This window comes from Vibrio sonorensis (genome assembly GCF_001854765.1).
Classification (GTDB): domain Bacteria; phylum Pseudomonadota; class Gammaproteobacteria; order Enterobacterales; family Vibrionaceae; genus Vibrio; species Vibrio sonorensis.
In genome coordinates, this window is record NZ_LJJE01000112.1 from 1 (window position 1) to 230,686 (window position 230,686).

The 230,686-nt window shown below is 43.3% G+C and carries 186 protein-coding genes, 2 tRNA genes, 30 pseudogenes and 2 riboswitches (1 of these 220 cut by a window edge); of the genes and pseudogenes, 124 read left to right on the top strand and 94 right to left on the bottom strand.

What is annotated here, in order from left to right:
• Positions 1-296: 296 nt before the first annotated feature.
• Positions 297-401: pseudogene (locus BLO31_RS25265) on the bottom strand (integrase core domain-containing protein); the annotation flags it as partial.
• Between the two features lie 425 nt (positions 402-826).
• A pseudogene (locus BLO31_RS25270) lies at positions 827-973 on the bottom strand (transposase); the annotation flags it as partial.
• 475 nt (positions 974-1,448) lie between these two features.
• On the opposite strand from BLO31_RS25270, the pseudogene BLO31_RS23630 reads away from it, so the two are divergent.
• From BLO31_RS23630 to BLO31_RS19945, 4 genes and pseudogenes are all read left to right on the top strand, one after another.
• Positions 1,449-1,613 (top strand): annotated as a pseudogene (locus tag BLO31_RS23630) (IS5/IS1182 family transposase); the annotation flags it as partial.
• Positions 1,614-1,972: 359 nt separating this feature from the next.
• Complete coding sequence (locus tag BLO31_RS19935) at positions 1,973-2,578, top strand: pyridoxamine 5'-phosphate oxidase family protein (protein WP_070970972.1); 606 nt, start codon at positions 1,973-1,975, stop codon at positions 2,576-2,578.
• 204 nt (positions 2,579-2,782) lie between these two features.
• A complete protein-coding gene (locus BLO31_RS19940) occupies positions 2,783-3,028 on the top strand; it encodes a DUF2164 family protein (RefSeq protein WP_070970975.1) in 246 nt (81 codons plus the stop codon).
• Positions 3,021-3,401 (top strand): DUF4440 domain-containing protein, encoded by a 381-nt coding sequence (locus BLO31_RS19945; RefSeq protein WP_070970979.1) that lies wholly within the window; start codon positions 3,021-3,023, stop codon positions 3,399-3,401. Before BLO31_RS19940 ends, BLO31_RS19945 begins: the two co-directional genes overlap by 8 nt.
• A 422-nt stretch (positions 3,402-3,823) precedes the next feature.
• Here BLO31_RS19945 and hutH read toward each other — a convergent pair.
• The 6 genes and pseudogenes from hutH to BLO31_RS19975 all read right to left on the bottom strand — a co-directional run bounded on the left by hutH (position 3,824) and on the right by BLO31_RS19975 (position 11,332).
• Positions 3,824-5,361: pseudogene (hutH, locus tag BLO31_RS19950) on the bottom strand (histidine ammonia-lyase).
• Between the two features lie 6 nt (positions 5,362-5,367).
• Entirely contained in the window at positions 5,368-7,065 is a 1,698-nt protein-coding gene (gene hutU, locus BLO31_RS19955; protein ID WP_070970982.1) for a urocanate hydratase, read from the bottom strand.
• A 33-nt stretch (positions 7,066-7,098) separates the two neighbouring features.
• A pseudogene (hutG, locus tag BLO31_RS19960) lies at positions 7,099-8,105 on the bottom strand (formimidoylglutamase).
• The gene (gene hutI, locus BLO31_RS19965; protein ID WP_070970985.1) at positions 8,098-9,315 is read right to left on the bottom strand and encodes an imidazolonepropionase; all 1,218 of its coding nucleotides are present in this window, start codon (positions 9,313-9,315) and stop codon (positions 8,098-8,100) included. Before hutI ends, hutG begins: the two are co-directional and overlap by 8 nt.
• A 204-nt stretch (positions 9,316-9,519) precedes the next feature.
• The gene (gene hutC / locus BLO31_RS19970) at positions 9,520-10,230 is read right to left on the bottom strand and encodes a histidine utilization transcriptional repressor HutC (protein ID WP_070970987.1); all 711 of its coding nucleotides are present in this window, start codon (positions 10,228-10,230) and stop codon (positions 9,520-9,522) included.
• A gap of 220 nt (positions 10,231-10,450) precedes the next feature.
• Positions 10,451-11,332, bottom strand: a complete 882-nt coding sequence (locus tag BLO31_RS19975; RefSeq protein WP_070970989.1) for a hypothetical protein — start codon at positions 11,330-11,332, stop codon at positions 10,451-10,453.
• A gap of 1,865 nt (positions 11,333-13,197) precedes the next feature.
• Here BLO31_RS19975 and BLO31_RS19990 point away from each other — a divergent pair.
• A pseudogene (locus BLO31_RS19990) lies at positions 13,198-13,940 on the top strand (sporulation protein).
• A 7-nt stretch (positions 13,941-13,947) separates the two neighbouring features.
• On the opposite strand, the gene BLO31_RS19995 reads toward BLO31_RS19990, so the two are convergent.
• On the bottom strand, positions 13,948-14,925 hold the full coding sequence (locus BLO31_RS19995; protein WP_070971002.1) for a DUF3187 family protein: 978 nt from the start codon (positions 14,923-14,925) through the stop codon (positions 13,948-13,950).
• A gap of 111 nt (positions 14,926-15,036) precedes the next feature.
• The gene (locus BLO31_RS20000; protein WP_070971004.1) at positions 15,037-15,810 is read right to left on the bottom strand and encodes a nucleotidyltransferase family protein; all 774 of its coding nucleotides are present in this window, start codon (positions 15,808-15,810) and stop codon (positions 15,037-15,039) included.
• Positions 15,811-16,133: 323 nt separating this feature from the next.
• On the opposite strand from BLO31_RS20000, the gene BLO31_RS20005 reads away from it, so the two are divergent.
• Together BLO31_RS20005 and BLO31_RS20010 are read left to right on the top strand one after the other, a co-directional pair.
• On the top strand, positions 16,134-16,790 hold the full coding sequence (locus BLO31_RS20005; RefSeq protein WP_070971007.1) for a thiopurine S-methyltransferase: 657 nt from the start codon (positions 16,134-16,136) through the stop codon (positions 16,788-16,790).
• Positions 16,791-17,139: 349 nt separating this feature from the next.
• Positions 17,140-18,594, top strand: a complete 1,455-nt coding sequence (locus tag BLO31_RS20010; protein ID WP_070971010.1) for a sensor domain-containing diguanylate cyclase — start codon at positions 17,140-17,142, stop codon at positions 18,592-18,594.
• Here the strand turns inward: BLO31_RS20010 and BLO31_RS20015 are convergent.
• A complete protein-coding gene (locus BLO31_RS20015; RefSeq protein ID WP_070971013.1) occupies positions 18,575-19,648 on the bottom strand; it encodes a PQQ-dependent sugar dehydrogenase in 1,074 nt (357 codons plus the stop codon). The genes BLO31_RS20010 and BLO31_RS20015 overlap by 20 nt on opposite strands.
• 214 nt (positions 19,649-19,862) lie before the next feature.
• On the opposite strand from BLO31_RS20015, the pseudogene BLO31_RS20020 reads away from it, so the two are divergent.
• The 5 genes and pseudogenes from BLO31_RS20020 to BLO31_RS20040 all read left to right on the top strand — a co-directional run bounded on the left by BLO31_RS20020 (position 19,863) and on the right by BLO31_RS20040 (position 26,516).
• Positions 19,863-20,638: pseudogene (locus BLO31_RS20020) on the top strand (TetR/AcrR family transcriptional regulator).
• Between the two features lie 170 nt (positions 20,639-20,808).
• The gene (locus BLO31_RS20025) at positions 20,809-23,193 is read left to right on the top strand and encodes an efflux RND transporter permease subunit (protein WP_070971016.1); all 2,385 of its coding nucleotides are present in this window, start codon (positions 20,809-20,811) and stop codon (positions 23,191-23,193) included.
• Positions 23,194-23,206: 13 nt separating this feature from the next.
• Positions 23,207-24,009, top strand: a pseudogene (locus BLO31_RS20030) (outer membrane lipoprotein-sorting protein).
• A gap of 6 nt (positions 24,010-24,015) precedes the next feature.
• Entirely contained in the window at positions 24,016-25,224 is a 1,209-nt protein-coding gene (locus tag BLO31_RS20035; RefSeq protein ID WP_070971019.1) for a hypothetical protein, read from the top strand.
• A 159-nt stretch (positions 25,225-25,383) separates the two neighbouring features.
• Positions 25,384-26,516: pseudogene (locus BLO31_RS20040) on the top strand (bacteriohemerythrin).
• A 124-nt stretch (positions 26,517-26,640) separates the two neighbouring features.
• Here the strand turns inward: BLO31_RS20040 and BLO31_RS20045 are convergent.
• Both BLO31_RS20045 and BLO31_RS20050 read right to left on the bottom strand, forming a co-directional pair.
• Positions 26,641-27,399, bottom strand: coding sequence for a LysR family transcriptional regulator (locus BLO31_RS20045; protein ID WP_084659954.1), 759 nt, complete (start codon positions 27,397-27,399; stop codon positions 26,641-26,643).
• Positions 27,396-27,878, bottom strand: a complete 483-nt coding sequence (locus BLO31_RS20050; RefSeq protein ID WP_070971022.1) for a GNAT family N-acetyltransferase — start codon at positions 27,876-27,878, stop codon at positions 27,396-27,398. The genes BLO31_RS20045 and BLO31_RS20050 overlap by 4 nt, the downstream gene beginning before the upstream one ends.
• Before the next feature lie 298 nt (positions 27,879-28,176).
• Between BLO31_RS20050 and pheS the strand changes: the two are divergent.
• The 9 genes and pseudogenes from pheS to BLO31_RS20095 all read left to right on the top strand — a co-directional run bounded on the left by pheS (position 28,177) and on the right by BLO31_RS20095 (position 42,283).
• Positions 28,177-29,159, top strand: a pseudogene (pheS, locus tag BLO31_RS20055) (phenylalanine--tRNA ligase subunit alpha).
• A gap of 18 nt (positions 29,160-29,177) precedes the next feature.
• Positions 29,178-31,565, top strand: a complete 2,388-nt coding sequence (gene pheT, locus BLO31_RS20060; protein ID WP_070971025.1) for a phenylalanine--tRNA ligase subunit beta — start codon at positions 29,178-29,180, stop codon at positions 31,563-31,565.
• A gap of 527 nt (positions 31,566-32,092) precedes the next feature.
• Entirely contained in the window at positions 32,093-33,718 is a 1,626-nt protein-coding gene (locus tag BLO31_RS20065) for a SulP family inorganic anion transporter (RefSeq protein ID WP_070971028.1), read from the top strand.
• Positions 33,719-33,722: 4 nt separating this feature from the next.
• Positions 33,723-34,737 (top strand): annotated as a pseudogene (gene galE / locus BLO31_RS20070) (UDP-glucose 4-epimerase GalE).
• A gap of 16 nt (positions 34,738-34,753) precedes the next feature.
• Positions 34,754-35,794 carry a galactose-1-phosphate uridylyltransferase gene (galT, locus tag BLO31_RS20075; RefSeq protein WP_070971031.1) on the top strand — a complete coding sequence of 347 codons (1,041 nt, stop codon included), beginning with the start codon at positions 34,754-34,756 and terminating at the stop codon, positions 35,792-35,794.
• Between the two features lie 76 nt (positions 35,795-35,870).
• A complete protein-coding gene (gene kduD, locus BLO31_RS20080) occupies positions 35,871-36,632 on the top strand; it encodes a 2-dehydro-3-deoxy-D-gluconate 5-dehydrogenase KduD (RefSeq protein ID WP_070971034.1) in 762 nt (253 codons plus the stop codon).
• A 171-nt stretch (positions 36,633-36,803) separates the two neighbouring features.
• Positions 36,804-37,973: a glycoside hydrolase family 88 protein gene (locus tag BLO31_RS20085; RefSeq protein ID WP_070971037.1), complete on the top strand. Its 1,170-nt coding sequence runs from the start codon at positions 36,804-36,806 to the stop codon at positions 37,971-37,973.
• Between the two features lie 67 nt (positions 37,974-38,040).
• The gene (gene gnpA, locus BLO31_RS20090) at positions 38,041-40,227 is read left to right on the top strand and encodes a 1,3-beta-galactosyl-N-acetylhexosamine phosphorylase (RefSeq protein WP_070971040.1); all 2,187 of its coding nucleotides are present in this window, start codon (positions 38,041-38,043) and stop codon (positions 40,225-40,227) included.
• Positions 40,228-40,282: 55 nt separating this feature from the next.
• Positions 40,283-42,283, top strand: coding sequence for a polysaccharide lyase family 8 super-sandwich domain-containing protein (locus BLO31_RS20095; protein WP_084659956.1), 2,001 nt, complete (start codon positions 40,283-40,285; stop codon positions 42,281-42,283).
• Positions 42,284-42,388: 105 nt separating this feature from the next.
• Here the strand turns inward: BLO31_RS20095 and BLO31_RS20100 are convergent, their stop codons facing one another.
• Together BLO31_RS20100 and BLO31_RS20105 are read right to left on the bottom strand one after the other, a co-directional pair.
• The gene (locus BLO31_RS20100) at positions 42,389-43,174 is read right to left on the bottom strand and encodes a DUF4198 domain-containing protein (protein WP_070971055.1); all 786 of its coding nucleotides are present in this window, start codon (positions 43,172-43,174) and stop codon (positions 42,389-42,391) included.
• Positions 43,175-43,199: 25 nt separating this feature from the next.
• Positions 43,200-43,511: a hypothetical protein gene (locus BLO31_RS20105; RefSeq protein WP_070971058.1), complete on the bottom strand. Its 312-nt coding sequence runs from the start codon at positions 43,509-43,511 to the stop codon at positions 43,200-43,202.
• Positions 43,512-43,749: 238 nt separating this feature from the next.
• Between BLO31_RS20105 and BLO31_RS20110 the strand changes: the two genes are divergently transcribed.
• The 3 genes from BLO31_RS20110 to BLO31_RS23310 are packed head-to-tail and all read left to right on the top strand — an operon-like array spanning position 43,750 to position 46,650.
• Positions 43,750-43,983, top strand: coding sequence for a FeoA family protein (locus BLO31_RS20110; protein ID WP_070971061.1), 234 nt, complete (start codon positions 43,750-43,752; stop codon positions 43,981-43,983).
• Positions 43,983-46,481 (top strand): ferrous iron transport protein B, encoded by a 2,499-nt coding sequence (gene feoB, locus BLO31_RS20115; RefSeq protein ID WP_070971065.1) that lies wholly within the window; start codon positions 43,983-43,985, stop codon positions 46,479-46,481. The genes BLO31_RS20110 and feoB overlap by 1 nt, the downstream gene beginning before the upstream one ends.
• 10 nt (positions 46,482-46,491) lie before the next feature.
• Positions 46,492-46,650: a FeoB-associated Cys-rich membrane protein gene (locus BLO31_RS23310; RefSeq protein WP_084659958.1), complete on the top strand. Its 159-nt coding sequence runs from the start codon at positions 46,492-46,494 to the stop codon at positions 46,648-46,650.
• A gap of 171 nt (positions 46,651-46,821) precedes the next feature.
• Here BLO31_RS23310 and BLO31_RS20120 read toward each other — a convergent pair whose 3' ends face one another.
• A complete protein-coding gene (locus tag BLO31_RS20120; RefSeq protein WP_070971068.1) occupies positions 46,822-48,288 on the bottom strand; it encodes a sulfatase family protein in 1,467 nt (488 codons plus the stop codon).
• 12 nt (positions 48,289-48,300) lie between these two features.
• Positions 48,301-49,752, bottom strand: a complete 1,452-nt coding sequence (locus BLO31_RS20125; RefSeq protein ID WP_070971074.1) for a sulfatase family protein — start codon at positions 49,750-49,752, stop codon at positions 48,301-48,303.
• 144 nt (positions 49,753-49,896) lie between these two features.
• On the opposite strand from BLO31_RS20125, the gene BLO31_RS20130 reads away from it, so the two are divergent.
• On the top strand, positions 49,897-51,093 hold the full coding sequence (locus BLO31_RS20130) for an anaerobic sulfatase maturase (protein ID WP_070971081.1): 1,197 nt from the start codon (positions 49,897-49,899) through the stop codon (positions 51,091-51,093).
• Between the two features lie 41 nt (positions 51,094-51,134).
• Here BLO31_RS20130 and BLO31_RS20135 read toward each other — a convergent pair whose 3' ends face one another.
• Complete coding sequence (locus tag BLO31_RS20135; protein WP_070971084.1) at positions 51,135-52,586, bottom strand: sulfatase family protein; 1,452 nt, start codon at positions 52,584-52,586, stop codon at positions 51,135-51,137.
• Between the two features lie 200 nt (positions 52,587-52,786).
• Between BLO31_RS20135 and BLO31_RS20140 the strand changes: the two genes are divergently transcribed.
• The 9 genes and pseudogenes from BLO31_RS20140 (at position 52,787) to BLO31_RS20175 (ending at position 65,005) form a co-directional block, all read left to right on the top strand.
• Positions 52,787-54,574: a DUF2264 domain-containing protein gene (locus BLO31_RS20140; protein WP_070971620.1), complete on the top strand. Its 1,788-nt coding sequence runs from the start codon at positions 52,787-52,789 to the stop codon at positions 54,572-54,574.
• Positions 54,575-54,703: 129 nt separating this feature from the next.
• A complete protein-coding gene (locus BLO31_RS20145) occupies positions 54,704-56,482 on the top strand; it encodes an ABC transporter substrate-binding protein (RefSeq protein WP_245688541.1) in 1,779 nt (592 codons plus the stop codon).
• A 118-nt stretch (positions 56,483-56,600) separates the two neighbouring features.
• Entirely contained in the window at positions 56,601-57,461 is an 861-nt protein-coding gene (locus BLO31_RS20150) for an ABC transporter permease (protein WP_245688527.1), read from the top strand.
• Positions 57,455-57,595 carry a hypothetical protein gene (locus tag BLO31_RS24645; protein WP_245688528.1) on the top strand — a complete coding sequence of 47 codons (141 nt, stop codon included), beginning with the start codon at positions 57,455-57,457 and terminating at the stop codon, positions 57,593-57,595. Before BLO31_RS20150 ends, BLO31_RS24645 begins: the two co-directional genes overlap by 7 nt.
• A gap of 15 nt (positions 57,596-57,610) precedes the next feature.
• The gene (locus BLO31_RS20155) at positions 57,611-58,786 is read left to right on the top strand and encodes an ABC transporter permease (protein ID WP_070971090.1); all 1,176 of its coding nucleotides are present in this window, start codon (positions 57,611-57,613) and stop codon (positions 58,784-58,786) included.
• A gap of 10 nt (positions 58,787-58,796) precedes the next feature.
• Positions 58,797-60,478, top strand: a pseudogene (locus tag BLO31_RS20160) (dipeptide ABC transporter ATP-binding protein).
• Between the two features lie 91 nt (positions 60,479-60,569).
• Positions 60,570-62,561 carry a methyl-accepting chemotaxis protein gene (locus BLO31_RS20165; protein WP_070971093.1) on the top strand — a complete coding sequence of 664 codons (1,992 nt, stop codon included), beginning with the start codon at positions 60,570-60,572 and terminating at the stop codon, positions 62,559-62,561.
• Between the two features lie 397 nt (positions 62,562-62,958).
• Entirely contained in the window at positions 62,959-63,744 is a 786-nt protein-coding gene (gene kdgR, locus BLO31_RS20170) for a DNA-binding transcriptional regulator KdgR (protein ID WP_070971096.1), read from the top strand.
• A 289-nt stretch (positions 63,745-64,033) separates the two neighbouring features.
• The gene (locus tag BLO31_RS20175; RefSeq protein ID WP_070971099.1) at positions 64,034-65,005 is read left to right on the top strand and encodes a porin; all 972 of its coding nucleotides are present in this window, start codon (positions 64,034-64,036) and stop codon (positions 65,003-65,005) included.
• A gap of 183 nt (positions 65,006-65,188) precedes the next feature.
• Here the strand turns inward: BLO31_RS20175 and BLO31_RS20180 are convergent, their stop codons facing one another.
• Together BLO31_RS20180 and BLO31_RS20185 are read right to left on the bottom strand one after the other, a co-directional pair.
• A complete protein-coding gene (locus BLO31_RS20180) occupies positions 65,189-66,601 on the bottom strand; it encodes an OprD family outer membrane porin (protein WP_070971102.1) in 1,413 nt (470 codons plus the stop codon).
• Positions 66,602-66,876: 275 nt separating this feature from the next.
• Complete coding sequence (locus tag BLO31_RS20185; RefSeq protein ID WP_070971105.1) at positions 66,877-68,217, bottom strand: MATE family efflux transporter; 1,341 nt, start codon at positions 68,215-68,217, stop codon at positions 66,877-66,879.
• Positions 68,218-68,320: 103 nt separating this feature from the next.
• Between BLO31_RS20185 and BLO31_RS20190 the strand changes: the two genes are divergently transcribed.
• The 3 genes from BLO31_RS20190 to BLO31_RS20200 all read left to right on the top strand — a co-directional run bounded on the left by BLO31_RS20190 (position 68,321) and on the right by BLO31_RS20200 (position 71,851).
• Entirely contained in the window at positions 68,321-69,271 is a 951-nt protein-coding gene (locus BLO31_RS20190; protein ID WP_070971108.1) for a LysR family transcriptional regulator, read from the top strand.
• A gap of 258 nt (positions 69,272-69,529) precedes the next feature.
• The gene (locus tag BLO31_RS20195) at positions 69,530-69,745 is read left to right on the top strand and encodes a hypothetical protein (RefSeq protein WP_070971111.1); all 216 of its coding nucleotides are present in this window, start codon (positions 69,530-69,532) and stop codon (positions 69,743-69,745) included.
• Between the two features lie 180 nt (positions 69,746-69,925).
• Positions 69,926-71,851 (top strand): tetratricopeptide repeat-containing diguanylate cyclase, encoded by a 1,926-nt coding sequence (locus BLO31_RS20200; RefSeq protein ID WP_070971114.1) that lies wholly within the window; start codon positions 69,926-69,928, stop codon positions 71,849-71,851.
• Between the two features lie 89 nt (positions 71,852-71,940).
• Here BLO31_RS20200 and BLO31_RS20205 read toward each other — a convergent pair whose 3' ends face one another.
• From BLO31_RS20205 to BLO31_RS24950, 3 genes are read right to left on the bottom strand one after another with little or no spacing between them, the layout of a single operon-like run.
• Complete coding sequence (locus BLO31_RS20205; protein WP_070971117.1) at positions 71,941-73,686, bottom strand: GGDEF domain-containing protein; 1,746 nt, start codon at positions 73,684-73,686, stop codon at positions 71,941-71,943.
• A complete protein-coding gene (locus BLO31_RS24945) occupies positions 73,683-74,276 on the bottom strand; it encodes a type 2 periplasmic-binding domain-containing protein (RefSeq protein WP_217495148.1) in 594 nt (197 codons plus the stop codon). Before BLO31_RS24945 ends, BLO31_RS20205 begins: the two co-directional genes overlap by 4 nt.
• A 26-nt stretch (positions 74,277-74,302) precedes the next feature.
• Positions 74,303-75,115: an ABC transporter substrate-binding protein gene (locus BLO31_RS24950; protein WP_217495142.1), complete on the bottom strand. Its 813-nt coding sequence runs from the start codon at positions 75,113-75,115 to the stop codon at positions 74,303-74,305.
• 554 nt (positions 75,116-75,669) lie between these two features.
• Between BLO31_RS24950 and BLO31_RS20215 the strand changes: the two are divergent.
• From BLO31_RS20215 to sigZ, 4 genes and pseudogenes are all read left to right on the top strand, one after another.
• A pseudogene (locus BLO31_RS20215) lies at positions 75,670-77,209 on the top strand (acyl CoA:acetate/3-ketoacid CoA transferase).
• 9 nt (positions 77,210-77,218) lie between these two features.
• Complete coding sequence (gene fabG / locus BLO31_RS20220) at positions 77,219-77,941, top strand: 3-oxoacyl-ACP reductase FabG (RefSeq protein ID WP_070971120.1); 723 nt, start codon at positions 77,219-77,221, stop codon at positions 77,939-77,941.
• 149 nt (positions 77,942-78,090) lie between these two features.
• On the top strand, positions 78,091-78,783 hold the full coding sequence (locus BLO31_RS20225) for a glutathione S-transferase family protein (RefSeq protein ID WP_070971124.1): 693 nt from the start codon (positions 78,091-78,093) through the stop codon (positions 78,781-78,783).
• Positions 78,784-78,793: 10 nt separating this feature from the next.
• Positions 78,794-79,396, top strand: a complete 603-nt coding sequence (gene sigZ, locus BLO31_RS20230) for an RNA polymerase sigma factor SigZ (protein ID WP_217495143.1) — start codon at positions 78,794-78,796, stop codon at positions 79,394-79,396.
• Positions 79,397-79,405: 9 nt separating this feature from the next.
• On the opposite strand, the gene BLO31_RS20235 is transcribed toward sigZ, so the two are convergent.
• The 4 genes from BLO31_RS20235 to BLO31_RS20250 all read right to left on the bottom strand — a co-directional run bounded on the left by BLO31_RS20235 (position 79,406) and on the right by BLO31_RS20250 (position 83,034).
• Positions 79,406-79,792 carry a tautomerase family protein gene (locus tag BLO31_RS20235; protein ID WP_070971127.1) on the bottom strand — a complete coding sequence of 129 codons (387 nt, stop codon included), beginning with the start codon at positions 79,790-79,792 and terminating at the stop codon, positions 79,406-79,408.
• Between the two features lie 162 nt (positions 79,793-79,954).
• Entirely contained in the window at positions 79,955-81,340 is a 1,386-nt protein-coding gene (locus BLO31_RS20240; protein WP_070971130.1) for a TRAP transporter large permease, read from the bottom strand.
• The gene (locus BLO31_RS20245; protein WP_070971132.1) at positions 81,327-81,869 is read right to left on the bottom strand and encodes a TRAP transporter small permease subunit; all 543 of its coding nucleotides are present in this window, start codon (positions 81,867-81,869) and stop codon (positions 81,327-81,329) included. Before BLO31_RS20245 ends, BLO31_RS20240 begins: the two co-directional genes overlap by 14 nt.
• Positions 81,870-81,960: 91 nt before the next feature.
• A complete protein-coding gene (locus BLO31_RS20250; RefSeq protein WP_070971135.1) occupies positions 81,961-83,034 on the bottom strand; it encodes a TRAP transporter substrate-binding protein in 1,074 nt (357 codons plus the stop codon).
• A 210-nt stretch (positions 83,035-83,244) separates the two neighbouring features.
• Here BLO31_RS20250 and BLO31_RS20255 point away from each other — a divergent pair, with 210 nt between their 5' ends.
• From BLO31_RS20255 to BLO31_RS20295, 9 genes and pseudogenes are all read left to right on the top strand, one after another.
• Positions 83,245-84,630 (top strand): cache domain-containing protein, encoded by a 1,386-nt coding sequence (locus BLO31_RS20255; protein ID WP_070971138.1) that lies wholly within the window; start codon positions 83,245-83,247, stop codon positions 84,628-84,630.
• Positions 84,627-85,259 carry a response regulator gene (locus BLO31_RS20260; RefSeq protein ID WP_070971139.1) on the top strand — a complete coding sequence of 211 codons (633 nt, stop codon included), beginning with the start codon at positions 84,627-84,629 and terminating at the stop codon, positions 85,257-85,259. The genes BLO31_RS20255 and BLO31_RS20260 overlap by 4 nt, the downstream gene beginning before the upstream one ends.
• Positions 85,259-86,205, top strand: a pseudogene (locus tag BLO31_RS20265) (LysR family transcriptional regulator). Before BLO31_RS20260 ends, BLO31_RS20265 begins: the two are co-directional and overlap by 1 nt.
• Positions 86,206-86,319: 114 nt before the next feature.
• A complete protein-coding gene (locus tag BLO31_RS20270; protein WP_425425317.1) occupies positions 86,320-87,588 on the top strand; it encodes an HD domain-containing phosphohydrolase in 1,269 nt (422 codons plus the stop codon).
• A 100-nt stretch (positions 87,589-87,688) separates the two neighbouring features.
• On the top strand, positions 87,689-88,396 hold the full coding sequence (locus BLO31_RS20275; protein WP_070971142.1) for a glutathione S-transferase family protein: 708 nt from the start codon (positions 87,689-87,691) through the stop codon (positions 88,394-88,396).
• Positions 88,397-88,513: 117 nt separating this feature from the next.
• Positions 88,514-90,319, top strand: coding sequence for an ABC transporter transmembrane domain-containing protein (locus BLO31_RS20280; protein WP_070971630.1), 1,806 nt, complete (start codon positions 88,514-88,516; stop codon positions 90,317-90,319).
• Between the two features lie 92 nt (positions 90,320-90,411).
• Positions 90,412-90,783, top strand: coding sequence for a hypothetical protein (locus BLO31_RS20285; protein WP_070971145.1), 372 nt, complete (start codon positions 90,412-90,414; stop codon positions 90,781-90,783).
• Positions 90,784-90,936: 153 nt separating this feature from the next.
• Positions 90,937-91,356 carry a DUF6010 family protein gene (locus tag BLO31_RS20290; RefSeq protein ID WP_070971149.1) on the top strand — a complete coding sequence of 140 codons (420 nt, stop codon included), beginning with the start codon at positions 90,937-90,939 and terminating at the stop codon, positions 91,354-91,356.
• A 137-nt stretch (positions 91,357-91,493) separates the two neighbouring features.
• A complete protein-coding gene (locus BLO31_RS20295; RefSeq protein WP_070971152.1) occupies positions 91,494-92,000 on the top strand; it encodes a DUF3087 domain-containing protein in 507 nt (168 codons plus the stop codon).
• A 129-nt stretch (positions 92,001-92,129) separates the two neighbouring features.
• Here BLO31_RS20295 and BLO31_RS20300 read toward each other — a convergent pair whose 3' ends face one another.
• Positions 92,130-92,999 (bottom strand): AraC family transcriptional regulator, encoded by an 870-nt coding sequence (locus BLO31_RS20300; protein ID WP_084659960.1) that lies wholly within the window; start codon positions 92,997-92,999, stop codon positions 92,130-92,132.
• 427 nt (positions 93,000-93,426) lie between these two features.
• Here BLO31_RS20300 and BLO31_RS20305 point away from each other — a divergent pair, with 427 nt between their 5' ends.
• The 12 genes from BLO31_RS20305 (at position 93,427) to BLO31_RS20360 (ending at position 100,831) form a co-directional block, all read left to right on the top strand.
• Positions 93,427-93,735, top strand: coding sequence for a hypothetical protein (locus tag BLO31_RS20305; protein ID WP_070971156.1), 309 nt, complete (start codon positions 93,427-93,429; stop codon positions 93,733-93,735).
• A gap of 2 nt (positions 93,736-93,737) precedes the next feature.
• Complete coding sequence (locus BLO31_RS20310; protein ID WP_070971159.1) at positions 93,738-94,610, top strand: ABC transporter ATP-binding protein; 873 nt, start codon at positions 93,738-93,740, stop codon at positions 94,608-94,610.
• A complete protein-coding gene (locus BLO31_RS20315) occupies positions 94,610-96,226 on the top strand; it encodes a DUF4857 domain-containing protein (RefSeq protein ID WP_070971162.1) in 1,617 nt (538 codons plus the stop codon). Before BLO31_RS20310 ends, BLO31_RS20315 begins: the two co-directional genes overlap by 1 nt.
• Before the next feature lie 16 nt (positions 96,227-96,242).
• Entirely contained in the window at positions 96,243-96,440 is a 198-nt protein-coding gene (locus BLO31_RS20320; protein WP_070971165.1) for a DUF6624 domain-containing protein, read from the top strand.
• Between the two features lie 74 nt (positions 96,441-96,514).
• On the top strand, positions 96,515-96,964 hold the full coding sequence (locus BLO31_RS20325) for a GNAT family N-acetyltransferase (RefSeq protein ID WP_070971168.1): 450 nt from the start codon (positions 96,515-96,517) through the stop codon (positions 96,962-96,964).
• Between the two features lie 199 nt (positions 96,965-97,163).
• The gene (cyaB, locus tag BLO31_RS20330; protein ID WP_070971171.1) at positions 97,164-97,724 is read left to right on the top strand and encodes a class IV adenylate cyclase; all 561 of its coding nucleotides are present in this window, start codon (positions 97,164-97,166) and stop codon (positions 97,722-97,724) included.
• Positions 97,725-97,726: 2 nt separating this feature from the next.
• The gene (locus tag BLO31_RS20335) at positions 97,727-98,215 is read left to right on the top strand and encodes a GNAT family N-acetyltransferase (RefSeq protein WP_070971174.1); all 489 of its coding nucleotides are present in this window, start codon (positions 97,727-97,729) and stop codon (positions 98,213-98,215) included.
• A gap of 7 nt (positions 98,216-98,222) precedes the next feature.
• A complete protein-coding gene (locus BLO31_RS20340; protein WP_070971177.1) occupies positions 98,223-98,687 on the top strand; it encodes a GNAT family N-acetyltransferase in 465 nt (154 codons plus the stop codon).
• A gap of 59 nt (positions 98,688-98,746) precedes the next feature.
• Positions 98,747-99,172: a phosphotransferase-like protein gene (locus BLO31_RS20345; protein ID WP_070971180.1), complete on the top strand. Its 426-nt coding sequence runs from the start codon at positions 98,747-98,749 to the stop codon at positions 99,170-99,172.
• A gap of 194 nt (positions 99,173-99,366) precedes the next feature.
• Positions 99,367-99,855, top strand: coding sequence for a GNAT family N-acetyltransferase (locus BLO31_RS20350; RefSeq protein ID WP_070971183.1), 489 nt, complete (start codon positions 99,367-99,369; stop codon positions 99,853-99,855).
• A gap of 136 nt (positions 99,856-99,991) precedes the next feature.
• Positions 99,992-100,339, top strand: coding sequence for a GNAT family N-acetyltransferase (locus BLO31_RS20355; RefSeq protein ID WP_342668999.1), 348 nt, complete (start codon positions 99,992-99,994; stop codon positions 100,337-100,339).
• 258 nt (positions 100,340-100,597) lie between these two features.
• Positions 100,598-100,831, top strand: coding sequence for a hypothetical protein (locus tag BLO31_RS20360; protein WP_070971186.1), 234 nt, complete (start codon positions 100,598-100,600; stop codon positions 100,829-100,831).
• A 50-nt stretch (positions 100,832-100,881) separates the two neighbouring features.
• Here the strand turns inward: BLO31_RS20360 and BLO31_RS20365 are convergent.
• The 4 genes and pseudogenes from BLO31_RS20365 to BLO31_RS25320 all read right to left on the bottom strand — a co-directional run.
• A pseudogene (locus BLO31_RS20365) lies at positions 100,882-101,900 on the bottom strand (polysaccharide lyase family 7 protein).
• A 66-nt stretch (positions 101,901-101,966) separates the two neighbouring features.
• Positions 101,967-103,740, bottom strand: a pseudogene (locus BLO31_RS20370) (sodium:solute symporter family protein).
• A 373-nt stretch (positions 103,741-104,113) separates the two neighbouring features.
• On the bottom strand, positions 104,114-104,785 hold the full coding sequence (locus BLO31_RS25315) for a dehydroquinate synthase/iron-containing alcohol dehydrogenase family protein (protein WP_483855407.1): 672 nt from the start codon (positions 104,783-104,785) through the stop codon (positions 104,114-104,116).
• Positions 104,786-104,818: 33 nt separating this feature from the next.
• Positions 104,819-105,166: pseudogene (locus BLO31_RS25320) on the bottom strand (iron-containing alcohol dehydrogenase); the annotation flags it as partial.
• Between the two features lie 562 nt (positions 105,167-105,728).
• Here BLO31_RS25320 and BLO31_RS20380 point away from each other — a divergent pair.
• The 5 genes and pseudogenes from BLO31_RS20380 (at position 105,729) to BLO31_RS20400 (ending at position 112,414) form a co-directional block, all read left to right on the top strand.
• On the top strand, positions 105,729-106,961 hold the full coding sequence (locus BLO31_RS20380; RefSeq protein WP_175443265.1) for an alginate lyase family protein: 1,233 nt from the start codon (positions 105,729-105,731) through the stop codon (positions 106,959-106,961).
• Between the two features lie 62 nt (positions 106,962-107,023).
• A pseudogene (locus BLO31_RS20385) lies at positions 107,024-107,736 on the top strand (oligogalacturonate-specific porin KdgM family protein).
• Positions 107,737-108,100: 364 nt separating this feature from the next.
• Positions 108,101-110,575 (top strand): chondroitinase-B domain-containing protein, encoded by a 2,475-nt coding sequence (locus tag BLO31_RS20390; RefSeq protein ID WP_070971195.1) that lies wholly within the window; start codon positions 108,101-108,103, stop codon positions 110,573-110,575.
• Between the two features lie 79 nt (positions 110,576-110,654).
• Positions 110,655-111,440, top strand: coding sequence for an oligogalacturonate-specific porin KdgM family protein (locus tag BLO31_RS20395; protein ID WP_084659962.1), 786 nt, complete (start codon positions 110,655-110,657; stop codon positions 111,438-111,440).
• Positions 111,441-111,547: 107 nt separating this feature from the next.
• Complete coding sequence (locus tag BLO31_RS20400; RefSeq protein WP_217495144.1) at positions 111,548-112,414, top strand: polysaccharide lyase family 7 protein; 867 nt, start codon at positions 111,548-111,550, stop codon at positions 112,412-112,414.
• 244 nt (positions 112,415-112,658) lie between these two features.
• Here the strand turns inward: BLO31_RS20400 and BLO31_RS24125 are convergent, their stop codons facing one another.
• Both BLO31_RS24125 and BLO31_RS24130 read right to left on the bottom strand, forming a co-directional pair.
• The gene (locus BLO31_RS24125) at positions 112,659-113,396 is read right to left on the bottom strand and encodes an MFS transporter (RefSeq protein WP_217495145.1); all 738 of its coding nucleotides are present in this window, start codon (positions 113,394-113,396) and stop codon (positions 112,659-112,661) included.
• Positions 113,357-114,112 (bottom strand): MFS transporter, encoded by a 756-nt coding sequence (locus BLO31_RS24130; protein ID WP_217495146.1) that lies wholly within the window; start codon positions 114,110-114,112, stop codon positions 113,357-113,359. The genes BLO31_RS24125 and BLO31_RS24130 overlap by 40 nt, the downstream gene beginning before the upstream one ends.
• Before the next feature lie 104 nt (positions 114,113-114,216).
• Between BLO31_RS24130 and BLO31_RS20410 the strand changes: the two genes are divergently transcribed.
• The 4 genes from BLO31_RS20410 to BLO31_RS20425 all read left to right on the top strand — a co-directional run bounded on the left by BLO31_RS20410 (position 114,217) and on the right by BLO31_RS20425 (position 117,011).
• Entirely contained in the window at positions 114,217-115,008 is a 792-nt protein-coding gene (locus BLO31_RS20410; protein ID WP_070971201.1) for a helix-turn-helix transcriptional regulator, read from the top strand.
• A gap of 215 nt (positions 115,009-115,223) precedes the next feature.
• Positions 115,224-115,691: a GNAT family N-acetyltransferase gene (locus tag BLO31_RS20415; RefSeq protein WP_070971205.1), complete on the top strand. Its 468-nt coding sequence runs from the start codon at positions 115,224-115,226 to the stop codon at positions 115,689-115,691.
• Positions 115,692-115,782: 91 nt separating this feature from the next.
• Positions 115,783-116,313, top strand: coding sequence for a GNAT family N-acetyltransferase (locus BLO31_RS20420; protein WP_070971208.1), 531 nt, complete (start codon positions 115,783-115,785; stop codon positions 116,311-116,313).
• A 140-nt stretch (positions 116,314-116,453) separates the two neighbouring features.
• Positions 116,454-117,011 carry a hypothetical protein gene (locus BLO31_RS20425; protein WP_070971636.1) on the top strand — a complete coding sequence of 186 codons (558 nt, stop codon included), beginning with the start codon at positions 116,454-116,456 and terminating at the stop codon, positions 117,009-117,011.
• Between the two features lie 134 nt (positions 117,012-117,145).
• Here the strand turns inward: BLO31_RS20425 and BLO31_RS20430 are convergent, their stop codons facing one another.
• Both BLO31_RS20430 and BLO31_RS20435 read right to left on the bottom strand, forming a co-directional pair.
• Positions 117,146-117,583, bottom strand: coding sequence for a hypothetical protein (locus BLO31_RS20430; RefSeq protein ID WP_070971213.1), 438 nt, complete (start codon positions 117,581-117,583; stop codon positions 117,146-117,148).
• Positions 117,584-117,609: 26 nt separating this feature from the next.
• Entirely contained in the window at positions 117,610-117,909 is a 300-nt protein-coding gene (locus BLO31_RS20435) for a hypothetical protein (protein WP_084659963.1), read from the bottom strand.
• Positions 117,910-118,209: 300 nt separating this feature from the next.
• Between BLO31_RS20435 and BLO31_RS20440 the strand changes: the two genes are divergently transcribed.
• From BLO31_RS20440 to BLO31_RS20455, 4 genes are all read left to right on the top strand, one after another.
• Positions 118,210-118,491, top strand: a complete 282-nt coding sequence (locus BLO31_RS20440; protein ID WP_070971216.1) for a type II toxin-antitoxin system Phd/YefM family antitoxin — start codon at positions 118,210-118,212, stop codon at positions 118,489-118,491.
• On the top strand, positions 118,488-118,775 hold the full coding sequence (locus BLO31_RS20445; protein WP_070971219.1) for a type II toxin-antitoxin system RelE/ParE family toxin: 288 nt from the start codon (positions 118,488-118,490) through the stop codon (positions 118,773-118,775). Before BLO31_RS20440 ends, BLO31_RS20445 begins: the two co-directional genes overlap by 4 nt.
• Positions 118,776-119,149: 374 nt before the next feature.
• Positions 119,150-119,521 carry a VOC family protein gene (locus tag BLO31_RS20450; RefSeq protein WP_070971222.1) on the top strand — a complete coding sequence of 124 codons (372 nt, stop codon included), beginning with the start codon at positions 119,150-119,152 and terminating at the stop codon, positions 119,519-119,521.
• Between the two features lie 278 nt (positions 119,522-119,799).
• Positions 119,800-120,576, top strand: coding sequence for a phosphotransferase family protein (locus tag BLO31_RS20455; protein WP_070971225.1), 777 nt, complete (start codon positions 119,800-119,802; stop codon positions 120,574-120,576).
• Between the two features lie 133 nt (positions 120,577-120,709).
• Here BLO31_RS20455 and BLO31_RS20460 read toward each other — a convergent pair.
• A pseudogene (locus BLO31_RS20460) lies at positions 120,710-121,602 on the bottom strand (homocysteine S-methyltransferase family protein).
• A gap of 191 nt (positions 121,603-121,793) precedes the next feature.
• On the opposite strand from BLO31_RS20460, the gene BLO31_RS20465 reads away from it, so the two are divergent.
• The 3 genes from BLO31_RS20465 to BLO31_RS20475 all read left to right on the top strand — a co-directional run bounded on the left by BLO31_RS20465 (position 121,794) and on the right by BLO31_RS20475 (position 123,742).
• Positions 121,794-122,219 carry a lipocalin-like domain-containing protein gene (locus BLO31_RS20465; protein ID WP_070971228.1) on the top strand — a complete coding sequence of 142 codons (426 nt, stop codon included), beginning with the start codon at positions 121,794-121,796 and terminating at the stop codon, positions 122,217-122,219.
• A 105-nt stretch (positions 122,220-122,324) separates the two neighbouring features.
• Complete coding sequence (locus tag BLO31_RS20470; RefSeq protein ID WP_070971231.1) at positions 122,325-122,792, top strand: GNAT family N-acetyltransferase; 468 nt, start codon at positions 122,325-122,327, stop codon at positions 122,790-122,792.
• 80 nt (positions 122,793-122,872) lie between these two features.
• On the top strand, positions 122,873-123,742 hold the full coding sequence (locus tag BLO31_RS20475) for an NAD(P)-dependent oxidoreductase (RefSeq protein ID WP_070971234.1): 870 nt from the start codon (positions 122,873-122,875) through the stop codon (positions 123,740-123,742).
• Positions 123,743-123,781: 39 nt separating this feature from the next.
• On the opposite strand, the gene BLO31_RS20480 is transcribed toward BLO31_RS20475, so the two are convergent.
• From BLO31_RS20480 to BLO31_RS20490, 3 genes are all read right to left on the bottom strand, one after another.
• Positions 123,782-124,507 (bottom strand): 3'-5' exonuclease, encoded by a 726-nt coding sequence (locus BLO31_RS20480; RefSeq protein ID WP_070971236.1) that lies wholly within the window; start codon positions 124,505-124,507, stop codon positions 123,782-123,784.
• A complete protein-coding gene (locus tag BLO31_RS20485) occupies positions 124,504-126,369 on the bottom strand; it encodes a DUF294 nucleotidyltransferase-like domain-containing protein (RefSeq protein ID WP_070971239.1) in 1,866 nt (621 codons plus the stop codon). Before BLO31_RS20485 ends, BLO31_RS20480 begins: the two co-directional genes overlap by 4 nt.
• 142 nt (positions 126,370-126,511) lie before the next feature.
• Positions 126,512-127,225: a FadR/GntR family transcriptional regulator gene (locus BLO31_RS20490; protein ID WP_070971251.1), complete on the bottom strand. Its 714-nt coding sequence runs from the start codon at positions 127,223-127,225 to the stop codon at positions 126,512-126,514.
• Positions 127,226-127,563: 338 nt separating this feature from the next.
• Here BLO31_RS20490 and BLO31_RS20495 point away from each other — a divergent pair, with 338 nt between their 5' ends.
• The 3 genes from BLO31_RS20495 to BLO31_RS20505 are packed head-to-tail and all read left to right on the top strand — an operon-like array spanning position 127,564 to position 130,529.
• Positions 127,564-128,340, top strand: a complete 777-nt coding sequence (locus tag BLO31_RS20495; protein WP_070971254.1) for an SDR family NAD(P)-dependent oxidoreductase — start codon at positions 127,564-127,566, stop codon at positions 128,338-128,340.
• Positions 128,341-128,399: 59 nt separating this feature from the next.
• Positions 128,400-129,110, top strand: coding sequence for a FadR/GntR family transcriptional regulator (locus tag BLO31_RS20500; RefSeq protein ID WP_070971257.1), 711 nt, complete (start codon positions 128,400-128,402; stop codon positions 129,108-129,110).
• Positions 129,111-129,170: 60 nt separating this feature from the next.
• A complete protein-coding gene (locus BLO31_RS20505) occupies positions 129,171-130,529 on the top strand; it encodes an MATE family efflux transporter (RefSeq protein ID WP_084659965.1) in 1,359 nt (452 codons plus the stop codon).
• Here BLO31_RS20505 and BLO31_RS20510 read toward each other — a convergent pair.
• The 5 genes and pseudogenes from BLO31_RS20510 to BLO31_RS20535 all read right to left on the bottom strand — a co-directional run bounded on the left by BLO31_RS20510 (position 130,526) and on the right by BLO31_RS20535 (position 138,522).
• Positions 130,526-132,013 carry a tripartite tricarboxylate transporter permease gene (locus tag BLO31_RS20510; protein ID WP_070971260.1) on the bottom strand — a complete coding sequence of 496 codons (1,488 nt, stop codon included), beginning with the start codon at positions 132,011-132,013 and terminating at the stop codon, positions 130,526-130,528. The genes BLO31_RS20505 and BLO31_RS20510 overlap by 4 nt on opposite strands.
• A 500-nt stretch (positions 132,014-132,513) precedes the next feature.
• Positions 132,514-133,440 (bottom strand): tripartite tricarboxylate transporter substrate binding protein, encoded by a 927-nt coding sequence (locus tag BLO31_RS20520; RefSeq protein WP_070971263.1) that lies wholly within the window; start codon positions 133,438-133,440, stop codon positions 132,514-132,516.
• 16 nt (positions 133,441-133,456) lie between these two features.
• The gene (locus BLO31_RS20525; protein WP_070971266.1) at positions 133,457-133,927 is read right to left on the bottom strand and encodes a hypothetical protein; all 471 of its coding nucleotides are present in this window, start codon (positions 133,925-133,927) and stop codon (positions 133,457-133,459) included.
• Positions 133,928-134,216: 289 nt separating this feature from the next.
• Entirely contained in the window at positions 134,217-136,367 is a 2,151-nt protein-coding gene (locus tag BLO31_RS20530) for a heparinase II/III domain-containing protein (protein WP_070971269.1), read from the bottom strand.
• Positions 136,367-138,522, bottom strand: a pseudogene (locus BLO31_RS20535) (heparinase II/III domain-containing protein). The gene BLO31_RS20530 and the pseudogene BLO31_RS20535 overlap by 1 nt, the downstream one beginning before the upstream one ends.
• 286 nt (positions 138,523-138,808) lie before the next feature.
• Between BLO31_RS20535 and BLO31_RS20540 the strand changes: the two are divergent.
• From BLO31_RS20540 to BLO31_RS20555, 4 genes and pseudogenes are all read left to right on the top strand, one after another.
• Positions 138,809-139,144: a cupin domain-containing protein gene (locus BLO31_RS20540; RefSeq protein ID WP_070971272.1), complete on the top strand. Its 336-nt coding sequence runs from the start codon at positions 138,809-138,811 to the stop codon at positions 139,142-139,144.
• Positions 139,145-139,175: 31 nt separating this feature from the next.
• Positions 139,176-140,123, top strand: a complete 948-nt coding sequence (gene kdgK, locus BLO31_RS20545; RefSeq protein ID WP_070971275.1) for a 2-dehydro-3-deoxygluconokinase — start codon at positions 139,176-139,178, stop codon at positions 140,121-140,123.
• 14 nt (positions 140,124-140,137) lie between these two features.
• Positions 140,138-140,758, top strand: coding sequence for a bifunctional 4-hydroxy-2-oxoglutarate aldolase/2-dehydro-3-deoxy-phosphogluconate aldolase (locus BLO31_RS20550; protein WP_070971646.1), 621 nt, complete (start codon positions 140,138-140,140; stop codon positions 140,756-140,758).
• 315 nt (positions 140,759-141,073) lie between these two features.
• A pseudogene (locus tag BLO31_RS20555) lies at positions 141,074-142,836 on the top strand (sodium:solute symporter family transporter).
• 75 nt (positions 142,837-142,911) lie between these two features.
• Here the strand turns inward: BLO31_RS20555 and BLO31_RS20560 are convergent.
• Both BLO31_RS20560 and BLO31_RS20565 read right to left on the bottom strand, forming a co-directional pair.
• A complete protein-coding gene (locus tag BLO31_RS20560) occupies positions 142,912-143,673 on the bottom strand; it encodes a carbohydrate deacetylase (protein WP_070971278.1) in 762 nt (253 codons plus the stop codon).
• A gap of 10 nt (positions 143,674-143,683) precedes the next feature.
• A pseudogene (locus tag BLO31_RS20565) lies at positions 143,684-145,020 on the bottom strand (6-phospho-beta-glucosidase).
• Positions 145,021-145,122: 102 nt separating this feature from the next.
• Here BLO31_RS20565 and BLO31_RS20570 point away from each other — a divergent pair.
• A complete protein-coding gene (locus tag BLO31_RS20570) occupies positions 145,123-146,025 on the top strand; it encodes a LysR substrate-binding domain-containing protein (protein ID WP_070971280.1) in 903 nt (300 codons plus the stop codon).
• Between the two features lie 70 nt (positions 146,026-146,095).
• Here the strand turns inward: BLO31_RS20570 and BLO31_RS20575 are convergent, their stop codons facing one another.
• From BLO31_RS20575 to dld, 3 genes are all read right to left on the bottom strand, one after another.
• On the bottom strand, positions 146,096-146,938 hold the full coding sequence (locus BLO31_RS20575; protein WP_070971285.1) for a DMT family transporter: 843 nt from the start codon (positions 146,936-146,938) through the stop codon (positions 146,096-146,098).
• Between the two features lie 148 nt (positions 146,939-147,086).
• Positions 147,087-147,539: an azurin gene (azu, locus tag BLO31_RS20580; protein ID WP_070971287.1), complete on the bottom strand. Its 453-nt coding sequence runs from the start codon at positions 147,537-147,539 to the stop codon at positions 147,087-147,089.
• A gap of 274 nt (positions 147,540-147,813) precedes the next feature.
• On the bottom strand, positions 147,814-149,523 hold the full coding sequence (gene dld / locus BLO31_RS20585) for a D-lactate dehydrogenase (RefSeq protein ID WP_070971290.1): 1,710 nt from the start codon (positions 149,521-149,523) through the stop codon (positions 147,814-147,816).
• Positions 149,524-149,958: 435 nt separating this feature from the next.
• On the opposite strand from dld, the gene BLO31_RS20590 reads away from it, so the two are divergent.
• Positions 149,959-150,234 (top strand): hypothetical protein, encoded by a 276-nt coding sequence (locus BLO31_RS20590; protein ID WP_070971293.1) that lies wholly within the window; start codon positions 149,959-149,961, stop codon positions 150,232-150,234.
• A gap of 3 nt (positions 150,235-150,237) precedes the next feature.
• Positions 150,238-150,567, top strand: a complete 330-nt coding sequence (locus BLO31_RS20595; protein WP_070971296.1) for a type II toxin-antitoxin system RelE/ParE family toxin — start codon at positions 150,238-150,240, stop codon at positions 150,565-150,567.
• 52 nt (positions 150,568-150,619) lie between these two features.
• Here BLO31_RS20595 and BLO31_RS20600 read toward each other — a convergent pair whose 3' ends face one another.
• Positions 150,620-152,101 (bottom strand): carboxypeptidase M32, encoded by a 1,482-nt coding sequence (locus BLO31_RS20600; protein WP_070971298.1) that lies wholly within the window; start codon positions 152,099-152,101, stop codon positions 150,620-150,622.
• Between the two features lie 144 nt (positions 152,102-152,245).
• Here BLO31_RS20600 and BLO31_RS20605 point away from each other — a divergent pair, with 144 nt between their 5' ends.
• Entirely contained in the window at positions 152,246-152,887 is a 642-nt protein-coding gene (locus tag BLO31_RS20605) for a LysE family translocator (RefSeq protein ID WP_070971301.1), read from the top strand.
• 93 nt (positions 152,888-152,980) lie between these two features.
• On the opposite strand, the gene BLO31_RS20610 is transcribed toward BLO31_RS20605, so the two are convergent.
• Positions 152,981-153,841, bottom strand: a complete 861-nt coding sequence (locus tag BLO31_RS20610; RefSeq protein ID WP_070971304.1) for an SMP-30/gluconolactonase/LRE family protein — start codon at positions 153,839-153,841, stop codon at positions 152,981-152,983.
• Positions 153,842-154,040: 199 nt separating this feature from the next.
• Complete coding sequence (locus BLO31_RS20615) at positions 154,041-155,399, bottom strand: alanine/glycine:cation symporter family protein (RefSeq protein WP_070971307.1); 1,359 nt, start codon at positions 155,397-155,399, stop codon at positions 154,041-154,043.
• A 103-nt stretch (positions 155,400-155,502) separates the two neighbouring features.
• Positions 155,503-155,585: riboswitch (glycine riboswitch) on the bottom strand.
• A 2-nt stretch (positions 155,586-155,587) separates the two neighbouring features.
• A riboswitch (glycine riboswitch) is annotated at positions 155,588-155,665 on the bottom strand.
• A gap of 348 nt (positions 155,666-156,013) precedes the next feature.
• Here BLO31_RS20615 and BLO31_RS23950 point away from each other — a divergent pair.
• From BLO31_RS23950 to BLO31_RS20625, 3 genes and pseudogenes are all read left to right on the top strand, one after another.
• The gene (locus BLO31_RS23950; RefSeq protein WP_175443259.1) at positions 156,014-156,172 is read left to right on the top strand and encodes a hypothetical protein; all 159 of its coding nucleotides are present in this window, start codon (positions 156,014-156,016) and stop codon (positions 156,170-156,172) included.
• Between the two features lie 19 nt (positions 156,173-156,191).
• A pseudogene (locus BLO31_RS20620) lies at positions 156,192-156,922 on the top strand (chromosome partitioning protein ParA).
• Positions 156,923-157,136: 214 nt separating this feature from the next.
• Positions 157,137-158,915 (top strand): putative bifunctional diguanylate cyclase/phosphodiesterase, encoded by a 1,779-nt coding sequence (locus BLO31_RS20625; protein WP_070971310.1) that lies wholly within the window; start codon positions 157,137-157,139, stop codon positions 158,913-158,915.
• On the opposite strand, the gene BLO31_RS20630 is transcribed toward BLO31_RS20625, so the two are convergent.
• From BLO31_RS20630 to BLO31_RS20640, 3 genes are all read right to left on the bottom strand, one after another.
• Positions 158,912-159,901 (bottom strand): AraC family transcriptional regulator, encoded by a 990-nt coding sequence (locus tag BLO31_RS20630; protein ID WP_070971313.1) that lies wholly within the window; start codon positions 159,899-159,901, stop codon positions 158,912-158,914. The two genes, BLO31_RS20625 and BLO31_RS20630, sit on opposite strands and share 4 nt — an antisense overlap.
• On the bottom strand, positions 159,894-161,258 hold the full coding sequence (locus BLO31_RS20635) for an MATE family efflux transporter (protein WP_070971316.1): 1,365 nt from the start codon (positions 161,256-161,258) through the stop codon (positions 159,894-159,896). Before BLO31_RS20635 ends, BLO31_RS20630 begins: the two co-directional genes overlap by 8 nt.
• A gap of 553 nt (positions 161,259-161,811) precedes the next feature.
• Complete coding sequence (locus BLO31_RS20640) at positions 161,812-162,918, bottom strand: M20/M25/M40 family metallo-hydrolase (protein ID WP_070971319.1); 1,107 nt, start codon at positions 162,916-162,918, stop codon at positions 161,812-161,814.
• A gap of 444 nt (positions 162,919-163,362) precedes the next feature.
• Here BLO31_RS20640 and hppD point away from each other — a divergent pair, with 444 nt between their 5' ends.
• The 4 genes and pseudogenes from hppD (at position 163,363) to maiA (ending at position 167,240) form a co-directional block, all read left to right on the top strand.
• Entirely contained in the window at positions 163,363-164,436 is a 1,074-nt protein-coding gene (hppD, locus tag BLO31_RS20645) for a 4-hydroxyphenylpyruvate dioxygenase (protein ID WP_070971323.1), read from the top strand.
• Positions 164,429-165,579 (top strand): annotated as a pseudogene (locus BLO31_RS20650) (homogentisate 1,2-dioxygenase). The gene hppD and the pseudogene BLO31_RS20650 overlap by 8 nt, the downstream one beginning before the upstream one ends.
• A pseudogene (locus BLO31_RS20655) lies at positions 165,576-166,588 on the top strand (fumarylacetoacetate hydrolase family protein). The pseudogenes BLO31_RS20650 and BLO31_RS20655 overlap by 4 nt, the downstream one beginning before the upstream one ends.
• Entirely contained in the window at positions 166,581-167,240 is a 660-nt protein-coding gene (gene maiA, locus BLO31_RS20660) for a maleylacetoacetate isomerase (RefSeq protein WP_070971326.1), read from the top strand. Before BLO31_RS20655 ends, maiA begins: the two are co-directional and overlap by 8 nt.
• On the opposite strand, the gene BLO31_RS20665 is transcribed toward maiA, so the two are convergent.
• The 7 genes and pseudogenes from BLO31_RS20665 to BLO31_RS20695 all read right to left on the bottom strand — a co-directional run bounded on the left by BLO31_RS20665 (position 167,222) and on the right by BLO31_RS20695 (position 174,882).
• The gene (locus tag BLO31_RS20665; protein WP_070971329.1) at positions 167,222-169,057 is read right to left on the bottom strand and encodes a hybrid sensor histidine kinase/response regulator; all 1,836 of its coding nucleotides are present in this window, start codon (positions 169,055-169,057) and stop codon (positions 167,222-167,224) included. The two genes, maiA and BLO31_RS20665, sit on opposite strands and share 19 nt — an antisense overlap.
• A gap of 93 nt (positions 169,058-169,150) precedes the next feature.
• Positions 169,151-169,867 (bottom strand): glycerophosphodiester phosphodiesterase family protein, encoded by a 717-nt coding sequence (locus tag BLO31_RS20670; RefSeq protein ID WP_070971331.1) that lies wholly within the window; start codon positions 169,865-169,867, stop codon positions 169,151-169,153.
• 26 nt (positions 169,868-169,893) lie between these two features.
• Positions 169,894-170,658, bottom strand: a complete 765-nt coding sequence (locus tag BLO31_RS20675) for a DeoR/GlpR family DNA-binding transcription regulator (protein ID WP_139159077.1) — start codon at positions 170,656-170,658, stop codon at positions 169,894-169,896.
• A 5-nt stretch (positions 170,659-170,663) separates the two neighbouring features.
• Positions 170,664-171,749, bottom strand: coding sequence for a sn-glycerol-3-phosphate ABC transporter ATP-binding protein UgpC (ugpC, locus tag BLO31_RS20680; RefSeq protein WP_070971338.1), 1,086 nt, complete (start codon positions 171,747-171,749; stop codon positions 170,664-170,666).
• 52 nt (positions 171,750-171,801) lie between these two features.
• A pseudogene (gene ugpE, locus BLO31_RS20685) lies at positions 171,802-172,643 on the bottom strand (sn-glycerol-3-phosphate ABC transporter permease UgpE).
• An 8-nt stretch (positions 172,644-172,651) separates the two neighbouring features.
• A complete protein-coding gene (locus tag BLO31_RS20690; protein ID WP_070971651.1) occupies positions 172,652-173,533 on the bottom strand; it encodes an ABC transporter permease subunit in 882 nt (293 codons plus the stop codon).
• Between the two features lie 58 nt (positions 173,534-173,591).
• Positions 173,592-174,882: pseudogene (locus BLO31_RS20695) on the bottom strand (extracellular solute-binding protein).
• A 296-nt stretch (positions 174,883-175,178) separates the two neighbouring features.
• Between BLO31_RS20695 and BLO31_RS20700 the strand changes: the two are divergent.
• The gene (locus BLO31_RS20700) at positions 175,179-176,057 is read left to right on the top strand and encodes a DMT family transporter (RefSeq protein WP_070971654.1); all 879 of its coding nucleotides are present in this window, start codon (positions 175,179-175,181) and stop codon (positions 176,055-176,057) included.
• Positions 176,058-176,206: 149 nt separating this feature from the next.
• A complete protein-coding gene (locus BLO31_RS20705; protein WP_070971342.1) occupies positions 176,207-177,160 on the top strand; it encodes a lactate/malate family dehydrogenase in 954 nt (317 codons plus the stop codon).
• Positions 177,161-177,223: 63 nt separating this feature from the next.
• On the opposite strand, the gene BLO31_RS20710 is transcribed toward BLO31_RS20705, so the two are convergent.
• From BLO31_RS20710 to BLO31_RS20725, 4 genes are all read right to left on the bottom strand, one after another.
• A complete protein-coding gene (locus BLO31_RS20710) occupies positions 177,224-178,321 on the bottom strand; it encodes a serine hydrolase domain-containing protein (RefSeq protein ID WP_070971346.1) in 1,098 nt (365 codons plus the stop codon).
• Between the two features lie 275 nt (positions 178,322-178,596).
• The gene (locus BLO31_RS20715) at positions 178,597-178,977 is read right to left on the bottom strand and encodes a VOC family protein (protein ID WP_070971349.1); all 381 of its coding nucleotides are present in this window, start codon (positions 178,975-178,977) and stop codon (positions 178,597-178,599) included.
• A 383-nt stretch (positions 178,978-179,360) separates the two neighbouring features.
• Entirely contained in the window at positions 179,361-179,708 is a 348-nt protein-coding gene (locus BLO31_RS20720) for a GNAT family N-acetyltransferase (RefSeq protein WP_245688529.1), read from the bottom strand.
• A gap of 155 nt (positions 179,709-179,863) precedes the next feature.
• Positions 179,864-180,106 carry a hypothetical protein gene (locus tag BLO31_RS20725; protein ID WP_070971353.1) on the bottom strand — a complete coding sequence of 81 codons (243 nt, stop codon included), beginning with the start codon at positions 180,104-180,106 and terminating at the stop codon, positions 179,864-179,866.
• Between the two features lie 335 nt (positions 180,107-180,441).
• On the opposite strand from BLO31_RS20725, the gene BLO31_RS20730 reads away from it, so the two are divergent.
• The 5 genes from BLO31_RS20730 to BLO31_RS20750 all read left to right on the top strand — a co-directional run bounded on the left by BLO31_RS20730 (position 180,442) and on the right by BLO31_RS20750 (position 185,213).
• Entirely contained in the window at positions 180,442-182,058 is a 1,617-nt protein-coding gene (locus BLO31_RS20730; protein ID WP_070971356.1) for an ATP-binding protein, read from the top strand.
• Complete coding sequence (locus BLO31_RS20735; RefSeq protein WP_070971358.1) at positions 182,058-182,741, top strand: response regulator; 684 nt, start codon at positions 182,058-182,060, stop codon at positions 182,739-182,741. The genes BLO31_RS20730 and BLO31_RS20735 overlap by 1 nt, the downstream gene beginning before the upstream one ends.
• Before the next feature lie 72 nt (positions 182,742-182,813).
• Positions 182,814-183,563, top strand: coding sequence for a substrate-binding periplasmic protein (locus BLO31_RS20740; RefSeq protein ID WP_070971360.1), 750 nt, complete (start codon positions 182,814-182,816; stop codon positions 183,561-183,563).
• Between the two features lie 7 nt (positions 183,564-183,570).
• Positions 183,571-184,380 carry a hypothetical protein gene (locus BLO31_RS20745; RefSeq protein ID WP_425425318.1) on the top strand — a complete coding sequence of 270 codons (810 nt, stop codon included), beginning with the start codon at positions 183,571-183,573 and terminating at the stop codon, positions 184,378-184,380.
• Positions 184,381-184,532: 152 nt separating this feature from the next.
• Positions 184,533-185,213, top strand: a complete 681-nt coding sequence (locus tag BLO31_RS20750; protein ID WP_070971366.1) for a DUF2726 domain-containing protein — start codon at positions 184,533-184,535, stop codon at positions 185,211-185,213.
• On the opposite strand, the gene BLO31_RS25060 is transcribed toward BLO31_RS20750, so the two are convergent.
• The gene (locus BLO31_RS25060) at positions 185,210-185,311 is read right to left on the bottom strand and encodes a hypothetical protein (RefSeq protein ID WP_342669000.1); all 102 of its coding nucleotides are present in this window, start codon (positions 185,309-185,311) and stop codon (positions 185,210-185,212) included. The genes BLO31_RS20750 and BLO31_RS25060 overlap by 4 nt on opposite strands.
• 29 nt (positions 185,312-185,340) lie before the next feature.
• Positions 185,341-186,237: a GGDEF domain-containing protein gene (locus BLO31_RS20755; RefSeq protein ID WP_342669001.1), complete on the bottom strand. Its 897-nt coding sequence runs from the start codon at positions 186,235-186,237 to the stop codon at positions 185,341-185,343.
• Between the two features lie 431 nt (positions 186,238-186,668).
• Here BLO31_RS20755 and BLO31_RS20760 point away from each other — a divergent pair, with 431 nt between their 5' ends.
• From BLO31_RS20760 to BLO31_RS20800, 9 genes are all read left to right on the top strand, one after another.
• Positions 186,669-187,646, top strand: a complete 978-nt coding sequence (locus tag BLO31_RS20760; protein ID WP_070971369.1) for a chemotaxis protein CheV — start codon at positions 186,669-186,671, stop codon at positions 187,644-187,646.
• Positions 187,647-187,811: 165 nt separating this feature from the next.
• On the top strand, positions 187,812-188,573 hold the full coding sequence (locus tag BLO31_RS20765; RefSeq protein ID WP_175443260.1) for a DUF3450 domain-containing protein: 762 nt from the start codon (positions 187,812-187,814) through the stop codon (positions 188,571-188,573).
• Entirely contained in the window at positions 188,570-189,892 is a 1,323-nt protein-coding gene (locus BLO31_RS20770; RefSeq protein WP_070971371.1) for a MotA/TolQ/ExbB proton channel family protein, read from the top strand. Before BLO31_RS20765 ends, BLO31_RS20770 begins: the two co-directional genes overlap by 4 nt.
• Positions 189,885-190,412: a MotA/TolQ/ExbB proton channel family protein gene (locus tag BLO31_RS20775; RefSeq protein ID WP_070971374.1), complete on the top strand. Its 528-nt coding sequence runs from the start codon at positions 189,885-189,887 to the stop codon at positions 190,410-190,412. The genes BLO31_RS20770 and BLO31_RS20775 overlap by 8 nt, the downstream gene beginning before the upstream one ends.
• The gene (locus BLO31_RS20780; protein ID WP_070971378.1) at positions 190,409-190,807 is read left to right on the top strand and encodes an ExbD/TolR family protein; all 399 of its coding nucleotides are present in this window, start codon (positions 190,409-190,411) and stop codon (positions 190,805-190,807) included. Before BLO31_RS20775 ends, BLO31_RS20780 begins: the two co-directional genes overlap by 4 nt.
• Complete coding sequence (locus tag BLO31_RS20785; protein ID WP_070971381.1) at positions 190,804-191,463, top strand: energy transducer TonB; 660 nt, start codon at positions 190,804-190,806, stop codon at positions 191,461-191,463. The genes BLO31_RS20780 and BLO31_RS20785 overlap by 4 nt, the downstream gene beginning before the upstream one ends.
• The gene (locus tag BLO31_RS20790) at positions 191,460-192,503 is read left to right on the top strand and encodes a tetratricopeptide repeat protein (RefSeq protein WP_070971385.1); all 1,044 of its coding nucleotides are present in this window, start codon (positions 191,460-191,462) and stop codon (positions 192,501-192,503) included. The genes BLO31_RS20785 and BLO31_RS20790 overlap by 4 nt, the downstream gene beginning before the upstream one ends.
• 149 nt (positions 192,504-192,652) lie before the next feature.
• Positions 192,653-192,729: transfer RNA gene (locus BLO31_RS20795), tRNA-Val, on the top strand.
• Positions 192,730-192,766: 37 nt separating this feature from the next.
• Positions 192,767-192,843: transfer RNA gene (locus BLO31_RS20800), tRNA-Val, on the top strand.
• 52 nt (positions 192,844-192,895) lie between these two features.
• Here the strand turns inward: BLO31_RS20800 and BLO31_RS20805 are convergent.
• Entirely contained in the window at positions 192,896-194,227 is a 1,332-nt protein-coding gene (locus tag BLO31_RS20805) for an MATE family efflux transporter (protein WP_175443261.1), read from the bottom strand.
• Positions 194,228-194,714: 487 nt separating this feature from the next.
• On the opposite strand from BLO31_RS20805, the gene BLO31_RS20810 reads away from it, so the two are divergent.
• Positions 194,715-196,832 (top strand): TonB-dependent receptor plug domain-containing protein, encoded by a 2,118-nt coding sequence (locus BLO31_RS20810; protein WP_070971391.1) that lies wholly within the window; start codon positions 194,715-194,717, stop codon positions 196,830-196,832.
• A 247-nt stretch (positions 196,833-197,079) separates the two neighbouring features.
• On the opposite strand, the gene BLO31_RS20815 is transcribed toward BLO31_RS20810, so the two are convergent.
• Positions 197,080-197,769: a hypothetical protein gene (locus BLO31_RS20815; RefSeq protein WP_070971394.1), complete on the bottom strand. Its 690-nt coding sequence runs from the start codon at positions 197,767-197,769 to the stop codon at positions 197,080-197,082.
• Positions 197,770-198,040: 271 nt separating this feature from the next.
• On the opposite strand from BLO31_RS20815, the gene BLO31_RS20820 reads away from it, so the two are divergent.
• The 7 genes from BLO31_RS20820 (at position 198,041) to BLO31_RS20845 (ending at position 203,969) form a co-directional block, all read left to right on the top strand.
• A complete protein-coding gene (locus tag BLO31_RS20820) occupies positions 198,041-198,796 on the top strand; it encodes an isocitrate lyase/PEP mutase family protein (protein WP_070971397.1) in 756 nt (251 codons plus the stop codon).
• Positions 198,797-198,872: 76 nt separating this feature from the next.
• Complete coding sequence (locus tag BLO31_RS23320) at positions 198,873-199,085, top strand: DUF1289 domain-containing protein (protein ID WP_217495147.1); 213 nt, start codon at positions 198,873-198,875, stop codon at positions 199,083-199,085.
• A 2-nt stretch (positions 199,086-199,087) separates the two neighbouring features.
• A complete protein-coding gene (locus BLO31_RS20825) occupies positions 199,088-199,453 on the top strand; it encodes a cupin domain-containing protein (protein ID WP_070971400.1) in 366 nt (121 codons plus the stop codon).
• Positions 199,454-199,615: 162 nt separating this feature from the next.
• On the top strand, positions 199,616-201,007 hold the full coding sequence (locus BLO31_RS20830) for a serine hydrolase domain-containing protein (RefSeq protein WP_175443263.1): 1,392 nt from the start codon (positions 199,616-199,618) through the stop codon (positions 201,005-201,007).
• Between the two features lie 217 nt (positions 201,008-201,224).
• Positions 201,225-202,769, top strand: coding sequence for an EAL domain-containing protein (locus BLO31_RS20835; protein WP_070971405.1), 1,545 nt, complete (start codon positions 201,225-201,227; stop codon positions 202,767-202,769).
• 90 nt (positions 202,770-202,859) lie between these two features.
• Entirely contained in the window at positions 202,860-203,168 is a 309-nt protein-coding gene (locus BLO31_RS20840) for a DUF1330 domain-containing protein (RefSeq protein ID WP_070971407.1), read from the top strand.
• Positions 203,169-203,246: 78 nt separating this feature from the next.
• The gene (locus BLO31_RS20845; protein ID WP_070971660.1) at positions 203,247-203,969 is read left to right on the top strand and encodes a nitroreductase family protein; all 723 of its coding nucleotides are present in this window, start codon (positions 203,247-203,249) and stop codon (positions 203,967-203,969) included.
• 56 nt (positions 203,970-204,025) lie between these two features.
• On the opposite strand, the gene BLO31_RS20850 is transcribed toward BLO31_RS20845, so the two are convergent.
• The 18 genes and pseudogenes from BLO31_RS20850 to BLO31_RS20930 all read right to left on the bottom strand — a co-directional run bounded on the left by BLO31_RS20850 (position 204,026) and on the right by BLO31_RS20930 (position 222,962).
• Entirely contained in the window at positions 204,026-204,682 is a 657-nt protein-coding gene (locus BLO31_RS20850) for a sugar transferase (RefSeq protein ID WP_425425319.1), read from the bottom strand.
• Positions 204,679-205,859: pseudogene (locus BLO31_RS20855) on the bottom strand (glycosyltransferase family 2 protein). The gene BLO31_RS20850 and the pseudogene BLO31_RS20855 overlap by 4 nt, the downstream one beginning before the upstream one ends.
• Positions 205,856-206,968: a glycosyltransferase gene (locus BLO31_RS20860; RefSeq protein ID WP_070971414.1), complete on the bottom strand. Its 1,113-nt coding sequence runs from the start codon at positions 206,966-206,968 to the stop codon at positions 205,856-205,858. The pseudogene BLO31_RS20855 and the gene BLO31_RS20860 overlap by 4 nt, the downstream one beginning before the upstream one ends.
• A 196-nt stretch (positions 206,969-207,164) precedes the next feature.
• Positions 207,165-208,637: a GumC family protein gene (locus BLO31_RS20865; protein ID WP_070971417.1), complete on the bottom strand. Its 1,473-nt coding sequence runs from the start codon at positions 208,635-208,637 to the stop codon at positions 207,165-207,167.
• On the bottom strand, positions 208,634-209,746 hold the full coding sequence (locus BLO31_RS20870) for a glycosyltransferase family protein (protein ID WP_070971420.1): 1,113 nt from the start codon (positions 209,744-209,746) through the stop codon (positions 208,634-208,636). Before BLO31_RS20870 ends, BLO31_RS20865 begins: the two co-directional genes overlap by 4 nt.
• Complete coding sequence (locus tag BLO31_RS20875) at positions 209,739-210,464, bottom strand: acyltransferase (protein WP_070971423.1); 726 nt, start codon at positions 210,462-210,464, stop codon at positions 209,739-209,741. The genes BLO31_RS20870 and BLO31_RS20875 overlap by 8 nt, the downstream gene beginning before the upstream one ends.
• Positions 210,465-210,559: 95 nt before the next feature.
• The gene (locus BLO31_RS20880; RefSeq protein WP_070971426.1) at positions 210,560-211,933 is read right to left on the bottom strand and encodes an O-antigen ligase family protein; all 1,374 of its coding nucleotides are present in this window, start codon (positions 211,931-211,933) and stop codon (positions 210,560-210,562) included.
• A complete protein-coding gene (locus BLO31_RS20885) occupies positions 211,926-213,353 on the bottom strand; it encodes a lipopolysaccharide biosynthesis protein (RefSeq protein ID WP_070971429.1) in 1,428 nt (475 codons plus the stop codon). Before BLO31_RS20885 ends, BLO31_RS20880 begins: the two co-directional genes overlap by 8 nt.
• Before the next feature lies 1 nt (position 213,354).
• On the bottom strand, positions 213,355-214,560 hold the full coding sequence (locus BLO31_RS20890) for a glycosyltransferase family 4 protein (protein ID WP_070971432.1): 1,206 nt from the start codon (positions 214,558-214,560) through the stop codon (positions 213,355-213,357).
• 1 nt (position 214,561) lies between these two features.
• Positions 214,562-215,698, bottom strand: a complete 1,137-nt coding sequence (locus BLO31_RS20895) for a glycosyltransferase family 4 protein (RefSeq protein WP_245688530.1) — start codon at positions 215,696-215,698, stop codon at positions 214,562-214,564.
• A gap of 168 nt (positions 215,699-215,866) precedes the next feature.
• Entirely contained in the window at positions 215,867-216,928 is a 1,062-nt protein-coding gene (locus tag BLO31_RS20900) for a glycosyltransferase family 4 protein (RefSeq protein ID WP_070971435.1), read from the bottom strand.
• Positions 216,918-218,381, bottom strand: coding sequence for a sigma-54-dependent transcriptional regulator (locus BLO31_RS20905; protein WP_070971438.1), 1,464 nt, complete (start codon positions 218,379-218,381; stop codon positions 216,918-216,920). The genes BLO31_RS20900 and BLO31_RS20905 overlap by 11 nt, the downstream gene beginning before the upstream one ends.
• A gap of 24 nt (positions 218,382-218,405) precedes the next feature.
• The gene (locus BLO31_RS20910; RefSeq protein ID WP_245688531.1) at positions 218,406-218,789 is read right to left on the bottom strand and encodes an Hpt domain-containing protein; all 384 of its coding nucleotides are present in this window, start codon (positions 218,787-218,789) and stop codon (positions 218,406-218,408) included.
• 308 nt (positions 218,790-219,097) lie between these two features.
• Positions 219,098-219,367: a P-loop NTPase family protein gene (locus tag BLO31_RS24655; RefSeq protein ID WP_245688532.1), complete on the bottom strand. Its 270-nt coding sequence runs from the start codon at positions 219,365-219,367 to the stop codon at positions 219,098-219,100.
• The gene (locus BLO31_RS24660; protein ID WP_245688533.1) at positions 219,354-219,698 is read right to left on the bottom strand and encodes a P-loop NTPase family protein; all 345 of its coding nucleotides are present in this window, start codon (positions 219,696-219,698) and stop codon (positions 219,354-219,356) included. The genes BLO31_RS24655 and BLO31_RS24660 overlap by 14 nt, the downstream gene beginning before the upstream one ends.
• Positions 219,698-221,788, bottom strand: coding sequence for an SLBB domain-containing protein (locus tag BLO31_RS20920; protein WP_070971441.1), 2,091 nt, complete (start codon positions 221,786-221,788; stop codon positions 219,698-219,700). The genes BLO31_RS24660 and BLO31_RS20920 overlap by 1 nt, the downstream gene beginning before the upstream one ends.
• Before the next feature lie 9 nt (positions 221,789-221,797).
• A pseudogene (locus BLO31_RS20925) lies at positions 221,798-222,612 on the bottom strand (OmpA family protein).
• A 26-nt stretch (positions 222,613-222,638) separates the two neighbouring features.
• Positions 222,639-222,962 carry an STAS domain-containing protein gene (locus BLO31_RS20930; protein WP_070971443.1) on the bottom strand — a complete coding sequence of 108 codons (324 nt, stop codon included), beginning with the start codon at positions 222,960-222,962 and terminating at the stop codon, positions 222,639-222,641.
• A gap of 266 nt (positions 222,963-223,228) precedes the next feature.
• Between BLO31_RS20930 and BLO31_RS20935 the strand changes: the two genes are divergently transcribed.
• Positions 223,229-224,038: a hypothetical protein gene (locus BLO31_RS20935; protein ID WP_084659974.1), complete on the top strand. Its 810-nt coding sequence runs from the start codon at positions 223,229-223,231 to the stop codon at positions 224,036-224,038.
• Here BLO31_RS20935 and BLO31_RS20940 read toward each other — a convergent pair.
• Together BLO31_RS20940 and BLO31_RS20945 are read right to left on the bottom strand one after the other, a co-directional pair.
• Positions 224,028-225,008 (bottom strand): DUF3080 domain-containing protein, encoded by a 981-nt coding sequence (locus tag BLO31_RS20940; RefSeq protein ID WP_070971445.1) that lies wholly within the window; start codon positions 225,006-225,008, stop codon positions 224,028-224,030. The genes BLO31_RS20935 and BLO31_RS20940 overlap by 11 nt on opposite strands.
• A 49-nt stretch (positions 225,009-225,057) precedes the next feature.
• Positions 225,058-226,428 carry an MATE family efflux transporter gene (locus BLO31_RS20945; protein WP_070971448.1) on the bottom strand — a complete coding sequence of 457 codons (1,371 nt, stop codon included), beginning with the start codon at positions 226,426-226,428 and terminating at the stop codon, positions 225,058-225,060.
• Positions 226,429-226,536: 108 nt separating this feature from the next.
• Here BLO31_RS20945 and BLO31_RS20950 point away from each other — a divergent pair, with 108 nt between their 5' ends.
• Positions 226,537-227,142, top strand: a complete 606-nt coding sequence (locus BLO31_RS20950; protein WP_070971668.1) for a riboflavin synthase — start codon at positions 226,537-226,539, stop codon at positions 227,140-227,142.
• Positions 227,143-227,185: 43 nt separating this feature from the next.
• Here BLO31_RS20950 and BLO31_RS20955 read toward each other — a convergent pair whose 3' ends face one another.
• The gene (locus tag BLO31_RS20955) at positions 227,186-227,389 is read right to left on the bottom strand and encodes a CPXCG motif-containing cysteine-rich protein (RefSeq protein WP_070971451.1); all 204 of its coding nucleotides are present in this window, start codon (positions 227,387-227,389) and stop codon (positions 227,186-227,188) included.
• 175 nt (positions 227,390-227,564) lie between these two features.
• A complete protein-coding gene (locus BLO31_RS20960; protein WP_070971454.1) occupies positions 227,565-228,431 on the bottom strand; it encodes a fructosamine kinase family protein in 867 nt (288 codons plus the stop codon).
• A 334-nt stretch (positions 228,432-228,765) separates the two neighbouring features.
• On the opposite strand from BLO31_RS20960, the gene BLO31_RS20965 reads away from it, so the two are divergent.
• The gene (locus BLO31_RS20965) at positions 228,766-229,110 is read left to right on the top strand and encodes a DUF3802 family protein (protein ID WP_070971457.1); all 345 of its coding nucleotides are present in this window, start codon (positions 228,766-228,768) and stop codon (positions 229,108-229,110) included.
• A gap of 22 nt (positions 229,111-229,132) precedes the next feature.
• On the opposite strand, the pseudogene BLO31_RS24665 reads toward BLO31_RS20965, so the two are convergent.
• Positions 229,133-229,651: pseudogene (locus BLO31_RS24665) on the bottom strand (NlpC/P60 family protein); the annotation flags it as partial.
• Between the two features lie 66 nt (positions 229,652-229,717).
• Between BLO31_RS24665 and BLO31_RS20970 the strand changes: the two are divergent.
• Positions 229,718-230,686, top strand: partial view of a methyl-accepting chemotaxis protein gene (locus BLO31_RS20970; RefSeq protein WP_070971460.1) — the 5' end (the start) only. The gene runs 1,065 nt beyond the window's last position; only the first 969 of its 2,034 coding nucleotides appear in the window; the start codon lies at positions 229,718-229,720; the stop codon falls past the right edge of the window.

Genomic DNA, 230,686 nt, shown 5'->3' on the forward strand with positions numbered 1-230,686 from the left:
TAGAAAGCCTCGACTTATGTCGGGGCTTTTTTATATTCCCCCCAACTAGGCCAGAGTTCCGTAAAGCTTACAGCTATAAATCAGTTGTATAACCCTTCAGTTTGATAAAAACGCCTTGTGTTCTGGCAACCGCAGAATTAAGTAAGAATTGAAAGGGGGGGCTTACCCGTGATTAATACCACTGTCTCGATGAAACTTTTTGTTTGAATGGTCCCCATTATTAGTGCGACCAACTCAATGAATTGAGCATATTATTTTCTAATGGAAGCCCCATATTGCATTGGCGACAGGTTATTTTAAGCTTTATGAGATCGACTTTGGTTATAGTTATTTCGCCAAGCTTCGATTCTAAATTTAGCGTCAGCCAACGATTCGAACAGTGGTTGTTTAGGCATTCGTCCTAAAAGCTTCCGTTTAAAGACTCAATAAAAGCGTTATCAGTCGGTTTACTTAGCGGAGAAAATGCCAATGTTACCTTGTTTGTATAAGCCGGTGAATCTGTCGTCTAACTTAAAAATTCACTTCGGTTGTCGTAATGAATGCGTTTGTAGCCATATTGAATCCGACTATGGGTTAACTCAACTATTCGTCGCCTGAGAGCTTTTTTAGGCTCCTTACGAGGTTGGTTACGACAAGTCGTTTGGCTTGACCCCGTCAATCTGCATGCCCTTTGTTCACTAACATAATAAAGAGTAATTAAATAGCGTGCCAATTTGCGGCGTTGCGACACGCTCACCACTTTTGTGTTTAGATCTTGTAACATCACTTTGTCGGGTTTTAAATCAGAAACAATACGTCTAAGTTTCTTTTCTTCCTGAAGTTGCTTCTACTCACGATCTTGGTCGGACTCAGGCCCCGCATATTTCTTCTTCCAAGGATAAAAAGTACCTTCAGTAATTCCCATTTTGCGAGAAATTTTAGCAATGGTGAGTCCGGCTTCTTGGTGCTTAATCGTAGATACTATCTGCTCTACTGAAAAACGCTTTGAATATCATGATAAGTCCCTCTAATTGTCATTATCATGCCCCAATTCATCGGCTTTATGGAGTTATTTATTAGGAGTCGGTCACTAACGGTAGGGTGTCCAAGCAAGGTCACTATCAGTGTAAGCAACTGGTTAACAGGAAGTCGAGAGATCAATCTATAGAATAACTATCGACATATTTGCTTACTAACCTTAAAGCAACTCATGTGCAGATAATTTTTTTCCATTATACTAGATGCCATTTTTTTGGTTACATTCATGTTGTAGCATTGTAACAAATCTGTTGTTTGTGTTGTTTGTGTTGTTTGTGTACAAACTTTAATTAATGGAGATTGACTATGTTACAACAGATCGTAAACAGTGATATTAATTTGGGGCGGCGTTGTTGACCAAATCGATGGAACCTTTCCGTTAACCAGCGATCTGATCCTTTGTGATCCTTTGAGAGCAAAGGCAGAATCAGATGGGTAAATCGAAGAGAAAAATCACCAACTGGAAAGAATACAACCAAGCGCTCGTAAACCGAGGGGCGCTGGCTTTCTGGATAGATGACGATACAATCGCCAATTGGTACTGTGACACTCCGTCCGGACGCAGAGGTAGAAGCAGTGATGTTGCCACCTTAACTAATTAACTAAGCGAGACGGTTTAGGTCTGATTATTGCGGAATCCCCAAAACCCTATCATTACCCTGCCCTAGGAGTGAAGCAGTTACAAGTAGATTCCCAAGTAATTGCCAAGAATCCACTCTCTTTTTTTTATTCCTCGTTTGAAGACCACTTAAAGATTGATATCCGTTATAACTGTTACTCTGTTGATGTTATCTTGGTAGAAAAAATCGCTGATGTATTGGTTTTTGAACTAGAAAGTATTGTCTCAAATTTGACTGAAAGGTGCGTATGATAAAAGTAAATGCCAATCAGTTAGTTACGCCATATTCATAATTTACGAATTCATACCGATTAATGTTAAATATCAAGGAAAGTTATGTACGTAGAGTCAGAAGAAAAGCTCAGAGAAATCTACGGCTACGCCAAGGGGCGGGCTAAAGATAAACAATTACCTTGCTTGGAGTACCATTCCCGTAATTACATCGAACATTCCCCGTTTGTTACAATCTCTACCTATGCAAAGTCGGGGTCAGTGGACTGTTCTCCTCGTGGAGGAAAGCCAGGCTTTGTAAAAATAATAAATGAGAACTGTATAGTTTTACCCGATGCCAAAGGAAATAATCGACTAGATAGCCTTGTTAATATAATTGAAACTGGTGAAATCGGTTGTTTGTTTTTGATTCCTGGAATTGATGAGACACTCCGAGTTAATGGGGTTGCTCGAATTTCTACGTCAGTCGAACATTTAGTACTGTTTGCTGATGATAGAAATCCTCCAAAAACATGCATTGAAATAACCATCAAGGAAGTGTTTTTACATTGCGCCAAAGCACTAATGCGTTCAGAACTTTGGTCTCCTAAATCGAAAATTGATCGCTCAAGTTTTCCTACAATGGGAACCATGATTAACGACCAACTTTCGATAAATACTACTCCCGAGCCTCAAGAAGATATGATTGCTCGGTATAAGTATGATTTATGAAGATGATCTGCTCCAGCCAGACTGACACTTTATTCTGTGGGTACAGAAAACCACGGGTTTACCCGTGGATGAGTACCGTCGAAAGATCCTGAATCCTAGTATGTGCTACTGAGATAGACCTAAAACTTTGGGAAGAAGCTCTTTTGGAAGATACAATTAACAAGAACTTTGTACATTTTGATTTACCAAGTATCAGGACGAAGTATGACAGATAAATTGAAGTTAGATACTAAAATATATGATTTAGTTTGTACTGATGTCGCTGAATATTTATTTGAAAATCACGGTTTGGAGTTAGGTCAGTTTGAACAACAGTTCCTTGTTGACTTTATCGTTGATAAATTAGGTAAAGAATTTTTTAATAAAGGCATCGAGCAAGCGATTTATCGTTTTTCTAAATTAAGTGAATCAATAAAGGAAGAGTTGGACATGGAAAAAATATATGAGTAAAATTTCCTCAGATTTGTTGCTGATGAGAAAAGAGTGGTACAATGCTTTTTTTGCTTTGAATATTGAACAGTTGGATTATTTAGAGGCGGATTGGTTTTTTTCTACTAATGGTCAAAAAATGATTTACAAAAAGCATCAATTGCGGAAACTATCTTTATTAAAGAAAGACGATCCGCAAAGTTTAGCTTTCACGAAAAGAGTTGAATCAGATGTGGAATACAAAATATTTGTTGGTATTGCAACTGTGACAGGAAAGGCCAAAATAATAAATGAAATTGATGACATATCGAATATTAATTTCATTGAAAGTTGGATTAAAATAGGAAACTGTTGGAAATTACAATTTAGTACGTTTGAATCTATTGACGCATGATGACTAAAAGTTGAACTCTCAAGTTAGTGAACGCAGAGCATGCAGATTGTAGGGATTAAGCCGAACAGCTTGTCGTTACCGATTTCGTAGTGAACCTCAAGAATCTGTCAGGCAATGAATCGTTGGTTAGCTCATACTGGTATTTGAAATGTCCGCAGGTGTATATGCGGTGCTAGAGCGAGAAGGGACCCACGTAAATTAGAAACGTGTACATCGAAAACGAGGTTTGGGGTATCGACTTTGCATCTGTCCAACTTACTTCCGACACTAAATTCCGAATTCTGGCTCCCGTTAAGCCTAGCAGTCTTACCAAGGTTGAGGTCACGCCTTAGACCTTGAGTTGGGAACCGCGTATATCGTGAACTTGTTGTTGCGCACAAAAAAGCCCTGCTTGATAGGCAGGGCTTGAACATCTGAAATGTTTATACGCTAGGCAGAATATTTTCTGGCATGAGTGGGTTGTGAACGGCGAGTTTTAGCAAGTCGTTGGCTTTCTCGATATCTGGAGCGAAATATCTATCCTTATCGTAAAACGAGACTTTCTCACGCAGCATTTGCTTAGCTTGCTCAACGCGATCAGAAGAGCGCAGTGGCGTTCTAAAATCGAGACCTTGAGCCGCAGACAGGTACTCGACAGCTAAGATACCACGCGTGTTCTCTGCCATATCACGTAGCCTACGGCCAGCGAAGGTCGCCATAGATACATGGTCTTCTTGGTTGGCAGACGTCGGCAGGCTATCCACCGACGCAGGATGAGCTAGAGTCTTGTTTTCACTAGCGAGAGCTGCTGACGTTACCTGAGCTATCATAAAGCCGGAGTTTACACCACCATTGTCAACCAAGAATGGCGGAAGTTTGCTCAACGCACTATCAATAAGTAATGCCATTCGTCGTTCGGACAAGCTACCAACTTCGGCAATCGCGAGAGCAAGGTTATCCGCTGCCATTGCTACTGGTTCTGCATGGAAGTTACCACCGGAGATAATGTCACCATCTTCTGCAAACACCAGTGGGTTGTCGGAAACTGAGTTGGACTCAACTTGCAAGATATCAGCTGCATTGCGAATTTGCTGTAAACACGCACCCATGACTTGTGGTTGACAGCGTAGGGAGTATGGGTCCTGAACCTTTTCACAGCCTTGGTGAGAATCGCCAACTTCACTATTGCTATCCAATAGATGGCGATAAGCTGCCGCAGCATCCATTTGGCCTCTGTGTCCGCGAACGCGATGAATTCTTGGGTCGAATGGACGTCGGCTACCCAATGCGGCTTCTACCGACATAGCGCCACAAACGGTAGCTGAAGCAAAGAGGTCTTCAGCAGCGAACAAGCCTTCAAGGGCAAACGCTGTAGAAGCTTGAGTACCGTTTAATAGGGCCAGTCCCTCTTTTGGCGCTAATGTGATTGGTTCTAAACCAGCGATTTTTAGCGCTTCGACACCGGAAAGGATTTTACCGTTGTGGCGCGCTTGTCCTTCTCCCAATAGCACCGTGCTCATGTGGGCGAGTGGGGCCAAGTCACCGGATGCACCAACAGAACCTTTTTGCGGGACACACGGGTAAACTTGGGCGTTAACCAGTTCAATGAGCGCTTGAATGACATTGAGGCGAATACCAGAATAGCCGCGGGCAAGACTGTTGATTTTGAGTACCATCATCAGGCGAACGGTTTCATCGGACATAAACTCGCCGATGCCCGCCGCATGAGAGAGTACAATACTCTTTTGCAGGGTTTCCAAATCTTCGGGCGCTATCTTAGTGTTGGCAAGTAAGCCAAAGCCAGTATTAATACCATACACGGTGCGTTCATCAGCAATCACTTGCTCGACACTTGTGTGCTTTCATTAATGGCGGCGAATGAAGATTCATCCAAAGTAAGGTTGACTGGCGTACGGCTGACCTGACGTAATTGTTTTAGGGTTAACTGACCCGGTTTAAGCGTTAGGTTTAACATCTTCATTTTTCCTTACTTCAGCTTTTTTAGTTCTTCGTTGAGCATAGGTAAATCCAAGCCTTGTTCGGCCGCGCACTGCTTAGCAATGTCGTACCCTGCATCAGCATGACGCATAACTCCGGTTGCAGGATCGTTGTGTAGAACACGTGCGATTCGCTGCGACGCATCCTCTGAACCATCACAACAGATGACCATTCCAGAGTGTTGAGAGAAGCCCATTCCAACACCACCGCCGTGATGCAGTGAAACCCAAGTGGCACCACCGGCGGTGTTTAGCAGCGCGTTGAGCAGCGGCCAATCTGATACAGCATCTGAACCATCCATCATGCCTTCTGTCTCACGGTTAGGGCTAGCAACCGAGCCGGAATCTAGGTGATCTCGGCCGATTACAACAGGTGCTTTTAGCTCGCCATTTTTAACCATTTCATTGAAAGCTTGGCCTAAACGTTCGCGATCTTTTAGTCCTACCCAACAGATGCGCGCAGGTAGACCTTGGAACTGAATTCGCTCACGAGCCATATCTAACCAATTGTGCAGATGAGGATTATCAGGGATCAGTTCTTTGACTTTTTGGTCTGTTTTATAAATATCTTCTGGATCGCCAGACAGAGCCGCCCATCGGAAAGGTCCAACCCCTTCGCAGAACAGAGGACGGATATAAGCTGGAACAAAACCCGGGAAATCAAATGCGTTTTCGACACCTTCTTCCAGAGCCATTTGGCGGATGTTGTTACCGTAGTCTAGCGTTGCAGCACCACGTGCTTGAAGTTCTAACATGGCTTGAACCTGTACTGCCATAGATTGTTTGGCAGCTTTGACCACGGCAGCTTCATCTTTTGTGCGCATTTCTGCAGCGTGTTCCATGCTCCAACCTTGCGGAAGGTAACCGTTAAGGGGGTCGTGAGCCGAAGTTTGGTCGGTAACCACATCAGGAGTAATACCGCGTTCCACCAATTCAGCAAACACATCCGCAGCGTTAGCCAACAGGCCAACAGAAACGGGTGCATCTGATTCTTCAACTATCGAAAGTGCTTCTTCTAAAGACGTCGCTTTGCGATCGACATATCCGGTTCGCAATCGGTAGTCGATACGCGACTCATCACACTCTACAGCGATCATAGAAAAGCCTGCCATAGTACCCGCAAGAGGCTGAGCACCGCCCATACCACCAAGACCACCAGTGAGAATCCAACGACCTTTCGCTTCGCCTGCAAAGTGTTTCTTAGCCACGGAAACAAAGGTTTCATATGTGCCTTGAACAATGCCTTGAGAGCCTATGTAAATCCAAGAGCCAGCTGTCATCTGGCCGTACATCATCAGGCCTTCTTTATCGAGTTCATTAAAGTGCTCCCAGTTTGCCCAATGAGGAACTAGGTTAGAGTTGGCAATCAGTACTCTTGGTGCATTTTTATGAGTAGGGAACACACCAACTGGCTTCCCTGATTGAACCAGTAAAGTTTGGTCATCTTCTAGGCGTTCTAATACTTCTACAATTTTGTCGTAACATTCCCAGTTACGTGCCGCTCGCCCAATGCCCCCATAAACCACGAGTGAATGAGGGTGCTCCGCTACGTCGGGGTGCAAGTTGTTCATCAGCATTCGCAGTGGGGCTTCAGTCAGCCAAGATTTTGCCCTTAGTGTCGTTCCGTGAGGCGCGCGAATCGTGCGACTAGTATCGATACGCTTATCTTGTTCTTGGCGCTCTGTCATTGTAGGACTCCTTGTGTTTCACGTTTGTTGTTTTTATTGCGTTTGCTTGTCGGCAAATGCATTAGCGATATCCCAGCACAAGCGGGCCGCTAGGCGCGCCGTTTGGCTATCGACATCGTAAGTAGGGTTGTATTCAGCGATATCTGCAATGACCAACTTGTCCTTGTAGTGAAGGATTCGGTCGAGAAACAGAGCTATAGTATCCATGCAGACTCCACGAGCCGCCGGTGCACTGACACCGGGAGCAGTCGCGGCAGGAAATACGTCGAGGTCTATCGTTAAATAGAGGTAATCGCAGTTATCAATAAAGTGCTGAAGCTGAGTAAGGTGATAAATGTGGTTAATATGAGCGAGATCTTTATCTTCGACATACCAAACATTGAGTTCATCCGCTCGTTTGAAAAGGGATTCGGTATTGCTCGCTCTACTTACGCCCAAACAGGCATAGTGGAAAGGCCAGCCTTTATCCTGACAGTAGTGGTAAATTTGATTAAAAGGAGTGCCAGAACTGGCTTTGACATCACTATGCTGCTTTCAAACGCCCTTAAATCAAAATGAGCATCAAAGTTGATTATCCCAATTCTCGGTGGGCTTGCGGGGTTGAGATAATCAAAATATTTCGCCAAGCCGGAAAATGACGCCCAAGCCACTTCGTGACCTCCGCCAAGGGTAATTACAGGAGTAGAACGCAGAGCTTGAGCAATAACGTTGGCGCACTGCTCTTGGCTGCTCTCTAGCAAATCGTCTTCGCAAACGACGTTTCCAAGGTCGAGTAGAGTCGTTTTTTTGTGCCAAGCCATATTGGCCAAAGCTCTACGGATAAGGTCTGGGGCTTTTTTTGCGCCAATTCTACCTTTGTTTCGCGAAACACCGGCGTCACAAGCAAAACCCAAAAGGCTTACCGCATTGTGATAGGGTTCTAAATCGCTGGCCTCTATTTGCTTTATAACATGATGTACGCGTTTCCCTTGCTCGCCATCTTCGGCATCGTGCCGACCTTGCCAATGAAAATCTTGCTCGGTTTGATATGTTTTAGACATGACAAAGCTCCCCCTGAACGATTCGGGCACTTAGATGGCTTACACCGACTTGATAGCTCAGCTGAGCGGGGTGAGACAGGTTCCAAATGGCTAAATCAGCGTCATATCCCTTGGCAATTTTCCCGCGAGAGTTCCCCAAACCTAATGCTTGGGCGCTGTGACAGGTAACGCCTCTCAATGCCTCTTCTGGTGTTAGACCAAACAAAGTGCAGCTCATATTCATCATCATAGTCAAGTCTGCAAAGGGTGAGGTCCCGGGGTTGAGATCGGTAGCGATCGCCATTGGCACGTTATGTTGACGCAGAAGTTCTATCGGTGGCTTTTGGGTTTCTCTCAAGAAATAGAATGCACCAGGTAGCAAAGTCGCTATCGTCCCAGAGGAAGCTAAAGCTCTTACGCCTGACTCGTCGAGATACTCTATATGATCCACTGATAAACCGTTGTATTGAGCGGTTAGTTCGCTACCGCCTAGGTTAGAAAGTTGTTCCGTGTGGCCTTTTACTTGTAAACCGTGTTTTTGAGCGGCAACAAACACGCGCTCAGTCTGTTCTAAATTAAAGCCAATTCCCTCGCAGAAAACATCGACGCAATCAGCGAGTTGTTCTTTAGCACACAGCGGAATGATCTGATTGCAGACCAGATCGATATAGTCGTCTGCTCTGCCTTTGTATTCTGGCGGAACGGCATGAGCTGCTAGCAGGGTAGTTTCAATACGAACTTTTCGATGCTGTTCTAAGGCCTTTGCCGCTCGAAGCATCTTTAGCTCGTCTTCTATGGTTAAACCGTATCCAGATTTTACTTCGACCGTCGTGACGCCAGAACGGAGTAGGCCGTCTAATCTGGGCAATGCGAGCTCGATAAGTTGTTGTTCGCTCGCTTGACGAGTGGCGTTAACCGTCGAAATGATGCCTCCTCCTTGCCGAGCTATTTCCTCATATGGAACACCATTGAGTCGCATTTCGAACTCGTTGGCTCTGCATCCCGCGTAAATCAGATGGGTATGACAGTCTAAGAGTCCCGGAGTAACAAGCTTTCCTTTACAGTCGTGGAGTTGGTAGCCGTCGGAGTCTGGTAACTCGGCACCGATTTTAACGATTTTTCCATGCTCAATAATGAGTGTGGTAGGGTCTGAACAGACGTAACCCTTATCATCATTCGTCATAGTGACTAAACGTGCGTTTAGCATTACTAATTTGCTTTTAGTTACCATCTTTAGCCTTTGTATAATATGTATATACAAATTATTGGTGTATTACAGCTAATTGATCAAGTTGAATGTTGCAAAAATGTGATCGGTAAGTAATGTTAAATCGCGTAAAGATGAAGGCTAGCAGAATAAATTTTGGCAAAAACTAAAGGTATTAGAATATACCCTTAGTCACTAACGGGTTACATGGATAAAGTAAGCTGGGACTTAAAGTAGTACCTTGGAGCTGAGTTTGTATCGCGTACCAGGGTGGTAGAGCAGGGCACTACTTACTAGTTTGTCTTCGCTCCACGTTCTTCTGTTAAGAAGCAAACAGGGCTCGTTTGCACCAAGTTTGAGAGCACTTCTCACGTGGTCGTCTGCGACAATCGCTTCAACAGTGTGTTCGATGGCACTTAATGGACAATTTTCTGAAAGATATTGGTTGGGTGTTATATGAGTAAAGTCTTGGTTGATATAATCAGGTGCCCAAACACTGTTAACCCATCTCAGTTCTAATTGAATCGGTTGGTTGTCTTCGAAGTGTACAATTTCAGAGAAAAAAGTTTGGGTACCTAACATAACGCCAAGCTTAACGGCGATGGTTTCGTCGGCTTGTACCGATTGTTGTTTGACTACTTTAGCGGTGTAGCACTTGCCTCTCAAGGCGACTTCTTGGGCTATGTTTCGAATATCAAGCAGTGGTGACTCCGCTTTTTCGTTTGCCGCACAGACAAATGTGCCCGCTCGCGGTTTTCTTTGTAGTTGTCCTTCGGCAACCAAATCTCTTATCGCTTTGTTGACTGTCATACGACTTACGCTGAACTGTTTGGTTAGTTCAAGTTCGGTGGGAATGCGATGACCGACAGGCCAGTGGCCGTCGTCGATGTGTTTCTGAATATACTTTTTGATTTGAAGGTATAGAGGTGATTGAGTCATAACAAGTCGCTGAGTTTAATTGACTATACAAATTAAACGAGTTGGCAGTAAAAATTGCAAGTTCAGATATAAAATTTGTGCGATAACTCGTGTTGATTTTCAATTAGCTTAGTACTTTTTAAACCCACCCCAGACGAGGTTGTTATACACTTTCAAGTAAATCGAGCGCTGCTCAACGTAGCGGATTCACCTTGGTCAGCGCTAGATGGTTGAGTTAGCCTTAACGTGATTTATAGAATTCAATCATAAGGCGGCGGTTATCGGCATAACTGCTGTCACCACAAGCTTCACCCTTAAATTGGGCTAGTGGTGTTGAATACAGAGGTAGCACCTTTGTTTCTAATTCTGAAATAGGTGCCATTAGTGTCCCGTAACCGCCACAATGGTAACCAAACCCATAGTCTTTCAAATATTTTTGTTCCCAAACAGGTAATTTATTTTTTAAATAGTTTTGATAAGCGGCAACTATCTGTTGGCTACTGTTGTTCTTGACTAACTCACTTAGCCAAGTTTTGTCGGTGTTAATGCTGGAGACAATTCTATTTGCTAACGCATCTCGACTTCCCTGTGCCCATGCTAGTCGTCCTAAAGTGTATTCGAGGCCAAATTTATGGCAGCGGCTTAGAATCTGAAAATAGTTGGGCAACTTTGTCTCATAAGTAGATCCACAGTAATTATCTAGAGCGGTAGAGGCGCTTTCGGAATAAACGATCCCGTAATAGTGAAATGGATTGGAATCAATGGTTGCAAACTTATCTGCAAAGTAATACCTCAACATGCGTTCGGAAACTTCCATAGCAGAGTAACTAAACAAGGGCTCAAACGAATCATTAATTTCAATGATATTGTCAACACGTCTTTCTACAGGGATACAAGAGTTGGCAAGAATATAGTTGGCTTCCGTCACCCAGTCTTGAATACGGTCTCTAAGTGCCTTTGTTTCGTCTGGCTTTGAGAGAAGGAAAAAGGTAATCGGAGTGACAGTTTTTTCTGCAGTATCGAATTGGCAATTGACGGGATTAATGTTTTCGGATTGAACGGACAAACTGAAGCACATAACTACAGCAAATATAAGTATATTACTGGCGTGAAAAGCGTTCATAAAAGCTCCTCAGATTTATGTTTTATTCCACTAATTAGATAGCTTTCAGCGAGATAAATCCTAGTGAGGATTAGCTTTGTTTTCAGGCTTGAATGAAAATCACATCATGCTGAATATTATGTGTCATTGCTGTTTTAAAAATATTTTTGAAATGACAAAGACATCTAAACACTACGAAAAAGGTATCTAATCGATGTGGACATTTTCATAAATACACCTTAGTCAGAGAGTTATCACTTTGTGTTTGACCCCTCAAAATTGTATTAGAACAATCACTTTGATAAGTTTTTTTCTATCCAATTCAAAACTTGTTTTCGATTATCTGCTTCATGCGATTTACCACATGGTTTTGCTGCAAATTTTATAAATGGAGATGAGTATGCAGCTATCTGTAAACGCGAATATGTCATGACAGTACCGTGGTTATCGCAATAGTATCCAAAGGCATAATCACTATAACTTTCGGAGATTTTGTATGAATCACTTAAGTTATTTTCTTTATAGAATTGGACTTTGGGGTGCTGAGCTAGCATAGTGTGTCCTAACTCATGTTCTAAAGTAAACTCTGGGCAATCGATTGAAATTATGACGAAGTTGTTATTATAAAGGTCGGCTTCACCACAAAAACGATTGTATTTAAGTGATAGAGAAGAAAACACCACAGCCGTATACTCGTTTGGTTGTTTTGCTATAAGAGATGGCCTAGTGTAATCGAGCATGAACGCATGGCATATACATCTTCTGGCCAATACTTCTTATCATCAACTACTACTATTTTGGAGAGTTTCCTAATTAATGGAATACAAGAGTTATCCATGACTTTGTTGCTGTACAAAATAAATCGTTTAAGTTTCTCGTCAACAGTATTTTGATCATAAGTTGAATATAATGATTTTGGGATAATAAATGTTATATTTGTATCAATCTTTTCAATTATTTCACAATTTCCAGTGAAGATGGGATTTTTTAAATATAACATTGAAGCTAAGATGTAGAATGTGTTCATGGTAATCATACTCAAGAATAGAAGGAGCATCGCTGCTTCTATTAATTTACATTTATCTTCTCAAATGGCTAATTCTGCCATGTAAGTGTCTAGCATGTTCTTGGTGTCGATATCCACCTTGAACTTGCTTGGTTTGATCATTAGTTAACTTTAGACCAACTGTTTTATTATCTTTCTTGTTTCAATAAGATATGTTATTTCTCTAGTCACGCTGTCATTATGGTCGTTATAGTTTTTGTTTGAATCGTTTTTCTTGTCTATCGTAATTTTAGCTGACGTTCAAATATTTTTTGTTTTTGTTCTGTGGTTTTATTAACTTATATGTAAATAATGTTATTCTTTGATTTTATATATGAATCAAGATCCAGTTTTATGATTGATTTTTTGTTCCTAAGTGATGTATTTAGTTTTTTAAAATATTAACTAGATGTTGTTTTATAATCTGAATAGTTTGCATTTCTATTGTTAGGACTCCGTATGAGCACAACATACTTGTTGAGATGTGGTCCGCTGATAACAAAACAACACGGTTAACAGGTGAAGTAATTCTTTTTCAATCTGCATCTAGGTTGTTGAATATTTGTGCTTTTTTCAATTGATACTGTATTTGTCTCACAATCCCACTATTCTCGAAAAGAAACCCTAGAGTTTGCTGACAGGGTATTGTATCTGGGGAGTAAAGAAGGAATAGCAGCAGAGCCATATTAGAAAGGTCTTGGTTAACCACACTACAAACCCTGTAAAGAGTTGCAAGATGTCGATGAACTATGCACTCTGTGTAGCCGGGCGAGTTATTCAAAGATTTTATATGTTACTGGCGCTCGAAAAAGTTAGTTATTCCAATAATAAAGGGAAAGTCATGTTTAATAAGTTGAAAGCGTCATTAGGGATTGGTGCTGCAAAGGTCGATACCGTTTTACAGAGCATGAATGTTGCTCAAGGGGAAATGTTGAAAGGCGTTGTGCATATTCAAGGTGGTGATGTCGCGCAAGATATCGATGCAATTAAGCTTAAGCTCTGTACTGAAATGAAAGTAGAGGTTGACGATAGTACAAGTCATGAGACGTTTGTTCTTGGCCAACTTGAAGCTGTTCAACCATTTACTATCCAACCCGGTGAAAACAAGCAGGTTCCCTTCGAGTTTAAATTGCATGATGAAACACCTATTACGGTTCTAAATGCAAAAATGAACCAAAGCTATGTGTGGGTTGAAACCACTTTAGATATAGACTTTGCTATCGATCCTAAAGATAGAGATATGGTGAACGTAGAGCACTTCCCGTCGCGCAAAAAGTTATACAAACCTTAGAATCTGCCGGATTTACAATGGTTAAGGCAGATGTAGAAAAAGGCTTTTTAAACGGGGGGAATTTTTCCTCTCGCTCAGGGTGTTATCAGGAAATTGAGTTTAGCAATGGCGCTTTGATTAACAAGAAAGAGATAGAGCTATCGTTTGTGCTCGATGGTACGTTACTGCACTGTTTGGCAGAAGTCGATCGTTCATTGAGTTTACGCGGCGACCAATACACCTCATTTACTCTGCCGTTAAGTGCAAGTGATCAAGACGTGGCTCAAGCAGTTCAACGCGTACTTTCTGTATAGCATCGTTTTAGAAGCGGTATCGATATCCCAAGGTAAACGCGATGTCGGTACTGTTGTCTGCATTAAATAGATTCTCTGTTGCCGATATTTCGAGAGCGCTCGATTCCATGGTATAGCGATAGCCGGCTGTAAACTCAGTAGAAACCTTGGAGAACTCGTCTTTTCCTTCTGATACTCCTTCATAGACTGACATCTCACCAATCAAAGTGTGCTGCTCTGCAATTTTGTATCGGTAGCCAGCCGAAACAGACAAAACGCTCTTTTTCAGTGGAAAATTTTGATAGGCCTCTTGATTGCGCCGACTAGTATAACCTGCGGAAATATCAGCCTGATGCTTTCCCCGCTGATATCCGTAGTTGACTTGTAGCGCTTGTTCAAATCGACTAGACGCAAAAATCCCTTTATTTATGTCGTTGTAATAAAGAGAGCCTCCGACAGACCAAGCGTGATGTTCGGAACTATATAGTTGATATTGAAGATAAGCCGTATATGCATTGCTTAACGTGCGGCCTCGGAAGTCTTCTAAGTTAACGTCATAATCGGGAATGCTAATAATGAATCGGTGGTCATCCACTTCTTCACGCCCATTCTGGTCGATACCTATAAGGTCATGGAACCATCGGGTAGGTCCATCAAGGTGATTATTACCCGCGTAGTTCCAGCGATAGCTAAGGGCTAGCTGCCAATCTTGTTCAAACTGCCATTTCCAGCCCGTAGAAATTTGGTTTTGATAGTAGTCGAGCTCATAATTTCCTGCATTCGCCCATATACTTGCGGCGGTTCCCGATAGGTAGAACTCTTGAGTGTCTGGATCATTGCTAAAGCCAGATCGGAGTTGAGGTGTCAGACTATTGGTTTGAAAAGGTGACTGGGAGTAGACTTGCAATGGACCGTAGTCGTCTTTCGCTGCCGAGTTAAAAGCAACGAAAAACAATACAACCCATAAGTACCTCAGTCCATGAATCACGAGTAATAAACGCCTCATAAATCCTATCGCTGTTGATACAACTATAGCTTATATCGCTGTGGCGCCGTTTATTCCTGTTACCGAGAAAATAAAAAAGTAAATAAAAAACCAGCCGTTAGGTGGTTAACTCTATGCTGCTTGTAGGTGCGTGGTGATGTAAGGCTGCCATGCATCTTGGTACAACTGTCGAGACTGTTGACGCATGGATTTAACTCGGCTTACTTCCCAATCCGTCATAGAACGACCTTCATTTATTGCGATGCGTTCAATATGTTGGATCTGCTCATACAGCTTGTGTTCGGGACCACTTTTTACATCGGCTATCGCTTTTAAGTGAAGTTGAACCTCAGCAATAAGTCCTGTAGCGGGCAACTGAACGAGCAGTTTGAGATCGCGGTATCCTGATTCCGCAGGCTTTTTAAAACGGTTTTTAACTTTAACTACCCGAGTTTCACGCTCTAATACTTCGTAGGCGCTCATAAGCCCCTCAAGGTCGTTGGCAACTAAGGTTGCACGAGCGAGATCCGTGATGCGATCGACGTTACCTTCAAGTTCTAGCGCAATTTTTTGTTCGGCTCTTTGTTTGGACTTAACGCCGGCAAATAGTGCTTGGGTATTGGTTTGCATGCTGGCACTTTTACAGATCGTCTCTAACTCGGCCTGTGCCTGATGGGCTTTAGAGTAGAGAACGTCGAAATCATTGTACGGTTGAATAGCGGAGTATTGAGTTGATTGAATACCATAGAGTCCACTTAGATTATGACGGAATGCTTTAGAGCAAACCTGATTTTGCTTAGTGGAACACTCATTTTCACTGTCGTTGACAGTTGGAATCGAAGCGAAGGCAGGAGCGCGGCTCAACATTAAAAGCATAAGCGCCGTAGTTCGCAAGAATAAGCTCATTTACTCTCCTTAGATTTGTGGTCGCATAAATGGGGTGTTTAAAAGAGATTCTGCGTACAAATCTGAGTATTTTGTTTTAGCTCACAATAGATATTGGGACTACAAATTGTCTTTCCAACCCTAAATATCCATTAACTTTGAAGTCAATCCCAACTTCGCACTGATATACCACTTGGTGATATCTTCGTCGTCCATAAGACGAATAACTGTGCTTTGACTTACAGTAAGAGTTTATACATGAACCTTGGATGAACCGTATCAGAGTTGTGTCAAAATCCATTTGTTTGCTAACCTAAGCGCGAATTAACATAGGTAAAAGAAATATGAAAGATCCTGAGTTTTGGCATAACAAGTGGGCAGCGAATCAGATAGGGTTTCACCTTGATGATGTGAATCCGTTACTTATTAAGTATTGGGAACAAACCAAGCCTTCGCGAAATGACAAGGTACTCGTGCCTCTGTGTGGAAAATCAGAAGATCTTGTTTGGCTGGCGACAAAACACGATCAGGTACAGGGAGTGGAGCTGAGTCAAATCGCTGTACGAGCGTTCTTTTCTGAGCATTTTTACACGCCAATGGTCACCCCTGTTAGTGGGCAGCACGAGCTGTACCAGTTTGACGAGCTCTCCATATATACGGGAGACTTTTTTACAGCCCCATTAGATAAAGCGGATATCATTTACGATAGAGCCGCGTTAATCGCTTTACCAAGCGACATGCGAGTAGAGTATGCTGAGCGATTGAAACAGCTATTGACGAACGATGGGCGAATTCTATTGGTGAGCTTGGATTACGCTCAGGAAGAGATGAGTGGTCCTCCATTTTCTGTCCCTCATTCTGAACTGCTGAAATTGTTTGAAGGGTTCTCTGTCACTTCTTTATACCGCAATGAGGATGATGCGAATCAACCCAAAAAAGCGAAAGATGATTTGTCTAGGTTTGCCGAAGAAGTGTTTTTGATCGAACCTCGACAAGCGTAAAATCGTCTTCATAAAAGAGTTAACACGGTGCAGTTACCACGAAATTTGAAGTAGGTTACAAAACGCCGTGTTATTTACTTTTTTATGAGCACGTAATTTCATAAATCCTACCTAGTATCACAAGTTAAATAATGTGCTGTTCTGTACTAATTAAATCTATTTCCTTTTTGTTTCCATTGACTTATTATTCGCGCGCTTAAAGATTGATTTTTGACCAATGGAAGGTGTCAAAGGTGATAACAACGGATTTTAAACCATGCGGCGATAGGTCGTTTAACAGCATCTCTACCGGAGTCGTGCCTGTTGTTTGTGGTTATCACCTTACCAGCTGTTCCCGTAAGGAGCCGCTATGACACGGAGTCTTCCGATATTCTTGCGCAGGCTTTCAATTACTCAATTGCTACTTGTTACCCATTTTTTTTTGGTACTGGCGGTAATTGTTGGTCTGACGTACTCAAGATTTTCCAGTGAATGGCAACATCAGGTAGAAAACAACGCCCAAGCCATTCATACAAGAACACAGAATTTAGTTGTAGATATTTCGAATAAAGTTGCATTTGGCAACTATGTCGATCTTCGCGACGTTTCTATCCCGCTTTTGCTCAACTCAATTCCTGAACTCAAGTTTGTCGAGATAAAGCAGAGCACACCAGAATCTGAAAATCCTCTTCACGTAAGATATTTGGCAGACAAAAATCTATTCTGGCGCGAGGATATATCATCCGAGAGATTAGAGAAGATCAAACAGCGGTTAGCGTTTGTATCGCAACAGTCGTCGAATACAACAGAGTCGATAGTGGGTTCTGTACTACAGCATGACTTAACGACTTTGTATCAATTGTCGAAAGTGAGTTTAAACCACAAATCCAAGTTTGAGTTGAGCTGGGTGTTACCTAAAGACTTAACCGATGGATTCTGGTTTAACCCTCTTTTAGAAACACTTCATATCAAGGTTCCTCTGCAAGGTTTATCACAGGGCTACGTGTGGCTAGTCGCCGATGCGAGCAAACTTGGCACTATTCACAACAAGCTTGCCTCAGAACTCATAAGAGAAGGGATCTTAGCCCTGGTGTTGTCGATGGTGATGATTGCGCTGGTGTCTCGCTGGGTTGTGGTTCCGATTAAAAACCTCTCCGATAAGATGAGACAAGAAGTGGCCGCAGAGTCTTTAGAAGGCATGCCGGAGCTGAAAAGAAAAGATGAAATAGGGGAGCTGGCCCGCTCCTACAAAGGGCTGCTAACTAAGATTGAAAAACAGCTATCGATACTTCAAGCAAAATCAGATACGGACTCGTTGACAGGCTTAGGAACGCGCTACAAGTACATGCGTATGTCGGTGCCTTTTGTCGATAAGTATCGACAGCAAGATAAATACCTAGGTTTGTTGATTTGCGATATCGATAACTTCAAAGCCTACAATGATAGCTATGGTCATACCGCTGGCGACAACGCCTTGACCATGGTCGCCGATGCTATTGCGGGTAAACTCCACGCTAACGATCTAGCGTTTCGTTTCGGAGGAGAAGAGTTTGTGGTACTTTTGGCGAGAGGCACGGTTGAAGAGTTAGATATCGCTACCGAAGTGATACATCAGTCGGTTGAAAAACTAGACATGCCTCACCGAGGTAATCCTCCTTACAATAAGATCACCATTTCGGTCGGTGCCGCCACTTGTTATTTGCGACAAACCGACGCCGATTACCCGAGTGACGAGCTGTTAGAGCTCTTATTCGAACAAGCTGACCTTTCGCTCTACCACTGTAAAAGCAGTGGACGAAACCAGATTAAGGTTGAGAGTTGGTGAGTCGATAGACGTTACCCCTATCGGTAGAAAAATAGAGATACCCGTCATCAGCAGTCACAAGAGCGCGTATACGCTCACCAAAGCTTTCTAACAGTCTTTGTTCTTTTACAACCTTGTCCTTATCGATGGTAAGCACGTTTAAATGAGTGAGTTTAAGGGATCCGGCGATTAGCTTGCCTTTTAAAGTAGGGTACTTATCTCCGCGATACATGATTAAACTTCCCGGTGCAATCGAAGGGACGTATACCCACTTAGGAGATTCTATCCCCGGCTTCTCCTTGGCTTCTCCAACGTCCAATGGTCCCCAATACTCTTTACCATGTGACGTTATCGGCCAGCCGTAGTTTGCTTTGCGTTTGATTAAGTTGATTTCATCGCCCCCGCGAGGACCGTGCTCGATAGACCAAAGTTGTTGAGTCAAAGCATCAAATACTAAGCCTTGTGGATTTCGGTGCCCATAGCTCCAGATTTCCGCTTTTGCGTTTTGCTGATTGATAAACGGATTATTGCCAAAAGCGTTTCCCTGCGCATCGACTCTGAGGATTGAGCCTGAGTGCGTTGATAAATCTTGGCCATTGCTCCTTGTTCCGCGATCACCCACAGAAAAATAGACAGACTCGCTGTCGAAAGTAATTCGACTGCCAAAATGGCGACCTCCACCAGATTGAGAGTCGGTAACGACCAAATCTTGCCAGTTTGTTAGCGCACCGTTGTTGATTTGGGCGACGGCGAGCACGGTATCAATACCACTAGTGGTCACTTTGCTGTAGGTAAAGTAGTAAGCGTTATCTTGAAAGGGGGAGCGGGCAACGTCCATCAAGCCACCTTGTCCCGTCATTTTTACTTCTTGGTGCTTATAAAGCAGAGTTTTGGACCCCGAATTGGTATTGAGTTTATATATTGCGCCGCTTTTTTCCGTAACAATCAAATGATGGGTATCTACGGAGGCTAGGCCCCAAGGGACCGAAAAGCCAGAGGCGACCTTTTTCACCGTCCAATCGCTAGCGTAGAGGGGACAAGTGAACATTGTGATAAGGATAACAAGCGCTTTCATGTCTCGGATCTCCGACAATCAATAGGTTTATACATCCTAGCTTATAAGCAATTTTAATGTTTTTTAATATATCTCTTGATTTGCTCAATGAATGCACTATTATGACGGTGTGTCAGAAATGACGAAGCGTCACAAACAGCAACATGAACTGATTGGCGATTCGTGTTACAATATTAAACTGGAGACTGTTATAGGATACGGACTTTAAAAGCCCATGTTTGGATTTGTTTGTAAAAAAGCGAGCTCTGAAAATGAGAACGGACTGACGAAGAAACAGCAAGCCATCGCAGATCGCGAAGTTGAGCTGATTGAGTTAGCAAAGACGATTGTTCAAAAAGAAGGATTTATTTATCTGACTATGGACAAGTTAACGGCTGCTAGCCTTATTCGAAAGGTACTATCTACAATCATTTCTGTAGTAAAGAAGATGTGGTTATCGCATTGTGTCATTTGAGTCTGAAACGCGAAGCAGCTTTGTTTGCCAGAGCGTTGGCCTTTGATGGTAACTCGCGAGAACGCATTCTAGCACTGCATGTTGGCTACCGTATCTATAGCCGAACAGAACCTGTTCTTTCGAATTGTGCGTTAATGGCGAAAAACCCTTGGGTTATTGAGAAAGCCTCACCTGAAAGGGTAAAAGCGTTAAACGAACTCGAAGAGAATGTCATTACTCAAGCCGATAAACTTATTGAGTATGCATTAGAACAAGGTGATGTTAAGTTCTCTCCGGGTATCGGTTCCGACGCCATTGTTTTTGCAAACTGGGCGATGGCATTTGGCTCTAACGCTTTGAGCCAAAATGCGACCAATAGCCGCTGTATTCAAAGGCTACAGGACCCTTACTCGATATTGCACAACGCGAATATGCTACTTGACGGTATCAACTGGAAACCCCTCTCTAGCGAGTGGGACTATAGAAAAAGTTGGCGTCGTATCGAAAGTGAACTGTTTAGTGAAGAAGTTAAGTACTTAGAGTCAGTAGGACGCTAGTACGAAAGCCCATACAAGTATGGGCTTTTAAGTCACCGTTAGTGACGTTTCGTCAAAAACATTTAGCAAAAGTCTAAATGGACAACAAAAATTAGTTAGATTGCTAATCACTCCGTATTTCGGAGTTTTTTAGAAGTCTATTTGACGAAACGTCACAAACGGAGACTGTGATGAAAACAGATAACTCAAATTTTTCTCAGCTACATCCACTGCTGACCGCACCAACCAGATTCACTTGGTTGGTGCTACTTTTCACTATTGGTGCGATTGTTCTCTCGACACTAGGTGCAAAAAACCTCTATTTCCGTGGAGACTACGAAATTTTCTTCGACGGACAAAACAAACAACTTATCGCATTTGATGAGATTCAAACGACGTTTGCAAAATCAGACAGTATAGCGATTGTGATTGCGCCCGCCGATGGCAATGTCTTCACCCCTGAAACATTAACCCTTGTACAAGACATTACTAAGGACGCGTGGCAAGTCCCTTACTCTAGTCGCGTAGATTCACTGGCGAACTACCAGCATACCGAAGCGATTGAAGATGACCTCTTGGTCGAAGATCTTCTTTATGAAGACTATGCGTTTACTAGTGATCGCATCGAAAAAATTAAACAAGTTGCCCTTAGTGAACCAGCGGTTGTGAACTCGATGATTTCGCAAAAAGGTGACGTTACCGTTGTTAATGTAACGGTGCAGATGCCAGAGCTGGATCAAACGGCTGAAACCATCGAAGTACTCACTGCTGTCAATGCCATGGTCGATAAGTACCAGCACCAGTTTCCGAATGTAGAGTTTCACAAGGCGGGTATTATCGCCATGAACGGTGCGTTTATGGACTCGGCGCAGCAAGATACATCGACGCTAGTACCTAGCATGCTGTTAGTGGTATTGGTATTCCTAACGATTATGCTGCGATCTTTCCTCAGTGTGGTTGCAACGCTTGTTGTCATTATTACTTCCGTATTGGCAACCATGGGTCTATCTGGTTGGGCGGGCCTCTTCCTGAGTACAGCGACAGTGAACATTCCTACACTTGTCATGACACTCGCCGTAGCAGACTGCGTTCACGTTATCGCCTCAATGCGTCAGCAAATGCAAAACGGTCACGACAAGGTTTACGCTATCGACCACAGTATGGCGCTTAACTTTATGCCAATTCTGATCACGTCAGTGACAACGGCTATTGGCTTCTTGATGATGAACATGTCTGACTCGCCAGTGTTACGTGATTTCGGAAATCTAGCAGCACTGGGTGTGATGATTGCTTGTTTCTTATCTCTGTCTCTGCTGCCAGCGCTGCTCAAACTGCTTCCAATTAAAGTTAAGGTCAAAGCCACTGGGGAAGAAGCAAATTCGGACTTTATGGACAAGTTAGGGGACTTCGTGGTTCGTCGCCGTAAGTTGCTCATGCCGCTATCTGTCATCGTTATTCTAGGCTCTGGATCGTTAATTCCGCTCAATGAAGTTAACGATGACTCAGTAAAGTACTTTGATACCCGCAACGAGTTTCGTCAGGCTGCCGATTTTATGCAAGAACGCATTAGCGGTATGAACAACATTAGCATTGTGGTTAAGTCAGGTGAGTCTCAAGGCATTGCTGACCCAGAGTTCTTAAACACAATAGGCGTATTTACGGATTGGTTACGCGCACAGCCTGAAACGGACCACGTTGCGTCTCTATCGGATGTTTATAAACGTCTCAACAAAAATATGCACGGTGACGATGAGAGCTACTACCGTTTGCCACAAGATAGAGAACTCGCTGCTCAGTACTTGCTTCTCTACGAAATGTCATTGCCTTACGGCCTAGATCTTAACAACCAAGTTAATGTCGATAAATCTTCGATCAGAATGGTTCTGACCACTCAAAACGTCGGCAGTGTTGAGATGGTAGATATCGAAGAGCGCATCTATGCATGGTTTGCCGCAAATGGCAGCCAATATGAGGTGGTCGCTTCGAGTCCTACTCTGATGTTTGCCCACATCGGTGAGACGAACATGGCGAGCATGTTGTCGACATTGCCAATCACCTTAATCTTGATTTCCGGCTTAATGATTTTCTCTCTGCGTTCTGTGCGCCTTGGGGTTATCAGTATTGTGCCTAACATGGCGCCTGCCATTATCGGTTTTGGTGCATGGGCTCTACTATCCGGTGAAATAAACCTAGGTCTATCGGTGGTGGTTACGCTGACATTGGGTGTGGTGGTTGATGATGCCGTTCACTTCTTATCAAAGTACCAACGAGCACGTAAGCAAGGCCAGTCAGCGGAAGAAGCAGTTCGATATGCATTTCACACCGTGGGTCGCGCACTCTGGATCACTACAGTTGTACTCGTCGCAGGGTTCAGCGTGTTGGCGATGTCTACATTCCGACTTAACTCTGATATGGGCCAACTGAGTGCAATTGTAATTTTCTTAGCCTTGGTAGTGGATTTCATCTTCTTACCAACACTATTGATGAAGTTTGATACCGCAGATTACCCACAAGAAACTGAGAACTCATCAACGCTGTCAATCGATGCCCAAACGGCACCGCAAGCTAACGTATAAAAAGGAACAAAAAATGAAAAACTTTAAAGTAAACAAGATGGTTAAATCGTTGGCAGCGGCACTGCTAATCTCAAGTACAGTGGTATCTACAGCGTTTGCAGATACCACTAAGGTCTAGAAATCGCAACAGAACGCAAAGCTCGTGACCACGGTTGGGGTGACTCAGTTTCTACAATGCAGATGTTGCTAAAAAATGCTCAAGGAGAGAGCAGTACTCGATTGATGCGCACTAAGTCATTGGAAGTCGATAACGATGGTGATAAAGGGCTGACCATCTTCGATGAGCCAAGAGACGTAAAAGGCACTGCTTTCTTGAACCATTCACATACCATTGACCCAGATGATCAGTGGCTATATCTACCGGCATTAAAACGAGTAAAGCGCATCTCTTCTCGCAATAAGTCAGGCCCATTTATGGGGAGTGAGTTTGCCTATGAAGATTTGAGTTCATTTGAGCTAGAGAAATACAGCTTTAATTACTTGCGCAATGAAGAACTCAACGGTGAGCAAACCTTTGTTCTTGAGCAAACGCCAAAAGACAAAAACTCGGGTTATACCAAACAGATTGTTTGGTTAGATCAGCTACATTACCGTCCGTTGCAAGTAGAGTTTTATGACCGTAAAGGGGCGTTGCTGAAAACGCTAAAATTTGACGATTACAAACAGTACCTAGATAAGTATTGGCGCGCACACACTATGGCTATGGTGAATCACCAAACCGGAAAAAGCACGACGTTAACCACTAGTGATATGGCTTTCCAGACCGGTCTGAGTGATCGAGATTTTGAAAAAAACGTCCTAAAGCGAGTGAAGTAGAAGCGTATGACTACATCCATCAAAAAATCCGGCCGTTATTCGGCCGGAACCAAGCTCGCTTTATCTTTCGGTATTGGCGCATTCGCAGTGGCTAGCACGGCCAGCGCAATAGAAGTCTCTGGGCAGGTCAATTTTGAACATCGCCAATACTTTTCTGAAGGTTTGCAAGGGCAAGACAAAGGTCAGTCGTCAATCGTGCTTCAGCCTGAACTATATTGGGAGTCTGAAGCTGGGCCGTCGAGCTTTACATTTGTTCCTTTCTACCGTTATGACGCTATGGACGACGAACGTTCACACGGTGATATTAGGGAGGCACTCTATTTAACTTATTGGGATGATTACGAGTTTAGAGCTGGGATTGGAAAAGTGTTTTGGGGGGTGACAGAAGCTTCACATTTGGTTGATGTCGTTAACCAGACGGACGCTATCGAATCGGTTGATGGCGAAGATAAGCTGGGTCAACCTATGGTGCATTTTACCATGCTGAAGAGCTGGGGAACCTTAGATACCATGATTCTTCCCTATTTTCGCGAAAGAACATTTGCAGGGCAAGATGGTCGACTGAGGCCAACAGTGCCGGTTTCCAGCAATGCGCTTTACGAATCTTCCAGAGAAGAAAATCACATAGATGGCGCTTTGCGTTATAGCAACACATTTGGCGATTGGGACATGGGATTGAGCTACTTTCAAGGAACAAACCGCGATCCCTACTATCGATTGGATTCAGGTAATTTGAGACCATACTACGCGCAAATGAGTCAAGTAGGTCTTGATGTTCAAGGGATTCTAGGTGACTGGTTATGGAAACTGGAAAGTATCTATAGAGACAGTTTTGATCATCACACGGGGTTAGTAACCGGCTTTGAGTACACTTGGGTAGGAGCATTTGGAAGCTACTGGGATATTGGCTTTATCGCTGAATATCTGTATGACAGTCGTGGAAATAACGCTCAGACCATAGGGCAAAACGATATTTTTGCTGGTGCTCGTGTAGTGTTAAATGACGAAGACGGTACAGAGATTTTGTTTGGTGTCACACAGGATCTCGATAACAGTGATGTGTATAACGGCAAAGTTGAAGCTTATAGCCGTATTAACAACAACTGGAAATGGCGTATAGACGCAAGCCTCTTTGAAAATGAGACGCCGAATGATTTACTCTATTTTGCGCGCAAAGACGATTTCGTAGAACTGTCATTGGAATATTATTTCTAGCGGATGTCGCACGAAAATTTAGTGCAAAACACAATGTGATTCTCATTCCATTAAATTGGGGGCTGATCGAGCTCCCTTTTTTCGTTATTGAGCAATTATTCCATACAAAACCTTGTACAATATAAGGAATTTATAGATGGTGTGTATGGTTGGATATCTATGAGATCATTTGTTTGGGATAAGAACTACGAAACTGGTTTGGATGATGTCGATGAACAGCATCAATACTTGGTTGGTTTTATAAACCGATATGGTGATCTCATTGCGGAGAATAATATTTCACTGCAAGATATCAGCATGGCGCTGTTTGAGTTATCTCGTTATGCGGAGTTTCACTTCAAAGAAGAAGAAGCTTGATGCGAGAAAAAGGTATGGATCCTCGCCATACTGAAGAGCACATCAAAATCCATCGCGCCTTTATGCATGACATTATCAGCATGCAAGCCTTTATCTCTGAAGAAGATTTGAAAGCGTCCGAGCAGTTACTCGACTTTCTCATTCATTGGCTGGCGTACCATATTCTAGGTATTGACCAAAATATGGCCCGTCAAATTAATCAAATTGATCAAGGTGTTTCTCCTGAAAGAGCGTTTGAAATAGAGGAGAAAGAAGTCGACAGTGCGATGGAACCACTATTAAAAGCGCTGAACGGTCTTTTTGAACAAGTCTCTGAGCGCAACAAGCAATTGCTAGAACTCAATCAATGCCTAGAAGACAAGGTGAAGGAGAGAACTCGCCAGCTCACTGCGGCCAATCAACAACTTGAAGCTTTATCGTTGACGGATTCTCTCACTGAACTGCCTAATCGCCGTTGCGCAATGCGCAAACTCAAAACCTACTGGCAAGAGTCGGTAGAGAGCGGCGAACCCCTTGTTTGCATCATGATTGATGCTGATTACTTTAAGCAAGTCAACGACAGTGCTGGTCACGACGCCGGTGACAGGGTGTTAAAGGAGTTGGCTTTAACGCTTAAGCACGAATTTCGCAGTGATGATCTCGTTTGTCGTTTGGGCGGCGATGAGTTTTTTGTCATTTGTCCGTCAACGGATTTGGATGGTGGGTTGCACATTGCCGAGCTCACCCGCAAGACGATATCTAATATGCTGGTTCCCACTGGATTAGAACCGTGGCGAGGTAGTATTAGTGTGGGCGTCGCTGAACGTCATTGTGACATGAAAGACTATGGTGACTTAATGAAATTGGCCGACCGCGCACTTTACCGTGCGAAGGACAATGGACGCAACCAAGTCTTCGGAGGTCAATTTCCGTGGCACGAAAGTGATGAAGAGTAACTGGGCTTTAACACTTGGATGTAGATCTCGCGGAACCAAAGGTGTTCAGGGTCGTTTTGATGTTTCTGATGCCAAAGCAGGTAGTAGTCGTGGGGTTCTTGTTCGAAAGGAAGTTCCATCACGGTCAGTGGGAATTTTGCTTGTAGATTATCTGCAATGTGTGAAGCACTGTCATTACCTTTTGGCTGTCGATAATACAAGCGGCAGCGATGTCGAAGTTAGGCACTGATGCGGCGATTTTTCTCTTTTTTCCATGTTGTTTAAATACCGTGTCCACCTGTCGCGTTTCATTGGTCAATCCACTGACTAATAGGTGTTCACTGGCAAGGTATTCGGTTAGCTTTAACGTATGTGAACGGCTCCAATATTCAGAGTCGCCCACCACAACATAGTGGTCGGAACCGAGATGCTGGCCGTAAAGGTAGTCCGGTATTTCTCTGGCCATGACCGCAACTAAGTCCAAATCACTACTGGATAAATCAACCAATCGACTCTCTTGCCACTGGGTAACATGCAAAGAGCAATTCGGAGCGAGATCAGAAAGTTGATGGGTCAGTTGTACTATTGAGTCGGCTTTAACAAAACTGTCTAACGCTACCTGAAAACGGCGCTGACTGTTTTGTGGTTGATAGTCGGGTGTTTGATAAAGCTGATCCACTTGTTCCAGTAATGAGGGGAGGGCGAGCTTAAGCTGTTTGCCGCGTTTAGTAAGGCAAAAGCCTTTTCCCTGCTTAACGAGAATATCGTCACCAAACGCTTCTCGTATTTGGTTTAGCGTTTTGCTCATTGCAGGTTGAGAGACGTTGAGCAATTTGGCTGCCTCGGTGACGTTTTGGGTAAACAAAAGGGCGTTTAATGCGGGTAACAGCTTATAATTGTTCATAGTTTTTTTAACATCCAAACATCACATTTTCCGTGCAGAGTTTCTTCCATGGGTTTGTCCAAATACTCAAACCCAAAGCCTTCATACATGTGAATTGCCGTTGTCATATTAGACAAGGTGTCTAAATAACAGGCGGCGTATCCGAACTGTTGAGCAAACGCTAAGCATTCAATGGTTAGCTGTTTACCAGCACCTAAGCCACGAGACTCGGGTAATAGAAACAACTTCTTGAGTTCACAGACGTTTTTTTCTTTGCTAAAGGGGGCGACACCGCAACCGCCAATCACTTTGTCATCTTTTAATGCGACTAGGTATAAAGCCCCTTGCTGAGGTAAGTAGTGCTGGCTCATGGCTTGGACTTCGGGATCTGACGGGCCGAATCCTTCTCCAAATGCACCAAACTCTTTGCCAACCTGTTCGATAATTTGTCGAATGTCTCGGTCGTATTGAACGGTTACAGGGCGTATTTCTATGGTCATGTCGACTCCAAAAGTGGTTGTACAGCAGTGCGGTTAATTTAGTCGATTAACTGAATGATAAAAAATCATTTATAGGAATGCTATTTATAACTTAAAGTTATTTTTGGCGTCGTTTATCTAGAGTGCTGCAAAAGCAATGATGAAATATCGCTCAAAGGCCTAGTCAGAGTGGATTAGAGATTGGATTTGATAGCGGCATTCGTTACTATGTACAGCTATTTGAAAATACCCAAGAATCCCATGCGGGAACCTTATGGAAACTACCACTTATGTGTGAGCATAGGTAGATGAGGAAACGATGCAACATCTAGAAGAGATCATTGCTAACGCAAACGCTGCAATTGAAGCCGCGGAATCGTTAGTCGCACTTGACGAAGTGCGAGTTCAGTATCTAGGTAAGAAAGGTGAGTTAACGGCTCAACTTCAAAGCTAGGCAAACTACCACCAGAAGAGCGCCGCAGTGCTGGTCAGGAGATCAACAAAGCGAAAGGCGTTGTTCAGCAGGCGATTGCTGCGCGTAAAGAAGCTTTGCAACGCGCCGAGCTAGAAGCGAAACTGGCTGCGGAAACCATCGATGTGACCCTTCCTGGTCGCCGTATCGAAAACGGTGGTCTGCACCCTGTTACTCGCACTGTTGAGCGAATCGAACAGTTCTTTGGTGAGCTAGGCTTTAGCACTGAGTCTGGTCCTGAAATTGAAGATGCATTCCACAACTTTGATGCACTTAATATCGCAGAAGATCACCCTGCGCGTACTGACCATGATACCTTCTTCTTTAATCCAGATCTTATGTTGCGTACGCACACTTCTGGTGTACAGATCCGTACCATGGAAAACGGCAAGCCTCCTTTCCGCTTTATCGCTCCGGGTCGAGTTTATCGCAATGATTACGACCAAACGCATACGCCAATGTTCCATCAAGTGGAAGGTATGCTGGTGGACGAAAATGTCAACTTTGCTCAGCTCAAAGGCATCCTGCACGATTTCCTAACAAACTTCTTCGAAGAAGATCTGGAAGTTCGCTACCGCCCTTCATACTTCCCATTCACTGAACCTTCAATGGAAGTGGACGTGAAGCGTAAAGACGGCAAATGGCTAGAGATTCTTGGTTGTGGCATGGTTCACCCGAATGTTCTCCGCGCTGTTGGTATTGACCCTGAGAAGTACTCAGGCTTCGCGTTTGGTATCGGTATTGAGCGCCTTGCAATGCTTCGTTACGGTGTTAACGACCTACGTGCATTCTTTGAAAATGATCTGCGTTTCCTTAAACAGTTCAAATAATCCAGAGGTTAATACACTATGAAATTCAGCGAATCATGGCTTCGTGAGTGGGTTAACCCAGCGGTTAGCACTGACGAACTTACTCATCAAATTACAATGGCTGGCCTTGAGGTAGACGACGTTCTTCCTGTTGCTGGCACATTTACTGGCGTCAAAGTAGGTCAGGTAGTCGAGTGCGGTCAGCACCCAGACGCGGACAAACTGCGCGTAACGAAAGTTGACGTTGGTGAAGCAGAACTATTAGACATCGTTTGTGGTGCACCAAACTGTCGTCAAGGCCTAAAAGTGGCTGTTGCGACTGTCGGGGCGGTTCTTCCGGGCGATTTCAAAATCAAAAAAGCTAAACTTCGTGGCCAACCTTCTCACGGTATGCTTTGCTCGTTCTCAGAGCTAGGTATCGATGTTGAGTCTGACGGTATTCTTGAACTGGCAGAAGACGCGGCTATTGGTACAGATTTCCGCGAGTTCCTAGGTCTTGAAGACGTGACTGTTGACGTTGACCTAACGGCAAACCGCGCGGACTGTTTCAGCATTCGCGGTCTGGCCCGTGAAGTTGGCGTACTAAATCGCGCTGACGTTACCGAGCCTAAAGTAGAAGCGGTTGCTCCATCGATTGATGACATCATTTCTATCGATGTTAAAGCACCTGTTGCTTGTCCGCGTTACCTTGGCCGTGTGGTCAAGAATGTAAATGTAAAAGCAGAGACACCGCTTTGGATGCAGGAAAAACTGCGTCGCTGTGGCATTCGTTCTATCGACCCTGTTGTCGATATCACCAACTATGTTCTTCTAGAGCAAGGCCAACCAATGCACGCTTTTGATCTGGCTAAGATCGAAGGTGGTATTGTGGTTCGTATGGCAGAGCAGGGCGAGAAGTTAACCCTTCTAGATGGTACAGAAGCCGAACTTAATGACGATACATTAGTCGTTGCTGACCACAACAAAGCGCTGGCGATTGCTGGTATCTTTGGCGGTGAAGAGTCGGGTGTAAACACCGAGACTAAAGACGTACTGCTTGAGTGTGCTTTCTTCGCTCCTGACCACATTCGCGGCCGTGCACGTAGCTACGGCTTACACACTGATTCTTCTATGCGTTTTGAGCGCGGTGTGGATTTTGCACTGCAAACCAGCGCAATGGAACGTGCAACTCAGCTGTTAGTTGAGATTTGTGGTGGTGACGTAGCACCAGTTGTTGCTAACGAATCACAAGCTGAGCTTCCAAAAGCGAATCAAGTCAGCCTTCGCCGTGAAAAACTAGACAATCTGCTGGGGCATCACATTGCAGATAGCGATGTGGTTGAAAGCCTAGAGCGTCTGGGTATGTCGGTAGAAACCACCGATAAGGGTTGGACAGCAGTTGCACCGACTTGGCGTTTTGACATCGCTATCGAGCAAGATTTGATCGAAGAAGTTGGCCGTATTTACGGTTACGACAATATCCCAAATCAATCTCCAGCAGCGGCACTTAAGATGCACGATCACAAGGAAGCAAACCTTCCACTAAAACGCGTGCGTGATCTTCTTGTCGACCGCGGTTATCACGAAGCCATCACTTACAGCTTTGTTGAACCAGAGCAGCAAAAACTGATTGTGCCAGATGTTGAGCCATTGGTACTTCCGTTCCCTATTTCGGTAGAGATGTCTGCGATGCGTTTAGGCCTTATTCAAGGTCTGTTGAATACTGTTGTTCACAACCAAAAACGTCAACAGCCTAGAGTGCGTTTGTTCGAGTACGGCCTTCGTTTTATTCCTTGTGAATCAGCGGAAAATGGCATGCGCCAAGAGCCTATGCTTGCAGGTGTTATTGCCGGTACTCGCAGCGAAGAGCATTGGGATATCGACACCAACACTGTAGATTTCTTCGACCTTAAAGGTGATTTGGAAGCAGTGCTAGAACTCTCTTCCAACGAGAGCGCGTTTAGCTTTGCCGCGACCAAGCATCCAGCGCTGCACCCAGGTCAATCAGCAGCTATCCTTGTTGATGGTAAAGAGATTGGTGTTATCGGTACTGTTCACCCTGAACTAGAGCGCAAGTTTGGTCTTAACGGCCGTACTATTGTGTTTGAAATCGAATGGTCATCGATCAACACCCGTATCATTCCAGAAGCGGTAGCCGTATCTAAGTTCCCATCAAACCGTCGCGATATTGCTCTAGTTGTTGATGAAGCGGTTGCCTCAGGTGAAGTGGTTAGTGCATGTCTAGAAGTGGGCGGAGAATTTTTAACTGACGCTCAGCTTTTTGATGTTTACATCGGAAAAGGAGTTGAAGAAGGTAAGAAGAGCCTTGCTATTGCCCTTAGCCTCCAATCTGTAGAGCGAACACTTGAAGATGCGGACATTGCTGGAGCGGTAGACGCCATTGTTGCTCATGTGGGTGACAAGTTTGGCGCCACACTGCGTGACTAAGTTATTGTCATTTAAGTGAAAAAGCAGGCTTTGGCCTGCTTTTTTTCTTTTTGCCCGATAAAAAAAGAGCGCCACTATGGGCGCTCTTATTGCTTTCAACATCAGTAAAATGCAGCTATATCCATCCTTCTTAAAGTAACTGCCAAAGGCAGTGGCCAAACCCTAAAAAGGCTTTAGGAGCATTTGAGAAATTGAAAGGCAACTCTTCCTATTTGCTCATAGATTAACCATAGTAGCAAGTCTAGTTTCTCGCTAAGTGTAGCGAGCTTCTTACATTCGTTATACGATTTTTTTCGATCGCTATCGCTGATTTACACACCATATTGCCCTCAGCTTAAAAAAAACACAAATAAACCTTATTTTTGAAACGGCGTTTTACTACACCTGTCACACTAATTGGTATTTTGTGAATATTAAAATGAAATGATGTTTCATTATTTGTTTTGCTCAACTAAAATTATGCTACTAAGACATTCAATAGGCGTCATCATTTCTCGCTAAGCCTAAAAAATTCTAGGAGTTGTAGTATGCGTGTGTTGAGCAAAGCTCAATTGGAAACGTGGATTCCGTTTATGGCGTGGCTGCCAAAATGCAACAAAAACACCTTAACCGCTGACTTTTGGGCTGGGTTAACGGGTGCAATTATCGTTCTTCCTCAAGGTATTGCCTATGCAATGATCGCTGGCCTACCTCCACAATACGGATTATATACCGCAATCGTTCCTGCGATCATCGCAGCAATGTTTGGTTCTTCTCATCACTTAATCTCAGGACCAACAGCCGCGTTGTCGGTGATTGTATTTACCACCATCAGCCAATATGCGGCACCGGGAACCCCTCTTTATATTCAGTTGTGCCTTACTCTGACGTTTTGTGCCGGTATTGTGCAAGTGCTGTTTGGCCTAATGCGCTTTGGCGCTTTGGTTAATTTCGTTTCACATTCAGTGGTACTTGGGTTTACCGCTGGTGCAGCAGTAGTTATCGGTGTTAGTCAACTAAAACACGTTTTAGGTCTGGCATACCCATCAGAACAAACCGCTTGGCTTAACTTACAGCAGTTCTTCTCTCATATTTCTGAGTTTCAATTTAACGAGTTGATGATAGCCGTCATCACTATAGTGACTTGTATTGCCGTTAAGCGTTTTTTACCTCGTCTACCTCATATGCTAATCGCAATGTTAATCGCAATGGCTTTCGCTTTCGTGTTTACCAGCATAGGTAAAGAGGTCGCTTTGGTTGGGGATGTAGGCGAAGTGATGCTTAGCGCGTCTGTTCCTCACCTTGGTATGTCGGAAATTGAATCAATGCTAGCCGGAATTTTTGCCGTTGCCATTTTGGGTCTAGTCGAAGCTATTTCTATCAGTCGTTCTGTTGCTTTGAAGTCGAGACAAAGGCTAGACAGTAATCAAGAGTTCGTAGGACAAGGGCTATCAAATGTGATTGGTGCATTTTTCAGCTGCTATATGTCTTCTGGCTCGTTCACTCGCAGCGGAGTCAACTACTCAAGTGGTGCGAAAACGCCGCTCGCTGCTGTTTTTGCGGCGGTATTGTTGCTGGTTATTATGATGGTCGGTGGCCAATACGCTTCGTATATTCCCAATGCTGGAATGGCAGGGCTGCTGTTAATTGTTGCGTGGAACCTCGTCGATTTACACCATATCAAGGAACTGCTTAACCACGACCTTAAAGAGGCGTTTGTGCTTGGTTCTACCTTCTTTGCGGCCTTAATTCTTCACCTAGAGCTATCTATTTACGTAGGCGTTTTTGTCTCTCTGTTTTTCTATCTGCGCAGAACATCCAAACCCGCTGTTGAGCAGGTTGAGCACCGTGATCTCATTGAAGGTCTGGACCGAGATACTCAAATTGTACGCGTGAATGGTTCTATCTTTTATGGCTGCGTTCAGCACCTTCATCAAGAACTAGAAAGCTTAAATGGTAAGCGTCTGATCATTCTCGGGCGTGGCATCAATTTTATCGACCACTTAGGTGTGCAGATGCTTGATGACTTTATCGAAAGCAGCCAAAAAGAAGTCTACTTTTGTCGATTTAAACGAGGTCCAAAGTCGGCATTACTCAAGTCAGGTCAGCATATTCACGAAACGCATTTCTCCGAGCGGCTGACTCCTCTACTTGATTCAATAATTAAAAGGTAAGTGTATGAAAGTTTTAGTGACAGGCGGCTGTGGTTACATTGGCAGTCACGCTTGTGTAGCCTGAGTCATTCTGGGTATACCCCCATCATCTTAGACAACTTTTGCAATTCTAGCCAAGCGATCCTAGAACCCTTGTCAGCGCTATGCAAGGAACGTCCTCACTGTTATCACGGAGACATTCGAGACTCGCAGACACTCAAAACCATTTTTGCCGACCACGATATACAAGCTGTGATGCATTTTGCCGGGCTTAAAGCGGTGGGTGAGTCAACAGAGAAGCCTCTGGAATACTACGACAATAATGTCAATGGTACTTTGAACCTCGTCGCCGCTATGAAAGAAGCGGGTGTTAACCAGATGATATTTAGTTCCTCTGCAACGGTGTATGGAGATCCTGCAAAGGTTCCTATTGATGAGTCGATGCCGACTGGTGGAACCACCAACCTTATGGAACGAGTAAGTACATGGTGGAACGATGTTTGACAGACATTGCAGAGGCTCATCCGGAAATGAGTATTTGCTTGTTGCGCTACTTTAACCCTGTAGGTGCTCATCCGTCCGGATTGATAGGTGAAGATCCCAGCGGTATTCCAAACAACCTAATGCCATTTATTACCCAAGTTGCTATCGGTAGACGCGAGGTACTTTCTGTATTTGGTGATGACTACCCAACTATAGATGGCACCGGAGTCAGAGACTATATCCACGTTGAAGATCTTGTTGACGGCCATGTCGCTGCACTAAAAACGCTGGCCGATCGCTCAGGTTTACACGTTTACAACTTAGGAACGGGGCAGGGAACCAGCGTACTCGAAATGGTATCTGCGATGGAAAAAGCCGTTGGTAAAGCAATCCCGACTCAAATAATGCCGCGCCGCAGCGGTGACATCGCCCAGTGTTATGCAGATGCGTCTAAAGCAGCTCGCGAATTGAATTGGCAAGCCAAACACAATCTGGATGCAATGACTGCCCATAGCTGGAACTGGCAAAGCAAAAATCCCCAAGGTTACGGTAAGTAAAACAATAGGAAACTCCATGTCTAATTTTGATGTAACAGACCACCCTCACCGCCGCTTTAACCCTTTGACAGGGGAATGGGTTTTAGTTTCACCGCACCGCGCGAAAAGACCTTGGCAAGGACAACAAGAAAGCGTTTCTGATGAGCAACTACCAAGCTATGACGAAGAGTGCTTTTTATGCCCAAGTAATAAGCGAATCAGTGGTGATGTAAACCCTGATTACCAAGGCACGTACGTGTTTAAAAATGACTTTGCTGCGTTAAAAACTGATACGCCTGTAGCAGACTCTCTTGATGACCCATTGCTAAAAATGGAGAGTGCGCGCGGTGAAAGCCGTGTGATCTGTTTCTCTCCAGATCACAGTAAAACGTTACCAGAGCTTTCCAGTAAAGCGATCGAACAGGTTATCGCTACTTGGGTAGAACAAACTAAGGAGCTCGGTGAACAGTATCCTTGGGTTCAAGTGTTTGAAAACAAGGGTGAAGCGATGGGGTGCTCTCAACCTCATCCGCATGGTCAAATCTGGGCTAATGGTTTTGTTCCTAGTGAGATAGCTAGAAAAGATCGAAACCTAGCCAGCTACTATCAAGAAAATGAGCGTGCCTTACTACAAGATTACGTGGAAAGAGAGCTAAAGGATGGCGAACGAGTTGTTGTCGAAACCGAACATTGGATCGCGGTAGTGCCTTATTGGGCAGCGTGGCCATTTGAAACCATGCTATTGCCGAAGAAGTCAGTGGCAAGGTTGACAGCCCTTAGCGAAGTGCAAAAACAAGACTTAGCTTTGGCAATCAAAGAACTGACCAGTCGTTATGACAACCTTTTTAATTGCTCATTCCCTTACTCAATGGGTTGGCACGGCGCACCTTTTACCAATGATTCTGCCGAACACTGGACAGTTCACGCTACCTTCTATCCTCCTTTATTGCGCAGTGCAACGGTTAGAAAGTTTATGGTTGGTTACGAAATGTTGGCGGAAAGCCAACGTGATCTTACACCAGAACAAGCGGCGCAGCGCCTTAGAGACGTAAGCCCAGTCCACTACAAACAACAATAACAGATTTGCAAAAAGCAATGAGTAATGACCTCTGGCGATAGCGAGAGGTCGTTTTAAAGCATTCAAAGGAAACGCTATGACAGAACAACTATTTAACTTACACGGTAAAGTCGCAATGGTTACCGGGTGTAACACTGGTCTAGGACAAGCTATGGCAGTAGCACTGGCAGAAGCCGGCTGTGATATTGTTGGTGTAAATCACTCTAATGCGGGTGATACGCCAGAAAAAGTGGCGAGCTTGGGGCGACAATTTTACGGTTTTACTGCCGATTTGAGTCAACAAACAGAACTTTCCGACATCGTTGAGCAAGCAGTATCGGCAGCAGGGAGACTGGACATTTTGGTCAACAATGCCGGTATTATTCGCCGCACAAATGCTATCGACTTTACAGAGCAAGACTGGGATGACGTTATGAACGTCAATTTAAAAAGTGTTTTCTTCCTTTCTCAGTTAGTTGCCCGTGAGTTTGAAAAGCAAAAATCGGGTGGGAAAATCATCAATATAGCGTCTATGTTATCGTTTCAGGGGGGTATTCAAGTGCCTTCTTACACGGCGTCTAAGAGTGGCGTGATGGGTTTAACCCGTTTGCTCGCCAACGAGTGGGCTGGAAAAGGCATTAATGTGAATGCCATTGCTCCCGGTTATATGCAGACAAACAACACCCAAGCGCTGCGCGATGATGAGCAACGCAATAAAGAAATACTAAGTCGAATTCCAGCTCAGCGTTGGGGAGAGCCGCAAGACTTGGCCGGACCAACAGTTTTCCTTGCCTCGAATGCTTCCGACTATGTGAACGGCTACACCATAGCCGTAGATGGCGGCTGGTTAGCAAGATAAATAAGGGCTGCGATGCAGCCTTTTTTAATATCTAAACCATTTAAATGAAAAGCTGTTTCAAAAAATGTGAGCAACCTTTGCGTTTAATATTGGTTAGTTGGATATGATGTATCTATATTATTGATAAGCATATCGCTATATCGACAAATGTTGTTAAGAGAGTATTGTTTCATGACGGAATCTATCACGTTGCGCCCATTGCCTGCCGAGCTGGATGAGAAAAGAGTAATTGAACATCTGCCGGTGGTGGTTTCTGCAATTAAAAAGAATATTGCCAAGATTGGAGAGCGAAACCCCAAAATTGGTACTGAAAACAATCAGTGGCAGTACTGTGGTCAATTTGATTGGGTCTCTTCTTTTTGGACTGGTGAGCTTTGGTTGTGCTATCAAATGACGGCTGAGCAAACATTCAAAAACAGCGCAAAACTTAGAAAGTCATATTTTTCCGATATGTTGCTAGACCCATTCTGGTTGGATCACGACTTGGGCTTTCAATACAGCTTAAGCTGCGTTGCAGACTACAAACTGACGGGTGACGAAGAGTCTAAGATGATGGGGATTCGCGCGGCGGATCATCTGATCCATCGTTTCCGAAAAATTGGTGGCTATATTGTCGCGTGGAATGATACTCATCCACTTGGTCCAGAAATCACTCAGGGCAAGTCGATTATCGATTCGTTGCAGAATACGGCACTTCTCTTTTGGGCATCTGAAGTAACTGGATCTAAAGTGTACGCCGACGCCGCAAAACGCCATAGTGAAACGCTGGCAAAGCACATTGTTCGCGATGACTACTCGACCTACCACTCGTTTAACTTCCATCCAGTGACGCAAGAGCCAATCAAAGGTGAAACCTTCCAAGGTTATGCGGATGATTCGTGTTGGGCGCGCGGTCAATCGTGGGCAGTGCACGGCTTTGCTCAAACATACCTATATACGGGCGAAGAGAAGTTTTTAACTCTGGCGAAGAAATTGGCCCGTTATGCAGTAGAACAGATCACTGATGACGGTGTGCCGGTTTGGGATTACTCGCTACCTGCCGACGAAATTCAATACAAGGATAGCTCAGCAGGAGCCATTACTGCCGCTGGATTACTATTAATCGCTCAGTGCATTGAAGATGAGAAAGAAGCCAAGCAATATCGCGATTGGGGCCTATTCCTGCTGCAAGGTTTGATGGATACCTGCGATTTAACCAATGACGAGAGCGCTCTAGGTCTGCTGGCACACGGTGCTTCATTTGTGAAAGTAGGCCTATGTGACAATATGCTGCCTTACGGTGATTACTACTATCTCGAAGCACTAATGCGCGCAAACGGATACCAAAAGTTCTTCTGGTAATTCATTAAATTTCTATTTTAATTTTTTTGGGAAGTGAGCTTAGTTGCTCACTGCCCGGGGAGTTTTTATGTCTAAAATCAACCAAAACCAAGGTCATATGACGCTTCCAGTGGAAGTCGGTCAAGAGGATGTTGTTCTAGACCTATACAAAAAATGGCAGGCAGATGCGCTGCGTGATAGCGATGGTACAAGCATGCCAGACACCTTGGCTAAACAAGACAGCGATATCTATTCGGTTATGTGTTTGGTAAGAGCAGACCAACAGTATGCCTATGACAATCCACAATATTTGCACCGCAAGTACTTGATGTCGTTCCCTGTTACTGCCATGGGAGAGACGGTTAAAATCTCACCATTGGACGGGTACAGCAAAGACAAGTACGAGCTGGATGACGATAGTAAGCCCAAACAGTGGTGGGAAGTACGCAATCGCACAACGAACCAAGTGATCGACCCATCGCAATGGGAAGTAAGTACCGAAACCAATGAAGTGACGGTTTACCAAGCTGTACCTTATCACGAATACACTGTGACGTTTTTAGCACGTCAGGTTTGGGATAGCGTATCGATGTACAACGCTTTGACCAACGATTGGGACGGGCCGCGCATTCGCAGTCTTGACCCATATCACCCAGAGTGTCGCGCCCATCTGTTAAACCATTTCAAGAAGTGGTTGGATGAACATCCGAATACTACCGTGGTTCGTTTTACAACATTCGCATTCCTTTTTGTTATTGATACTGGTGAAAAAAACCAAGATATCTACCGCGATTGGACAGGGTATGGTGAAACCGTCAGCCCTCGTGCGTTGGAAGACTTTGCCGAGCGATTTGGTTATCACCTAACTCCAGAAGACTTTGTCGATGCCGGTTATTACAACGGTACTTACAAAGTGCCTTCTAAGCGTTATCAAGACTGGATGACCTTTGTTCAAGATTTTGTTGTCGAGTTTGCGGCTGAGCTCGTTTCCATGGCGCACAAAGCTGGAAAGAGAACAGCGATGTTCCAAGGCGATCACTGGATTGGCACCGAACCATTCTTAGAGAGCTATCAAAAGATCGGACTGGATATTAATATCGGTGCGGTTGAAGACGGCGTTGCACTGCGTCGCCTAACGGATTCAGGTGGTGATCAAGTACGCGAAGCGAGATTTTATCCGTACTTTTTCCCAGATGTGTTCCGCGAAGGCAATGACCCAGTGGTGGAGTCAATGTCTAACTGGACCAAAATTCGCCGCGCAATGCTTCAAAAACCGCTCGACCGCATTGGCTATGGCGGCTACTTGTCGCTAGCAAACAAGTTCCCTCATTTCATTGATCACGTTACAGAAGTCTCTGCGCAGTTTGGTGACTACTTAGAAAATACCCAACGCGGCGAGTCTAAGAAAATTACAGGTAAAGTGGCGGTGCTAAGTGCATGGGGCAAGGCGAGAAGTTGGCTACAGAATCAGGCGAGAGACCAGCGTTTTTACGTGCCACCGCGCCCAGATGTGATGGAGTTAGTGGGAAACAACTTGCTAGAGTGCTTATCGGGCCTGCCATTTGACGTTGAGTTTATTAGCTTTGAGGACATCGCTAAAAACGGGATTAACCAAGACATCAAGGTGATTATAAACACCGGCGATGCCAACTCAGCGTGGAGTGGTGGAGAGTGTTGGGACAATCCTGACGTGGTAGTTGAGCTGCGTAAGTTTGTCGCCAATGGCGGTGGTTTACTCGGTGTATCAGATCCATCTGCGTGGCAAAAAAATGGTCGTTACTTCCAATTGGGTGACGTGTTCGGCTTAGAAAAAGAGACCTCCTTAACCATGGGTCGTGTGGCGATGCCAGTATCACTGGATAAAGAGCACTATTTAAGCCAGTTCCTAACGGGCGACGAAGACTTTGGCAATGCAAGCTATGTGTATCCTCAAGCGGATGATTTAACGGTATTAGCCGCGCAAGGTCAGCATTTAGCTTTGACGGCGAAAGAGTACGGCAATGGTCGCTCTGTTTATCTAGGCAACTTGCCATTTAGTATGGAAAACGCCCGTCTTCTTCAACATATACTGCTTTGGTTAGGTGGCAATGACAAAGAGGCTCATCAGTGGGTATCAAACCACCCTCAGGTAGATGTTGCTTACTATCCAAAAACAGAGAAGGCGACAGCGGTTAACTACAGTGACCAAGAGCAGACTCTTACCGTGTTGGATAGCCGCGGAGAACAGTTGGATATCACGTTGGCACCATATGAGTGGCGCTGGATTCCAGCTTAACGTCGAACATTAATGAAAGGGTGCTACGGCACCCTTTGTTTTATTAAAAGGGTACATGATGAACTCACAGCACTTACTCCTTGTTCAAAAGAACCTAACTAAGGCGATTGGGCGTCTTAGTGAGCGACAAAGATTCAGTGAAGCTCAAAACCGACTGTGGAGCGAGTCGATTACGGAGAACGGATGGGAGGATATTAACCTGATTGAAGGAGAAAAATCAGGTGAGATAATGCGTGAATATCTGACGCGAATCTTGAGTTTGAGCTACGAGGCATATCGTTCTAATAATTCGAACTATCGCGCAGCAGCAGTGTTGGGTTTAAAGCACTGGTACGCTTTAAACCCAGTTAACTGGAACTGGTGGTGGAACGACATTGGAAAACAGCGGCTTTTGGGTGCAACAGCATTGTTTTTGAAATCCTTGGGTGAAGAAGAGATCATTGATGCTATTGCTGCCGATATGCCTCTGAAGCCGTCGATGACGGGGGCTAACCTTTCTGATCTCTGCCACGGCGTCGCTATCGGAGCACTTTTAACGTGTAATGAACGTCGATTTATCGAAGCGATGAGAGCCTTAATCACTACCTTTGAACAGACAAGTGAAGAAGGTATTCAAGCTGATTTTTCATATCAACAGCACGGGGCACAAATTTATAACGGTGGTTACGGTGAGTCCTTCTACAACATCGCAATAATTTGGGCTTATGCGTGCCATGGTAGCCTTTTTCAATTTGAACCCCTCGTCAACCAGCGGTTACTCGACTATTTTGAACAAGGCACCATGTGGATGACCTATTCGGGACAGTTTGATTTTAACGTTTGTGGACGAGCGGTAGCCAAGCCAAGTTTAGAAAAACCAGATTATTACCACACCTTAGCCAATCACACCGAGTTACTTATCGAAATGTATCCGCAATTTCAATACCGGTTGTCGCGGTGTAAGCACTATTTTGAGCATAGAGAAAGCTACCCATATGCAGGGTTTAAGTATTTTTGGCGATCGGATTATGCCGCGCTGGTCAATCCGGACTATGCGGTTTACGTCAAGGCTAACTCCTGTCGAACTGAGCCAATAGAGCAGGGGAACCAAGAGAACCTCAAAGGGGGATGGCTGGGCTTTGGCAGTATGAATATCAGTGTGACGGGTGATGAGTATCAAGACGTTTTCCCAGTATGGGACTGGCGATTTGTCCCAGGTGTTACCGCGCCTAGTGAAGTACGCGAGCCAACGGAGTGGGGTAAAGTTGAACAAAGTACCTTGTGGGCAGGCGGCGTAAGTAACGGTCAATGTGGGCTAATGACCTACGAGTTGGACTACGAGGGGAGCCATGGTGTGAAATCGTGGTTCTTCTTTGATGGTGTTGTTGTTGCCCTTGGTTCGGGGTTGAAGTCTGACAGCCGTTCACCATTAGTAACCACGCTTAACCAAATCCACAGGTGCGATGATTTCTACCTCGATGGTGAAAAAACGACAGTCAATGGCGAGTGGAATGCGACTTGGGTTTATCACAATCGCTGTGGGTATATCAGTCATCAGTTAGGGGCGATAAATGTGACGAGTGAGGAGCGGTGTTCAAGCTGGAGAACAATTAACAAGCACCTGAACGATGAGCCTATATCTAATGATGTTTTAACCATGACGATCAATCACGGCGTCAAGCCTAGCAATGCAAGCTACGCATATTCGATTCTTCCTAACTCAGATTTAGTTAAAACGGAAAAGTACCTTTCCGCGCCAAAAGCGGAGGTTAGGATAAACAGACCGGACCTACAAGCGGTTAAGTATAAATCGCTTCACGCCATTGTGTTTAAACAACCGAACCAGATAGATCTGCAAGAAGGATGGACACTAGACGTGGATAAACCGTGTGTTTTACTCGCGCAGAGAAATGGCAGAGACTGGCATATTACGCTGGCAACACCGGGAGAAAGTCATACGGTGAACATACAAGTGAGAAACGGTAACCTAACGCAGTCCGTATCCATTGAAACTCCAGATGGTAGGGATGCAGTTGGTCGTTCAGTTTCTGTTAGGTTAGCCTTTTTAGACAGCTAGGAACAGTAGAGAGAAGTATAATAAGTGACGCCGTCACCTTGTTGATTGAGCGGACAAAAAAAGCCCGGTCTAAACCGGGCTAACAATAGTTACACTATATAGTGATTAAAGCGCTTGTGCTTCAATCCAAAGAACAGCGTCTTGAGACAGTTCTTTGCCTTTAAATTCTGTGTCTGGACCAGAACCTAGACATGCGAAGCCCCACTTGCCTTCAAACGGGATACCGAAAGTGAACATACCGTTGTCGTCAGTGATTGCAACAAGTGCAGATGCAGGCGGCTCACGGAATGTGTCTTTGCCAAATGCGTTTGCAGCAGCGTCTACTTCAGTGTTTAGGAACTCGATTTCGCACTCGATACCAGCTTTAGGCTTGCCTTCAGAAAGAAGTTGACCAGTGAACGTGCTACCAGCAAGTACTTGGTATGGCTTGTTCAGAGGAACGATTTCAGTTTTAAGACCTAGAGGCTCATTCCAACCAGTTGGTAGACCACCTTTGTTGATAACGCGTTTAGTTAGCTGTTGGATGTAGATCTCCTCGCCAGCTTCGTAGTAAGGCTGAGGTACAGCTGCGAATAGGTAGTCGCCATTGCGACGGATTTTGTAGTCAACAGTGAACGCTTTAGCCGTGTTGTCTGGACCAGTCCAAGTTACTTCTTTAACTTTGTCAGTTAGGTCAGTTTTCTTGTCTTTGAACTGAACGAAAACCTGTTCAGGTTTTTCTAGGTCCATTACGTGACCGTTATCCATTGGGTGACCGAACACTAGTTTCATATCCAGAGTTGCAGGCTGCTCTAGTTGAGAGTCTGGAGTATGCATCAAAACAAAGTGTGCATTAGAAGCGGCAGACATAGAAAGTGCGGCTGCGCCTACTGCAAGTGCGATCTTTTTCATTTTAGTATTTCCTACTTAAGTGTGACTATTCAACAATGTCTTTGCCGTCGATCGTGATGTCGTGACCAGGACCGGCGTTAAAAACAACTTTGTAATCGACAGATGGTTTTTCGAACTCAAACTCGCCATCTTCATTGATCTCGCTCTTAATCAGATCATTGCCGTTTGCGTCTTGAACTTTCATTTCAACGCCAGAGGCAGAAGAACCGTCAGAGAAACCGCCTTCACACAAAATGGTGCCGTCACCCATGTCGTAACATGAACATAGAGGAGTGTGTGCAAAAGCTTGACCTGCGAAGCAAGAGGCAACAAGAGTAGCTAAAACTAGTTTTTTCATTTTGGTTCCTTAGGGCCCGAAATTCAGAGCCGAAACATCTTTATTTGAGCAAATAGCGCCCATATAACGTCGAGCCGGCCAATTTTCATCAGCCAACCTAATGTGGTTACAGAAATAATATTTATTCGCGATTGGAGTTTTGATTTAAATCAATTAAGTGATAATTATTCCCATTTGTGTTCTCACTTTGGTGTAAAGTAAAAAGTTCAAATGTGTGTCAATTCGTAACAAAACTCCTATGAAGCAATTGTTGTCCCGGCTAAAACCCGGAGAAAAAGCCATCGTATCTGAGCATCATTCGGATGAGGCCGTTCGTCAGAGACTTCTAGACTTAGGCCTCATGATTAATAATGAAATTCAATTAGTTAGAGCGGCACCTCTCGGCGACCCTATTGAGATCAAAGTAGGGCTTACTCATGTAGTTATCCGTCTTAAAGAAGCGGATACCGTGGTAGTAAGAGGAATAAAATAATGGCTAAAAAAGTATTACTCGCAGGACAACAAAACGCCGGTAAATCAACGATTTTCAACATGCTAACAGGCGCACGACAGCATGTGGCTAATTACCCCGGAGTGACTGTCGATAAAAAATCGGGTTACTTTTCCGCTCACGGAGACAACTTTCAAGTTATTGATCTACCGGGAACATACTCATTAACGAGTTTCTCCCTAGAAGAAAGGGTTGCGCGAAAAGCACTTCGCGAAGAGAACGCAGACGCCGTATTGAACGTGATGGATGCAGCCAACCTAGAGCGTTCCCTCCATCTAACATTGCAATTGGCAGAGCTTCAACTCCCCATGGTTGTGGTTTTAAACATGATGGATGTTGCTAAGGCAGAAGGTATAAGCATTGATACCTTAAAGCTTTCCAGCGCTCTTAACTTACCTGTCACTGATTGTATCGGCCGATTGAGCCAAGGCAGGGAGGCGATTCTTGCAGCGCTGCCTAAAAAGCAAGTCTCTAGAAATATACTTTCGTACCCAGAGATAGAACCGGAGATTCGCGAGTTAGAAAAACGACTGCAAACTCACCAAAACGAATCTTGGCCAAATCTGCGATGGATTTCAGTGCGTCTTCTCGAAGGGGACAAAGAAGTGATTGAAATGCTCGCGTCTACGTTGAACAAGCAAGAACTGGGAGATGTTACCGAGCAGGCTGAGTCCCTGTCTGAAAGTGCTAATCAAAGAATTGGTCAGCCAGTAAAAGACTACATTATTTCTCAGAGACACGTAAAAGTAAGAGAGTTGGTAGATACTTGTGTCACGACGGAAGGTGAAGAAGGCAAAGGCTACCGTCATATCTCTGATAAAATTGATAAATTTGTTTTAAACCGATTTGGTGCACCGATATTTCTATTGGCGACGGTATTTATCATCTATCAATGCTCGATTGTATATGGATACGAACTTACGAATTACTGGTGGCCGTATCTCGCATCGATGCGTGAGTTGGTAGCGGGAATTCTTCCTGACGCTGGATTCCTATACGACCCGTATACCCGTTCACTGGGTTTGTGGGTGATCGATTCAGCCAACACCCTGCTCAACTATATTCCTATCTTTCTCATCCTTTTCGCTATGATCGCTATTTTGGAAGATTCGGGGTATATGGCGCGCATCGCGTTTGTGTCCGATAGAGTGCTTAGTGCCTTTGGCCTTCACGGGCAAAGCACCTTGCCTTTGATACTAGCGGGTGTATTTGCTGGTGGTTGTGCCGTACCCGGCGTAATGGCGACCAAAGGGATACCTGATAATCGGGCTCGCCTTGCAACCATAATGACAGTGCCGTTTATGAACTGTTTGGCTAAAGTACCGCTTTACACACTATTGCTGGGCGTATTTTTTGTCGAAGACAAAGCCTTGATGATGTTTTACATCTCGACGTTTTCTATTATCGCTGCACTTCTAGTCGCCAAGCTGCTGACTAAGACGGTTTTACAGCGTACGGAAACCGCGCCTTTCGTGATGGAACTGCCTCGCTACCACATGCCAACGTTGCGCAGTGTGCTCACTCGCTCCGTGGAGAGAACTTGGATTTATGTCCGAAAGGTGGGCACCATTGTACTAGCCGTTTCAACGGTTATCTTTGTTTTACTTCAGTTCCCAGGTGTTCCAGACCATGCCAAGCAGGGATTTGAAGATCAAGCACAGCAGGCGGTAAGTAAGTTTGAAGGCAAAATTAAAACGACTTCCTATGCCGGAAAGTTTGATGAGAAAAGTTTGCCAGCACTGGTTAACTACTACGCGGATTACAAACGCGCGAAGTTAAACGCCAAAGGTCGTGAAGCTTCAAAAGCGGTAAACGAAAAGTTTAAGCTCCGCAACGAGGATTTCTTCTCAGTTGTGGTGCCAACCAAGGGTGATAAAGAGGCGAGAAAAGTAAACAAAGCCTTGAGAAAGCTCTCATCCGATCGCAAAAAAGTACGTCGTAAAATGAATGACGCACGATTGGAAGCTTCATTGTTAGGTCAGGCGGGTAAAGCTTTAGAACCAGTCACGAAATACGCTGGGTTTGACTGGAAGATCAACATCGCTTTGTTCTCTTCATTTGCTGCACGTGAAAGTAGTGTGGCAACACTTGGAGTCTTGTTCCAGCAGGATGATGACAGCAATGCGAAACTCGAAGAGCGCATGCAAGGTTCTACGGACTTTAATTCCCATGGTGCACTAGCTGCCGTTGCGTTGATACTGTTCTTTATATTGTATCCACCATGTTTGGCGACAGTAATGATGATCAAAGTACAAACGGGAGAATACCGTTGGATGCTGCTTTCAATCTTCTTGCCAACGGTACTTGGTTTTGCAGTAGCAACGGCCGTGTTTAGTCTTGGTAGTTTCTTTGCCATCTCAGCGATTGGAATGATGACTTGGACCTATTTCATCGCATTGGGTCTGCTACTAGTACTGGGTTTGCGTCACTGGATGTTGACTCGAAATAAACCCGAAATGATCCCAGTTAAAAACCTGTGAGGAGTAAATAATGGTCGAGCAGGAACTTAGTTTTATCGATATCGGTGTGACTGGCTTGATTATAGCTGTCGCGGCATTTTATCTCTATCGACGATTTGCACGGAAAAAGTCCCCTTGTGGAGGGGGATGTGGCGGCTGCGGAGGCTCTTCGCCGCAACCAAAAAAATAATTTTCAGAGCGCCCACTTGGCGTTTTTTTTACCGCCTAATTGGAGCTTCCTTGCAGTCAACAAAGGCAGAATCAATGGGAAAGTTCTGTATTGACGTATGGTCGATTCAAAAAACTGCCAGATAGCTTGGGGGAAGAGAAAAGGGTCGACCGCATCGGCCGACCCTTGTCGTTAACGAGTGCGCTTTCTATTGACGCTTTGGTCTAGTTGAGTGGCGAGTTCGGCAACCAGATCTGGTTTCTCATCTGCCAAGTTGTGCAACTGTCCTTGGTCGTCTTTAAGGTCATAGAGCTGTGGAGCCGACATGCAGCCTTTTTCATTTCCGGTGTACTGACAGATAAAGTCGTCATCATGAGGAGGAATATAGGCAAACTCTCGATTGCGGTAGACTTTTTTGTACTGCATTCCTTCAAGGACCATTGACTCTCGACCAAGTGGGTCATGGCCTATAAGTGCATCTAGCATGTTTTCACTATCCGGCGCTTCGCTATCAGAAAGTTGGTAGCCAGTTAATTGCGCAAAAGTGTGGTAAAAATCAACTTGGTTAATCAATGCATCAGATTCACCCGGTTTAATTTGGTCAGGCCAGCGAACAATAAACGGTACCCTTGTTCCCCCTTCAAATAGGCTGTATTTTCCCCCTCTAAGAGGGCCAGCCATACGGTGGTCGCCATTTCGCTCTACTGCTTCGTCTTTGTAACCGTCGTTTAGCACCGGACCATTGTCGCTAGAGAAGATAACAATGGTGTTGTCTGCTATGCCCAAGTTGTCTAATGAATCGAGCACATTACCAATACACCAATCCATCTCTGCAATTACATCGCCACGGACACCTAGAGGTGTCGTCCCGCGAAATCTTGGATTAGGGATTCTAGGTACATGAGGTTGGTGCAGAGCGTAGTACAAGAAGAAAGGTTTGTTTTGGTTTTGCTCGATAAAATCTATCGCTTTGTCGGCAAACACTTCTCCCATGGTTTCGTCATCCCAAACTGCCAGTTTACCGCCTCGCATGTGACCAATACGACTGACACCGTTTATGATAGTACCGTCGTGACCATGGTCATACATAACGTCGAGTAATTCGGGGTGACTTCGACCGTTCGGAACGTCTGGGTAGGCTTGATCCCAGTCGTAGGTCACTTCAATAGGATCACTTGGGTCGAGATTGTCGACATGACGATTATCAATGTAAACACATGGAACGCGATCATTAGTTGCGGCCATGATATAAGACTCGTCAAAGCCAACGTCGTTTGGTGTACCCTGAATTTCGCTGTTGAAGTCTAGGTTTCCATCTCCAAGACCCAAGTGCCACTTACCAACGATGGCCGTCGTATATCCGACCTTTTGTAACATTTTAGGTAAGGTGTTGTCATGAATTCCGATAATCTGAGGCGCATCACCGGGTAGTACGGCAGCGTCGGGATTTCTCCACGGATAGCTGCCGGTAAGCAAACTATATCGGGATGGGGTACAAGTGGCGGCCGTTGCGTATCCTTGATGAAACTTAATGCCCTGCTTAGCTAAGCGGTCTAGGTTTGGTGTTGGTATTTCGTTTGCGCCGTAACAGGCGAGATCACCAAAGCCGAGGTCGTCAGCATAGATGATGATTACATTTGGTTGATTGTCTTGCTTCATTGCAATACCTGTTTATTTACTTTCTTGATAAGGAATGAACTCCGCTAGCACTTTGCTTTCATGCCACGGATCTTCGATTCGTGTGAGTTCGTTTGCCAACAAGCTTAAAAGCGCTTTGATTTCCGGTTGATTAACGTCGAACTCTAGGTTGTTTAGTTGGTGCGGGTCTTCTTGGTTGTTGAACAGCAGGGTGTCAACCAATTGGTTTTCTTTGTTTATGGTTAATGCAAGGCTGTAGTCGCGGGTTTTGATCCCTCGGCTAACGGGGAAGTAGCTCTTGATGTCGCCATTCTCATCTACTTCGCCATCGATGTTTCGGATATAGAGTGCACATGAGGTGTGTTGATCTTGGTTCAACACATCTTTCCCTTGCAGAGAAACGTCAGGTGGTAGCGGAATGTCTAATAGGTTCAAAAGGGTTGGCATTATATCGGGACTGTTTAAAAACTCGGTGTGTACGTTGCCCCGAGTTTGAAAAGGCTGTTTTAAGATAAAAGGCACCTGAAAAGACTCGTTGTAAATGCAGTTTTTAGCGTCTTCTATTCCGTGGCTGCACAATGTTTCTCCGTGGTCACTGGTAAAAACAACCAAGGTATTATCCCATTCACCGTTCTCTTTGAGGGCATCGATAATTCGTCCCAGTTCTTTGTCCACGCCACTGACATTAGCGAAGTAATAGGGTGCACTGGCCGCTTTCGCCATATGAACATCGGCATTGTCACGTACCAAAAGCGCCTCAGTGGTTTGCTGGCTATAGATGTCGAGATCTGATTCTCTACAGTCATCTAAACTGTTGTATGGGCTATGGGGTGGATTCATGGATACAAAGAGTGCAAAAGGCGTATCGATATTCTCTTTGCTACAACGACTGTGAATAAACTCAATGGCTTTATCTGCTTCGTGTTCAGCTGACCACATTTTGGGTTCGTGTCTCTCTCCGTCATTGTCGTAATAGTGCGGATTGGTGTGTTGATCGAACGTTCCATAGCCATACCAGTAATCGATGCCGTGACGTCGGCAAGGTTCAGTGTACGAATCCCAAGCAGGTGTTTTACAGTCGACATAACTGCCCGGATTTTGCGGGTCGTTAGGTGTAGGGAAGTCCAGATGCCATTTGCCAATGTAACCGACGTGATAACCAGCGACAGAGAGAGCATCGGTTAAGCAAAAGCTTTCCTGAGGAAGATCCGAACAAACCCGCAACGAATGACAATTAAGGGGAACGCCACTTTTGTTTGGATACATTCCCGTCATTAAACTCCCTCGGTGGGGGCTGCAGACCGGGCAGTTGCTGACCGCATTAGTAAATACGCTGGAAGAGTCAGCGAGTTCATCTAAGCAAGGTGTGAGCACTGGATCTGGGGTTCCAGATAAGTGCGGACGGTATTCAGGGCGTTGCCAAACGCCGAGGGACATAAGACGGTACTGGTCGGGAAATACGTAGAGCAAGTTCGGACGTTTCATAAACAATCTTGATGGGAAAGGGTGACTATATAATATATTGAAACATTGTTTTGATTTCTGACGATCTTCACAAAACATGAAAATATGAAAAGCTGTTTTAAATTAAATGTTATCATGTTTTTAGAAATTCATTAGGAAGACTCGATGCAACCAGTAATTATCCCTACGTCCAAAGTGACCGCGAAGCGCCCGTTTCATGTCTTGGCAAAGCCAATAGGGCCGATCTGTAACCTAGATTGTGATTACTGTTTTTATTTGGACAAAACTGAGTATTACCCAGAAACCCGACGGTTTGATATGTCGGACACTGCGCTAGAAGCACACATCAAGAACTATATTGAAAGCCAGCCGCACGGTTGTCGAGAAGTGACTTTTGGTTGGCAAGGCGGCGAACCGACTCTGTTAGGCATCGATTTCTATCGCAAGGTGGTTAAGCTGCAAAAGCGTTATGCGCGCAGAGGAATGCGTGTTCAGAACACTCTGCAAACCAACGGGGTTCTAATTAATGATGAGTGGGGACGTTTCTTAAAAGAGAACAGCTTTTTAGTTGGTATTAGCATCGACGGCGATGAGGAGTTACACGATCACTATCGAAAGACCCGAAGCGGAAAGGGTAGTTACCAACAAGTTGTCAAAGGTCTGAAAACCCTGTTAGCACATCGAGTTGAGACTAACGTACTGACGGTGATTCAGAATCACAACGGGGACCACGGCGCTAGAGTGTACAAACACCTAAAAGCGTTAGGTGCGCAGTTTATTCAGTTCATCCCAATCGTCGAAGCAGTAAAGGGAAAAGGCTTATCAGAGAGAAGTGTCTCTGATGTGCAGTTTGGTCAATTTATGATTGATGTGTTTGAGCAATGGCGCAAAGAAGACATAGGAAAAGTCTTTATCAGTCATTTCGACAACGCTTTGGGAATGTCGCTTGGCATGCCTTCAAACATTTGCGTTCACGCCCCTCAGTGCGGGGATAACATAGTGATGGAGCACAATGGTGACGTATACAGTTGTGACCATTTTGTTTATCCAGAGTTTAAACTGGGCAACTTAAAGCAAAAAGATTATCCCGACTTAATCGAAACTCCTATTCAACAATCCTTTTCGACTCGAAAACCCACCGGAAGTCGACTTCACTGTATGAGCTGTAATCAAAGAGACTTGTGCAATGGCGCTTGTCCTGCGCAACGAATAAATGACAATGGCGAGCTAGCGATAGATGCTAAGCATGTTTTATGCGCGGGTTATTACGGTTTCTTTTCCCATATTCGCCCTTATTTACGGGCGATGGGAGAATGTGTTCGGCGAAATATACCTGCGGTTTACTACCATAAATTTATGTGAGTAAAAAACTAGGGCTCGAAGAATGGCGAGCCCTATTATTTTTAAATCACGGCCTTCATCCGATAAAACCAAGTACAGAGTGGGTCTTGGTACTTCTTCATTTCAGCGTACATCTCATCCAATAGCACTGACTTGATCGATGCATACTGAGGATTGTCGATGAGATTAACCATCTCTTTAGGATCTTGAGTGATGTGATAAAGTTCGCTTTTACCACTGGCATTGAACACCAGCTTATAGTCCCTTGTTCGCCACATTCTTTGGGGGTAGGGGGTAAAGTGTCCGCTTTGTTGAGCCAGTATTCCAACGCGCTCTTGATAAGGTTGTTGACGAAGCAGCGGCAATAAAGATTGACCGTCAAAGCTATCGGGAATGACGCCTTTGCCAATGTCGGCAAAGGTTGCAGTGACATCGTGTAGATAGACTAAGGAGTGGTTAACTTCACCATGGGCTTGGCTTTTAGGATCTTTGATGATTAAAGGGACTTTATAGGTTTGGTCGAACATAAACTCGCCCTTTTCTATCATGCGGTGAGCACCCATCGCATCTCCGTGGTCGGCGGAAACCACCATAAACATCTCTTGGTATAAGTTACTTTGCTCAAGGTAGTCCATCAGTAGTCCAATAGCATCATCAATTAAGGTGATGTAACCCCAGTACTTGCAAATGATCTCCTTCCACTTCGCTTCATCAAGCGACCATACACCCCACATCTTAGCAATGTTGGTGTAGTGCTCAGGTTTACCTTGCAGCGGTTGGTAGAAGCTTTCGTCTAATGTCACTTGCTCTGGTTTGTACATGGAGTAATAAGGTTCAGGAATAATACAAGGAGTATGTGGCCCCCAGAAATTCATCCACAGCGTAAACGGCTTGTTTTCATCAATACAGACTTGAATGTGTTTGATGGCTTCGTCTACCAAAAAGTAGGGGATAGAAGCTTCTACCGGAGCGTCTAATAGTCCGTAAAACTCTTGAATCTGTAGGTTGGGGTTGTTACCAAAAGTACAATCAGACACCTTAGGCAGTTCAAACCCTTTTTCTATTAGCCAATCTTGGTAGCGGTTGCCATTAAGGGGGTTACTATCAAAGGCCAAACCTTGGTACACACCGCTACCTGGATAAGCATAACCATCAAAATCATGTCCCACATAGCCATATTCACTTGGGAGTTTTTTATGACCAATATGCCATTTTCCGATATAGAGGTGGGTGTGGTCGGTAAGCGAAGAAATCAGGTTTTCGTCTTCTAATGGTACATCACATTTATCCCCTTCTTTATCAGAGTTACACATCACACCGTGGTTAGAGGGCATTTTGCCCGTAAAAAGTGAAGTACGTGAAGGGGTACAGACCGATGATGCACAAAAAGCATTATCAAATCTGGTCCCCTGCATTGCTAAGCGATCCATGTTTGGGGTCTTAACCACCTTGTGCCCGTATGCGCCAAGCATGTCTGCGCGAGTTTGATCCATAAGAAGTATGGCTAGATTCATTATATCTCCAAGTAAAATGAAATGATGTTTTAATTATATTGAGTCATACATTTTAAAAATGTGATTTGTGTGCTTGTGTAGGCATAAAAATGAAACGTAGTTTGATCTGTCTATCATAAATATAAAAAAGCGTTTCAATAAATTAATCGAATGGGTTTTAATTCTGGCATTGACAGAGTTAACACTAAGTGAGCACGTTTGTGGCAATCAGTTTGAATCAGCTAATGATGAAAGAGTTAAGCTTCCAAGGTAGAGATGAAGTTTTGGCTGTTATGCACAAAGTCGCTAGCCTGCAGACTTCGCAAATTGGTGCCAGTGATACTGCAACGAGTTACCAGTACAGCGCTGCTCATTACGACCTTGATACCACTAAAATCGAACATGTCTGCCGTCTATTGTGGGGCGTTATCCCTATGGGTGATGAAGGCATAAACCACCATCGTTTCTTGGTGAGACAAATTGTCAAAGGTACCACGCCTGAGGACCCTGGTTATTGGCAAATGCCAAAGAACTACGACCAAAGAGTAGTTGAAATGTCTGCCATTGCCGTCGGCCTCTTTGAATTGCCTCAATATTATTGGTACGAACTGAGTGAGTCGGAGAAAGTAAACTTAGTCGAGTGGCTTTCTAGTGTATCTGCGCTGCAGATCCCACCAAACAACTGGCGCTGGTTCCGCATTCTCATTCTTACGGCACTGGATCACCTAGGTCAAACCATCGACCGCGATGTTTTATCTTCTGATCTGGCTTTTATTGATGAACTGTATTTAAACCAAGGTTGGTATCAAGACGGCAGCAATGGTGTACTTGATTACTACAATCCTTTTGCATTCCAGCTTTATGCTTTGATGTATTGTCGTTGGAACCACTACCAAGGCCCACTTTGCGAAAAGATGATTGCAAGGGCCGTTGAGTTCGCTGATACCTATCAAATCTGGTTTGGTGATGATGGTAAACAGCTCGCTTATGGCCGCTCGCTAAACTATCGTTTCGCATCAGCAGGATTTTGGGTCGAGTTGTCCAGAGTACCCAAATCGACGGTAGACGTCGCATTGTGTCGCAGTATTTGGACCGAAACCATGAGCTGGTGGTCTAATCAGCCGATTTGGGACACCAATGGTCAAATCTTACCGGGTTTTGCTTATCCAAATTTGCTTAGCAGTGAGTTTTATACAAGCTCAGTATCCCCAATGTTGGCATTAAAAGCGTTTAATGCGCTTTCGTTAACTAGTGAGCATTCTTTTTGGAACGCCCCCGTTCGTCCGTTAGCAACAGCCGTATCGCCACTTTGGATTGCCGACCGTCATTTAGTATGGCGCAACGGCGGTAGCTACATGCTAACCAATGCTCCGTCAGCCGCTGAGCTTCGAAATTCTAGCGATAAATACACCAAGTGTGCATACAGCTCAGATCACGGTATTTGCGTCGAAGCCACAAAGTGGATAGAGCAGGGTTGGCTTGGCGATAATATCTTTGCTGTTAAGCATCCAGAAACAAACGAATGGATTGGCCAAAGCTCAAAAAGAACGTTTAAACGAGTAGGGGACGCGCTTGTGACTCATTGGCAACCGTTTGCTGGTTGCGACATTGTGCTAACTCAACAGTTAAATGATGGCGTTGAGCGCAGAACATTCCACGTTGAGTGCGACAAAACCTTGCCATTTATTATGAGCGGCTATGCGGTAGACAAGTGGTCAGCGTGGTTCAGCCACCTAGAGACCAATAACGCACGCGTTCAATCAGACACGTTATACAGCGAACTAGAACTCATAACAGGTAGCGGAGAAAGTGCTATCTATCCATGTGCACCAAATACGAATTTACTTTACCAACGCGCAAGTGTTCCAGCGATTCGCGGTGACCTTAAAGTGGGTCACAACGAGCTATCGATTATGGTCACTGCGGGTCGGTTAAACTCTTATGCCAACAAGGCAAATCATTCTATTACCTCTAATAAATCACATCAGGGAGTGACTGATGAATACTAAAAAAACATTACCCTACATGGGAAAGTAGGCCTTGCCATCACGGCAGCGCTTTCCTTCTCAGCTTCTGCCAATACCTATAACGAAGCGCCACAACTAGCCGAGCTAGTAAAAGAAGGTAAATTGCCTTCAGTGGAACAACGCCTTCCTGAAAACCCATTGGTAGTTGAACCAATTGAATCTATTGGTCAGTACGGTGGTGAACTTCGTCTACTGGGTCTAAAAACAGACCGTGGACACCGCATGCGTATGCTTAAATACGACAACCTATTCAACTTCAATCGCCACTACACTGGTATTGAGCCTAACCTAGCGACTAGTTATACGGTAAACGAAGATCTTACCGAGTACACCATCAGCTTGCGCAAAGGCGTTAAATGGTCAGATGGCCACCCATTCACAGCAGAAGACATCAAGTTTTACTTAGACCTAATCAATCGAGAAGATTGGTCAGGTAACAAACCCCTTTATGCACGCGCTTCTGGTGATGCAGTGGGTACAGTGATCGACGAAAACACAATCAAGATCACTTTGGCGAAGCCAGATGGCATGTTTATTCGTAAGCTGGCGAATACAGACGGCTCAAACATTGTTCAGTTCCCTAAGCACTACTGTGAACAGTATCTTCCAGAGTTCAATGCAAACGCTTTGGAAAATGCAAAGGCCGCTGGATTTGATAGCTGGCAGCAATACTTCCAGACTAAGTGTCGCGCAATCTACTTCCAAGAGCACTATCAGAACGTCGATCGCCCAACAGTAAACGCTTGGAAAGTAAAAGTGATCCCTGGACCTGCGACACAGTACGCTACGTGGGAGCGAAACCCTTACTACTGGATGGTTGATACAGCAGGTAATCAACTTCCGTATCTAGACCAAGTTTACTTCTCTTACTCTGAAAACAAAGAAGAGATGGTTCTACGAGCTTCGGCGGGTAAAACCGACTTCCAAACTCGTCACGTGGGCAAAGCTCAATACCGTCCAATGCTGATTGAGAACGAAACGAAGGGCGGTTACACCTACGCGACTCGTCCTAGTACCAGCATGAACGCGGTTATCCTTGGCTTTAACCAAACACACAAAGATCCGGTAAAACGCGAACTGTTTGCAAACAAAGACTTCCGTGTCGCGCTTTCTCACGCTATCGACCGCGATGGTATTAGTGAAACCGTATACGCAGGTGTTGTTGAACCGTTCCAAGCCGCTCCTTCGGAAGGCAGCGCGTTTTACGATGAAGAGTTTGCAACGCAATACACGGAGTTCAACCAAGAGAAAGCGAATCAGCTTCTTGACTCTATCGGTTTAGATAAGCGTGATAGCGAAGGCTACCGACTCGATAAAACGGGTGAGAGACTGCGTATTCAAGCGCTATTTGATCAGCGTAAAGTTGGTGAAGCGACCGATATTCTAGAACTGGTTAAGAATGACTGGAAAGAAGTGGGTATCTTCCTAGACATTCGTATTGTTGAAGTGTCTTTCTTACAGACTCAGCGTCTTGCTAACGATTACGACCTTCTTCCAGCACTAGGTGATGGTGGTATCGGTGTACTGGATGTGTTCCGAAGCTATGCTCCTCAAAACCCTGAGTCTACGTGGGGTCTGGGCTACTATTACTGGATGACGGATCCATCACATGCGAATGCGGTTGAGCCGCCAGCACATGTAAAACGTCAAATCGAGCTTTACCGTCAAATGGGTCAAACCGCTTCGCAAGAAGAACAAACTAAGCTGATGTCAGAAATCATTGAGATCGCTAAGGAGAACTTCTACGTAATCGGTACCGTCGCTGCGCTTGATGAAGGTGTCATCATCAAGAACGGCGTGAGAAACGCGGATACAGAAGTACCAAATGCATACAGCATTGCTTCTCCTGGTCCAATGCGTACTTCTCAGATTTGGAAAGAAGCAAAATAACCCACTAACGGGAAAAGGCCCGAAGAAATTCGGGCCTGTCTTAACCGCAAATGGATAGGTGGTTAAGGCGAATTTAAAGTTTTTTAAAGTTTGCGAGTTCGCAAATGTAGGAAGATGTATGAGCAGTTTTTTTCTGTATATCGCACGCCGCTTAGCCGCAGTTGCTACCACGCTATTGGTTGTGTCGATTTTGGTATTTGTCGTTATTGATTTACCACCGGGTGACTTTGCATCGGCAAAGATCGGTGAAATGGCCGCGATGGGCCAAGAGGTTGACCCTGAGCAAATCTTGGTACTTCGCGAAATGTTTGGTTTAGATAAGCCATTGTACGAACGTTACCTAAGTTGGATGGGTGGACTATTAACAGGTGATTTGGGTCTGTCATTGGTAAACAACAAACCAGTGTGGGACAACATTCAACCTACCTTACTGCCAACGATTCTTCTTGCAATGGCAGTCCTGTTATTCAAATTCCTTTTGGCAGTTCCAATCGGTGTCTATTCAGCGCTTCGCCCTTATTCGATTGGCGACTATATCGCAACTATCTTTGGTTTCATCGGTATGGCGACCCCTAACTTTGTTATCGCTATTGTTGCCTTGTTGGTCGGTTATCACGCCTTTGATGTGATGCTGTCGGGGCTGTACTCACCAGAATTTATCAGTCAGCCAATGTCTTTTGACAAGTTTATGAACGGTGTAAGCCGCAGTTGGTTATACATTTTGGTCGCAGGCACAGCGGGCATGGCTGGTATTATTCGCATAATGCGTGCAAACCTATTAGATGAACTGTCAAAGCCATACGTTAAAACCGCACGTGCAAAAGGTCAGAAAGAGTTCACGTTGTTGGTCAAGTATCCAATCCGCGTTGCCTGTCTACCGCTAGCAGCAACCATTGGTTGGCAACTACCACTATTGATCAGTGCCGACGTTATTGTCAGCCAAGTATTGAACATCCCCACTATGGTCCAACCATGCTAAATGCACTGCGCAACCAAGATATGTACCTGGCGGGCGACATTCTATTGTTTATGTCCATGCTGACCATCGTAGGTACTATGATTTCTGACCTAGTGATGTATTGGGTTGACCCACGCGTTCGCGCTGGATTGTAAGAAAGGAGCACAATTATGACTAATCACACTACGACTGCTCCTTCGAAAGGGCTATTTAACAAGTTATTCTCGCGTAAAAAGAAAGAGATCGATTTAGCCGAAGCGACGGCGTGGCAACTGATAGGTATCAAACTTCGTCGCCACAAGCTGGCTTGGTACAGTATTTGGTTCCTCGTACTCTTGTATTTTGTCGCGGCGTTTGCTGAGTTCTTTGCCCCGTTTGACCCCAGTGATAACTGGCGTCGTTACACTTACGCTCCGCCACAAGAAGTGAACTTGTTTGAAAAGACAGAAGATGGCTGGCAATGGGCTCCGCACTTAGTGGGTTACAAGGTAACTACGGACAAACGCACGCTTAAACGCCATTATGAAGAAAATCCAAACAAGAAAGTGTACTTCTCGTTCTTTGGAAAAACAGAGAGCTATACACTCGCGGGCTTTATTCCTATGCAATACAAGCTGCTTGTACCACACAGCAAGCGAGATCCTTTCTTTATTCTAGGATCAGACCGAATGGGTAGAGATATGTTGTCTCGACTGATTCACGGCGCACGCATTTCACTGTCTGTCGGCTTGATTGGTGTGTTTTGTACCTTGGTCATCGGTATCTTTATCGGCGGTATCTCTGGTTACTTCGGTGGTCATATCGACAATGTTATCCAGCGCTTGATGGAGATCGTTAAATCCATACCAACCTTACCATTGTGGATGGCGCTAGGGGCTTCGTTACCAAGCGACTGGAGTTCACTGCACAGATACATGTTGATCACGGTAATTCTTGGCTTAGTTGCGTGGCCAGATATGGCACGAGTGGTGCGAAGCCGATTTATGTCTTTGCGAAACGAAGAGTACGTGGCAGCAGCTTGGCTTGATGGCAACAGTCCATTTGAAATTATTCGACGCTACATGGTGCCAAACTTCTTAAGTCATATTATTGCGGTAGTCACCTTGGCGATACCTGGCATGATCTTAGGTGAAACGGCTCTGAGTTTCTTAGGCCTAGGCTTGCAACCACCAATGGTGAGCTGGGGTGTATTACTTCAAGAAGCTCAAAACATTCGAGCTTTAGCAGAGGCAGTATGGCTTCTTATCCCAGCAGCGAGTGTAGTAATCGCAATTTTGGCAATGAACTTTGTAGGTGACGGTCTACGTGATGCATGTGACCCATACCACGAGCAAGGCGCGAAGTAAGGAATTGAAAATGGCTGAGAAAATTCTAGAAATCAAATCGTTGAATGTAAGCTTTCCAACTACTATGGAAACCTTTCATGCGGTAAAAGATGTGTCATTTGACCTTTTCCGTGGCGAAACACTATCGGTAATTGGTGAATCCGGCTCAGGTAAGTCGGTTACCACGAGTGCGGTGCTTCAATTGTTAGACAGGCCGGGTCGAATCGACTCGGGTGAAATCCTCTTTCATCACGACGGTTCAAAGGTGGACATTACCACTTTGGACCCGCGTGGTGAGTATATGCGTAACCTTCGTCGCTTTAACTTCTCCCTTGTGTCTCAAGAACCGATGGCGGCTCTTAGTCCAGTTCACACCGTTGGTGATCAGATCAAAGAGGTACTTTGTCTTGTTGAACCGGGGATAACCAAAGAAGCGGCCCATACACGAGCTTTGGAGCTTCTCTACCAGGTACAAATGCCTGAGCCAGAGAGCTTGATAAACAAGTACTCTTTCCAGTTATCTGGTGGTCAGCGTCAGCGCGTTGTTATTGCGATGGCGATTGCCAGTAAACCTGACGTTCTCATTGCCGATGAACCGACCACAGCGCTAGACGTAACAACTCAGGCAGAGATATTGGAGCTGTTTGCAAAGTTACAAAAAGAAGTGGGTATGGCGATACTGTTTATCACTCACGACTTGGGCGTAGTTGCGCAAATTTCGGACCGCGTTGTGGTGATGGAGAAGGGTGTCGTGGTAGAGACTGGTGAGGTTCGCCAAATTTTTGAATCGCCAGAGCATCCGTACACCGTCAAGTTGATGAATTCGACGCGAGCGTTAGAAAAACCTTCTCAGATCAAACGTCCTTTTACGGATGCACAGCGCAAAGCACAAACACCACTGCTCAAAGTGGACCAAGTAACTAAAGTGTTTGAAAAACCGACAAAATTGTTCCAGAAAAAGGAATATATGACAGCGGTTGATAATGCTAATTTAGTGCTGCATCCGGGAGAGTCGCTGGGTATCGTTGGCGAATCTGGTTCAGGTAAAAGTACCTTGGGTCGAGCTATTTTAGGGATGTCACCTGCAACGTCCGGTAACATTCGCTATGTGGATGACACTCAAGATGTAAACCTAGAACTAGCGGACTATAAAGCGTTAAACGCGATCCATTGTTTGCAGATTTGCGCCTTATTTTCCAAGACCCTTGGTCCTCATTAAACCCGAGAATGACGGTAGCCGACATTATTGAAGAACCATTGCGACTACTGCGTACCGAACTTAGCTCAGAGCAGAGAAAAGAGCGTGTGAAAGACATGATGCGAAGAGTGGGTTTACCTGCGGAGTTTGCTAGCCGTTATCCTCACGCGTTCTCTGGTGGACAAAGACAACGCATCGTTATTGCTCGCGCTTTGGTGACTATTCCTAAGTTGATTATTGCAGATGAAGCGACAGCGGCGCTGGATGTGTCACTGCGTGCTCAGGTTCTCGATCTGCTGATCGAGTTCCAAAATGAGTTCGGAACCGCTTTCGTTTTAATCACTCATGATATTGCGACGGTTAAATATTTTTGTGACCGCGTGATTGTTTTGCAACACGGCAAGATCATGGAGCAGGGCAGTGTCGACGAGGTTATTCACAACCCTCAAGATCCGTACACTCAACGCTTGATTTCGGCGGTTCCAGTAGCTGAGCTACCGGCAGAAGTCGCGTAAGTTTGTTGCATCGAATACTTGTTTGCAAATCCAGAGCCACCTAGGTGGCTCTTTTATTTGGTGCTTGTCACCAGTGTCAGAAGGTAAAGCTATGAAACTGTGGAAGAATATGTCAATTGTTCGAAGAGTAAATATCAGCTTTTCGATGCTGGTGTTACTCCTGATATCGGTTGGTTGGCTCGGAGTCTATCAAGGTGAAAAACAGGCTGAGTATTTAGATCATTTCACCCAGAAAACGAGCCCGCAAATGTTAGAAGTCAGTAAGCTTGTGGCCGTCTTGCTGAATGTGAAAGTCGAACTTGGTCAACTGTTACATACCTCATCGCCAGAAGAGATACAGAAAAACCAAAGAGCGATTCAAGTACACCACCAAAGTTACGTCAAAATTACTCAAGAACTCACACGCTTGTTGGAAAATAGTTCAGCGGCAGACAACGAGGTATTTTCTTTTAATACTTCTTTTAACAAGGTAGGGAGATGGCACAGCGATCTAGAAGAGATCCTTGTAACTCAACAAGAAGTGAATAAGAAAAATGCTCAGTTTTCGTTAGATAGCAGAAAACTAGAACGGTCCATTTACGGATTAGCAGGGAAATCCGACAATATGAACGCCGGATTTATGGCTAATACGCTGTCTAGCGGCCTAGACTCCATTACTTTTAATACAGAGCAAGCACTCAACACACGTTCTGCTAGTCAGATTTCAAAACTTTATAAGAACAACCAAAACCTGGCAAAAAATCTGGTCAAAACCAGTAAAGAGTTGGTAAAAGTCACACGAAAATACAATAGGACGATGCAACGACAGTTTGAATCCGTTATTACTCAGGCAAGTCGTGAAAACGGTCTACTTTGGCTCCATTTACAAGCGATGGAGGAACGGCAAGAACTAGAGTTAGAGATCACTGAAAGCCTAGCCAGTATTGCTGTCAGTATTGATGGTTTGTTGGCACTGAATGAACGCTCACAGAGTGACGCAGACCATTTCGTTACTGCAGCAAAGCGGGGGCAAACGCTCAACATTATTAACACAATAGCACTGGTATCCTCAGCAATTGTTGCCACGTTGCTCATTGCATTTTCAATAAGTCGACAAATACGGATACCCCTAAAACGATTAGTCGTTTTACTTAGTGACCTTGCCAATGGACGATTAACGGATACTTTGTCATTCAAGCGCAATGATGAATTCGGACAACTTGGTAAAGATTTTGATAGTGCTATTGATAAGCTAAGACTCTTGCTTACTAAGGTTGATGACGTTACTGACCAGTTGTATACATTGTCTCAAGACAACCGCGCTTCCGCAGAAAAATCCAAAATAGAACTCAATAAGCAAAACGAACAAACAACAACAGTGGCGGGCGCGATGCAGCAGATGGAGTTGTCGATTGGAGAAGTAGCTCAAGCAACTAAGCTAAGCAGTGAATACTTGCTCGATGTAGAGCGTTCTGCGCGCAACGGTATGAATTTGATGCAAGATAGTCAGGTGCAGACAAATGAATTGGCGGAACGGCTGGATGAGTGCAGAGAGGTAATAGCAAAGCTGAACTCCGATTGTAAAGATATCGGACAGATTGTTGAAGTCATTGAAAACATTGCAGAGCAAACCAACTTGCTGGCATTGAATGCGGCCATAGAGTCTGCACGAGCGGGTCAGCAAGGTCGTGGATTTGCCGTGGTTGCCGATGAGGTTCGTGAACTAGCCTCGCGCACTGCCAGTTCAACTAGCAAGATTCAGCAGATGATTAAAACTCTAGGTATATCAGCAAAGGATGCGGTAAATATTGCGGAGCAGTGTCGCAAAGGCATGCAAACCGTATTAGTGATATCCGATGATACAAAAAACAGTATGAATGCGATTCAACAAAGCATAGTGGAAATTACCGAGCAGAGCGCGCAGGTTGCCGTCGCATCCGAGCAACAGGAAAAAGTCAGTATGGCGATTGCTGAAAGTATCGTCGATATATCTAACGTAGCGTCAGCTAACTTGGAGGGCGCAACACTAGTGGCAGAGAATGCAGAGACACTACAAAAAATAGCTCAGCAACAAAAAGTTATTTTGGCTCAATATGAGTGGTAGAAGGTAAAAAGGATTTAGGCCAATTAAAGCTTGGAGGGGAATAATGCGATGCAATCGTTTCCGTTATGTAACCAAGTGTTTCTATGCAACAACTTTATAACCGACGCAAAAAAAACTATCATATGCCTCAAATATCCATGTAGTTGTAGCATTAATGAGAAAATTCAGATAATTACTATTTAGTCAGAACAATTTTCAATATATATTGCACAATAGGTCTAAAAAAAGGCGGTTAAACGCTTTTTTTACTAGAACATTATTTTAAATTAGTTAAATCGCGCGGTAAGCGTTTGGACGACGGTATAGCACCTTTGCAAAAAGGCGAACAGCAAAGCAATGGAATGCCATTTGTTGGCGCCATCACCGTTTAACAGGCAAAAAGCAATAAGGTAGATTAATGTCAAACGATAAACAGCCTGAATCGGTCTCATCAGTACTAAAAACTTTTGGAATCCTGCAGGCTTTAAGTACACAAAAAGATATAGGTATCAGCGAACTTGCTCAACGACTCATGATGTCGAAAAGCACCGTGTACCGCTTTCTACAAACAATGAAAACCTTGGGGTATGTCGCTCAAGAAGGTGAAAGTGAAAACTATTCACTAACGCTGAAGCTTTTCGAGTTGGGTTCAACGGCATTGGAATACGTGGATTTAGTGGACCTAGCTGATATCGAAATGCGCAAAATTTCCGATCTCACTATGGAAGCCCTGCACTTGGGCGCTTTAGATGGTGAAAGCATCATCTATATTCACAAAATTGACTCTAAGTACAATTTGAGAATGCAATCTCGAATTGGCAGACGCAACCCACTGTATTCAACTGCCATAGGTAAAGTACTGCTAGCAGATCGAGAAGAAAAAGAAGTGCGTGACATTTTAGCAGAAGTAGAATTTACCAAGTCTACAGAGCGCACGCACGAAAACATTGATTCGTTGTTAGATGAACTCAATAACGTTCGTGAGCATGGCTATGGAGAAGACAACGAGGAGCAAGAGGTAGGCCTTCGCTGCATAGCAGTGCCAGTGTATGATCGCTTTAAACGAGTCATCGCCGGTATGAGTATCTCTTTACCTACGATACGTTTCACTGAAGAAAAGAAAACCGAATACATTAATGAACTTCAGCTTGCAGCAGCGAAAGTTTCTGCCAAGCTAGGTTGTGAAGAGTACCCTTACCAGTAGTCACGATCAATGAGAAAAAGTCAGCTTCGGCTGGCTTTTTTTGTGCCCAGTGAAAACCAAATCTTTCACAACAGTGTGTCTCTTAACGAGCGAGAAATGAAGTGGTGATAGAGAATAATTGTTCGGATATGACTGAATAAATATTCCTTATCCATTAATAAAATATAATTATTTAGCATTTTCTATTCATAAAAAAATATAGCGCCATAGAGATATCCCCAACCAATTGTAATTATTCACCGCGGTAACACTAACCAATTAAATGGAATAAAGAAAAGCGGTGGTTAATATGAAAAAAAATCTAATTACTCTAGGTCTGTTCGCAGCGGGTTCAGTTTTTACAATTGGCTCTGCTAATGCAATTGAACTCTACAATACTGATGGAGTTTCGGTAGACCTAAAAGGTGATGTCGAAGTTCGATATGTTAAAAGCATAGACGAAGGGTCTGAGCTAAAGCAAGAAATTGATGATGCGGATTTTGGCTTTGATGCCCGCTATGCAATCAATGGTAATAAAGATCTGCAAGTGGGAGCGTACCTTGAGTTTTCTGGCGACAACGATGACCGAGCAAAAGACAATACCTCGGTTGGTGATGTTTACGTCGCACTGTACTCTGCCGAACACACATTGAAAGTCGGTAAAACTGCGACGATTTTAGATGATGCAGGTATATCGAATGACTACCTGTTCGGAATTTCATCATTCGTGTCCGATGTCGACTTCAGTGGTGAAGAAGTGGTGCGTTATGAATTTGACAACGGTCAGTTCTATGCAGGCGTTGCTTTAAACCAAGATAAACACAATGCACAACGCATTGGTGAAGACGGAAGTTACTTTGATGGCAAAATTGGTTATCGCGTAGAGGACTTCGACTTTACTGGTTTCTTTGGTTCTGTTGAAGAAAAGGGCGTAAACGGTGATGGCCAAGCTCTAGACAGTGATGGTTCACTTTTCGCTTTAGAGATTCGCTATGCAGGTGTTGAAAATCTTAATTTGGGTGCAGCCTATTACATGGTTGATCTGGATGATGTAGAAACTGGCACCTTTGCACTAGCGGCAGATTACACGCTAGCTAACAACGTCAATCTTGCTGGTGGTGTGAGCCTTTCCGACTATGAAAGCGGTGACGACGCAGTGAGCTGGTTTGCAAATACTTCTTACAGCTTTGCCCCAAATACAAAAGTCTACTTTGAAATTGGCGGAAACGATGTAGACGACAGCGAGCTAGGTTATGGCGTTGGCTTGACTGCTGAATTCTAAATTAGCGAAATATAATCATATACCTTAGGTTAATTCCTATAGTTTGTGCAATCCACTGCCTTTTGCATAAAGCACTTATCCAATTTGATAAGTGCTTTTTTTAGTAGTGGGAGAAGGGAATGAGCAGATACAAAAAAGCCCAGCGATAACGCTGGGCAATAAAACGACAGTTTCAACAGCAGTTTATTTTAGAGGGATGCTGTAAGAAATCAGCACTTTAGTATCGTTGCGGTCTTTCTTGTGTACGATGTTGTCACCGCGGAATTTCGCGCGGTATACTCGTGCGTTCAGGCCTTCAAGAGCGCCATCTAAGAATTTGTAACCAACGTTCCAATCAAAAGAGTGCATTTCACCATCGTACTCACGTTCTTTTTTATCGGAGCGTACGTTTGTACCGTAGTTACCACCAACACCAACAGTTAGCTCAGGCAGTTCCCAGCTCGCAAAGTTGTACTTCATACCTAGTTTAAATGCACGAGTACCATCTGTGTTGTAGTCGTCTAGACCAGATGTGGTTTGCTGGAAGTGACGGTTGTCAGAGTTAGCCCAAGGGGTTAGACGGAAATTGTAGTTTAGCTCCTGACCACCAGTATCGGTATCACTTAGGCCAGCAGTCCAAGTAAAGCCACCGTGTTTGATGTTTGCACCCAGAGCCAAGTAGCGCTGCTTCTTAGCGTTGGTCACTTCTGTCAACTCAGTTTCTTCTGCTTTTGAACCGTGGTAAAAGGCTGTTAGGTTTACTTTTGCGTCACCAAGGTTGAAACCGTACTTACCAAGTGCTTGCCAGTTAGTGCGGTAATCTTTACCTTCACCATAACCTAGATCAATTTGGCCGTTGTCAAATTTGTAAATTGCACCAAGAGTATGGATGTAATCAATCTGGGTGTTTGTTGTATCAACGCCAGACTTTTGGTTTTGGTGCCACTTAGTAGTCATCGGCAAGAACTCTTTGCGCCAGTCGTTTTTAAACTTGTTGGCAACAGCGTATCCGAATACAAAATCACCATAGTGAGCTTTGGCTTCTAAACCTTGATAGGCGTGAGGGTTTAAGCCCCAACCTGAGCGAATCGTACCGATGTTAATACGAGTGTGACCAGCGCGAACAGCTAAACCCGCTTCGTCATCACCGAACTTCGTCTTCAGTGCCATAATTGGCACAGCAGCGTATGACTTTTCACATCCTTTACCATCGTACGCTGGGTTGTTTTCACAGCTGTGGTCATAATAAAGAATTTCAGACATACCAGTAGTTGAACCTAGTTGGATGTTTGTGTTGGCCCAGATATCTAAACCTACCGTGTCTCTGAAGTAACCAGACTTGTAGTCCCACGCCAGTTGTAGGGTTTGGTTTTCAATTTGTGGACCCCATGTGCCATTCGCGTCTTTCTCTTCGCGGTCGCGAATGTACAAGAAGGAGTGAATCTTTGAAGACGAGCTATCGTAGAACGCTTGCTTCGCTTCAGTTGCCAGATCAACCGCAGCCACACTTTCGTTGAGAACGTCGTTAGGATCTAGGTTGTCGGCCACTGCATGGCCAGATGCTAGGGCAGCAAGCACAGATGCCGAAAGCAGGGACAGAGTTATTCTATGTTTCATATCCAATATTCCATTTATTAATTTGTAAGTTAGGATTGATTTCCTGTTTTGATAATATGGATTTCCTGAAATAAATAAATAGAAACGATGTTTTAAAAATAAAAAACCAGATCTCCATCATAAATAAAAAGATAGTGTGATTTTGGTATATGTCGTAAGTTTCATTGTTTGATTTTCGCTCAGAGTCTGTACGGTAAAACAACAAAAAGGCGGATGTTTTGAGCAAAAAAAGGCCAGCTCTAAGAGCTGACCAAAGTTAGTGAAATGAACGCTTTTCAGGCGTTTTGTAGTGTGAGTTGGTTTTTTTGATTTAATATTTTTACAAGCTGGAGTAAAAGCATTGCACCCGTGGCTCCAAGGCCAATTCCGATACCTGCCCATATTCCAGTCAGTTGATGCGTTTCCATTAACCACCATGCAGCTGGTAGGCCAAACAACCAATAACCGATGGCGGTAATAACGGTTGGCCCAACGACGATTTTCATGCCGCGAAGCAAGTTAATCGCGAGTAGTTGCCATGCATCAACAATAAATGAGAGTGCGACAACCCATAGCGCAGAATACAAAATAGCTAGAGTGGTGGTATCGCTACTATCGAGTTGAAAGAAACCACTGATCAGTTCTGGCCAGGCAATGAAAATAGCGGCAATCACTGCGCTTAATATAGTCACAAGCGTAAAGCTTTGAAGTGACACTTTTCTTATGCTTTGATAGTCATTTGCGCCGTAATGCTTTCCGACGATGATTGCCGACGCTTGGCAAAAGCCAAAATTGATGTTCCATGTAAAACTTAAACACTGTAAGAGTATTTGGTGAAGCGCTAGGGCTGCGACACTAATAGTGCCTGCCATCAAAGTACCTCCATAGATCAATCCATGCTCTAGTAGTGCGGCAACCGCAATTGGAACGCCCATGGCCAATAATGGTTTCATTAAGCGCATGGAGTATTCGTCGACATTGAGCCACGGTGCAAAAGGTTGATAAGTCGAATGACTAAACACCCAATACCCGTATCCAATCATTACCAACAACGTCGATAATGCCGTTCCCGCACCAAGTCCAGATAGACCGTACCCCATAGGAAATGCGAATAGATAACTAATTGGAATGTTCACAATAACGGTGAGGACCGACATGAACATGATTGAGTTAGCATGTCCTAGAGTGCTGGTTAAGCCTCTTAACACCAATAGCAATAAAGTGGGGAGCATTGCCCATTGCAATGTGTTTACGTAAGTCATTGCTAAATCAACAACGTGTTGAGGTTGCTTGGCTGCAATCAAAATCTCCGGTGTGTATTGAAGAAACAGAGTAAGCACAAATGTAAGGATAACCGATAGCATTACGGCTCCTTTGACTGCTAGCCTGATTTGCTGATTACCAAATTCCGGTCTAGAAACTCGCTGACCATAAGCGATGGCAATTAAGTTAGCAACGCAACCAACGACGCTGCTTGTCACAATAAACACAAAGGAATAGACAGATGCACCTAAGCCACCAGCGGCAAGGTCTTCGAGACTTAGCCTAGACATCATCCACACGTCAGTCAGCACTAATGCGACAGCGATCAACTGAGATATGATGAGTGGGAATGCTAGCTTAAGTATGTTTTTCATAAAGACCTCTAAATCAATTGCCCTAAATTTAAAGGTTTTACGTCTTGCAATTCAAATGACATTTATGTCAATCTGGCATTCCCTTATGTAATGTGAAAATATTATGAATCCGTACAAACACCTTCCTCATTCTCATAATTTGCTTAAAGTTTTTGAGTCAGTGGTTAGGCTGTCTAGCTTTACGCGCGCGGCACAAGAGCTTCATGTCACTCAAAGTGCTGTCAGTCGTCAGGTGAAGAAACTGGAAGAAGAGATCGGTATCAACCTGATACTTAGAAAGCACCGCTCGATAGAAGTTACGCAAGAGGGGTTAGCTCTGTTTAAAGCTTTGCAGGAGCACTATTCTTCGGTGGATTCTCTTATTGCCTCTTGGAATGAATCGCGCAAAGAAAGGCTTGTTATTAAAACGGCAAACAGTTTTGCAACGCGAGTTTTGATCCCCAATTTACATAAACTCAACGACAAATACCCAAATCATGAGATTGTTGTAATACCGCTTATCGAAGGCGATCCGGAGCTGTCTGATACCGATTATGACATCTTGATTATCAACTCTTGCAACTGGGAAAAGTATGAAAATCAGCCAGGTATTTTCAAACTTCGCGATGAGTATATGGCGCCAGTTTATGCGCAAAGATTTGCGAGTCAGGACATGGACCTTGCGAGCATACTTAAACAACCTAGACTTCATCCAAGTTTAGATCACCTTGATTGGAAACTGTGGATTAAGCAAGCAGGTGTGCGAAATGCGCCAAAAGTGAGAAACAGTACCTTTATGAGCCTAGACTTGGCCATGAGTGCGTGTTTAACGGGGCAAGGTATAACGGTAACCGACTTACTTTTAGTGCTCCCAGAATTGGAACAAGGTTTTTTGCGTTGTGCGACGGATACTCCTATTCAAAGCAGTGCTTGGCGTTACTATTGCCATTGCCCTAAAAATTCTCAAATAGCGATAGAGGTTTACGATTGGTTGGCTTTTCATTCGGAACAACAGGTAAAAAAACTAAAAAGTTTAGCAGATGAGCATGGGTGGCTAGGTTTTAGTGGCCAGTAGTTCGTAAGGCAGAGCATAGTATGACTGTACACCAGTGTTAAGACTCACTAGTTTTACGTGCGCGCGTATACACTTATTTTTCCTTTTATACACCTAGTAAGTACGGCCTATTATTCGGTCTATCATTGTAAGTCAGTGATAAATTGTAATTATTTGAAGTGCTTCTAAATTGCTATTCGTGTAATTAGCCTGACTCATAACGGTTGGATATGGTCTTAGCCGCTTAATCTACAGTTCTATATCGGCTGAGGAACATTCATGGAACCAGAACATTCCAAAACTCAAAATCCTAATTTGATCTCTTCACAACGACTGTTTTGGGTCTATTTGGCGGTTTTAATTGTATTGATGCTGATATCAAAGTTCTTGGATGATGGCCGTTACGAAACAATGCTCGCCCCCATTGCATGGGGGGTAGGAATCGCGATCGTTGCAGTTAAAGCCTACTGTTTCTTTAAACAGAGTGAGAGTTGATTTAGTCATTAAGGAAACCTTGCTACTAATGCCTTTGATACATGTGAGTCGGAAATAGTCCAAAATCACCTAAACTAATAGGTACGCACTGTTCTCTAGACGATTAATATCAAGTTTCACATGACGATATTAATCAGAGAAGATAATATCGTATCTTTTTGATAAATTTGGTGATTACGGGTGTTTAACAAGGCGACCGCAGCTGCGCTATTTGTTTCGTTTTTAGCGTTGATAATTCTTTCTTTGGAAGTGGCTTTCTCCAGCGATACTCCAAAGCAGGATGAGCACACCACCTCTCTTGCACCCTTTGAAAGGGTGCAGCAAATCTCTATTGGGCAAAAACTCATTCAAATACAAAACTCTTCATACCGTTCTCCTAACTCTGCAACTGAAGAGCACAAAAAATTAATAGAAAAAGCCACCCAAGATAAATCGTGGCAAATCAAGGCTTATAGTCACTTGACCCTCTACACTATGGCCTTGTATCGAGATGATAAAATCGAAGCAAATAAGCAGCGAATGTTAATGCTGGAGTACGTTCCAGAACAAGACAAAGCGAACTTCGAAATGGCTCTTTTACTGGAGCAGGCGATCAAGCTCGCCCGAATGAGCGAAAATGAAAAAGGGATCCAGATAATCGCAAAAGCTATCGCTTTAGGAGAAAAGCATGGCGCGGATATGCAGTTGCTGCGAGCATATAATACCGCAGGGGTTTTGCACAATTCAGCAAACCAGTTAAACCAGTCACAATGGTATTTCTATCAGGGAATCGAGTTGGGTAAGCGTTATCCTGGAAACCCATATAGCAGTAAGTTGTACAACAATATGGCGCAGCTCTATGTTCATTTAGAGCAATGGCAATCAGCGATCAACCATATGAATATTGCCCTGGATCTCTATTTAACTTCCGACAAAATTGACAGCATTACCATGCAAACCATCTTGCTGAACTTGTCTTACTCCTACCAGATGAAGGGAGATAAACCAAAAGCAAAAGATGCCTACCAGAGGTCACAAAAATACGTATCTGGTGAGATAGGAGAATATCCATATTTATTGGAGTACAAAGCACGAGCGCGAATTTTGTGGCTGGAAAGCCGAAATGAAGATGCCTTGGAGGCGGTAAATAAATGCCTTTCACACCCTAAAGCAGATTTTTATGCAAAGCAAAAAGGTCAATGTCTCCTTGTGCGTGCGAATATAGAAGCGGAGCAGGGGAAGTATGTTCAAAGCTTGGCAACCATAAAAGAGAGCTTGAATATGTTTGATCAGGTTAAACACAGTAGGATGTTGTTAAAAACCTATCTTTTACAAGCGGAGAACTTTGAAAAACTGGGCCGCCTAGATGAGGCTTTAGAGGTATATAAGCAGTTCTACCAAAGAGAGAAAGAGCAGTTGTCTGTTCAGGTTTATGCACTTGAACACTCGTTTGAATTAAGAGAGGTTGAACAAGAGCGAGACTTGCTTGATGTTCAAAACCAACTTAACGCCTTACAGCTTGAACGTGGACAGTTACGCCTTAAGATAGCGACAATATGGATTTTATTAGTATTGTTTGCCTTGGGGTTTGCTCTTCACCGTGCGTTCGCTGTTAAGTCTAGAAACCTACAGCTTGAGCACCTTTCTAATGTTGATCCATTAACTGGATTAAACAACCGACGTTACTACCACCAAGAGTTAAAGCAAGCGCGCCAGATTGATCTCAAGGCCTACTATCGCCTTGTGTTAATAGATATTGACTATTTCAAGTCGATTAATGATACCTACGGGCACGATGTTGGTGATCAAGTGTTAGTAGAAACTGCCGCGCGAATTAGTGAAGAGTTACAACCAGAAGAGCTGTTTGTTCGATGGGGCGGCGAAGAGTTTTTGTGCTTGATAAAAGACAACGATGAACTGAGAGACAGGATAAAAGGGCTTTTGTTAATCGTTAATCAAATGCCTTACGAGACGGACAATGGAGAGATAAAGGTTACGGTTTCTATTGGTGTCGGGGATTCTTGTTCTCCTGATGAGTTAAGACATAACACCGACTATTTTGCAGAAACCGACCACAGGCTATACGAAGCAAAACGGCAAGGGCGCAATCGAAGTGTGTTCGGGTAGTCGAGGATACTGTGGTGTGCTTAAATTGTGCCTCATTAGCCTTGCAATACAAGCAAGTTAGGCATCTCTCGCTACTAGGGTGCTAAAAGTCAGTCGATAACCACCGAGTTGCGCGTCTCTTTAGCCTTGTAGAGTGCGCTATCCGCTTGGGAATACAATTGGTCTGAAGACAAGTTGGAGTCCGGGTGAGAAATGCGTATACCAATAGATACAGTGAGATAAGGGGAAAGATCGGAGCCTTGATGCTTTCGTCTAAGATCGGCTACCGAATGTTGGATTTGCCTTGCAATTGATTGGGCTTGAGAAGCGCTGGTATTTGGTAATAACGCGGCAAACTCCTCACCACCGATTCGAGCGACAAAGTCGCGCTCGCCATTACAGCTAGCAGAGAGTATCTGAGCGATGTCTACAATGGCATCATCACCCTCAGGGTGACCATACAAGTCGTTGTATTGTTTAAAGTAATCGATATCTAAAATCAAAAGTGCCAAAGGCTGCTTTTTTCTTTGGCTGCGCTTTAGCTCAAGCGCCAATGTACTATCGAAAAGGTGTCGATTGTTTAGTTTTGTTAGCGGGTCAGTGGTCGCCATCGTTTGCACTTGTTCCACATAACCTTGTAGCAACTGGAGTGCATCTTCCATATCTCCTAGTTCATCCCGATATCTGCGTTTTACTGCCAAATCGGTATTCCCGTAGGAGAGCTCAATCATATTAGTTCTTATGTCAGTAATGCGATTAACGACTTGGCGATGTAAAAATATCCATCCAATAAGTCCACTAAAAACGACGCCAAAAGCGGCGATAATCCATAATATTACCTGCTTTTGCTCTAAATTGCTTTCCGAAGAGTTCGCTTCAAACGAAAGCATATCTTGCAAATATCCCCTGACTTGCTCGGAGCTGACGAGTAGTTCGTCTGCGGTCTCTACTTGTTGGGAAATCAGAGAATCGATAACCTTTTCAGTGCGAATATAAGCTAATTGGATGTTAAAGACAGAGACTGTTCCGGTATAGAGACTTTTAGCTTGTTCAAGCCACGCCAAAGCCGCCAAATTGGCTTTTTGGCCAGCTTCGCTATTGCTGTATCTTTCAATGCCGTTGGCTAAGTTGTGAACTTGCCTCTTGATGCGATTGAGCTCCCTCACGTCTTCTAAGGTGCTTGCTTCGACAAGTAATTCAGCGAGTAAAAGCGCTCGCTTGTATATATTAAAAAAGTTGCGAACATCGTTTAGAGCGGTTTCTGCACTTTTATGGCTATGGTAATGCTGGTCCGAATTTCCGTGATCCTTGCTACTGATCATTTTTTCAAGTCGGTCGGTGAGAATACCCATTTGGGGAAGCAGTTGAACTTCGGTGTTGCGAAGCAGCGCAATGGCTTGTGGAGTAATCAACTTTTTGTGGTTGATCACTTGGGAACGAGAAATAAAAAGTTGAGCTAGATGGTCGGTATGGACGATGTATTGCTCAATGCGCTGATTCCGACTCTTTAAATCGATACGCTGTACTTCAAGTAGGGGAGATTGCGCAAGTTCGCGGTCGATGTCCTCTATCTTTTTCCAATGAGATTTAACACGGTCAATGTGCAGAAGGGTATTGCCGCTGTCTTGCTTAGACTTTAGTGCAAATAACTCAGACTTTAGGTTGGCACTGATAGACTGCAAGTTACTAATACTCTGCATAAGAGGAACGAACTCAACGGCCGCTCTTTGGTAAGAGTTGCTGAGTTGCTTGGCGGTCAAATTAGCCACCAGTACCGTCGCTATCGTCAATGTGGCAATGATGGCGAGTGCGGCATAAAGCTGTTTTTTAATCGAACGATATTCTAGTTGCTTCACTCTGCCAACATCGCCTCTTCACCATATAGGTTTTGTAATGTAATTATCTGGACGGAAAGCGCTTTTAACGTGGTTTCTATATCCCCTCCAATAGCGATTCGATAGGCCGCCTTCATCAGTTTAGGGTAAATACTGCCCATTGCCGTACTTGTGTAGTGTCCGTATAAATGAATATCTCGTTTCCAGTTCGAATCGGACTGAAAGCTTGATTCTAAGGCTTGGCGCTGTGGAGAACCGGCGGGTAGTGTATCTATCAAATAATGAACCACATCGAGTCTGCAGGGATTTCCTCCGCCTTGGGCATAAGCCAATTGGTTTTCAAAACTGGTCACATATCGCATAAGCCAATAGGCCGCCTGAGGGTTTTTGCTGTCGTAGCTTACGGCAAAAGAGTAAGCTCCGTGGTATGGGCGACCACCTGCTACTGGAGAGATCCCAAGTTCCGCATCCGGTACGTTCTGGCTGATTTGTCCGCTGACAGACCACAGGTTGTTATAAAGGAACGGGCTCATGGCAACTTTACCACTGTTCAGTGCGTTAGCAGACTCTAAGAAAGCGTACTGATCATCGGCGGGTAGCGCATATTGCATTAAATCGATGTAATACTTGGCGGCGGCTATGGCAGTATCGGAATCTGAACGTACGTGAAACCCGATAATTTCGGGGCACTAAACTCGGGGAGAAACCATTTTCCTCCCATTCCCCACAATATAGAAGAGAGTTCATCGTTAATGTGTGGACGGTTTCCCGACATCAATGACACGCCGTAAAAGTTCTCTTGTAGGGTTCGGCCTGCAAGTGATTCTCCCTGTTTGCGGGTAAAGAATTTAGCCACATCCATAAGTTGTTCGAAAGTCACTGGGGCTTGAAGAGGATAACCGTATTGTTCAAAAAATTTTTCTCGCTCACCTTCGTGTTCAAACAGATCTTTCCGATAGTGATTTCCCATCACATAAGAGTTGTATGGAAGACTATGCAGTTCGCCTTCATATGAAAGTAGGCTAAGTAGTGCAGGGTAATAGTTGCTCGAAAAAGTCCCAATGTCACTGGCGGCTTGCGGATCAAACTCTCGAATAAGTTCGACAACCGGAACCGTATAACCGTTGGCAGCCCATTCCTTTGCCCAACCAGCTTCTATGGTGACAACATCAAATTTCCCGTTGCCATTTTGCATAGAATTGGTTTGCAACTGGTACATATCGCCTAATGAAGCGGAATGAACAACCACTTCTACTCCGGTCGCTTTAGTAAATTCGGCAATAATGTTCTCGTTGAGGTAATCCGTCCAAAAACCCTTTTCTGCTACCAAAGTTATAGGCGTTTTATTTTCTATTTCAGGCAATAAAATCGGCGTTGGGACAGATAATAAAGAATTAGATTTCGCTGAAACGCAAAATAGCAGCATAAACACCATAATAAGTGCGCGCATAGATCTCCCCCTAAATTAACACTAACCCTTTTTAAAAGTATTCCAAGCTATTGAATTTCGCAATGTGACAGTGGTTTGCTATGCAATTGGTGTAATGGTTGGTCATACGGTTTGGTGATTAAGAGGTAATTGAACTATTTGGCTTAATTGATAGTTGTGTTAGTTATATGTGCTGTTTAGATGATAAATATGGTAAATACACCCTACAAAATATTGATTATCGATGTGAGGTGTCGATAAACAATACAATGTTCGTGGCCAATAACACTGAATAGAATGTGATCTAAAAACAAAAAATGGTCCTAAAGTGCTAAGTGGCAAAATGCAGTTATTGAGCCTGATCCACCTAAGCAATATTCAGTTAAAGGATATAGATAGAACACACATTCTAGTGGATGGAAATTGTGGCGTTGTTTGCATAAATAAAAATAAGCACAACAAAATGAATAGCTTGGACTATTGTTTCTTATATGCAATTCAAACTCTCTAATATTGCAATTAACAATATGAAATGTGACCACTATGCTGGCTATAGCAACTAAGGAAGGTGAACAGTGGTGACAAGGATAACAGCGTGCGACGCGGCAAAGTGGGTGAATGACGGCGATGCGTGATGCTAGGTGGATTTATTGGAAGTGTTGTTCCCGAATCTCTGGAAAGAGCTATCGGCGAAAGGTATAGAAAGACAGGATTTCCAAGAGATCTCACTTTGATTTTTGCGGCCGGTCAAGGCGATGGCAATGGGCGAGCGTAAATCATCTTGCAGAACAAGGTTTGGTTTCACACGTGATAGGCGGTCATTGGGGCTTAGTTCCCAAGCTACAGGCGCTAGCAAACTCAAACATGATACAAGGATATAACTTACCACAGGGCGTTATTTCTCATTTGCTGAGAGATACGGCTGCTGGGAAACCGGGGACACTCAGTAAAGTGGGACTGGGTACTTTTGTCGATCCCAGAGAAGAGGGGGGCAAAATCAACTCAGCAACAAAAGAGGATTGGGTTGAACTGATGGACTTTAGAGGAGAAGAGTATCTTTTTTACCATAAGTTACCCGTCAACCTTGCCCTGTTAAGAGGTACTACTGCTGATGAAAATGGCAATATCACAATGGAAGATGAATGCCTTATCGTGGAAAGCTTAGCAGCGGCACAAGCCGCTAAAAATCAAAATGGCAAGGTGATCGTACAAGTGAAACGCGTAGTACCCGCGGGAGAGTTAGACCCTCACGCAGTTAAGATCCCAGGGATTTTTGTAGACGCAGTAGTGGTGTGCGAAGACGAAGCTGAACACATGCAGACCTTTGCTTCACAAATGAATCCTGAATTTGTCGGCCGAGGAGAAAAAAAGACAAGACAAAAGCCGAGTGAACCTTTGCCCCTCAATGCCAAAACAATCATAGCGCGAAGAGCGGCTATGGAACTAAGAAAAGGGGCGATATTGAATCTGGGTATTGGCGTTCCCGAATACATTGCCCAAGTTGCTGAAGAAGCGGGTACGTTAGATCAATATACCTTAACGGTCGAACCAGGAGCTGTAGGTGGCGCACCAGCTGGTGGTCTTGATTTTGGTGCGTCTCGCTTTCCTGAAGCGATAATCAGCCAAGATCAAATGTTTGATTTTTATGATGGCGGGGGTATAGACCAAGCATTTTTAGGGCTTGCGCAATGCGATGAGGCAGGGGATATCAACGTCTCACGGTTTGGAAGCAAGATTGCTGGATGTGGCGGTTTTATTAACATTACCCAAAATGCTAAGTCGGTCTACTTTTGCGGTACTTTTACCGCAGCAGGCTTAAAAACCGAAGTGAAAGAAGGAAAGTTGTCTATCCTTCAAGAAGGAAAACAGAGCAAGTTTATTCAGCAGGTGGAGCAAATTACATTTTCAGCCAAGCAAGCGTTGAAGACAAAAACACCTGTTATGTACATTACCGAGCGAGCCGTATTCCAGCTGACTGATAAAGGGCTGGAGTTGATAGAAATCGCCCCAGGGGTCGATTTACAAAAAGACATATTAGAACAAATGGCCTTTAAGCCAATGATTAGCGATTCGCTCACCTTTATGGATAGCCCAATTTTTCAACCTATTATTTAAGGATAAACTATGACTAACCTAAACAGAGTGGCGGTAGTAACTGGGGCAGCTCGCGGTATTGGCCGTGCTATCTGCGAACAGTTACTGGCAGATGGCTTTAGCGTTGTCGGACTCGATATTTCTCCTGTCGATTGGTCTGAATCAAGCCAACTGAGCAGCTATGAAGTGAATTTATGTGATAAACCCGCAGTGGAGAAGGTCGTGACTGACATTGTTTCCAAACAGGGAAGAATCGATGTTCTAGTCAATAACGCAGGTATTACTAGAGACTCAATGCTAACGGACATGATTGAGGGCGACTGGGACAGCGTAATCGATATCAATCTAAAAGCGGTATTTATACTCACTCAACAGGTTGCAAAAACCATGCTTGAGCAAAATGAAGGCAGCATAGTCAATATCTCCTCTATCGTTGGTACCGATGGCAATATAGGACAAAGTAATTATGGTGCGAGCAAAGGCGGCGTGATCACGATGAGCAAAGGCTGGGCGAAAGAACTCGCGCGCAAAGGGGCTCAAATTAGAGTGAACTGTGTTGCTCCGGGCTTTATTGAAACGGATATGACCAAAGATCTACCAGAAAAAGTAATAGACTATATGAAAGGCAAAACGCCACTGTCCCGGATGGGTAAAGCGAGTGAGATCGCTGACGGTGTTGCTTTCTTAGCGTCTGACAAAAGTAAGTTTATAACGGGACAAGTATTAAAGATTGATGGCGGTCTAGTCTTGTAACGCTTAAAGAAAAAAGGAATCAGCCAGCCGAATGCTTATTTGGGCTGGCTTTTTTGTTGCCAAAAAGAATATTTTCAAAAATTGTTCGTCTTTTTTAGATAGGCGTCGTCTTAGTAGTAGAAGCCCAAACCGACCTAAAAGAGGAACATATGTTAAAAGTAATTAGCTTCACTATTTGCCCGTTTGTACAGAGAGTAACCGCAGCGTTAGAAGCGAGAAAAATTCCCTACGAAATAGAATTTATCGAGCTGTCCAATAAACCGGATTGGTTTAAATCGATATCGCCTAATGGCCAAGTGCCGGTGATGATAACGGAAAGTGGTACTGCCTTGTTTGAATCCGACGCGATTTGCGAATACATCGAGGATGAGTACGGCGCACTTACAAAAGAACAGTCAAACGAGTCAAAAGCCTTAGAGCGGGCGTGGGGCTATCTGGGTACAAAACACTACCTCACGCAGTGCGGAGCAATGAGCAGTAAAGATGGTGAGACTTTAGAGAGTCGCAGCGCCAAGCTTCGTCAAGCATTCGAGAAGGTGGAAAAGCAGCTAACGGAAGACAGCCATTTTTTTTCTGGGAACAAAATAGGGAATGTGGATGTTGCTTGGTTACCGCTTCTGCATCGGGCATCGATTGTCGAAGAGCATTCTGGTTACGACTTTCTATGTGGTTTGCCCAAGCTCAAAGCGTGGCAAACGCGCTTGTTAGAAACGGGCATCGCAAACGCCAGTGTTGCCGAAAATTTTGACGAGAAATTTAAACGTTTTTACCTAACTAATACGTTTTTAGCTCAAAACCAAGATATTATTAGTGACATGCAAAAGTGTAGTTCTTGTTGTTAACAGAGCCTTAGTGAAAAGAGGTAGTCATAGCGCTACCTCTTGGCTAACAGATAAATTGGTGCAACTGAGCAATATGCAAATCGAAACCGTATGGCGTGACTTTGAAAACCTATTAAAAGCATATCTTCACAAACACATTACCGATCCTGATGATGTGGAGGATCTGTTTCAAGAAGTGATGATAAAAGTTCATCAACAGCTAACAACGTTAAAAGAGAGTGGCAAACTCAAGAGCTGGTTGTTTCAAATAGCAAAAACAACGGTGATAGACTTTTATCGAAAGCGGGGCCGATATGAAAGCCATGTAAAAGGGTTAGAACTAGATGATGGGTTACCGGAAGTTATTGACCAACTATCAGACTGTGTCGCGCCTTTTATACAAGCATTGCCAAAGCAAGAAGCAGAGTTGCTGACTGCCGTTGACATAGATGGAGTCTCACAGAAACAGGTAGCGCAAGATCTCAATCTGCCGTACACCACTTTAAAGTCCCGTGTAAAATCAAGTCGAGTTAAACTGCTGACCCTGTTTAATGAATGCTGCGAGTTCTCACATGATTCGCAAGGTCGCGTTAGTGACTATCAGCAAAAGCGAAGCGGATGTAATCGATGCTAACTCTGTTATTTAGACATTAACCTTGTACTTGAGGTCATTCACTTCGTCGCCAGTCATGCCGCGAAACCCCCAGCAATGAGCAGGTTGTTCTTTAATGGTGATCTCAATATCGTTAGCCGTGATACCAACTTTTTGCTCAATGTTTTTAAATAGGCAGTGGATAAGGTGCTTTTTGGTCTCTTGTTGCCTACCTTCCATCATGTTGATCTCAATAACGGTATACGCATCGCTTCTGCCTTCTGGATAATAAAAGTCAGATTTTTCCATTGGTATAAATCGATGAGCGCGTTTGCCTTCAGGTAGTCCAATCGCTTGGGTCATCGACTCTTGTATTACCTTCGAAAGCTCAGCTTTGATAGGGTTTAGCTGTTCTTTGATTCCATAGATTAAAATCATGGTAAGTCCTTTTGTATATCAACGGGTGCTATTTTGCGCATAAAAAGATAACTTTCAAAGTTATTCATAAACGTAACTTTATCCCTATCACTAGAAAAATGATCAATCAGATAGAAAAAAGCCAGTCTCAATGACTGGCTCAGTGTTCACATTTTGTACGGATCATCCGTAGGCGACGCTTGGGAACCAAAGTACCAGTTGAGGCCAAACTACAAGGCATATTAGTGCGACAAGCTGGATAACAATAAAAGGAATAACTCCGCGATAGATATCTTTTAGAGCGACGCCATCTGGACACACCCCTTTGAGATAGAAAAGCGCAAAGCCAACAGGCGGTGTTAAAAAGCTGGTTTGTAAAGCCATGGCTACCAACATTACGAACCAAACCAAACTTGGATTATCGACTACGCCGTGTCCATCGAGCTCAATCCCCAAACTGGCAATGACAGGTGCAAGTAAGGGCAGGGCAATGAGCGTTATTTCAATCCAATCTAGGAAGAAGCCGAGTAAGAACACGATAAGTAGAATAAAGGCAATGATCCCGTAAGGGCCAAACGGAAGGCCGCTTAAAAAGGACTCAATCAACTCATCACCACCAAGCTCGCGAAGTACTAGCGCAAAACAAGACGCCCCAAGAAAGATCATAAAGATGTAGGCAGTAGTGCCATAAGAGGCCAATAGCACTTCTTTTAACACTTTCAGGTTAAGCTTTTTGTTGTAGGCGGCAAGCATGGTCGCTCCAAACGCGCCAATACCAGAGGCTTCGGTTGGCGTCGCAACGCCAGCAAAGATGGAACCCAATACAACAAAAATGAGAATAACAGTCGGAGTAATGTCTTTGAACACCTGCCAAATCAGGTCCCATTCAACAGGTTGAACGTCTTCTGGTATCGGAGCATGGCTAGGGGATAGTTTACCAACGATTAATATGTAGGAGATGTACAGAGCACCCAGAAGAAGCCCCGGCATAATCGCCCCCATAAATAGATCACCGACCGATAATCCAAGCTGGTCAGCCATAATTACCAGCATGATAGAAGGCGGTAACAAGATGCCGAGAGTACCGGCTGAGGCAACCGTGCCTAAGGCCAAGGGTAGGTGATAGCCTTGTCGCATCATACTTGGGAGTGACATTACCGTGAGTAAGACTACTGAGGCCCCAATGATACCTGTTGAAGCGGCCAGTATAATGCCAATCGCCATAACAGTAATGGCGAGGCCACCGTGCACCTTGCCAAACAGTGCCTGCATTGAGCCCATAAGCTTTTCTGCAATCCCCGATTTATCAAGCATATTACCCATAAAGATAAACATGGGAAGCGCGACCAAAATCCAGTTATCCATGATTTTGTAGATGCGATTTACCACCAAACCCAGAGTGGTGTAATCCAATCCGGTGAAGGTATCTAGATAGATGTCAGCAAAATAGCCCACTGCGGCAAACACGACCCCAATTCCACCAAGGACATAGGCGACGGGAATACCAGTGAAAAGCAGTAGAATAAAAGAGCCAAACATGGCAATGACAATCCATTCATTTGCTTCCATGACTTGCTCCTTTTGTCAGCGTTTCAATATTGCGCAAAATTCTTGCGACCATAGACATCAGTAACATGGCAAAGCTAATTGGAATGACACCTTTGATTAACCATCGATATGGCAAGCCAGACGGAGAGGCAGAGCTTTCATTTACTCGCCATGACTCATAGGCAAAATCGTAGGAGTGGAGAATAACAATAAGCACAAATGGGATGGCGAGAAACAGCAATCCAAAGATGTCGACCAAAGCTTGTTTTCGTTCGCTAAACTTGTGATAAAAAAGGTCAACGCGAACGTGTAAGTTTGAAATTTGGGCGTAAGCCGTACCGAACATAACGGCAGTAGCATAGAGATGCCATTGAAGCTCTTCTAAAGCAATTTGGCCATTGGCGAAAACTTTGCGCAGAACAACTTGGACAATAATTACGGCGACAAGAGCCAGATTGATCCATGCTAGCGCTTTACTGGCCGACGTTATGGCACGCTCGATATGGTAGTAGACAGGGAAAGAGGGTGAGGATGTTAACACCTTACTCATCACAAACTCCTTTAAGTGGTAGCCATCTAACGGACTACTTTTTAATAGAATGCAAATGGCGCGACTCGACGGGAGCCGCGCACAATGTCACTTATTGACTTTGAGTTTCGCGAGGTAGGAAACCATTTGACTCCCAAAGCGCATAGCCGCGTCGGAACTCACTTAGGTCTTTCCATACTTTGTCAAAGAATGGGTCGGCCGTTTTCTTCTCTTCAACCACTTCCATCCATGTTGTTTCAAACAGGTTGAGCATTTCTTTGTTCCAGTAACGGATTTCAACGCCATTCTCTTTCGCTTTCTGCATCGCGGAGTACTGCATTGCTTCACCTTCTGCAATGGAGTAAGTCATGGTTGCCATACAAGTAGTTTCAACCGCAGATTGCTGAACGGGGCTCATTTTGTTCCACGTATCTTTATTGATCAGCAGTTCAAAAACCGTGGATTGTTGGTGCCAACCCGGGAAGTAATTGTATTTGGCGACTTTGTGGAAACCTAAGCGCTCGTCAATCGCTGGCTGTGAAAATTCAGAAGCATCGATGGCGCCTTTCTCAAGGGCTCCGAAGATTTCACCGCCGGGGAGTTGAACGGTACCCACCCCCAGTTTTTCCATAACAGAAGCACCAAGACCGAAGAAGCGCATATTCAGACCTTTGAGATCTTCTGGCTTTTCAATAGGCTTTCTAAACCAGCCTGAAGTTTCAGGTGAGATGATGGCGCAAGGAACGACCTTTACGTTGTATCCCCCTTGGTCATACATCTCTTGGTAAAGTGATAAACCGTTTCCAAAAAATAGCCATGCCATGTATTCCCCCGCTTCTGGACCAAAAGGCACCGCGGAGAAAAGCGCTGACGCAGGTAGTTTACCCTGCCAGTAACCTGCGGTTGAATAACCGGAATTCACTTTGCCAGTTGATACGGCATCTAAGATTTCCGCTGGGTTAACCAGTTTACCCGGCTCGTAGATTTTCATCTTAATAGTGCCGCCCGAGGTTTGAGTGATATGGTCCGCATACCATTGGATGGGCGTACCTAATGCGGGTAGATGACTACCAAACGCGATCGGTGTTTTAAGCAAGATTTTTTTCTCTGCGGCATGAGTAACAACAGACATTCCAGTAGCAGCTAAAGCGATGGCGGTTGTTAAGGCAACTTTCTTAAAGTTCATACTTTTCTCCCTGAGAGGCTTGTTCCTTAAAAGGTTGAGAAATGTGAACATTGTTGAGTAATTGGTGTTAATACAATGTTACATTTGTAGTCAAGTGTAGAGAGGTTGTTTTTTCAGCACTATTGGGGGAATTGCGCAAATTTAGTCGGTAGTTTGTGCAAAAAATACGTTAAGTATTGCGTAATACTACGTACTTTTTCGGAGTGATAAATGGGCTTTGTCAGCAATCGAAGACTCACTATTAATATTATTTTACTCTCGGTCGTACCGTTAATTTTGGTGGTTGTTATTGTGGCTGGCATACTGTTTAGTCAAGCAAAACAACTGGTTGAAGAACAGGTGGCGCTCACTCGTAACAATGTTCTGTCCGTCAAAAAGCAAGAACTTAAACAGTACGTAGAAATGGCAGTCAAAAGTATTGAGCCTTACTACCTAAATGAAGAGTTAGACCCCATAGTCGCGCAGCGAATTGTTACAGAAAAGTTGAGCCAGCTCACGTACGGCAGCGATGGATACTTCTTTGCCTATACATGGAATGGTGACGCGTTGGTCCTTCCTTACCAAAAAGAGCGAATCGGAAAAAACTGGTGGGAAGTCGAAGATGTTAGGGGTAAGAAGTTACTCCAAGAGCTGATATATGTTGCAAAGCAAGGGGGCGGATTTGTTGACTATTTGTGGCACAAACCATCAGCCAAAGAGCCATTGCCAAAACTGAGTTACGCTATATCGCTTGATAAGTGGCAATGGATGGTTGGTACCGGTGTCTACCTTGATGATATCGAAGATCAAGTGACGCACATGGAAAGTGGTTTTGACCAAAACGTAGGGAAAACAAGCACTGCATTGTTTGGGGTGATGTTTATCGCAGTATCAGTTATTGCAGGCCTTGGTGCATCACTCAACCTAAATGTTCGCCGATTGGCCAATGAGCAGCTTGGCGTTTTAAATCAGCAGATTATCGACTCGCAAGAAACAGAAAGACAGCGGGTTTCGCGAGAGCTTCACGACGGTGTGAACCAGCTTTTGGTCGCCGCCAAGTATCGTCTTGACAACGTCGCACACGAAAGCAATCAAACTGTTAAAGACGAAGAGCTGGACGCTAGTAAAAAAGCAATGGAACAAGCCATTGTAGAGCTGCGTCGTATATCCCGAGATCTCAGACCACCACAGCTGGATGATCTAGGTCTTGTGGCAGGGATTGAGGCCTATATCAATGAACTTGGCCACCGCACTCAATTAGAAATCATTTTTGAACATGATATTGAAGGTGTTGAAATGCTTCCTGAAGTCGAAACGACGCTATACCGAGTGGTTCAAGAAGCACTGCACAATGTTGAAAAGCACGCATCGGCGCAAGGGGTTGATATCGTGATGCAAAGGGAAGGCAGGAGTTTGATCTTAACAGTCAGTGATGACGGAGTAGGGATGAAAAGCCGCGACTTACAACTAGGAACGGGAACCAGAGCTTCAATGAAACATATGGGTATCCAAAATATGCGAGAGCGAATCCAAGCCATTGGTGGCAGCTTTAAGATCACCAGTGACGCCGGAGATGGAACAGAGGTTCGCATTATCTTAAATATGGAGTATGTATGATAAAACTAGTGTTGGCAGACGACCATAGATTGATGCAAGACGGGCTTAAATCTCGACTAGAGCGCGAAGACAACCTCAATATTCTCGCTTGTGTCGGTACGGGGAACGAGGCTTTTGAGTCCACGCTGGCGCTCAAACCCGATGTACTACTGCTCGATATCAATATGCCTAATCTAAATGGCATTGAAGTGTTAGAAAAGCTCTCGGGCTCAAAAAGTGATACCGCAGTAATCATGTTATCGATGCACGACAGCAGAGATTACGTTGTTCGTTCTGTGAAAGCAGGAGCGAAAGGTTATGTGTTGAAAGACGTTGGTTCTGAAGAACTGGTGATGGCGATCAACCAAGTGGCACAAGGGCGCTCCTATTTGTGCCCGCAAGCTTCTGACCGCCTGCTTGAGCAAATTAATGATGTTCCGGACCAACCAAGAGATGACAACCTTTCAAAACGCGAATGTGATGTACTCAAGGCGATCGTGAGCGGTGCTTGTAATAGAGAAATCGCTGACACTTTACACATCAGTGTCAGAACGGTTGAAACCCACCGATTAAGAATTAAAAAGAAATTGGGTGCAACTTCGACGGCAATGCTGGTTAAGCTCGCGTTGGATAAGGGGTTGGTGCACTAATGTCTGGAAGTTTACTATCGAGCCGTCAACCTATCTTAGACAAAATAGTCTTTTTTTGCGCGGTACTGCGAACGGGGTCCTTTCGGGAGGCGTCTTTGCAGCAAGGCATATCGCCAGCTGCGGGCAGTCGTTGGGTAAAAGAGCTGGAAGAAACAATGTCAGTGGAACTGATTAAACGCAGTACTAGACAACTGGTTGCCACCCAAGCTGGCCAGTTACTTTATGAAAAGTTTTCTCCACTAATACCAGATATCGATAGCCTGTGTGAAGAAGTACAAAACCTCGCCGAGCAACAGCAAGGTGAAATTCGAATTTCTTCGACTCCGCTTTTCGCAAGACAGTACTTAAGCAAAATTGTCGCAGAATATATGAAGATGCATCCGAAAGTGAACTTTCGCATTTTTATTGAAGCAGGAGAGTTTGATCCCCTTAATATCGACTTTGCATTTCGAGCAAGTGCAACCTTTGAAGGAGAGCCGACACCGGATTCTCTACTGGTTCGAAAACGACTCTTGAGTGAACCCCTTTATTTATGCGCATCGCCAGATTACATCGCGAAGCACGGGACTCCCCACACTCCCGCTGATCTAAACAACCATATGTGCCTTTACGCAAGAAGCTGTTAGGCGGCCATCGCTGGGGGTTTCGTCTGGGAGAAAAAACGGAAGCGGTGACTATTAAAGACTCTTTGGAATGCGACAATAGTGAAATGTTATTGGATCTGGCCTTAGAAAGTGCAGGCGTAGCTTATTTGCCACACTCTTTGGTTGATAGACACATATCCCAAGGACACCTAGTACATGTGATGGCAGATTATCGGTGCTCAAGCTTTGATATCGACCTCTTTTACCGACCGCGAAGCCCAATGCCAGAGAGGTGCAATTGCTTTAAACACTATCTGTTTAATCGAGTAGAGCAAATCAGCCAAACTTTGTCGTTAAAATAGCGCACAGAGTCGAGTTGGTAGGCTTTTCACTAACGCACTAAGTTGTAATGAAAATCGGTCAATCTCAACTATTCTTTGTAATAGAGAGATACTAATAATAAAACGAGGTTGGCTATCGTGAGTTTGGCAGAAAAGGAGTTGGCTCGTACCCTATCCGTTGATTTAAAACACGCCTTGGTGTGGGTGGCACGAGCTTTGGATTATGTGGGTGTTGATGACATACACCACAATCATCGCGTTGCGTATATTGCATACGAGTGTTCAAAAGTATTAGGCTGGGATGCCAAGAAAAGCGAATTCTGTTTTATGGCTGGGCTTATCCATGATTGCGGTGTTTCAGAAACGGCTGAACATCAGCATTTGACCAGTGAGTTATTGCCTCCTAGTGTCGAAAAACACTGTGTTCAAGGCTACCATGCGCTGCAAAACTGTAAGCTGCTGAGTCAGTTTTCCAACATTATTTTGCATCACCACACTTTGTGGCGAGAGTTGGAATGTGTTCCCTTAACCCCTTACGAAAAAGACGTTGCAGCCTTAATTTTCTTGGCGGATAGAGTTGATATTATGCGCGTTTCAGCCATTCAAGGTCAGCATGAAGACTTAGTCACCTTGTACGCAGATGAAATCACCGATAAGTTGATAGCAAATCGGGGTAGCGTGTTTAGGCCGGATCTCGTTGATGCTATGTTAAAACTGGTTAGCAAAGATGGGTTTTGGTTTTCAATGGAGCCAGAACACATAGAAAGGATCCCGCAAAGTTTTACGCATTTAGATTGGCTAATGGACGGTTTATCCCTCGACTCCATTCTTCAACTAGGTACTTTTATCGCAGGAATTGTCGACGCAAAAAGTCCTTTTACTTATCAGCATTCCATTAAAGTTGCAGAGTTGGCGGAATATGTTGGAGAAAAACTCGGTTTGCCAAAACCAGAACTCAGTATGCTGTATGTTGCGGGGCTGGTACACGACATAGGCAAATTAAGAACCCCTGACCACATTTTGCATAAAGAGGGTAAATTGACACCAGAGGAATACACAAGAATCAAAAGGCACACCATAGATACAAGTATTGCACTGCAAATGGTTTTCCCACATTCTCAAATCGGTCTTTGGGCCTCAAATCATCATGAAAGGTTGAACGGTAAAGGTTATCCATTTAACAAAAAAGCGGGTGAACTTGATATGCCTTCACGAATATTAGCGGTTGTGGATGTGTTTCAAGCCCTGTCACAAGACAGGCCTTACCGAGGCCGGTTGGATGCTGATCAGATACACGAGATAATGGTAGAAATGGTCAATGAAGGTCAATTAGACCCATTAGTTTATGACTGTTTACATTCACACATGCAGGAATGTTATCAGCTATCAACGGATATTCATTAAAACTACTTGTATTACAGCGTGATGAACGTAAAGTGAGCATACGGCTTAGGAAGGAATTAAACTCTTTCCCATGAACTCTCGACCTTGTTAGGGTGCGCAAATGCTCGTACTACACAAATTTGTTTCTGCTTGGGACGTGGCGGACATTAGTCCATTTTGCATTAAAGTAGAAACGTACCTCAGATTTATCGATGTTAAGTTTGAGCTGAGAACCACCAATAACCGACGAAGCCAAACCAGTAAGTTACCCGTACTGCAAATTGATGATGAGTACGTAAGTGATTCCAATCAAATTATTGCTCGCTTAGAGCGTCAATCTCAATCAAGCTTGGATGCATCGCTTAATGAATCGCAAAGAATCACTGGGCGACTTTTGCGCTCTGCGATCGAACAAGACTTCTATTTTTTAATGATGTGGCATTATTACCAAGACGAACAAGGATTCGAGATTTATTGGCCGGAGCTAAAGCGCTATTGCTGCGAAATAGGTGTAAGGCCTTGGCTGCTTCCGTTTGTTAAAAAAGCAGTTCGCCGCAAGTTTCTCAAAGTTTTGCATGCTCAGGGAACCGGAAGAAAAAATCGGGAAGAGGTTGAAGAAGAAGCGTGTGAGATTCTATCACTAATCGCTTCAATTTTGGCTAACAAATCGTTTATCCACGGAGAGAAACCTACCACTATAGATGCGACGGTATATGGATTCCTGTCTAGAGTGTTGTTTAGCCCTTTTGAAGGCAAAGTAAAGGATCACCTGCAAAAGCAGGACAATCTCGTAAATTATTGTAAACGCATACAAACCAATTATTACTAGAGCAATGGATTGTTTTTAGGTGACGGCGTCACAGTGTAATGCTTAATGGGCACAAATGAGTCAGCCGTTATTTCACAGGGTTTTTTAGCCCCATATCCAGTATTTAAAGGGCCAAGAATGGGCGATAATACAAGCGAAACAGTATCCAGACGTCGCGGAAGACAAGGCTCAGCGAGCAACAAAAAAAGCCTCAAAATTCTGTTGGAGTTGGTTAAGTTTGTTCTTCCATACAAACTAAAAGTAGCGGCTGCTTTAGTCGCTTTGGTGTTCACCGCCGCACTTACCCTCTCGGTTGGTCATGGTGTTCGCCTTCTAATCGATAATGGTTTTGCAGAGCAGTCTCTGAATGAACTCTCTAGTGCGATACAGTTCATTTTAGTTGTGACCGTACTTATTTCTTCGGGCACTTTCTTTCGGTTTTACTTGGTTTCTTCCGTTGGCGAAAGAGTCAGTGCGGACATTCGGTTGGCCGTGTTTAACCACGTAATTAAACTCCATCCGAGCTATTTTGAACTCAACGGAAGCGGGGACATTATGTCTCGCTTAACGACCGATACGTCATTGTTGCAAACTATCATCGGGTCTTCCTTTTCGATGGCAATGAGAAGTGCCTTGTTGTGCTTCGGTGGCATGGTTATGCTTTTTGCCACCAACGTAAAACTAACACTTATCGTTTTAATATCAGTACCCTTTATTTTGCTTCCGATCCTTTTCTTTGGTCGCCGAGTAAGAGCACTATCGCGACATAGTCAGGACTCAATGGCTGACGTTGGTAGCTACGCCGGCGAAGCGATAGAGCACATTAAAACCGTCCAAAGTTACAGTTATGAGCCGCAAGAGCAAGCTTCGTTTGCTACAGAGGTAGAACGCGCCTATGAGCTTGGCCGACGACGTGTTACACAACGCGCCATTTTAATCTCAGCGGTCATAGCAATTGTATTTGGTGCTATCGCGGGGATGCTTTGGGTCGGAGGTAGCGATGTGATAAACGGTGTCATGTCGGCAGGGGACCTCGGGGCCTTTGTGTTTTATTCCATTATGGTGGCGTCTTCTATTGCTAACATTTCAGAAGTTTTTGGAGAGCTGCAAAGAGCCGCTGGTGCCACTGAACGTCTAATTGAAATTCTCCAAGTTAAAAGTGATATCCTAGCCCCATCTAATTCAAAATCGGTTGATTTGAATTCAGGTAAAGTAGCGTTTAACAATATTGATTTCTACTACCCATCTCGTCCGAATCAAGCGGCGATTGCAGGTTTAAATCTCGTCGCAGAAGAGGGAAAGATCCTCGCATTAGTCGGCCCCTCTGGCGCGGGTAAAACGACCTTATTTGAGCTTTTACAGCGTTTTTACGACCCTAGAGAAGGCGCAGTAACCCTTGGCAACATTGATATTAGAGACTTTGAACCGAGCGAACTTCGCAAAGAGATGGCATTAGTCCCACAACAGCCAGCGCTGTTTAGTAATGATGTATTTCACAATATTCGCTATGGCAGTCCAGATGCCACGGACGAAGATGTAATAGCAGCGGCTAAGAAGGCCCATGCCCACGACTTTATTACTAACTTGCCAGAGGGCTACAAAAGCTTTTTAGGTGAAAAAGGAGTAAGACTATCTGGTGGGCAAAAACAGCGCATCGCCATCGCTCGAGCCATTTTAAAAGACCCTAAAATTCTATTGTTGGATGAAGCGACCAGTGCTTTAGATAGCGAAAGTGAACACCACGTGCAACAAGAGCTTGATGAGTTGATGAAAGGAAGAACGACGATAATTATTGCACACCGACTATCCACCATTCAGCACGCCGACAAGATTGCGGTATTAGATCAAGGACAGTTGGTCGATATTGGATCGCACCAGAGTTTGCTACAAAGCTGCGAGCTATACCAAAGGTTAGTTGAACTGCAATTCAAGCATATAGCTTGATAGATGAGTTTTGTTTATTGATAGGACGCAACAACTTGCATTTTTGCAAGTGCTAACCTCGGATTTCGCATGTAAAAGGAAGACAGAAACCTATGTTAGAAAGAGTAGAGCAGATCGCACAAGCTAATGATCTAAAATACAAAACTGCAGGCAACGCAATGACGATAAAGTGGGGAGGTGCAATCGGCGGTAGGGTAAAGATAAAGTATCGTTCGGATACGAACTCTTATCTATACAGTTGCGGCGAGATTGGTGCGGTTCTAAGTGGATTAGTGTTCTTTACTCTAGCCTTTAACACCCTCTATCAGCCTAGTGAGTCAATATGGACTGGCTATCTAGCGGGGTTATTCTTTTTCATCGCAGTACAGAGTCTGTTGGACTTAGTATTGAGCCACATACAATTGCTCGATCTAAAACCACAGTTGAGAGCGGTAGGAATCAACCTAAAATCGGGTGTGATTTAGCCAAATTGACAGGGAACTATCGCTAATAGTCAAAAATAACAGTGCCGCGCAGTTAGCGTGTTACATTGATTAAATAAACGAAAACAACGATGATGTGCACCTTAGATACCCGTTAACTGTTATCGAACGGATACAATAGGGGGACAAAAAAGTATGTTTACAGTGATTGTTTGGCTTGTGGTCGGTGTAATCGGTAGTGCAGTCTTACTTCAATACGTTCACCGAAAGTCGCCAAAGACACGCCTTAATATCCTTGGGTGCGCGCTCATTATAGCGGCGCTAATTTACGTAGCTTTCGCAGCTTACGCGATTAACCTCAAGTGGGTTGGTATTGAGCTTGTTGGCGTTTTCATTTACGGCTGCTTTTTTGCTGTTGCTAAGCAAAAAGGGCTTATTTATCTAGCAATAGGTTGGATACTTCATCCGGTTTGGGATTTTGTTTTACACCTTTACGGCGCTGGTCATGAGTTTGCACCACAGTGGTACGCCATTATGTGCATTTCCTTCGACGTCACCGTTGCGGTGTACATCTTAATCCAAGCCCGTGTAGAAAATAGAGTTAATGCGAGATAACGTACGCTGTAGTGGCTGTAAGGGAGCAAATGATTTGCAACAATCTATCTCCCTATCGAATTCGGTCAGAGTGTATAATCAATGGCTAGGATCAAATCTCCTCTGTCTGTTGAGTTGCTAACAAGAGTGGAATTAGGATGCAATTACAAAAAATAGATAAACAGCTGTACCGTTCGCGTTTGAATATGGTGATCGTCGCCTGTATAGCCGTTCTCGCCGTGTTTAGCTTAGTTATCTCTCAAACATTGATTTACTTGTTTCCGTCCGACTCTGGCTCTCATTTTCACTGGAACTTACTTGGCGTTGCGGCGAGTGCAGCAGGTGTCGTGGCATCATTAATCAAACTGAAAACTCATCCAAAGATGTTCGAAGTGGCGTATGTGTGGGATTTAAAACACTCGTTAAACCTTATTTATCGCAAAAACAGAGCGCTTCAAGCGGCAGCTGAAGAAGGTAATGCCGATGCAATGCTGGCGCTTGGATTTAGCTATCAAGGTTCGCGACAGCTTTGGCAACTCGATGACAACACAATTACGATGAACAGTCTAAATACCGCTCAAGCAAAACTCGATGAGCTAACTGAAAAGTACAATGTACAGTTAGACATCACTCAATATCGCTCAGAAATTTTGAAGTCGTTTTAAAGGTTTTTGCTTAATCGAGCTTTTAATATTTAAATCGGGTTGTTCCTATTCATCGATGCGCTTTTGATTGAAAATTTCATTACCAAAACGCCGTTTGAACCACCAAGGAACTGTAGGGCCGATAACGCACTATCCCGCCAATCTCGATTGAGGCTGCTTTTTGCGATAAGCCCTTGGAGACAATTGCTTGTAGGACTTAAACAAGCGATTAAAATTGGAAGCATTTTGGTATCCAACAGATTGACAGATGTAGCTGATGCTTAAATCCGTGGTCTCTAACAGGTAGGCGGCCTTGCTCAAACGGATCTTTGTCAGACGCTCGCTAAAACTCTCGCCAAAGCTTTTCTTAAACAATCGATGCAATGTACTTTTGCTGCAGTGAATCTGTTCTGACAGCGACTCTAAAGTGATCTCTTTGTTGTAGTTATCTTCCAAATAGTCGGCGATAAACTGTATTTTGTCGCGCTTTTGAATGGGGTTAGGCAGGTCGTCTTTACCTAATGTCAGCGTTTTTGCGTTCTGATCAGAAGCAATATGAGACAGGCACTTAAGCAAAACAGTGAGCTGAATTAAGGTACTGTCCGTGTAATTGATTTCGTTGATCGCTCTTAGCGCGGAACGAGCCGTATCACTAGAAAAGCGAATAACTCTTGGGGAGTGCGAAATCATCTTGCCCAAGGGTTTCATTTCAATGCAGTACTGAAATGCTTGATTGAGCCAAGTTTTGTCAACCCACATAAGGTGCAACTCGCCATTTGGGTTGTTTTGAGATTCCAAAATCAACTGGTGAGGGGTTCCTGATGGGATCATGATCAATGAAAAAGGCGTGAGCTCAACGCTGGTTCCCGCAATATTGACCATACCGCGATAGTTGGCACTGAGGATAAACTCGTGCTCGTTGTGATAATGATAGCTGGCTTTATAGTCAGAAAAGTCAGGCATATAGTGACGCCAAGAATAGCCAGGTCGTATTAACGTTTTCTCATGAGTTATCTTCATCGCAAGTACCACTCAACCTTTATGAAACTCAGTGTACTTTAAAAATGTCTCTCTTTTGTCAGGGATGACAACAAAATGCCAATTAATGACAATATAGTATCAATTTAAAATTAACGTTAAGAGAGTGGATTATTCTAATGGTCTGATTTATATGGTTAATTTTTAAGTAAGGTGAAAGAGTAGTAAAAGAGTGGAGGGCTAGTATCAATCCCGCCTAAACAGCCCTAAAAATGACATTAAGAGTTTAAGTTCTGGGTTTGGAAGCGAGTAGAACAATCACGTTAATAAGTTTTATGTAAATAAATGATAACGATTGTTATTTACTTGATCCAAATTAATATTGACAAGTTTAGTAACATCTAAGCTAACCGTACAACAAGACCATAAAGACGCTTAAAAGTAAAAGTGTGAAGAAAAAGGGAAGAAGATGACTAAGTTATCGATAGCTACATTGCTTGCGACACTGATGCCTTTCAGCACTATGGCACATACTGCTTTGATGTCCTGCTACGACGAGGGAAATGGCTACCTTATTTGTGAAGGTGGCTTTAGCGACGGTGCAAGTGCAGAAGGTGTTGAATTTCGAATAGAACAGAATGGCAATGCTATTTTGCAAACTAAGTTAGATGAGTTTGGCGAGGTCTATTTTGAAAAGCCAAAAGGAGACTTCACCGTAGTACTCAATGCCGGTGAAGGACACGTTGTGTATATCGATGGACAGGATATATCGGAGTAGAAATGGAGATTTGTGATAAAAGGGTTATTGAAATCAATAACCTCTGCCATAGCTATGGGAGTAAGGCGATTTACAAGGACCTCAATCTAAGTATTAATAAAGGCACCATATTTGGATTGTTAGGAAAAAACGGTGTCGGCAAATCGACGCTGATTAACTTGTTAATGGGGTATTTAAAACCAGAGAGTGGTGACTGCCTCGTATTTGGCGAACATGCCAACCGGCTAAACCCAAAAACAAGAGCTCGTATTGCGCTGTTGTATGAGGGGTTTATTAGCTATGATTCTATGACGATTCGCCAAGCAGAACAGTTTTTCTCATCCTTTTATCCTCTTTGGCAAACAAAACATTTTGATGAGTTGATGGACCTAATGGACGTCGACTTTAACCAGACGCTTTCCTCTCTTTCATTTGGCCAAAAGTCACAAGTTATTTTGGGGCTTTTAATGGCCCAGAATGCGGATCTATTAATCCTAGATGATTACTCCATGGGGTTAGATGCCGGTTATCGCCGCCTTTTTATCGACTATCTAAGCGAATATTTAGAAGGTACGCAAAAAACCGTATTGATAACGACCCATGTAATGAGTGATCTAGAGTCATTAGTTGACCAAATCGCGATTGTTGACCGAACTACCTCGGTGTATCAAAGCAGTATGTCAGATTTTAATCAAGCGTTTCAGTGCTATACGGTGGAAGAAGGTCAAGTTTCAAAAAATGCACGTTACGTTCATAGATTAGAGCAACACCGACAAAAACAACACGTGTATTCGTTCGCCTCTCAAGATGAGTTAGAGTTTGAGTTGGGTGTGACATTACGCCCGTTGAACCAGAGCTTTGAAGATCGCTTTTTAGGCTATGTGGGGAAATATTGATGAACATCGCTCCAATCTATCTTAAAGAGTGGTTAAAACTGCGTTGGTTTGCTTTGGCGTTGTGGGCTGTCGCATTGGTCTCAAGTGCGTACTTTGCCGCAGACTTGGTTAATCAGTTTGCCAACATCGAACCCGAATCCATGATGTGGTATCGCTTTGTTCACCTAAGGGACAAACCTTACGCTTGGATCACCTATTTCTTTTTAGCCAATGGTTTCTTGGTGGCCGTTTGTCAGTACGTACCAGAAGTGCTCAAGCGAACCGTTAGAATACTGACTCATTTGCCCATTCCATTAAATCAGGTGATTAGGCAACACCTAATCGCCGGATTCGCTTTGCTAATTGTACTGAATGGAACCTTGTCTTTGGCCGTTATGGCGACAATGAAACAGTATTACCCCACACATATCCTGTGGGAAGTAGTAAAAGACTTGGCTTTCGCCCAACTGCCAGCACTGGTTATGTATATGGGTCTTTCTTCTGTGATCATAGAGAGTCAACGTCGCTATCAAGCATTAAAGCTATTGCTGACATTTTCTGCGGTGTTTGCGATTACCAAAGAGCTTTATCACACAAAAGATCTGTGGGCCTTACTGCTCGTTGCATGGTTAGCACTGCCAGTTAAAGACAGTTTTTTAAGTGTTAAAACACGTCGCTTAAATTATTTTGCCTATCGTCTAATCATAGCGCCGATTGTGATTGCTTTGTGCTTGGTAACAGGCTGGCAATTAGAGCAGCGTTACCATACGCCGCATCAAAAGTATTACGTGTTTTACTCCGATGTACTCAACGATTTTGTGTACCAAGAAAATGGCGCTAATCACACATTTCATTACGGTACTCAAGATAGCGCAATCAGCAAGGCTGAGTTTGAAAGTGCGTTGCCTTTTGTATACTGGAAAAATCTAGATATTCAAGGCAAGTTACCTATTACTATCGGTGATGTGACCTTTGATAAACGCACCATACGCGCGGCAAGAATGAGCCTGCAATACAGTGCAGATAAGTTGCATTCCAGCGAAGTAAAACTCTACCCCCTGTTTAATCCAATAAGCTCAAAAGGCAGTATTCGTTTTCCCGAAATGGCGGTAGCGTTTGAAAATGATCGACTTGCTATTTTGGCTGCTGAAACAGCGCGAGAAGACGAGGCATTGAGCTTTGTCGCCAATCAACTTGCCGCTTACTACTCAGTGGCGTTTCCCGTTCGCAATGTGTGGGGAAAGACGACCAACATGAAACCGTTCGATTGGGGGTACTTTGTTCAAGATGCCAATGGCAGGCTGTTTAACTTCGGTCGCGCAGATAACAAATTGTATTTAAAACCAGTAAAAACGCCTGAAGATGTCGGAGATATAGAATACGTTCAAGTCGCAGAAAATCGCCACAAAAAGTTCTATGGCTACGCAATTAACAGTCGCAGTAAGGTGTATTTGATTTCTTACCCGAATTATCAGTTCATTCCGCTGGATTTAGAAGGCTTTAATCACAAAACTATGTCATTCCAACTGCTTGCTGATCCAGTTAACTACGTGGTTCGATTCAACGATGGAGTGCACTATAACGCGGTTAGGTTTAGCAAAAATTACGAAAAGTTAGACAGCGTGGTGTTTGAATAATTTATAAGGCGAGGGAGTGACAGGTCAGCAAGTCGCCTTGCTAACCGACCAGTTGTTGATCGATCAAAGCAAACTACAAGTCTATGGTACGCAAGGGAAGCTGGTTGATGGACGCCTAGTTATAGACCGTATTGAAAATTCTTTATTAGTGTATATCAGGCGCAAAGACCTGAGAACATCACCGCTAGAAGAATACATAAACTTGTTGGAGTAGGCCTACGGCGTCAGTGAATAATTTTTATTACCTAATAAAAGCAAAATAAACTGAACGTCAAAGACAGATAAAATATGAAGATTATCGAAGCAAACGTTACCGACATCTCAGATATGAATGAAGTAATAGTTGCTGCAAAAAAGCACTGGGGTTATTCACAAGACCAACTGGCATTATGGCTACCTGATCTCTTGGTCAACGAGAATACATTAAAAGAAAGGCAGTTTTGGTTGTTGGTCGATAATAGCGCTATCATCGGAGTGAGTTCAGTCTCTCAGCAAACGGAAGAAGAGTACGAGCTTGAAGATTGCTGGGTCTTACCATCGCAAATAGGAACAGGTGCTGGAAAACACTTATTTGCTCATGTGGTTAACTGGCTGCAAAATCGCAATGCAAAAAACCTGACTATAGTGTCTGATCCGAGTGCGCGGGGGTTTTATGAGCATATGGGAGCTGAGTTGATAAGAATGAAACCTTCCGTTCCGAAGGGGAGGGTGATTCCAGTGTTAAATCTAGCGCTATAAGTTTTTTCTAGTGTATCGAGTAAATAGATTAGTGCTAGTAACCTTGGCTGAACTCATGATTTCTTGATACTAAGATTTTACTGGCATTCCTACTGCAGAATTCACAGATATGATAGTATCGCCTATTCAACAAGTCCCCTAATCACAATTAATCAACACTCTCGTTGTAGTTACCCGCTGTATCGGTAAGGAAGAGATCATGAGCCATGAACACTTTAAAGGAAAGTTTGAAGTCGAACTAAAGTACCGACTGGAGTCCAAGTCAGCGTTTTTAGAGACACTGAGCCAGTTACCCCATGAAGTGATGGTAGAAGACAATACGGAAACCGATTGGTATTTCGACACTCCAGATAGAAAACTACACTCCGAAAACAAAAGTATCAGTATTCGAACTATGGAGCCTTCTGGAATTAAACTTTGGATAGTGAAAGGCCCAGAAAAAGATAAATGCGAAGCCACGGATATAACTGATGACAAAAACGCGCGGAGCATGCTCCAAACCATGGGGTTTGAGGTATCGTTGAAGGCGATGAAAACCCGCAGTATCTACTTCTTAGGTAAGTTCCATATTACGGTCGACTCTTTAGCTGGTATCGGCGATTTTGCTGAGTTTGCGATTATGACCGATGACGAAACTAAATTGTCTCAGTACAAATCTGAATTACTCGGCCTTGCAGAAAAGTTCGGCTTAACCGACAGTGCGCTTCAAACTAAATCATATAAACAGATGTTTGATGAGTTAGCTAACTCGAAGGCATAAGCATGATCAGAACCGCAACCGTCAGCGACCTAGAACCACTCATTGAACTACTTTGCATTGAGAATCAGCACAATGCGAGTTTGGCTTCGGATACCATTTGCGAAACCGTTGATGTACTAACTCATCAAGAGCTAGAAGAGATTTTGGCGGATAGCAGTCAACAGCTATTTGTGTGGGAAAGTGTCAATACAATACACGGCGCCCTATTGGGGAATCTGGTTCGAGTCAATCGTCATCGTTGGACACAAAAACGATGCTTTGGCTATGTTCAAGAACTCGTTGTACATCCAAAAGCTAGGCGAAAAGGGATTGCTAAATTATTGGTCGATGCTTTTTCTAAATGGGCTTTAGAACATCAGGCAACACATATAGATCTGCATGTCTGGGCGAACAACGAACAGGCAATTGGCTTCTATGAAAAATACGGTTTTAACACGAAGCAATTGCTATTGAGCAAAGCCGTAATATCCATCGAATCAAAGCAGAGGTGAAGTTTAAGTGGAGCCCTCTTGTCTTAACTATACGGAACGTACCGCAACTCAAGCTGACTATATATTTCTATTTCAGTTGAAGAAAAAAACTGAATACGACGTGATAGAACAGGTGTTTGGTTGGTATGATCATATCCAGCAGGATATACATGCAAAAGAGTGGCAAGAGGGAAAACCCACCGTCATAGAAATCGATGGTGTTCGCGCTGGAAGCTATTGGCTCAATGAAGAAAGTGACCATTTTTACTTGGGTCGATTTTATATACTTCCGGAATTTCAAAATAAGGGGCTGGGCAGCCGTATACTAAAGCAATGCATCGCTATCGCTAATGGTAAGAAAAAACCGATAAAGCTGTGCTATTTGGTGAACAACAAAGTTGGTGCGTTATACAGGAGATATGGCTTTCAAGAAGTAAGCAAAGACCAACACTTTTTCTACATGACCTACGTTAGTCATTGCGACTCAAAGTAACGCCTCCCGTTCTTAACATCTTCTAAGAAAACATAATTATTACAAAGGAACAGTCCACTATGGTGATCTTTCTAAATGGTACAACGAGCAGTGGAAAGACAAGTTTGAGTAAAGCACTGCAAAATGCGTCATCTGAGTTTTTGCTTCACGTGTCAGTTGACAACTTTCTGTCGCAAATATCAGAAAAAGACATGGGTAACCAAGCGTTAATGGCAGAGGCCTTTCCTAATATTGTCAAAGGTTTTCACGCTTCGGCAGCGGCTACGGCAAGAGCCGGTAACAAGTTAGTTGTGGACTATGTGCTGCAAGATCAGGTTTGGTTAGAGGATTGTGTCAACGCCTTTAAAGGGTTAGATGTCCTATTTGTCGGTGTCCACTGCCCACTAGAAATTTTAGAGCAACGGGAAAAAGAGCGCGGAGATCGCCATGTTGCGGAGCGCGTTTTCAGTTCGATCGCGTCCATGCCCATGATAAATATGACATAGAGATTGACACCGCTTCACACACGCTTGAGGAAAACGTAGAACGCATACTAAGTTACATAGAAGAGGGCAATCGATTTAACGCGTTTGATGAGCTAAGAGCCAAGTACCAACAACGCACTTTGGGAGCATAAATGTACGGGAACAAATTGAGGTCAAACCGGATGGCAACACTTTAAGTGATAAGGAAGAGTTAAGTGATAAGGAAAGCGAAGTACTCCGACAGTAGCATTTTGGCCGCTTTATCTATACAGGTTTGGCTAGACACGTACGCGATTTACGGTGTGAATAGCGCGTTAGCCAACTATACACTTTCGACGTTCCATAAAGCGTACTTCGACCATTTACTAGCAGATAGCAACATCCAGATATGGGTTTACGTGGTCGAAGAACATATTGTTGGCTATATCGCAATCGATGTATCTAAAGAAAAATCTGTTAACGGCAAAGGCTTTGAAGTAACGACATTGTATGTATCGCGCCATTTCCAAGGAAAGGGAGTGGGCCGGTCGTTGCTCAAACAGGTACAGACTGACCTCGGATTACCATTCTGGTTATCGGTGTGGATTGGAAATGAGTCAGCGTTGGCGTTCTATCAACATATTGGTATGACAATCGAAGGTGAAACCTATTTTGAGCTCGACAATGAGCAGCACAAAAATCTCGTATTGGTGCTTAACGAGTGAGAGAAGAGATACGTAACCAAAGTTGGTAATCGCTAGTAACTTTCCCTTCTTATTTAAAAACTTACTGATAAACTAGTCATCCAATAATAAGAGCAAACGCTCAACAACAAAGTTCAGCTTATTAAGGATGATAACAATGGAAATTTCACAAGCAACGATAAAAGATGTTGCACAAATTGCACCACTATTCGATCGCTACCGAGTGTTTTACCAACAACAGAGCGATGTGGAACTGGCTACCCAATTTATTGTTGAGCGACTTAGCAACAATCAGTCGGTAATTCTTTTTGCAAAAGACGACGCTGGGAATACCGTTGGTTTTACTCAGCTTTATCCTACTTTTTCTTCTGTTTCCGCTAAGCCGAGTTTGATCCTTAACGATCTCTATGTAGAACAAGAACAGCGCGGGAAAGGGATAGGTAAAGCGCTGTTAATTGCAGCAAAAGAATATGCCAACAAGTGGGCGCAAAAGGACTGGCTTTAGAAACAGCGGTCGATAATCACAACGCGCAAAAATTATACGAATCGCTGGGTTATGAGCGCGAGACAGAGTATTACAGCTACTTTTTAACGGTCTAACAACTGTTGTTATTGCGATAAATATCACTAAGCGTCATCGACTTATTTACACTCTGGAATACATCTCAATCTTTGAGTGATACGCTATACCCTATAATGTATCACTCTCGCTTACAGGTAAACGAGATACATAGATTGAGCCAAGTTGTAGTAGGTAGTCGAGATGATTAGTACAAAAGAAAACCAATATTGCTCCGAATGTGCAGATACCAAACAACACATTGTTGTTCTGGTAAGAAAATCAGCAGGCTTTGAAGGTGAGCAACACCAAAGCATTAAACAATTTATTACCGCGATGATAAAAAGTTGGTCGTTTGGTGCTTTCTTATCTTCAATGGACGATTTTGAGCGCCACATAATTTGTGAAACTTGTGGCGCCAAAAGAGTGGAAGAGTAAAAAATTAATGGAGGATACACTGTCGGCGTATCCTCATTATTCAACGGCGGTTACTGATCCAGCACTAACTTGTAAAATGAGGCTTGAGTGTAATCTCCGGCTTCCATACCTCTATCTTCACACCCAGAGCTTTGCGTATTACATTGATTATATGCTCCTGCTTTAAAGTACATCCAATCTTGCCCATAACTGGTGTCGAGTTGTTCTTCACCGGGATAGGGTTTGGCTAGATCAACAGAGAACTCCACGCGCTTTTCATCTTGGCTACCTAGATTTCGAGTGAACGTCAGATTCATCACTGTACCGACAATCTCGACATCGTAAGCAAACAGTTCGCCAAGCTTAATACCATCCGTTGGGTCAGGGCTTTGCTTGGTAAGCTTTTTGTGACCGAAAACATCGTGAGAAATGTCGAATCTGTCTTTTTTGTCTTTGGGATTAATCTCGTAGTTCCAAAAGACACTGCCGTATTGATGGTTTGGCATTTTTCGATAGTAAATTTTTAATGGTTCATTGTTTGAACCGTGTATCTGCCCAATAACCACAGAGTGAGCGCCCATTTTTTTGTCGTCTCCGCTTGTACTTACCGCATCCACAGTAAGAACGGCAGATAAGCGACCGCCAATGGCACCAAAGTCTTTAGCATTGGGATGACTCTCAACTGCAAAGTTAGTCGCTGGTGCTTTGTATTGATAAGCTTGTGTCTCATCAAGCATAGCGCGCAGTTCACTGCGAGTGTTTCTACTATTGGGAGTCGTAGAACCCGCATTAGGCGCGACAAATACAACTGCACCTGTATCAGCATCGGTATAAAAGTAGTCTGGATGAACATAGGGGTAGTTAACGTAGTTAGATGCGCGGCAGTAATCTCCATTGTTTTCCCTTTGCGTTCTGGCGTTTTATCTTCAATGGGCAAGTTAATTTTCCATTTACGCATATCGAAGTTTTCAGCTGGAGCATTTTGTGGATCAAGCTTGTCGATCAGGGATTGCTTGAAGGGAGAATCTTCAGCAGTAGCGGAATAAGGTAATACAGACAGAATAGTGACAGCTAAGATAGAATTACGCATGAGTTCGCCTTTGTCAGGTTAAAGAAAGAGCAACAGCAATCACTGTTGCCCTGCGTTGAATTAGAATTAGCTATGAGTAGCCGTTGGAGATTGTTCAAGTTTCTCGTCGACGGCCTTGACGAGTAACAAACCTACTGTCAGCACGATGGCGCCACAACCGATAAAGACAAATCTTCCCCATAGTGGGTTGGGTAGAACGAACATTGCCATTACACCGACTCCCGCTATAGCAATAAGTGAGCCCAACATACGGCGCTGCTTATTGTCGAGCTTTTGCTGTTCCATTGATTCCGAAACCAGCGGAGTCGCGAGGTTTTCAAAAAATTGGTCTACGCTTCGTTGGCGTTCTTCTGGAAGTGGTTTGTAGAACAGAGTCGTTAGTACAAAGAAACCAGCGGTAAAGACCAAGTGACTCATTAAGCCAATCGCAACCTTTAGATCAGACCATTCTCGACCTGTTAATGGTTCTAAACCAAACCAGTTTTGCACCATCTCTGCGTTGATGACAAACCCAACAATGTAAGAGACAAAGCCACCGACAACTAGAGTTCCCCAACCAGCCCAATCAGGCGTTTTTTTGATAAAGAAGCCGCAGAAGGCTGGAATTGTCATAGGGAAACCAATCAAGGCACCGACGTACATCATGGTATCGAACAAACTCAAGCCTTTAAGTGAATTGATAAACAAGGCGACGAGGATAATAGCAATACCAAAACAGGTTGAGGTGATTTTGGAAACTACCACCAATTCCTTTTCAGTTGAATTAGGGCGAAGAATTGGCTGATAGAAATTTTTGACAAAGATTCCCGAGTTTCGGTTCAGCCCAGAGTCCATGGAGGACATAGTTGCGGCAAACATTGCGGCAATTAAAAGACCAACCATGCCTGCTGGCATATATCTTGAACGAAGTATAGGTAGCGAAATCGCCAGCTTTTGAGCCCGCATCCGGGTACTGAGTTGCGAGGTCCACACCCTGTCCGGCAATAAACCAAGAGGGCATAAACCAAATTAAAGGACCCATTGTCATCAAAATACAAGCGAGCAAAGCAGCCTTCTTGGCGTTCTTTGAATCCTTAGCCGCGAGATAGCGATAAGAGTTAAGCATGTTGTTTGTGATGCTGAACTGCTTAAAGAAAATAAAGAAAGCCCATAAACCAAATATGCTTAGGTAGTTAAGATTGTTACCTGAGACAAAAGAAGCACCTTCCTGTACAGGGAAATTATTCACGATCTCTGACACGCCACCACCTTGGATAATAGCCACAATAGCGCAAGTCATAGTGACAGCCATGATGATAACCATTTGCATAAAGTCAGACGCAATAACGGCCCAAGAACCTCCCGTCACCGACATGATAAGTACGACAAGACCAGTAATAATTATGGTTGTTGTCATATCAAATCCGAAGATACCCGAAGCGATAATCGCGAGCCCGTTTAGCCATATTCCCGCCGAAATGACACTGTTAGGCATACCTGACCAAGTAAAGACCTGCTCATTGAGGTTGCCAAACCTCATGCGTATCGCTTCGATAACAGTAATGACGCGCAATTGTCGAAACTTTGGAGCGAAGTAGAGGTAGTTCATCAAGTAGCCAAATGCATTGGCAAGGAAGATAAAAGCGACTGCAAAGCCGTCTGCATAAGCTTTACCAGCAGCTCCTGTGAAGGTCCACGCACTAAACTGTGTCATAAAAGCGGTAGCGCCAACCATCCACCAAAGCATACTGCCACCACCGCGAAAGTAGTCACTAGTTGTGCTGGTAAAAGTACGAAACATCCATCCTATTGCAATAAGAAATAGGAAATAGATGCCAACAATAAGGGTATTGAGTTCCATCTTTTGACCTTTTGATAGTTGCTTATTAATCGACCAGATAGTAACAATCACAATTTTATATTGTAGTATTATATGTCGTTAGTGTGATTAATGATCGCGCTTTTAATAAAGATTAAATCATACAAGTGATCGGGATCTAAAAGTAAAAATGATTGAAAAATAACCCTAGAATACGATTTTACAGAGTCTATGAGGTGACTGTTGGTGGTTGAGAGTGTTGGTTGTAGATAAATAAGCTTTACCGATACGAGGATATATGTATTACAATTAAAAAGGCGCATCAATGAGCCTGGACATTGATGCGCAAAAAGGTTGTTCTATCTTCTAAGCTAGGCTTAGTCGTTATTGTTATAGGAGCAACGAACTATCAAAGCTATTTTGCAAGCTTAAACACTTCGATAATTTCTTGTTTGTTAATAGGTTTTACGCCAGCGATGGTTTCAGTACCGGGGATGGCAAACATGCGAATAACGTCTTCAGCCATCTCTTCGAACTTGTCGTCACCTATACCGTCGTCAGACAAAGTAATCGCCATTCCAGTACGTTGTAACCATTCTTTGACTTTTACTGAAAGCAACTTAGCCGCTTTGAGATCATTTTCTTCGACTACGCCGAAACATCTTCTTGCCAGTTGCGCCCAGCGATCTGGTCTAACGTCAGAGAAAAACTCAAGATACGGTGGAATAACGACAGCCATACCACGAGCATGTCGCATGTCATAGTGCGCACTTAACGGCATCTCAATTGAGTGCATCGGGATTGAGCCCAAACGACCCAGCGCCTGAAAACCTGACCAGCCAAAGATGGAGCACAAAGCCAACTGACCACGAACATCGAGGTCATTAGGGTCAGCAATAACTTTATCGAAGTTATCAATAAGGTTGAGAATCATGCCTTCCGTCATGCGGTCAGCGAAAGGTGAATCAGCGTCGCTAGAGAGATAGTGTTCTATAAGATGCGAAAAGATATCCACGCAGCTTTCGGCAGTGATAAAGTCCGGAAGGCTAGCATGTAGTTCAGGATCAAGAATCGCGACTTTTGGAATTCGATACTCGGAGCGGCTAAAACTTTTCTCTTTCGTTTCCCAGTTTGTTAAAACTCCACCCGCATTACATTCTGAACCAGAAGCCGCAACGGTTGGGATTGAAATAATCGGGAACGCGCCAGTGTATTCTCTTGGAGTACGGTCGCCTAATACAACATAATCCCAACAGCTACCGCCACTGTACGAGGTGGCAGCAATGTATTTAGAGCCATCGATAACACTGCCGCCACCTAATGCAACAACAAGATCGCATTCATTTTGATTGAATAACTCTATCGCTTTGTCAATTGTGTGGGCTCTTGGATTAGGCTCGATTTCAGTAAACGTAACAACCTCGATGCCTTCAGCATTTAGGGAAGTAACCACCTTATCAATGATGGGAGCGAAGGTTTCATTGGCTTCATAAGTAGCTAAAAAAGCTTTTTCCCCAGAGTCTTTGCTACTGAGCCAACCTCGGTTAACTTACCGGGACCATAGACGAGCTTAGTTGGGAAATTCCATGCAAAATCTTGCATTTGATAACTCCTAATATTATTGCACCAATGAAATCTACTTTTCCCTGCTTACTGCTTGTGTTCACTGAATGCCATATCAGACTAATGTTACGCCTGACGAGTGAAAGAAACGTTCGGTTCCAAACCGATGAAATTAAATTATATACTATATTGTATTACAAATAAGTAAAGTAACCTGGTTAGAAAAAAGTGAAATAGTGCACAAAACTCCATAATGGCTCAGTATAGTGATTTTTAATTAAATCCCTTTTGTTTTGTGGGCTTGAGGTGGTTTTTGCAAAATCATAGAGCTTGAGGGTTAAAGGCTAATATTTATACAGTTGAATCAAATTCACAGATTTTTCGTCTGAAATTTCATACGTTATATGTAGTATAATAACTCATTATGAGGTGTGATTGTGAAAACGAAAAATGCATTAAACATAGCTATGGCCTTGATCATGGGGGTGATAGCGTCACCAGGATTGTCGGCTGAGTTTGTGTTTTTAGCTGAAGATACACTTAGGAAAAATCGAAACGAGTTGCACTCAAACCAAGCAACGGATTCAATGAAATTAGCCTATAAACGATTGATTGAAGAGGCTGAGCTTGCAATGGTGGACGGCCCATTTAGCGTGACAGACAAAGGTATGCTGCCGCCAAGTGGGAGTAAAAATGACTATATGAGCATAAGCCCGTATTGGTGGCCTGATGAAAGCAAAGAAGATGGCCTACCATGGATTCGCCATGATGGTAAGACCAACCCCGCATCAAAAACCAACGAAACAGATTCGAGAAGAATCGGTCACTTTACGCGATCGGTAAGAGCATTAGCGCTGGCATACTATTTTAGTGAAGACGAAAAATATGCATTACGCGCGATTGAATACCTTCGTACCTGGTTTGTGAACAGCGAAACTAAAATGAACCCCAATGTTAATTATGGGCAAGGTGTTCCGGGGCGTGCTGAAGGAAGGCGAGGTGGAATCATTGACACACGCACGCTCGCTGATCGTCTTCTCGACTCCTTCGCCATATTATCCCGCTCTTCAAATTGGACTGAAAACGACGAAAACCAGATAAACCAATGGTATTCGGAATATTTAGATTGGCTCATTATCGATGACCTGTCTGGTGGTCCAAAGGGAGAAACGGCAGCCAAGAACAATCACGGAACATGGTACGACCTGCAAATCGCAAGCATTTCATATTTTCTGGGAAATGAGCCATTGGCAAAACAGATGGTACAAAAAGCGAAAACGCGCGTTGATGAGCAGTTTGAAGGTGATGGTTCCCAGCCACATGAAATATCCCGTACTCGCGCTTATCACTATCACTACTTTAGCCTTGATCCATTGGTGGGTATCGCCGTTATTGGTGACAAATTAGCAATGGACTTGTGGAGATATGAAAACGACAAAGGCGGTTCGTTGGAAAAGGGCATACAGCTTATGGCGGACTACCACGATCCGAATGCCGATTGGCCGTATACCGCAAAGGATAAGCGCAGAAGGGTAGAGCGTATGACTCCAATCTATTTGAAAGCAGGACTTGCGCTGAATAAACCGGAATGGGTAGCGCTGGCCACCCAAACGGATTTTAGTCCATTTACTGTAGAGAAAAATCTTGCAGAGGTTTGGGCACAACGCGATGTAGAACTGCTGTATGCGCAACAAAAATAGAACCCCCAGAGAGAGCCCACATATCTCTCTTCTTAATTAACAATCTGATAGTGGAAATTTAAATGAAAGTAAAAAACAGAATTTCTTTAGCTTTGGCGACGACTCTATTTGCTGGTGGGCTTTCCGCTGCCTCGTTAGATTTTAGGGAAGAGTATAAACACGGACAGGAAGATTTTGCCGGAAGAGTAAAAATCGGTGGTAGTTTTGAAAATCACTACTTTGGCGTTGAAGCGAAACACAGTGGGCACCTTGGAGAGTTAAAAAGGGCCGACAATGAGTTTGAATATGGATACAACTGGTATCCAGCCGACAAGTGGCGAATTCAAACCGCGATGCCAATAACATTCGGCAGTACGTCAGTCACTTACAAACCACAAGTACGGGTGCAATACAAGTTTGACAGTGGTCTAGTGACCAAACTTCGGTATCGCCACGAATTCAGAAATTACGCAGATGGCTCTACACAACAGGGAGAGATGGGGAAAAACACGATTCTGTTAATCGCAGTAAAATTACCGGTAACCTCGATTACAACTGGGATAATTGGCAATTTGGCTTTGAAGCCAATTACGCACAAGACGTAATTAGTAAGGATTGGAAAATGGGTAACAACGGTAAATATGAGTGGGACTACAACCTCAAGATAGGTTACAAGGAGTCCGGCTGGAAATGGCGACCATACATTGAACTGGGTAATGTTCAGTGTACAAGTTCTTCGTGTGATGATGATACCCGCCAGTTAAGAAGTCGAATCGGTATTACTTATAGTTTTTAAAAAATGAGCTATTTGCCTTGGCTCGACACAAGTTTGACTTTTTTTTCAGTGTCGGCCTTGGCCAAATGACACTTTACCGCTTTAACCATTAATCATAATTGTTTGATGGAACCAATAAATATAATGCTGAAAAATTGATATGTAGTGAAAATTTAAAATTGGGGGAGTTGTCGATAAATATATTTGTTGACAACTGTAATAGTCAAAAATGACATGTGAAATATGTTTAATGGGTTTATTAAACGATGCGTGTTTGATGGGTATTGCTGCATAACATAGGGAGAGCAATGGATAAATTCTAAGTATTCAGTGTTTTGTACATCAGAGCTTTTAAGTGTAACGGTGACAAAACTAAGGACATATTATGAAAAGTCTAACGCTACCAATTGTACTATCCCTTGTCGTCTTATTCGTTACAGGTTGTCGAGACCTATATGATGAACCCCCAATATCGAATATTAACACCGATCAGCAGCAAAGTAGCGATGAGCCAGTCGTTTCGACGGTTGCCGACCATGTAGCTTCGTCTCTAAGTGAGCTAAACACGTTGATCGAACAAGCGAAAGACGGTGATGTGATTGGTTTAAATTACAACGAGTTTCAACTTGATTCTCCTTTAAATGGCGCGGTTGTGATTAGTAAAAGTGTCGTTTTGACGTCATCAAACAAAGAAGGCACAGTCAGTAGTTATGGTGAAAATCAAGCGGTACTATCGGGCAGCGTTTGTATCGACATACCAGACAGCGTAGACGGTACGGCAAACATTAGAATAACCAACCTAAGGTTTGAACAGGTTGAAATAGATACATGTGGTTCAACCAGCAACTCACGTTCGATAATCAATATTGGTAAAGTTGGTGACGGGGACACTCCTGTATATCTGGATAATCTGGTTTTTGACGGCGTGAACTTTAATGAACCCACCTCCTTACCAACAGCATGGGTATATTCTAGAGGCTTAGTTCATATCAGTGATAGTCGCTTCTTTAATAAACAGGTGACTAATGCCGCGAATAGCATCGTTTATTTGAACTGTGGCAGTAATAGAATTAACGGTGGTAGTAACAGAGAATCAAAACCGACTATAGATGGAAATGTGTTCTCACTTATCTCGCCATCAGACAGCGTAAATGGAGTTGTTGCCGGCCAGTTTGATGGTAAACAATGTAACGTTTTGGTCTCAAACAACACGTTCGAAAATTTTGCAAAAGATCTCACAACAGAAGGTCAAGACGCCATCACTTTTGAATCTGCTGCGATTGTTGATGGAGCGAGCGATGACATTAGCCTTAATGGAAATACTTTTGCTTTTAACGACTCTTTAGTATCCCCTCCTAATGATCAATTAATACCTACATTTCCAACTCCAAATAAGTACGCAACTTCAGTTACTCTGCAAAGTGTCGTCGATACTGCAATCAGTGGTGATGTTATAGGGCTTGATGGTCACTTTAGTGGTGATGACTTCGGCAGTCTGGTTTTAACTGAAAGCGTTAAGTTTGTCGGTGCGACAGAAGCAGATGGTTTGTTTACCCAAGCGATAGTCGAAGGTGGTCAATCCTGCATTCTTATTGCGACGAATAACATAGAGATCCAAAACATAGCTTTCAATAACGTCCAAGGTACCTGCTTAGATTCTGGCGACCCTACTAAAGATACTTCGCTTATTAACATTGGGTCCGGTACTAGTACACAAGATGGTAGTGGAAACAGTCCCGGAGATATAAAGCCCACAGGAATTGTTTTAAATAAAGTGGTTATTGACGATAGTAGTCGAAGTGCAATTGTTGCTCCGTATCACCATATTATTGTTAGAGGCTCTGCCGATATTATTGCTAGTGAGTTTTTAAATAAACCCGCACAAGAGCTAGGTACTTTTGTAAATATAAGAAACGATAGTTCCTCTCACACTGATACAAGAATAATGTACAACTTATTCTACAACCTCAATGATGGCGTAAACTATATAGCATCGTTATCAGATAGTACGATTCAGCCAAGTTCTGAAACTGGAGCTTTTGATATATTTGCTATCCAAGTTGGAACCTCATCGACCAAACAAGAATACGCAACAAAAACTCAGATCGAAAATAATCTATTTGAGAGTAACTATGCACCGAGAAGGTTAATTAGAGTACGTTCTTCAGAGAATATTATACATAGTAATACCATTAAAAACTCCTATGGTTGGATATCATTTGGAGGAGGCGAAAACAACCAGTTTACCAATAACTTGGTAGTCGCCAATGGAGCCACTTCAACCCACAACGGAAAATACGAATCGCAATTAAGGTTTATCGGTAAAGGAGATGTAATTGAAAACAATTACTTCGAAAAAGTCACTTTTTCAGCCACGGGCAACGAAGCGGGTGCGATTGCGATTTGGGAAGCAGGGCTAGAGAGCACCGATGATTTTACGGAGCGGTCGGCGGCTTTGGTGAGAAACAATACGATTGTAGATTCAAAGCAATCGTTTCTTATCGCTAAAACAGGCGAATGTATTGCAGGTAGTGAGGAATCGATAGTCCATTTTGAAAACAACCTAATTGCTAACGTTCAACTAAGCGGGCAAAACGCTTATCGCGATGACTGTGGACTAAATAGCGCGTCTACATGGACAGGTGAATCTTATGGAGTATCAACGCTAAGTTCAAACGGCACTCTAGACGCTTTGGTCGGAACAGGAGCAACACTGTTAGGCGATAACGGCGCAGAGGTTGAACCTAACAGCGATGGCCTCTACATGCCAACAGTGGGTGGTAACGTTGAAGGCAAGGGTGCCTCAGGTTTGATCCTGCTAACCGTATCAGACGTGGGATTAAATGCTACAAATCAATAACTCACCAACAAAGCGCCATCCTCCATGGTAATAAGTTGGTGGATGGTTGTGTTCAAACAGATTTACTTTGGGTACGACTATGAATAAGTATTTTGTAATGGCGATTTTTCTCATTTTTCATTCTAGTCAGGCGGTTGCAGCTACAATGACGTTGAAATGGGAACACAAGCTGCTTGATGGACGGACTGACAGACCAAAGTTGGAACTTAGCCATCGATTAGATAATGGCCTTCAGTTTGGCTTTGAAAACGCTTGGCAAATTGATAGGTCAGAAAAGGAACTGGATCGAGACGCAGGCTTCGCACCAGATCAATATGAGATGACCTTCAAATCGGACTATCAATACCGCTGGGGAGAAAACCGAGAATGGCAAGCTGGGGGAGTTTTTGATTACCAGCTAAAAGCGGAAACAAAGAGCGTTCGATATGGTGTCTATGCTGGATATCGATATACCCCAAACTTGCAATCGAAGATAAGAGCCCGTATCTCTCGAAACATCAAAAAGATGAAAAGTGGTGAATATAGGGGGTCTGATCAGTACAACCAAGAGCTGAGGATTGACCATTGGTTAACCTATCGTTGGGACGAATGGACGTTTGTTTGGGATTTTGTCTACCTACGTAAACTATCAGATTATGAAGGCAATGTGTTTGACAACAACAAAACATCGGCGATAGAAAACGAATTAAGCGCCGAGTACCGTTTGCCCAATGCCCGCGCACACGCTTTCTATGGCAAGTTCAAACTGAAGCAAAAGCTCCTCAAAGACAGTGTGTTATCGGGGGCTAGTAGTAATCCAAACGGATACGATTGGCATGGTAATCGAGATAATGCGATTGAGTTTGGGTACAAGTACCGTTTCTAACTTAGCTAGAAGGGCTATTTGAACTCAATGTAGCCCTTACTAAATAGTAAAACATCAATGTTAAGCAGCTAAAAAACTTAACGTGTGAAACCCTTTAAGGAGGATCAATGAAGTTTACTGTAATCGTTAGCATGTCAGTTTTATTGTCTCTGTTCGGATGCGCAGATCCAAGTTACAACCAAGTGGCAATAGAGCCAGCGACGGGCGAGAGGGTGGAACCAGCAAAATACGCTAAGTTCCATTCCATACTTAACGCATCAAAATTACAGATTTCTAAACCAAATTCGCAGGCGGGATCTAAATATGAGTTAGCGTTAGATAGTGACTTTTCTGGGATTGTGAATGACTATTTTTATGTCGATAAAGGTTCAAGTTCGTTTGTGTTCAAGATGGAGGGTTACAAGCTCAGAAACGAACTTAGAGTACTAGAAAATTTTAAATCTGACACTCCGGAGTATTATCGATTAAGCGCTAATTTGATGCTTATAAACCCGATGAAGTCGATAGAAAAAAGCCCTCACAACCGCGATGAAATGACGCTTCTTCAAGTCCACAATAAAGGAACATTTGATGATGGCTTACACGGAGTGGGTTATATACCTCATCCTCTGGTACGCGTTGTTTGGGAGGCCGAGCGACGAGGCGTGCAAAACCATTATTGGGCAGTTATCAAAAACAACGCGGTTAACTGCGGAAGTGACAGCGGGAACCGAGAACTGCCAGTATGTAAAAAGGCGTACAAACGGGTGGCTCTAGGACCAGCAAGCTCTGGAGTTCCAGTGCGATTTGATGTTTTAGTGGGTGACCAAACTTTGATCATAAAGGTGAATGGGACGACGAAAGTCAATCATGACATTTCTTATTGGAAGCACCTTTTGAGTTATTTCAAAGCGGGTGTTTACAACCAGTTTGAAAACGGCCAAAGCGAAGTTCACTTTCATACACTAGAGTATGGAGCACGAGAGTTTCATTAGCTTGGCGACAAGCTTCCAAAATAAAGGGATAAGTTGGGTAGTTATTTTAATCGAACTTATCCATTACCAATTAAATCCACCCTTTGCATACTTATTGCCATTTAGATTTAGTGCAAGCATATAGAAGAATTAGGTCGTGCAACAGAAGAAATCGTAGATAAACAAGAGCCAAAATAGGTCTGTTTTGGCTCTGTCGATACGTGTACTGATTTTGTGCTGACTCTTCTTTTTTCTTGTTGCGACTTTAGACAATATCTTTGCGTTTCGACACCAACTTAAACAGCAGAAAACAGACAATAATGGATGCGAAGAAGTTGTAGAGCATTCCGACTACAAAGGCACAAGAGTACTGAATCGCCAAATCTACAGACTCACCACCGTTACTCAATGCTGTGCTAAACAAAATACCGATAACAGCCACGCCAAACGCTGCTCCAACCTGTTGGACAGTCGACACTACACCTGAAGCCATCCCTGCTTGTTTTTTATCGACAAAACCCAATACCAAATTGAGTAGGGGAGTCATGATGGTACCTTGTCCAAAACCGATAAATGATAACAAGGGAATTAATAGTACCGCGATTAGCTCAGCACCTGACTCATAGACTTGTAAGATCAATAGGCCAATTGATAAAGCGTAGATAAAGGCTCCAATTACAATCACCTTTTCTCCCCACCGAGCAATGAATTTTGGGGTAACTAAGGATGCCACGACAAACCCAATGCTACAGGGAGCAAAAATACTCCCCGCTACAAAGGGATTTATCTGCATACCTGTTTGTATCAATAAAGCAAAGCTTAAGAAAAATGAGCTCGATGTGGAATAAACAAGAAACACCAAAATCGCTCCTATAGCGAAACGCTTTTCAGATAAAAGCGCCATGTCTACCAGTGGTAGCTTGCCAGAGAGCCTGCTGCGTTCTTGTTGTTGGTAAAATAGTATTAGTAAAACGACAGCCCCGACCATAGCCAATAGGTCCATAAAGGCCATCCGTCTTCAGGCCCTTTTAGTAAAGGCAGTAGTAGTAGAGATAAACCAAGAGTGATTAAAAACACCCCTGTCCAATCGAGTGTAGGTCGCTGTTCGGCTTTAGATTCAGGAATCAAACGGGCACTAAAAATAGCGAAAAGTCCGATAGGGATGTTTATTAAAAAAAGACTTCGCCAACTTAGACCAAAGAAATCGCCATGTACAATCCATCCTCCTAATACTTGAGCAGCTATTGCCGAAAGACCAAGTGTCATACCCAATAAGCCAAACGCTTTTCGGCTATCATCGCCAGTGAAATTAACCCGAATCGAAGCGTAAACTTGAGGGAATAAGAGGGCGGCTGCGAGCCCCTGCAATATTCTCGCCCCAATCAGAACATTGGCATTTAAGGCCAACGCACAAAAAGCCGAAGCGAGAGTAAACCCGATCATGCCGACGATAAACAACCGGCGTCGGCCAAACATATCGCCCAATCGTCCGCCAGTGATTAGTAATACGCCAAACGCGAGTTCATAACCGGCGATAATAAAGCCTATCTGTGAAAAGCTGGCATTCAATCCAGCCTGCATACTCGGGATAGCAACGTTGACTACAAAAAGATCAAAAATAGTAACGAAACCTGCTGTCAGCAATACATATAAACCGAGCCACGGCCGCGTAGGAGTGGGAGTACTGCAGTTGGTAACAAGATGAAATGGTGAATTCATAACGCGTCTCTAAAGATAAAAAAACGATTCTATAGCTTTGTTAGACCGTTACAATTTAACACTTTATACTATTACTAAATGTAACAGCGTTAATGAGGATAAACATGCGAACCATGAAACGAACTCGCGAGGAGCTGGCTACTTTTTTACGTTCTCGTCGTGAACGTCTTTCCCCTAATGATGTAGGGCTACCTAGCGGTGGTAGAAGGCGTACTCCAGGGCTACGCCGAGAGGAAGTGGCAGCTTTGGCCGGTGTAGGGTTAACTTGGTATACATGGCTAGAACAAGGCCGTGAAATTGGAGTGTCTACGACCTTTTTAGACAACATTTCTAGAGTTTTGAAACTCGATGCCTCTGAGCGACGTCATCTTTTTTTGTTGGCTCATCAACGTCCACCGATTGATCCTGGAAAAACTTGGTGTATAGTGCCTGCTTTGATTCGTCGGCTCATGGACGATCTTGCTCAACATCCCGCCTATGTACTCAACTTACGCTGGGATGTGCTGGCATACAACGATGCTGCGAACCAACTTTTTTGTTTCGATCAACACCCTCCCGAAAGGCGTAATCTTTTATGGATGCTGTTTACCGATCCGGTTATGCGGCAGCTTTATTCTCAATGGGAAGAGGAAGCACCACGCATACTATCAAGTTTTCGTCGTGACTATGCCAATGCGAGTCAAGAAACTGATATCAAGGCGTTGGTGGATGAAATGAAAAAAGTGTCTCCAGAGTTTCAGCAGTTTTGGAGAGAACACGATGTACATGAACCCTGTAACGGTCGTAGGGAATTTACCTTAGATGGCGAAATCTTCACCTTTGAACACACTTCATTAACCATTGATGCAGATCGCCATTTGCGTTTGGTTGTGTATGCAAAAAGTGAAGAGAATTAAACAAGAACCCTTGAAGTTACCTTTGGCTATCTGCGGGGGGGACTAAGGCGAATACAGAGCAAAGCGTTACATCTAAGCAGCAGATATTGTTGATAGGAAACTAGCCAAATCGATTAGTGAGTGAGATCAAAGCGGGCGAAAACGGCACTGACTTTTAGGTAAAAGTAACGGTGCAAAGTTTTGCACCTTAATTAAACGTTAAGTAAAGGGATGTTATGCGATTTCAAGTAGTTAAAGAATCGGATGTAGAGTTACAGAAACAGTTTTTATTAATTGCACTTTGGACGCCAGACAACGAGCCAGATCACAAGCCTGAAGTATTAGAAGCTCCGCGTGTTAAGGAGTTCTACGAAGATTGGGGCAGGGAAGGAGATGTTGGGTTTATTGCATTTTCACCAGATAACAAACCTATGGGTTTAATTCAGTCGCGCTTTAAATCTAGCCTAACAAAAAAATACTCGGACTACCCAGAAATCGCAATTGCGGTATTTTCAGAGTATCGCGGTACGGGGGTGGCTTCGGCACTTATGCAGCACCTTATTGAACACTCTGCCACAGGTCTAAGGCTTGGTGTACACCCTCAAAATGTCGCAGCAAGAAAGTTGTACGAAAAGTTTGGTTTTCGAGAGTATGAAATACACGAAAGTGGATTCCCACAGATGGTTCGGGCAAAAACGATATAACACGGCTTTACAAGATGTTATTAGAGCCACATAGTAGTGCCACTTACGACTTAAACGGACGTTGGGGTAATGCTTAACGTAAGGAGGCAGCGTGGAAAACACTAAAATAGATATAAGACACGCCAAGGAAAACGAACTGGATCTTCTCCACGAGTTAGTTACTTCACATGATGAATGGACGAAATTCAATGGCCCTTATTTTCCCTACGCTCACCCTTCGTTAGAACAGTTTAAGCGTTGTTCATTTCAACGTTTGTTGCTTGGCAATGACCTACAGTTGGTGACTGTTAACGATATTCCCGTTGGTACTGTGAGTTGCTATTGGGAATGCGAAGAAACTCGTTGGCTCGAAGCAGGCATAGTGATTTACGACGAACAGTATTGGGGGAAGGGTATCGCATCGGCAGCTTTGCGTTTATGGGTATCATTCTTGTTTAAAAACAGGGAAATCGAACGGGTTGGTTTAACAACGTGGTCTGGTAACCCTCGAATGATGTCTTTGGCTATGAAGTTAGGTTTTCAGCAAGAAGCAAGGTTGAGAAAGGTTCGTTTCTACCAAGGCGAATACTACGATTCTGTTAAATATGGAATCCTGCGCTCTGAGTGGGAAGAGCAAAGCTAGCGACTAGGCTGAACGGTAAATTTTTTGAGGTGAGTGCGCTTTAGTGCGTATGGACACTCAGCTACATGATATCGGTTGATTTAGGTATAGAAGTCGCGTCGCTTACACTGGAATGTAGCGTTAATCAAACGGAGGTGATTTTGAATTCAAAAGAGCTAGATTTGGAGCATCTACCACTCCAAAGTAAATTAGTCAGATCAGCGTGTGCCGCTTTTGTTACTGAAGAAGATGTTGTCGCGGCTGTTTTGTTAGGCTCATTGGCGGCTGGCGGTGGTGACCGTGTTTCTGACGCTGACATTATTGTCTTTACCAAGAATGGCTTTCATAAGTCAGCGGAAAAATGTTTTTCAGCTTTTGAATATGGTAAAGAGATATTTTATCAACTCAATGGTTTTCACAGCGATAATGCTTACTTTAAGAAATACATTTTTAATGATCTAACTAGCGCTGAAATCCATTTTTTGGATTTAAGTGAATCTTTCGGTATCTCAAAGCCTTTCAAAGTTTTATTTGATAAAAATGGTGTTGTAGAGCAAAGGTTAACTGATGAACCCGCACCAAAGCACGAGAATTTTCCAGCATATACCTATGGTGATGAAGGTCTAACTTGGGAGCTATTTGATTGTATTAAGTGGATAAGTCGAGGTAATCATGAGTTGGCAAAAAATCATTTAAAAAAGCTTGTGGGGCAGTTTTGACTGATATGAAAACTCTATAATAAAGCGACTATCTTCAAACAGGTTATATGAGCTTGTGGGCTTTCTGCGACACATTTTATTGTTTTCGCAATTGAATGTGATGGCCATTTTGCTTGGCCATCACATAGCTGTATTTATAAGTTAACAAAATCTCCGGTGTTTGCTCCAATAACAACTTTCACGCCAAGGTCCGAGATGAAATACCAATAAGGCTCTTTAATTTCAGGGTGAAGAGGTTTGAAGAGAGCTATTGCGGTGAAACGTCCGCCCCAATCACCAGTGTGGAAAAGTTCGATTGCTCTTTTATAGTCAACATTGTACTCATTAAACACTGCAACCCCTAGTGGGTAGGGAATAGGTTTGGCTTGAGTACAACCGATTAAAGGAGGGTTTGCGCTGTAAAATTCATAACAGTTACCTTCCCACTGAACAATATAGTCAAACCCTACAACGTCCTCTGGGTTCGAAGCCAATTGAGTATTAAGGCGACCTTCTTTTTTTACTAGTCCTTCAAACTCAGTGTGTAATCCCATGTTTTTGGCAGCATCTATCATGTTTTTTTCATTGTTCATGATATGTCCTCTATTTCGAATATAAGTTATGGATTAATAGTTACAATGTCTCTAATTACGTAGGTTATGTTGCCTTCTTTATCCGGCAAGGATGCAAATACGGATACTTTTGCTAGGTATGCGTTATCTTCAGGGATAACTACGGAAGCTCTACAGAAAAATGTGTAATTCATACCAGCAACGACTTGGTATTGCACTGCTAGTGGTTGATAATCCACGCCAACCAAAGTGTTAACTACTTCGAAAGCACTTATTATTTGGTCGTCAAAATCTTTAGCTAGAATAAGAGGCTGGTAACCGCCACATGAATTAGTTGTATTTGTCATAATTTCGTCCTTGGTTAGAATATTAAACCAAGAGAAGCATAGTATACCAATTGCATATAAAATGGTGATCGATGCCATATTTTTAGCAAGTTGATTGGATTGGCGGATGATGGCGTTGCTTCCTATCAAGCATATCAAGGTCAAATGGCGGGCACTAAAAGGTAGAGATTGCTGTACAAACGGACAAAAACAAAAATCAAAAAAAAGCGACCGTTGTTTTAAACGCAGTATCAATTTCTTGCTCACAACAATTAGTTTAACTATAATTTGTACGATTTTTTGTACAGTTTGGAGTTAAGTATGGGTCGTATTCATCTCGATAAAGACATTCAGCCGTTGTCTGAGTTTCGTGCGGGTGTTGCTTCTTATATCAAGCAAATCAATGAGACTCGCCGTCCTTTGGTAATTACGCAACGTGGTAAAGGCGTCGCCGTAGTTCTCGATGTTGCTGAGTATGAAGCAATGCAAGAAAAAATAGAATTACTGGAAGAGTTGCACACGGCTGAAACTCAATTAGCGTCAGGCCAAGGTGTTTCCAACGATGATGCGCGTACTCAAGTACTGGGGCGCATTAAAAAATGAAGGTAGTTTGGTCTCCATTAGCACTTCAGAAGTTAGGTGACTTAGCGGAGTTCATTTCTTTGGATAATCCATCTGCGGCAGAAAAATGGGTAAATGAGGTTTTTGATATAACTAAACTACTTGGAAGTATGCCCGAAATGGGGCGCTTTGTTCCCGAAATACCTAATATGAGCTATCGTGAAATCATCTTTGGCAACTATCGAATCATCTACAGCATAAGTCATGAAATACGTGTGCTAACCGTTCGCAATTGTCGTCAAATACTTTCGGCAGATGACGTGTAACAGTGTGCTATGACAGAAAGTTCAAAAATGGGTTCATAACGCGTCCTGTTTTTTGGGTCTTAGTTTTTACGACGTCTCGTTTTTTTAGTATTTCTCCCCTGTTTAATTGACCATTATTTTTTTATGTTTGAGCTAATGTGTTGCATCCAAATCTAGCAATCTAACTGATGCAGTTTAGCCCGAAAATCTTGCAGTTGACACTCCTTAATTTAGAAGCCCCAAAAAGGTCTTTAATGCCATAGTACAGACATAGGTTTTCAGTTAATTATGTCATACGAAAATTAGTGATTGTCCATGGTAACACCAGCTCTCGCTATTTTGTTTTAAAATTTGAAGCGTTGCTTAATATAAATTCGGGTGCAAGGAGGTGCATTTTGATTAGTCATATTGATCATGTTGTTCTGACGGTAGCGGACATAGAACGTTCGGTTCAGTTTTACAAACGAGTTTTAAACATGGAAGAACATTTGTTCGCAAACAACCGGAAAGCTGTCAAATTTGGGAATCAGAAGATTAACTTTCAGCTTTTAGGGCAAGAACCGAGAAACATGGCAAGTGTTGGCTCTGGAGATTTATGTTTAATATCTACTTGGCCGATAGATAAGATATTACTCCATTTGTGCGAATCAGGTGTTGAAGTCATTGAAGGTCCCGTTCAAAAATCTGGAGCAAATGGTTCAATTCAATCAGTCTATTTTCTCGATCCTGATTCAAACTTAATTGAGGTCAGTGTTTACGAAAAATAGTTATCCTTGATAAAAAATATGGCACAAGTACTAAACTCAATCGCGAATAATGCTGATTTTTCGCTGCTGGCAATAATTGGGCGTCAAAAATAAATGGAGGTCAACAATGATTAAGTTAGTCGGTGATACTCAGATTGAGATGTATCTTGCACATGCATTAAAGTTAAAGAGAATAAAGCGACTTTCCTTTCAAAACTAGCGTGCCATTTTCGCATAGCTCACCACTATGGCACACTAGCTTTTGGCGCTTTAACAAGGTGTTGCAACGCAGGTGAGCTATGAGTAGACAAGATTTATCAAAGATGGGCTCTGCGAGAGTATCTGTAGAAACATTAGGCGGGGTTAACTGTGTGCTTAAGCAAGGTGCATCAGAAGTGGAGATAAACTTTTACCAATCAGCTGCACCAAACTTAATGGGGATAAACACCCCAAAATTATTAAAAATAGACAAAGACCATCTGTACATAGAGCATATTCCAAATAGTTTATCGCTCATGGAGTTACGAACTGAGCCAGATTTATTTTCTCAACTGGCAGCCCTTCATTGTTCTCAATATATTCCTACTTTTGCTGCCAAGAAGCATGAATGGACAGCGTTCGCCACAGACCAAGCCCTTAAAGTACTAAATCTCCCTGATGGTGTGGAGTACTCAATAAGACGGATAGCGTCGCTCTCCGATTGTATCTTTGAATGCAAAATACTGATTTCTGGTGACACCAATGACAGCAACTGGGGTAAACGAAAAAACGGAGATCTAGTGTTGTTCGATTGGGAACGTTTTGGTCAAGGTAGCCCTGCTATTGATTTGGCACCTTTAGTTAGGGGGCTTGGCAACATCGGAGAGTACAGGGAAATTGCTACTCAATATATCAAGTACAACCCAGTCCTTTCCGAAACCGAGTTACTAGAGCATCTGATTATTGCTAAGTGTTGGATAATCATAGAAGTCGTAAACATTTTAATTAGCCGAAACAATCCAGATAAAGGCAAGTATCTAAACTGGTATAGGGCTAACATTACTAAATGGTTGGTTTCAGTTGAAGGTGCATTATAACAAATAACATTAGTGTCAATTAGTTATCGCGTTTTCACAAGACGGTTTCGAGGATGTCACCTAGCACATCTCTGCCCAAAACATGTTATCCATATACCTCTACTTTAATTCCGCTAAATCGATCTATTTATTATTACTCCTGCATTTTCCACTTACTAATACTTGCTATGTGCTCGGGGCCGATGCCGCAGCATCCTCCGATGATATCAGCGCCTAAATCAAACCAATTTTTGGCAAAGTGAAGGTAATCTTCGGGTGTTAGTTCCCTTATTTCAATTAAGCTGGCGTTGGCTTCGTGGTCTGGCTCTATAGGGGTAAAGTTGTTGGCGTATACACCAATCTTGATATCACTCTTTAGAGACGATTTCACCGCAGTAGCTTGTTCAATAGCGCTTGCCATCACTTCTGGTGTTGAGCAGTTAAATAGAATGCTTCGCCACCAGCATCGATAACACTTTGGGTTGCTTGGAAAACAGACTCACCCGATCGCAGAGTTGAAGGACCTTCGTTACAATCACTTAATGTGAAGGAGTAGTGACAAGGGCATTTCGCTTCTTTTAACACGGAATGAATAACCGAGAGTTCTTCCAGACTTGCTATTGTTTCGGCAATCCATAAGTCGACAAACGGTGCTTGCGCGTTATAAAGGTCGGCAAATATGCGTTTGGCTTCTTTTGTTCTAAATAGATCGGGGCGGTAGCTACCAAACGCTGGTGGTATCGCACCAGCGACCTTGACGGGTTTACCACTCTTGTCCACTGAGTTGCGGGCGATTTTGGCTGCGATTCGCGCGAGTTTGGCACCATCGTTTTGGTAAGGCGTTGAGTCTAGATGAAAAGGGACGCATGCATAAGCATTGGTAATGATGATCTCTGCGCCAGCGTTAATAAACCTGTCATGAGCAAGGCCAACGTGAATAGGGGACTCTATCAAAGCTTGAGCACTCCAAAGGGGCTGAGAGAATGGAGCGCCCATGGTTTTTAGCTCTCTTCCCATTCCACCATCCAACACAATCAGGTTTTTCATATCGCCTACTACTTAAATTGCTATCACGCTATATGAGTTAAGGATACTTGATGCAAATTGAATGCAACAGGTATTTCCGATTTTCGCCATTCTGCGAGCTACTCGTTGAGTTTACTCATTGCTTCTATTTTAAATGACTAATTGCGTTAACGTTGGTCATGTTGAAACGACTTATCGATAAAGGGGTCCTAATGATCACGAAACAACAGCTGTTAGGAGAATGGCGTCTAATTGATGCTGAAATGACAGTCAGCGGAAACACCAGTAAAACGTTCGACAGCACTAGGAAAATGGTCAAACTGTTTACTGAAAGCCACTTCTCCTTCTATTCAAAAACAGAGGATAGACCACCATTTAGCGCAGAAGTGACAGATGAAGAGCGTTTACAAGCCAGTAAGACGTTAGATGTAGGGGGAGGCACCTACAAACTGGAAGAAAATCGATACACCGAAAATGTAGTGTATTGCAGCTACCCCAACTACGAAGGCAAATCGATAACTTTCGATCTGACTTTAGAAGGGGACACACTGATTCAACAAGGTGACTATCCACTCAAAGAGTTAGGTTTTGCAGAGGAAGATGGTTACGTTAGAGAAGTATACAAAAAGCTTAGCTAAATTGGCGAAGTAGAGCCGTGCGATAAAAAAGTGGTGGAAAGTGAATGTAATTGAATAACCATTGTGACAATATAGTCTTTTAAGACAAGGACTTATATTTACAAAATGGAATTTACTGCTGTTCAAGAAAATCACTTTGGTCAAATTGCTAAATTAATTACCACACCAGACGAATTATATTCTGTATGCCCGAATGGTCGTTTCCCGTGGGACGTAGAACAGATTGCAGAAATCGCGCAGCAAAGGTCGAACCTTACCGTAGTTAAAGACAACGATAAGGTGGTTGCCTTTGGCAATCTTTACAATGTGGTTGCCAATGAAAGTGCGTTTGTCGGTAACATCATCGTCTCCGATGAGTACAAAGGGAAGGGGATTGGTAAGCGTCTATTAGAATTTATGATTAATGAGTGCCGTGAAGGCCACAATGCCGTACCACACCTTTCTGTATTCAATTACAATACGCGTGCAATGCTTTTATATACGAAACTCGGTTTTAAACCTTACGATGTAGAGCAACGAGCAAACCACAAAGGCGAACCTGTTGTCCTTATTCACATGCGCATGGAAAAATAGTCAGAGGCACGGCTATCAAACCCAGTTCGTACGTTAAAATCTAACCTTAAATACAAAAACAACTATTCAGGGAGTAAGTAATGGACTCAACAAAAGTGGCGTTTATCGGGCTGGGAGTGATGGGTTTTCCTATGGCGGGGTATCTGAGCAAAGCTGGCTATGACACTCGGGTGTATAATCGCACAGCGCAAAAGGCACAAAAGTGGTGTGATACTTTCAAGGGCGCACACTTTTTAACGCCACAGCAAGCCGCACAAGATTGCGATTTTGTTTTCCTTTGTGTAGGCAATGATGATGATGTACGTAGTGTGGTGTACGGAGAAGATGGTGTTCTTGCCAGCATGCAAGAGGGCAGCGTTTTGGTCGATCACACGACAACTTCAGCTGAACTGGCAGAGGAGTTAGCCCAAGCTTGTGAAAAGCAATCTATCCAGTTTGTTGATGCACCAGTGTCTGGCGGTCAGGCAGGCGCGGAAAATGGTGCTTTAACCATCATGTGCGGTGGCGAAAGCCAAGCGTATGAAAAAGTGGCTCCAATTATGGAATGCTATGGAAAACAATCGGTATTGATGGGCAAAAATGGCCAAGGGCAACGCACTAAGATGGTAAACCAAATATGTATCGCCGGTATTCTAAAAGGCCTTAGTGAAGGTTTGCTCCTCGCCCAGCAAGCTGACCTCGATATCGAGCAACTGGTTGATGTGTTAAAGCACGGCGCTGCCGGTTCTTGGCAGATGGAAAACCGTGCGGTCACTATGGCTCAAGACAAGTTTGATTTTGGGTTTGCAATTGACTGGATGCACAAGGACTTAGATATCTGCTTAAACGAAGCGAAAAGTTTGGGGGTTGAATTACCATTAACCAAGCAAGTGGATAACGAGTACCAAAAACTGCAAAAGCAGGGTTTAGGTAGAATGGATACCTCTGTATTGTTTAAAATCTACCAATAACACAAATCAAATAGAGTGAGGTTTGGCGAAAGCCGGACCTTACTTCACTTCACTCAATGAATACAACATCCCTAAGGCGACTGGCTTATTGCCTTGCACACGTCTAATTTGTGCTAGTAAAAGTTCTGCTGTTGAAAGCGCGTCGGTGAGGGCGTTGTGACTCACATATTCCGGCAAACAGTAGCGAGATCTTGTAGCCGTAAGTTCTACGTCGATTTTTTGATGTCGATTGATTGCGGTTGCAAGGTTCTTTTCTATTTGAAGCGTGTCCAGCCAAAGCAGAGGCAATGAAGATAAACCATAAAATTTAGTTAAATAACGCAGAATGAACGCGGATTCGATTGCCGAGCAATGAGCAACTAATACGCGGTTACGAGCGGCTCTAAAAAGTTGGTTCATTGCAGATTGAATTGAAATCCCTTTTGCTAACATGTTGGGGGTTATGTGATTGATGACGGCGGTCTCTGGTTTTACCTGCACGTTATCTTTTATGTAGCAGTGATAGCTTGAATTTACTTCTATACATCCTTTGGCAACCACCACCCAACCAATAGATAGTATATTGTCTTGATTGGGATCGAGCCCGGTTGTCTCAATGTCTAATACCAAATATTCGACCTCACTTACTAGTGTGCTGTGAGTTATGTTTGGTAAGGAAACCAAATGGCCAATTTTAGAGGGTAGAGCTTGCTGTCGATAATAGCGCTTTCTACGTCGAAGCATGCGACTAAGTGGATGAACATAGTTAAATAGCTGGGCAATCATCGATGTGCGAACCTTACTTTTGCTGCTTCTTGTAAATCGGCTATGATTCGAAATGCGTCTTTTAAATGGTTGCGCTCAAAACTACCAAAGTGATCTGGATTGATGTGATTGTTTGGCTTTTCTCCATTTTTAAGTGCTTCTAACTGGTTTCTGAAGCGAAAAGACAAAATAAACCTATACGCGCCGATAATGTTTTTGAATGCATCTTCACTGATGAGACCGCGTTCAAATGCGTTTTGGAATCTTTCGTCTGTTGAAGACTTATCACTTTCTACAGCTAGGCCGTAAATACGGGCAAGGTCGATGATAAGGTTGATGGCATACCGCTTAATGTTTAGTGACTTTTTATTATCTCCATCTTTTTCCAACACCAAGTTATTAAAAATCCCAAGTGGTGGTTGGGTCGTGACAGCGTCACTAACCAAGCGGCCAAGAAACTCACGACTATTCTTAATATGGTGATGAAGCGAATCTCTTAACGTGTGTTCGTAATCGGAATTCCCATAGACTGAGCGTATCTCAAGAAATACGCTAATGTTGAGTAATTTTTCGTATTCTGGGTTAGCGACCCATTTTTTGTAGTACTCCTTCCATACAGAAACAGGTTGGCACCACTTTGGTGTTGCAGCCATATACTTGCCTGGGCATTGAGGATAACCACAGGATGTCAAACCATTAGTCACTATCATGGCGAGATGTTTAAAATAGATTTTGTTACTTTTGCTGTCACTGTCGGCAAAAACAATTGCGCTATCTTGATCTGACAGCATATGGACTTCGTTTCGCGCATGTGACCCCGCTACGATCCAAGAGAAATCAACCGGAGGTTGACCGAGTTTATCAATGGCAATTTGGATTAAACGCCTTGTGTAGGCGTCCATAATCATGGTCATTACTTTGCCGATCACTTCTGGTGCCACTTTTCCTTCTACAAGTGCTTCGAATATGGCCTGACGTTCATGAGTAAAACTCGCTAATGCTTTTACACTTGTAGCGTATTTTATCTTTTCGATAAGAAATATTGCTTGAACTCGGTGGTTTTGAACCAGATGGGTTGTGGTTAGAAGTCCTACAACTTTACCCCTGTCGATGACGGGTAAATTCCTAACATTGAATTGCATCATGAGAGAGGCGGCGTGGAGTACGAGATCGTTTGGACCAATGGTTTTGGGCGAATGAGTCATCACCTCACTAATTGGTCGTTCTGGGGATATTCCATTGGCAATGACGCGTTTGGTCATATCACGGTCGGTAATCAACCCAACCAACTTAGTATCGGAATAGATAACGGCGCAAGAAGAACGATGGACACATCGCATTTCGTAAGCGACGGATTGAATTGATTGCGTAGACTGTACAACGGCCACCCGTCCGCTAGCAACGTCCGATACTCGTTTGATAAAAATGCCTTTGTCTTTGTTTGACCAAACTACATTTAGCGCTGACTTAAGCCGCACTTGGGCTTGTGACGCAAAGAGCTCCGCGCATTCTGGGAAAGCCTTAAAAAGCCCTTCTAAAGCCTCAGAAGGCAGTATATAGAGCAAGGTATTCTCAATTGCTATCGCTTTGTATCCCACCTGATTTTGGCTATTTTTACTTAAAAGGGTGTAGCCAAACGTATCTTCTGGTCCTAGTTTTGCCCTTAATACACCATCTGGTTTCCGCTGCTCCATCGCTCCTGTACGCACGATATACAAGGATTTTTGCTTATCTTCATTACACAAGCAGATCTCTTCACCTTTGCTAAAATAGGAAATCTTTACCTGATTAGCGAGCTCCTTAAGTAGGTCAATAGGTATCCGGTCAAAGGGGTCGATTTGGCTGATAAACTGGACAATATTGGGAAGCAATGGATCGTTCATAGGGCCACCTGATATAAAATATATTATATAATACTACAAATGCACTGGTGGTAGATAGGTGTCTAGTAATTTTCTGTAGGACAATTGGAAAACAAAGCGCTAAGTGTTTATGCACCAGCACTTTGTTTAAATGGGGGATGTACTAAGCCGTTAAGCGGTGCTTAGAATCTTGAAGGTGATTGATTGAGGCAGCTCTCGCTTTTTCACTATTACCAGCCATAATAGCATCGTAAATCTGTCGGTGTTCTTTTATACAGGTGCTGCCTTCTTCCGAAGAATGCGAGATGAAATTTATAAACATAGTGGTAAGAATGTTGCCAAACGGCAGGTAGAAATCATTGCCTGTCGCGTTAAATATTAGGCTGTGAAATTTGGTATCGACTTCCATCCAGCGGTTTTGGTCAAATTCCGCCGCATCAGATATTTCAACCATTTGTTGGAAGGTTTCAGACAGTTCGATTCTTTGTTCGGCAGTAGCGTGTGTCGCCGCAAGGGCGCAAGCTTCGGGTTCTATGGCTCTTCTCAATCCCAAAAACTGATGGCAGAACTGATCAGTATCAGCCAAACCGTCCATCCATTCTATGAGTTGAGGATCTAAGAAGTTCCAAAAAGCACGATCAACGACTTTTGTACCGACCTTAGGGCGTGATTCTAACAATCCTTTTGAGGTAAGGAGTTTAACGGCTTCACGCAGGGCCGTACGGCTAACACCAAACTGCTCACATAGTTCCATCTCACCAGGAAGTATGGAACCCTGAGCCAATCTTCCCGACAAGATTCCGCGAGCGATCTCTCTAGCGACTTGTACATGCAGGCTCCTTTTAGAACCCGAGATAGAACTGAATGCATTACTCATGTTATTGCGACTGCCATATGTATTATTTAAGTCGAACTATAGCACCGTTATAGCTTGCTACCAAGCCAGCTTGTCTAAAGCTATGCGCGTAATCTCGCTTTATTAATAAATATTAGCAAAGTAATACTGATTCAATGTTTGCTAATTATACATTCCAACAATGCATACATCATACAAATTACCCTGATCTATTTGAGGTTAATATGACTTTCTTCACATATGGCAGCGGAAAGCAGCCAAATATCCATAATTTGACGAAATTTGGCTACTGCACGTTTGAAAATAAATATTCTTATTGTATGATAAATGGGTTCGAAAGTTTTCTGAGGTAAAGTTCAATGTTTAATGATTTAAAAGGCAAGCGAGTACTAATCACTGGTTCGACAGCAGGCATGGGTTTGGCAACAGCAAAAGTTTTTGCCAAGTTTGGCGCTAAAGTGGGTTTAAACAGTCATCAGAAAGGTCCTGAAGTCGAAAGCGCAATTGCCGAGTTAGAAGCGTTGGGAGGGGAGGTTGCATTTTTCCAAGCCAACTTAATGCAAACTGCAGAGTGTGAAAAGTTGGTCGCAGAGTTTACCGCTCACTTCGGCGGCATGGATGTGCTGATCAATAATGCTGGTGGTTTAGGTGGTCGAGAAAATTTAGAGAATATAGATGATGAATTTTACGAGCGGGTGATGAATCTCAATGCTCGATCTGCCTTAATGACCACGAAATTCTCGATTCCGCATCTGAGAGCCTCTGCGCTAGAGTCAGGAGAAACTTCCTGCGTGATAAGTACGGGTTCTATCGCGGCCAGAGAGGGCGGTGGTGTTGGTGCTGGTATTTACGCTGCCTCTAAAGCGTGGTTGCACGATATTCACCGCAATTGGGTTAAAGAGTTCACTAAAGATAACATCCGATTCAATATTGTCTCTCCCGGTACTATTGACACCGCATTTCACGATGGAAAGTCAGACGAGCTGAGAGCGGCCATTGCAGGCACCATACCAATGGGACGTTTTGGGCGTATTGAAGAAGTAGCCCCAACGTTTGCATTCTTTGCGTCTCACGCTTGTTCAGGATATGTAACTGGGCAAATCCTAGACGTTAACGGTGGCCAAATGGCGCCTTAACACGCGATAGTAAACGTAAGGGCCTGAGTTATCTGGCCCTTACGGATCGAGGAGAACGTATGGTTGCTTTTTCAGTTATCGATGGCGAAGGTAAAAAGATACATGTTCAGGTTGCTAGAAAGTTGGCAAGAGATATCTTGTCTAGTAATCTGCAAGAAGGTGAAAAACTACCGAGCGAATTAGAGCTCTGTCAGATGTTTGGTATTAGCCGTACCGCACTAAGAGAATCAACAAAGTTGCTTAGTGCTAAGGGGCTGATTACTTCAAAACCCAAAGTCGGTACTCGTGTGCGTCAGCGTAGGCACTGGCACTTTCTCGATCCTCAGCTCCTAGAATGGATTCAAGATCTTGAGGACACAAAACCTTTTCTCGCTCAGTTCTTAGGCTTGAGAAAAGCCATTGAACCTGAAGCTTGTGCTTTGGCAGCATTAAATGCAACTATTGAACAGCGCAAAGAACTCTCTATTGCTTTTCAAGCGATGACAAAAGCAGCCAATCGATTTGACTATCCCGCTTGGACAACAAACGATCACTTGTTCCACCAAGTTATCTTTCTGTCAACTGGCAACCAGTTTTACATTCCATTTGCCAATATTCTCACTACGATTTTTCGCCAATTTATTGATCAATCGGCAGAAGGTGGGCGGTTTTGCATTGAAGAACACAGAGCCATCTACGACGGTATTATGTCAGGCAATCCGAGACAGGCAAAGCTCGCCTCACAACGGTTATTACATGACAGTAACCAACGGCTTGCGAATCAGAGTTGATACTTTTTAAAACATTTCCCAATGTTTTTTACCCAACGATAACGACGTGCTTGGTGCGGTATGTTTAAAAACGCCTACATAAGAAAAAATGTTGCCATTGCATGGCCGCTAGCTTTGAACGCGCTTTTGATGCAATCAATGTTGATGATAGATACTTTTTTAGTATCCCCATTAGGCGAGGTTTCATTGGCAGCTTTGGGGATTTCTTCCACCATTATTGCTTTCTTACTTGGTATTCAAATGGCACTGGCCAACGGCAGCCAGTTGGTGCTTAGTCGCGCCGTAGGCTCTGGACAAAGCAGCAAATTAGCGAAGGGTTTTTGGTCTGCCTTGGTAATTAATACGTGTTCGGCGTGTATCGGTTGGCTTGTAATTGTATTTGCAAAAGAGCAGTTGGTTAGTTTATTGACAAGTGAGAAGGTACTGGCTGACGAGATCAACCAATACTTGTCTATTGCAAAATATTTGATCCTTGTAAACGGGCTAACTCAAGTATTTATCGCTCTGTTTAATGCCCTTGGAAGAACCAAAGTCCCATTTATAGGGTATCTGATTGAGCTACCTGTTAATGCAGCGAGTTCATACTTGCTTATTCATGGCGCACATACTTTACAAGGGATGGGTGTACAAGGAGCCGCGGTTGGGAGTTTGATTGCGATATGCCTGCGATTTTTATACCTATTTGCTTGCCTAAAGGAGCAAGGAGAAGGGCGATTGAACGCACCAATTGTCAATGGCGCGTTTATCAACAGCGTAAGATTACACTTTCAGGAAGTGTTTCCAGTAGCGGTAAACATCACTATTCTCCAGGTTGGGGCAACCATTTACATGTTGCTCTACTCCCAACTCGACATTAATGCTTATGTAGCGATTACGTTAGTAATGCCTTGGATTCGCTCTGGGACTCAGTTTATCACTGCGTGGGCACACTCTTCAGCGATAAGCATCAGTCAAGCGCTGGGAGCCGGCCAATTAAAATCATTGGAAAAGGATATCGATGTCAGTATCGACATTTCAGTGTGGCTCTCTATCGCTACGGCTTTGTTTTTTTTGCTTTTGAGTTTGGTGTTACCAGATTTTTACCCTGATTTAGATAAAGAAACTTATCACGCTCTGACCCTTATCTCGCCGCTTTACATACTATTGCCTATTGTTAGAGGCTACAACACGGTGCACGGCCATGTGTTGCGAGCGTTGGGCAAAACAAAATCCGTGTTTTTGGTCAACTTTTCAGGGCAATGGGTTATTTCATTGCCTCTGTGTATGCTCGTTGTTTTTTATCTTGAGCTCTCTTTTTTCTGGGCTTTTGCCGTAATGCCTTTTGAAGAGATAGTAAAAGCGCTGCCTTTTCGCTACCTTGCCCGTAAATCGATACAAGAGTTTAATCAGAAAAAGGCGAGCGCCTTGATGTATGACTAACTCAATTGTTTGATTTTGCGTTTTATTTTTAAGGTTGAGTAGACGGAAAACACGGTTAACAACAAAAAGGCAAGCGCTATAGGTCTTTGGTAAATAAACGACCATGAGTTGTCATACATAAGAAGAGCTTTTCTTAGGTTTATTTCAGCCATCGGCCCCAAGATCAGCGCCAGTAAAATAGGGGAGGTAGGCACATCAAGTCGACTGAGGAGAAACCCAACAATGCCAAAAAATATCGCTACGTAAACGTCAAACATCGAGTTGTTAATGGCATAAGCACCGATGACGGACAATAAAACAATGATGGGTATTAACACGACTTTGGGCACGTCGATAATTCGACAAAAAAATCGTATGCCTACTAACCCAACGATGAGCATAACGATATTGGCGATGAGCATAGAACTGAAGACGCCATAGACAACTTGCGGGTTGTGCTCGAAAAGCAATGGTCCCGGCGTTAAGCCCTGTATGGTTAGTGCCCCTAGCAAAACAGCGGCCACGGCATCTCCGGGAACGCCAAGGGTAAGCAGTGGTACAAGTGCACCACCTGTCACACCATTATTGCCAGCTTCTGCGGCCGCTAACCCTCTTATTGATCCGTTGCCAAACTCTTGCGGGTTTTTGTCCACTCTTTTGGCTTCGTTGTAACAAGCAAATGCTGATACATCGGCTCCCGCACCGGGAACTGAGCCAATGGTCGTCCCTATTAGCCCACTTTTAATAGCGGTAGGGAGTATGGCTTTGAGTTCTGAACGAGTCAGGCTTTGAGTCTTCGAAGTCCTATTCATTCGCTCTTTAATACCGGCTAGCAGGCCTTCTGCTTGCATTATGGCCTCAGAGAGAGCAAACAAGCCAATAAGCACGGGAATAATATTGACGCCGCTATACAAATCCATGATACCAAAAGTAAATCTAGGGACGCTGCTGATGGGGTCAAGGCCAATAGTAGAAACTAAAAGGCCTATAGTACCAGCAAGCAGGCCCTTAATAAGGTTAGTACCGGAAACACTGGCGATAATCGTTAAGCCAAATAGCGCTAACGCAAAATATTCTGGTGCGTTAAATCTCAGGGCGAAGGTGGCAAGTTGTGGTGCTATTGCAATCAAGACAATAGTACTAAGGAGCCCTCCAGTGAAGGAGGAAATAGCAGAAACGCTCAATGCTTTGGCCGCTTGTCCATTGCTAGCCAGAAAGTAACCGTCTAGTACGCTTGCCGCGGAAGCTGGAGTCCCCGGCGTTTTTAGGAGTATCGCAGCGATGGAACCTCCGTAGATCCCACCTATGTAAACACCAATCAACATAACTAAAGCGGGCGTGGAATCCATCGAGAAAGTAAAAGGCAATAAAATCGCGACTCCCATTGTTGCGGTAAGCCCGGGAAGTGCGCCTAAAATGATTCCACCAGTCACTCCAAAAAGCAGGACAGGAAAGACCGCTGGACTCAAAGCGGTTAAAAGCCCTTGATATAAGTGGTCTAACATAGTGTTGTCCTTATTACTCAATGAAGCTTTGTGGTAAAGAAATCAAAAAAATGTCTGAAAAAAGATAGTTAAGGGCAAAGACAAAGAACCACGCAAACAAGTAATACCCTAACCGCTTAACTCGTAAACAAAGGAAATACGTTGTAAAGGCGATTAAGCTAGCAATTACATACCCCAACGTATGGATAAGCAGCGCGTAGCTGACTATAAAACTGCCGCGAAAGTGCTTATCCGTTGGTTGGTTTTATGGGCTTGTGTGGGTATTTGTTTTTGCGCAATAAGTAAGACACACAAGATGATTTGTATAGCTGCAATTATTATGGGAAAAAAAGCAGCATCGACACTGGCGTCTTGTTGAAACCTAGCGACCGGAAACGAGGAAGTGAGGTAGATGACAATACCGCTTAATGCGATCATTAGGGTTGGGAACAAAAGATGTCGCTGTTTCATATTAAACCCCTAGAAAATAAGCGCGCCATTTGACGCACTCATATGAATGACTATTGAATCAGTTCGCCAAGCGCTTTGGTGTCTTGTTCGACAAACTTGGTAAATGCGGCTGCGTCCATGTTGTGAATAGTCATAGCTCCCATTTTCATAAAGCCTTTAAACTCGTCTGTCGCCATTGCGGTATCAAAAGCTTGTCCGAGAATGTTTATGATCTCATCCGGTGTGTCTTTCGGAGCACCTATGCCTCGCCATGTACCTGTTACAACGTCCACCCCTTGTTCTTTAAGGGTGGGTACTTCTGGGAAGTAATCGACACGATTTTCAGACATAACGCCCAATGCTTTTAGTTGACCCGCTTTAATTTGCGCTATCGCTTCACCGGGTGTGACCATGGTGACTTGAGCGTGCTTTCCAAGTACTGAGGGAATAGCTTCTGATGCACCATTGTATGGGATAGCATTTAATTTGATGTTCTGATCTTTCTCTAGGGCCATAAGGTAAAAATTTGGCGCCGCAGTTGAGGCAAATTTTATTGTCGCCGGATTTTCTTTAGCGGCTTCGATTAAATCGTTAATCGTATTAAACGAACTCTCTTTGTGGACTAATACAACTGCTGGGTCGAGGTTAACCATACGGATCAATTTGAAATCACTCGCATCGTGTTGCATCAGTCCCATTTGCGGCAAAGATGCTATTTCACGTGTAACGACAGTCAACGTATAGCCGTCAGGGCGTTGCTCAGCACCAAAGCTCATTCCAACAGCACCTGCACCACCAGTCCGGTTCATCACCGTTATATTTTGTCCTAAGATTTCTTTGGCTGAATTTGCAAGTGTTCTACCCACTGCGTCGGTGCCTCCACCAGCGCCAAATGGCACAATAAGACGAATGTTTTTACTCGGGTAGTCTGCAGACGAGGCGGCGGTAGACAGCAAGATACCGCATGTAACTAGTATGGCTTTTACTTGTTTTATCATGGTATTACCTTCTGTTTTATCGATGTGTCAGTGTAGGGGATTGTTTTTTTTGATGTTGGTATTCGTGTATGGAAAGTTGCTCGAAAGCGACGGCAATCCATCCGCTGATTAACATATCGAACCACTGTTCGACACCACTACAAGCGACCACAATGTCCCCATAAACAAAGGAGCCATAAAACAACAGGTCTGATTGGCAGAGAGAAGAGGGATGGATTACTTGCTTAACTATGTTCGGCTTATTGTCTCGCCATGCTTGTTTTGCTTTTTCTAACGCATATTCGTCAAATGGAATCGTCCACTCCGATGGGTTACCAATCGAGGTTTGATAGAGAACTGCTTGTTCGAATGACGCTTCCCAAGGCTTTAGACAAGGATTCATGATGACAATGTGAAGCTGCTGTCGATTGGTTATTGTAAACAGTTGATCTATCGACGGTCTGACGAGTTTGACTGCATCGGAGGCAATTGAGCGATGATCTCTCATGGACTATCCAGTTTGATAAAAAATACAATATTTGTATTACAATAAATCTATCGGAGAATTGGAAAAGCATTGAAGATAACGGGTCGTAAAAGCTGCCTAATCGTCGAGTTTGCAAGTGGTATGGTGAAGTGACTATCTTACTTATTAGATTGATTAACTAATTATTAAGGATATAAATCATATTAATAATTGGTGAGAAGCGAGTAGAAAAATTTAAAATAGTGGCCAAATAAATAAAAGCCGGACATCAGTCCGACTTTACTCATTATCTGTATGGCCAAGTATTACGCTAGAACTTAGCGAATGCTCCTCTCCAGCTATATCGTTGACCGCTGCAAACAACATTGTGTTCTTTGTGCTGTTCGCTTTCCATTCGATTAGAGACCGCAAAATGGTATTGTTTTCCAGTCACAAGCTCAATTTGAATGATCGTTGCTTCTTCGTTGTTAGCGCTAACCGCTACAGACTTGACCAGACCTCTCGCTCCAGTAGAGGCTTCTATCGACTCATTAAAGTATCCGTGAGTTTCAAGTACGGATGCAAAAACATGATTTCGACCTGACTGACGAAGAATCAAAGCTGGTTCGCTGCGCAAGTTAAAATCAGGGTCATTGGCTCCTGTACGTGCAAAGATAACTTGGCTGTCTTTAACCGCGCTAGAAACCAAGCTGTAGTAGCTGTTACCCTGCAGCCAACTGACCAAACTGCTAGTCGCAACCTTGCCTTGTGCTACGTTCCACAGGTGTTGATAGCCATTGTCTGTGCCCAATGGTCGTAAAGTGTCGGCTACTTCATATTCAAAATCCGTGCGAATAATTTGTCCACAATAGTGAACGGGCAAGTCATATTGGTGTTCTTCTTGCGATTCGATTCTATAAATATCAACAACTAATGGCTTTTCGAGTTCCTCTAGGTCGGCGAGTAGAATACTTCTTTGCATGTCTACACCAGAGTAGTAGCCAGAAATACGACCACTCATGCCCTGTAGTGCTTTATCTTCAGTCTCAAAAAAATGTTTGCTGCCAAACTTTGACTCCGCTAATGTCGTGTCAAAGTTGTTTTGAGTCTTTTGATCAACCGTTACGGTATTGTGAGCGACGGTTTGCTTACAGTATGTTTTGTTCTCTGGAATGTAGCGGCCACCGAACTTTGGTTCTACATTTACCCAGCGTCCAAATCCATAGTCGTGAAGCACTTCCTGCCCACGGTTAAAGACGCTCAAATGCAATCCATCATAATGACCATGATCGAGTGCGGAATGATATTGGTGATCGCTGCCATGTTGGCCAAACCACAACAGTGCCATCGTATCGTCGTTAAGCTTGTCGCGATGGCGAAGAATGCCAACACCGCCTTTTTCGCCTTCAGGCCCGTCCGTTACGAATAGGCTACCCCAGTTAAACGGTTTGATATCTGTTGCAATCGCTACAGCGTCTGAAAGAGTCTTACCAGAGGCGTGTACCCATACATCTTGCTGGTGTTCGGCCATCGCGAGAAGCGTATCGTTTTGTTCGTATCGTTGAAAGCAAACGCTGGTGGCCATTATCACACCTTCGTCATTGATACTGATCGTTTTAGACGAATCATTCAAAGCGGGGAGGGTGCCATCTGGGAATGCTGTTGAGAACACCGCGTATGACGTTGTCTTTATAACACTGTTATTGAACTCATAGATGTTTAGATCCGGCTGGCGACGTTGTATCGCTTCTGCAAACAGGTAAATGGGTCGAAGAGAGAAGCGGTGATAGTATGGACCTTCCATATAATAACCATCTGGAGAAAACAGTTGGTCTAACTGGGCGAGAAAACCGCCGCTTACTTTGTCTAGTTTTAGTCCATACAACGCTTTGTCTACAGAATTTTGATCGTTAATGGCGTAGCCACAAATTCCGACAGCGGCAACGGCCCAGAGACCATGATTATGCACAATGTCAAAGTCATGAGCATAAGTGACAACGAACATTTCGATCATCTGTTTAAACAGGTCATCCTCTATCAGACGCTTCTGTTGCTCACTTAGCGTGTGGTAAATGCAGCTGTACGCACAAGACGCGTAAAGCATCCACATGTTTTCGTTAAGAGTTTGGTGAAATAACCGACCTGGTGGATTTGTATCGCGACTGACATTGCTTTCAAGCGTTGGGTAGACTTCAGCATACGCGGTGAGCATATTGAGAATATAGTCGCGATACACAGTCTCTTCAGTAATCAAGTAGAGACGCCCAGCTAAATCCATATGAATATAATTCTGCTTGTGACGGTTGTGCTCGTAGCCCCCAGCCTCTCCGTGTCCTGGGACTTCGATTCCTACAGATGTCATGTATTTTTGCGTCTGAGCAATGTCTCGTGCAAGGGCTTTGCCCAAAAGGCTATCCGTGCCAATCGCTTTGCGCAGCTCTGCTGCTTCTTCAAAGTTAAGTAATAGTGGTTGATAGCTCATTATTTAGTCTCCAGCTCAGAGAAAGTAATTTCGTGGGAATAGAATCCTTTCCAACTGAAAGTTTTACCATGACACTCAATTGTATGGTCGGTATTTTCTTTGCAATTTATCAAGTTGCTAACCATCAGCGTAACGCACGCCTGACGAGTTTTTATTTGGATAATGCTTGCCGTGGCGTCGTGAGAGAGAATGTTGATATCACTAACGCTTCCTCTTGCATCAACAGATTGTTCAAACTCTTCGTTAAAGTAGCCATGCGTTTCTAACACTGACGCAAACAGGCTAGACTTTCCACGCTTCTAAGTGTAAACGCCGGTTCACTTCGCAAGTTGAACGACGGATCATTTGCGCCTGTTCTGGTGAAAATGATGTCATCGTTTTTGTTTGAACTGGTTCCAACCCATGTGTAATAAGTGTTGTTCTGAAGCCAACTCACTAACGCGCTGTTTCCCAATGCACCTTGTGCAACTTTCCACAAATGTTGGTAGCCATTTTCACGGCCAAGAGGTTCTAATTCACTAAAGGTGCTATAGCTAAAGTTTGTTCTTACAAGCTGGCCTTCATACTGGTGCGAATAATCGTACAGGTGCTCTGATTCACTTTGGATGCGATAAAGGTCAACCATTAACGGCGTATCAAAGTCGCTAAGCTTTAACATGAAGACACTTCTTTGCATGTCGCAGTCTGGGTAGTGGTCCAGTGCAAATGCGCTCATTCCAATCAGTTGGCTATCGTCGCCGGAAAAGAAATGCGGCAGGCCGTGTACCGAATCAGCGCGTTCTACATTGAAATCATTTTGACACTTTTCGTCGACAGTGACGATATTGTGAGCAATGGTTTGGCGAGCATAAGATTTGTTTTCGTCGAGATAGCGGCCGCCAAATTTGGGCTCAACGTTAACCCAACGACAGAAACCGTACTCACGTAAAACTTCCTGCCCTCGATTAAAAAAGGTAATGCCAAGTGTATCGAAGTTGCCATGCCCCATACCGTGCTGGCCATAGTTCATAACAAGTTGACTGACATCTCCACTTTTATCTTGCATGCGCAGAAAGCCTTGAGCGCCATTTTGCCCTTGAGGACCTTCGTTTAACTCAACACTTGGCCAAAACGGCAAACCAATATCACGTTGCTTAACCGCATTTTCATACGCATTTGACAGTTCTAAGCCGCAAGCATTGATCCAAACCGCATCTTGGATTTTTGCCATTCCAAGAATATTATCGTCAAGTCCATAGTGTTTTGAATAAACACTGACAGCAACTTGTACTCCCATATCGGTAATGCTCATCGTTCTAGAGGCATCATTAAGAGCGGGAAACTCTCCGTTGGGGTATGCAGTAGCAAGCATGGCCTGAATCGTGTTTCCAATCACTTTGTCTTTGTAGTTGTAGATGTCAATTTCTGGCATATGACGATGAATCACTTCTGCAAACACGCATGTTGGACGAATAGCATAGCGATGATAATAAGGGCCTTCCATATAATAGCCAGATGGAGCAAACAACTGGGATATCTGGGCTAAAAATCCGCCAGTGTTGTTGTTGTCTAATCCATAGACTGACATATCTAAATATTCGCGCTTACCAATCGCAAGACCACAGATTCCGACAGCGGCGACCGCCCAGATACCGTGGTTGTGTATGCGATCAAAATCGTGAGCATACTTAACAGTGAACATGTTTAGCATTGGCTCAAAGAGCAGTGTTTTTATGTGTTCTTGCTCTTCTTCCGTCATCGTATGAGCGACACAGGAATATGCGAGGCTAGTAAACATGAGCCAGCAGTGTTCATTTAAGATTTGATGAAAGAGTCGACCAGTAGGATTGGTGTTCTTTTGAACGTGAAAGTCAAATCCGAGGTATTTGTCAGCGTAGAGCTTCAACAAGTCACGAACAAATTGTCCGTACACTTGGTTTCCTGTTACAAGGAAAAGTCGACCTGCGAGGTTCATATAGGTGTAATTCTGCTTATGGCGATTGTGTTCATAGCCACCGGCTTCACCATGACCGGGTACTTCAAGGGGGAGCTCGATAAATCTATCAAGCTCATTGCAACTGGATTCAATGGTTTGCCCCATTAAGCTTTTTTTACCCACTTCCTTTTGCAGTAACTCGATTTCCGTATCTGACAACAAAATTGCCTGTGTATTCATCGTTTTGTTACCCCTAATGCAAACGTCAATTTTCAAATTAGAAATATAAAGTAATACAAATAAGCTTACTTTGACAGTACTAAATACGAAAATAATGAGATAGGTCACGTGAGGCAGGTTAACACCTTGTTTATAAGCGATTGTTAGTGATTTCTTGAACTTGTCAGCTTGCTATAATTGTACGCTTTATGATCGAAATCACACATTTGTTGATATATTGTATGACAATTAGGTTCTTATATGTATGATTTATTCACACAGAGATAAACGACGGGTGGAGAACATTATGAATCTGTTTTTTAAAACTCAAGAGCACGAATGGGAAGAACTAGGGGGAGGAATCAAGCGCAAGATTGTTGGCTATACCGATGACCTAATGGCGGTCCATGTCTGTTTTGACAAAGGGGCAGTGGGTACTGCACATACACATGAGATACACGATCAGATTGGTTATGTGGTCAGTGGCAGTTTCGAAGCAGAAGTTGATGGTAATAAGCAGATACTAAAACAAGGCGATGCCTTTATTGCGCGTAAGCACTTAATGCACGGTGCAATTGCTTTAGAGGACAATAGTGTGCTTTTAGACATCTTTAACCCAGCGAGAGAAGACTTTCTAAAATAAGGGGTGCAACTTGAGTTGCTAAGGTAGCTTTATGAAAAATCAAAAAATTGCTGTAATTGGCGAATGTATGGTGGAACTGCAAAAAGTAAACGGTGTTATTTCTCAATCTTTTGGGGGCGATACGCTAAACACTGCACTCTACCTAACGCGTTTAACTGAGCCAACAGGGATGGTGGTTAGCTACGTAACAGCACTGGGTAAGGACCCATTTAGTGAGCAAATGTTATCAGCATGGCAGAGTGAAGGCATTGATACTAGCTTGGTTGTAACTTTAGAGGATAAGCAACCAGGCATCTATCATATCGAGACCGACGCAAAGGGTGAACGTCGTTTTTTCTATTGGAGAAATGACTCGGCGGCTAAGTTTATGTTTGAGCAAATTGAAACAAAAACAGTGCTTGAACGCTTACAGAATTACGATGCTGTCTACCTCAGCGGAATTACCTTGGCGATTCTTACTGACAAGGGAAGAAAAGTTCTATTTGATTTCCTTGCACAGTTCAAACGTAAGGGCGGAAAGGTTTATTTTGATAACAACTTCCGAGCAAAGCTATGGAGTAGTAAAGAGACAGCTCAAACCTACTACAAGCAAATTTTGAAGTTGACTGATATTGCACTACTCACTTTTGAAGACGAACAAGAACTCTTTGGAGATAGGGTTTTAGAAGAATGTATTTCCAGAACAAGTGATGCTGGGGTTAGAGAGATCATCATTAAACGCGGTGGCGAAGATTGCTTAGTGGTGAGCAATGAGCAAGCGTCGTTTATCAAGCCCCAAAAAATTGATTGTATTATTGATACCACTGCTGCTGGTGACTCATTCAGTTCTGGCTACCTTGCAAACCGGTTAGCAGGAGGTGAACCCAACGAGTCGGCGGCATTTGGTCACCAAATGGCGGGAAATGTAATCCAACACCAAGGGGCAATTATTCCCCGAGAAAATATGCCACAACTCGAATTATCAACCGTTTGTGTTTAACAGTGAGAATTATGATGACGACACTCGACCAGCAACTTTCACAACTTAAAATAATCCCAGTCATTGCCATTAACAGAGCAGAGGACGCGATCCCACTTGGAAAAACTCTGGTTGATAATGGTATGCCCTGTGCTGAAATTACCTTTAGGACCTCCTGTGCGGCAGAAGCAATACGATTAATGAGAGAAGAATTTCCCGATATGCTGATTGGGGCAGGAACCATTTTAACGAATGAACAAGTTGATCAAGCGGTAGAGGCAGGGGTGGATTTTATTGTTAGTCCCGGCTTCAATCCACGTACCGTTCAATACTGTTTAGATAAGAACGTTCCAATTGTTCCAGGCGTAAATAATCCTAGCCTTGTTGAACAGGCAATGGAAATGGGCCTTACAACGTTGAAATTCTTTCCTGCTGAGCCATCTGGTGGGGTAGGAATGTTAAAAGCGTTAACTGCCGTTTATCCGGTGAGTTTTATGCCGACGGGAGGAGTTAGCCTCGCAAATGTTGATTCTTACCTGTCAATTCCATCTGTATTGGCTTGTGGTGGCACTTGGATGGTTCCAACAGGGTTAATTGACGAAGGAAAATGGGACGAACTGGGTGCCTTAGTTAAAGAGGCTGTTAGCAGTCTGTAAGTTATTTTGCAAATAATGAAAACGAGCCATTGCGGCTCGTTTTTTTGTATATTAGGTTTATAAGACTAAAAATTAGTCATTAAATCGTTAATCAACTAACTTTTATGTAATACAAATAAATGCCGTGAAAAACAAGATTCATTCTTGCTTGTATACTTTGGCGTTAATTTTAGGGGGCTTTTGCTGTATAAGCACTTTCTTTAACCTAAATGTAGGTATGTTTTAGATCACACATAATGCATATTGTAGTACAAATAAAAACTAATAAAGAGTAATCTAGGAGTCATAGATGATCACACTGATAAGGCTGAAAAAATGACTATTGATACTCTTGTTGTTCTTGCCTACTTTTTCTTCTTAGTAGCAATCGGTTGGATGTTCCGAAAATTTACGACATCTACCAGTGACTACTTCCGAGGGGGCGGCAAGATGTTGTGGTGGATGGTAGGTGCTACCGCCTTCATGACGCAATTTTCAGCATGGACGTTTACTGGGGCTGCAGGACGCGCATTCAACGATGGTTTTGTCGTTGTTATCCTATTCTTGGCCAATGCATTTGGCTACTTTCTTAACTATTTATACTTTGCACCTAAGTTTCGTCAGTTACGTGTAGTGACGGCAATTGAAGCGATTCGCCAGCGATTTGGAAAATCCTCAGACAGGTATTTACCTGGGCAGGCATGCCTGACAGCCTCATTTCTGCGGGAATCTGGTTGAATGGTTTAGCGATTTTTGTTGCTGCCGTGTTCAATATACCTATGGAAGCGACGATTATCGTTACTGGCCTTGTGTTAATGCTTATGGCGGTAACGGGTGGCTCATGGGCTGTCGTTGCCTCAGATTTTATGCAGATGTTGGTCATAATGGCTGTGACGATCACTTGTGCCATCGCGGCTTACTTCCACGGTGGTGGTTTAGGTAATATTGTGGAAAACTTCCACGGCGATTTTATGCTAGGTAACAACCTGAACTACGTTAGCATTTTCGTTCTTTGGGTAGTGTTTATTTTTGTTAAGCAGTTTGGCGTTATGAACAATAGTATTAACGCCTACCGCTACTTGTGTGCAAAAGATAGTGAAAACGCCCGTAAAGCCGCAGGACTGGCATGCGTGCTAATGGTAGTTGGCCCACTAATCTGGTTCTTGCCGCCTTGGTATGTAAGTGCATTTATGCCTGAGTTTGCGCTGCAATACGCATCGATGGGCGATAAAGCAGGAGATGCTGCGTACCTAGCCTTCGTTCAAAACGTTATGCCAGCGGGTATGGTAGGACTATTAATGTCAGCCATGTTTGCTGCAACAATGTCGTCTATGGATTCTGGCCTAAATCGCAATGCTGGTATCTTTGTATGTAACTTCTATACTCCAGTGTTACGTCCGAATGCAGCTCAACGTGAATTGGTTATAGTTAGTAAGCTAACTACGATTATGATGGGATTGATCATTATCGCTATAGGTTTGTTTATTAACTCCCTACGTCATTTAAGCCTGTTCGACATCGTACTTAATGTAGGCGCGTTGATTGGTTTCCCAATGCTGATCCCTGTTCTGCTTGGTATGTGGATCCGAAAAACACCAGATTGGGCGGGTTGGGGTACTTTAGCCGTTGGTGGTGTCGTGTCATACATTTTTGGTATTACGCTAAAAGCCCATCACGTCGAAGGTCTATTCGGCCTTGACCAAGCTCTCACGGGCCGAGAGTGGGCTGACTTGAAAGTAGGGCTTAGCTTGGCGGCCCATGTGGTATTCACTGGCGGTTTCTTCTTACTTTCAACGCGTTTCTATAGGGGTCTAACGCCTGAGCGTGAAAAGGAAGTGGATCAACTATTTAAAAACTGGAACACTCCTATCGTAGCCGAAGGGGAGGAGCAGAAAAATCTCGATACCAAACAGCGCTCAATGCTTGGTAAACTCATTAGCACTGCAGGGTTTGGTATTTTGGCGATGGCTCTTATTCCGAATGAGCCAACGGGCAGGTTATTGTTCTTACTATGCGGTTCTATTGTGTTAAGTGTCGGTATTTTACTCGTCAACGCCTCTAAAGGTTCACAATCGAAATTGGCCAAACAGAGTTTGTAAAATCGTTTATATAAAAACCGCTGAGCGATCAGCGGTTTGTTCGTTGATTTGAGTATTGAACGGGATAATTGCTGTTTACAGAGACTTAAAACCGACACATTCAATGTCGTGGGTTTGTAGCCAATCAATAAAACTTGGACTGGTAAGTATCTGCCACTCTTCCACGCGTTTGGCATTGTAACTAGAGAGTTGCTTTAGTCCTTCCGTATTCTCGTTGGCGGGATGACACATAAACTCAATAGTGCTGTTTGGGTGAGTCTCTTTGTATGACAAGAGAAGGGCCTTCAAGTGTTCAATATTAGCCCCTTTAGCAAAGAAACCTTCCTCAAAGATATCTGGCGTTTTTACACACAGTCTGGTTTGACCAGGTAGTATGTTGTCAACACGACGAACCGGCAGTCCTAACTCATTGGAGACATTGATAAAAGCCTGTTTAAGAGGGCGATAAACCCCCGCGAAATGATGGCTATCTAGGTGTGTTATATCAATCCCTGCTTCGATGGCTGCATTGTATTGAGCGTAAAACTCTTTCTCTACATGCTCAATATAAACATCGTCTCTGTTAAACAATACATCTTTGTCAAAGAAGTATCCTTTGTCGTCTACTAAGCTGGAAACGTCTGCCGAGTCGGATAGTGGTTTTCCTGATGTCACGGTAAAGTGTAATCCGACTTCTGGTACTAAACCTTGATGATAAAGTTCAACGGCGTGTTTAGTGCCCGGCTGGTTCATCATTATGGTGGTTGATTTAACCGTGCCGGCGCGCATGCAGTCAATAATACCGAAGTTTGCAGCTTCGGTTAATCCAAAGTCATCTGCGTTTAAAATTAACTTCATTCTACTCGTCTCACTGTTGATTGAGTATGTGCGAGAATGCTGGCATAAAATCTAGGTTCTCGCGCACGGTTTCAATTAGAGCTTCGTTAAGGTGCTTTCCGGTATCGACAATCGGGTTGAGTATCAAAGCGCGTTTGGCCGCTTGGATATCACCGGTAATTGCGGCGTGCACCGTTAATGACTCAAACTCTTTCATAAGTTGAATCAAGCGAAGGGTATCTGGCTCAAATGGTTCAACGTTTAACGGAAGGATTGCACTGCTGGTAATTACCGAGCTTACCTCTACAGCGCAGTCGTCAGGTAGCCCTTTAATTGCGCCATTATTACGCGTGTTTACATGCATAATTGAACGTTTGTTGTTGTATATACTGCTCATCAGTTCACATGCGGCTTCAGAGTAGTATGCGCCTCCTCGAAGCTCCAATTGCTTGGGCTTGACGTTGAGTTCTGGATCCTTGTACACCTCTAATAACTCGGCCTCTACTTTGGCGACTTGCTCTGCGCGATGGTTGTTTTCTTTGGCCGCGGCGATCTCTTCATCGAACATATCACGTGATTGATAGTAATAACGCAGATAAGCACAAGGCAACATACCTAAGCTTCTAATTAAGTCACCATCCCACTGGAAAGGAGGGATGTTTTTTGGTGTCATAAAATCATTGCCCTCAGCCAACGCTTCTACGAGTTCTGGTAACTTGTCTTTGTTGTCGTGTAAAACTTTTCGCGCCCACACCAAGTGGTTTAAACCTGCGATTTGCATTGTGATTTCGTTTTTCTCGACTCCTAAAACTTCTGCGGCACCACGTTCCATATTAACTGGAATATTACACAAACCGACAGTTTTGATTTTGGAGTGTTTTAATAATGCTTCCGTGACCATGCCTGATGGATTGGTAAAGTTTAGCAACCATGCATCTGGACAAAGTTGTTCCATTTCTGAAGCAATTTGCAAAGCGATAGGTATGGTTCTGCAAGCGTTTGAAAAACCGCCTAGTCCATTGGTTTCTTGGCCTATCATCCCGTACTTCATTGCGATTTTTTCGTCTCTCAATCGCGCTTCAATACGTCCAGCTCTAAACTGGGAGCAGACAAAATCCGCGTCTTTTAACGCGAGCCTACGATCGGTAGTCAAGTGGACATTAATATCGGCACCTGCTTGGCAATCATACGGCGAGTAAGGTCAGCTATGATTTCTGCTTTTTCCATACCTTCTGGTATATCCACTAACCAGAGCTGGGAAATAGGGAATTCGTGTTGTCGATTTAACAGGCCCTCGATCAGTTCTGGTGTGTAACTAGAACCGCTTCCGATCACTGTGACTTTAAGTGTTTTGTTTTGTAACGCCATGCCATATGCCTTTGATTGAAAGATTACACTGATTAATTTAAATTAAAGGAATGACGCTACACAAACCAATAATATGCTTTTATACATTAGCTGGAGTAATTTATGGGGTCTGCTTCAAAACATCAGCAATTGCTTTCTCTATTACACACTTTTAGTGTTGCGGCGAAGTACTTGAGCTTTACATTAGCCGCAGATGAGTTGCACCTAACTCAGGGCGGGGTAAGCCATCGAATTAAGAAGCTTGAACACGCACTCAGGTTTAACTTGTTTGTGCGAAAAACACGGAAGTTAGAATTAACCCCTGAAGGTTCACGTATTTTAGCCATGCTAAACACTTCGTTTGACTCAATTTTCATGGAGTTGGAAGATATTCAAACGGGTGGGTTATCCGGTGAGTTATACATCGCTACTTCGCCGTTTTTTGCTTCTATGTGGCTAATGCCGCGGTTGGCTAGATTTAGAAGTCGATACCCAAATCTTAGTGTAAAACTGCACACCAAACAGAATCAAAGTGAATTTCAATTTGATCCTTATGACGTTGCTATCTTTTACAGCGATGGTAAGTATCCAAACCACCATAGTGAAAGGTTAATGAAAGGGATCCGAACCCCCGTATGTACACCTGAGTATGCTAAGAAAATGGACTTCGAAAAGGGCGTTCAAAACCTTGCCAATGCGAACTTTATTCACAGTGGATCTATGGCGGCATGGGAGCAGTGGGTGAAAAGTAGTGGCGTTTCGATCGATTGTTTAACTCGGTGTGATTTTTACAGCGATAACCAACTGGCTTTGATGGCGGCAAGTGAGTCAATGGGAGTGGCTTTAGGAAGGATGGAATTTCTTAAACCGGTTATTGATAGTGGTGAATTGGTCGCACCATTTGAGCAAATTGATTCTGGTAAAGGTTACGATCTGGTTTGTCCCAGAGGAATGGAAAATCGGATGAAGTATCAAGCGTTTTCACGCTGGGTAGAGGAAGAAATTGAACGCGATAAGGGATTATAGAATGCGCCAATAGTGACGGCGTAACTATTTTTAAGGCTCTAAGTCATTGATGACCAAGAGCCTAGTTTGGTTATCCGCGCTTGAGCCTATGGCCGAATACGTTAAATAGCGCACCTGCAACAATAAGGCTACCACCGATATACGTCCATAGGGAAGGGACTTCATTAAACACAATTACACCCAGTAAGGCAGAAAACAAGATCTGTACATAAGAGTACGCAGAGGCCTTACCCGCCGCCTGTGTTTGCATTGCTTTGGTTAGGCCATACTGGCCAACTTGAGTAAATATACCGACAAAAACCAGTGTTATGGCCAATGAAAAATCGGGCATAACGAAACTGTCTTTCATTAAGAAGACGGATACAGGAGTGGCAATAAGTGGGAAGTAGAATATGATGACGGAGCTGTCTTCTGTTTGACTGAGCTTTCTTACCACCACGTATGCAAGGGAGCTAAACAGTGCACCTGCTAGCGCAATACCTACACTAAACATTGGCAATGAGTTGATCGCATCAGTTGCAATACTCGGGTGAACCATTGCAAAAAGTCCAAGCAAACTCAAGATGATACAGACGAGTGTGGAGAGCTGAATTCGCTCCTTTAGAAAAAGCAGGCCCAAAAGCGCGGTAAATACAGGATGTACATACTGCAATATTGTCGCTTCGGCTAGTGGCAGAGTCGTAACGGAGTAGTAGACGCACATCAAACCGATCGTACCTAAAACCCCTCTTAAGGCCAGCAGCGGTTTGTTGTTTCCCCACACTGAGATCTTTTTGCGTTTTATGTCAGCGTAGCTGATCGCCAGAGAAACAATCGCTCTTGCAGCTACTATCTCGAATACAGGAATACCATAAATGCTAACGTACTTAACACTGGCTGACATTAGAGCAAAACCGAGTGCTGACAACAGCATAAAACGAACCCCTAGAGGAACATCTCATCAATCTTTGTGGACATAAAAAACAGCTATAGAAGAGGAATTACGGCGAGTCTATCACAAAGCCAAAAGCGTATCAGATCAAAAAGGCCGCAGTTAAGCGGCCTTTGAAAATTAGTAGAGCTTATTTGATTTCAAATTTGCCTTTCATAATCGCCCAATGGCCAGGGAAAGAGCAGAAGAAGGTGTAGTCACCGCCAGCACTCATTTTTTCTGTAGAGAAGGTAAATGTCGTTGATTCACCACCACCGATTACTTTACTAAAGCCGTATACGCGCTCGTCGCCCGGTTTGACGTAGCTTGCATCAAATCCAGCAGCCATACCTTCAGTCGCAACTGCTGCTACGTTTGCAGTGTCAGCGAAGACGATGTTGTGGCCCATTGATTTAGCGGCAAGCTTACCAGTGTGGTTTAGAGTGACGGTCACTTCACCACACGAAGCTGGTACGCTTAGTGTCTGTTCAGAAAACTTCATCATGTCCCCTGCGTCGACAGAAACACTACATTCTGGCGCGGCGTGTGAAGAAAATGATGCAAAAAGAGCGAGGCTGAAAAGTGTAGAAATGCGTTTAATCATAATATGACCTGTTTGTTAATGATAATAAGTCGCAAGAAGATTAATAACCTTGTCTTTTGTATGCAAATTTGATTGCTAAATTTGTTATCGAAAGCAAATATTATCTTGATAATTTCATTATTTACAGCATTTAAGATTGTAATGCATGACGAAGTGACTAAGGCTTTTCTCAATAACCCTAAGCCAATGTTAGAAGCGCTTTTTGAGGACGAATAAAAAAAGCCCCCATTTAAGGGGGCAGACAGCATTTGCAAAAACAAATGTCATTAACTTTTTAAGAACCGCAGCAACTGCAATTTCTTTTGTATTTGCTCATTTTTCCGATACCCGGGTTAAAGGTATTTGTTGGGTCAAGTGAGTGGTAGAAAGCCTGTAACTGCTTTTCTGCTTCGTACAAATGACCGACATTGTGCTCTGCAGGGTATTTGGCGCCTTTTTGAGTAAGTAGTTCCAGCATTTTCTTTTTGATCTTTTTGGTGTCTGCACCCTTCTTGAAAATATAGTCTTGGTGGAATACGTGACACATAAAGTGACCATAATAGAGTGCCATCACCATATCTTTGGTGATTTCTTCAGGCAGTTGTTCTACCCAGTCGATATCATTTCGACGAAGGGCGATATCCAGGGCTAAAATATCTTCAACTTCTTTGTTGTGAATGGTTTCATAACGGATCGCTGCACCAGCAGCTGCGAAGCGGTGAAGTAGCGCCTTTTTGCCCTCGTCGGGTGTGCATTCAAAATAGTCACAGTCGTGTTGCAAAGACCAATCCTCAGCAAGGTATTGTTTCGCTTCCTCAATGCCACCATTGCTCATTTTGAGAATGAGGTGATGTTCAAATCTATCTCTATACTCAAGCATGCGCTTAGGTAAGTGTTGTGGGAATAGTTTGCTGAACCAATACAACATGATATCGGGAAGATCTTTTGAAACAAAAGGAACGCGTTTTAAAATCGTTTCAACTTTTGCTTTAAAAGCGAAGAACTTTGGTAGTTTGTCTGTGCCAAGGTGGTTAATTGACAAAAAGACATCTTTTCCATAGGTCTCCGCCAAATTGAAAATATCGCGATGCATATATTCGCCCATTTCAGGCAGGTTTTCGAACCTTTGGAGCATATCGCGACGAAGCTTAGTCAACTGCTCTTGGGAATTACAACCAATATAAAACAGCTGCTCCTTCTCGGGTACAGGGTAGGTGTCAACACGTACTGCAAATACCGCTAGTTTTCCTGCGCAACCACTGGCCTCAAACAATCGGCGTGAATCGGCATTGAAACGCGATGGTGTATCTGCATCGACATCGCGAACTCTCTCGTCGTATTCGCGGTCAGAAGCCATCGCATCGCTGTGAATGACTTTGCTCGGATCAAAGTTACCTTGTTCTACGTTTTTTAAAATTTCTTCGGGAGTGTCGCCCAATCCATCAATACCTAGGTGGTTGACGAGTACTAGTTTTCCTTCTTTGGTGACTTGTCCAAATAGGGCCAATTCAGTGTAGGCTGGGCCGCGTTTGACTAATGCACCACCGGAATTGTTGGCGATTCCGCCAACTACGGTTGCACCGATTGAAGAAGAGCCTATAACAGAGTGTGGCGCTCGATTAACAGAATCGAGTTTTTTGCCGACCTGATGCAGGCTAACACCGGGTAGACTAATAATTTGTTCGCCGTTCTCAATCAGGTGCAGAGTGTTAATACGCATGATATTGATGACAACGACCTCTCGGTCGTAATCATTACCACTTGGCGCGGAACCCTCCGTCAGGCCCGTTTTCGCGGCTTGCATAATGACAATACAGTTTGCTTCTACAGCAGCTTCTAGTAATCGCCATTGCTCGACAAGAGTGGCAGGGAACAATACCGCGAGTGCTTGACCCTTACCGGAACGAAAGCCTGAACGGTAGTATTCGGTCTCCTTTTCCTGAGTCAACACATGTTCTCGTCCAACGATCTCGATAAAGCGATTAATTAAAGCCTGTGCAGTCATAAGTGCGGATGCCTATTGTAATTATGTTGTTAATGTAGAGTTGTGTTTATTTTACGGCTGAAGTGTGTGAGGGGCTATAGGCAAAAATACGTAGTCGCAAACTTTAATAGTATTGGTGAGGAGGGTTAATATATAAAGTTCTTTATTTACAGTTGGTTAGCTTCTTTTGATTTTGTGTTATTTGGACTAAATTAAAATCACTTATTCCAAAAATGACGTAATTAATGGATTTGGAGTGTAAAGTTAATGTTGTTCTTGAGTGATCGTGTTCACGCTTACAGTGGATTAAGGTTAGTTTGTGTGTGACCGGGGGCCAGTCTAAAGCGCCACTGGCTGGTGGACGGTGATAAGTGTAGTGTGAGGTTAAATTGAGACCTAATTTGACCTCAATATAAGCATGGAATAAAATTTCTGTATAACTTCTGTGAGGTCACTATGGATAAGACGCGTACTATGTCTCAACGTGCAGCAAAAGACTGCCTTGGTAGCCCTGATGAATTTAAGGGCGGGTGTGTTATAACTAAAAATGGCACGGCTCAGTTGTACATTCAAACAGCGGAAGAAAGAGAGCAAGAAGAAAGAGCTATACAAGCTGATCGACAAGCAAATGCGTTATTAAAATTGGCAATGATGGCAAAAGAAGATGTTGCGGCTGATCGTGTTCATACAAAAGAGCAGGTGTTAGAACGCCTCCGTGTGGCAAGGAGCTAACGCTTGGAAATTGTCTTTACGGAAATGGCGGTTAACTGTTTATTGGAAATTGAATCTATTGCCGTTGAAAATCATTCCGAAGAACAAGTGGCAGCATTTACCGACGGTTTAATCAATCGCAATTATGATGCTATCTCTAAGAACCCTGAACGTTACAGATTTAACGCAACACTGTTAGATTTTGGCATCAAGTTTCGAGAAAGGTTAGATAGTTCATATCGATGTTTATATGAGATCGTCGATGATAGAGCTTATGTGATGCTTATCTTGCATACTAAGCAAGATCTGATTAGCACTTTATATCGGCACCAGATCATCAAGGATCTTAACTAGAGTTATTAGTTAGTGAGAGAACAGTCTATCAGACCGTCCTCTCAAGAGGTTGTTAAAGGTAACGACTTCTCAAATGATCTTTAAAGAAAGAAGCATTGAGCGTTTCTCCAGTCGCTTGCTTTACCAATTCATCGGTAGTGAGCAAACTTCCTTTACTCCAGATATGGTCAGATAGCCAAGTAAATATTGGTGTAAGGTCTTGGCTGCGAATCGCTGATTCTACGTCAACAGTCTTTTTCATAGCCGCCATAAATTGAGCTGCGTACATGGCTCCTAGCGTATAGCTTGGGAAGTAGCCAAAAGCGCCGTCCGTCCAGTGGATGTCCTGCATACAGCCATTGGTGTAGTTACCTTTTGTCGATAACCCGAGATAGGCTTGCATCTTGTTGTCCCATAACTCGGGTACGTCGGTGTGCCTGATATTACCGTTGATCAAATCGCGCTCGATTTCGTAGCGCAATATAACGTGTGCAGGGTAGGTGAGCTCGTCGGCATCAACGCGAATAAAGTCTTTTTTAACTCTTGTGTACAACTTCTGAAAATTACTCGTTTCAAAAATAGCGGGGTTGCTATCGGTAAAATGTTTACCTGAGAGTCTAGCAAGGTGTGAGATAAACTCGTCACTACGGCCAACCTGCATCTCAAAAAATAGCGACTGTGATTCGTGGATACCCATAGAGCGAGCATGACCTGCCGGTGTGCCAGCTAGGTGTTTTGGCAAGCCTTGTTCATAACGACCGTGTCCTGTTTCGTGCACGATCCCCATAAGTGATTGTACAAACTCACTCTCTTCATACCTTGTGGTTAGACGGATGTCCTGAGGAACCCCTCCACAAAACGGATGAACGCTTTCGTCTAAACGGCCGTGATTGAAGTCGAACTGCAATAGTTTCATCACTTCTAGTCCTAGCTCTTTTTGCTTAGCTGGGGAAAACGTTCCGCTGGGTTCAACAAAGGTTTCGCTGTTCTGCTTATCAATAGCTTGGTTGATTAAATTCGGCAACCAAGTTTTTACATCGTTAAACAAGGTGTCTAGAGAGGCGGAATTTGTCCCCGGCTCGTAGATGTCTAGCATGGCATCATAAGGTGTTAAGCCCGTGGCGTTGGCGCGAATTTGCGCTTCTTCTTGTGAAAGCTTTACAACCTCGGCCCAATTCTTTTCAAAGCCTTTCCAGTCGTTTTCACCTCGTTGTGTTCGCCATGCGTGCTCGCATTTTGAACCAGCCAACGATTTCGCCTGAACCAGATCTTCGGGCAGCACATTTGCTTGTTGCCATTGTCGTTTTAGTTCTCTTAGTGACGCGGTTTGTTCTTGTGTTAGGGATTCTGTTTCAGCGTCACTAAACCAGTCTGCTAGTTGTGGCTGAGTCTGAAGTGCATGTATGTGAACCGAAAGTTGTGCCATGGCTTCAGAGCGAGCCTGATTGCCTCCGGCTGGCATCATTGCAGCTTGGTCCCAGCCACATATGGCGGCTAGGTGATTGAAACGGTCGATGGTTTGAGAATGTTCTACGAGTTTTTTGAAGGCGCTCATATTGTGCCACCCTTGACGTTAATAGTATGAAAAGGGCAGTGTAGCAGGGTAAAATGGTTTACTCATCTGTTTTTCCTTGGTGTTTTACAGCAAAACAGGTAGTTTAAATCAATAAACCAAACAAAGAGTTACAGCAGTTTAGACATGTGGATAGACAATTTTCAGGCGTTTATTATCGCCATTACAATACTTACACTCACACCGGGGCTTGATACGGCACTCGTTATTCGCAATACCTCACGCGGGGGGATGAACGACGGTGCGATTACCAGCTTGGGGATCTGTTTTGGTCTTTTTGTCCACGCCTTGTTTTCTGCATTTGGCATCTCGGCAGTTCTATCTCAATCCGCAGAACTCTTTACAATGATGAAAACAGTAGGTGCAGTATATTTGATCTGGTTGGGGATAACGAGTCTAAAGGGCGTTTTACTAGGCGGTGGTGTGTTGGCTATCGATTCTGCCAAAGTGAATACAGTTAGCGCAAAACGCTCGCTAAAGGAAGGTTTCCTTTCTAACGTTTTAAACCCCAAAACAGCAGTTTTTTATTTGGCTTTTTTACCTCAGTTTATCAACCCAGAATATTCGCCTTTGGCCCAATCGATGCTAATGGCTGCAATTCACTTTGTTATAGCAATGATATGGCAATGTGGTTTGGCTGGCGCACTCAACAAAGCCAAATCACTTTTGCAGAGTAGTCGTTTTATGAATTGGATGGAAGGAACAACGGGAGCGGTACTCATCTTACTAGGTGGAAAGCTCTTGTTAGAAGATGCACCGACAAATTGAAATACGTACTTGCACTATTCAGGGTCTTATATTGATGTTGGTGAACCGATTTTTGTCAGTTAAGTGGCTCTAAAAGAGCCACCTTTTACAGCTTTACACTTTATAAGTGGAAAGCGGCTCTTTGTAAGCTCTTACCACGTGTTTAGCAATAAGCACTTTGCCCTTGGAATCTTCGCTTTTAGCAGAGGTTAGTACTAAGTCAGTAAGCCCTTTTCCTCCAAAGCCAACCATTGTCGGATTTTCCACTTCTACAGGGATAAGGTTGAGTACTTCGCCATCTGGGGAGATTTTTATGATTGAACGGCCAGCGTACATGGCGACCCAATAGTTGCCTTCCGCGTCGATACTTGCGCCATCAGGACGGCCTTCAAAGCCTTCTAAATCACAAAACAGTTGCTGTGGTCCACAAACACCGGAAATTGAATCATAACTGTGTTTGTAGATTTTACTTGAGCCTGTGTCTGCCCAGTAAAGCCATTGTCCATCGTTGGAAAAAGCAAGACCGTTACAGGTCCATGCGTAAAAGGGTAGTGAATCGGTTGAACCATCATCGTGTAGTTGATAGAACTGGCCTTTATCTCCCTCTTTTGCGCCATTGCGAGTGCCAACGATAAACCTTCCTCCTGGGGCGACTCGCCCATCGTTGTGGCGCATGCGTGGAAACTCAGATATTAGAGGAGAAACGAGCGTTGGAAAGCTTTCCCAACTCTCTAAATGATAGATTCCTGATTTTAGCCCTAAGATGTAGCCACTTTTCCCGTGGAGGGCGAAGCACCCAATTGGTTCTCCGAGTTCGATGCATTCGGCATTGTCTCCTTGCATTCGCCAAAGTTCACCCTCACAAATGTTTACCCACATCCAAAACTGGCCACGCCAGTCCCAACGAGGGCACTCAGCTAAGTCAAAGTTAAGTTCGACAAGTGGTTCAAAAGCAATATTTTTACTGTTGGTCATCGGTTTTCTACAATCTGCTAAATAATTGTAATACGGTAAATTATTCTCCAATAACTAGCAATGAATAGTTGATAAGTAGAAGGGCGTAATCTGATTCCATGGTCCTAAAAATCGGATTACTAATAACTTACTTAAGTCGAAATGATTTTGATGGCGTTGAGCAATTAAAAAAGCCCATCCTTAGGATGGGCTAGGTGTTTTAGGCTTGAACAGCTCTTGTAGCGGTATAGAAGTAGTTTTTTGTCTCCTCTATAACTACTTGTCGAAGCGCTATAAGGCCTATTAAGTTTGGCACTGCCATTAGTCCGTTTACGATATCAGCAATAACCCAAATCATATCGAGCTTGAGGAAGGCGCCGGATGCTACAAGCACGAGGAAAACTATCTTATAAGGTAATACAGCTTTTGTTCCCATAAGGAAGACAATGCATCGCTCACCGTAATAGTTCCAACCAAGGATAGTCGTAAAAGCAAAAAAGATAAGACCAACTGAGACCAGTAATGGACCCAAAGTGTCAGCACTAAGGCCAACAGCAAAAGCGTGTGTTGTCATGGCTGCGCCAGCAAACTCACTTTGCCAAGCTCCGGTCAAGATTAATGCTAGACCTGTCATGGTACAAATAATGATGGTGTCGAAGAAGGTACCCGTCATCGAGATCAAGCCTTGCTTCACACATGAATCGGTTTTGGCCGCTGCCGCCGCCATTGGTGCACTACCTAAACCGGACTCATTAGAGAAAACACCACGAGCGATACCAGACTGGATCGCAAGCATAATACTCGCACCCAAGAAACCACCAGTCGCTGCGGTTTGAGTGAAGGCAGAGACTAAAACGAGTTCGACGGCATAAAATAACTGATCAGAGTTGGAAATGATTACGGTCAAACAACCCAACACATAAAAGATCGCCATAAACGGGACGACTTTGCCAGCAACTTTAGCGATAGATTGAATGCCGCCCAGTGTAACAAACGCAACTAACAAGGTGAGCACAATGGCTGAGTATTCGCGTTCAACCCCAAAGGAGATTTGGGTTGCATCTAATATAGCGTTAACTTGTGGAAAGGTGCCAATACCAAAACAAGCGACGCCTAACGCAAAAACGGCAAACATAATAGCGAGAGCTTTTGAGCCAACTCCATCGCGCAGGTAGTACATCGGGCCGCCAACCATTTGACCTTTGTCGTCGACTTTTCTGTATTTAACGGCAAGTAAACACTCCGCGTATTTTGTTGCCATTCCAAACAGTGCAGCTAACCACATCCAAAAGAGTGCGCCTGGACCGCCAAGTTTAATGGCAGTCGCAACACCCACAATGTTACCCGTACCTATGGTTGCAGATAGTGCGGTACACAAAGCAGCGAAGCTAGAAATATCGCCTTGCTTGCTGTTGTCAGGTTTAGCGAACACCATTTTGAGCGCATAAGGTAAGTAGCGAAACTGAAGAAGTCCCAGTCTAAAAGTAAAATAAATACCGGTTCCAACCAAAAGAATAAGTAGTGGTGGTCCCCAAACGAAACTGTCGATGGTTTTTAGAATTGGAAGTAGGTTATCCATGAATTCCCCTTAATTAATAAAGCTTACTAAGGAGAAGAGAGAAATACAGGTAGCCCCAAAGAGCGTACCTAAGCAAAGTGAAGGTATTACTAAGTTTTTCTCTCCTCTGTCCTTTTGCCTGAGAGTTTCACTTCACTTGATGAAGCTTGCTCCTTCGGCGACCGATTTAACGGTTCTCTCCAGAGGTTCCTCCAACTACAGTCCTTTTGCCTGAAATAGTTAATTCTTCGGCGGGCATTAAAATGCCACTCTCCTGTGAGTCTTCAACGGAACACGACATAAATGTCGTTATGATCTCTAAGATCAAGTTGCGTAATCTATCACAAATGATGCATAAAACAAGATAATAAGTCTGTAATTTATTGGCTATTTAGCTCATAAATTCGCCAGTTAGAATCTTCTTGGATATATATGTTAAGAATTGTCGTCTCGTGTTAATTATGAGGTGTGGCTATTAACAATAGTTTGTACTGGCAAGCAAATTGCTTAATTTGTTGTGTTAAGCGAGGAAAACGACGTTCCTCTGACCTTTTTTTATCATTTAGTGGTATAAAACCTAGAGTAAACTGTTTAATGTGTTCAATCGTTTAACCTTGTAGGACAAAGGAGTGCCTATGACCAGACTTATTGCTATTGCTGCATTAGTTGTTATCGCCTTTTTGCTTATCCGATACCGGACAAACGAAAAGTTGCAAAAGTGGGTAGTCATCGGTTTGGTGTCAGGTTTCATTGTTTACACCGCGTCATTAATGTTGACGGAGTTAATGCGTTGAATCAAAGAGGTACATTTGAGTGAGTGACCATAAAGAGTTACCAGATGAAGATGTTGTTGTCATCGAACAAAGAGATAAGAGAACTTATTTCTTTATTGTAGTGGCTGGCGTATTGGGCTTGGCCTTGGCGGGATTGTTGGTTCAAGCTTGACAAGTAGTAAGTGGGAGAGTGGCTACCAAGCGTTAGAAAAGAAATACATCGGATTATTAGAAGACAAAAAGACGCTTGTACACAAAGTAGAAGAACGGGTAGCCAAAGTTGATGATCAAGTTGAAAAGCAACTTAAACAAGCAATAGAGCAGCAAAAACAGACACATCAAATTGAGATTGAGACGCTTCAGCAGCAGATTTCGGAGCTTGAAAAGTTAAACTTGAATTTGGAATCTGAACTTTCCGAGCAAAAAGCGCTTGTTGTAGAAACAAGCGAGAAGAATGAATCCCTTAATCGACAAGCGGATATGCAAGCGTCGATGTTTGAACGTTCTAGAGAGATATTTCAGCGCGAGTTAAAAGTAAAGCAACAGTTAGAGGCGCTGCAAAAAGAGAAAGATGATTTGCAGCCTCGAATCGAAGAGCTTAAAAAAACCTGTGACGCCTATTTGGACGGAACCTCTTGGGAAGCTACGTCAGACTCTTGCGATAGACAAGATGAAGCGAACTCCCGACTGAGCCAAGTTAATCAGATGATCAGAGTGCACCAGATGGATTTAGAACAGATTCAATCGCTTGCCGATCAATTGGGCCTTTGATAGCGCACAGTTCTGGTATTGATTTATGTGTCAAAAGTGATAGACCCCGCGTTTGCGGGGTTTTTTGTGTGCATTAGTTCTCAACTAAGCTACTAATATTACAGGGTTAATAAATTATTACATTTCGTGACTTATACTAATATAAGCATTTTTACCGTGCATAATTCTTTTAAGGTATGGCATATTGCTCAGCTTAGTTTTAAAGGGGAGATGAATGGAAATAGAAAGAGATAGAATGCGATCTCGTTTAAAGATCATAGTCTATGTTGGCCTCGCTATTTCAATAGCGCTAATTACACAAACGCTTGTTGTTGAACATGAGCAACTTAGCTGGCTATATTTCGCATTTCCGATCCTTATCGGCACGTCTGCACTGGTAAAAAACGCCAAGACAAAAAAGTGGACGGCAGTCCTTTCAATGGCGGTTATTGTACTTGGTGGTATCTTAGAGCCTCTTGAACTTGATGCGGTAGAAGAGACCTTCATACTCCTTCCTCTGTGTTACGTAGTGATTTTTCCCGGTTCATTGTGGCCAATGTTTGTCGCCGTTCTCATTGTCGTAAGTTATCTGTATGAGCTGCCGGCAGAAGAGTTTGATGAGTTTATTGAAGACGCCATAGAATTGGTTGCCATTACGGTCTTTGCAACCGTGATGACCTACTTTCAACAAAAGTCCGATAGACAAGCGCAAGAGTACCGCAAGGATAGTCTTACCGATTACTTAACTCAATTGCCCAACCGCAAAGAAATGATGTTGGATGTCGACTTCTATCTAAAAGAAGATGTGCATGGGCTAGGGGTGATTCAAATTGGGGTTAATGATTTTAAGAACGTAAATGACAGTTTGGGGTACAGCAATGGCGACTTAGTTTTGGTCGCATTATCAAAAAGGTTAGCAAGTATCGTTGGTACAAAAGGAAAACTGTATCGCTTGGGTGGCGATGAATTTATTGTACTAGTAAAAAGTGATTTAAATGTTGAGCAGAAGATTAGGAGCTTGCTTGAAGACCTAAGCAAGCAATACAGCCCTAGATACAAAGTGGACAACACCTCTTATTCGATCAGCTTCAGTTGTGGTGTGGCACTGCTTTCTGATGCGGATAATAATGTCTCTCTGTGGGGAAAAAATGCCGATATTGCTCTTTATAAAGCCAGAATGAAAGGGGCAGGTAAGGTTCAATGGTACGATGACGAGTTACTCGACGAGACCATAAGGCAGCACCAAATTGAAACAGAGCTAAAACGAGCTATTGAAAAACAGCAGTTTATGCTGGTTTACCAACCTAAAGTGTGTGTGGATACTCAGAAAATTGTTGGTGCAGAGGCGCTCATACGCTGGCCACATCCAAACTTGGGTATGATTGCTCCTTATGAGTTTATCGATATCGCAGAAAAAACCGCGCAAATCATCCCAATTGGTCAATGGGTTATAAGAGACGCTTGTATACAAGCGAAAAAATGGTTCGACATGGGACACCCCATTTGTGTGTCGGTGAACGTTTCCACAGTTCAGTTTGCCCATGATGACATTTTGCAGTGTACCGGTAGCGCTCTAATTGAGACGGGTCTTCCCGCACATCTACTACAAATAGAAATCACCGAAACGACTTTAATGCGTCAACGAGATAAAGTGGTCAGTACTTGCGAAAAGTTGCGCGAACTTGGTGTGACTATCGCAGTAGATGATTTCGGCGTTGCGTATTCATCCCTCAACTACCTTAAAAAGTTGCCTATCGATGTTTTGAAAATTGATAAGTCCTTTATCGACGATTGCGTTACCGAAAAGACAGACCAAATGCTGGTGCGAACCATTATTCAAATGGGCCAAAACTTAGATAAAAAGGTCATTGCAGAAGGCGTGGAAACCGATGAGCAATTAGCCCTTATCGGTCGTGAAGGTTGTCATGAATACCAAGGCTACTTATTCGCAAAGCCCCTGTCAGTGACGGAGTTTACCCTCCTATTACAAGACAGCAGCCAACAAACGACTTAGTAAGAGAAGTCGGTTGGCTGTCTCAACTTTCTAAGTTTGAGCCAAATCTGCATTTCAATAATATTCGTTTGGCAACCGCACTCGTCAAGAGGCTTTATAGGCAGTGTGTAATGTTCAATCAGAGGCACGTTATCAGGCTCATAGCCACTGTAGGGCATCCATTGGGTATATAGCGCAATTTGGAACTTAAGGATTTGCTTCTGAGTGCCTTTGTATTCAAATATTGCGTATTCGCCGCCTTGGATCTTTCCTAACTTAAATGGTGGCGAGACGGCCCCCGTCAAACTCTCGGGAATTTCTAATGCCGCTTCATAGCGGCACTTTTCTCTAGGTGTAAATACAGGATTGTCGAAACCGAGACCGTATCTTACGTCCAAAATGTTGGTGATATTATTGCGATAACCCCAATTGATCATATCTTCCCAACTCCGATAGATGGCAGGTAGGTCGTAGCCGCCTGTCGATCTAAGCGTACAAAGTGTTTTTTCTTCTACTTGAACAATTTTTATCGGCTGAGCAAGAGTACTTGGGTTTATTACTTCCGCTTGTAAACGGTGAACATGCTGAAGCGCTTGTGTATCTAAGCTAACCTTTAATGGATCTTGATTGAGTGCGACGTCAAACTTTTTGCTGCTGCGTATCCCTGCAGGAGTAACACCAAAGTGCTCTTTAAAGGAACGGGTAAAATTTGCGCTACTTGAAAATCCGTATTGCATAGCAACGTCGGTAACGGAAGTGTTTGTCGAAAACAAAAGACAGTTAGCGGCCATTTCTAAGCGGGCGCGATTGGCGTAACTGGTTAGACTTTCGCCCATAATCGCACTAAAAATTCTCTGAAAGTGAAATTTCGAAAAATGGCTCAACTCAGCCGCTTGTGCCAAGCTAAGCGGCTGATCAGGATGGGTGTGCACGTGATTCAACACAGGAATCAATCGCTGCTTATAAACATCTATACTGCTGGCGTGATGTGAAACTGAACTAAGCAACGGAAAACTCCTCTTTAACGTTTAGCCGATTATAAGGGGTGAGACATAGTAACAGAGTAATTAACGAATTTAGCAAATCCGCAGCGACAATCGCGATGAAGATCCCCGATAAACCCAGCATACTGGGAAGTAACCACAGCAGTGGTGGTAATATGATAAGTACCCTAAGGCCACTGTAAAATGCAGCTTGCATAGCATGCCCTTTTGCCTGATAGAAACCAGTGGCAATCATAGAAATCCCTGCCAAAGGTAGCCCCCATATGGTGCTGTAGATTAGAGACTCACCCGTCATAATGAAGGTTGGATCCTGAGTAAACAAACTCATAGCAATACGAGGAAAAAGAAGTAACAGGAGTGTTATAACGCATGCATAAGCCGTCATGTATTTAGTAGCGACTTTAATGCTTTGCTTAACGCGGTCGAGTTTTAAAGCGCCAAGATTAAAGCCACATATGGTTTGGAATGCGATCAACATTGCGATCAAAGGTAAAAATGTAAAGCCCGCTACACGACCTATCATTCCGTAGGCGATAATCCAATCCGCAGTGCCGTATATAGAGAACTTATAATTAACCAGTGCTGAGTGAAGTCCCATTGAGCCTTGAGCAATTAGAATAGGAAATCCAAGAGCAAAGATAGGCCCCCACTTTGCCAAAGATAACTCCCAAGTAATTCGTATATCGAGTTTGTTTCTTTTGTAGAGCACTACAGCGAAGAGTATTGCGACAAACTGAGCTATGATGGTTGCGTATGCGGCTCCTACAACACCCATATCAAATTGAGCAATTAACAGGTAATCGAACACGATATTTAGTATTGAAGACGTGAGTAGCAGGCTCATCATAGCGTTTGCTTTGCCTTCTGCTCTGAAAAAGTCCGCTGCCACTGGCAAAAACAGTGAAACGCCCGCCGTCAGCACTATGGGCTGTAGGTAAAGTCTGGCATTTTTGTAAAATTCCGCGTCTACCGAGAGTAGCTCAAGAATTGGTTCGATGTAATACCAGCCAACAAACACACAGAGTACAGAACCGATTGCGGCAATCTGAAGAGCATGTCCTGCAACTGTCCCAGCTTTGTGCATTTCGGAACAACCAATGTGTCGGGTGATGATAGATGCGGTCCCAGCTGAGATCATGGCGCCAATAGCAGAAATAGCAATCTGTATAGGAAACACTAAGGAAACCGAGCCAACAGCGTCTTCTCCTACGTATCGCGCTATGAATATTCCATCTACGAGGTTGTAGAAACCTACCACCAGTAGGCCAATAGAAATCGGGATTGCGGTTTGCAGAAACAATTTACCAATATTCTCTTGTCCTAGAACTGCGGTTGAATTTTGTGGTTGTTGAGTCTTCATTTTCTTCTCTCCTTAAGCCCATTTATCTTAAAGAGATTTGCTGAGTGATTATTTTCAGATCTTGCTATTTTGATGATGAATACAAAAATAGGCTATGAATTTAGAGCGCAATTAAGAAGAAACATAGTGAGTAGTACTAAAGTTTATATTCGGAGGGGCTATAAAAGCAGTTGAACAGTATAAGACTGACTAAAAAAAACATTAAAGGCACGCCGAATAAAAATTCTCTTCATAGCAGCAAAAATAGGTACTCGAAAATGCACCGAGAAGAATAGCGCATAACGTGCCTTTAATGAATCGCCGTGCACTATACGCTTTATTCCCTAGGGTAGGTCAAGAGGAATGCCACAAATTTTTTCATATAAAACAGGTTATTAATTAAATACACAGCGCTTGTCACACTTTGAAACAAGTCTCTGGTGATAAATTAGTCAAGAGATCAAAATCACCTAATTAATAAAAAGCTGTTTCAAGCTTTACAGCACGAGGGTGTGAAAATAATAGTGAGTTTTGGCCACCTTTATTAAAAAAGATGGCCAAAAAAAAGAGATAATTATTGAGTAATATAATGTTCGACAAAGCGAGTAATATCGACCATATCTTGTACAGAAATATACTCTTCAGTGGTGTGGACTTTAGCCATCCCCGTCGATAAGTTAACGGTAACTAGTCCTTTAGCATTAAAATTGTTTGCATCACTACCACCGCCAGTACCTTTGGTGAAAGGCGCTACACCAATGGCTTCGAATGACTGTTTTACTTCGAGGATATGCGGATGGGTATCTGAAATCACAAAGGCGTCATACGCTCTTGTAGACTTGATTTCTACTTGAGCGCCAAAAGCGTTGGCCGAGTTTTCAAATGTTTCAATCATATGGGCGACTTGGTTATCAAGCTTCTGCGCATTTAGTGAACGAGCCTCTGCGACCACTCTGATCTCAGGCATTACTATATTCGTTGCCTGTCCGCCTTCGATAATACCGATGTTCGCAGTGGTTTCTTCATCGATGCGCAGTAGATTCATTTTGCTTATCGCATCAGCGGCCACTTGTCCGGCACTAATTCCTTCTTCTGGTGCTAATCCAGCGTGAGCGGGGCGTCCAGTAATCTTGGCGATGATTTTTTGTTGGCCGGGGGCGGCGTTCACGATAGTACCGATTGGACCGCCGGTATCTAATACAATGGCCTTGTTTGATTGAATGTAAGACATATCATAATGGAAGGAACCAAATAGGCCGCCTTCTTCGTGCACTGTGAAGGCGAGTTCGATAGTTTTATGGGATTTGCCATCTTCTTTAACAGACCTGATTGCTTCCATTATTGCAGCAATACCTGACTTGTCATCGCCACCTAAAATGGTATTGCCTTTTGAGCGAATGACTCCGTCTTCTAGTACAGGTTCGATGCCAATGCCGGGAGTAACCGTATCCATATGACAGCTAAATACAACGCTGTCATCTAAGTCGCCATCTAAACGGGCGTAGATATTAAAACCGTTTGAAATCTCTTTTGGGACAGGAAGTTTGTGTACTGTAAAACCGAGTTCACCAAGTTGCTCCGCTAAACTTTCTGCGATTTGCTTTTCATCACAGGACTCGCTGTCGATTTTTACTAGTGAGAAGAAATGGTCAACAAGTCTTTGTTGGTTGATTTTAGACATGGGAAATACCTTCTAAAGGAACAGAGGCAATACCTTAATCCGGTTAATGAAAATCATTCTCTGCGTTAAATCAATAATATCGCTGTCGATGGTTAGATTACTGTCAAATAAAGGCAGGGTGAATGGTGTGGGAACTCAAAGTTCTGCTATTACCTACTGGAGATTCATGCACACTCAAACTTGGTACAAATGTAACGCGTATGTTAATTTTGGCGATTTTGTTTGGAAAAAGGCGGTAGTGGATAAAGGGTGGTTTCTTTGTATTGCTATTAAAATTAGTACCTTATATTCCATTTTTATGAGCGCGGTTTGTAAATGTAATGAATGTGTTACACATGTACAGCGCTTAGCGTTGTGGTGGATTTTTTACTGCAAGTTTCCTTATTGCGCAAATTGTTTCAACTTAATAAGTAGGGGGCTTATTAAAAGTACAAGGAGCGCGGCATGTCAGAAGAGCACAACCCATTGGGAACAGATGGATTTGAATTTGTGGAATACACTGCTTCAAACTCGGAAGGGATTGAAGATCTCAAGCAACTGTTTTTATCACTTGGCTTTGCAGAAGTGGCTAAGCACAGGTCGAAAGAAGCATGGTTGTATCGCCAAGGCGACATTAACTTTATCGTCAATGCTCAACCTCACAGTCAGGCAGAAAAATTTGCTTCTGTTCACGGTCCTTCGGTGTGTGGAATGGCATTCAGAGTTCACGATTCTGCGGTAGCAATGAAGCAAGCTTTAGCAAATGGTGCAAAGCAGTATGTGACTGAAATTGGGCCAATGGAGTTAAGCATCCCAGCTATCTACGGTATAGGTGATAGTTTGATTTACTTCGTTGACCGCTATGGCAAGTCTTCTATCTACGATGTGGACTTTGTTTTTTATTCCGATGCTAAGGACAAGTTGACACTGCAAAGTGTGGGTCTGTTTGAAATCGATCATCTAACCCACAATGTCAAGCAAGGCAATATGGCTGTTTGGGCGGGGTTTTACGAACGGATAGGTAACTTTCGTGAAATCCGTTACTTTGATATCGAAGGCAAGCTAACTGGATTAGTCAGTAAAGCCATGACAGCGCCATGTGGAAAAATACGAATCCCTATCAATGAATCATCTGATGATAAGTCTCAAATTGAAGAGTTTATCCGCGAGTACAAAGGAGAAGGCATCCAGCATATTGCCCTGAGTACCGATGATATTTATCAAACAGTAAAAACCTTGCGCAACCGAGGTATGGACTTCATGCCAACACCAGACACGTATTACGAAAAGGTTGATAGTCGAGTAGAAGGGCACAATGAGGATGTTGAGCAGTTAAAAGCGTTGCGCATACTCATTGATGGTGCGCCTACAAAAGATGGGATCCTGTTACAGATCTTTACCCAAACGGTGATTGGGCCAGTGTTCTTTGAAATTATTCAGCGCAAGGGAAATCAAGGTTTTGGTGAGGGCAATTTTAAGGCTCTATTTGAATCGATAGAAGAAGATCAAATTCGCAGGGGAGTATTGGATGATGCATAAAAGAATCAGTTTCCCGAAAAGTGAAGGTGTTTGCTCGCGTCAGGCTCACGCGGGTTTTCCCAAAGAAGCAATATTCGAACGCGAAGCTGGTCGTTCAGGTTTTTTTGGTCCCGCTACGCACTTCCATCACACCCACGCTCCGACTGGGTGGGTAGAATGGGAAGGCGATTTACGCCCACGATTGTTTGACTTTAATGAGGTTGAACGTTCGTCTCAAGCTTCACCGTGGGATGTTGAGGTCTTGCTTCACAACCAAAACTGTCAAGTGAGGGTCTGGCAGTTAAAGGAGAATATGGTCAACCTAGTGCGCAATGCCGACGGTGATGAACTGCTATTTGTACACCAAGGAAGCGGTGAACTTTTTTCGGACTATGGGCACTTGTCGTTTTCGGAAGGGGACTATGTAATGATCCCGCGTTCGACCAATTGGCGTATTGAGGTGAATCAGCCACTGTTTGTTTTGATGATTCAAAACAGCGACGCGTCGTACTCGTTGCCAGATAAAGGTGTGGTGGGGCAACATGCAGTGTTTGACCCTGCCGTTTTAGAAACGCCTTCTATTAACGGAAAGTTCAAAGCGCAATATTCTGAGAAAAAGACCCAGGTTGAAGTTAAACGCCACAACCAAGTCAGTACCATTACCTATCCATTCAATCCACTTGATGCTGTTGGTTGGCACGGTGATCTTGCGGTAGTAAAACTGAATTGGCGTGACATACGACCGTTAATGTCTCATCGATACCATTTACCTCCGTCTGCTCATACCACGTTTGTTGGACAAGGTTTTGTAGTGTGTACCTTTGTACCACGTCCAATTGAAAGTGACCCAGACGCCCTAAAGGTGCCGTTTTATCACAACAACGACGATTATGATGAAGTACTGTTTTACCACGCAGGTGACTTCTTTAGCCGCGACAATATCGAGGCTGGCATGGTCACATTTCATCCTGCCGGATTTACACATGGTCCGCACCCCAAAGCATTTGCAGCAGGGCGAGCACATCAAAAAACGTTTACTGATGAAGTGGCTGTAATGATTGATACACGCCACGCCCTTTCTTTTACCAAAGCTGCGACATCGGTAGAAAATGAAACTACGTTTATAGTTGGTTGGATCCAGAACTCAGAGAGGTTAAGCGATGAAATTAGCAACGTTAAAAAACGGCACTAGAGACGGGGTTTTAGTGGTGGTAAACCGAGATCTAACTAAGTGCATCGAGCTGGTAACATTGCTGGCACTCTACAAGAGGCACTCGATAACTGGCAGAAGGTCAACAAGCCATTAGAAGAAATCTACCAAGCTTTAAACTCAGGTTGTTTACCTCTTGAAATGCCATTTGAACAGTTTCGGTGTGAGTCTCCTCTTCCTCGCGCTTACCAATGGGCTGATGGCTCCGCTTACGTAAATCATGTGGAACTTGTTAGAAAAGCAAGAGGGGCGGAGATGCCGCAGAGTTTCTGGACAGACCCTCTCATGTATCAGGGGGGATCCGATTCATTTATAGGGCCGAAAGATGATATCCCCTTAGGCAGCGAAGAGTGGGGCATTGATTTTGAAGCTGAAGTCGCTGTTGTCACGGATGATGTGCCCATGGGGGCATCACCAACTGAGTGTGAAAAATCGATACGATTAGTCATGTTAGTAAACGATGTTTCCTTGCGTGCTTTGATACCAAATGAACTTGCTAAAGGTTTTGGGTTTTACCAATCAAAGCCTTCTTCAGCATTTTCCCCAGTTGCTGTTACACCAGATGAGCTTGCAAACGAATGGGATGGTAAGAAGTTACATTTAGAACTCAACTCATACTACAACAATGCTCATTTTGGCTGTCCAAATGCAGGAGTAGATATGACCTTCGACTTCCCTAGTTTGATTTCCCATGCTGCGAAAACTCGACCACTCTCAGCAGGCTGTATTATTGGGTCCGGCACCGTCTCAAACAAACAGGGTACAGACTTTGGAACCTCAATATCAGAGGGTGGTGTCGGATACTCCTGTATCGCTGAGGTCCGAATGATAGAAACCATAAGAGACGGAAAACCATCGACTTCTTTTATGCGATTTGGCGATCGCATTAGGATTGAAATGTTTGATGCGAGGGGCAAAAGTGTGTTCGGCGCCATCGATCAGAAGGTTGTTAAGTATGAGTGAGACAACCTTATATGGATATTGGCGTTCGTCTGCTGCGTATCGAGTGCGGATCGCTCTTAATCTAAAAGGGATTGAGTATAGGCACAAGAGCGTACACCTGTTAAAAAATGGCGGTGAACAACACACTATTGAGTTCAAAGCGATCAACCCCAATGAACTGGTGCCAGTTTTAAATATTGACGACCTTTACCTAAATCAGTCGCTGGCCATTATAGAATATCTAGAGGAGAGAAATCCTGAGCCGAGTCTTCTTCCAATAGGTATCAAACACCGCAGTGTCGTCCGCGCTTTATCTTTAGATATTGCCGCTGACTTACACCCTCTAAACAACTTAAGAGTTTTACAGTATTTAACTGACCATTTAACTATTACAGAGGAGACTCGGTTAGCTTGGATAGAGCACTGGATAGAAAAAGGTTTAACTGCTGTAGAGAACAGAATATCGCAGCACCAGATGAAACAACCGACGGACTACTGTTATGGTGACAGTGTCACTATGGCGGATGTTTGCTTAGTGCCGCAGGTCTACAATGCAAAGCGATTTGGCGTGGAAATAAGCCAATTCGCGAATCTTGATAGGATAGTCAACAATCTAAACCGCTTGTCAGCCTTTGAAGTTGCAAAACCTGAAAATCAACCTGATGCAGAGTAGCGTGTTTGGCTTGTCTCCAACACTCGATAAATAACATCGAATAGCGGATCCATGTTAATAGGTTTCGACACTACGTCATCAAATCCAGTGCGTAAATAGAGCTCGATTTCACTGGGTTGGACATTTGCAGTTACCGCGACAATTGGCAGAGTTGGGTGGCTTTGCTTTAGATATTGGCAGGCAGTTATACCATCCATAACCGGCATTTGGATGTCCATTAATACGAGTTGTGTAGCAGTGGTTACGGCATCAAGTGCTTCTTGACCATTATTGGTTAATTTGGCGTTGATACCTATTCGTTCTAGTAGCTTGCTAAGTATGATTTGGTTTACCTTATTATCTTCAACTATCAGTACATTAAGATTTTGGAGCCCTTCGAGATAGTTGAGATCTCTACTGATTTTCTCTCGCGGAGTCACGTTCCCTTTGATGGGAACTCTTACCTGTATGGTTACTTTGCTTCCAACATTGACAGTACTGGATACGTGAATTTTGCCGTCCATTAGCTCGACTAAGGACTTTACGAGGGGCATTCCTAATCCGCTACCACCGTGTAATCGAGTTATAGAGTTATCGGCTTGTTCAAACTCACTATAGAGGTTATCTAATGTGTTTTGGTCCATACCGATACCTGTATCGGTTACCTCAATCAAAATGACATCAGGAGATTCTTGCTCTTTCAAAACAAAACTCACGCTGCCGCTATGGGTATACTGTACCGCGTTGTTTAGTACGTTAAAGATAACTTGCTTAAGCCTTGGGTAATCGCCAAGCCGATGAAGATGCTGTACTTGATGAGTAAAGTGAAAATCGATGTTTTTATCGTGACACTGCTTGGTATAAACCTGCCTAACCGTGTTGATTAAGTAGAGTAAGTTAAATTCCTCCGTGTGAAGTTCGTAGTTGCCAGTTTTTAGCGTTGAAAAATCAAGCAACTCGTTAACTAACTTTATCAACATTTCACTACAAGATAACGCCTGATTAGCAAGCTCTAGGTTATCGTTAGAAGTTGGCTGACTTTGTATGAGTTGTAAGCTGCCATGTATACCGTTAAGAGGCGTTTTTAATTCATGTGATACCTTTGCGAGTAGCTCTGATTTTGCGCTATTGGCTGAATCTAACTCTATCGCTAACTCTTCTAGCTCTTGTACTTTTGAATTTAGCAAGCTTATTTTTGCCAGTATGAGCGATTCAGTTTTTTTGTTATAGGCATAGAAGTAGATAACTAGTGATAAAAACAAAATAGAGAGGACAAAAGCAGAGGCGAATAACCAGTGTTTTGTTCGCGTGATCCTGTTGAGCAATACCCCTTCGTTGTGATGTATTGCCTCTTCCAACGCGCTGAGCACATTTCTTTCGTATTCCGATTTGAGCCGATAGTAGTGATCGTTAAGAAGTAATAATTGTGCATCGACCGGCATATCTTTTTTAACGAACTCTATGGCATTAACTTCAATGGCAACAAGTTGGTCATTAACCATAGAAGTTGCTTGAATCGCTTGTGCTACATTGGGTTCGAGTAATTGCGCGTTTGCTAGGGATTGCTCCAATTGTTTTGCCGTGGATAGGTATCGCTTTTCCCAAGAGACATCTCTTGTAAACGCATACATGCGTGCGGTCATGGTTAGAACTTCATCGAAGTAAATGATCTCTTGTGTCACTTGCTTAACTTGCTGAAGGTGTTTATCTATAACGTTGCGCTTGTGCAGATTATTAACGAGAAAGGGTATCAAACTGATAACAGAAAAGCCCAAAATGCATATCAAGGTGATGATATAGACCTTAAGTTTTCTCACCTTGTGGAGATCTTGCGGCATGGTTACCTTTCCCTCGGTTTTAACATTTCCTTATAGCAGTATAGTTCAACCTTAGCAGTATCTTGGGCTAAGCATAAATATTGGTTTTAGAGTTTAGTTTAAGTCTAGAAACCGTTCTGGAAAGTCACTAAAAACACCATCGATACCTTTAAGAGTAAGGAGCATGTTGGGGTCGTTGACCGTATAGCACCACACTTGATAGCCAGCAGACTGCAACGCTTTAATATCGTTTTGGGTGGTGAATCTAGCATTGAGATTACAGCTAAAGGCGTCAATATCTGCTAAAAGTTGCCAAGCCTTTTTAGTCAAGCTTTCACACAACACGCCAAGTTTGTAGCCTTTACAGTGAAGGTGGAGTTCACGCATGGTATCTTGGTTAAAACTGGACAGTAAAATGGCATCTTTGCTCAAAGAAGAACGCTCTAGTAAATCCTTTAATGTCTGCACTACCTTGGTGACATCTTGGGAGTCGAGCTTTACTTCTATATTGATAGACAAGTTGTGTTGCTCTGCAATAACAAGGAGTTCTTCTAGTGTCATAATTGACTCGCCTTGGAATTGGGAGTCAAACCAGTGACCAAAATCAAATTGCCTCAGCTCAGTGAGAGTGTGGTTGTCCACTCGTCCTTTACCATTGCTACAACGGTTGATGGTATGGTCGTGACAGACAACCAATACATCGTCTTTGGTTGGTTGAACATCTACTTCGATCCATTGGAGCCCAAGCTCAATGGCAGCCAATACGCTGCTTTTGGTGTTTTCTGGATAATGTCCCGCGACACCGCGATGACCGACGACTACTGGCTTCATATTCGTTCCTTGACGGTTGTTATTTACTACTTACACTCAGTTAATAGCACGTGACTAATCATAGCTAAATCGGAGATTTTTTCAGTGGTTTGATCGACGAATAGCCGAGATACTTCCGACAATTTGCCACTAACAACAGGGGCATAGCGACCCAGTTTGCTTTTGTCTGCCACCAGCCAACACTGTTCACTCTGTTCGATAATTGCACGGGTCAAACTGGATTCCTCTGGGGTAAAATCGAGAAGTTGACCTTGAGAACCTAACCCCCCAACGCCAAAGATGCCAATCTTGATGTTAAATTGACGATAAAACTGAGTCGCGGATTCGCCAACCGTATCTTCATCGGAGGAACGAACAGCCCCACCAGCAAGGTGTATGGAAATGTTAGGATTGCGGCTTAAAGTCAGGGCAGCGTTAATGTTGTTAGTGACGACAGTCAAACCGGGATGGTCTAACAGTGCTTGCGCCACCTGTTTAGGCGTGGTGCCAATGCCGAGAAACACACTAGTCCCTTCTTGCAAGTTCTCAACGACTTTCTTAGCAATGCTTCGTTTAGCGGAAATGTTTTGAACGTCTCTATTTGAAAACGAAACGTTGTCGTTAGCACTAGGTAGGCAAATGCCACCATGAACGCGCTTTACAATTCCTCTATCACTTAGCTCATTCATATCTTTTCGAATGGTTTGCACCGAAACCTGAAACTTTTCGGAAAGCAGTGAGCTAGATAGAACCCCCTGGAACTGTTGCAAGTAACCGTATATTTCTTTTTGGCGAGTAGATAAGGGCACAATATTTCCTATGCGATTTCTGCTTGTTGCTGAAAAGGTTGAGGGGCAATTCGATTACCCTGTTCATCAAACAAGTGGAAGTTTTGCCTATTGATATACAGATGGATCTTATCTTTATCATCAAATCCCATCTCTGGAGTGACCGCAATAAATTGTTCGCCCGCGACTCTACCGTGCACCAGTTGATTAGCGCCCAGAGTTTCAATAACTGAAAGTGTTAACTCGACACACAGGTTGCAATCATCTCTTTTAACTTCAGCGTGCTCTGGTCTAACTCCTAGAGTTACTTTACTCGATTTCAAATGGCTAAATTCGGCTAGATAAATCTGCTGAGAACCAAATTCAACGTAACCCTCGTCAATCGTCGCTGGAATAAAATTCATAGCAGGGCTACCAATAAAGCTTGCAACAAAAGTACTTGCTGGCTGGTGGTATACCTGAGAGGGAGAACCAACTTGTTCAATTACACCTTGATTCAATACCACTATTCTATCTGCTAGAGTCATGGCTTCTACTTGGTCGTGAGTAACATAGATGCTGGTTACACCTAACTCTCGTTGTAACTTTTTAATTTCTAAGCGCATATGAGCGCGTAACGCGGCATCCAAATTGGATAAGGGTTCGTCAAAAAGGAATAGTTGAGGTTCTCTAACAATGGCGCGCCCCATGGCGACACGCTGACGCTGCCCGCCCGAGAGTTTGGCTGGTTTGCGTTCAAGATACTCTTCGATCTTTAGTGTTTTAGCGACGCTTTCAATGCGTTCCTGTATGAGTTTTTTATCGATGCCACGGTTCTTGAGACCGTATGCCAAGTTGTCATAAACCGACATATGTGGATACAAAGCGTAGTTTTGGAACACCATAGCGATGTCTCTTTGAGCTGGTTTTACTTTATCGACGCGTCGCGCGCCTAAATGTATTTCTCCTTGAGTGATGGTTTCTAAACCAGCAATACTTCTTAGAATAGACGACTTCCCACATCCAGAAGGGCCCACTAATACAACGAACTCACCTTTGTCGATTTCAAGGTCGACTCCCTTTACCGCTTGATGACCATTTTCGTAAGTTTTCACCACTTGTTTGAGGGACAACATAACGCCTTCCTTTTTAGATGAGTTTTGGATATCACTATTAAATAGGGCTAATTTACTTTTCACTTTCTACTAAACCTTTTACAAACCAGCGTTGAAATAGGACTACAACGAGAACGGGGGGAAGCATGGCAAGAATCACCATGGCAAATGCATAGTCATAACGGGGACTCGCACTTTCATTAATATTGTTAAGGATCTGTTTGATGCCCATAACTATGGTGTTGTAACTCTCATCAGTGGTCATCATGATTGGCCATAGGTATTGGTTCCATCCGACAACAAACATAATAATAAATATCGCTGCCATCATGGTTTTAGATAGTGGCACCAAAATGTCGATAAAGAATCGAACTGGACCGGCGTTATCTAGCTGGGCTGCTTCTAACAGTTCGTCGGGGATGGTTTTAAAAAACTGACGGAAAAAAAAGGTGGCGGTTGCCGAGGCGATTAGTGGCAAGATGAGCCTGTATAACTGTTCAGCAATCCAAATCCGGATACAACTTCATAAGAGGGAATAATCCTTACTTCGAGCGGCAATAGTAGGGTGACAAATATAAGCCAAAACCAAACACTCGCGTAAGGTAGACGAAAAAAAACTAAGGCGTAAGCCGCCATTAGCGAAATAACAATTTTGCCTATTGAAAAGCCAAACCCCATAATTAATGAGTTCACTATCATGGTTCTTGCGGTCACATCTCCGATAAAGCCTTGGGATTTATTCCAAGCTTCTACGTAGATATCGGTGATATTCGCACTAGGTAACCACTGTAATCCGTTACTGACTAAGGTGTTTGGAGTATGAGTTGAACTGGCAAATATCAGCCAAATTGGTACCAACATAAACAGAGCACCAATAATCAAGATGAGATGGTCGGTGATTCGATTAGATTTCATGGTCATTCCTAGTAATGGACGCGCTTTTCAACAAAACGAAATTGAACAAACGTCAGCAGCAAAACCAACAAAAGCAATATGACTGATTGGGCCGAGCTACCGCCTAAATCCGCTCCGACAAAGCCGTCGCGAAACACCTTGTAAACCATTGAGGTAGTGCTCCCACCGGGGCCTCCAGAAGTCATAGTGTCTATCACGCCAAAGGTTTCAAAGAAGGCGTAGGTTAGATTTATGACGAGCAAGAAAAATCCGGTAGGGGCTAACAAAGGAAAGGTGATAGTCCAGAAACGACGTCGGTCACTAACACAATCCAGCATGGCTGCTTCTTTTACAGAATGAGAAATTGATTGAAGCCCAGCGAGAAAATAGACAAAGTTGACCGAGATCTGCTTCCATACCGAAACTAAAGTAATGGCAAAAACGGCATCTAGGGGATCGGTTTGAAAACTAAACTGCCAACCCAAAGTTGCAAACATTTCGCTAACCACACCGATATGGGGATTAAACATAAATCCACCAATGATGCCAGCAACGGCTGGCGCAACAGCATATACCCATGTCAAAGTAACCTTATAGGCGCTTTGACCTCGAATGATGCTATCTGCTTTTACGGCAAGCAATAAAGCAAAGGCGAGTGATAAAAAAGAGACAACCAATGAAAACAGTATTGTGAAGGCGACAGATTCCAAATACTCTGTCGATTCAAAAAGCATCTGATAGTTTTCAAACCAAACAAAAGTTGAAGACGTGCCCCAAGGATCTTCAAGCATAAACGAAAGATAAATTGCTTCCGCTGCTGGGTAGAAAAAGAACACTGCGATAATCACTAGCTGAGGCGCAAGTAATAAATACGGCAGGGGAGTGTGTAAAAATTGTTGACGACGTTCCACGAGATCTATCCAAAAATCAATAAGCGCTGCCCCAAAGAGAACAGCGCTAATAGAGAGGTTACTTAACCGTGCGAGCAAAGCGTTTTAGTAGTTTTTCACTTTCTACTTCAACTTTATCTAAGCTTTTTTCTACGCTACTGCTACCAGCAAAGATATTGTCGAACTCTCGGTGCATTACTTCACGGATTTGCGGGTAGAAACCTAGTCTATAGCCTTTGGTCCACTGGCCATCTGTCAGGCTGAGCTGTTTTACGCCGACTTCCGCATCAGGACTTTGCTGGTAGTAACCCGAATCTTTAGTGAGCTCATAAGCCGCGTTGGTGACAGGAACGTAACCAGTAGTCTTGTGCCAATACATTTGCGTTTCCGCTTTAGTCAGGTATTGGAAAAATGAAGCAACTGCTTTGTCTTCAGATGTCCCGTGCCCGCTTAATGCGAATAGAGCTGCGCCCCCGATAAAGGTATGAGTTGGTGTGGCGTTAACAGATTCCCAATAGGGTAGGTAAGTGGTTCCAAGTTCAAACTTAACGCGATTGCGTAGACCACCAAAGGAACCGGAAGAGCCCATCCACATCGCGACTTCTTGACGTTCAAAAGGCGTTTGGTTTGCGTCCCAGTCGCTACCGTAGTACTTGTAGTAACCTTTATCCGCCCACTCTTTCATCTTGTTAAAGTGCATCACCATGTCTTTGGTATTGAACATTAGCTTAGATGAGAGATCTTCGTAGCCGTTACTGCTGTTAGAGAGCGGCAGGTTGTGGCGTGATTTAAAGTTCTCAAACATTATCCAAGGCGTGTGCGACTGAGAAAAAGTAACGTAGCCTTTTCCTTTTAGCTTTTCTGCGACCTTCTCTAGTTGCTCGTAGGTTTTAGGAGCCGATACACCAGCTTTGTTGAGAATGTCTTTGTTGAAGTAGAGCACGGGGGTAGAACTGTTAAATGGCATACCAACCATTTTGCCCTTACTGTCCGCGTAAAAATTGCGCACACCCGCTAAATAGTCGTTGGCGTTAAATGAGTAGCAGCATCAACCATAATATCTTGTACTGGCTTAGCCACTCCCGGCGCGTTCATAATGGTTGCCGCCCCTGCGTCAAATACTTGTAAGATGTTTGGAGCCTCACCCGCTCGGTACGCTGCGATACCAGCCGTAAGTGTTTCAGTATAAGAACCTTGTATACTGGGGTTATCTTGTAGTCGTTTTGCGAAGCGTTGAAATCAGCAGCAATTTGGTTTACGGTTTCGCCCAATTGACCACCCATTGCATGCCACCAAGTGATTTCAGTGGCAGCAAGTGCGCCATTTGACATTGTTGCTGAAAGCATTCCAGCTATCACTAGCTTGTTCATTATTACGTTCCTTTGTTGGTTTCGAACGAGTGTTCGTTTGTTTCGTTTATCTTGGAACGCTTATGTTTCATTCAGGTGTTTAATCAATGTCAGAAAAATTAAGCTTTTGTTTACTCAATAAGAAAACTTGATGGTTAAAAAAATAGCTTTACAAAAAGCTACCAGTAACAGATTTTTTTGATTAGTATCCTTATCAAATTATTGGGCGTTGAAGGCCACCCACAGGCTATTCATCCCAGCTGAGTTTTACGTCCTATATACCCAGTAAAAACGACAATTGAGTAACCATGCCTTTAGTGAACACGGAAAGACAAGCGGCTTTAATCCTTATATTTGGCACGGTGCTGGCGTCGTTAGGATGGATTTTTTCTAAAGAAACGATTGCAGGTTTGCCACCTTTTGCATTTGTTGGTCTGCGTTTCGTTTTAGCCTCGATATTTCTCTTACCCTTCTGCTATAAAGCGCTAAAAGTGGCTAGTTGGCAGGATCTTAAAGGTGCTTCCCTCGTTGGTTGTTTGTTAGCGTTAGCCTTGATGAGTTGGATCTATGCCATCTCCATCAGTGACACATTAGGGGAAGGGGCGTTTATTCTTAGCTTGTCTATGTTGATGGTGCCGCTCATTGCGTGGGCGTTGTTTAAGCAAAGACCGCAGAGGATTTTTTGGTTTGCCCTACCTATTGCTGTATCTGGTTTAGCCTTCTTATCTTTGGGGAGTGGTTGGTCACAATCTAGCTCCCAACTTATCTTTTTGTTAAATGCGTTGATATTGGCGTTGCACTTTAATGTTAATAGTATCTACGCTAAAAAATTACCTGTTCTGTTACTGACTTGTGTGCAGTTAATGGTGACCGGATTGTTGTCCCTTGTGGCCTCTTTACTATTTGAAACATTTCCTCAACAGGTAGAGTTGAATATATGGGGGTGGTTTGCCGCTAGTACCGTTTTAGCCACTGCGCTTCGCTATGTTATGCAAACGACAGGTCAAAAAGGGTTAACACCGGGTAACGCGGCATTGATTATGATCCTAGAGCCGGTATGGACAGTTTTTTTGAGCATCATATGGTACGCCGAGGCGCTTACCACAAATAAAGTTGTCGGTTGTTCTCTTATTTTGTTCTCTCTTATCTTGTACAGAACGAACGGGAAACTTGCCAGACTAACGAACAAAGAATAGTCAATGAGAAGAGTTACATCTCGTTAATCTTAACTGAACTAGTTGTTATCACTAAATTACATTGTCAACGCGATATGATATTAGCCAAAAGCGGATTGTATTGAGTACAATTGTAGTGATTAAAGAAAGAATGTTTCAGGAAGAATAAAATGAAGATTGGTGTTATTGGAGCTGGCGCTGTTGGCGTAGGCGTTTGCAACTACCTTCTAACAATGGGAAGTGTAAGTGAACTCGTTTTATTAGATCAAAATCTAGAGCGAGCCGAAGGTGAGATGTTCGACTTCAGACATACAGCTTCTCTGACTTTTTCTAAGAACACCCGCCTAGTGCCAACTGATGATTACCTTTCTCTCATCGAAGCAAATATTGTCGTGATCACTGCTGGTGCGCAGATTAAACAGGGGCAATCTAGAACCGATCTCGCAGAAATAAACAGCAAAATCGGTGTCGAGATAGCCAAAAATATTGAGCGAGTAGCACCCAATGCGATTTTGATTGTGGTGAGTAACCCATGTGATTTAGTCTCGCACTTTATTGTGAAAAATACCCAATTTCCTGCAAAACGAGTTATCAGTAGCGGATGTGTAATAGACACCGCTCGTCTAATGTCGATTGTCGCTAACAGAGTAAACTTAGACCCAAAAAATATTTTCGGGTATGTACTTGGCGAGCACGGTAGCCACTGCTTTACACCAAAGAGCCTCATCTCGATAGCTGGTCAACCTGCGGACTACTATTGTGATAATCACCATATAGAAAGAATTAATGCCGATGAGCTGTTGGAGTCAGTCAAGCAGGCGGGCTTTGAAATCTTTAAGCGCAAGCAAAACACCACTCACGGTATCTCAGCAAGTGTATTTCGAATTATTCAGTCAATTGCAATAAACGAGCGGTCGGTGTTACCAATCGCCACTCTAATTGATGGTCACTACGGGCTCTCTGACGTGGTTATGAGCCTGCCGACTATTGTTGGTAAGCACGGTGCAGAGGAAGTTCTGAACCACCCATTTACAGAACAAGAACTTGCGCAACTCAAAGAGATCGCAAATGAGGTCAGTAAGGTAGTTAAAAGTGTGGGTAAGGCGACAGGTCTTAAATACTAAATTACAACATGTTTTGAAAGCCCGATGATGCTCTTAAGTTCTCGGGCTATCAAATTCGTCGCCCTAATCCTTCACTATCAAATCTACAATTTGCAATGCCAATTTTCTTGAATCGCCATGATCGCTGTTGGTCAACACCGAAATATAGGAATCATGCTTTGGAAGGTATAGAGCAAAGGCATTAAAACCGATCATGCCGCCACTGTGTGAAATCATATCTTCATCATTGTATGGTGTTAAGTTCAGCCCATAGCCGTATGTCTCAATTGATTGGTCATTTAAAACCGTATTTTGCGTCATTAGATTGTATGACGACTTGGACACAACTTCTCCGTGTGTAAGATCCATTGTCCAATTAATGATATCTTCGGCAGTAGAGCACAGTGCTCCTGCAGAAAAGGGTTGGGTCATGCTAGCAAGGTCAGCGTTGTGTAATTTCTCATCTTTTAACGTGTACCCTGATGCGCGATTGTTGACGATTTTGCTGTCGTTACACAGTGCAGTATTCACCAAACCAAGAGGTTCAGAAAATTCCTCTTGAATATATTGAGCATAGCTTTTACCCGATACTGATTCGATAATCATTCCAAGTAAATAGTAACCAGAGTTGTTATAAGCGAACTCCTGTCCTGGGGTAAAATCAAGTTCTTTGTCTTTAAAGTAGTCAAGCATTTCTTGGTGGGAGTGATCTTTTCTTAAGTGCTTCCAAAAAGTATCCCCTAAATCGGTATAACTCGGGATCCCAGACGTATGGTTTAGAAGATGTTTTACCGTTACCAGTGAACTTGTAGAAGGGTAATCTTTAAGATAGGTTTTGATTGGCGAATCAAGGTCGATTTTTCCTTCTTCAGCTAACTTAAGGATGCCAGCAGCGGTAAACTGTTTGGTAAGAGAACCAACTCTAAATATAGTTTTATTCGTAGTTTTTACGTTATGTTCAACTTCAGCCAGACCAAATCCCTTATTCACTATAACGTTAAAATCCTTTACTACTGTAACTGCAACACCCGGACTAGGGTCCGAGTTGAGGAACGTTTCAGATAACCGTTCTATTTCAGTAGATAGATTTGAGTCATTTGCAAGCGTGAAAGGTGAGGTCGCAATAAGACTCACAACTAACGCTAGCTTTTTAGTTCGGTTTGTTGCTGATAGATTTTCCATTGTTACGTCCATAGTTTAGTAAAAAACGCGGATTCAAAAGGCAAAACCAATCTATCAAATTAGAAAGACCAATTAGGTAACTATTTGTAATTACAATGTAATTCTTACCTTACAGGTGATGTTAAAATGTGAGCAAACTGAGCGTCTGCTAGAAAAGAATGAGTGTCTTTTTTGAAAATGTAGCGGTGATTTTCACCAAGTTCATAGTGGAGAAGAAAAGGCGATATGGCCACCTATTGGGGAAGGTCGGTAGTAACAGATGGCCATATCTAAATCTACACTCGAATATCCACTTTCCACGGTGGTTCCAAGCGATTTTTTCCTGCCCAGTACAACTTAATGTTGTTACCAGACGGGTCAGTTAATTTTGCTTCACGCCAAAGGTAAGGGTGATCAGTAGGATCCTGTTCGAACTGAATACCGACTTTTTTTAATCGTGTTACCCAAGCGTCTAGATGCTCGTGCTCAAAATATAGGGTGGATGCATTGGCCGCTTTAGCGGGCTCTAAAACTAAACAGAAAGTGGCATCACCTTGTGGGCATGCAAAACGCGCATAATGTGCGGTTTCGACGATTTGTATAAAACCAAGCGTTAAGTAAAACTCGCAGGCTTCTTCCATATCTTTAACGGGTATTGAAACTTGATTAAGATTCATAACGCTCCCTACGTACATGCCTTTTATAGAAACGGTGTTCGATTGCCGTCTATATTTATCGTCTCTGATTGAATAGCTGTTAGAATAGTGAGTAACGGCGTGACCATCTATACACAAAGTTGGACAGTTTGTGACAAACTATATGCTTATCGTATGGCTTCGGCGGTAAGGCAAGGAGATTTGGAGGGCGGAGTTGTGTTTAATTTTAAATTAAGCCGCTAGATTGCTGGTGATAAGCAATCTAGACTAATGCTATAACGCCTTATACATAATAAGTGTATCGACGTATTGACCATCTTTAAGACAGTATCCGTTCGGAGTCCTTCCCGTTGTGCTGAACCCCATCTTTTGCCAAAGTTTGATGGCAATTTCATTTGTCGATACTACGGAATTAAACTGGATGGCTTTAAACCCGAGTTGTATTGCCCGCTGTTGGGAATGTTCACAAAGGCTTTTGCAATCCCTCGACCGCGTGCCCTCTCAGTAACCATGTAACCGCAGTTTCCGATGTGGTTCCCTGGGCCCATAGCATTTGGTTTTAGGTAGTAACTGCCTAACACCTCATCGTGTTCAATATAGACATAGCACTCTAAACTGTTTTTAACCCAAATATTGTAAGCACCTTGTTTATCTAGAGCACAATCGAATGCAAAGGTTTGTTGTAATTCAACTGTTTTTTGGAAAGTAGGCCAGAACTGTTCAAAATAGGCTGGCGTTATTGGCAATATCATAGTTCAGCAAAACGTAATTTAACGAATAAACTCAGACTATCAGTGGCGAATTAAGACTGCATTAACAATCGTTAAGTGCGGGGTGGGATCAGCGGCCTTTTTACATAACAAAGGGGTCGCTTGCTGGAAACAAGCGACCCCTTTGAAGTTAAGACTTAATATCTGTTTAAGTTTGATTCACATGCGTGGCAGCAAAATCCAGCACGCCAGACTAAGCGCTTTTTAGTTTGCATGCTTTCTAACACTTCCTCACCCGACAACTGTGGGAAGGCGTGTTTTACAACCGCACCTTCATGAGTTTTGTCCATCTCATAAGCGCGAACGTGAGTGAAAGTACTCTTCAAGTTATTTGACAGCATAGATTTAGAAAGGCAAATGCCAAAGACGTCTCTTTTCATTGTTAATCCCTTAAGTAGAAACAGACACCGTGTAATATTTGTTATTTGTGTCCTTGTTCTAATTCCACATTCTCTCTGTGTGCCTAATAATTATACAGCCATTCTGCATTTATAGCGCAAAAAACAACCTAAAAGTCTTGTGAGTAATCTCATCAAATCAAATGCAAATGTTGACATGTATAACAATTACGCAATGTTAAAACGAAAAGTAATTAACAATGATGATTTGATAACCAAACGTTACGTTAGCCATTAACGGCTTTCACAGTTTGTGTACCGTGAAGTCGTACCAGAGAACATTCAGTGTTAGCCTCTATACGGTAGAGGATATAAATATGACATGGACGAGTATCAGCTTTCGCAAACGAATGCTGATCATAATGACCTTATCGGGTCTGATTGAGTTGTTAATACTAGTTTTGGCTGGTTTTTTATACGTAAAAGACGCTCAAGAAAAAGAGATGGGACAAAAAGCGCTTGGTGTTGCGACTTTTCTTTCACAAAGCCCTTCGGTTATTAGGCTTGTCGAAGAAAATGGCACTGGTGTCTATCAAGAGCGTTTTCGCAACCTAACTGAAATGATTGGTGCGGCTTTTATCGTTATCGGTGACAAAGATGGCATTAGATTGGTGCACCCAGTGGATGAGCGCATTGGTAAGCCTATGGAAGGTGGGGACAATGATCGAGCGCTGATAGACGGTGAAGCGTATATCTCATTTGCAAAAGGTTCATTAGGGCCATCTGTACGCGGTAAAACGGCGATATTTGATGCGAATGGGAACATCATTGGCGTTGTTTCCGTAGGTTATTTAATTGATCGACTGCAAGATAGGGTCGAGCCATTTCTCGCTTACTTAATTGCAATGGCACTACTCGTTGTGGTGGCAAACGCTGTTGTTTCCAGCTATGCATCGAGAAGGTTCCAAAAAGCGATACTAGGATTTGAGCCCGAAGAGATTGGTCGTCTCTATGTTGAAATGGATGTCACTCTAGAAACCTTAAAAGAGGGCATTTTAAGTATCGACGGGACTGGAAGGTTAAGATCGATAAACAAAAGTGCATGCACTATTTTGGGTTTAGACAAGCAAAGCTGCATTAATCAGCCATTAAACAAAGTTCTACCTGAAAGCGATCTGCAAACAGTGTTGCAAACGGGTAGAACAGACCACGATATCAACCTCTATTTAAACGGACAAAGATTGATAGCAAACCGAAGTCCAATTGTGTTGGAAGGAAAAGTAGTTGGAGCGGTATCGAGTTTTCGATTGAGAGATGAGTTGAACGAACTCACTGAGCAGCTTGCAAAGACTCGTGAATATGCGGAAATGTTGCGCTCTCAAACTCATGAACATCGGAACAAACTCAATACGATCAGCGGTATGTTGCAAATGGGTGAAGTGGATGCGGTTCAACATTTGATTGGCCAAGAAACGGCACATTATCAGTCTCTCATCGAGTTTTTGAGAGAAACAGTAAAAGAACCATTGGTTGCGGGAATGCTACTTGGTAAAACAGAGCGCGCTCGTGAGCTCGGTTTACAAATCGTAGTAGAAGAAGGTTCGCGACTGCTGCCATTACCAAATCGAATAAACGGTGAAGACATAGTCACCATACTGGGTAACTTAATTGACAACGCCTTTGACGCGACGCGATCAGCCATGGACCATGAGAGAGGATTATCCAGTGAACGAAAAATCATTGAAGTGTCGCTTACGGATTATGGCAATGAACTGATACTAGAAGTGGTTGACCAAGGTTGTGGTTTACCGCAGCAGTTTTCAGCCTCAGAGTTAACCCTAAGGGGCGTCTCAAGCAAGGACAGTGAGACACGCGGAGTAGGGTTGTATTTGGTTAACGAGTTAGCGACCCGCTACCAAGGCAGTTTCGAAATCGTAAACAATAAAACACATGGAGTCAGAACGACAGTGTATCTACCCAAGGAAGAGCAATAATGAAAGTGGTTACAAGAGTGATGATTATTGAAGATGACATTGGCATCGCTCAACTACATCAAAAATACTTAGAACAGTTGGAAAATTTTGAAGTCGTCGCGATAGCAACGACAAAAGCTGAAGCAGAACTTCAACTAGAGATTTTTCATCCAGATCTAGTGCTTCTTGATGTATACCTTCCCGATGGTACTGGGCTAGAAATACTCCAACAAATGCGTGTTAACAACCTCAGTAGTGATGTTATCTTGATCACAGCGGATAGAGATGTTGATACGTTACAGCAAGCAATGCGGGGAGGGGTAGTCGATTACCTACTCAAACCAATCGTTTTTCCAAGACTAGAAGCGTCGCTAAAAAAATATGTACAACAAAAACAACAACTGATCGTTGCGCAAGATTTGGATCAAAACTTAGTCGATAAAATGTTGTTATCCAACGCCAATGAAAACAAGGTTTCGCGCTTACCGAAGGGAATCGATGCGGTCACACTAGACAAAATACGAGCGCTATTTGAGCAGGAAATCAGTTTGAGTGCTGACGATGCCGGAGAGCGAATAGGAGCAAGTCGAACGACTGCGCGACGCTATCTAGAGTACCTAATCACTACTGGAGAATTAGAAGCGGATCTGAATTACGGTACGGTGGGGAGGCCAGAGCGCTGTTACAAGCGAGTAACCCGCTAACTAAACTAGACGAACAAGCAGACACTGCCTACAGTTTAATCATAAAATTGTGAATAAACTGTAGGGGGGAGTATGCATCTGTTCAATTTTGCACTGATGTTAATGGCTTCTTCTTTGCACGCCACACAACTGAACTCTTTAAACTATCTTACCGAAGAATATCCTCCCTATAACTATACGCTTGAATCAAAGCCGTCCGGCATTTCCGTTAAGCTATTAGTGGCCGCGACTGAGTTAGCAAACTCTCCAATAGAACTGTCTGATATTCGATTCCAACCTTGGGCGAGGGCCTATCGTTCAGCACTAGTCAGAGAGGACACGGTTTTGTTTTCCACGACGCGAACCGATCTCAGGGAGCACTTGTTTCAATGGGTTGGACCAATCATTGAGACGCGAGTCGTGATCTTGGCTAAACGCACGTCGCATATAGTAATCAGTTCACCAATGGAGCTGGCTCAGTATCGCATCGGCGTGATTCGCGATGATGTGGGCGAGCAGATTCTTAGTCAGCTAGGTGTACCGAGGAACTCGTTGCAAGAGAGTTCACACGCAAAAACGTTAGCAAAGCAAATTCAAAAAGGGCGCATTGATTTGTGGGCGTATGAAGAGAGGGTCGCGCGCTGGTGGATCAAAGAGGCAGGGTATAATCCGGACGACTATGAAGCTGTTTATGTTTTAGAGCAGGGAGAGCTTTACTACGCGTTCAACATTAATGCCAATAAAGAGTTAGTAGCAGCGCTTCAGAAAGCGATTGATGAGTTAAAATACGAAGTTAATAGTGACGGTGTAACATACTATGAGCAAATACTTGGCGAATATTAGTGCATTGATTCGTTGTTTGGGTTGTCTGATACTATTTTTCATAGCGAGTGTTTCCATTTCAGCTCATGCCGAATCTTCTATAACGTTGACTTTACCCTCCCAACTGGACAATGGGCATCGTTACTATCACGAAATCCTAAAAGCGGCATTAAAAGCAAAAGGGGTCAAACTCAACATTCAAATCCCCGCAGAGCACACGCCTCAAAAACGTGTACAGAAAATGGTTCAAAACGGGTCACTTTCGTTAACGTGGATGATATCTACGCCAGAAAGAGACCGTAAATACAATCCAATAGACATTCCACTTACCAATGGGTTAATTGGAAAACGCATACTCTTGATCCCGCCTGAACTACAAACGCGCTTTGATGCTATCAGATCATTAAAACAGTTGCAGGATTCGGGCTTAGCTGCAGGTTTGGGCCTAAATTGGTTTGACGTGAACGTATGGAAAAGCAATCACTTAAAGTTCTACGGTGTTGATGGTGAGTGGCGCGCGATATACGACATGTTAACGGCCAATGGAGATCTAAACTACTTTCCAAGAGGTATGACTGAGGTCGTGCAAGAAAGTAGGCTAAATCCACACCTTGCAATAGAGAAAAACTTACTACTTGTCTACGAAAAGGATTTTAAGTTTTACCTTGGGCCGAGTGCAGTAGAACACAGAGAATTACTGGAGAATGCACTTCGCGATGCGCGTAAAAGTGGTTTGATGGACTCAATAATTAAGAAGTATTGGCAGCACACTTTTAACACTATTCAGCCTGAAAATCGCACCGTGATTCGCTTAAAACTCCCTGACAATGGACACTAGTCACGCATTGAACCTTTATCCATGGATAGTTCTTGAAACTAGCAAAGGGCTGTTCATACTCCAAAATAAGCGCAACATACTGAATTAGTGATTTTTGTTGGCAGCTAAACTCAGTATAATTTAGTGATCAAACATAATGGAACAGGTTCTCAATGGAAAGCGTAATCATAGTCCTACTGTTGTTGATAGGTTTTTTCTTTGTGGTGCATCAGCGCTATGGTCAACAAGAAGTACTTAAAGACAGCGATTACAAAAAGAAGGGCGCGCTTCTAAATGCTCAAGAGAGTATTTTCTATCAAGCACTGCTCTCGGCCTTAGGTCAAAATGGTGTAGTGCTATGTAAGGTGAACATGTCAAACGTACTGGCGCCAGTATCGACCAATAAGAAGAAATGGTTTATAGCCAACAATCGTATTAACAAGAGTTATTTCGATTTTGTTATCTGTGACTCACGTACACTGGAGCCTAGAGTCGTTCTAGAAATGGACGACGGAAAGCCACTAAACAAAGGCAAGATTGATAGACAAAAATTGGTGCTGCACGTGTGTAAAAGTGCGGGAGTCCCACTCATCGGTGCTAATGTCAAACTCAGTTACCAAGTGAGTAAGCTAAAACGCCTTCTTGCGACCCACATCGATTTAATTGAAGTGGACAAAGAAGTCAGGTTCTGCAAAAAGTGCGGTAGTCCTATGGTGGTTAAGATTGCGACGCAGGGTGACTACAAAGGTCGAAGGTTCTTTACTTGTAGCCGTCAACCGACTTGTACGTACACGGAAAACTACAATGTCGTGTTTGGAGATGAGGACGACGTTGAGCCTAGTGGCGGAATTTAAAAAGCTTGTTCCTCAGCTTGGTAGACTTTGACTTGGTTACGACCGTTCTTTTTCGCTTTATAAAGTTCTTGGTCGGCGATCTTTAAAACGCCGTCCAAATCATCAAACTGATCACACTGATATACGCCTATACTTGCGGTGAGTGAAATAGCGTCTCATCTTCATAAAACCGGTAATGCTCAATGGCGTATCGGATTTGCTCAGCTTTTTGCTTGGCCGCTTTTTGCGTCGTATTGTGTAAGGCAATGCAAAATTCTTCACCACCAATTCGATAGACAAGGTGCTCATCAGAATGCGCATCGAGCAGGGCTGCCGCTTGAATCAAAACCTTGTCACCAGTGTCGTGACCAAATTGATCGTTGACCTGTTTAAAATGGTCCAAGTCGAGTATTAAAAGGGATAAAGGAACTTGCTGACTCTCTTTTCTATAGCTTTCGAAGTTGTGAATCAAAGCGTGGCGATTATAGACACCCGTTAACGCATCTCTAGACGCAAGTTGGCCTAACGATGCCTCGGAGGTGCGACGTTTGACCTCATAGACGTGTGTGATGACCCATATAAAACCAAAGCAGAGAGCAAAGTTTATCGGTAATACGATTGGAGAAGGTTCTAAGTAAAGGGCTTTTACACCGACAATAGACAAGAGAAGGACATACATAAACACGGTAGAAAACAGACCGTTTCGCTTACCCAAAATCAGATAAAACATGATAGGGGTCAGGCACCCCCATATATAAATCCCATAGTCGAGAGGATGAGTTAAGGTTGCTAGCGATACCAACAAAATGATGTGGTAAATGTAGATATTGGTAATGGTGCGGGAGTAACGACCGCGAACCGCGCGTTTGTATATAAACAGCGATAAGACGGCAAAGGAACCTTCAACGTAAGCCAACAAGTGAAAGTCGTGAACGAGAAAATTAGTGATGGCAAACAAGGCCGATATGCAGCCGAGTAGGCTGCTCAGCGATATCAACGCAGAGCGGCGCAACTGTTTTGAAGGATTAAATAAATCCAACTCCATCTTAAGCCTTTTAACCTATGCCACTTATTGTCTATTTGGAATGATTCGCTATTTAATGTTTTTGATCAACAGGAAACTTGAACCAATATCAAAATTTTGCGATCTAATATAAACCTTTGTTTGAACTCATATATCTAGCTTGATCACAAATTCGATTTATCTTATTGATTGGTTAATCGCGTAGTTTTTGCTAAATCGTCCCTTTGAAGCCTAGACGGTGCAGGGGTTTAAACCTAAAGTTAGAACATGGGAATTTGGGATAAGGCACAAAAGCCCATCTTCTAGAATGAAACGGTTGAGATTTTCTCTAATCCAAGGCAAAGAACCTTAGTTAAATTATTGATACTATATGCCTATGTGTTCAACAATAGTTTGCGGGGAAAAGCTCTTAGTGCTTTTCGTTACAGGTAAACTGATTAGTAGTGAGATGTATGAGCAATTCTACAAGTACAATTTTAACCGAAAGCGGCACCAATGAACTTGAGATTATCGAGTTTCACCTAGAAAAGCAGCTTCCTGGAGGTGGTAGTAAGACCTGTTACTACGGCATTAACGTCGCCAAAGTTCGCGAGGTTATACAAGTCCCTGAAACAACAGATTACCCAAACGCTCAGCCACATATGGTTGGGGTTTTTTCTTCTCGTGATATTTTGACTCCACTCGTTGATCTTGCTGGCTGGCTAGGTATCCCGACAAATCCAAACAAAGAAAAGAACTTTGTTATCGTTACGGACTTCAACCGTATGACTAATGGTTTTTTGATCGATAGCATTAGCCGTATACACCGAATTTCGTGGAACGATGTGGAATCACCTAGCCAATTTTTGGAAGCGGGTGAACAAGATTGTGTGGTCGCTGTCGTGCGAAAAGATGGCAATCTGATTATGATTTTGGACTTTGAAAAGATCATTGCCGATATCAACCCAGAGCTGAGTATGGAGAAATACGACGTTAAGGTTGACCGCTCGGTAGACCTAAATCAAACCATGGTAACTAAGCGCAATGCGAAGACAGTATTGGTAGTGGATGATTCGGCGTTTATTCGTAGCTTAATTCAAGATACATTGAGTTCGGCTGGCTACAACGTTATCGCGTGTAAAGATGGCGGCGAAGCGCATGAGAAGCTACAAGAAATTGCCGAAGTAGCTAAAACCGAAAAAATGCCGGTGGCAGATTTAGTCAATGCCATTGTCACCGATGTGGAGATGCCACGCATGGATGGCATGCATTTGGTTAAGCGTTTACGAGACAGTGAAGACTACAAAACGACACCGATTGTGATGTTCTCATCACTAATGAGTGAAGACAATCGCGCAAAAGCGTTAGCTCTTGGTGCAAATGACACAATTACTAAGCCAGAGATTGGCAAATTAGTCACAATGATGGATGGCTTAGTCTTTAACGACTAATGTGTATCGTTTAATGCTATTCGTAAGGCGATTAAAGAAAAATGGTAGGCCTAGGCCTACCATTTTTCTATTTGACGCTTGATGCCTTTAGGCTAAACGTAGAAAATGCCATGTTCTAAAATAAATATTTGCTACAGTGTCACTTTATCTAAAAGGAATGGATTGTTGACTATTGGAAAACACCTAGTTGTGGGTTTGGGGCTATCGGTCACCATGTCGAGTTTGGCAAATGATGGTGAATTTGAGAAAGCGAAGAGTGCAGTCGCAGAACTTCACGCTATACAGGCTTCGAATCAAAAAAATATTGAGCAACTAGACGATGCTAACCATCGACTTCAACTGGAAATTGAAAACCTAAAGCTCAAGATCCGACAAATGCAGGTATACGAAAAGCACCTTGCAGCTTTGATAGAGAATCAAACTAAGGAACTCAGTGACAAGTCTAAGCAAATAGAGGGTATCCGTGATACTCGTGCGGGCTTGATTCCCTTGATGTACTCCATGCTTAGCCAATTGGAGGCGTTTTCAAACGATAGTCCCTTCAAAAGAGAGCTAAAAACTCAACGCCTCAAAACCCTTAACAATATGATGGTTCGCGCCGACGTCAGTGATGAAGAGAAGTATCGTAGGATCTTAGAAACTTTTCGCATCGAACTTGATTACGGCTTGAAACTCGATACGAATTATCAAACCATTTTAGTCAGCGAAAAAGAACGTCACTTGGAACTACTCTCGTTTGGGAATACTGCATTGTATGCTCGTTCACCTAACAACGAAGAATATTGGCATTGGAACCCCGTAGTTAAAAATTGGCAAGACGTAGCAACGGAGCATCACAATTCGATCGATAAGGCCTATGACATAGCATTGGGTAGTCCGCCAGAACTCCTTCTCCTTCCCGTTGTAAAAACGGAGGTGTCACAATGACGTTTCGCCTGTTTTCACTGGTGCTTCTACTCCCGCAAATTTGCTTTGCTCAAGGCATACAGGAAAGCGCACAAAACTTCGCACAAGAGGTGTTTATAGCGGAGCAGAAGAGACTCGATAAACATCAAACTTCAGCAGAATCACTGCAGGCTGAGTTACGCGCACTTGAGCAGCAATACGCGGAATTAGAGGCGCGCACAAAGTCAATGAGTGAAACCTTTACCAGTAATGAAGTCGACATTGCAGAACTTGAAAAAAAACTTAGCTTAGAAAGTGGCAGTTTGGGGGATGTATTTGCAACGGCAAAGAGCAGCGCATTGACCGTCTATGATGATCTGAGGGACAAACCATTAGCTTGGAACAAAGATAACATAGACAACTTACTGATAGGTATCAGCAAAAGTAACGGTGTTATGTCCTACCAAGAGCTCGAATCGCTTCATTTAGCTTACATTGATCTGATCAAAGCGACTAAACAATGGCGAAGTGGTCCAATTAACACCATTGATCGCGCGGGAGCCATTCAAACTGATCAAGCCTTCGCTATAGGTGCATTCGCTTTAGTCGCCCCAGAGGGAATACTCGACTTTCGAAGTGGTGAGGCCGTTACTCGTCCATTTGAGGCTAATTTTTCTGTCAACTACGAAAACTTGTCACTATCTGATGTCGGCTCGACGGTTGTTTTCCCCTTTGATCCTACCAAGGGCGAGCTATATCTACACGACATTGGCAAACTGACTCTGAGTGAACGTTTTGAAAAGGCTGGAGTAATAGGCAAAGTTATCGCTCTGCTATTTGTTGTCGGATCAATCATCTCTGTTTATCGCGGTGTTGGCCTAGCTAAAGAGCAGCGTGCAATTAATCGGCAATTGCAAAATCCCGATACAGAAAACCAAAGTGGGCTCGGTGAGCTACTTATCGCCTTTCGTTCGGAAAACCAATGGCAGCCAGAAGTATTGGAACTGCGGCTTTTAGAACTGGTGGTTGACCAGCAATCTAAGCTAGAAAAAGGCTTATCTATGCTAAAGCTTTTAGCAGCACTTGCCCCCATGCTTGGATTACTGGGTACCGTCTTGGGAATGATTGAAACCTTCCAAGCGATGACTATAACAAGCGAGCAAAGCTCAGCTATGATGGCGAGCGGCATCTCAACAGCGTTGACAACGACCGTTTTAGGTCTAATTGCCGCTATGCCCTTGTTGTTAGCCCACAACTATCTTTCTTCTCAATCTGAATCAATAAGACAGATCCTTGAGAAACAAGGATTAGCCATGGTCGCAGACGTTGCTCAGCAGGAGCAGGGTAAACGCCATGCTTGATCTTCAATTTTCGTTAAACTATCAACTCGTACACAACTGGCTTACGCAAGGTGGCATAGTGTTGTGGGTGCTTAGTGGCGCTCTGTTTATCTTTTGGTGGTTAGTTTTCGACAAGCTCTATTTTATGGCGTTTGTATTTCCTAAGTTAAAAATTGAATGGCTATCCAAATGGAATGTGCGGGAAGATAAAACCAGTTGGGCAGCAAAAGCGGCAAAGGAAGGATGGATTTGCGAAGCCGAACTTAAGCTCAATCATGGATTTTCTATTATCAAATCACTGGTAGCACTCTTTCCGATGATTGGTTTACTGGGAACGGTCACGGGAATGATTAGCGTCTTTGAAACACTGGCTTACACCACCAGTCATACGCAACTTGTACAGGGCATTTCAATGGCAACCATACCAACAATGGCCGGCATGGTTTGCGCGCTGCTTGGTATGTTTATTTACGCAAGGCTAAAGCGTTTGGCTTCGGTAAAGCATCTCAACTTTGAAAGACGATTCCGAGGTGAAGCATGAGGCTAGGGCGCAGAGAAAGGAAGGATCAGGAAGTTCAAATAGAGCTTACTCCAATGTTGGATATTGTTTTCATCATGCTGATTTTCTTTATTGTTACCACGACGTTTACCAAAGAGTCGGCGATAGAGGTTAATAAACCGCAAACCAGCCAAGCGGCTGCCGTACAACAAGAAGTTTTGACCATTAGCGTCGACAAAAACAATCTTGTCTATTTTAACAACCAGATTATCGACGTGGAATCGATTCCAAGGCTTTTGCAAACATCAAATCGCGACGTTTCCCTTTTAATCAATGCGGATCGCTTAGCCTACAACGGGACAGTAGTATCAATCATGGACAAAGCGAAGTCGGCTGGTGTCACACAAATTTCTTTGGGTACGGAGCTTAAACGATGAGAAGGCTAGTCATTGTCTTAACGCTAACCTTCATAATGACAGGCACGGTATTGCAGGTCATGGCCTCTTTAGTAGGCCAGAGTGACAGTACTGATCAGCAGAAAACGCTGGGTTATAACCTTGTACTTAATGAGATTGACTCTGAACCTGAAACGAGAACAAGACAACTCCCAGAGCGACCACCACTAGAATCGCTCAAAAAAGTTTCTAACCCTTCCATAAGGGCTAGCTCGTTAGCAAACAATGTTGGGCAGACAAAAGAAATTAGTTTGAGTGCTTTTGTAATTCCGCCTAGCAAAATTGCTGTATCGACGCCTGATTTTGGACAATGGCAATCCGAGCCAATCGAAACTGACATAGCCAACATTTCCAAAATAAGTAATAACCAACCACTTTTGCCGATCAGTAAACCTAAGCCAATATATCCAGTAGAAGCCAAACGCCGCAAAGTTGAAGGATTTGTAAAAGTAAGCTTTTCAATAGATGGCAAAGGGCATACTCGACACATCAAGGTAATAGACGCTCAGCCGCCACGCACGTTTGAACGTTCAGCAATACAAGCAGTAAGAAAGTGGCGCTACCAGCCATTGCAGATTAATGGTGTGCCAGTTGAACAGGATCCGCAAATCGTAATCGTGGAGTTTAACTTACAATGAAAGGATTAAGGCTTTTCTGCTTTACCATTCTCTTTTCTTTCCCGTTATATGCGGTGAGTGTAAGCACGAGTACAGCGAACAAACTCAACTACGCTATCAAGCTTGTAGAACAAAAGAACTATGTCAAAGCGATACAAGTTCTAGAGTCGGCAAATCCAACTCGCCGAGAAGGACAGGCTATGGTGAGTCGTATGCTGGGTATAGTGTATTGGCAGTCAAACAATATAGAGTCGGCCATTCAACATCTACATCAAGCGGTGCAAGGAGAAGTGCTTGATGAACGAACATACGGGACAGAACGTATGTTGGCAGACCTTTATTACCACAACTCCCAATTCGAACTATCGATAAAGCACTACAAGCGGTTAATTCAACTCGGTTTTAATGATGAAGAGAATAGGGAGCTGCAAATGATGTTAGCCAGCTCCATGTATCAACTAGGTAATTGGCAACAAGTTATTGATACACTGCAAATGTTTCCCTACCAACAGGGGGCACAAGACGTTACGCCACTATCCCTAATGTTTAACGCACAAATAAATGCAAAAGAGTTAACCGGAGCAATTGAAACAGCAAAAAGGATTATCGGCCATAAACCTCGCGATATTATGTGGATACGAAACGTGGTAAACCTCTACGTCGAGACAAAGCAGTATTATCCTGCGCTTGATACATTAGTCACGGCCTATGGAGTTGGGCTCAATCTACTGGAAAGTGACCTTAAGTTGATCGTGCAGCTCTATCAAGAGTTAGATTTACCTTTTGCAGCAGGACGGTTAAGCGAAGAAAGTCGAGCAAACACCTTACCGGCGTTAAAAATGGAAGCTTACTATTGGCAAGCAGCACGAGAGTGGGGGAAGGCCTCAACGGTACTCGAAAAAATGGCTGAAATGGATAACCGCTACTATTGGGACTTGGCATTAACTTACTACCGAACTGGAGACTATGTGGATTCACTTAACGCAGTGGAACAGTTGGAAGACCAATCCGAGTCTCAAGTTGTCGATCTAAAGAACAATCTCTCTCTTCTACTCAATTGAGAAACATTAGAAAAATTGCTGGTTTGTCACTCTACTGTGAATAAAAAATGGTCACTTAGACTATATCTAAACCAAACAGTCAAAAAATGCGTTGTTAACACTTGCGTCTGTTCCTGAGTCTCGCTAATATCCTCCTCGTTCCAAGGAATGGGTCCGTAGCTCAGTTGGTTAGAGTACTACCTTGACATGGTAGGGGTCGGCGATTCGAGTTCGCCCGGACCCACCATCCCTTGCTGCATAATCATGCACTGGAACCACAATTTGGGAGTGTAGCTCAGTTGGTTAGAGCGCTACCTTGACATGGTAGAGGTCGCTGGTTCGACTCCAGTCACGCCCACCAATTCCTAGAAAACCCGTCACTCAGTGGCGGGTTTTTCTTTATCTGCTGTTTGTTAATAGCTTTTGGCTAGTACGTTGGTTTGGCTGCGTAGCTGCTTATAGCGATGTATAAACACCAGAGCGTCTACTACGTTTGCTAGTGCGATTGCGGTAAACAACCAAACAACGTCTAGTTTAAAGTGAACAATAACCAAGCTTGGTATCACAATGTTCAGCCAAAGTAACCAGACCTTTATCAAAGCAGTTTTGGTGACATCCCCAAGACCTCTTAATGCTGCGGTATATACAAATTGAAGCCCTAAAGGAACTTGAGCTAAACCAATTATGCGTATGTAGACTGAAGCATCATTGATTACATTGATATTGTCAGTAAAGAGACTGGCAAACGGTTGAGGAATTATGGCCATTATCAGGCCTATTGAGCCCATGAATAAACAGGCTAGCTTGGCAGTGACCACCACAATGCTATCTACATCCTGAGGCTTATTTGCTCCGATAAATCGACTAACCAGAGTAGTCGCAGCCGCCGCCGTTCCAAGGCCAGGTAGAAATGCAATACTCTCAACTCTGTAGCCAATTTGAAAACCGGCTGCGACAGAGGCGGCATAACTATTTATTAGAGAAATGACAAATAACCAACTCATCAAAAAGGTGAAGTTTTCGACTACTGAAGGAATGCCGAGTTTAAGTATTTCTTTAATGTGTTGGAGAATCCCCACAAACTGCATAGAGATGTGCGAAGTCTTGTTGAGCATAAAGAGATACATAGCAACACTGCAAGACGTCGCAATGATGGTCCCAATGGCCGCCCCTTGAATCCCCAAAGCAGGTAATCCGAAGTTGCCAAAAATGAATAGGTAATTGAAGGCAATGTTAAATCCTACACTGACGATTTTGATATTCATTGGCAGAGTGCTGTTCCCTGTGGAAACAAAGTAAGTAAACAGGATTACATCGAGGTATATAAAAATAGAGCCTGCTAGCAAAGTACCTAGATACATTGAGCCAAGCGTGGCAACTTCGTAGGTAGTTTGGAAAAACAGATACAAATCTCTGACAAAAGGAATTGCGAGCGTGCCCAAACAGTAGATTGGTAGTGCACCAATAATCATTGCGACAATAACGTTTTTGGCGGCTTGATGCTTTTTAGCACCGGTAAGGCGAGCGATGAGTATGCCACCACCAGTTGCAAACAGGTTATCTAGGGCACCTATAGAGCTAGAAAGCAAAACTAGCCCCATACCAACGGCGGTAAGCTCGGCAGTGCCAAGTCGCCCAATCATAAATAGATCGATAAGTACCATTGCCATATCAAGGAATAATTTCAAAGAGACAGGGATAGCAATGGTTAAAACCTGCTTTGAAAGTGATCGAGAGTTTTTCAACGAATTTACATACACACGAGTGTATGTCTCCATGTAAAGATGGAGGCTAGCATTGAGGGGAAGGGTTATGTATGACGCGCTCCCAGCACTAGCCGCATTGTTCCGCGGCCGACAAGAGGCACGGATACGTTAGTTACAGGCGCCGCCTAGCGAAGACCTAGCTATGATGGCTACATCTTTTTGTTTCGCTGAGCGGCGGATTCTATCCGCTGAGGCAAAAATATGAAAATTCCATTTTACGGTATAGATCATAATGGCCTCCTCTCAGTAACTTACAATCCGTTTAGGTCGTTGAATTTAATAATGTTTTGTTGAAATGTCAATCCAATGAAGAGTGTGATAGCACTGAAAAATGCTCCTCAATGCTTTCTTTATAAGCGTTCCCTTGCATGGAGAGGTAGTACCGCATTAATGTCGCGCACCGTAAGTCACTAGATTAGCAACTATAATGACCAGACGGATCTATTAACATATAAAGCAGGGCACTATGTGGAAGGGACCTATATACTTTTTAACATTTCTTGTGGTGTTCACCATACCTTTGGCAAAAGCTAATGAGCAGTACGAGATCGAAGTTGCCTCTCTACTCAATATGTCGCTCTCGGAGTTGATGCAAGTCGAAATCAGTGATGTTGGTTCTTTGACCAAAACGAGTAAATCAAGAGCGCCAGCAGCGGTTACCTACATAAGTCAAGCAGATATCCAAGCTCTGGGCGCACGCTCTATGATGGAGCTATTAGAGATTATGGTACCGGGTCTACAAATGATTCGGCATCATTACGAATTGCCGCATATGGGTATCAGAGGGATAACCAGCGATCGTGAAGATAAAGTGATGATTCGAGTTAATGGACGTGTGATGAATGAGCGTAGCGCTCGGGGTGCAATTACTGAGAGAGATTTCCCACTGATGGGAGATATTAAGCACATTAATGTTATACGTGGAGCCGGATCATCATTGTATGGATTAGGTGCGGTGAGCATGGTTATTGATATACAAACATTTGACGCCGAAAGTTTGATAGAAGATTCGATTCATGTTCGTGGCGGTGCAGGCATGCAATACAAAGCTTTAGGATTGAATTTCAGCAATCAATTTGACAATGGCTTGGGGCTCTACTTTCATTCTGAAATTGCCGATGTCAATGGTGCGAATGGTCAAGATGCTCCGCTCATTTATGGTAACGAAGGTGTAAGTCTTAATACTGGTGAACTAATTCGTCGCGGCGAACCAATGCCTACAATTAGCCGAGATTGGCAAGGCTATAACGAAGAGCCGTTTACCAAACTTCATCTAGGGATAGATTATAATAATAGCCATCTGTGGTTACGCTACACAAAAGCAGGCCGTAACATTGCTACTATGCTCAAAGGGCAAGTAGAACCGCCACTGGGTTTAAACAGTGTCAATGAAGAGCTGCTCTCAAAGATTGGTTATGAACAGTTCACTGCAACCTATGAACATGAGAACAACATTGATGCCGTCGCACTAAGTTGGATGCTAAGTTACGACCGAACAAATATTGAAAAGCAAGAGCCATTTGTTAAAGACCTTAACTCTTATGGTGAAGCAGAAATTTTTGCACGAATGATGGCGAACTGGGCTGCTACAGACAATAGTGATATTGCACTAGGACTGGAATATGGTCATGAAGAGTTTGGACTCAACAATGAGCAAAGTGCAAACGGCCGCTGGAATACCTACACTGTTTCCCTTCTAGGGGAATGGCAGTGGCGTTATGACAACGACTTAACTATTTTTGCAGGCAGTCGTATTGACAAAAACACCTATACTAATACCTTGTTCTCACCGAGACTTTCAGCAGTTTATTCCTCTGATGATATGAATACATACAAACTGTTGCTTACGCAATCTCGTCGGATGAATGTTGCCCAGCGTAATCGGCGTTCAGAAAGAGAAGGCAATAGTGTAGGCGATACTGAGGCGCTTAACAGCATCGAAGTTCGCTATGAACGAGCCAAAGGCAACAGCATAGCTGGAGTTAGTCTTTTCTACATTAACCTCGACGCTCTAGGTTGGGATGAGTCAGCGAGAAACTCAATTACTATTGGCAAGCAAACACAATGGGGGTTAGAATCTGAGTACACCCTGTTCACAGGCTCGCACCAGTTAAACTTATCGTTCGCTTACAGCAAACTAATTGACTTTGACTTGTACGGTCAAAACACCTTTATCACAGCCCACCCCTTTGGATATGGCAACGATTTAGCCGATTGGGCTACGTTTTCGACCAAGATTAGATATCGCTATGAGTTAACTGAGAAAACAAACTTTATCAGTTCTTTGCGAGCCTTTTGGGGTTTTGATGGTTCTCGCGATTTTCGCGATAAACAATTAGATGACTGCATATCTCCAAACGAATGCTTTGTAACTCAAGGCTGGGAGAAAGCTTATCAGGAACAGGTTTATATGAATTTGGGGCTAAAACACCAAGCTACGCCGAATGCCGTGTTCTCCTTAGACCTATACAATGTTCTAGGCGTCTTCGATAAAGATCTTAATAAGCGAAACTACCGAGATTCACTTGGTGATTATCGGTCTGAAGCCGTGGCGATATCAGCTGGGGTAATTTTAACGTTTTAACTTGCTTTCGTATGCAGTAGATTGAGAAACTTTAATTGAGTAATGTACTTAGTTTAAGGCCCATAAATCGGGGTGTTAAAGGGCTTATCCCAAGAGTTATCCAAAGAAAATGTGCATAAGACTAGAGTGATCTAATTGCTTGTGAAATAATTGTTGGTAAAGAAGTGTATTGCCAGAACGTTTCTTATCGACAAGAAAAAAGCCAGCACGCGATGCACTGGCTATAAATGTAATCTAAACCAATTTTCTAGCTTGTCGTAATCGGGAATACGCCACCCGCAGCCCCATTTTCTCCAACAACAAAGAGATATAGATTCGTTGTAGAGCCTTTTTTACCCGTGTACATATAGATGAGGGCAGGCTCGGTTGTCGCTGCCTCACAGCCAGTAAGATTCACGGACGCTGCGTAGTAATGACCGCGAGAAGCGATATCACCGGATATTGCACAAGTGTCAAGTATAGTACCTGAAAGCGATAGGTCGTTTTCGATGCGAAGGTTGTTACCAAGGGAATCGGTGTATGTGGTTCCCTTGATTCCGTCAAGGTTTATGGCTGTTGATTGTTTAGTGAATGTGCCTGCAACACTCTTGTTATTAAACGAGCCCATAAGGCTTAGTTCGTTGCCTGAAATTGAACCAGATAGAGTTGCAGTAGCACTCGCTGCTGTAGTATCAACTATGCCTTTAAGCGTAAAGTTATTGCCTGATACAGTTAAGCTGCTCGCAAACAGGACGTCAACGTTGTTAGGATCTGAGCCATTAATGGTAATGAACTGGGTCTGATTGCCGATAGTGGATACGAGGGCTGCATCATCACCTGACATATAAACACCGTTTAGGCTGGAAGCAGTAATAGTCGCTGTCGCAGGTGCATCGTCGCCACCACCACCGCATGCTGTAAGAATAATTGACGTTAATAACGCTAGTGCTTTTTTCATGTTAACCTCTTATATAACAACTGCATCGGACTTTATATTGACAGTATGCATAATTTCAACTTAGCTATATTAAATTGTGATGAGTGGCAAAAGTTAATGTAATCAAAAGGTTATACCTTTATAAAGGGTATGTCATACCAAGCTCATCTCCCCCCCTTAAATCTGCGTAAAAGCTCGACAAAGTATCGGTAACTTAACAATTTGTTGATCCAAACCATCTGAGAGTTTTTCAATGCATCTATATTGTTTTTGAAGGGATGAGGAGATAAACATGGATTTAAGGGAGTTACAATCGAGTAAATTGGTTTTAATCGGTAATGTTTGGGATGTAAATAGTGCAACTCTTGTAGAAGAGCTGGCTTATGATGCAATTGGCACTTCGAGCGCCGCAATTGCTAGATCTTTTGGTTACAAAGACGGTGAAGATCTGCCTTTTGAGCTTACACTCACGTTAGTAAAACGCATTCGTGAGTGTACAAGTAAACCTTTGACGGTTGATATCGAATGGGGTTATGGAGACACACCTGTAGAAATTGCTAAAAATATTAAGCTTCTTTCTGATTTGGGTGTGAGCGGCGTAAATATTGAAGATAGTGTTGTATTAGAAGGTCAACGCCAGCTAGTGGCTGCTGATAAATTCAAGGACAAACTTCAGCAGATCAACAACGAACTGATTAAGCTAAATGTCGATGTGTTTATAAATGTCAGAATCGATACTTATCTCTTGAGCGAAGAAGCCCCTTTGCAACAAACATTAGAACGCATTAGTCAATATGAAATGGCGGGAGCCGAAGGGGTGTTTGTACCTTATCTTGTGTGTCCCAATGAAGTTTCAAAAGTGTTGTCACATACCAAGTTACCGCTCAATTTGTTAAGCCACAAAGAAATGTGTAGCGTCAATGAGTTGCAAGAAATGGGAGTGAGAAGGCTGAGTATGGGGAACCGCCTCTATGAGAAGACATCAATTTACTCCGAGTCTCTTTTCAAATCGGTTTTAGAACAACAGTGCTACAGCACTGTTGCTTAACGGCGATAACTCGAAAATTTCACGTGAGTAATCCTTCTACTATGCTTAAGGCAAACTTGTCTACAGCGATATTAAAGTGATTCACTCCCCTAACGCGCAAAACCCTTGTACCAGACATTGTTGTTTAGATGACAATGACGTCTGTTTGGGTTGCTTTAGAAAGTTAGAAGAGATTTTGAACTGGAAGAGCATGAGCGAAAAAGAACAACAGGATTTGTTTGAAGAGTGTCTTTTAAGAAGAGAAAAAAATGAACAAGTGCTATTCCATTCACTAAGGAAACAGGACTAATTGTGAGCAAAATTAATATTAAAGAAAAATTTCAAAAAGTTACATCACTGTGGTTCCCCCATATTATCGCAGAATCGAATGGGCAGTTAGTAAAGATAGCTAAAGGAGAGGGTGAGTTAGTCTGGCATAGTCACGAGAACGAAGACGAACTATTTATTGTATTTAAAGGTAAATTAACGCTTAAGCTTAGAGATAGAGAAATCGAGCTAGAACCCGGAGAGATGTATGTAGTACCCAAAGGCGTTGAACATTGTCCTGTAGCTGAGCAAGAAACGCATTTTATGATGATTGAGCCAGCGGCTACAAAACATACAGGAAACCAAGAAAAAGAAATAACAGTAGCGTCAGAAAATCAGCCTTGGATATAAGTGTGGAGTTTTAAGGTATAACGAACTGAATAAATAACTTGAAGCAACCCCCATTATTATACGCCCAGAGTTTATCCATTTTTAAGCTGCATTAATATTGACCTGTCTATTAATAAACATGGAAGTTTTAAGGTGCAGGTTTTAAGAAGCAATACAAAGTCGTTGGCATTAATTACTTTTTTTTACGCATTAACCTTTGTTTCTTCCCAATGTTTGGCTGAAGACAGCCTAGATAAAATAGTAAATAGATATGTAGCAGCCTATGACGTTCCTTCTCTATCTGTTGTAGTAACGAGGGTAGGAAAACCTGTTGTTGCGCAAAGCTATGGCAGAGAAGGGCTGTTGTCGCCAAACACCCCGACCTATGTCGCCTCTATTTCAAAGTCAGTGACATCTGCCGCGATATTTTTGTTAAAGCAGAAAAAGAAAATCGACATTAATGATCCGGTATCTCAATACATACCCGAAATAGCGTTCTCTTCAACAGTTACGATTAAAAACTTACTCGAACACACCTCAGGAATACGGAATTTTAGTTACAAGTATGACTTTAACGGAAGAATAAGCCGTAAAGAGGCCATCGAACAATTATCAGGCTATCAACCAGAAAGTGAGCCAAATAAAGAATTCTTTTATAATAATACGAATTATGACCTTTTGGGCTTGATCATTGAGCGTGTAACTGGACAAACATTTAGCCGCTTTATTAGCGAAAACATTTTTGTACCGGTTGGGATGAATTACTCTTCAACAGTGGCTAGTGGCGACGTAACTGTGCCCGGTTACAACAATTTTTTTGGTTACCACTGGCAAAGGGAAGAAAAAATAAATGCAATAGAGTCGCCTTCGGGTTTTGTTATTAGTAGCGCGGCAGATGTAGCCAAGTTTATGGAGTTTGTCAGAACAGGTAAGAGCCAAACTGGTGCGCAACTAATCGACCTTGATAACTTAGGCTTGTGGCACTCCTTAGACGAAGAGCAAAACTATGGATTAGGCCTACAGCATAGAGAGTTCGCAGAAAGAGACATGATCGGTCACTATGGCTCGTTGTTCACCCATAGCAGCGCAGCTTGGGTTGACCCAAATAGTGGTATTGCGGTTTCGCTTGTTGCAAATAAAGTGAGCATTCCCTTGTTGACAGTCGGGATCCCCAATCTTGTCACCGACATTGTTGACCACGTTGGCAGTCAATATACGCAGCCTTTTAGTTATCTTCACCTATTAGCAAAGTATTACCCCGTGGTGATTTTTTTAGAGATCCTAATATCAGTTTTTGGCCTAGTTAAGCTAAAAAAGAAACTGCGAAAAATGGGTGTCGATACCAAACAAAAAGTTGGGGCTCTTATCAATCTATCCTTTGTATGCACACTGCCTGTGATCATCGCATTTGCGATGGGTAGAGTTCCGGGCTATGTATGGCTGTGGAATTTAGCTCCCGACTTATTTATGTGGTTTATCATCTCAGTACTACTCTGCTTAATCAAAGTTGGCATTGTGTTTCGAGCACCCAGACTGATCGACAATAAAAGGGTTATTTTTGCTACTGCTGATTAAATACAAGTGAAAATTGAAGCTCAGTAAATAGCAAAAATCAGAAAGTGGAAAATCAGTTGCATATGAGTTTGTCGAAATTACCCTTATTATTCATACACTAATCAATAACGGATAGGCTTATTTGGGAGGCACTGCATAATTATTTGCTTAGCTTATAGATTCGAAACTAGTCGCTACCTATTATGGATGAATCAATTAGTAGCGAAATCAATAGACGATGAATATATCGGCATGGTTTAAAAGCACTGCGAAAACTCCAGTAATTGTGTTAGCGATTGCTGTTTTTCCTATCATCTTCGTTTTATCTAATAGCGTTTACCAACAAAACAAAAACATTCAAAAGCTTGAAGCGGCGTTTCTTTCCATGATGAAAGCGGAAGAAGCTTGGTTCAAGTCTATTGATGAACGCTTTAGCCTGGTAGCACAAGAGTTTGACACATGCACGATAGAAGCTCGCAAGCAGTTACTGAAAATCGAATATTCAATGGCGGCAATCGCCAAAGCTTATATTATCGACAAGACTGGCAAGGTGATCTGCAGTAACGACATTGTTAATGCCTTACAAGGAGGCGTCGATCCAAAAGAGCTCCAGTCGGTCACTCACATGCTAACTGATGACAACTTGATTCTAGTTGCTCATTACTACGAAAATCGCGACATTTATGTGGCTTGGATTGTATCTACAAACTATATTGCAGCGATGAGTCGTTTAGACACACCTTTGCCTTATCAAATAATCAGGCGCTATGGTGACACCGAGTTGTTCAGTTATGGTACACGCGATAGCTCGGTGCCTAAGGGAGAGATGGAAGCAAGCATTTTACTCACACATAGCTATGATGAGCGCATGTCTGCAACTTTGGCGTATCCCGGACTTTACGCGCTGGTAATTAAAGAACTGAACCTGTTTGTACTCTTCACGACTCTGCTTTTCAGCGGTATGTTAGTCATTGCGTTTTTAACGATGAGCCGTTCATCGCTTAATAATGAAATGAAACGCGGCATCGAAAAAGGGGAGTTTCGCTTTCATTATCAACCAGTAGTGGACATGAGAACTGGTCAATGGCTTGGTGCAGAAGCTCTTATCAGATGGTATAAAGGGAGAAGTATCTACCTATCGCCGGATCAATTTATACCGTTGGCAGAAAAAACAGGATTGGTTATCCAGTTTCAGCACTTGTGTTTGGAGCAAGTAAGGAAACTAACATCGCATGTTGAACTAGAAGACAGCGACCTCTTTTTTGCAATAAACGCTTCACCTGAACATTTAACCAAGGAGTTTTGCGAAGCGATTCGCCCTGTCGATTGTGCGGGCAGTAGATTCGAAATAGAGATCACTGAACGTTGTTTCTCAGATCTGGATATCTCACAACTTAGAAATAGCCTAGAGGTTATTGAACACAAAGGTTATCAGATTTCGTTAGATGACTTCGGTACCGGAAAAACAGGCTTAACTTATTTAAGCGAACTGCCAATCAATAAGATCAAGATAGATAGACGTTATATTCAAGCGATTAATACAGATACCGTTAACTTTATCATCCTTAAGTCAATAGTATCGCTTTTTCATAACCTCAACGTCACTATCATCGCAGAAGGGGTAGAGACCCAAGAACAAAAAGAGTGGCTGATTGAGCATGGCATATACTTTGGGCAAGGATGGCACTTTAGCCGAGACTTACCCGCTGACCAGTTTATAGAACAGTTCACATTGCAACACCCCGTTAAAAGGGTTGAAATGGCATTACAGGGCATTAGCTAGAAATCGAACGCAGATTGATAAGCCTATGTCGCTTTAAGTTCGATTTCGATAAGCTATGGTTAGGTAAGTAATTAATAAAAGGAAACGACCGTGGCTTATGAACTATTAGTTGGCTTAGATGTAACCAATGATGAAATTTATCACGATTATCGTTTGGCGATGCGCCCATTGTTAGCGCAAGTTGGCGGATATTTTGGTTACGATTTTAAAGTGAGTGAAACCTTAATCTCGCGCACTCATGACAATATTAACCGAGTGTTCACCATTGGCTTTCCAAACAAGGAGGTCAAAGAGGCGTTTTTCACCTTACCGGAGTATTTAGAGATTAAATCAGAGTTTTTTACCCGCTCAGTCAAATCGACGACGATAATTGCAGAGTACAATAAGCAAGTAGAGTAACCCCTGCGAATCAGTGATAGAATGGGCCGGGGCTCATTTTTATTTTTAGGCCTTAAACCACTTAGTTCGGTGTATCCGATGACAAACAGTAAATTTTCTAATCTTGTTCACTCAAGACGCTCCGTTCGCAAGTACGACTCTGACGCCGCATTCGATCATGAAGAAGTAGGCGAAGCGCTTGAACTAGCGACTCTGTCTCCAAATAGCAGCAACATGCAGATGTGGGAGTTTCACCGTGTTGTTAGTGAAGAAAAGCGAAACGAACTTGCTCAAATTTGCATGAACCAAAACGCGGCTAAAACGGCCAATGAACTGGTGGTTTTTGTCGCAACTTCGCATAACTGGGAGAGCAGAGCCAAACTGAATAGCAAGATTGTTAGAGAGGCTTTTAAAGGAAGAGACGACACGACAGCCCAAAAAGCGTTGCGATACTACGATAAAATCATTCCTTTCGCTTACAAAAATGATCGCTTTGGGGTATTGGGTCTAATGCGAAAAGCACTTTCTATCTTTCTGGGGATGAAAGAACCAATGATCAGGGAGGTAAGCCGAGAAGATCTAAGAGTGTGTCTACACAAGAGCGTTTCTCTAGCCGCAATGACGTTTATGTATGCGATGAAGGATAAAGGCTATGATACTTGTCCCATGGAGGGATTTGACTCGGTAAGGGCCAAGAGATTGCTAGGCCTGAGACGTAGTGACCAAATAAGCATGATCATCGCGTGCGGCAAAAGTGCTGATGATGGCGTTTATTCCCAAAGGCATCGCGTGCCAACCGAAAGTGTTATATTTAAGCATTAACAAGAATTGAACAAGGGCTTCTATATGTTAGAAGCCCTTTTTTTGAAAGTTAAAAGCTATCGGCCTCGGCCGTCAACCATCACCGCTATGGTTTTGAACAAGATAATCATATCCATTGCAAACCAAGCTCTCCAAGAAGTTAGGGCGAGTGCGTAACTATGGTCAAAAGCAACTTTTCTTCGCACGTCTTCGATCGATGTATCATAGCCTTGATTAACCTGCGCTAGACCAGTGATACCCGGCATTACACCATAAGTACGATCTGAAAAATACGGGATTGCTTCTTCTAGTTTTGGATAAAAGCTCGGTCTTTCTGGTCTTGGGCCAATTAACGACATTTGTCCTTTTAACACATTGATTAACTGAGGAATTTCATCAAGTCGAGTTTTTCTTAAAAAGAGCCCAACACGAGTAATTCTCGGGTCTTTCTCGGTGGCCCAAACGGCACCTGTCGCTTTTTCTGCATCTTGGTACATGGTGCGAAATTTAATAATCTCAAACAAGGCCATGTGATCAGGAGTAGATTTGCCGACTCGAAGTTGTTTGTAGAAAATCGTTCCCGGAGACTCTAGTTTTATGGCAATTGCGATAAGTGGCAGTAAAGGTGAAAGTAACAGCAGGCCGAACAATGCGCCAACCAAGTCAAATATTCTCTTGCTGCTATCTACCGTTGTTAGATTGTTTTGTGTAGTTAACATAGGTGCTCTCCTTATTGACGAAGTTTTTTCCACTGACCAGACTCAAATCCAAGTAAATAACGCATACCGCCAATGAAGTTAGCGACATGGCCGACGACTAAATAACGGATGGCAGTACAATACTTGTGCGAAAAGAGCCATGGGAAAAGGTGATTAAATAGGGCTATTGCGTAGATAGCGATTTGGCCACATAACGCTAGATAGAAAAATGGGAGCTCTACTAACACTGCGGTGTTTATAAAGCCAATGATCATCAAGTAGGGCATGAGTACTCGTAGCCCTTTGCCTGACGCAAATAAAAATGCGACGGAACCATGGCGAGGTAAAAGTAATGACTTTAAATACAGTAGTTGCTGCATGTTCCCAGCAGAAATTCGCAGTCTGCGATAAAAATCATTGGAACGACTGCTATTTTCCATTTCAATAGCGTGAATCTTAGGTTCGTGAACGGCTTTGAATCCCTGCTTTACAATATCCATCGGTAGATAAAAGTCGTCGTTGATGACGTTTTTGGGCAAAGGACGGAATAGAGACTTTCTAAACAAGTAAAAGGCTCCATGTGCACCTAGTGTAGAACCTACACTAGATTCATAACTTTTAATCTTGGTTTGATAATCCCAATATCTCGATTCACTACTACTGGCATTTAGGTAACTGTAACTGCTGTTCACAACGCCAACTCTGCTGTTTGAAAAATGGCGACTGGCGATTAGTAAGGCGTCAACGGAAACGAGAGAAGAGACGTCACTAAGAGCGACTAGATCGGTATTAACGTGTTTAAGTACGTCATTAAGTACGGCGACTTTCCCTCTATTTTCCTCAAACTCAAGAACTTGAAAGTATGTGTCTTCACATGTGGCATCCTGAATCACATCTCTGGCGATAGCGCCGTTTTATCGCTGCATCCATCGCAAGCAATTATGATATTGAGTTTATCGTGTGGGTAGTCCAACGCAGCCAAATTATGAATTTTAGATTCGATCCACACTTGTTCATTAAATGCGGGTACAACAATCGTCACTGAGGGATACAAGTCATCTTTGTCTCGGTTCACGTAATTGCGAACAGGCACTTTTAGAACTTTTTTAAGGGTTCGTCTTCCGAGTGTTCTTAGCAATAACGGATACCCCAAATGATGATAAACAATTAGGAAATATATTAGGCTTGCACTAACAATAAGAGCATGGGTCATAAAGAATACTCCTTCGTCCAAACATTTGCGTACTGGAGAACCATGGATTGGATATCGTTGTTTTTAACAACGAAACTTCTAGGGCATTGCTGACTCGAGGATAGGGATTTGACAATGGCTGTTGCGAGCTCGTTAGGATTATCGGCTGAGCAGGTCATTCCTGTATTGGAACACACTGTCTCTTTTGTTCCCCCTACATTGGTAGCAACGACATTGATTCCACAAGACTGAGCCTCTAGAGTGGAAAGGGGAAAACCTTCTTTTCTAGACGGTAGAACAAAGAGGTCGAGCGCTTGATAAAACGTGGGCATATCGTCAACCAGACCAAGAAATTTTACGCGTTCTGAGAGCTCTAAATCACGGACAAGCTTTTCAAGTTTATCTCGTTGACTACCGGCCCCTGCGATAACCAGTTTATAGTTTTTGGGTAGCTGTTTTAGTGCATAAATTAGTACATCTTGTCCTTTTACGTGCTCTAAACGACCAGCGCAACCAAGCCAAATATCATACTGAGACAACTCTAAACGGATACGACTTCGGTCTTTAGATCCCAAAGTAAATATATCTGTGTCAATACCGTTTTTAATCACTTCTACTGGGTAGTTTGAAAACCAACGAGTTAAACGTTTCGCAACAAAATCGGCGTCAGCGATAAGACGAGGTTCAGATACCTTGAACAACAAGCGCTGATAAATACGATGCTTAAGGCAGTTTAGGTGCCATGCATCGTGTTCAGTATGTACCAGTCTCACGTCTTTGTTTAAGAGCGTCGCTAAACCTGCATATACTAAGGGGCCGATATGATGTGTGTGAACGATTTGAGGTTTTAACGCTTTAAGCACTGCGGATATCTTGCGTATCGTATCAAGACTAACCCCACTTGGTTTTTCCAGACAGATCAACTGGTTTTCGCATTCCGCCAGCCTTGGCCAACGATCTAAAAGTTCCTGCTTTGAGCCTTCGAGACTCACAATCCAAAGCTTATGTGTATGGGAGGTTAAGCGATAAAGCTCAAGGGCAAGCTGTTCGATGCCACCCGGCGACGCTCGCTGGATGATATGAACAATTACGGGTTTATCTCTAATGACATCTGTTTTGCTAATTTCCATACGCAAATCCTCTTGTTTACAAAGGAAATAGCAGGGAATGTGCCAATAAAAACATTAGTTAAATCAACAACATAAAATTAAACTCAAGATATTCCTATTTTGAGAATTAATAAAAGAACGCTTTGGCAAATAATAAAATTCATCGCCACTTCAAACGGAAACTTTTTAAGCACTAGGTAACAAAAAAATGGGCTACCTATAAGGCAGCCCTAAAGTAAATATCTAGAGTGAATTTAAAATTGTGAAGCCTAATTCTAGGAATAAGGGCAATGACGCTTGTGCCAGATAAGGCCTCTAACTCATCAACTCTTCTTATGCTGGTATCAAGTAGCTCAAGTATAATCGCAGTACCAATCCCTAATGCTATACCTGCAAACCAACCAGCAAGGGTAAACACCCAAGCGGGTATGTTAGATGGAACACTAGGTGTAAAAGGCAAGTCTATGATTTTTACGCGCTTGTTTTGTTCGAATAACCCAAGTGAGCCCGTGAGTTTAGCCATTTCATTACGCTCTAACAGTTGTTCGTAAAGTTGACGTTTTATCGTCACTTCGCGTTGTAAACGCAACAGCTCTTTCGAGTAGTCGCCAAATCCGAGAGCCTTTTCTTCAAGATCTTTGACCATTTTATCTAGGCTTTTGGTCTCTTCATTGAGAGATTCAAACTTTGCCCTCACGAGTTGAAGGTTGTGGAGTTGCGTAACGAGTAGCGGCGTCATTTCACTCAGGTTAGCGAACTCTTGGCTACTTGCCATATCCCAAAGTTGCTCACTAGAAATGTCTTGCTGTTCGACGCTAAGCAAGGTTGCACGTTCTTCTTCCAACCTCCTCAACTCCCTTTTTTTGCCTTGAACAGCGCTGTGGTTATCGGTGTATCGAGCTTGCAATAGCGAAAGCTCGCTTCGAATATCGATGATTTGCTCTTCTAACTTACCTATAACTGGGTTGGTTTTAGATAGCTGTTGATCAAGTGAGCCTAAGCTTTTTCTGACCCCAGAAAGTTCTGCTTTTTTTTCCGCAAGTGTTTGCTTAAGACTGGCTAACCTAATTAAGGATTGAGCCTGCAGCTCTGGCGTGACACCAGAAAATCTATTTTGATAATCAGCGAGGGCGTTTTCTGCGCTTTCCAAATCCAGTTTACGTTGTGTGATGTGGATTTGCAGAAACTCGCTGGAATGCTCAATAGATGAGCGCTCTGGAGCCAATAACTGTTCGATAAAATGGTGGCTAATGGACTCTAATAGATCTTTCATGCCATTAGGGTTACGTGCAGAGAGCTCAATTTTTAGAAAATCTTTACCCAACTGTGTGATGTTGAGTGCGTGTGACAAACGAGTAATGACGGCTTCCTTTTCTTTATCACTCATGTTTTCACTGATCAGGTTTTGCTCTGTCGCAACAGACGTTAGCACGTGGCGACTTTTGAGGAGCGTTCTAAGGGCATGTAATCGCTCTTTTAACATGGTTGAAACTGCAAGATCTTCTAGAAAAGGGTTCATTTTCGCCGTTTCTTGAATCAACAGACTGGTATGTGCTTTATAAGTTGTGGGCGCGATGTTACCAACAAAAAAGCCCACAATTGGCATAAGGAGCATTGGAAGAACAATGATGTATCTTCGCCTCCATGCACCGCAAAAAAGTGTAATAAAGCGCAATTTAAGCTCGTTCATAACGCCTCCAAATAACCTCTTAACAGGTTAACTCTAGAACTCCAGCGATGCTGTTTTGCGACCGCCTGTTGCTGTTCTTTTTTGTTGGACAGGGTTTCAAAAACGGTAATCGCTTCATCCGCGTTGTCATAAATATTGATGACGTGACTTAAAGGTTCTACTGCGTTAAACCTCGAAGCCAAGACAGGTGTTCCTGAGCTCAGGTATTCCATCAGCTTTAACGGGCTGCAATTCTTGATCTGCTCATTATTAATAAAGGGCAGAAGCGATATGTCCCAATGCTGGATATAACTTGGTAAGGTGGAATGCGGTTTCGGCCCAAGGCGATACACATTAGGTAGGTCGTCCAGAGGGAATGAGGACAACTCTAATGGCCCCACAAACACGAAGTTCCATTCTGGTTTCGCCAAGCACAACGACTTTAATAGATCGTAATCCAACCACTCAGATAGACTGCCGTAAAAACCGGCAGTGGGACGAGCATTATTTGGCAAATCCGTTGCCCTATAAGTAGGAGTTGCAAAAAGATCGTAATCGACCCCATGTGGCATTAGATAAGTTTTGTGCGAAGGGAATTTTTGCAATAGTTTGTCGCTAGCAGCGAAGATTACATCCGACTTTTCGACCAGCTTACGTTCGTGTTGCTCAACTACTTTATGGTCGACCCCCGCGAGAGAGGAAAAATCATCGCCACAGTAGTAAACGACAGAGCGCTCTCCTAGGCTGCCGCAAAGGTCAGCGGCGGTAGGTAGCGAAGTCCACAAAATCGGGTTGGAAATCTTATGGTGTCTAAATAGCAACTTTAGCTGCCATACCATAAGCGTCTTAGCAAACCATCGCACCACCACAGATTGCGGGGCTGGTATAGTTCGCAGATTAACGGTAATTATATTGGACGAGAAGGCATCGTCGCTAAATTTGACTGTCCCTTTACTGCCAAATAGTTTTCTAAAAACTCTGGCAAGGTCTTTTTTGCATAAGCGAGGCTGTCTAAGCCCAATTGAGTTTACCCATAACACACGGTAGTTTTTGCATAGACCAGTAATTAGATGCTGAGTACTAGATGGTAAACCGCCAAAGTCTTCGCCAAACACAATAATATCACGCATAGTAGTCACCACTTTGTGTTCTTACTACTTTGGCTGGATTTCCAGCAGCAATGGCACCTGCCGGTATGTCCGAAACCACGACGCTGCCCGCAGCAATAATTGCACCTTTACCAATAGTGACACCATTTTTAACCGTCACATTAGTTCCTAGCCAGACGTCATTCTCAAGTATGATGTCACCAATCGTTGAAGGATCGTCTCCATCACCGCGAGCGCGTCTTTTGGGGTCTACAGGATGCCCCGAATAACCAAAGAGAAACCCCTTACCGGCAATGCGAACATTGTCGCCAATTAACACTTTGCTTCCTACCGCTATGGTTGTCTGCCAACCAATATCCACATTGCTACCGATTTTGAGCAGTGGACTTTCGGTTTGCGTGCATCCGCTAAAGGTCGTTTGTCCAGAGATTCGGCAGGAGTCTGCTATTTCGATTTGCAAATTCCCAGACACAAAGGGAACCCCACCAAACACATATAAGTCCTTACCATGTTTTTTTAGTTGTTGCTTGAAGGCAGGTGCGCAGATAAAAGCGTCGCATAAGGTTGTGCTAAACAACCGGTATAAACGATAAATTGAATAGGCGATGAAATTGTATACTTTTGGCGTGCTAAATTGCATTCTGACAATCGTTTTGATTAAGTCAAACATACGGCGATACTTGGCGTTAGGATGATTTTTCAACCAACTTTTTGCTCTTTCTACGTTACTAGCAACCATAAGCGTGTCTCTTTTTCTGGGTATAGTGATAGAAAAGGAACAACTTACGTGCCAAAAGTTATATTGTTTAAATTCAGAAGCTTATGTTTGTGAATTTAAGAATTCTCATTTTGATTCTGTTTTTGAAGATTTTTTTGCACGATATGCGATACACAAATATTAAGAGAGGCAAGGATATAGATGGGCCATGTAAATCCTTGGGTTAAAAAGGTTCCAGACACAATTGTACCAACGAGTCCCGCATAGATGGCTTCGCTAGAGGAAATTAAGATAGGGTGGGGCGAACTAAATTTCCCAATTTGGTTTTGATTTCGCTTTGCGCATTTGATTAATACGACGATTAAGGCAATAAAAATGCCTAGTCCTAAAAAGCCAGTCTCGGCCAATATACCAAACCAAGTACTATGAACCGCGTGATTTAGCCCGTCCCAATGGGAGCTGTAAAAGAAATAGTTGGCGTAAAAGTTTTGCAGTCCAACTCCGGTTATTGGATTGTCCAAGGCCATTTTAAAAGCCGCTTCCCATGCGTAGAGTCGCCCCATCGCTGATTCATCTATACCTGCTTCTGCGGCTCCTCCAGATTTGCGACCTGAAATACCAGCAGCGACAAACAAAACCATCGCCACTATTCCACACAGAAGTACTAGCAAGGTTTTAGACTTTATTCTTTTAAGTGCAAAAATACCAAACACCGCTAAGGAACCTAGCAGCCCACCTCGACTTTGCGTTGCTAATACGGCGAATATCGTTAGTACAGAAACAACTAAACCGAGTATTCGATACGATGTGGGCATCTCTTTGGTCATAGCAAAACCTAATGCAAAGGCCAAAGGAAACATGAGTACAAGGGATAAATCATTGGGGTCGCCAAGCATAGAACCTAGGTTTCTTCCGATTGTAACGCGGCTTCCTTCTACTAAACCGATGCCGTTTGCAGAGTTAAAAAGTGCAACTGAAGAAACTAATAGTCCACAAACAACAATGAGCACCGCCATTTTGTTGAGTTTGAATTCGTCATTGATCAGCCAAGTGATGGCCAAAGTCATCACCTTGATCTTCCAATAGATGTTTTTAAAATACTCTATGGCCAAACCGGGGTTAGAGGAAGTAACTATGCCTAAAATGACTAACATCCAAAAAATGCAAAGTAGAGTTAAACACTTATGCCAATAGGGCTTTAGTGTCATGCTGATTAAGGTGTGCCAGAGAAGACCACTTAGGGCACCAAGAGAAAGCAGCAAAGGGATCTTAAAGTTGTAAATCAGAGGAAACGCTTCGTGTAGTCGGAAAAAAGAAAATAATACAAACAAGCAAACAAACCAGAAAGTGCCGTGAATAACAAAAAGCGCGCCAAGTGGAAGAACGGCTAACACGAGAATGACTTCTGGACGTGGGATCAGCAGCCATAAAAGGCTGGGAACGAGTATCAATAGACTGGCCCACATTGCTTGACTGCTGCGACTAATCATATCGACCTACCAAGGGTCTAAGAAGTCTAACTTTACTAAAGAGACTCGGGGCTAACTCTAATTTATTGGCTAACCATACAATGGCGGTGATCTGAGTGAAAGCGAATAAAACCGAGCTTATAGGATCAAGGTCAAGTGCTATCGTCAGAATAGATAATAAAGATACTGACAGTAATAAGGCGCATGAGTGTCCTTTGTAAGGCATAGGTGTCAGGGACTGACTTTTGATGTAGATACTGAAAAGCCTGCCCAACTGAGATAACCAGATTGCGAAGATTAAGGCTAACACGCCGTAGTCGATTAACACCCAGCACAATGATAGCCCTATGGTTGTCCAAACGAGGTTATTCACTAAGATCCAGTGATTCTGCTTCGATTTGAGAATGCCGAAATTAACGATTTCTGTCGACTCTTTGAGCATCACAACCGCGATAGCGCCAATGCAATAAAAGATACTGATTTGATATTGCGGGTCGAGAAATAGAGAGATGACGGCTTTAGCGGTCCACGCAACAAGTACGCAAAGAAGTGCTAAGTAAACCAAGCCGTATTGCGAGTATCGAGCAACGGTTTCATTACCAAATTGATTAAAGTATTGAAAACGTTTTGGCATCCACCACATGCCAAAAGGTTGCATGAGTACACCCGTTGCGATAGCAAATTTCATTGCTACGGCATAATGCCCAAGACTTTCTAAACTGGCGTTAACTCCAATAATCCATCTTTCACCACCACTCAACCCAAAGAGCACAAGTGCAGATAACATAAGGGGAGCAGCGTACTTTAATAGAGCAGTAATACGCCTAACTCTAGGGACAGTTAGCGGAATATCGAGATAGTGCCACAGGAATATGAACTGAAAGCTAGTACACAAAACGCCGATCGAAAGTACGCTGGTTTCAGAAGGGATGTAAATCAGGACGGCGATCAGCAGCACAAATTGACTAACCAGCAGTATCATACTCATTTTAAAGAAAAGCACTGCTCGGTTTTGGATTCTAATCCAAGCAGTACATATGGTAAGTGGCCCCTCAAATGCGACAATCAGACCAATCAAAAAGAGTTGTTTCGTATCTATCCATGGGTTTTCTAATAAACCAGCACTAAGCGAAACCATCCAAAGACCAGAAGCCAACATTGAAATGGTAAAACTTAACGTAAAAACGACGGAAACTAGCCTTTTCTGATCATCAAAGCGCTTAAATTTGGCTATGTATCGGTACAAGCTTTCGTGCAACGCGACTCCAACTAGCAGACTCATTAACGCTGCTGACGTCGCAATGAGATCCAAGCGGCCGATTTGTTGGGCGGATAGAAAATAGGTCATTATGGGTAAGGTGATCAGCGCAAAACCCTTGGTAAAGAGTAGGGATGCACCGTAGATCGCCATATCTTGCATTGCTTTGCTTAGTACTACCATTTTAACGCACCTCTAAGGAGTTATGTGCGCCTGAAGGGATTTCAAGGCAAGATTCAGTACACAACACGTCATGAACTATGCCAGCATAAACTTCTTCTGCTCTATACTGTTCGGCAATTTGCTTACTGGCTTTTGAAATCCGAGTAGCTAACATTTTATCTTCTGTCAGACTCAAAATGGCCTGAGCCAGTGAATCCGCATTGTCCGGTTGGTACTTGAGGCAGTTTTGATAAGAAGAGAGGCGCTTGTCCCAATATGCACCATCTCTCGGTATCACAATGCACATACCGGCAGCCATGGCTTCTAAAATTGATAGGCCGAAAGGCTCATTTTTGCTCGTTGAAATGAAAATGTTACTTTGCTTACGTATCTCATCTATACAGCGAGGCTCCTGATACCAAAGAACGTATGGCAAAGGTTTTGGCGCATCGCTCGTTGGTACTGATATGTTTTGTGGGCGGATAAAGCAAATGTTCGCTGCGATAGGTTTTTGTCGATGGACAACTTGGATGCCATCACACATCAAGTCTAAACCTTTCCATTTAAGCAAGGAAGCAGCCCAAAATAGAACTGGCTCAGCTTTATTGCATTGGCTTGGCCAGTGTTGACGTTTTATACCATTTACGAATGAGCAAAAACGAGGTCCGTTTAACTCCAATTTCGCCAGTTCTTGAGCATTCGCGCGGCTGTGCGTTCTTTCGTAATGACGACTCAACGCTGCTTGCAACTGGGTTCGAGAAGAGTGAAGGTAATGAACCTTGTGCACCTTCATCAGGCACCAACCAATAGAACGAGAAGGGGAGACAGGGCCATGAATGAGTTGAATCAAGGTCGCTCCAAGCAACTGGTTAAACAGGTATAAAGCCATATCATTCCCGGGTCCAGATGCACCGAGCAGACAATGGAATTTTCCCTGTTTTAGTCTTGTTATAGAGAGCACCAAAAGTAGGTAAAACTGTTTAACCCAAAATAACAAACCTTGATTGCAAGACATCAAAGTGTTGGCCATTGGGAACCGTACAATGTCAGTGTTACACTCTTTGGCTAGGTCACTCTCTTGCCAAAAACTAACGTCTGCGGTGAGAACGGTGTACTTTACCTTCCCCCCTTTGGTGAGTGACAAGGCGGCATCTGTTGCAATCTTAGACCCACCTTTGAAAGGGACAGGATCGAAGAGCAGTATGTGGTTTTTCGCAGCAATACCCATATTACCTCCCAACAGCAAAGCGATTGCTGATATAGGTGCGAATAGGGCTTAGCGTTCTCCAAAGTCTGATTTTTGTTGTACTCTTCTCTCGAATTGAGGCGTCGTAAACCGCCTGAATACGTTTGACGTTTTCTTCGCAACTATGGTTTTTGATTACATTAGCTTTTGCTCGCACACCCAGAGCTTTGGCAGGTTTGCGATTTTTAATTACCGCGCGCATGGTGTTTACAAGAGGCCCAATCCCTTTGTTTTTATACAATAAGCCATTCTTTTTATGGGTGATAATTTCCGGAATGCCACCTTCCTCTGGAGCAATGATGGGCAACTCTGCTAGTGCAGCTTCATTGAAAACAAGGCCAAAGGCTTCTTGTCTTGCTCCACTAACGTAGCCATCGCAGCCCTTAAGCCATGTCAGTACATTGGTCTGCTCGCCGACAAAGTGAACGTTCTTTTCAACGTGAACACACTCTGCATGTTGCTCCAGCTTTTGTTTTAGTGGCCCTTGTCCAATTACCAGTAGATGTGTATCAGGATATTCAAGAAGTACAAACCTCAGAGCCGTAATGACACGATCAATCCCTTTTCTATGTATGAGCGAGCCAACCGTAACAAATAGATAGGAGTTTTTAGGAATACCTAACTCATGTTTTACGTTTAGATACTCTTTGTGGTTAAAGCGTTCAATATCTAATCCGTTGTGAATAACCGAAATATTGTCGTTGGGATAGCCATCTTTGCTTAGGTACTTTGTAATCGCCTCACTAACTGCAATCACACGCGGTGACATGTGAAGTCCATAGATCATACGTTCAAAAGAAGGGTAATCAGAGTGAAGTTGAGTTACTAACGGGACCCCAGAAAGGCGTGAAGCAACCGTCATCCATTGGCAGGGCGCAGCACTATTTGCATGGATTAGATCGATCTCGAATTCATCAATCATGTTACGGGCTTGGCGAACTTGTTTCAGCCAAGCCGAGAGATTAAAACGACTGCCTTTGGTTACGAAGAGTCGATTAAACTCGCTTAATTCGCTGTGTACACCGCTGCGTAACACTTCCTTGTGCAGTGATTCACAATTGGTCCATACATACGGATTATAACGAAGAGTATCAAGACCACGAACCAGGTCTAGTAGCAACGTTCACTGCCTCTAATCCAATCATCACCGTAGTGTACGTACAAAATATTTTTGCGACTCTCCATTTTCAAATCCTCTTTCTTTAAGGGATATGAAGACGACTGCAAAGGAGGTGCCAAAAATAAAAGATTCTATCTGATTGAATTTATTGATTTATTATAGTGATAATTAGAGATTCTCAAATTGAGAATCACCTTGACCAATAGCTTTTTGATATTGCTGAACGACTTTAGGGACGATGACATGGGGAGAATAGTGTTTAAAAACGGTATTGAATGCTTTGTTCTGTAGTGTTTTAAGTTCTTCTTCGTTTAGTTCCAGCGCTTGATTTAATAGCTGAGGTAGAGCTTTACTATTGCCAATAAAGCCATTTTCTCCATTTTCAATAAGGCTGGGCAAATCGCCGACAGCGGTACAAACCACAATGCATTTTTTACTCATGGCTTCCAAAGCGACCATAGGAAGGCCTTCAAATTTAGAGCAGATCACCACAATTTTGGTCTTGTTCCATATCCTTTCTGGATCGGATACATGGCCATGCAGCGAAAGGTTGCTCGGTTTTAGGGATTTTAATTTATCTAGTAAAGGACCAGCGCCGAAGCAATCAAACTCTTGACTCGGAAACTGGTTAGCAAGCGCTAAAAAACGCTCTGGCGCTTTTTCTTCGCTTAAACGACCGACGAAGGCGATGCGATTGGTGTTGCCAACTTCCAAGTCTACACAAGAGACAAAGTTGTTAAACCGGATCGACTTGCCCCAAAGCTTATCTTGGATAGGTTTGCTCACCGCAAAGCTACGTGAAGAGAGAAAAGTAGAGAATCGATCAATAAAGTCGTAGATCCAAACCTTACCCTTAGGTGTTTCTCCAGCGTGATAGGTGGAAATTTGAGGTAAGCCTGTCAACAAGCGTGTCAGTTTGCAAAGAATACTCGCTTTATAACCGTGGGAATGTAACAGGATAGGCTGGTATTTAGTCACGGCATATCGAAGACCTTGTAGGCCGATATTTCCACTAGCAAGTTGACTAATATAACTGTATTCAAGTTGATGACGTTTTACTTTTTCTACCAGTGGGGAAGGTGGACTGTACTCTGCGACTAAAACTAAACGAACTGATATCTTTAACGCTTTCAAACCTAGCATGAGTTGGAGTAGGTGGCTTTCGATGCCACCATACGTCTTACAATCAGCAACAATCCACACCTCATTCCGCATTACCTCATTCCGCATAGTTACCTGCTTCTTCCTCTTCCCAAGCTTGTTTTTTCCTATATACCGTTGAGGGACTGAGTTCGAGTAACACAGCGGCATTGAGTACATTTCCGTTACATAAATCTATAGCTCGCTGAATGGTTTCGCGCTCTACTTGCCACATTGGTCTAATTTTAGAATCCGTGGGAAGTGACTGAGACTGAGCGGGGGTAGGTTCGGCTGAAACCAATGTGACGCCGTCACTATTAGTCTCCATAGCCGGAGCAGAAGGCGCAACTGGTCTTGGTGTTTTCGCTGGTTTTCCCCTTGTAACTTCAGCGGGCAAGTGACTGATATCAAGCTGGTTATCATCGTTAAGCACGACAATATTTCTCAATACATTTTGTAATTGACGAACATTTCCGGGCCAATGATAACGCTTTAGTAGAGCGCCAGCATCTTTACTTATTGATGAAAACGTCTTGCTATCTTCTCTGGCATACTGTTTTAAGAAATGCGTAGCCAAAGTGGTTATATCAGTGCCGCGTTCTCGCAACGGAGGCATTTCGATGGGCACCACGTGAACACGATAGTACAAGTCTTCTCTAAACCTACCTTCTTCAACTTCTTGGAGAGGATCTCGGTTAGTTGCACAAATAATCCGAACATCTACTTTAAGCTCTTTTGAACCACCTAGTGGGGTAAAGGTTCCGGTCTGTAAAAATCTCAGAAGCTTCTTTTGCATCTCTAGGTCCATCTCGCACAGCTCATCTAAGAAAAGAGTTCCACCATTTGCCTGAGATGCCGCGCCTTGGCGATCACTAGTTGCACCAGTGAAAGCGCCTTTGAGATGTCCGAAAATTTCGCTTTCCATCAGATCTTTAGGTATTGCGCCGCAGTTAATGGCGACAAATGGCTTATCTCTGCGTTGGCTTTCTGCGTGAATGGCTTCTGCACAAACCTCTTTACCGGTTCCACTTTCGCCGACGATAAATACGCTCGCATTGGTTGGTGAAACCGCGTCGATAGTCTTATAAACACCTTGCATAAGCAAACTGCTACCAATAAAACCGTGGAACCTTTGTCGATCAAACTTAGTCTCAAAGTCTTCTACTAAATGCTCCAGTTTGACGCGCTTTAAGTGCAGTTCGATAGAGGTTTTTAGGCGGTTCGCTTGAATCGGCTTTTCGAGAAAATCTTTGGCTCCTTTTTGTAAAAGCGATACCGCAATATCAACAGAGCCATGAGCCGTCGCGACGATTACCGACGTCGGCACTTCACTTTCATTAATCCAATCTAAGATTTCCTCACCTGACATATCTGGAAGTTTGAGATCCAATATGACGAGTTGGGGGACATTTCGTTCAATAAAGTCGATAGCGTCACGCCCTGTTTCAACGTGAAAAAGGTCGTAAGGTTCATCTTTTACATACTGCTTGTATAGAACGGCAAGCGAACTAGAGTCTTCGATTAAGAGTACCTTTGCTCTCATGTTATTCCTCCTTTGTATTTGTCATTATTGGAAGCCTTGCTGTTTTCTCATTTTGATAGCAGCAAGTGAGGCTTTAGCGAGTTCAATCAAGTCGTCACGCAGCGCGTACGCTTCGTCATTCATACCATCAAGACATAAGTGCTCAATTTTTCTAGCGAGATTAGAAAGAGGTCGATTTCCTAGGGCAAGAGCCGAGCTCCCCAAAGTATGAGTCTCAAACTCAAGTGTTGGGGCATCTTTTTGGTCAATGGCATGAATGATTTTATCTATGCGCAGCGCTGATTCACTGAGGTAATGGTCGATAAGTTCAGGTAAGACTTCGGCACATGTATCTTCAATCACTTGCTGGATGACGCTTTCGTCGACAAGGCGCTCGTCGATAATTTCGGTAGTTTGCTTTTCTTCCACGGCTGCTATCTCTTTCTCATTCAATACTAGGTATAACCAGTATGAAACTGGGCGCTATTTAAATTAAGAATAGATCAATTTTTTCAACTAGTTGTGCGCTCTGTAATGATTTTGTTAATCAGTTAACAGCTTTGGTGTTTTTCTGAGTGTAAACAGCGATGTATAAACAAGCACTCCCAAACGGAAAAGGGCCTAGAAGCACTCATCTGTTGTGTAGCTGTCGTTATGCACACTGATTTAAAAAATCGGATTTCAACAGGCCCTTTTGCCATTTCGCTCTCCAACTGGCGGGAAGAAATTTAAGCCGCTCAATTTCCCGTGCTATTTCCTGCGCTAGTAGGTTGGTCACGTGTGTTCAAGACTGTAGCAATTTTTGATTGACCATTGCCTTGGAGTAGCGCAATACCCTTCTTTACTTGTTGCTGACTGGTTTTTCCTGCCATGACGACTAGCAGTGTTTGGTCGCAAACATTAGCAATCACGGTTACTGGTATGTTAGAACGGTTGATATGTAAGACAGGCGAAGTATCGAAAACGATACGGTCAAATGTGTTTAGCCATGTTTCAACCTGTTTCATTAACTATCGGGCTTTTTAATTTCAATTGGTTAAATTCGTCTGTTGGCGCCACTACGCCCGTAAAAAGCTGTTTAGTCTGTGTGTGTTCAATCCATGTTAATGAGTCTGTCGTCTCTACGGGCTCTATCGGCGCAAAGTTTGGGTGAAAAGTATTGAGGTCAACCAGTAAGGTCCTATGTCCGGCAAAAAGATATCGTTCGACTAAGGCAGTCGCTAAAGAGGTAACGCCTTCATCACTTTGACACGCAGTAACGCATACTGTCTTAGCACTATTGTTTTCGGCATTTAAGTAGAGCTGCTCGATTTCGCACAAGGTTCCTTGAATACTCATTACAACGCTCCTATTAAGACAATGGTGGTCGCTAGACGCAGAATATCTTCTAAGCCCACACGAGCTTTTTCAATAAAGCTATCTTTCTGGTCGGGAATAAAGATAGTGTCACCGGCTCTAATTACTGGCAACTGAAAGACGTTGGCGGTTTTACTAAACTTAACAAGGTCAAAGGTTCGAGCTTGTCCCTGACAGCAGGACATATTGACAACGGAAATCTTTTCCAAGTAGGCATTATCACTCGGACCGCCAGCTTCTGCGAGAATGTCGAGAATCGTCATGTTGTCATCAAAAACATATCGTCCCGGTTTGTTCACCGCTCCAAGAACTCTGATCGTTGACTCTTTGCTTCGGTCTAACCAGATTTTGTCTTTTTCTGGAATGTAAATGGTGTCGCCCATGGTGACGTTTGGCAACAAGCTTTCATCTCCCGTTTCGAAGTACAAGGATAGATTTAACTCACTGACTTTGGCGTAAGTTTTATCGCGATGAGTAACGCGAATATTGTGTAAATCTGCATCCTTAGTAGGTCCATCAGCCGCGGATAAAATATCTAAGAAGTGCATATCTTTTGTAAATCGGTATCGGCCCGGAGCATTCACTTGGCCAAACACATAGATTGATGCGTCTGAGCTTTGTCTTACCCACTGAGATTTATTATCCGAAGGGTCTTGTGGTAAGTCGTGGACGCGAACAATGGAGCCTGCATAAATCACAGGTAGGTTTTCTCTCGCTCCCCCTGATAGGATAAACGCGTCTAGGTCGAAAACTTCAAGTTGACCACTGCTGGTAACGACTTCAATTTTGGACGTATCTGCACGTAGGGTAGGACCGCCAACATGAGCGAGTAGGTCCATCATATCCATTTCATTTGACCACTCAATACGGCCAGGGCGAACGACCTCACCAATGACACTCACCGCGCGATCAGGCGAAACCTTGAGCCAAGACTTTTCGTTCATATCGGTCTTTTCCGGTACGAAAATGGCGTCGCCAGCAGAAACTACTGGTGGCTGAATGCTGCTTAACCCTTCGGTGTATGCAGTTAAGTCAAAACGATAGACCTTACCGCTGGGCTTGAGAACTCGGATCTGACGAGATTCAGCAAATCGGGTAGGACCACCTGCATTCGCGAGAATGTCCATAAAGGTAGCGCCTTGCTTGCTCTCGTAAGCACCGGGTTGTGCTACTTCACCCATGATATAAACCACATTAGCACCCGACTTAATTTCTTCTTCCTGTTTTGGAACAAAAATGGTTGACCCGGGAGTGATTCTCGGCAATAGCGATTCGTTACCAGTATCTAGATATCGCTTCAAATTGAACACTTTTGGCGAGTTATCGCTGATAACGCGGATTTTTTCTACAGTGGCATAGCGAGTCACGCCACCAGAACGCATAAGAATGTCGACAAGATTGGTATTGGGTTTGTAGGTGAATGAACCCGGTGAATTCACTTCACCAAAGACTTTTATTGCTGTACGGCTGTCCGCACTATCACCAGAGTTTGCTTGTTTGCTGGCATCAAACTCCTGTTCGATATTACCGACAAGGGGTGACGCTGCCACAAAGAGAGAGTCCATAGATTGCAACTTGGGCAACTTACTCTCATCGCCAGTATCGAGGAACTGTTTGTAATTGAAGGTGATCTTTTCGCCGTTGCGGCGGATAAACATATTGTTCAACTGGGCGCCAGAGCGCAATCCGCCAGCCGCGTGCAGTGCCGTTTGAATATCTGCTTGATCATCAAGCTTGTATTCTCCCGGAGCATTGACGTAACCTTGAATAGAAACCAGAACCTGACGTTTTGCTACAAAAACAGAAGCGGAACTCAAATCGCGATACACGTCGGAAAGTCTATCTAAAACCGCTTTTTCAAGCTGCTTAGCATCGTAACCGGCGACGTAAACTTGGCCGATTTCAGGCAAGGTAATTCTTCCTTTTTTGTTTACGTCAAATGCCTTGTTTAATGAATCTTCACCGGGCAAGTTGATCTGAATTTGATCGCCCACTTGAACGGTATCCGTATCGGCAAGACAGGGAAACGAAACCGCAATAACCAAAATGGCAAAAGAGATAAGCTTAGTCATAATCACTCCCTATCGTTCCGCTTGAGAACGTTCTTTGTCAGACAGTATTTCAACGCTTACACGACGATTGGTAAGTTTTACCGCTGGACTATCCCCTTCAAACAGAGGTAGCGACTCACCAAGTGAATTTGTTGTGATTCTTGATGGCTCCAAGCCAAAGATAATCAAGTAGCGTTTCACTTGTTCAGCGCGCTTTAGGGCGAGAGTTTGATTGTAATCTTCATTACCTGAAGCGTCAGCGTGACCTGTGACTGATAGTTTTAAGTTAGGGAATTCTTTTAGAGTGTCGGCAGATTGGCTAGATGCCCCATATATTTAGGGTTTATTTCAGCCGAGTTTAAAGCAAACTGGTTGTCGACATTAAGAAGTTCGAACAGTTCATTGATCACGTCGATTGAACTGACAAAGTGATCCTGCTCTTCCGGCGGTACACAACGCGTTTGTGATTTTACGTAGTCTAAACGCAGCTCCAATTCATTGAGACGTTTTCGTTGAATGATCAAATCATTGGCCGCGTCGACCATTAAGCCGCCTTCCAATTCACGTGCGATACGATTTTGCTTTTCTAACGCTTGTACTACTGCTGCTGGAAAGCACCAACGGGCGCCTTCGCGTATCAGAGAATCAAGGTGAAGTTTACTCAACTTCCAATCGAATCTCAGACCGTGCTCAGGACCCAACGGCTCGTCAGGCATGACTGGTGTAAAGTTAGACTGAATGTAGTTCTCACCTAAACCACCAGTGCCTTCTTGCGGATAGCTTGTACAGCCTACGACAGACAGCAGACATAAAAGCCCCAAAAACTTTTGCCCTATAACACCCATAATCAACCCCTTAATTACGGAAAATGTTAGTGTGTGTTCTTCGAATTGACGGGAATAGCTTGTTCGATTCGAAGAAGGTTAATGATCTGTAGTGGCTGCCCAGATACGTTTTCAATACGCATTTGGCGCTGACGTTCCACTAATCGTTTAAACAGATAAACCAATGCGCCAACACCTGAAGAGTCGAGAAAGCTGACTTTGCTAAAATCTAACTCAACTTCAGTATGGGACGGGTCAGAGATGATGCTGTCAATATCTGTTTGAGCAAGGCGACTGCCTTGAGCATCCAAGTTACCGTTGATTACAATGGTCATGGTTTCTTTTGAAGTTTCGATTTTTCTAAGTTCCATATGCGTTCTCCTGTTTGCGTTTACAGCTATAACGCACAATATGTGCCAATATTTAACTGTTAAAATTCAACAACATATGGAAACCACTAGTTACATTTCTCATTTTGAGAATCGTAATGAATGACAGATTTTTATATTGATTATGCAAGGGATTTCTCTTTTTTAAGAGACGAAGGATGATCCATCTCTAATTGTTACACTCTTCGCTTTGAACTATTAGTTATGCGTATTGAATACTGAAAACTGATTGAAAAAGTGGATGCAAAATGTACAAAACTCTTATTCCATTACTGTTAGCGCTATTGGCTTTGCCAATTATTGCGCATCACGATCCAAGTAAGTCTGATTTAGCGACGCCTAATTTGAGTTACGAGCCCCTAGATTTTCGCCACTATTGGATTAGTGAAAAAATCAAAGGCAAACGCGTTCTTTGGAATGGAGAAAGGTTAATTAAATCAGATGGGCGAATTATCGCAGCTCCAAAGTGGTTTACAGAGGGGCTACCCAAAACGCCGATTTCTGCCATTTTGAAAGTTAAATATCAGCAGGTTGATGACACAGAGATAGATTGGCATGAAAGCAAAATTTTTGCGTTTGATCTCCCTGATAACGCAGGTACATTTGAAAAGCGCTATTTTAACTTGGTCTATTTGGTTCGTGGGTTGCGCAAGGACCACATCAGCTATTTATATCATTGGCCTTTAAAAAGCGAACAAGAGCTACTCAACTATTTAGACAAAGTAGACCCAAACAAGGTAACTAAAAAAGGTTTGCGCAAGGTAACACTGCGTTATCAAGCAGGAAGTGGTGGTAGTTATCTCGACATCGATGCCTGCACAGAGGCGAGAGCCATAGTTGTCGGTTATAAAGTCGATACCTCAGACGACAAAGGCTCTTTACTCGCTTTGCTTGTTGAAACACTTGGTGGCCACCATTTTTACATTGGCGCAGGGCTCTCTGAGGAGCAAAAAGTGAATCCGCCCAAACTTGGCGACGCAATAACTTACCGATTTAATGGCAAAAGCGCCGACGGTACACCTCTATTTGTTAGGTTAACATCGAAGGCTAGCGGCTAGGAGAGTGCCCGCAACGTTTAAACAATGCTTGCCAATACTCCACGTGCTCCTTGATCGAAGCGCGAAACTCGCCGTGAACATTGGCAAGCGGATAAGTGTACTTATCGTTAGCAAGGTGGAAGAGCTGTGTATAAGGGGCAACTTGTAAGTAGAGACCGTCTAGGTTTGCTAAATAAGGTTGGATTTTTTCAACATACTGGCTCTGAAAGATATTCTTTAAGTAGTTGAACTGCGTTTTATCGCGGCCTTTTTCACACACTACTTTTCCATCGGCAAACTTTAATGCTGCGGTTACGGTTGCCAAACTCTCTGAAGCGCTTCTCATCGAAAAGAGCAGAGGCCCCAGCACTACTTTTTTTTCTATGACTTCCTGATAGGGCGTTATGCTTTCCATTTGCCCAGAAAGAACGGATTGAAGCGTCGCTAGGCTTGCAGTGAGCTCACTATCGAGTGAAGTAATGTTTGGAGAAATCCACGTTTGAGTGCCGAGTTGAGAGCGAAATGCATCACTAGAAAAAATAGTGTTACTAACATAGATAGGTAACTGCTGATACTTGATGGACTCTATTTCTGTAAGCTTTTTAGAGAGCATTTCAGAGATTTCATGGGATGTTTTACAGCGATTCAAGCCGTTCAACAAAGCCACTTGAAAATCGAGTTCTCTAAATGGGTCTTGTACTTTTCCTAAAATCGAATTTCTTTCCGCAATCAGATTAAACAAACCGCATTTGCGCAGTTCATAACTTTCAAGTAGACCAAGAGTTATAGTCTCAGGTTCGATAGTGAGCTCTCGTTTGCTCGGGAGAACGATTTCAGAACCATCCCCTATATCAACAGAAGGGATCTCTAGTACACGAGAAACTCGGTCTAGATAAGATTGAAATTGTGTCGACTCACTAGGGGAGAAGCAGCCTTGTAGTAAGGCTGCTTGTAACAAAACAAATAGAGAGGGGAAAAGCGCAATTTTCATAAAGAAATTATACGCAGATATTTAAGATTAGCTCAGTGAAACAATCTTTTTATCGGCTTGCAAATTCAAGTTGTACTTGATCAGACTGCTTGTGCATCCAGTGTAGGCGCTGTCCAAGTAGTAACGCTGCAGAGGAAAGACCAACAATGAAACCTATCCAGAAACCGTGAGCGCCCATTGGTTCAACAATCCAATTTGTCATTCCCAAGATATAACCAGTCGGTAGGCCCAGTATCCAGTATGCGATAAAGGTTCTATTAAAGATTGAAGACATGTCTTTGTAACCTCTTAATGCTCCGGCCGCAACCACTTGAATTGCGTCGGTAAACTGGTAAACCGCCGCTAGGAGAAGCAGCTGTAACGCGATTTCAATTACCGCTTTATTATCGGTATACAGCAAGGCAACTTGTTCTCTAAACAACAAGGTTAATGTTGCAGTGAAAACAGACATCAAAAGTGCCACGATAAGACCAACACGTGAGGCAATCGCCGCACCTTCGACTTGGTTTTCGCCAAGTTTGTGTCCAACGCGAATACTGACCGCTGCACCAATACTCATCGGCAACATGAAAACCAAACTGGAGAAGTTGATGGCGACTTGATGCGCAGCGACAATAATTGGTCCAAGTGGTGCGACAAGAAGAGCGACAACAGCAAACAGTGTTACTTCAAAAAATAGTGCAGCGGCGACGGGAAAGCCGAGTTTAAACAGGCGAACCAGCGCTTTGAGCTCTGGTTTATGAAATTGTTTAAACAGTGCTATATGCGCCAGCCTAGGGGAGGTGAGAACGTAAGCGAAAAGAAAGGCGAACATCAACCAATACACTATTGTAGTTGCCACACCACACCCAACGCCACCTAATGCAGGTGCCCCAAACTTACCGTAAACAAAAATCCAGTTGAGAGGTATATTAAATAGCAATCCAATAAAGCCAATTACCATCGCTGGTTTAGTCAGCGACATACCATCAGTAAAACTTCTCAATGCTTGAAAAAGCAGAAATGCTGGTACTGCAAACATCACTGCATGCATATAACCATTGGTTTTTTCAGCCATCAAAGCTTCGACGGACAATAGATTTAAAATGTGTTGAGTTTGCATCAACACCGCAATCGTAGGAACGGAAACCAGCAATGCCAGCGCAATTCCTTGGTGAATTTCAAAGGGTATTTTGTGTTGTCTACCTGCGCCGTTAAGCTGCGCCACGACAGGGACTAAAGCCATTAAAAGTCCGATGCCAAACAGTATTGTTGGTAGCCAAATGCTCGATGCTATTGAGACTGCAGCCATATCGGTGGCACTGACTCCACCTGCCATTACAGTATCGACAAATCCCATACCTGTTTGAGCTACAGATGCAATAAGTACAGGCGTTGCGAGTTTAATTAATTGGTTTGCTTCTTTTTTGTAACGATGCACAATAAGAACTCCATAATTGCGCGATTTAAATAGACGCTAGTCTTAGGCGAGCGGTTCCATATGATAAAGGGATCTCGCTGTTTTCACCATACAAAATTGGATTTGATGATGTTCACAGGTATTGTTCAAGGGACAGCACAAGTTGTTGCCATAGACTCAAAAGAAGAATTTCAGACTCATACACTTGAGTTAGACAGTTCACTGATTGAAGGACTTAATATTGGAGCTTCCGTTGCTCACAACGGCTGTTGTCTTACGGTCACTAAAATCGAAGGGAATGAGGTTAAGTTTGATTTGATGCAGGCAACCCTAAAACGAACCAATTTGGGTGCGTTGAAGGTAGGAGATAGGGTCAATGTAGAGAGAGCAGCTAAATTTGGCGATGAAATTGGTGGCCATAGTATGTCTGGCCATATCAGCCACCAAGCCAAGATAAGCAAAGTAGTCGATTCAGAAAATAACCGAAGTGTTTGGTTTGAAATACCTGAAGATAAAATGAAATACGTTTTGGACAAGGGGTACATTGGAATTGATGGCTGCTCTTTGACTATCGGTGATATCGAAGGAAATTCGTTCGCAGTACACCTTATTCCTGAGACCCTTACGCGAACCTTGTTTGGTAAGAGAAAAGAAGGAGAGTGGGTTAATATTGAATACGATCCACAGACCCAAACTATTGTCGATACGGTAGAAAGAGTTCTTGCCAATCAATAAAACAAGCAAAAACTAAAAAGCGTCCTTTAGGACGCTTTTCGGTTCAAAATATTTGCTCATCGTCGGCGTCGACCACCAGTTCTATTTTGTCGGCTTGTTCGTCCACCATCATATTGAGGTGAATAGCGTGGCAGCAAGCGGGACAATCATCATAAAACTCTTGGCTACCGTTAGACGCATCTAAAGTGATGCGAATGGAATGACCGCAATGCGGGCAACCAACTGTTTTTTCGGTATATTCTCGCATATTTCCTTCCTTACTTCTTCGACGAGTTAAGTAAATAATATGCTGTGAAGTTACTAATAGACGGAAATTAAGTGCAAACTTTGACGGTTGCCTGATATTACCTTGAATTCAATATGGGCGAGGGTATAAAGCGGTGAGAAACATCAGAAATGCCAATGCTTCTCACGCAAGGTTATCAATAAGAGAGGATTTTGTTTATTAGCGACTGGGCTTCGTCTAGGTAGTGGCCGCCAAACTGATTGTAGTGATTTAGAATGTGGTAGAGATTGTAGATATCCTTTCGTTCACCGTACGAGAAGCTCAAAGGAGATACACTTTCATAACCTTGGTAAAACTCTGGTTGAAAACCTCCGAAAAGTTCGGTCATTGCAATATCACATTCTCGATCACCCCAATAACTGGCAGGATCGTAGCAAATAGGCCCAAATGCACTGTTAGCCACATTTCCGTGCCATAGATCGCCGTGTAACAATGAAGGAGAGGGGTTGTGATGCGCAAGACGGTCGTGAACTAACCGAGTAAAATCAGCGATGTCGACCAAGTCTACGCCTTTTTCTCTAACCAGCTGTAACTGCCAACCGATCCTTTGCTCAGAGAAAAAACGTCCCCATTTTTTGTGCCAAGGGTTGGGTTGAAGCGTTTCTCCAATATAATTGTCCTGATCGAAACCGTACTCTTTTTGCTCGCCCCAGTTGTGTAGTTGTGCGAGCTGCTTGCCAAACTCAAAACTATTTTTGGCATCATCAAGGGGTTTAGTCGGTAAATAATTGAGGATGAGAAAAGAGGCTTCTTTTGTTTGACCGACGTGTACAAGCTCTGGGACGAAAACAGTGGAACTTTGTCGCAACGCCTTAATGCTCTCGCCTTCTAGTTCAAACTTAGGTAAGAATGTGCGGTCATTCGTCTTTACAAAATAGCGCTGCTCTCCATCACTGATCATATAACATTCATTAATATCACCCCCGGAAACCCGGAGTTTTTCCTTTATTTCAAAGTTAAAAAGCAATGTCTCTGAGAGTTGTTTCGCGATTGACTGCCACATAGTTTTCTCACCTATCAACTTTCACACATAGTTAGTCTAGGTCAGAACTTGATTGTTTTCTGGACTAGAACGCAAAGAATTCAACGATTTGTATCAGAAATGAGTTTGATACAAAGGAATTTGTGATCTCTATCGTTAAAGTACACAGCGTAGCCCATTGGCGCGCAACGCGAAAACTATGCCGCAATCGATTATTTACTGACATATAGTTCAGTAGTGTGATGATTACGCAGAAAATTTCACCGATTGAACATAGATAAGTTGTGTAATGTTCTTGATATGTCTTAGTATTAATGGTGTATTCTTTTTGCTTGTATAAATATGGGGAGTGACTGTGGTTGTTGAAACCGATGGTTATCTTGCTTTAATAGAACACTTAGCCTTTAACCTTGACGTTTTCACTGCAAGTAGTGGAGACACGGGTAAAGAAAGTGTCGAAGACGTAGTTACTGATATGGTGGCGAGTAATATCATGGCGATATTCGAGCAAAACCCAGAACTACACTCTAGTGTGCGTTTTCAATTACTGAAAGAAGCGGATTCAGTGGTGGAAGACTTAGGGGAGGTGTTGGCCGGTGTTTGGGCCCACCCAGCAACAAATGACCAAATTATCTTCCTTGATGAATATATCGCCTTGGTAAAAAATCTTTTTGATACTGCCGTTGCGAAGTACGACTAATACGATAATGGTGGGTACTCGCTACCCGCCTAAACTGCCAAAATTTGCTCGCCCAATAAGGATTGTCTATCCGCGAGATAATGACGCCTTTTGAAGTGGAAGCATGCATAAACTGCTTATCACCCAAATAAACTCCTACATGGCGTACTTTTGGTGACGTTTTAAAAAATACCAAATCACCAGCGCTTGCCTCACTGTAGCTCACTTCCTGACCGCGTTTTACTTGGTGTAATGTGGTTCGGGGTAAATCAATTCTAACCGCATCGCGATAAGCAATTTGTACAAAGGCGGAGCAATCTACGCCATTTCTATCATTTCCACCTAAGCGATAAGGCGCGCCTTTCCAGTCATCAAATACGTCTAGAAACTTGTCAGTCACGTGAGAATCCGAGTTAAGCCTAAGGGATTGGGCTAAAGAAGCGTAGTGCCCGCTGTTTGTTTCAGAATTATGACTACATCCTGTAAAAACAAGCACTAACAACAAAATTGTTAATCTCGCCGAACTTTTTGCTGGATACGTGAACTTGGTTCTAACTGACATTTTGCTGTAACACTCCGTACATAAACTTTTCCTCAAATTAAACTTTTTTACTAGATGTAGGTTGTCATGACGCCGAAGCTCAAGCCCAGTTTATCGCTAATACAGTCGATTAGTGCCGTGTTTATCACCATTACTGTTTTAGTCACGCTTCTTTCCTTTACCAGCTTACGAGGGCTAGCACAGATTGGTCAAGAGTTTGAAGACCTTTCTGAAAGGGCGCTCCCACTGGCGATGAACAATGCGGACTTAACCCAATCGATTTTGTCGCAAGTAAAGCAGATTAGCTACGCTGCACAAACCAAATCGTTGGATGATCTCGACATTTATAGCCACCAAATTGAAACTAATCTCAAACAGTCTACTCATCTAATGGAACAGGCCTTCGCGTTAAGTGGACAGTTCGACAGCGCCATAAATGAACAAGAGGCGAAATTACTTCGTTCACATGTAGAAAAACTTCGCCAAGATAGCTTGTCGGTATTGAATAATCAGAGACAATTGATCGAAATGCAGTCGCGCATTGATACCGAAATTACAGGATTTAGATACGGTTTGAGTTCCATAGGGCCGGAAATGAATCGCATCAGCTCATTCTTAGCCGTGGACAACCCTGAATCCTCTGATGCCGCCAACCGATTTATCGCTAGTGCTAGTTCGATGGAAAGCACATTTTTGATGTTGATGATGCAAAACGACATTGAGAAAGCCAAAAATGAATATCGCGAAATGAGAAATCGTATTGCAGGCATAGAACTCGCCTTTGACGATTTTAAAGAATGGCATCCTGACGTCATCGAGTTTTCTAGCCTTATCGCACCCTATGATATGGTTAGAGAAGGGTTCAAAAAAGACGGTGTTGTTCAGCAAATTCTTGCTAAGCTCGCTCTATACGAGCAGCAACGTGACCTTGTAACGTCAACTGGTGTAGAAGCAAACAATACCATAGAGCTACTAAACGTACTGGCCGAACATTCGCACGAAATGGTTCAAGACCGAAAATCAGTCGTCAACCATACCATCAGTGATATACGATCC

Excerpts from the sequence above, each read along its gene's own strand:
- hppD (WP_070971323.1), top strand. The coding sequence starts at position 163,363 with ATGTCAGAAGAGCACAACCCATTGGGAACAGATGGATTTGAATTTGTG.
- BLO31_RS20790 (WP_070971385.1), top strand. The coding sequence starts at position 191,460 with ATGAAAGGATTAAGGCTTTTCTGCTTTACCATTCTCTTTTCTTTCCCG.
- BLO31_RS20005 (WP_070971007.1), top strand. The coding sequence starts at position 16,134 with ATGAAAGATCCTGAGTTTTGGCATAACAAGTGGGCAGCGAATCAGATA.
- BLO31_RS20720 (WP_245688529.1), bottom strand. The coding sequence starts at position 179,708 with ATGATATTGCCAATAACGCCAGCCTATTTTGAACAGTTCTGGCCTACT.
- BLO31_RS23310 (WP_084659958.1), top strand. The coding sequence starts at position 46,492 with ATGGTCGAGCAGGAACTTAGTTTTATCGATATCGGTGTGACTGGCTTG.
- BLO31_RS20085 (WP_070971037.1), top strand. The coding sequence starts at position 36,804 with ATGACGGAATCTATCACGTTGCGCCCATTGCCTGCCGAGCTGGATGAG.
- cyaB (WP_070971171.1), top strand. The coding sequence starts at position 97,164 with ATGAGCCATGAACACTTTAAAGGAAAGTTTGAAGTCGAACTAAAGTAC.
- BLO31_RS20780 (WP_070971378.1), top strand. The coding sequence starts at position 190,409 with ATGAGGCTAGGGCGCAGAGAAAGGAAGGATCAGGAAGTTCAAATAGAG.
- BLO31_RS20400 (WP_217495144.1), top strand. The coding sequence starts at position 111,548 with ATGAAGTTTACTGTAATCGTTAGCATGTCAGTTTTATTGTCTCTGTTC.
- BLO31_RS20735 (WP_070971358.1), top strand. The coding sequence starts at position 182,058 with ATGAAAGTGGTTACAAGAGTGATGATTATTGAAGATGACATTGGCATC.
- BLO31_RS20110 (WP_070971061.1), top strand. The coding sequence starts at position 43,750 with ATGAAGCAATTGTTGTCCCGGCTAAAACCCGGAGAAAAAGCCATCGTA.
- BLO31_RS20120 (WP_070971068.1), bottom strand. The coding sequence starts at position 48,288 with ATGAAGCAAGACAATCAACCAAATGTAATCATCATCTATGCTGACGAC.
- BLO31_RS20740 (WP_070971360.1), top strand. The coding sequence starts at position 182,814 with ATGCATCTGTTCAATTTTGCACTGATGTTAATGGCTTCTTCTTTGCAC.
- BLO31_RS24945 (WP_217495148.1), bottom strand. The coding sequence starts at position 74,276 with ATGCAATATGCGCTACCCGCCGATGATCAGTACGCTTTCTTAGAGTCT.
- BLO31_RS20625 (WP_070971310.1), top strand. The coding sequence starts at position 157,137 with ATGGAAATAGAAAGAGATAGAATGCGATCTCGTTTAAAGATCATAGTC.
- BLO31_RS20395 (WP_084659962.1), top strand. The coding sequence starts at position 110,655 with ATGAATAAGTATTTTGTAATGGCGATTTTTCTCATTTTTCATTCTAGT.
- BLO31_RS20010 (WP_070971010.1), top strand. The coding sequence starts at position 17,140 with ATGACACGGAGTCTTCCGATATTCTTGCGCAGGCTTTCAATTACTCAA.
- BLO31_RS20670 (WP_070971331.1), bottom strand. The coding sequence starts at position 169,867 with ATGAAGCCAGTAGTCGTCGGTCATCGCGGTGTCGCGGGACATTATCCA.
- BLO31_RS20530 (WP_070971269.1), bottom strand. The coding sequence starts at position 136,367 with ATGAGCTATCAACCACTATTACTTAACTTTGAAGAAGCAGCAGAGCTG.
- BLO31_RS20590 (WP_070971293.1), top strand. The coding sequence starts at position 149,959 with ATGGATAAGACGCGTACTATGTCTCAACGTGCAGCAAAAGACTGCCTT.
- BLO31_RS23950 (WP_175443259.1), top strand. The coding sequence starts at position 156,014 with ATGACCAGACTTATTGCTATTGCTGCATTAGTTGTTATCGCCTTTTTG.
- BLO31_RS20035 (WP_070971019.1), top strand. The coding sequence starts at position 24,016 with ATGACTACATCCATCAAAAAATCCGGCCGTTATTCGGCCGGAACCAAG.
- BLO31_RS20640 (WP_070971319.1), bottom strand. The coding sequence starts at position 162,918 with ATGTCTAAAATCAACCAACAAAGACTTGTTGACCATTTCTTCTCACTA.
- BLO31_RS20960 (WP_070971454.1), bottom strand. The coding sequence starts at position 228,431 with ATGTGGCAGTCAATCGCGAAACAACTCTCAGAGACATTGCTTTTTAAC.
- maiA (WP_070971326.1), top strand. The coding sequence starts at position 166,581 with ATGAGTGAGACAACCTTATATGGATATTGGCGTTCGTCTGCTGCGTAT.
- feoB (WP_070971065.1), top strand. The coding sequence starts at position 43,983 with ATGGCTAAAAAAGTATTACTCGCAGGACAACAAAACGCCGGTAAATCA.
- BLO31_RS20510 (WP_070971260.1), bottom strand. The coding sequence starts at position 132,013 with ATGTTAGACCACTTATATCAAGGGCTTTTAACCGCTTTGAGTCCAGCG.
- BLO31_RS20105 (WP_070971058.1), bottom strand. The coding sequence starts at position 43,511 with ATGAAAAAACTAGTTTTAGCTACTCTTGTTGCCTCTTGCTTCGCAGGT.
- BLO31_RS20900 (WP_070971435.1), bottom strand. The coding sequence starts at position 216,928 with ATGCGGAATGAGGTAATGCGGAATGAGGTGTGGATTGTTGCTGATTGT.
- BLO31_RS20570 (WP_070971280.1), top strand. The coding sequence starts at position 145,123 with ATGGGGTCTGCTTCAAAACATCAGCAATTGCTTTCTCTATTACACACT.
- kdgK (WP_070971275.1), top strand. The coding sequence starts at position 139,176 with ATGAAAAATCAAAAAATTGCTGTAATTGGCGAATGTATGGTGGAACTG.
- BLO31_RS20715 (WP_070971349.1), bottom strand. The coding sequence starts at position 178,977 with ATGAATCTTAATCAAGTTTCAATACCCGTTAAAGATATGGAAGAAGCC.
- BLO31_RS20865 (WP_070971417.1), bottom strand. The coding sequence starts at position 208,637 with ATGAACGAGCTTAAATTGCGCTTTATTACACTTTTTTGCGGTGCATGG.
- BLO31_RS20710 (WP_070971346.1), bottom strand. The coding sequence starts at position 178,321 with ATGGAAAATCTATCAGCAACAAACCGAACTAAAAAGCTAGCGTTAGTT.
- kdgR (WP_070971096.1), top strand. The coding sequence starts at position 62,959 with ATGTCAAACGATAAACAGCCTGAATCGGTCTCATCAGTACTAAAAACT.
- BLO31_RS20410 (WP_070971201.1), top strand. The coding sequence starts at position 114,217 with ATGCGAACCATGAAACGAACTCGCGAGGAGCTGGCTACTTTTTTACGT.
- BLO31_RS20190 (WP_070971108.1), top strand. The coding sequence starts at position 68,321 with ATGAATCCGTACAAACACCTTCCTCATTCTCATAATTTGCTTAAAGTT.
- BLO31_RS20550 (WP_070971646.1), top strand. The coding sequence starts at position 140,138 with ATGACGACACTCGACCAGCAACTTTCACAACTTAAAATAATCCCAGTC.
- BLO31_RS19935 (WP_070970972.1), top strand. The coding sequence starts at position 1,973 with ATGTACGTAGAGTCAGAAGAAAAGCTCAGAGAAATCTACGGCTACGCC.
- BLO31_RS24130 (WP_217495146.1), bottom strand. The coding sequence starts at position 114,112 with ATGAATTCACCATTTCATCTTGTTACCAACTGCAGTACTCCCACTCCT.
- BLO31_RS20760 (WP_070971369.1), top strand. The coding sequence starts at position 186,669 with ATGAGCAATTCTACAAGTACAATTTTAACCGAAAGCGGCACCAATGAA.
- BLO31_RS20885 (WP_070971429.1), bottom strand. The coding sequence starts at position 213,353 with ATGGTAGTACTAAGCAAAGCAATGCAAGATATGGCGATCTACGGTGCA.
- BLO31_RS20540 (WP_070971272.1), top strand. The coding sequence starts at position 138,809 with ATGAATCTGTTTTTTAAAACTCAAGAGCACGAATGGGAAGAACTAGGG.
- BLO31_RS20435 (WP_084659963.1), bottom strand. The coding sequence starts at position 117,909 with ATGACAAATACAACTAATTCATGTGGCGGTTACCAGCCTCTTATTCTA.
- BLO31_RS20065 (WP_070971028.1), top strand. The coding sequence starts at position 32,093 with ATGCGTGTGTTGAGCAAAGCTCAATTGGAAACGTGGATTCCGTTTATG.
- BLO31_RS20050 (WP_070971022.1), bottom strand. The coding sequence starts at position 27,878 with ATGACCATAGAAATACGCCCTGTAACCGTTCAATACGACCGAGACATT.
- BLO31_RS20100 (WP_070971055.1), bottom strand. The coding sequence starts at position 43,174 with ATGAAAAAGATCGCACTTGCAGTAGGCGCAGCCGCACTTTCTATGTCT.
- BLO31_RS20380 (WP_175443265.1), top strand. The coding sequence starts at position 105,729 with ATGGCCTTGATCATGGGGGTGATAGCGTCACCAGGATTGTCGGCTGAG.
- BLO31_RS19995 (WP_070971002.1), bottom strand. The coding sequence starts at position 14,925 with ATGAGGCGTTTATTACTCGTGATTCATGGACTGAGGTACTTATGGGTT.
- BLO31_RS20290 (WP_070971149.1), top strand. The coding sequence starts at position 90,937 with ATGTTTACAGTGATTGTTTGGCTTGTGGTCGGTGTAATCGGTAGTGCA.
- BLO31_RS20390 (WP_070971195.1), top strand. The coding sequence starts at position 108,101 with ATGAAAAGTCTAACGCTACCAATTGTACTATCCCTTGTCGTCTTATTC.
- BLO31_RS24950 (WP_217495142.1), bottom strand. The coding sequence starts at position 75,115 with ATGCGCGCACTTATTATGGTGTTTATGCTGCTATTTTGCGTTTCAGCG.
- BLO31_RS20285 (WP_070971145.1), top strand. The coding sequence starts at position 90,412 with ATGTTAGAAAGAGTAGAGCAGATCGCACAAGCTAATGATCTAAAATAC.
- BLO31_RS20785 (WP_070971381.1), top strand. The coding sequence starts at position 190,804 with ATGAGAAGGCTAGTCATTGTCTTAACGCTAACCTTCATAATGACAGGC.
- BLO31_RS20000 (WP_070971004.1), bottom strand. The coding sequence starts at position 15,810 with ATGAGCTTATTCTTGCGAACTACGGCGCTTATGCTTTTAATGTTGAGC.
- BLO31_RS20305 (WP_070971156.1), top strand. The coding sequence starts at position 93,427 with ATGACTAAGTTATCGATAGCTACATTGCTTGCGACACTGATGCCTTTC.
- BLO31_RS20095 (WP_084659956.1), top strand. The coding sequence starts at position 40,283 with ATGATGAACTCACAGCACTTACTCCTTGTTCAAAAGAACCTAACTAAG.
- BLO31_RS20920 (WP_070971441.1), bottom strand. The coding sequence starts at position 221,788 with ATGACTAAGCTTATCTCTTTTGCCATTTTGGTTATTGCGGTTTCGTTT.
- BLO31_RS24655 (WP_245688532.1), bottom strand. The coding sequence starts at position 219,367 with ATGAAACAGGTTGAAACATGGCTAAACACATTTGACCGTATCGTTTTC.
- BLO31_RS20430 (WP_070971213.1), bottom strand. The coding sequence starts at position 117,583 with ATGAACAATGAAAAAAACATGATAGATGCTGCCAAAAACATGGGATTA.
- BLO31_RS20820 (WP_070971397.1), top strand. The coding sequence starts at position 198,041 with ATGGATTTAAGGGAGTTACAATCGAGTAAATTGGTTTTAATCGGTAAT.
- BLO31_RS20520 (WP_070971263.1), bottom strand. The coding sequence starts at position 133,440 with ATGATAAAACAAGTAAAAGCCATACTAGTTACATGCGGTATCTTGCTG.
- BLO31_RS20195 (WP_070971111.1), top strand. The coding sequence starts at position 69,530 with ATGGAACCAGAACATTCCAAAACTCAAAATCCTAATTTGATCTCTTCA.
- BLO31_RS20600 (WP_070971298.1), bottom strand. The coding sequence starts at position 152,101 with ATGAGCGCCTTCAAAAAACTCGTAGAACATTCTCAAACCATCGACCGT.
- BLO31_RS20165 (WP_070971093.1), top strand. The coding sequence starts at position 60,570 with ATGAAACTGTGGAAGAATATGTCAATTGTTCGAAGAGTAAATATCAGC.
- BLO31_RS20705 (WP_070971342.1), top strand. The coding sequence starts at position 176,207 with ATGAAGATTGGTGTTATTGGAGCTGGCGCTGTTGGCGTAGGCGTTTGC.
- BLO31_RS20045 (WP_084659954.1), bottom strand. The coding sequence starts at position 27,399 with ATGAACAATTATAAGCTGTTACCCGCATTAAACGCCCTTTTGTTTACC.
- BLO31_RS20955 (WP_070971451.1), bottom strand. The coding sequence starts at position 227,389 with ATGCGAGAATATACCGAAAAAACAGTTGGTTGCCCGCATTGCGGTCAT.
- BLO31_RS20930 (WP_070971443.1), bottom strand. The coding sequence starts at position 222,962 with ATGGAACTTAGAAAAATCGAAACTTCAAAAGAAACCATGACCATTGTA.
- BLO31_RS20250 (WP_070971135.1), bottom strand. The coding sequence starts at position 83,034 with ATGAACTTTAAGAAAGTTGCCTTAACAACCGCCATCGCTTTAGCTGCT.
- BLO31_RS20935 (WP_084659974.1), top strand. The coding sequence starts at position 223,229 with ATGTACAAAACTCTTATTCCATTACTGTTAGCGCTATTGGCTTTGCCA.
- BLO31_RS20610 (WP_070971304.1), bottom strand. The coding sequence starts at position 153,841 with ATGACCAACAGTAAAAATATTGCTTTTGAACCACTTGTCGAACTTAAC.
- gnpA (WP_070971040.1), top strand. The coding sequence starts at position 38,041 with ATGTCTAAAATCAACCAAAACCAAGGTCATATGACGCTTCCAGTGGAA.
- hutU (WP_070970982.1), bottom strand. The coding sequence starts at position 7,065 with ATGACAGAGCGCCAAGAACAAGATAAGCGTATCGATACTAGTCGCACG.
- BLO31_RS19945 (WP_070970979.1), top strand. The coding sequence starts at position 3,021 with ATGAGTAAAATTTCCTCAGATTTGTTGCTGATGAGAAAAGAGTGGTAC.
- BLO31_RS20730 (WP_070971356.1), top strand. The coding sequence starts at position 180,442 with ATGACATGGACGAGTATCAGCTTTCGCAAACGAATGCTGATCATAATG.
- BLO31_RS20125 (WP_070971074.1), bottom strand. The coding sequence starts at position 49,752 with ATGAAACGTCCGAACTTGCTCTACGTATTTCCCGACCAGTACCGTCTT.
- BLO31_RS20180 (WP_070971102.1), bottom strand. The coding sequence starts at position 66,601 with ATGAAACATAGAATAACTCTGTCCCTGCTTTCGGCATCTGTGCTTGCT.
- BLO31_RS20495 (WP_070971254.1), top strand. The coding sequence starts at position 127,564 with ATGTTTAATGATTTAAAAGGCAAGCGAGTACTAATCACTGGTTCGACA.
- fabG (WP_070971120.1), top strand. The coding sequence starts at position 77,219 with ATGACTAACCTAAACAGAGTGGCGGTAGTAACTGGGGCAGCTCGCGGT.
- BLO31_RS20950 (WP_070971668.1), top strand. The coding sequence starts at position 226,537 with ATGTTCACAGGTATTGTTCAAGGGACAGCACAAGTTGTTGCCATAGAC.
- BLO31_RS20860 (WP_070971414.1), bottom strand. The coding sequence starts at position 206,968 with ATGGAAATTAGCAAAACAGATGTCATTAGAGATAAACCCGTAATTGTT.
- BLO31_RS20870 (WP_070971420.1), bottom strand. The coding sequence starts at position 209,746 with ATGCGTGATATTATTGTGTTTGGCGAAGACTTTGGCGGTTTACCATCT.
- BLO31_RS20255 (WP_070971138.1), top strand. The coding sequence starts at position 83,245 with ATGGGCTTTGTCAGCAATCGAAGACTCACTATTAATATTATTTTACTC.
- BLO31_RS20615 (WP_070971307.1), bottom strand. The coding sequence starts at position 155,399 with ATGGATAACCTACTTCCAATTCTAAAAACCATCGACAGTTTCGTTTGG.
- BLO31_RS20635 (WP_070971316.1), bottom strand. The coding sequence starts at position 161,258 with ATGAAGACTCAACAACCACAAAATTCAACCGCAGTTCTAGGACAAGAG.
- BLO31_RS20335 (WP_070971174.1), top strand. The coding sequence starts at position 97,727 with ATGATCAGAACCGCAACCGTCAGCGACCTAGAACCACTCATTGAACTA.
- BLO31_RS20315 (WP_070971162.1), top strand. The coding sequence starts at position 94,610 with ATGAACATCGCTCCAATCTATCTTAAAGAGTGGTTAAAACTGCGTTGG.
- BLO31_RS20150 (WP_245688527.1), top strand. The coding sequence starts at position 56,601 with ATGAGCAGTTTTTTTCTGTATATCGCACGCCGCTTAGCCGCAGTTGCT.
- BLO31_RS20605 (WP_070971301.1), top strand. The coding sequence starts at position 152,246 with ATGTGGATAGACAATTTTCAGGCGTTTATTATCGCCATTACAATACTT.
- BLO31_RS20185 (WP_070971105.1), bottom strand. The coding sequence starts at position 68,217 with ATGAAAAACATACTTAAGCTAGCATTCCCACTCATCATATCTCAGTTG.
- BLO31_RS19940 (WP_070970975.1), top strand. The coding sequence starts at position 2,783 with ATGACAGATAAATTGAAGTTAGATACTAAAATATATGATTTAGTTTGT.
- ugpC (WP_070971338.1), bottom strand. The coding sequence starts at position 171,749 with ATGTTGTCCCTCAAACAAGTGGTGAAAACTTACGAAAATGGTCATCAA.
- BLO31_RS20770 (WP_070971371.1), top strand. The coding sequence starts at position 188,570 with ATGACGTTTCGCCTGTTTTCACTGGTGCTTCTACTCCCGCAAATTTGC.
- BLO31_RS20225 (WP_070971124.1), top strand. The coding sequence starts at position 78,091 with ATGTTAAAAGTAATTAGCTTCACTATTTGCCCGTTTGTACAGAGAGTA.
- BLO31_RS24660 (WP_245688533.1), bottom strand. The coding sequence starts at position 219,698 with ATGAGTATTCAAGGAACCTTGTGCGAAATCGAGCAGCTCTACTTAAAT.
- BLO31_RS20295 (WP_070971152.1), top strand. The coding sequence starts at position 91,494 with ATGCAATTACAAAAAATAGATAAACAGCTGTACCGTTCGCGTTTGAAT.
- BLO31_RS20875 (WP_070971423.1), bottom strand. The coding sequence starts at position 210,464 with ATGGTTGCTAGTAACGTAGAAAGAGCAAAAAGTTGGTTGAAAAATCAT.
- pheT (WP_070971025.1), top strand. The coding sequence starts at position 29,178 with ATGAAATTCAGCGAATCATGGCTTCGTGAGTGGGTTAACCCAGCGGTT.
- dld (WP_070971290.1), bottom strand. The coding sequence starts at position 149,523 with ATGACTGCACAGGCTTTAATTAATCGCTTTATCGAGATCGTTGGACGA.
- BLO31_RS20755 (WP_342669001.1), bottom strand. The coding sequence starts at position 186,237 with ATGGAGTTGGATTTATTTAATCCTTCAAAACAGTTGCGCCGCTCTGCG.
- BLO31_RS20310 (WP_070971159.1), top strand. The coding sequence starts at position 93,738 with ATGGAGATTTGTGATAAAAGGGTTATTGAAATCAATAACCTCTGCCAT.
- galT (WP_070971031.1), top strand. The coding sequence starts at position 34,754 with ATGTCTAATTTTGATGTAACAGACCACCCTCACCGCCGCTTTAACCCT.
- BLO31_RS20440 (WP_070971216.1), top strand. The coding sequence starts at position 118,210 with ATGGGTCGTATTCATCTCGATAAAGACATTCAGCCGTTGTCTGAGTTT.
- BLO31_RS20240 (WP_070971130.1), bottom strand. The coding sequence starts at position 81,340 with ATGGAAGCAAATGAATGGATTGTCATTGCCATGTTTGGCTCTTTTATT.
- BLO31_RS20130 (WP_070971081.1), top strand. The coding sequence starts at position 49,897 with ATGCAACCAGTAATTATCCCTACGTCCAAAGTGACCGCGAAGCGCCCG.
- BLO31_RS20500 (WP_070971257.1), top strand. The coding sequence starts at position 128,400 with ATGGTTGCTTTTTCAGTTATCGATGGCGAAGGTAAAAAGATACATGTT.
- BLO31_RS19975 (WP_070970989.1), bottom strand. The coding sequence starts at position 11,332 with ATGAACGCTTTTCACGCCAGTAATATACTTATATTTGCTGTAGTTATG.
- BLO31_RS20260 (WP_070971139.1), top strand. The coding sequence starts at position 84,627 with ATGATAAAACTAGTGTTGGCAGACGACCATAGATTGATGCAAGACGGG.
- BLO31_RS20175 (WP_070971099.1), top strand. The coding sequence starts at position 64,034 with ATGAAAAAAAATCTAATTACTCTAGGTCTGTTCGCAGCGGGTTCAGTT.
- BLO31_RS20890 (WP_070971432.1), bottom strand. The coding sequence starts at position 214,560 with ATGGGTATTGCTGCGAAAAACCACATACTGCTCTTCGATCCTGTCCCT.
- BLO31_RS20815 (WP_070971394.1), bottom strand. The coding sequence starts at position 197,769 with ATGAAAAAAGCACTAGCGTTATTAACGTCAATTATTCTTACAGCATGC.
- BLO31_RS20345 (WP_070971180.1), top strand. The coding sequence starts at position 98,747 with ATGGTGATCTTTCTAAATGGTACAACGAGCAGTGGAAAGACAAGTTTG.
- BLO31_RS20835 (WP_070971405.1), top strand. The coding sequence starts at position 201,225 with ATGAATATATCGGCATGGTTTAAAAGCACTGCGAAAACTCCAGTAATT.
- BLO31_RS20880 (WP_070971426.1), bottom strand. The coding sequence starts at position 211,933 with ATGATTAGTCGCAGCAGTCAAGCAATGTGGGCCAGTCTATTGATACTC.
- BLO31_RS20470 (WP_070971231.1), top strand. The coding sequence starts at position 122,325 with ATGGAATTTACTGCTGTTCAAGAAAATCACTTTGGTCAAATTGCTAAA.
- BLO31_RS20775 (WP_070971374.1), top strand. The coding sequence starts at position 189,885 with ATGCTTGATCTTCAATTTTCGTTAAACTATCAACTCGTACACAACTGG.
- BLO31_RS20810 (WP_070971391.1), top strand. The coding sequence starts at position 194,715 with ATGTGGAAGGGACCTATATACTTTTTAACATTTCTTGTGGTGTTCACC.
- BLO31_RS20465 (WP_070971228.1), top strand. The coding sequence starts at position 121,794 with ATGATCACGAAACAACAGCTGTTAGGAGAATGGCGTCTAATTGATGCT.
- BLO31_RS20905 (WP_070971438.1), bottom strand. The coding sequence starts at position 218,381 with ATGAGAGCAAAGGTACTCTTAATCGAAGACTCTAGTTCGCTTGCCGTT.
- BLO31_RS20455 (WP_070971225.1), top strand. The coding sequence starts at position 119,800 with ATGAGTAGACAAGATTTATCAAAGATGGGCTCTGCGAGAGTATCTGTA.
- BLO31_RS20235 (WP_070971127.1), bottom strand. The coding sequence starts at position 79,792 with ATGATTTTAATCTATGGAATCAAAGAACAGCTAAACCCTATCAAAGCT.
- BLO31_RS20280 (WP_070971630.1), top strand. The coding sequence starts at position 88,514 with ATGGGCGATAATACAAGCGAAACAGTATCCAGACGTCGCGGAAGACAA.
- BLO31_RS20415 (WP_070971205.1), top strand. The coding sequence starts at position 115,224 with ATGCGATTTCAAGTAGTTAAAGAATCGGATGTAGAGTTACAGAAACAG.
- BLO31_RS20155 (WP_070971090.1), top strand. The coding sequence starts at position 57,611 with ATGACTAATCACACTACGACTGCTCCTTCGAAAGGGCTATTTAACAAG.
- BLO31_RS20575 (WP_070971285.1), bottom strand. The coding sequence starts at position 146,938 with ATGCTGTTGTCAGCACTCGGTTTTGCTCTAATGTCAGCCAGTGTTAAG.
- BLO31_RS20525 (WP_070971266.1), bottom strand. The coding sequence starts at position 133,927 with ATGAGAGATCATCGCTCAATTGCCTCCGATGCAGTCAAACTCGTCAGA.
- BLO31_RS20940 (WP_070971445.1), bottom strand. The coding sequence starts at position 225,008 with ATGAAAATTGCGCTTTTCCCCTCTCTATTTGTTTTGTTACAAGCAGCC.
- BLO31_RS20845 (WP_070971660.1), top strand. The coding sequence starts at position 203,247 with ATGACAAACAGTAAATTTTCTAATCTTGTTCACTCAAGACGCTCCGTT.
- BLO31_RS20480 (WP_070971236.1), bottom strand. The coding sequence starts at position 124,507 with ATGATTGCCCAGCTATTTAACTATGTTCATCCACTTAGTCGCATGCTT.
- BLO31_RS20135 (WP_070971084.1), bottom strand. The coding sequence starts at position 52,586 with ATGAATCTAGCCATACTTCTTATGGATCAAACTCGCGCAGACATGCTT.
- BLO31_RS20325 (WP_070971168.1), top strand. The coding sequence starts at position 96,515 with ATGAAGATTATCGAAGCAAACGTTACCGACATCTCAGATATGAATGAA.
- BLO31_RS20245 (WP_070971132.1), bottom strand. The coding sequence starts at position 81,869 with ATGAGTAAGGTGTTAACATCCTCACCCTCTTTCCCTGTCTACTACCAT.
- BLO31_RS20360 (WP_070971186.1), top strand. The coding sequence starts at position 100,598 with ATGATTAGTACAAAAGAAAACCAATATTGCTCCGAATGTGCAGATACC.
- BLO31_RS20490 (WP_070971251.1), bottom strand. The coding sequence starts at position 127,225 with ATGAGTAATGCATTCAGTTCTATCTCGGGTTCTAAAAGGAGCCTGCAT.
- kduD (WP_070971034.1), top strand. The coding sequence starts at position 35,871 with ATGACAGAACAACTATTTAACTTACACGGTAAAGTCGCAATGGTTACC.
- azu (WP_070971287.1), bottom strand. The coding sequence starts at position 147,539 with ATGATTAAACGCATTTCTACACTTTTCAGCCTCGCTCTTTTTGCATCA.
- BLO31_RS20355 (WP_342668999.1), top strand. The coding sequence starts at position 99,992 with ATGGAAATTTCACAAGCAACGATAAAAGATGTTGCACAAATTGCACCA.
- BLO31_RS20015 (WP_070971013.1), bottom strand. The coding sequence starts at position 19,648 with ATGAAAGCGCTTGTTATCCTTATCACAATGTTCACTTGTCCCCTCTAC.
- BLO31_RS20300 (WP_084659960.1), bottom strand. The coding sequence starts at position 92,999 with ATGAAGATAACTCATGAGAAAACGTTAATACGACCTGGCTATTCTTGG.
- BLO31_RS20560 (WP_070971278.1), bottom strand. The coding sequence starts at position 143,673 with ATGAAGTTAATTTTAAACGCAGATGACTTTGGATTAACCGAAGCTGCA.
- BLO31_RS20505 (WP_084659965.1), top strand. The coding sequence starts at position 129,171 with ATGTTTAAAAACGCCTACATAAGAAAAAATGTTGCCATTGCATGGCCG.
- BLO31_RS20475 (WP_070971234.1), top strand. The coding sequence starts at position 122,873 with ATGGACTCAACAAAAGTGGCGTTTATCGGGCTGGGAGTGATGGGTTTT.
- BLO31_RS20275 (WP_070971142.1), top strand. The coding sequence starts at position 87,689 with ATGCTCGTACTACACAAATTTGTTTCTGCTTGGGACGTGGCGGACATT.
- BLO31_RS20445 (WP_070971219.1), top strand. The coding sequence starts at position 118,488 with ATGAAGGTAGTTTGGTCTCCATTAGCACTTCAGAAGTTAGGTGACTTA.
- BLO31_RS24125 (WP_217495145.1), bottom strand. The coding sequence starts at position 113,396 with ATGGACCTATTGGCTATGGTCGGGGCTGTCGTTTTACTAATACTATTT.
- BLO31_RS20665 (WP_070971329.1), bottom strand. The coding sequence starts at position 169,057 with ATGCCGCAAGATCTCCACAAGGTGAGAAAACTTAAGGTCTATATCATC.
- BLO31_RS20485 (WP_070971239.1), bottom strand. The coding sequence starts at position 126,369 with ATGAACGATCCATTGCTTCCCAATATTGTCCAGTTTATCAGCCAAATC.
- BLO31_RS20025 (WP_070971016.1), top strand. The coding sequence starts at position 20,809 with ATGAAAACAGATAACTCAAATTTTTCTCAGCTACATCCACTGCTGACC.
- hutI (WP_070970985.1), bottom strand. The coding sequence starts at position 9,315 with ATGGTAACTAAAAGCAAATTAGTAATGCTAAACGCACGTTTAGTCACT.
- hutC (WP_070970987.1), bottom strand. The coding sequence starts at position 10,230 with ATGACTCAATCACCTCTATACCTTCAAATCAAAAAGTATATTCAGAAA.
- BLO31_RS20725 (WP_070971353.1), bottom strand. The coding sequence starts at position 180,106 with ATGAAAAGAGACGTCTTTGGCATTTGCCTTTCTAAATCTATGCTGTCA.
- BLO31_RS24645 (WP_245688528.1), top strand. The coding sequence starts at position 57,455 with ATGCTAAATGCACTGCGCAACCAAGATATGTACCTGGCGGGCGACATT.
- BLO31_RS20750 (WP_070971366.1), top strand. The coding sequence starts at position 184,533 with ATGGAAAGCGTAATCATAGTCCTACTGTTGTTGATAGGTTTTTTCTTT.